This window comes from Vibrio sonorensis (genome assembly GCF_001854765.1).
Lineage (GTDB): Bacteria > Pseudomonadota > Gammaproteobacteria > Enterobacterales > Vibrionaceae > Vibrio > Vibrio sonorensis.
The window spans coordinates 1-189,594 of record NZ_LJJE01000022.1; the positions used below are offsets into that span (position 1 = coordinate 1).

Genomic DNA, 189,594 nt, shown 5'->3' on the forward strand with positions numbered 1-189,594 from the left:
AATCCCACATCATAATTTAGCCCTTCAGAAGTAAAGGTAGCAGTTGTCGGGTTGCCACCTGAATTGAGCGTCATTCCTGTCGAGTTGTAAAAGATACCAGAGGTTTCAATAGTGTTGTTTCCAACGGTAATAGTTTTAGCTCGAAAGACAGAACTAGAATTGTTGTCCAATACGATCAAACCACTTGTGGATATTTCGGTGTCTACTAACGCAACAACAAAGTCTGCTTCGTTGATGTAGATACCATCTTTTGGGCTGTTCGTTGTTGCTTGACTTTGAGGGGAAGAGTTCTGACCCGACTCCTCTTCACCTCCTCCACCACCACATCCACTAAGTAATAAAGTTAAAAATACTGGGCCCAATAAAAAAACACGATACATAAAAACTCCTTTTGTAGTTGCAGCATGCTATGAGAGAATTTTTTATTTTTGTAAATCTTATATAAAGGGCATAAAAAAATAGTCTTTAGGAACAATGCTACAAATGGAAATTGAATATCCAAAATTTTAAATTAAATCTAATAATAAAAATAAACATTATTAGAAATAGTATCTTAGAGAAGAGTAATAAAGGCTGATTAATTGATAGTTTCGACATTGATGGGAGGTCGGATTTATTATTAAAAATAACGAGAGGTAAAATTTCTTACACCAATTGATATTCGTTTGATTTTACAGATTAATTACTTTATAAAATGGTTTTAAATTTTTTCCAAATATAATATTATTACTCGTTTTTTGGTTTGTAGTTTGTTAAGTGGATTTGTATGAAAATAAAGTATGGCGTGTTTTATTTGTCTTGTTTTTTGATATTAATGGTGACGCGTCCTGTTAATGCCGCCATCTATCAGATAGAGGTAATGAGTGAGCGTGACAATGAGAACTACGCTAGTGCAGTGGCAGAGTTAACCACCGTTACGGATTGTTTTAAGGAGGACTGTTCCGCAATAGAACCAATTTTTGCTTCTTATGGGCGAATTGGGGAGGGAGCAAGTTGGCTATCAAACGAATTCCCATTTTTAGATGACAGTCGATTTAAGTTATATGGCCATACAACAAATAGCGAACAATATTTATCTTACTGTCAATTGAATTTGAAATATTCCAACTGTCAAGAGTGGGCAGACAATCGTTATCTAGGGACTCAAGGTTCTGGTGGCGCGAATAGGTTTGTTAATTCTTACACTTGGCATTCAAATTTTAATGTTAGTACTAATAACAATAAGGCTTCCGCGACTAATGGAGTATCTATTATAAGTGAAGTCTCAGGCAATATTTCTGGGACTAATGAAGTGTTAATTAATAAAGTAAAAAACGAATTAATTGGTAGTTCTAGTAGCGGTTACATGCATACGGGAATGAATAATTACGCTAGACAGTACATGAGTCGAGGTTTCTATGGGACCTATGCACTAGAGCCAATTGTTACTGCTCAACCGCTAGATACTATGGGCGTTACACGAGCATATGATGCATTTGAATATAACGGGAAGACATATGTAGTTGGCTCATCGGCATTTTCGATTTACGGCAACAAATATGATTGCGACACTGTTTCCGACCCTCATACCAAGCCACAGTGTCAGAACTTAACGTTTAATAATCAAGCTGTAGTCTGGGACGTAACAAATATTGGGGCAGTTACTGTATCAAAAGTAACCAATGCTACAACAGGGCACAGTCGAGCCAAGCAAGTGTTAGGGCGGCGACGTTGGATTCATCCAATATGGATAGCCCAGTGTTAGCTGGTTATTACAGTCGCGTTGATTCAACCAACTTACATCAAGAAGCTGCGGTATTTATGCCCACGTTTGATCTTGGGGGAGAAATAAATGGTTGGTCCGTTCAAGCGATTGAAGGCACTCAGCTTAATACAAACGGATACTTATACACTCACTCAATTGCAACGGATATTAATCGCCATCTTATTGTCGTCGGAAGCAGCAAACGAGGAAATTACGATGGACAGTTGGCCGATGCTGATGTGACTTCACAAAGTGGTTCACTAAACAATCGACTGTGGGTGGCGAATGCGTCACAACTTCCGATTACCGCGTCGTATTTATCCGAGGGGATTTTCTTCGATGGAGCTGGTGGGAAAATACACGCCATAAACGATTTCAACGAGATTGTCGGTAATATTGACTTTAATGATAAACCGGAAATAAATGGAACAGAACGTTTAAAAAGAGGGTTCATTTACCCACATGACGCTACGGGAATTATTGGTGCCCGAAGTGATATTTTTAAAAATCAAGCATGGTGGTTAGATGATCTGACTAACGACGGAACACTTGCTGGACATCATAATAAGTTTCGTATCATCGACGCCAACGATATAAACAATGCGGGAATTATTGCGGCGACGGCCTGATGTGTCCGGATGGATACAAAAGTATTGAGCACAACGCAACGTGTGAAAGCGAAACTAAAATCGTGTCCGTAAAACTGATACCTATTAATGGAGCGTCTTCAGATGATATTCGCCTTAGAACCAAGAAAGTAGAGCCAGAAGCACCAGAAGTAAAACCTATTGAGGAAAATACCCCTCAACCCAATCCAGCACCAAGCGATAGTATAATCAAAAATACGTCGTCGGGAAGTTTTGGTTATTTGGGCTTGATCCTATGCGTATTTATTGGTGTGTGGCGACGTGCTGTAAGGCATTGAGTTTTAAAAGTAGAACCAAAAACCGCTCGGAATAAGCGAGCGGTTTTTGTGTTGGTTAAAAATTTATTTTTTAATGACGGTCCAGCCACTCAAAGTCGCATTGTAGGCAACAGCAAAAATATAGTCTGCAGATTGGTGTTTGACAGTGAACAATTTTAACGTGAAATTGTTACCATTATCAGATGTGATAGGACAACCCGTTCCAGTAACTGAAGTAGCGGAATAGTAATAGTCTTTCGTTCTGCTAATTACTGCATTGTCAAAGGTGCAACCGTTGCTCAGGGTTAATGTGATATTACCTGCACTGTCGATCTGGATTTGATCACCTCCGCTGGTGCCACCTGTAAATGTTCCTACAAGCTCATTCATAGCAATACTCGCCCCCGCTTTTTTAAGGCCTGTATATGAGCTTGCATCAAAAGAGGCTAACGAGCCAACATCATATTCAAGGCCTTGTGCCGTGAAAGTTGCTTTTGTTGGATTGCCACCAGACCTTATAGTTAGGCGGCCAGCGTTGAAGTATATGCCTGAGGTTTCAATAGTATTACTTCCAACAGTAATTGTTTTACCGTGAAACAGAGACTCTTTGGGGTAGTCTATGACGAAAAGACCATTGTTAGCTGCGTCTTTATCCACTAAAGCTACCGCAAATCTGTCAGAGTTATAGTAGATGCCGTTTTGAGGGGATGTCGGCTCGGTATTACTTTGCGTTTGTACGTTTTGATTAGAGGTTGTGTTATCACCGCCTCCACTTCCGCCTCCACATGCACTTAGTGCAACCGCTAAAACTACTGCACCAACAAAACGTGAGTGGTTCATAAATACTCCTTGGGTAATTGATTATCATCCTAATTAAAAATATATTTTAAGATAACGACTTTAGTAGTCCTTATCTAATTTTTGGTCTTGAATTTATGACTGATTCTTTATAAGAATTTGGATTTTAATTATTGTTTATTTAACGTGTTTGAAACATTGCTTATTAACAATTTTAATTTTTATATAATTGAAAAATCTGAATGAAAATGTTTGATTTTTTATGTTGTCCAGTATCTTTTTGAATATTATTCCATTCGTATCAATAATGATATTTATTTTCATGTGTTGATGTAACACTTTTTGACCGTAATATTGACTCAACAGTGATTAGCGGGTTAATTGATAATATTGCATAATAATTGTTTAACTATTAGGGATTAAAGTCTCACGTCGTGTTCTGTTTCAATTAAAACTAGTACCACTTAAAGGCTCTGGGGGAATATCTTCCGTATTTTGAGACTGTTAATAGGCATAGGATAATGAAGGTAGGCAGTGTCTTTCTCGACTTTAAAGAATCACCCTTTATCAATCTTGACCTAAAGTCGACTTTAAGTTGTAGCATCCCAATTATTCAGATTTTGTTTTACTTGATAGGAATAAAGTATGTGGGATGAAGTGTACCGCTCGACTGACTATGTTTATGGCGTGGAGCCCAATGACTTTCTTAGAAAACACGCCAATCATCTTCCCAAAGGGAAAATCTTAAGTTTGGCAGAGGGGGAAGGGCGCAACGCTGTTTATCTTGCCAAACTCGGTTACGAGGTTACCGCGGTCGATTGCTCTATGGTCGGTCTAGAAAAAGCTCGGTTGCTTGCCAAACACAACGGCGTAGACATCAATTTTATTCATTCAGATTTGGTCGATTTTGACATTGGCTGGAACCAATGGGATGGCATTGTCTCTATCTTTTGTCCTTTGAGTTCAGAGCAGCGCGCGTCGGTGTTGAGAAGAGTAGAGTTAGGTTTAAAGGTTGGTGGCGTTTTTCTCACAGAGTCCTATACGCCCGAACAAATTAAGTATGGTACGGGAGGAGGGAATAATCCCGATACTATGCAAACGAGAGAAACATTGACAGAAGAGTTGAAAATGCTGAGTTTTATTCTCTTAACAGAGTGTGAGAGAGAAGTGATAGAGGGCACTTACCACACTGGATTGGCATCAGTGGTTCAGGGGATAGGTAGAAAGCAATTTTGCCCGCTTTAGCATAACTGTAACAACGATTCGTAAATGAAACCGGTAAGCAAAACCGCTCTAATGAGCGGTTTTTGAGACTTTAATAGGCTTAAGTGGCCAAATGCTGATTCACAAGAGGTCGTATGTCTTAGACTGCTTCACTCAAGATTTTAGTACGTAGTCGCGTATCTTTGATTACGCTTTTCCAGCCATCCGCTAATTCTGGTTAAGAGTAGTGCGAATAAGACGACAAATGCGCCGACCCATGGGGTCTGCATCAATCCAGAGTGTTCAACGATCAAACCGCCAGTCCAAGAGCCAAATGCAATACCCACATTAAAGGCGGCTATGTTAAGGCCCGATGCCACATCAACCGCGTTAGGGGTATATTTTTCGGCTAGCTTGACCACATAAACCTGTAGCGCCGGGACATTGCCGAAGGCAAAGGCTCCCCATATGAGGACGGTCGCAATAGTAGCAACTGGGTTAAATGCAGTAACAGTAAACATCAATAAAACTGCAATCAGGCCAGTAAATATTAGGGTCAAAGATTTAATCGGTCCCATAGAATCGGCCATCTTACCGCCCCATAAGTTGCCAAATGCAACAGATACGCCATAAACCAACATAATCAAGCTTATGGCATTGGCACCAAACCCAGAGACCGATTCCAATATAGGTGCTAAAAATGTAAAAGCAGTAAATGTTCCCCCGTACCCCAAGGCGGTAATTGCGTACACCAAGAGTAAGCGTGGGTGTGTGAGCACCTTGAGTTGTGATGACAGTTTACTTGCTGGTGGTTGCTTTAAATTACTAGGAACAAGAAAGGCGCTTCCTATCAAAGCGAGTATGCCCAATACGGAAACCACTAAAAAGGTGGTTTGCCAGCCAAATGTTTGTCCTATCCATGTGCCGAGAGGTACACCCGTAACGAGGGCAACCGTTAGGCCAGTAAACATGATAGCAATGGCGCTGGCAGACTTTTCTTTGCTAACTAAACTGGTCGCAATGGTTGAGCCTATAGAGAAAAATACACCGTGAGCTAAGCCAGTTAGCACTCGTGCAATAATGAGAGTGTTGTAGTTTGGTGCCTGCCATGCCAGAAGATTTCCCAGCACAAACAAGATCATAACCGAGAGTAAAACGTGTTTTCGTTTCCACTTGCTTGTTACTGCTGTTAAAACGGGAGCGCCAACGGCGACCCCCAAAGCGTATAGACTCACTAATAGTCCAGCAGAGGGTAGGGAAACGTTTAAGTCGCTGGCCATGGTGGGAATTAATCCAACAATGACAAACTCGGTGGTTCCAATCGCAAAGGCGCTTAGAGTTAGCGCGAATAGGGCTATAGGCATAGCAATTTCTCTTTTAATTAATCCATATTTTCAGCAAGCCGCATAAGGGTATAGGCTTGCGTTGCGAATATTATTGGTGAGCTGTTTGTTGTGATAAATAGTGTTTATTACAAATTACTTTTGTTATAAATGTGGGTAATCGGATGGGGTTGGGGGAGAGAATAAATGCTAACGCGTTCGGATGAACTCGAAATCCTACTAGCGGTGGTTGACAGTGGCGGGTTCTCTGCTGCGGCTGAGAGCATGGGTATTCAAGTTGCCAGAGTGTCACGAGCAGTAAATAAAGTTGAATCGCAATTAGGAGCAACACTGCTAAATCGAACGACCAGACGAGTCGAAGTTACCGAAGAAGGTCGCCAATTTGTTGAGGCAGTAAGGATGGGTTTGAGTCAGCTTCAAAAAGCGGAAGAGGATATTATTACTAAAGATCAATTACCTAAAGGTCGCCTTCGAGTAGACGCGGCTAGCCCATTTGTTTTGCATCAGTTGGTGAAACTCGTTCAGCCTTTTAAAAAAGCCTATCCCGATATTCAACTGGATATAACGTCTAACGAAGGCTTTGTAGATCTATTGGAAAAACGAACGGATATTGCAATTAGAATTGGTCAATCTCCAGACTCCACATTGCACGCAAGGCCTCTAGGAAGTAGCCCATTGCATATTGTTGCGTCGCCGAGTTACATCAGTAAAAGAGGCGTACCCAAGGTGGTTTCAGATTTAAAAAGTCACAGTTTGATTGGTTTTTCTGGAGCGAAGGCACTTAACCAATGGCCATTAAAAGGGTTCGAAATGGGCGAACCTGAGATTATTTCAAGCAGTGGCGAAACCGTGCGTCAGCTTGTTTTGGCTGGAAATGGAATTGCGTGCCTATCGGGATTTATGGTGAAAAATGATTTAAAAAACGGACAATTAGTAAGTCTACTTGAGAAAGATAAAGTGACCAATACAAGTCGAGAGCAGGTGAGCGCGGTGTATTATAAATCTTCTTCTGTTTCTAAGAGAATTTCGGCTTTTATTGACTTTATTCAACCGAGATTAATATTGAAATAAAGAGAGAATTTAGGGCTTGCGAGACGAACATATTGGGTATAAAAAGCCCCTTTGTTTACTGCATCTGGGCAAATCAAAAAAAAGTTATGCCGTTCTTTTAAAGAGCGCTGGTCGTTATTGTTTATTTGCTCCGAAGCACTTCGCAACAGATAACGGATTGTCGCTTTCTTAGGTTGAATAACCAGCTCGGTGTTCGGAGCACCTATCATACTCCTTAATTGCCTAAATATTGGTTGAGCTTTACCGCACTCTTAGAGTGCGGTTTTTTTTGAAATAGCATATTTTTTAGTAGGTTATACTTATTGCTCTTAATTTTTGATGGCTGGGTGAGTTAGTCTAAATAGGTCGTAAGTTTGCTTTGAAGTGCAATGACGATGGTTGCTTTATCGCAGCTGACGACCATTAATTTTCTCTAACTAATAAATGCTTTTGCGCTCCATAAGGGGCGCTTTTTTTGTGTAGTTAGTCACTGAATTAGCAAGGTTTCGCTGCTTTTGGCGAGGCCACTAGGATAAGCATAAAATCAAAATATTAGCTTTAGTTGCCCTTACCTAAAACTATAGAGACAAGTAGTTTATTAATTGTTCCAAGCGGGTGAGTGATTTTATTCGACGTGTTATCCACTCACTTGCTTGGAACCATCGTATTTTAATTGACTTAATACCTTTGCGCTCTTTACGAGCGCTTTTTTAAATCAAAAAAGGGTAAGTAGGCGTAAAAATTATATTTATAATTCAGCAATTTACTTCTATTTTACAATCTCTTTTATTGGTATGATTGCATATGTTTTTATGTTGGTTAAAACACTGTATTTATCATGATTCGTCGAGTTGTTTTTGGATTAGTGCTCTGCAGTTTTTCAACAAAGAATTACGCTGTTGAATTATTGGTAGGCCCTGCCTTTGGGCATCGTACCCTTACTATCACGGAAGATAGTTCATCTATTGATGTTGCTGAGTTTCAATCAGGTGGCATCAGTATATCCCCATATGTTTCTTTGCGGACGGATCCGTTTTATTTAGGTCATGATTCCAATTGGGGGATTACTTTTTCGGCCGACTTTTTTGTATCAAGCTAGATAAGCAATCGAGTGATCACTCATTCGGTAATGGCTATCAGGTTGATGGTATGAACACTTCAATCCGAGGAAGATCATTTTATTTAACACCAATTCTTTATTACCAATTTGGTAAAGGCCACTCGCAAAGTTGGCAATATCGATTGGGAGCGGGATTAGGGTTGGGATATCAGAGCCACGAAGGTGAGTTTGTGATTACGAACACAGAACATTCCAGAGTGGGAGAAAGAGATAGGATCGATCACTCGGGATATGCGATTACTGGTGGCGTATACTTTGAAGCAAGTTATGGCAATCACATTATTAGCTTAAACGGGGATCTAATTTCTGCGGATAAATCTGGCTCAAAATATCATTACTTAGAAAACAACGTGTCTTTGAAATATCAATACAGAATACGACTCTTTTAATGGGTCGCTGCCGATTGTAACAAGTGATAACCATAAGCGCCGCGAATGCGGCGCTTTTGACTTAGGTCTCTTACCGCAGTGTTGGTTTCTTAAATAGCGCTAACACAAATCCGATCACGGCGAGAACTAATACCGCAAGTAGAGGGAACAGAGGTGGATTAGCCATCGTATTGACACTGACGTCATAAGTCCGAGTCGCAATAATCCCCACTTGTGTAAGAACAAGCGCGAAAATAGCAAATACAGACCAAGTTTCTCCTTTTCTAAAAGGCACGGCTAATAGAATGAGTACAGCAAGCCCTGAAGAGAGGAATCCAGCCGATACCGACTTCATAAAGTTAACCGACATGTTTTGCATCCCTTGAGACAAACCTTGCCAAGTGGTTTCCATCGCCGCGAGGTGATAAGGCATGATGGTTGGCGCGGTGAGATAGGTTGCTCCTGTCGCTATCATCAACAAGGCGATGATAGAGAATAAAACAAACGAAGTTTTGTGAAACGTATTCATTAGATTTCCTTAGTACTCGTTACGATTAGACGATGCCTTGTTCTAAAACACTTTCAGCGGTAGCAAGTATTGCTTCTTCGCTACTTCTAGGTTGCCAACCTAATGTACTTCTCGCTTTGTGATTGCTTACTCTACGTTCGTTATCTAAGTCTTTTACAACGGTTTTTATTGCAGGGTCAAAACGGCTTACTAGCTTCACTAGCCAGCTTGGCAAGTTGCGTTTAGGAATGGCTTTGTCGTACTCGGGATAGCCTTTGCGAAGTGTTTCTGCGACTTCGCTAAACCATTTAAAATCAGCGGCTGCAATAAATCGTTCACCTGCGGCTTTGGGGTGAAACAGTGCGCGAATATGAAGTTCCGCAACGTCTCTAACATCCACCATAGCGAACCCGATATTTGGAAGGCCAATAAACTCGCCTTTTAGCAACTTAACGACGATCTCTGCAGAGGTGCCATAGTCTTTCTCTAAAACAGGACCAAGGATCGCGCCGGGGTTGATCACTGAAAGTTCGAGATTGTTTTCTTTTGCAAAGTTCCATGCGAACTGCTCGGCCAAAGTTTTGGACTTGTAATAGGGTGTGACTTTTTTAGGGTCGTTTCCAGTCCAATGCGATTCATTATATGGGCTTTGTCCATCACCGTAGATCACTGCTGCAATTGAAGAAGTCAACACCACACGTTTTACGCCAGCTTTGACGGCAGCCTGCAAAACGCGTTTGGTTCCTTCAACTGCTGGCTTGATCACTTCGTCTTCGCTTTTTGGTACATAAGTAAGAAATGGTGAAGCGGCATGAATAACGTAGTCAGCGCCTTTGACGGCGTTCTCCCAGCCTCGGTCGTTGAGTAAGTCAGCTTCATGGAAGGATAGGCGATTTTTATCTTGTATCCCATTTTGGATGATAAGTGCTTGTATATCTGCGGCTCGCTTCATCGAACGCAGCGTCCCGCGTACTTGGTAGCCCATAGCGAGCAGTTGTTTCGCGATGTGACTGCCTAAAAACCCACTGATCCCAGTGACCACAATTACGGTGTTTTCAGGGTCTTTAAGATTGGAATGTAACGAGTGACTTGCCTCAAAGTTATTCATGCTTGATTCCTTAGTTACGTTCTGACATTTTGTGTATATATTGTCAGGGTGACGTTTTTTGTAAAATATGTCAAGATGTATTGAAAGCAATAAATGGAGCGATGAATGCAAGCTCAAGAAACTCAACTACGGATAATGTCGGCAGCGGTGGCGGTGTTTGGTCAATATGGCTACAAGAAAACCACTATGCAGGACATCGCTGATGAGGCGGGTTTATCTCGTCCTGCGGTATATCAGTACTACAAAAACAAAGCAGCGGTTTTTCACGGTCTTTTGGTCGATGTGTTTTCAAAGGCAAAATCTTCGGCGATGGCGCAGTTTGAGAGTACGCAAAGCCTTTTACTCGTTTAACAGAGGGGCTGATCGCTTTTGAAAAAGTGGTGCTAACACCAACGTTAACTACGCCCAAAGGGCACGAACTGATCCCACTCGCGGAGTCCTTGGCACCAGAAGAAATGGACGAGATACGCAGGTGGCTGTTTGAGCATCTGGTGGCACTATTAGAACAAGGCAAAGCTTGCAACGAGTTGAACCTATCGGCGCTAAACGTGAATCAAGAGCAGCTAGCGCAATTAATCCTATCTGGGATCACCGGCGTAAAGCACTCAGTCAAAACGATGGAAGAGTTGGAAAGTCAAAGCCGCCTGTTTTTTGATGTGCTTTTTAATGGATTGAAACATGAATAGTACCTACCAGCAGGCGCTACACTTGTTAAATCAGGTAGGTGACGATACTTGCTTATCTTTTTTTAACAGTTTTCCAAGTGTAGAAAAGCTGAGTATTCAACCTTTGTCACCAAGTTGGCTCGATATCTGTGATTGTCTATCCCACGTAGGAAGCGCATCTAGCCATACACAAGCTTTGGTAGAGACGATTGTCAGTAACGCTCCTCGGCAGCAGTGGCGACAGCCATACAAAATCGAAGACTTTGGTGAAGATTTTTATAACAAAGTGGCATGGTTTCCGATTGCTGACGCCAACGGTCCCTTAATATTTGAACAAGGATTGATGGAAGTAATGTTACTGGATGCCAACACTGAGTATCCAGCGCATAAGCATCAACCGGAAGAACTCTATTTTGTTCTAGCGGGAAAAGTTTGGTGGAAAGCCGATGGAGCCAAAGGCTCTTGGAAACACGCAGGGGAGTATATCCACCATTTACCCAATGTTGTTCATTCAATTAAAGCCTCTGACCAACCAGTACTGATTTTAAGTTGTTGGCGTGGAGGCGGTTTCGAGATGCCGGATATCGTATAAGGGTGGAGTTCAGTTTGCTAGTATGCAATTAGGTTTTTATTGTCCTAAACTTTTTGGATGAGTTTCTCCTTGGGTATAGAGCATGGAACTACTAATTGTTGATGATTCAAAATCGGTGCTGGCTTTTGCACAACAACTTGTCTCTCAGCAGTTTGCTGACAGAGTTAATGTACACCTATGCGAATCGGGTCGCGAGGCAGAGAGTGTTCTTGATAGCCAGCCCATCGATCTTGTTATGACGGATGTATTCATGCCAGAGATGGACGGGTATGAACTTACCAAGCGTATCAGAAAAAAATACAAAGATATGATGGTGGTCGTTATGTCGGGTGGATATCGGCAAGCAAGCTCTGATACAACGTTAAAAACCGCTTCAATTTTGGGCGCTGATTTTGTTATCGATAAAAGCGACTTAGAAGTGGAACTGACAAAAACTCTTCAACTGTTTTTAGGTGTTTCCGACTAAGCGAAAAATATAGCAAAGCGCTATAAAATTAACCTAATTCATTTCATTAAATACCTTTCTCGTTATTTTAGGCAGAGATGCTGTAGCACGAGCCTCTCGCCTCGCTTTGTGTCGAAGTAATCAAGTTCTAATAAACCCCTTTAACTTTATGGTTGAATTGCAAATGATAATGAATATCATTCCTTTGTGAATTTCAATTATGAGGGTCGTTTATGAGCGATCAAGCGTTAGGTTCCACAGAAATATCGGTACACGATATGGAGTGGAAAGGAGTCAAGTTAACTGAAGCGGCAGCCGCCAGAATCAATCAACTTACAAAAGGGTCACAGCACTTTTTAATTGATGTTAAGCCATCTGGTTGCACGGGCTTTGCCTATGACGTGAAGTTGGTTGAAACACCTGATGCAGATGCCCTCTCATATCAGTCTTTTGATACCACGTTTTATGTCGCTTTAAAGGCTATGCCCATGGTGGATGGCACGGAAGTGGACTTTGTGCGTGAAGGACTGAATCAATCTTTTGTTTACCACAACCCAAACGTAAAAAATTTATGCGGTTGCGGTGAAAGCTTTGGAGTGTAACTAAATGTGTGCGGTTGAAGTGCAAGCGGAAGTAGAAGAGGTTCTGCAAAGAGGCAGTTACAAAGAAGGTTTCTACACCGAGGTTTCTAGTGACACACTATCCGTGGGGATCACTGAAGAGGTAGTGAGAGCGATTTCTGCCAAGAGAAATGAACCAGAGTGGATGTTAGAGTTCCGACTTGATGCCTTTAGAAAATGGCAGCAGATGGAAGAGCCACACTGGTTAAAAGCGGATTACCCGAGCTTGGACTATCAGAGCTATAGCTATTATTCCGCTCCGAGCTGTGAAAAATGTGAAGGTGAGGAGTCCAATGACGGCTCCAACGAGTACCTCACTTCAGAAGTAGAAAAAGCCTTTGAGCAACTGGGGGTTCCGGTTCGCGAAGGCGCAAACATTGCTGTTGACGCTATCTTCGATTCAGTTTCTGTCACCACAACATATCGAGAAGAACTGGCGGAACAAGGCATCATTTTCTGCTCATTTAGCGAAGCGATTCAAGAACATCCAGAGCTAGTTCAGAAATATCTAGGCACAGTGGTTCCGGCAGACGACAACTTTTTCGCGGCCCTTAATGCGGCAGTGGCTTCCGACGGTACCTTCGTATACGTGCCACCGGGCGTGCGTTGTCCGCGAGAACTCTCTACTTATTTCCGTATTAACCAAGCCAAAACTGGCCAGTTTGAACGCACTATTTTAGTGGCGGATGAAGGCGCATACGTCAGCTATATCGAAGGGTGTTCAGCGCCAGTGCGAGACAGCTATCAATTGCACGCTGCAGTGGTTGAGGTGATTGTTCATAAGCATGCAGAAGTTAAGTACTCGACGGTTCAAAACTGGTTCTCCGGTGAAGCGGGAACGGAAGGCGGAATACTTAACTTCGTCACGAAACGAGCCGTCTGCGAAGGGGACTTTAGCAAAATGTCTTGGACGCAGTCAGAAACGGGTTCTGCTATTACTTGGAAGTACCCAAGTGTGATCCTTAAAGGCAATCATTCGGTTGGGGAATTTTTCTCAGTTGCACTTACCAGTGGAAGCCAGCAGGCAGATACGGGCACTAAGATGATCCACATCGGAAAGAACACTCGTTCTACCATCATCTCAAAGGGGATCTCTGCTGGTGAAAGCCAAAACAGTTATCGCGGCTTGGTTAAGGTGCTACCGGGAGCGGAAGGGGCTCGAAACTTTACCCAATGCGACTCGATGTTGATCGGTGCAGACTGTGGTGCACACACTTTCCCTTACGTTGAAGTGAAGAACCCGACGGCTCAAATTGAGCACGAAGCGACGACGTCGAGAATTGGCGAAGACCAACTCTTTTACTGCGTTCAGCGCGGCATCAGTGAAGATGATGCAATCTCAATGATTGTTAACGGATTTTGTAAAGATGTGTTCTCGGAACTACCGTTGGAATTTGCGGTGGAAGCTCAAAAACTATTGTCAATCAGCCTAGAACACAGTGTGGGATAAAACATGTTAGAAATTAAAGACCTACACGTAAGTGTAGAAGATACTCCAATTTTACGCGGAATTAACCTTTCGATTAAACCGGGTGAAGTTCATGCGATTATGGGGCCAAATGGCTCAGGAAAAAGTACATTGTCGGCAACGCTTGCAGGCAAAGAAGACTATGAAGTCAAACAGGGAGAGATCACCTTTAAAGGTTCAGATCTAATCGAGTTGGATGCCGACGAACGAGCAGGTGAGGGCGTATTTCTCGCGTTTCAATACCCAGTTGAGATCCCTGGCGTGAGTAACAAGCTCTTTTTGAAAACGGCGTTGAACGGTATTCGTGAGTATCGCGGTGAAAAAGAAATCGACCGCTTCGATTTTGAAGACTTATTGGAAGAAAAAGCAAACTTGCTAAAGATGCCAGTAGACCTATTGGAACGTTCGGTAAATGAAGGTTTCTCCGGTGGCGAAAAGAAACGTAATGACATTCTGCAAATGGCGGTGCTTTCACCAGATCTATGCATTTTGGACGAGACAGATTCAGGGCTAGATATCGACGCTCTTAAAGCGGTTTCTGAAGGTGTTAATGCCCTGAGAGATGATAAGCGTGCCTTTATCATGGTCACGCACTATCAAAGAATTCTGGACTACATCAAGCCGGATTACGTTCACGTTTTATACAAGGGTAAGATAGTGAAATCTGGCGACCATACCTTGGCTAAAACTCTTGAGGAGAAAGGCTATGGCTGGATCACTGGTGAATAACGTACCAAAGCCAATGGATTTATTGCAGCCGTTGGTACAGCAGCAACCATGGCAGCTTAGACAGTGGCAACAGGCTGTTAAGCTTGGTTTCCCTCATAAAAAACACGAAGACTGGAAATACACGTCACTGGATAAGTTTGTTGAGCTTCCGTTTTGCTCGGCCTCTAATCAGTGTTTTGAAAACCTCTCTTATGAGGGGTTGAGCCTTGGGCTTGACTGCTATCGTTTAGTGTTCTTCGATGGCCACTTTTTGTTGCGCGCTTCAGATTGGATCCCGAAAGTAAAAGTAACTCCTCTGAATGCGATTACGGATGTAGAGAGTTTTGAGCTTGCGACCTCGGTCAACGCCGAAGCGATATCTTTACTGGCTGATGCCACGGCAACGGCAGGTGTATTTATTGAAGTCGAACAGGGCTATACGGTCGATAAGCCGATATATCTATTCCATATCAACTCAGGTGGCCACGGCGAAGTGTGCAGCTATCGACACCATTTGAGTATTGGCAGGTTGTCAGAGTGTGAAGTCATTGAGCACCATGTTTCGCTAAGCCAAGGCGGAGGCACGAGTTTTTCTCGCTTTACCATGCAAGTGGAACACTGTGCAAGGCTAGAGCACACCAAGTTGATCGAAGAAGGTGAGCTTCAACACCACTTTGGCCACAATGATATCGCGGTAGAAAGAGATGGTTATGCTAACTCAACCGTAATGATGTTTGATGGCGGAATTATTCGCCATAAAACCAGCAGCCTGTTTAAAGACGAAAATGGTCGAGTTGAAATGAACAGTCTTGCTTTACCCCAAGGGGAGCAAGTGTTCGATTCTAGAACTTATCTGAGGCACCAGTTCCCGCATTGTACCAGCGAACAGCTTCACAAAGTCATTGCTAGAGACAGCAGTAACGGAGTGTTTGACGGCATGATTTACGTTGATGAAGGTGCGATTAAAACCGATGGTCAAATGGATAGCCACAATCTGATATTGGGCCGCAAAGCGCAGGTTAACTCAAAGCCCCAACTTGAAATCTATGCCGATGACGTCAAATGTAGCCACGGTGCAACCACTGGGCAATTAGACAAAGATCAAATTGGCTATATGCAGGCGCGTGGTATTAAGCGCAGTAAGGCTGAAAAAATGCTGACGTTTGCATTTGCAGGGCAAGTGGCAGAGAAGATCAGTAACGATTATGTACGCAATTATGTGGAAAATCGCATTGGACAACTTGTTCATCCGGAGCCAAAGCTATGAGTGTTATCGATATCGCTGATAACCCTTGGCGTTCGGATTTTCCAGCGTTACAAACGCAAGTTTATGGCCGCGACTTAGTGTACTTAGATTCAGCAGCAACGGCTCAAACTCCTCAGTGTGTGATAGATAGAATGACGCGCTTCTATACGGAGGAGTACGCAACGGTTCATCGAGGCGCACATTTCATGAGCATGAAAGCGACTGATGATCTAGAAACGGCGAGAGCCAGTGTGGCGAACTTTCTCGGCGCGAAAAACTCAGAATCGATTCTGTTTACCAAGGGGACAACAGAGTCGATTAACTTGGTTGCCAACAGCTTTTTGCGTTCAAAAGTGACTAAGGGTGACGAGATTATCGTTACCGAAATGGAGCATCACGCCAATTTGGTTCCTTGGCAAATGTTGGCGGAATCGCGCAATTTAACCATTCGCGTTTGGCCAATCAACGACAAAGGTGAGCTCGAACTTCAAGAGTTGGAAAAACTGATCAATCCGCGAACTAAGCTCCTTGCTGTTACGCAGGTTTCCAATGTGCTCGGCACGGTAAACCCGGTCAAGCAATACATCGAGCTAGCTCATAAGCTTGGGGTTCCTGTTCTGGTGGATGGCGCTCAGTCGGTCGTCCATCAACCAATCGATGTTGAAGAGCTCGGATGTGATTTTTTCGTTTTTTCAGCTCATAAACTCTACGGTCCGACCGGCGTTGGTGTTCTATACAGCAAGTCGCAACACTTAGCTGAAATGCTCCCTTGGGAAGGGGGCGGTGCGATGATCGATCAGGTCAAGTTACCCACGGGGACTTCCTATGGGGATGCACCGTGGCGCTTTGAAGCTGGCACGCCCAATGTGGCAGGTATTCTAGGTCTTGGAGAGGCGATCGCTTATATCAACAATATTGGCGTAGCAGCGATTGCCGACTACGAAGACCGTTTGATGGAGTACATGGTACATCAGCTTAGTGAAGTAAAAGATCTGACGCTGTACGGGGAGCCAGAAAAACGCGCGGGTGTCGCTTCGTTCAACTTAAGTCAGCACCACGCTTTTGATGTGGGAGCTTTCTTAGATCGCTACGGTATCGCCATTCGAACTGGACATCACTGCGCCATGCCACTGCTGAACAAACTTAACGTGTCTGCGGTCTGCCGACCGTCTATTGCCATGTATAACAATAGCCAAGATATTGATGCACTGGTGTTTGGGTTAAATCGCATCAGTCAACTATTGAGGTAGAGTATGACACCTGAAAAACTAACCAAAAATTTTCAACGTTGTAAGGATTGGGAAGAGAGGTACCTCTACCTGATAGAGCTAGGTGAAAGGCTAGAAAGCTACCCAGAAGAACAGTTGACGGACGAGCACAAAGTGCGCGGCTGTCAAAGTCAAGTATGGCTCAATCTCAGTGAGAACACCGGAGACAGAGTCGTTAGGTTTTACGCGTTTAGTGATGCGGCTATTGTTAGTGGGTTACTGGCTTTACTCGCAATTGCTTATAACGAAAAAACCGCCGAACAGATTTTAGCATTTGATATAGAGGAATGGTTTACGTCGCTAGACTTAAAATCTCACCTCACTCCAAGTCGTACACAAGGGTTAGATGCCATTGTTGCGCGGATAAAATATCAAGCTAACCAGCTTATGACTGCTTAAAGAAACGTCATTTGGATTCACTCAAGCCATCATCGCTATCTATCTGTCATTGAGTTAGATATATTCACACCATTAGCAAACTGATGGTGTGAAACAATGGAAGTTAAGGTTTATCGAGTTCTCTCATTTGTAGATAACGAATCCGGAGGTAACGGGGCTGGCGTGGTCTTAAATGCTGACAGGTTAACCGATCAGCAAAAGCAGGTGATCGCAGCGAAAGTTGGATATTCCGAAACCGCGTTTGTGAGTGCTGATCCTAAAGTAGACTTCCATGTCACCTTCTTTACACCAACAGAAGAAGTGGACTTTTGCGGTCACGCGACACTCGCTGTTTTTTCCGTTTTGTCTCAGCAACAGGTCATCAATGACGGGTTATACGTTCAGCGCACTAAAGCTGGAGAGTTGGGTGTGTCCGTAAAGGATGCTACGTCGTTATGGATCAGACTACGCCAGAGTTTTTTGGAAGTATCCCTTCTAGTGAAGTCGCCGATGCCTTGGGAATAGAGACGGCTCTGATTGATCAGACCGATTTACCAGTAGAAAAGATCAGCACGGGCCTTGCAGATATTATTGTACCTGTTCCCAAGGGGGTGCTTGATAGGCTAACGCCTAATATGGATAAGGTCGCGGTGGTCAGTAAACGGTATAACGCGATTGGTTTTCACGTATTTGAACTCAATAACGAAGAAAACACAGCGACAGCCAGTTGCCGCAACTTTGCGCCAGCGTTTGGAATTGATGAAGAGTGTGCCACGGGCAGTGCAAGCGGTGCGTTGGCTTGTTACCTATGGCGCTTTATACCAGAAATTGGCAACCAGTTTACTTTTGAACAGGGTAGAGCAATGGGGGAGACCTCTGCAATATTTGTCAACCTTGAGTCAGACGGCAAAGCTATTCAAAGCGTAAAAGTTGGCGGCGTCGCTAAGATTATCGATTCTGCTAGCTACATTAACTAAACATCTCTTATTGACGCTTTCTCAAAGTGTACGTTTATTTTTTTCGGATTGGTTAGCTGCTTTCGCTCGCCGCTAATCTAAAAGAGAAGATGCGGCAGAACGGTCGGTAATTAGGCAGTTGTTTACGATGGGAAATGAGTGAATAGCGCAATGATTTTTGTGACAGGTATTTAATTGATTAATACCTAATCAGATCAAAAAGTGCGTTAGCAAAAGTAGGTATACTAACCCGTAAATCATACTTTACAAACTTTGAGACAGTGCTGGGTTGTTAACCAAACCGCTACATCACTCATGTTAAATCTAACTGATAGTTCTAATACTCTTGTATATATGATGTGGTGATGACGTTCACAATTTTCTACGGTTTAGCAGAACAAAGTGGTTAAACGTTAGCTAGTCGGCATAACAGATGTTAATTTTTTCGCACAATACTCAGCATAAGATGCTACGAAAAAGTGTCTTATTAGAGGATTTGGGACTTCGGCCTATCGGCCAGAGTTATCTTAATTGAATGAACTAGAAGTTTATCAAACATTAGATAATTATACCAGATCGATATGGATTCCCTAGTGGAATCCTATTTTTTGGTACATTTTTATGGCAAATTAATTCGATGATTGCTAATGTGTGCCGCAATCTTTGTGAGGATTTAGACTTTTGTGCTTAGTTTTTGCACGAGTTCGCTTTAATTAGCACATGATCGCACTTTCCGTTCTAGTGCCTCACAAGGAAGTCATGGATGCAAAATAAAAACTTGGAGTTTTACGCATGTACAAAAACAAGATTACACGCGCTCTTCTTATGGGTGCGGGCCTGTCACTTGCTTTAGCCGGATGTGGTGACAAACCGGCAGAAAAACAAGCAACTCAACCAGCACCTCAACCTGAAGCTAAAAAAGAAGAATCTTCAAACAAGCTAGCAGAAGTTCAAGAGCTAGTGCGCGGTAATGGTGCCGAAGTTGCAACTATCGACCCACACAAGTCACAGGGTGTATCTGAATCTCACGTTATTCGTGACCTTTTGGAAGGTCTAGTTAACCAAGATGCTGATGGTAATACTATTCCAGGTGTTGCTACGCATTGGGAAACAACAGACAACACAAGCTTTACATTCCACCTTCGCAAAGACGCTATCTGGTCAAACGGCGACCCAGTAACAGCGCACGACTTTGTTTTCAGCTTTAAGCGTGCTGTTGATCCTGCTACTGCTTCTCCATACTCGTGGTACCTAGAGTACTCGAAGATGAAGAATGCTAAAGCGATCATCGCGGGTGAAGCTGATAAAGAAACATTAGGTGTGAAAGCGATTGACGATCACACTCTACAGATCGACCTAGAATCAGCGGTTCCTTACTTCGTAATGATGATGGGCCACACTACGGTTAAACCTGTACACCAAGCAACAGTTGAGAAGCATGGCGATCAGTGGACTAAGCCAGGTAACTTTGTTGGTAACGGTGCTTACGTTGTTGACAACTGGGTAGTGAACGAGCGTCTAGTACTTAAGCGTAACGAAAAGTACTGGGACAACGAAAACACTACGTTGAACAAGGTAACTTTCCTACCTATCGAAAACCAAGTCGCTGAAATGAACCGCTTCCTAGCTGGTGAAATTGACTTTACTTACGAGCTGCCAAACGAGCACTACAAGCGTCTTAAGAGTGAACACCCAGAGTCGCTATCTATCGTTGGTAACCTATGTACTTACTACTACATCTTCAACACTAAGAAAAAGCCGTTTGACGATGTACGAGTTCGTAAAGCTATCTCTTACGCGATTGACCGTAACATCGTATCTGATGCGATCCTAGGTCAAGGCCAGAAACCTGCTTACTTCCTAACTCCTGAAATTACCGCGGGCTTCAACCCAGAAACGCCAGAATACGGTAAACTTTCTCAGGCTGAGCGTGATGCGCAGGCAGCTAAGCTTCTTGAAGAAGCGGGCTTCGGTAAAGATAACCCACTGAAGTTCACTCTGCTTTACAACACGTCTGAAAACCACAAGAAAATTGCTGTAGCACTAGGTTCAATGTGGAAGAAGACACTAGGTCTTGACGTTACTCTAGAAAACCAAGAGTGGAAGACTTACCTATCAACGAAAGACTCAGGTAACTTCGAAGTTGCTCGTGCTGGTTGGTGTGGTGACTACAACGAAGCTTCTTCGTTCCTAACTCTTATGAAGAGTAACAACACCACTGGCGGTATCCACTATGATAGCGCTGAATACGACGCGATCATGGCGAAAGCACTGACATCTACTTCTGAAGAAGAGCGTACTAAGCTTTACCTAGAAGCAGAACAGTTGCTAGCGAAAGATATGCCACTAGCGCCTATCTACCAGTACGTTAAAGCACGTCTACTATCTCCTAAAGTGGGTGGCTTCCCAGCGAACAACCCAGAAGAAAAGATCTTCTCTAAAGATCTTTATATGAAAGCTGAGTAATCAACTAAGCTGATAAAACAATAAATAATACAGACACTGCACGCAATTTTGCGTGCAGCGTCTGCCTGTATTTTTAAATGTCACAGACTGAAAGAGTGAGTTTATGCTTAAATTCATCGCTAAACGGATATTAGAAGCAATTCCAACCATGTTGGTATTGATCACGGTATCTTTCTTTCTCATGCGCTTTGCACCGGGTAACCCGTTTTCGACAGAGCGTCCATTACCGCCAGAAGTTATGGCGAACATCGAAGCTAAATACGGTTTGGATAAACCAGTATCTGAACAGTACTTCACCTACTTACTTAACGTAATGAAAGGTGACTTCGGTCCTTCGTTCAAGTACCTCGACTACAGTGTTAACGAGCTTATCGCCGTTGCTTTACCTGTATCGGCTAAGGTTGCTTTATCGCCTTTATCTTTACGGTACTGATGGGGGTCACGGTCGGAACCATAGCGGCCTTGAAGCAGAACACATGGATAGACTACACCATAATGTCTACCGCCATGTTGGGGGTTGTTCTGCCGTCTTTTGTGCTTGCCCCAACACTGATCTACATATTCTCGATATCCTTGGGTTGGTTCCCCGCCGGTGGCTGGCTCGACGGTTCGTTTAAATACTTGTTCTTACCTGTTATTGGTATGTCGCTGCTTTATGTCGCAACCTTTGCGCGTATCACTCGTGGTTCGATGATTGAAACGTTAAACAGTAACTTTATCCGCACGGCCAGAGCAAAAGGTTTGAGCTACCGTTACATCGTAATTAAGCACGCGCTTAAGCCAGCTCTGCTACCTGTGGTTTCCTATATGGGGCCAGCATTCGTGGGTATCATTACTGGTTCGGTTGTTATCGAGACCATCTTTGGCCTGCCGGGCATCGGTAAGCTGTTTGTAAATGCAGCCTTTAACCGAGACTATTCACTGGTAATGGGTGTCACCATACTGATTGGTTTCCTATTTATCCTTTTCAACGCGATCGTCGATATCTTGCTTGCGATGATTGATCCTAAGATTCGCTACTAACAAGGAAGTGTGGTTATGTTAACGAAAAAAGAGAATCTGGAAGCGGTTGAGAAGTTTTCCCAGAACCTAGAAATCGAAGGTCGTAGCCTTTGGCAAGATGCGCGTATTCGATTTATGCGCAACAAAGCAGCGATGGTAAGTTTGTGCATCCTGTTTGTGATGACCCTTGCGGTAATTCTTTTACCAATGCTTGCACAATACACCTACGACGAAACTGACTGGTATGCTATGCATGCCGCGCCTAGTGCTTCACACTGGTTTGGTACGGACAGCTTAGGTCGCGACCTTTATGTACGTACATTAATTGGTGGCCGTATCTCCCTAATGGTGGGTGTAATGGGTGCCTTTGTCGCGGTGATCATCGGTACGCTTTACGGTGCAGCCTCTGGCTTTATCGGTGGTCGTACTGACCGCATTATGATGCGTATCCTCGAAATTCTTTACGCTGTACCATTTATGTTCCTAGTGATCGTACTAGTAACCTTCTTTGGTCGAAACATCGTCCTTATCTTCGTTGCTATCGGTGCGATAGCGTGGCTTGATATGGCGCGTATTGTTCGAGGGCAGACCTTAAGTCTGCGCAGTAAAGAATTTATCGAAGCGGCACACGTTTGTGGTGTAAGTAAATGGAATATCATTACTCGCCATATCGTGCCAAACGTTTTGGGTATTGTTGCGGTTTACTCAACCCTACTAATCCCGAGTATGATTCTGATTGAATCCTTCCTATCTTTCCTCGGTCTTGGTGTTCAAGAGCCAATGACAAGTTGGGGCGCGCTTCTTCAAGAAGGTGCTCAGACCATGGAAGTTGCCATTTGGCAGCTGGCATTCCCAGCTATATTTATGGTAGTTACCCTGTTCTGCTTCAACTATGTCGGCGATGGTATGCGCGATGCGCTTGACCCTAAAGACAGATAATAAAAAGAATATAAAAAATTAAATCTTTAAAAAGATTAAGGAAGCAATGATGAGCTTATTAGATGTCAAAGATCTGAGGGTCGAATTTACCACGCAAGATGGTATCGTCACCGCAGTAAACGATTTAAACTTCTCACTTAATCAAGGTGAGACATTAGGTATTGTGGGTGAATCTGGTTCGGGTAAATCCCAAACCGTATTCGCACTAATGGGTCTTCTCGCCAAAAACGGTAAGATCTCAGGTAGCGCTAAATTTGAAGGTAAAGAGATCCTTAACCTCAAAGAAAAAGAGCTAAACCGAGTTCGCGCCGAACAAATTGCGATGATTTTCCAAGACCCAATGACTTCGCTTAACCCTTATATGAAGGTAAGCGATCAGCTAATGGAAGTGTTAATGCTGCACAAAGGCTTGGGCAAAGCGGAAGCTTTTGAAGAGTCCGTGCGCATGCTTGAAGCGGTAAAAATTCCAGAAGCCCGCAAGCGTATCACTATGTATCCGCACGAGTTTTCAGGCGGTATGCGTCAGCGCGTTATGATTGCAATGGCGCTGCTATGCCGTCCTAAACTCCTTATCGCTGATGAACCGACTACTGCGCTGGACGTAACCGTTCAAGCTCAGATCATGGATTTGTTGAACGAGCTAAAAGACGAATTCAATACGGCAATCATTATGATTACCCATGATCTAGGGGTGGTCGCTGGTTCATGTGACAAAGTGTTGGTTATGTACGCGGGTCGCACAATGGAATACGGCACCGTAGATGAAATTTTCTACAATCCTAGCCATCCATATGCAGAAGGTCTGCTAAAAGCAATCCCGCGTTTGGATACGGAAGGGGAAATCCTTCCAACTATCCCAGGCAACCCACCAAACCTATTGCGTTTGCCACCGGGCTGTCCTTATCAGGAGCGCTGTCACCGTGTGACGGATCGCTGTAAGAGTGAAGCACCGATCCTTACTCCGTTTGGAGAAGGTCGTCAACGTGCTTGTTTTTCTGATTGGGAGGCTTGGACCAAATGAGTACCGATAAAAAAGTAATCTTGGATGTTAAAGATCTCAAAGTACACTTTAGCATTGCGGCAAAATCGGCTTGGCCTTGGACTAAGCCATCCAACCTAAAAGCGGTAGACGGCGTTAACATCCGTCTATACGAAGGTGAAACTTTGGGCGTTGTAGGTGAGTCGGGTTGCGGTAAATCAACGTTTGCTCGCGCTATCATCGGCCTTGTTGAAGCGACTGATGGTGAAGTTGTATGGCTAGGCCAAGACGTCACTAAGATGGAAGAGGTTCAACGTCGCGAAACTCGCAAAGATATGCAGATGATTTTCCAAGATCCTCTTGCATCGCTTAACCCGCGTATGACAGTGGGCGATATCATTGCTGAGCCGCTGAAAACCTTCTATCCAGAACTGAGCAAAGACGAAGTGCGCTCGAGAGTTAAAGAGATGATGGCTAAAGTTGGTCTGCTTCCAAACGTCATCAACCGTTATCCTCATGAGTTCTCTGGTGGTCAGTGCCAGCGTATTGGTATTGCTCGTGCTTTGATTCTTCGTCCTAAAATGATCATCTGTGACGAGCCAGTATCGGCGCTAGACGTATCGATTCAGGCTCAGGTGGTAAACCTACTGAAAGAGATTCAAAAAGAACTGGGTCTGTCGCTAGTCTTTATTGCCCATGACCTTTCAGTGGTAAAACATATCTCTGATCGCGTATTGGTAATGTACTTAGGTAACGCGGTAGAAATGGGTGAAGCTGAAGCCTTGTTTGCCGAACCTAAGCACCCATACACACGCGCCTTGATGTCCGCTGTGCCTATTCCTGATCCGAATATCGAGCGCAAAAAGACCATTGAGATGTTAGAAGGCGATTTACCATCACCAATTAACCCACCGTCGGGCTGTGTATTCCGTACGCGTTGCCCTATGGCAACCGAATCGTGTGCTCAAGAGAAGCCGCGAATTCAGGGTGATGACGTTCACGCCGTATCTTGTCTACATGTGAATGTTTAAGTCATTCAGCCTGTGACGGGCTTAAGCGCGGCTTCTGAAAAGGGTCGCGCTTTTTTTATTTATGTATTGTTCCACGTAATCAGGTTTAGTCGTTCAAATAATTTGAATAAGACTAGCAAAACTCCCTACTTATCTGATTATTGCCAATCGATATACTTTGGTTATCAAAGCTCGAAAGCGAGTAACAAATAGAGTAATACGCGAGAGGGGATCATCATGGGTAAATTAGTAGAAGGTGTATGGCACGACGTCTGGTACGACACTAAGTCTAGTGGTGGCAAATTTGTTCGCGAAGACGCTGGCTTTCGCAACTGGATTCGAAACCTGCCTGACGCGCAATTTCAACCTGAATCAGGGCGTTACCACCTTTACGTTTCTCTTGCCTGTCCATGGGCACACCGCACGCTCATATTCCGTCATTTAAAAGGTTTGGAAAAGCATATTGACGTAACAGTAGTTTGCCCCGATATGCTTGGCGAAGGTTGGGAGCTAGGCTTACCAGAGCCGCTGTTTGGTCATACGCGTATGCATCAAATCTATACTCAGGCTAAACCTGATTATACTGGTCGCGTGACGGTTCCTGTCCTGTGGGACAAAAAAACCAACACGATTGTTAGCAATGAGTCTTCAGAAATCATTCGCATGTTTAACTCAGAGTTTAATGATTTGACAGGTAATCGCGACGACTACTACCCCCATGCTCTGCAATCTCGCGTCGATGAGTGGAATGAATTTATCTATCCTAACATCAACAATGGCGTGTATCGCTGCGGGTTTGCCACTACGCAAGAAGCGTATGAGCAAGCGTATGAATCTCTGTTTTCCGCGCTGGATAAGATTGATGCTCACTTGGCTACTAGTCGCTACTTAGCGGGTAATCAGATCACCGAAGCGGATTGGCGCTTGTTTACCACTCTAATCCGTTTTGATGCCGTTTATGTTGGTCACTTTAAGTGCAATAAAAAGCGCATTACTGACTACGCCAATATCCAAGGCTACCTAAAAGAGTTGTATCAGGTGGACGGTATTGCCGAAACGACAGACTTTTACCACATTAAACGCCACTACTACTTTAGCCACACGGGTATTAATCCCACTCAGGTAGTTCCGGTTGGACCCGAGCTCGACTTGACTTCAGACCACGGCCGCGACGCCATTACACAATAAGTATTCGATTCCTACCCTCGTCTTTTGCTTGGTACAGGGCAGTATCTGTTTGGCTGAGGGTAGGATCTATTTGGCTGTTGAGCACATTCTGAGCCAATCGGTGCAAGCCGCCACTCATGGTCACTTTAATCGTGTCATCGGCAACGTCTATCTGATTGTCTGCAATGGTTTTTCGGATCTCTTCGGCGACGTGATAGGCCTCAGTAACCGTGTAGGCAGAATAGACTAAGCAAAACTCCTCTCCACCGATCCTGTAGACCTGTTGGTTGCCGACCACTTGCTGCATCAAACTGACCACTTCACGCAGAACTTTGTCCCCGATGGCATGGCCGTAGGTATCATTGATGGCTTTGAAGTGGTCTAGGTCAATATGGAGCAAATAGTGCGGTTGCCCTAAGTAACGACCAGAGTTGAAATCACTTTCCAACGCCAATCGATTTTTTGCTCCGGTTAGAGAGTCGCTCAGAGCCGCCTGACGGAACTTTTTAAGAATTGTGGTTCGTATGTCTTCATAAACAAAAGAAATCGCCCATATCACGGTGTAGGGCAGGATATAGTTGAAGACAGAGTGTTGCATTCCGCGTATCGGATTCTGATAGTCAACGATAAGCAAAATACTAATGATCAGATAGATCGCTGAAAACAGAGCGCCTAGATAGCGATTAAAAAGTATGTGATAGATTGGAGGGAAGCAAAACGACCAAAAGATAATAACCGTAAAGGTTTGGGCCACTGCTAAACTAAACAGAATAATAAAGCTCAAACCAAAAATGAGCAATGAGGCATACCACTTCTTGTAGTCATTCTCTTGAATTTTGCTATAGATGTAGATGCAAACCAGACAGTAAGCTAAGTCGATAAATCCAAATAATAGCTCGTCCCACACGAAAAAGTTGACCAAGGTAAATCCGCCAGCAACGAGTGCCAATAAAAGACTGGTTGCCTTGACCACATGCATTTGAAGATGGGTATGACCATCATCTAGATAAAACGACATCAGGAAGCCTACGATGATAAGTTTATCTATAAGTCTAGCAGCATAAAAAAACCGCAGCCTAATGACTGCGGTTTACTTTTCATTTTAAAGGCTTATTGCTGCTCTTGGCCTGCTTGAATAGCCGTTAAAGCGATAGTGTAAACAATGTCGTCTACCAGCGCGCCACGAGACAAGTCGTTTACTGGCTTGCGCATACCTTGAAGCATTGGACCGATAGAAACTAGGTCAGCACTACGTTGAACCGCTTTGTATGTCGTGTTACCCGTGTTTAGATCTGGGAATACGAATACTGTTGCTTTACCCGCCACCGGAGAGTTAGGTGCTTTAGAAGCGGCCACGTTTTCCATGATCGCTGCATCGTATTGAAGAGGACCGTCGATAACAAGATCAGGTCGTTTCTCTTTAGCGATACGCGTTGCTTCACGCACTTTATCTACATCTGCACCTTGACCGGATTCACCGGTAGAGTAAGAGATCATAGCAACACGCGGGTCGATACCAAATGCAGTTGCAGAATCTGCTGATTGAATTGCGATTTCAGCTAACTGCTCTGCGTTAGGATCTGGGTTGATTGCACAGTCACCGTAAACCAGTACTTGGTCAGGTAGCAACATAAAGAAGATCGAAGAGACAAGTGATGCACTTGGCGCTGTCTTGATGATCTGTAGCGGTGGGCGAATGGTGTTCGCAGTGGTGTGTACTGCACCAGACACTAGACCGTCAACTTCTTCACGTTCAAGCATCATAGTACCCAGTACCACAGTGTCCTCTAGCTGTTCACGAGCGACAACTTCCGTCATACCTTTGTTCTTGCGAAGTTCAACTAGGCGCGCAACGTATTTTTCACGTACGGCGATTGGATCGATAATTTCGATACCAGTACCTAGAGTGACACCTTGTTGCTCTGCAATGCGGCGGATTTCGTCTGGGTTACCCAAAAGAACACATTCCGCAATACCGCGTTCTGCACAGATTGCAGCCGCTTTTACCGTGCGTGGTTCATCGCCTTCAGGAAGAACGATACGCTTGCCAGCGCGACGAGCGAATTCTGTTAGCTGGTAACGGAATGCTGGTGGGCTCAGACGACGGTTAACGTTCGCACCTTGAGTAAGAGAGTCGATCCAGTTACCGTCGATGTGGCTTGCTACGTGTTCGTTGACAAACTCGATACGATGTTTGTCGTCAGCTGGAACTTCTAGGCTGAAGCTTTGAAGGTTCAGAGAAGTTTGCCAAGTGTTACCTTGAGCTTTGAAAATTGGTAGACCAGTATCAAAGGCTGGTTTACACAAGTTTTCAATTTCTGCTGGCATATCGTAGCCACCAGTAAGTAAGATTGCACCGATTTCAACACCGTTCATCGCAGCTAGAGAAGCGGCAACAATAACATCAGGGCGGTCAGCCGAAGTTACAAGCAGTGAACCTGGGCGGAAGTGCTCAATCATGTGAGGGAGTGAACGCGCACAGAAAGTGATGCTCTTAATACGACGGGTATTGATATCACCTTCGTTGATAACTTCAGCATTGAGGTGCTTAGCCATATCGATAGCACGAGTTGCAATCAGATCAATACTCCAAGGCACACAACCCAAAACGCGGATTGGACTAGAGTTGAAAATCTGCATTACTTCTAGTGTGTTCTGCGTGGCTGTATCAGCATCGTCGAAGATTTCTGATAGATCAGGGCGAGTGCGACCCGCTTCATCAACAGGCGCATTGAGCTTGTTAATGATAACACCAGAAATGTTCTTGTTTTTGGTGCCACCAAAGTTTGAGCACGCGACCTCAATACGCTCTTTAAGCTGAGCTGGGTTGTCAGTGCCCGGAGTGGCAACAAGTACGATTTCTGCACCTAGTGTCGCAGCGATTTCAGCGTTGACTTGGTTGGCAAATGGGTGCTTGCGAGTAGGAACTAGACCTTCGATAAGCGTGACTTCAGAACCTTTATTGATCTGGTTGTAACGTTCAACGATGGTTTCTAGTAACTCGTCCATGTTGTCAGCGCCGATCAGGTTCTCGGCAACAGACATAGAAACAGGTTCTCCGATCTTCATATCGCTGTTGACAGAAACGATAGTTGAAGTCAGATCGGGTTGTTCTTCACCGCTGCGAGGTTGCGCAATAGGTTTGTAGAAAGAAACCTTAACACCTTGACGCTCCATCGCGCTAGAACACCCATGCTCACACTGGTCAAACCGACGCCAGCGCTCGCAGGGATAAGCATAATTGTACGAGACATAGGTAAAATACCTTCAGCTATTGGAACAAAACTCAACTTCCGAAGCGAACCTCTCGCTCAGTAGTTGAGTCCTTTCATAAAAATTAGGCTGGCAATCTAGCCAGCCTAAAGCAAATTAAAGACCAGCTAGGCGTGCTGTATCTTCTGCAATCACAAGCTCTTCGTTAGTCGAGATGACTAGAGCTGGGAAGCGGCTGTCTGCTGTAGTGATAGTGCCTTCACCGCCAAAACGCGCTTTAAGGTTCGCTTCGCCATCGACTTCAATACCGAATACGCCAAGACGGTTAAGAACCATCTCGCGGATAGGGCCAGAGTTTTCACCGATACCACCAGTGAACACGATAGCGTCTAGGCGACCTTCAAGAGTAGCAGTGTAGCCAGCTACGTACTTAGCTAGACGATGGCAGAAAACGTCCATCGCGCGAGTCGCTTCTTCTTTTTCACCGTAGTTGTCTTCAACGAAACGACAGTCAGAAGTAACTTCAGTTAGACCAGCTAGACCAGACTCTTTAGTCAACATAGTGTTGATCTCTTCTACAGAGTAGCCAAGAGCATCGTGCAGGTGGAAGATGATTGCTGGATCAATGTCACCACAACGAGTACCCATTACTAGGCCTTCTAGTGGAGTTAGACCCATTGAAGTGTCTACAGACTTACCGTTTTTAATTGCACATACAGATGCACCGTTTCCTAGGTGGCAGTTGATGATGTTAACTTCATCCGCTGGCTTGCCTAGACGCTCTGCAGCTTCGCGAGCGATAAACAGGTGAGAAGTACCGTGCATGCCGTAGCGACGGATACCGTTTTCTTTGTACAGCTTGTAAGGAAGCGCATATAGGTATGCTTCTTCAGGCATAGACTGGTGGAATGCCGTGTCAAATACTGCAGACATTGGTAGGCCCGGGAACGCTTTTTGCGCTGCTTTAATACCGATGATTGCTGCTGGGTTGTGAAGAGGCGCTAGTGTCGCGCAATCTTCGATACCTTTAAGAACAGCGTCGTCGATCAGTACAGATTGAGTGAATTTCTCGCCGCCGTGAACAACGCGGTGACCGATAGCACTTAGTTGTTCAGCTAGTTCTGGTTTAGATGCAAGGATAGTTTCTACGATAAAAGAAAGAGCTTCATCGTGAGCGGCACCGTTACCTAGTTGCGCTTCGTGTTTGCCATCAAGTTTCCACTTGATGCGCGCTTCTGGAAGGTGAAGACATTCCGCAAGACCTGTTAGATGCTCATCGCCGTTTTCTGCATCAACAATAGCGAACTTTAGTGAAGAACTACCGCAGTTTAAAACTAAAACTAGCTTAGACATGTGTGACTACCTGTTAATTGTCTGATAAAAAAATCAGTAAGTATGAAAATTAATCACAAGGATAGTCGAACTCACTAGGGGTGCGTACTAACCTTGGTCAAAAAAACTGTAAATTCCGTATAGAGAGACGCCACTTTACCTGAAGGGCGACTTATGCAATCCTTGCTAAAGCCGTCTCAAAGTTGCCTAAATTGTAAATAACAGCAACAATGAGATTGAGGGTTCGCAAAGGATAGCGATAATAGACAAATATAACAAAAAAAATTTGAAAGAATATTAACTTTCGTCAATTTTTTACTCGAATAGTTGAATTGTTCAACTAAATTTGAGTTTTCTCGAGCCCCCAAAAGTGAAGTGAGAGAGAAGTATGAGTAATAACGCTGGAATCGTCCATAGCTTAAAGGATGGTCAGAAGTACATGAACGTCTGGCCTATGCGTAAAGAACTTAACCCACTTTTTCCAGAACAGCGCATTATTAAAGCGACTCGTTTTGGCATAAAAGTGATGCCTGCTATCGCTGCGATTAGCGTACTGACCCAAATGGCGTTTGATAATTACGACGCTATGCCTCAAGCGGCCATTATGGCTCTGTTTGCCTTGAGTCTTCCTGTTCAGGGAATGTGGTGGCTTGGCAACCGCGCGAATACGCAACTTCCGCCCGCATTAGCAGGTTGGTATCGAGAGTTACATCAGAAAATTGTTGAAAGCGGGTTTGCTCTTGAGCCAGTAAAAGCGCAACCTCGTTACAAGGAATTAGCACAAATTCTCAATCGAGCATTTCGTCAATTAGACAAAACCGCATTGGAACGCTGGTTCTGATCAAGTGTTAAAGAATAGAGAGGAAGCGCCCAAACTAGGGCGCTTTTTTATGCGGCTTTGCCAGAGGATTTTGAAGGTGAATGCGATAGATAAGTGGTTAAGAGAGGTTCGATCTGATAATACGCTGAAAGCTGAACATACATATCATCGCTTTTTGGGTTTGTCGTAATACCCCTTTGATGTGCTCTCACCATTATATTTTTCTCGGTCGCGTGGCTAGATGTAAATTCGATGATATCCACTTTGAATCCGCGCTGCTCCAATATAAGAGCGCGCAGCGAGTCGCCTATCATGTGTACCATTCGATCTTTAAACACTCGGTGCTTTGTGATCGCTGAATTTGCTTTTGCCGAGCCCATCGTTTTGCGAATACTATGCTGACAGCAAGAGACAGACAAAATGTGTTTTGCTCCAGACTCAATACCTATGGCTAACGTTTGATCCGTTGCAGTATCACAGGCGTGCAGAGAACATACTAATGTCGGCTGGAAATCGACACTGGCGTCAATAATGTCACAGGTTTGAAAAGTCATGGTGTCAAAACCAAGCGTTGCGGCGCGCTGAGCGTTCTTATCCATTAGCGCTTTATTGCGGTCAATACATAGGATACTAAAGGGACGCGGTTCAATTTCTGTATAAAAATGGGCAATGGTGAAACTCAGTAGGCAGTTACCCGCACCACATTCCACGATTTGCACTGGTCGCTTTTTCGAATACTTGCGCAGTTGGCTATGGATCACTTCTATATAGCCCAATAACTGATCTCTTTTCTTCTGTTTATCGCGATTTGTATGAATACTTTCGGTTAGGCCTAGCTGGGTAAGAAAACTGGCCAGTGCCTTTTTCTGTTGTGCAGAAATAAGCATAAATCCTCCAATAGAGAAATGGAGTGATATGAACGAGATGGCGGAACAGGCGAGGTATACTTGGGGAAGGGTAGAATGCCTAACTGAACCACCATACACAATCCACACGCAACCCCACTTCAAAAAGTGTTGTTGTTAAAAGTTCGACTACAAGGTCGAATGAGTTTCGTTGGTTTGTGTTGTGTTTTCGTTCAGTCCCAGTGCCGAAACGTGTCAGCGCCGGAGGGGCATTACTCCATTGAGATTTATCGAAACGGATTGTAGGTGGGAATAAGTGCCTAGGCAATAGGTAACACAAGGGCAAAGCGTTTAAATCAACTTGATTTGATTTGCGTCATGTCCTTACTGTCATAACAAAATGAGAAGGTGTAAACAGGGTGTTGGCGGGGAACAAAAAAGGCTCACTTAAGTGAGCCTTAAAAACGAGAGGTTTAACTCATTTAGTTAAACATGTTAATCGCGCTTTTTGGATCGACATATTCTAAATCAAAAGACTCGGCAACTTCTTTACAGGTTACTTTACCGTGAATAACGTTTAGGCCGTCTAGGAAGCCTCATCAGCAAGTAGCGCTTCGCGGTAACCTTGGTTAGCAAGTTTGATGATGTATGGCAGCGTTGCATTGTTTAATGCAAACGTGGAAGTGCGAGCCACAGCACCTGGCATGTTCGCTACGCAGTAGTGAACTACATCATCAACGATGTAGGTTGGTTCTGCGTGAGTTGTCGCTTTAGATGTTTCGAAGCAGCCGCCTTGGTCGATCGCTACGTCCACAACTGCCGCGCCGGCTTTCATCTTCGCTAGGTGTTGTTTTGTAACAAGCTTAGGAGCAGCAGCACCCGGAATAAGAACGGCACCGATAACCAAATCGGCTTCAGTGACGTGCTTTTCGATGGCGTCTTCTGTTGAGTAAACCACTTTAGCACGACCTTGGAACTCTTCATCTAAACGGCGAAGAGTGTCAACGTTGCGGTCTAGGATGGTAACGTCTGCACGAAGGCCAACAGCCATGCGAGCTGCATTTGCGCCGACAACACCGCCGCCGATAACAACAACTTTTGCTGGCTCAACGCCCGGTACACCGCCAAGAAGTAGGCCACGGCCACCTTTAGATTTCTCTAGAGTTTGTGCGCCTGCTTGGATAGACATTCTGCCCGCAACCTCAGACATTGGAGCTAATAGTGGCAAGCGACCCATATTATCTGTTACAGTCTCATATGCTATGCAGACAGCTTTGCTCTTGATAAGCTCTTCAGTTTGTGGAAAATCTGGTGCTAGGTGCAAATACGTAAATAATATTTGTCCCTCACGGAGCATTGCTCGTTCGACAGCTTGAGGTTCTTTGACCTTTACAATCATATCTGCTTTCGTAAATACGTCAGCAGCAGTAGGAAGAATGGATGCGCCTACAGCGATGTAATCATCGTCTGAAAAGCCAATGCCGGAACCCGCTTGGGTTTCGACAAATACTTCGTGGCCTTGTGATACTAGTTCGCGAACGCTTGCTGGGATCATGCCAACGCGGTACTCATGGTTTTTAATTTCCTTAGGTACGCCAATGATCATCCTGACTCCTCGTTATTTTTTGGTTGTATTGACTATAGTAGGGTAGTTAAGTCGAATTAATATCTAGTATAGAAGTAATGTTATAAAATTTGATGCTAAATATTAAAAAGTTGTAGTATATTTATTTGCAAGGAAGTAAAAAGGTGGAATAAAAAATGGCAGACAACAATAAGAAGCCGTCCAAGGATCTTGACCGTATTGACCGCAATATTCTTAACGAATTGCAGAAAGATGGTCGTATTTCAAACGTTGAACTCTCTAAGCGCGTAGGCCTTTCGCCGACACCGTGTCTTGAGCGTGTGCGTCGATTAGAGCGCCAAGGATACATAACGGGCTACACAGCGTTGCTCAATCCTCAGTACCTTGATGCTTCACTATTGGTTTTTGTGGAAATTACCCTAAACCGCGGTGCACCAGACGTATTTGAACAGTTTAACGCAGCAGTGCAAAAGTTGGACGATATACAAGAATGTCACCTAGTTTCAGGTGATTTCGACTACTTGTTAAAAACTCGTGTATCCGATATGAGCGCATATCGTAAGTTACTGGGTGATACGCTGCTTCGTCTTCCGGGTGTTAACGACACTCGTACTTACGTAGTAATGGAAGAAGTGAAGCAAACAAACCAGTTAGTGATCAAACTCGTTAATATTTCGTCAAGTATTGAATCCTTTTCGATATTCTGACGTTCAGTAATTGGGTTTTGTGACCTGTTATGGTTAAATCGATAGTCCGTACGGCATAGTCGTCCGGGCTATTTTTTTCTTTTCAGATAGTAAGTTGGTTATGTTCAAAGAGAACCGGGACAAAATAGAAACCGTCATTAAAACAGGAGCGACTAACGATAGCTCCCGTTTAAACGGTCCCCAGCGTCTTAAAGAGTGCACCTTGATTCTTATCGTGTGTAGCTCGGTATTCCTGTCTATCGCGTTGTTCAGCTTTAATCCGGCTGACCCTTCGTGGTCGCAGACCGCTTGGGGAGCGCAAATTGAAAACAGCGCAGGCTGGGCAGGTGCTTGGATGGCGGACACGCTGTTTTTTGTGTTTGGTTCACTGGCTTACATCATACCAGCAGTGTTAACGGTTACCGCGTGGGTAATGTTAAGAAAGCGCAATCATGATGAACCGATAGATTTTATGCTTTGGGGTACACGTCTTCTCGGTTTAACAATTTTAATCCTGACAAGCTGTGGCTTGGCGGATATCAACTTTGACGATATATGGTACTTCTCTTCTGGCGGGGTGATTGGTGATGTGTTGACCAGTCTCGCACTGCCAACCTTAAACGTCTTGGGTACGACACTGGTTTTACTCTTTTTGTGGGGAGCTGGCTTTACTTTGCTCACTGGTATTTCATGGCTTTCTATTGTCGAGTGGATAGGCAGTGGTGTGATAGCGGCGTTGGTCTGGCTATTTAATGCCGTTCGCGGAGAAAAAGCGCAAACCCTTAAGCCAGAATTAATGGAACCGTTAGCGGAACAGGAGCAACCGACGCTTTCCGATGATGCGGCCTCGCAGGAAAAGCAAAAACACTATCAAATACACGTACCTCAGTCTCAAGCCGCTGAGGATGAAGACGTTGTCGACCCACTAATGGCCAGCCGTGAAGTGGAACAAGAGCCGATTGAAAGTTTGGTGGAACCCGTTGAAGAGCGCACGCGCCAGTTAACTTCAACGATTGCAGAACTAGAAGAAGAGGCTAAAGAGCACGATGATTTTGCAAGAGAAGAAGCACCAACAAGAGAGTTTGCAGAGCAAGACGTTCTAGAGCCTGAAGCTAACGATACCCCCGCGCAAATAGAACAAGATTTACCTTGGCAGGTGGAAACCGACGAAGTGCCAGCGACACCTGCAATTGATATGGCAGAGTTAGAGAGTATTTCTCAAGACTTGGAAGACAAAGACCAAGTGACTCCAACTTTAGAGTCGACGGATGAGATAGAGCCTGTCGACGACCAAAAACAGGATCAAGACGTTGAAGCCTTCCAAGAGCTTGTTGCACAAGCACAAGCCACTGAGGCTGCCAAGCAGAACCCGTTTTTGGTTCAGAAAGAAGCAGACCTACCAGTACCAACCGATCCAATGCCAACCCTTGAGCTTCTTTACCACCCAGAGAAACGTGACAACTTTATAGATAGGGATGCTTTGGAAGAGATTGCCCGTCTGGTGGAATCTAAACTGGCTGATTACAAGATCACTGCGTCAGTGGTCGGGATTTTCCCGGGGCCAGTTATTACACGCTTTGAGCTTGACTTGGCACCTGGGGTAAAAGTAAGCCGTATCTCCGGGCTTTCTATGGACCTAGCACGTTCGCTTTCTGCCATGGCAGTACGAGTGGTAGAAGTCATTCCGGGCAAGCCTTATGTTGGGCTAGAACTACCCAATATGAGTAGGCAAACCGTTTATCTGTCAGATGTAATTAACAGTCCTCAGTTTATCGACGCTAAATCGCCAACTACCGTTGTGCTAGGGCAAGACATCGCGGGTGAAGCGGTCGTGGCAGATCTGTCAAAAATGCCCCATGTGCTGGTGGCTGGTACCACGGGCTCAGGTAAGTCGGTTGGTGTGAACGTAATGATTCTAAGTATGCTGTACAAAGCGACGCCAGAAGAAGTTCGCTTCATTATGATCGACCCCAAAATGCTTGAGCTTTCCGTCTATGAGGGTATACCTCATTTGCTATCGGAAGTGGTGACCGATATGAAAGATGCTTCCAACGCCCTTCGATGGTGTGTAGGTGAGATGGAGCGCCGATACAAACTGATGTCAGTACTTGGCGTCCGAAACATCAAAGGGTATAACGACAAGCTGAAAATGGCTGCTGAGGCGGGACACCCTATCCACGATCCTCTATGGCAACCGGGCGACAGTATGGATGAAGAAGCACCTCTGCTGGAGACGTTGCATATATTGTGGTGGTGGTTGATGAGTTTGCTGATCTTATGATGGTGGTCGGCAAAAAAGTAGAAGAGCTAATCGCGCGCTTAGCGCAAAAGGCACGAGCCGCGGGGATTCACTTGATCCTGGCAACGCAGCGACCGTCTGTGGATGTTATAACTGGTTTGATTAAAGCGAATATCCCAACTCGCGTCGCCTTTACCGTTTCGACTAAAACTGATTCTCGTACCATCCTAGATCAAGGTGGGGCCGAATCCCTATTGGGGATGGGTGATATGTTGTATTTGCCGCCTGGCTCTAGTCACACGGTTCGCGTTCACGGTGCGTTTGCATCGGATGACGATGTGCACGCCGTAGTGAACAACTGGAAGGCAAGAGGTAAACCGAACTACATTACTGAAATCACCAGTGGCGACCAAGGTCCAGAAACCCTGTTACCAGGTGAAAAGGCCGAAACTGATGAAGAGATGGACCCACTGTTCGATCAAGTGGTAGAACACGTTGTAGAGAGCCGTAGAGGTTCAGTCTCTGGTGTTCAGCGTCGATTTAAGATTGGTTACAACCGAGCTGCTAGGATTGTCGAGCAGCTTGAAGCACAGGGCATTGTAAGTGCGCCGGGGCACAACGGTAATCGAGAAGTACTCGCTCCGGCCCCTAACAGAGATATGAACTGATCAAAAGCGTTTGAAAAGGGAACAAAAAACCGGCTTGTGTGTGAACAGCCGGTTTTTTCATTTTTGTAAAGGGATTTAAGCTTTTGGCTTAAACAACTGAGCGATCATAATGACTGCTAAGGCAACGAGGTTGCCAGCAAAAATTACCACTAACCACTGAGGCATGGAGAGGGTTAAAAACTGCCAAACAATTTTGCTGCAATCGCCATAGGCTTCAAATAGCCAAGGTGCCCATTCATTCAGCGGCGCCCACTCAGGGAAGTTGACAAATAGGTCGCAAGTATAAAATGGAGAAGGGTTAAACTGGTACTCAACGTGTTCAAGAGACAGCATCAGTCCTTTGTATGAGGCTAGCCCCCAAACTAATAGGCCTGCCCAGCGAACAACAGTGTTGTCAGGGGCGATAACACCAATCAGAGCGGCTGCACCCACACCAAACATGGCGATGCGTTCATAGATACACATCACGCAAGGTGCGAGCATCATTACGTGCTGAAAGTAAAGCGCAGCGATTTCAAAAAACACGACAAAACCCAGCAGTAACCACCAAGATAAGCGGCGCTGCGAAAAGGCGTTAAGAGCAGATAAAAAAGTCACTTCAAAATCCTTAAAAGAAAAAAGCTCTGAATACTCAGAGCTTTTTACTGGTTATAAGTTTCACAGGCAACCGTTTTTTTTAATGACCGCTAGAAACCGCGTGTCCGGCCGCATCTGCGACATGATGAGAAATCCATCCCGCTTCGTAGAAAAACGCTGTCATTGGCTCGACTAAGAAGACGATGCCAAACATACCGACCGTGGCTAACACAATGGTGTAAGGCAGCGCCATTATCACCATGCGACCGTATGAAAGTCGAATCAGTGGCGCTAGGGCAGACGTCAACAAGAATAGGAATGCAGCCTGACCATTAGGGGTAGCAACAGAAGGCAAGTTAGTACCGGTATTGATAGCGACAGCGAGAAGGTCAAATTGATCGCGAGTAATCAGCCCATTGACCAGGGCCGTTTTTACTTCATTGATATACACCGTTCCGACAAACACGTTGTCAGATACCATGGAAAGTAATCCGTTGGCGATGTAGAACAAGGCGAGCTGGGTACCTTTATCTTCTACATGCAGAACCGCATCAATGACGGGCTTAAACAGATCTTGGTCGATGATTACCGCTACGATTGAGAAGAAAACAGCCAGTAGTGCAGTAAAAGGCAGCGCTTCTTCAAATGCTTTTCCTAGTGAATGCTCCTCAATAACGCCGGTAAACGATGTCGCTAATACGATGACGGAAAGGCCGATTAAACCGACAGCCGCCAAGTGAAGTGCCAAACCAACAATCAACCAAACAGCGATAAGGCCTTGTACCCATAGTTTCGCTACGTCTTGGTTGGTGCGGTTTTGACGTTCTTCGTTATCGAAATCGACTAGGATCTTACGAACGTTGTCAGGCAACTGAGCACCGTAACCAAACACCTTGAATTTCTCTACTAAGGCACAAGTAATTAGGCCACAGATGAATACAGGTAAGGTTACCGGCGCCATGCGAACAATAAACTCGCCAAACAGCCAGCCCGCTTGATCGGCAATGATTAAGTTTTGAGGCTCACCCACCATAGTGGTTACTCCGCCAAGCGCAGTACCTACACCAGCGTGCATCAATAGAGAACGAAGGAAAGCTCGGTAGTTTTCCAAGTCATCACGGGTGAGTTCTGATAGGTGTTCGTCTTGGGTATGGTCGTGAGAGGCATTGGAAACTTTGCCCGAAGCCACCTTGTGATAGATAGCGTAGAAGCCGACCGCTACGCTAATAACAACCGCGATTACCGTTAAAGCATCGAGGAAAGCAGATAGAAATGCGGCGGCGAAGCAGAAAGCAACAGATAACGCAGCTTTAGAGCGAATTCCAAGTAGAATTTTGGTGAAAATGAACAGCAGAAGCTGTTTCATGAAGTAAATGCCCGCTACCATAAATATCAGCAGAAGCAGAACCTCAATGTTCGCCACAAGCTCATGTTTTACCTTGTCTGCGCTCGTCATCCCAATCGCTACTGCCTGAATGGCAAGTAAGCCACCTGGTTGAAGTGGGTAGCACTTTAGTGCCATAGCAAGAGTGAAGATAAACTCAGCTACTAACAGCCATCCTGCCGCGAAGGGACTGACAAAAAAGAAGACGAAGGGGTTTATGGCTAAAAAGGCAATTATGGCAACTTTGTACCAATCTGGGGCTTTACCTAAAAAATTCTTGATAAATGCATTTCCGAGTGACATCGGCATGGAACTTTACTCTTGTGTTGTTTTGTTAAGACACAGCATGTGCTTGATGCAGAAAAAGGCGGAAATCCGCACAGATTAAGCGACAACAGTGACTTAGAAAAACAACATAGACGAGATGCAGTCTTGCCAAGTCACTCCCTGAAATCGACAAGCACTCCTTTACTTGGCTCGCCACTCTACTCTTCGAATATTATTAGTCAATAACAAAGTCGGTAATGATAAAATGCTCAGTGGGATTTTGGTCAAAAACGCGATCAAAGTTACGTTAGTGCTAATTAATAGTTGTGAAAACAAGAATTCAGTGGCAGCGGGGAGGGATATCGATTTCAGGCAGTGGTTTTGTAGTGATAATTTTATGAAATAAGTAATCTAATTTTGCATTTTTGATATTAACAATTAGGTCTATAATCCTTTAGTCGTAAGGGTGCTTTGGTGTTTACAAAATGTAAAAAGATGGATTTCTTACACTAGGCCGATCTACCCATCTTCTTTTCATTTGAAAATAAATTAGAGTAGTTGCTCTATCATGAAATTGTCACAAGTTTCCTTTAGGTAAGTTTCCGATAGTTGCAAACTAGTGGTATGATGAGTTCATCCGACCCTAAAAAGTAACAACTGGACAAATAATTAATGGTCATCAAGGCAAAGAGCCCGGCAGGTTTTGCAGAAAAATACATTATTGAGAGTATTTGGAAAGGGCGCTTCCCTCCCGGTTCTATTTTACCCGCAGAACGCGAGCTCTCTGAATTAATTGGTGTTACCCGCACAACCCTACGCGAAGTTTTACAACGCTTGGCTCGTGACGGTTGGTTGACGATTCAACACGGCAAACCGACGAAAGTGAATCAGTTTATGGAAACTTCGGGTCTTCATATCCTCGATACCTTAATGACTCTGGATGCTGGTAACGCAACTTCTATCGTAGAAGATTTGCTGGCGGCTCGTACTAACATCAGCCCTATCTTTATGCGTTACGCATTTAAGGCCAATAAGGAAAATGCAGAAAGAACAATCACCAACGTGATTGAATCTTGCGAGGCGCTAATTGCTGCCGACTCATGGGATGACTTTATGCAGACATCGCCGTATGCGGAAAAAATTCAGCAGCACGTGAAAGACGATGGTGAAAAGGACGAGGCGAAACGTCAGTCAGCGCTTATCGCTAAAACGTTTAACTATTACGACTATATGTTGTTTCAACGGTTAGCTTTCCATTCGGGTAACCAGATTTATGGTCTTATCTTTAATGGTCTGAAAAAGCTGTATGATCGAGTGGGTAGCTACTACTTCTCGAATCCTGAAGCGCGCGATCTGGCGTTAAATTTTTATCGTCAGCTATTGGAAGTGTGTCAAGAAGGCAATCGAGAACAGATCCTGATCGTCGTTAGACACTACGGTATGGAAAGTGCGCACATTTGGAATCAAATGAAGACGACGCTTCCAACTAGCTTTACTGAAGACGACAGTTAAGTCACTATTCTAGATGAACGAAAAAGCCAGCTAAGTGCTGGCTTTGTTTTTTTGCGTTTTAGAGAGCTTGCAGTTCTTCTCGGCCGCCGGCCTCTTTGTACCATTTGGTCAAGTGAGCTTTTAAGTCTTTCAGCTCATCTGGGCCAATTAGGGCCAAACCTAAATCTTCTGCACGGGTGATATCGTTATATCTTAGCGGACGAAAGCTCACTAACATTGCACGAGCCTGTAAGCCCCCTAGTAGGTCTCTAAGCGATTCTAGCTTGTATAGGGTATCATCCCCATCGTCTCTCATTCCCTTGGTCTTACATTCAATGATATGAAGCTTGTTGTTGGCGACGCTGGCGACATCGAGTTCGTTGCGCACCTCTCTGTCTCCAAGTTGACGATACACCTGAACATTTAACGAGTGGTCTTGGATGGTCGGAAGCTCTTTTTGGATCTGTCGTACTGTGCTGTGCACTAACGTTTCTAGCCATTCGCCGTTGGAGAATCGCCTCGCATCTTCGTTGGCAAAGGTTAGTACACCGTCTTCGTATGTTGCGATTTCCGCCTCTACAAGGTCGGTCAATAGCATATTGAGTTCGCGGTATCCTTGCTGCTTGTCTGATAGTCTTACATCCAAACACTGTTCTTTGCGACACGTGGTCGCCAAGTAGTTGAGCGTGGCCAATCCCGGGCCCAGCTCTAAGGCGTTGCCTGCCCATCTTTCACCTAGCTCATAAAGCTTTTGGTCTAACTGAGGTGGCAGTTCATTTTCATTAAACTCTCCGCGAGCTCCAAATACGGTGAGGTAATCGGCTACCGTGATATGGTCTTGTACCTGAGTGTCTTCTCTTCCATCTGGATAAAGCCAACACAAGCGATCACTGTTTGGTTCGACAACGAAGATAGGCCAGTGAAAAGTACGGAAAACTTCATAAACCGACAACAAGCGATGTCGCAATCCACAACTGGCGTTGAGTTTTACGTGATGTCCGCGGGCCTTCAAATCTTCGGCCAGTACTTGAATGGCTTTTTTGATTTCGGAGGTATTCGCGACATTTGGTATTTTGAAATACTCAGAAGTGATCCCGCGCTGAGCCAAAACTGAGTGAAGTCGCAGGTACATCTCTTCCTGTTCGTCGACACCAATAAACACGATGTGGTTACTGATGGTTCGATTGTCTAACAAAGGAGTTACCAATCGAATGGGATCTTGGTCGATAATGCCAACATGAACTGCCATAAATTATCCTCATGTTTGGCTTGCGGATAATGGGAATTAAAAGGGGAGCAAGCCATGCACCTAGGCATACAAAAATGCCTTAGGTATTCATCTATATGAAGATATTGAAGGAAAAAAACAAGGGCGACTTGTAAAAAGTCGCCCCTTAACATGATTTAACTCAATTTTATAGCTTGAATCGATGTACAAGTTCACCTTGTTGGCTGGCGAGAGCGGTTAAATTACTACTGGTGTTAGCTATCGCTTCCATCGCCTTATAACTCGTGTCGGCGATTAGGTTTATCTCTTCAATGTTTTGCGCAATTGAGGTGCTGGTTTCACTTTGCTCAGCCGCCGCTTGAGAAATGTGACCACTCATATGACTGATCTCCATTATCAAGGCTTGGATCTCCTCCATAGCACTGTTGGCATTGGACGCTTGTTCAACCGACATGGTCATCTCTGCCATACAGCTCTCAATCATATTGTTTGCACTGCTAGAGCTAGATTGCAGGTTGCTGATCATATTTTCGATTTCGGATGTCGAATCCGTGGTTCGCTGCGCGAGGACGCGAACTTCATCAGCTACTACAGCAAAACCTCGGCCCTGTTCTCCTGCACGAGCCGCTTCGATGGCGGCATTAAGTGCGAGCAAGTTGGTTTGCTCTGCGATGTTTCGAATCACGTCCAAAATTGAACCTATGTGACCACTCATCTTTTGCAGCTCTTTTACCGCGTCTACCGATTCGTTTAAACGGCTTTCAAGCTGGTTGATAGTCGTGATGTTGCTGTTCATCACTTTTCGGCCTTCTTGGGAAGCGGTTTCAACCTGTTCCACCATACGCTGAGAGCTTTGTGCACTTTGCGCGACTTCCTGCACGGAGTGTGACATCTCTGTCATTGCTGTAGCCACGTTGGCTGTCTGTGTGCGCTGCTGACTGAGTTGCTTGCGCGCGTCACCTGAAGTGGACTCATTGGAGTTTGCTGTAGCGGTCAGTTCATCTGATGCTTCATTTAACTCTAGGAGTATATTGTGCAGGCTGTCGGCCAACGTATTGATGTGACGACTCAGTTGGCTGAACTCGTTGTTGTAACGAATTTCGATACGTTCAGTCATGTCACCTTTAGTGAGACTTTCTAAGGTGGCCAGAATGCGTGTTAGAGGGTCGCGTACACTCTTGGCAATGTGGTATCCGATGCCTCCCGCTAACAGCACGACAACAAAACCGATTACTACAGCGCGGACTACGCCTTGATCATACACTTCACCCGCTTCTTCAAGTGAAACGAGTAGGCCGTCTTTTGCTACCTGACTAAAGCCAAATAGCATGGTCATTGCGGTATCAACTTCCTGAGTTAAGTTGCTGATGTTTTCGTACAATGCGGCTCGCGCTTGTAAATATCGTTGTGCTGATCGAGCACGCCGCCATTTTTACCAATATCGATAGTGAACTGATTCACTGCTTTGTCAAAGGACTCTTTTAGCTCTGGCATTTGAGCCGTTAGCCCGCGGTATGCGTAGGTTAAATGTGTGACAGCCTTTTTGTTTTTCATTACCGCTTTAGATACAAACTCAGAGTCGCTGCTAGCAAGGGCATCTGAGGTGATCACTTCTGCGTCTTTAAGCTTGACGAAGTAGCTTTCGGCCATGACTTTAACTGCAATGTTGTCAGAGCCGTCGACGACTTCTTTCATACCAACACTGAGTTCTTGGTGTGTGCGCTGGAAACTACGTGTAGAGGCTGCGACTTTCTCCTGAGCAGAAAACATAGCCTGATAGTTGTCCATCGCCTGTTCTGCTTCAGAAAAGTAGCGTGCTTCCATCTCTTTTAGCTGGGCAAATTGCTCCACCAACTCTGGATGTTGTTGCGATGCGACTTCTAGAGCAGTCAGTGCCTCGATAAACTCTTTGTGCGCTTCTGCAAATTCTGCGCGCCTTACTTTCATTCTATCTTGGCTTTGTGTGGTCAAAAAATCTTTAAAATATTTGTCCGCCGTAAGCAGCTTTACGCTGGTTTGGTTGGACAATGACACTAGCGGGAGTGAAGTGTTCGATACAGTTTCAAAATTGTTGTGTATCTGCTCCATTCCTCGCATCATCATAAAAGTTGTAATTGCAAACGTTATGATGATCAGTGCAAATCCGGCGTACATGCGCCTTATCACTGAACCTTTCATAAACCTCTCCCTAAAAAATATAACGACCCTCATGTCTAAAAGTACCAAAAACGAGACTAATGTATTGAGGAAGAGACACACGTTTTATGACGGACAATACAAAAATTCCCGTCCGTTACCATACTCTTGACGATATTGTTAAGTGAACACTGTTTTTTATTGAGGTTTTGTGCTTCATGACGCATACTCGAACGCAACATCATTCAATTGCGCAAAAAGGGAGTGTTTCATGGCTGAAGAAACCATTTTCAGTAAAATTATTCGCAAAGAAATTGACGCCGACGTGGTTTATCAGGATGACTTGGTAACCGCGTTTCGCGATATCAATCCAAGAGCTCCAGTCCATCTGCTCATTATCCCTAATGTACTTATCCCTACGGTTAACGATGTAGAGGCGGAACACGAGCTGGCATTGGGCCGAATGATTACGGTCGCAAAGAAACTGGCAAAAGAAGAAGGGGTCGCAGAAGATGGCTACCGCTTGATTATAAATTGCAACTCTCACGGTGGACAAGAAGTGTACCATATCCACCTTCACCTTCTTGGGGGTAAGCCTTTAGGTCCAATTCATATCGGCTAAGTTGTTTGAACCCTCTAACGGTTTTCTTGTCCCAAGAGTATAAGGAATACCAACCAATTTAAGGTGCTTAACTAAACGGATAAGCACCTTATTTAGCAATAAAGATAATAACTAGAATGGAGTTTGGAGTGCACTTAGCATTTAGGGTCGTTTTAGTGGCGTTTAGCTCGGTTGTTTTTGCAGGGTGTGCGAATTTGTCTGCTGGCAATCTTTTCAGCCATTATTCTGCACAAAATGCCAAGGTCTATCAGGAATTACAAGCAGGTGAGTACCAGCGAGCTCAAGACGCGTTAAATGACTCCGTGGGGGGAGAAATACTCGATAATTTTGAAAAGGGCAGAGTGAGCTTCCTCAACAAGGATTATCAAGGAAGCTTTGATTACCTTTCTCAAAGTGATCAAGCAGTGAGACAGCAGCAAGATCTCGCGGTCATTTCAGTTTCTGAAAGCTTGACCAGTGTTGGGGCTTTAGCGATTAACGACAACTTAAGTACCTATTATCCAGCGGATTATGAACTAGGTTTTTTGCATCTCTACCTAGGATTGAACTACCTCAAAAACAATGATTTGCAAGGTGCGCTTATTGAAATGAGACGTGCAAATCAAGTCCAAGAAAAGGCGAAAAAAGAGCGAGAGGAATCACTGGCAGCGGCAGAAGAAGAGTTAAAAATTAGCGGCATAGCTCCTAATATGGGAAGTGTGTTATCCAACTATCCAGATGCAGGTAAAACGCTTCAAGCCGTTCAAAATGGTTATCTACTTTATTTATCAGCCCTATTGTACGAGACCGATGGTGATTTAAATGCCGCGTATGTTGACTATCGCCGTGCGTTAGCCGTATCACCGAACAATGCTGAAGTCATCGATGGCACTATGCGTGTGGCACGGCGTCTGGGTATGCAAGAAGACTTGGCTAAACTACAAAGCCGTTACGGCGAGTCAAAAGCCATCTCAGGCGGTGATGCGAAAGTTATTGTTCTTGAAGAACAAGGGGTAGTAGAAGCCTTACAAGGGTGGAAGGTTTCTTTACCTGTTTATGACAGTCAAGGTAACAGCGCCTTGTATTCTCTTGCGTTGCCCTATTATCGAAACACGACCCACGTGCCGTATTCGTCGCTGTTTCTCAACGGTGAGGCTTTAGTTAGCGATAAACTGGTCGATGTAGATCTAATGGCTCAGCAAGGGTTAAGTGAAAGAATGCCTAGTATGGTCGTTCGACAAGTTCTACGAGTAGTGGCGAAAGATCGCATTCGCAAAGAAACGGCCAATAAAGAAGAAAACGTTGGCAATCTCTTGTTTAACGTTTGGAACACTTTAACCGAACAGCCGGACACGAGAAGTTGGCAAACTTTGCCGAGAGTGGCGTTAAGTGCAAGTAGTATTGTAAATAGCGGCGTGCAAACGCTAATAGTAGACGGTCAAGAGTATCAGTTTAACGTGACTGAAGGTCGCACCGCTCTAGTATGGATATCCCGTCAGGGTGGAAATGCCACGATTTGGCATAAACAGTTGGGAAGATTGTAATGAAAAAATGGTTAATAGCGCTTGTGGCAGTATTGGCTGTTGTTGGGTGCTCTAAAAACACGGCAGGGCTTCGAGTTGACGGAGCTTCTCAGACGGTTCACTTTGGTGACAACGTTCTTGGTAGTCGTTTAAATATTGACGATATCGCGACGGTCGATGTTGATGGGCACGCTCGTGGTGTCGTTCGTTTGACAAGTCTCTACAAAAGCGACCAACACATTCAGTATCGATTCTACTGGTATGACGAACAAGGTTTAGAAGTCAATACAAAGTTGGCACCGTGGAAACAAGCGATCATTCGTGGCGAGGAAAGTGTTGCTCTGTCTGAGGTCTCTTTAAACCCTAACGGTAAACAGTTTCGCATTCAAATTCGCGAAAACGATCAATAACAACATAATGCCCGGTTCGGGTTAGAAATCTTGAACTGGTATATTTTGGCGTGTTGGCTTTGAAACGGCATTGTTTATGCAAAGTCAATTACGCGGAGAAAAGCTGGTAATTGAGGAACCAATAATGATGAAAAAAAGTGCGATTGCATTAATAGGCTTAGCGGTTGTCTTGGGCGGTTGTTCAAACAAAGTGAGTTATGGTGATGCGCAGGCGGTTGAAACCACAACTATCGACTTTGGTTCAACGGATTTACAGAAAATTGCACACGAGATGGTTGATAGCATGCTTGTTTCCGGTTCGGTTGCGGCTATTACTCGCGATTCTCGTCCAATCGTATTTGTTGACCGCATCAAAAATAAAACCAGCGAACATATTGATACTGAGTCCGTGACTGACAGTATCAGCACTAAAATGCTGAACTCGGGTAAGTTTCGCTTTGTTGATATGAGTAAAGTAGAGTCAGTTCGCGACCAACTTAAGTTCCAAAACAACGACGAGCTTGTCGACCAAAGCACCGCCATTCAGTTTGGCAAAATGGTTGGCGCTCAGTACATGCTGTATGGAAACCTAGCAAGTATTGCCAAAAATGCGGGTAGTGACAAAGACGTTTACTACAAAATGACCATGCGTTTGATGGATCTAGAAACTGGCCTCATTGAGTGGGCTGATGAAACAGAGATCCGCAAACAAGAGTCGAAAAGCCTTCTCGGTTTTTAGGTTGAAAGAGGTGTTCTATGGCGAGATTAAGCTGGCAAGAAGCGAAGCTACTCGATGACTCCTTAACGTCATTAGAACCTTTTTTCTCAGTGCCCCCAGAATATGCACAAACTTTAACTGGGGGGTTGACCAACCGTTGTTGGAAAATCATGCTGCGGATAACCAATCTTATGTTTGGCGCCCCGCAACCTCAATTACTAAGTCATTCTCTATCTCGCGCTTTCAAGAGTACCAAATACTCAAAGCGATTGAGTCGACCACTATCGGCCCCAAAGCCTTGCATATCAATGATCGCGGCCTACTAGTAGAGTGGATTGAAGGGGAGTCGTTAACCGATAACCTCGCCTTTGACTCCCTGCTCAAAGTCATGACGCGTATTCATAACATCGATACCCAAAAAGTGCCTGTGGCCGCTTTTAATTACACCGCGAGAGTGGATCACTATTGGATGTTGATAGAAAACCACCTCAAGCTTGATCCTTATGTAGAGATATACCAAAAATGGCGTCACGCCCCTAATTTGGCCGATGTTGGGCACTGTTTGTGCCATTTTGATTTGGCGGGATACAACATGGTTGATACCGAGATGGGGAAACGCGTAATCGACTGGGAATACTCTGCGATTGCTGATCCGCGACTGGACTTGACGTTAAGTATCGACATCTATGAAGAAAACCCTTTGGAGTCTGTCTATCGGTATTGCCAGTTGAGAGAAGTTGAAGGGGTCGACGACTGGGTTGAAGGTGTGCTCGCGTGGAAACCCAGAGCAACTATGATGGCGATGCTTTGGTATTTGCTGGCGTACCAGCTTTGGGGAGAGGAAGATTTTTTACGCCAAGCAGAGAAATTGGCGTCTTCATTTTGCAGCTAAGATCACTGTTTTTAAGCGTTTCAGAGATAATTTTTTATCACCCCTTTAAAACCTTAGCCTTCGTGGTAGATTAAAACAAAAGCCCAAAGAAAGTAATGTTTGTTATCGCTTTGGGCACTCAAGGATGGGGAGACTCTATGATTATCTACTTACACGGCTTTGACAGCACAAGCCCGGGTAACCACGAAAAAGTACTGCAGTTGCAGTTTATAGATGATGACGTGCGATTTATTAACTACAGTACTCTTCACCCTAAACACGACATGCAACACCTACTCAAAGAAGTCCACAAAGTTATTGAGCAATCCGACGATGAAAACCCAATTATTTGTGGTGTTGGATTAGGCGGGTACTGGTCAGAAAGGATAGGTTTCTTGTGCGGTATTAAACAGGTGATTTTTAACCCCAATTTGCATCCTGAACTGAATATGCAAGGGCGTATTGATCGACCCGAAGAGTACGAAGATATCGCCACTAAATGCGTTGAAGAGTTTAGGGTAAAAAACAAGGATCGTTGCCTTGTGGTGTTATCTCGCAGTGATGAAGTTCACGACAACAGTAAAACGGCGTCTGCGTTGGAACCATACTACGAAGTGGTTTGGGATGAAGTGCAGACACACAAGTTTAAAAAGATCTCCCAGCACTTGCAGAAGATGAAGCACTTTAAAGAGAGTTAAAATACATCAGTCACAAGTGATAAGCGGCACCATATGGGTGCCGTTTTTTATGACAAAATGTTTATAAAGCGCAAACGTTACCCAAATAGTGTGATCTAGACATTATTTTGTTGCACCTGAAAATTTGCTCTATATAATGAAAGACCTATAAATTATTTGATAAATATCAAAAAAAATTGAGAGCAAGAGCAGAACTTGCCCATATTTTCCGGATAAACACCGGCATTACACTGAATCTAGCATCCAATCGTGGATAACAGGCGCACTACCTCTATAGCTCGCCAAAAATGGCAAAAAAGAATTTAGTCGGTTTGATTGTGGATCGGGCCGACGTCCAGTTTAGTTAAATTTAGAGGAAAGCTGTTGTGACACGTATTATCGTAGTAGGCGGCGGTGCAGGCGGACTAGAGCTTGTCACCAAACTAGGCCGAACATTAGGCCGAAAAGGACGTGCAAAAGTAACTTTGGTCGATCGCAAGTCCAGCCATTTGTGGAAACCATTGCTTCACGAAGTGGCGACAGGTTCTTTGGACGAGGGGGTCGATGCACTGAGTTACCGCGCCCATGCCAAGAATCATTACTTTGATTTCCAACTCGGTGGATTAGAAACCATTGATCGCGAACGCAAAGTGATTACATTGCACGAGCTTCGCGATGATAACGGTGAGTTGTTGATGCCAACCCGTGAGTTGGAATACGATGTTTTAGTAATGGCTATTGGCTCAACGTCGAACGATTTCAATACGCCGGGTGTCAAAGAAAACTGTATTTTCCTAGACAGCCCAGAGCAAGCGCACCGTTTCCGCACCAATATGAACAATGAGTTCCTCAAACTTCATGCGAAAAACGGCCAAGGTAGCGTAGATATCGCTATTGTCGGGGCTGGTGCAACTGGGGTAGAGCTTTCTGCTGAGCTACACAATGCCGTAAAAGAGCTACGCACTTATGGTTTTGGCGATCTTGATTCAAGCAAACTTAACGTAAACCTTGTTGAAGCGGGTGAGCGTATTCTTCCGGCACTTCCTCCACGTATTTCCAGTGCGGCGCATAGCGAACTTACCAAGCTTGGTGTAAACGTTCGCACCGCTACTATGGTTACTCAAGCGGATGAAGATGGCTTGATGACAAAAGACGGTGACAAGATCCCTGCGCAAATCATGGTTTGGGCGGCAGGCATTAAAGCACCAGATTTTATTAAGGACATTGCCGGTTTGGAAACGAACCGTATCAATCAGCTAGTGGTAAACGATACGCTGCAAACCACCCGTGATGAAAACATTTTTGTAATTGGCGATCTAGCACAATGTACTCAAGCAGACGGTACTTTTGTGCCACCACGAGCTCAAGCAGCACACCAAATGGCGAGCTGTGCTTACAGTAATATTGTTGCTAAGTTGAATGGCCGCGAGCTAAAGCCTTACGTTTACAAAGACAAAGGTTCACTGGTTTCTCTGAGTCGTTTCTCGACAGTGGGAAGCTTAATGGGCAACTTGACCAAAGGGTCTATGATGGTTGAAGGTCGTATCGCACGAGTGGTGTATATCTCACTCTACCGCTTGCACCAGATGGCTCTTCACGGCATGTTCAAAACAGGACTTATCATCCTAATGGGACGAATTAACCGAGTATTAAGACCTAATCTTAAACTCCACTAATCGCCCAAGCGTCCTTTCAAATGCGACTAAGCCCACTCAATAGTGGGCTTTTTTATGTCAGTAGATTCTAGATGGTTTCGCCGCGGGCAGTGAGTTATTTAAAGCGACCTGCGCGCTGTATAAATTCGATTTTGTAACCGTCTGGATCGGTAATAAAAAAGAAGGTCGCTAAGGGCACATCTTGGTGATGAAAAGTTTTAATTTCAGTCCCTTGGATACCTAGGCTTATAAGTCTTGCGCGAGCATTTTCAATATCTTCAACACTAACAGCAAGGTGACCGTAAGCATTTCCGTGGTCGTACGCTTCGGTCTGACCGTGGTTGTGGGTTAACTCTAGTTCAAAACCTGTTTTCTCATTAGCGAGATAAGTCAGACTAAACCCTTCAAAAACATACTGATTAGCGACCTCTACTTCCAGTGCTTTGCGATAAAAATCAATTGAAGTTTCTAAATCTAGCACTCTGATCATGCTGTGAATCATTTTGGTCATACGTACTCCTGTGTTTAGCTTGATAAACTAACTCTTCCAATAGCAAAATTGGTAGTACGTGAGTACGACAGCGGTCATTGTTTGGTTAGAAGTTTCCCTGTTTGGCTGCATTGAGGGTCTGTGTCGGTTGCTTGGCATAGAGCAGACATGCGCAGCGTAACAACGAGGCGAAATTGTTGACTTCACCGTTGTGTTCAAGGGCTTCTTTATATACTGAAGAAATAAAACGAGGAACACTCATATCTTGGCTCTGGGCAATTTCTTCTAGTATCTGCCAGAAGCTTGCTTCAAGTTTTACACTGGTGACGTGTCCATCAATTCGAATAGAGCGAGTTGAAAACTGGTAGTTCTCTTTAGGTTGATGAGCAAATATTTCACACATATCTATTGGTCATTATTTCGATTGATGTGACATTTTGATTGGTATGAAGCTTGATATCAAGCCCTTTATCTTACGCATTCTTTATTGGGTTAGTTCTTTAAAAAAGTAATGTGAATTTGATGTTTATATCTATCCTTATTAAGTTGTTTTATTAACTTGATGAAATAACAAGTCGTATTATTAGTAATTGGTTTCAGTATATGTTCTAGGTTTCTAATTACTTACAATAGTTATTAGAAGTAAGCCGTAAATTTAGTAAAAAATTCTATGTAAATCTGAGTTTTATATGTTTTTGTATTTTCTTTCTTGAAGGGTTGAAAATGTCTTTGTATGTATAAGATTATGATTAATATTCAAAATTAGCCCAGCTTAATGACTGAATATACCGATCGATAAACTGTATATGGAGGTGTTTTTAGCTTGCACTATTTCATACTGTATATTTTATTCGTTTAAGCTTGATAAATTTGTTTGTTTTATATAATACTTTTTTGCTATAAATTAATTCCTTTGCTTGATTTAAATAACCTAATACTAACAAAAGTCCAGTGAAGATATCCGATTAGGATTGCAGTATTGTGAATAAGTTGTTTCAAACGTTCTAATAATGTGGAGATTTTGGCTATGGGTAAATTGTCTATTCGGGCAAATTTAAATGCGCTTATAATAATTTCATCGTTGCTGATTATTATGATCAGCATGATCAATCTATATATACAAAAAGAAGAGCGCATAGAAGAAAGAAAACTGAAGCTACAGCACCAAGTAGAAACCGCTATTTCGGCAGTGAGCCACTTTAAAAAGAACGATTCGTTATCCTTAGACAAAGCAAGACGCGACGCATTATCACTGTTGCAGGATATTCGTTACGAAGGTGATAACTATTTTTGGGTGACAGACTCTAGTGACCGATTAGTGATGCACCCGTTAAGGCCGGACAGAGTTGGCGCCTATATGAGTAAGGTCCGAGATGGGCATGGCAAACTCCACTGGAAACAGATGTCGGAGATAGCGCTTGGCCCTGGCTCGGGTTTTCTCGATTACTCTTGGCTGTCACCAGAAGACGAGTTGTTAGACAAGATATCTTATGTCACTTACGTAAAAGAGTGGGACTGGATTATTGGATCTGGCATGTTGGTATCTGATATCCAAGATGAGTTTTACGAAAGTATTATTCGTCAGGTTATCATTTCTTTATTTGCTGTCGGTGCACTAATGGCGGTGAGCTGGGCAGTACGAAAAAGTATTACCACGCCCTTAGAGGCTTTGTTGGAAAACGTGAAATCTATTGGTGGCGGTGATTTTACCAACAACTTTGTTCAAAGTCGTAGCGATGAGATCGGGCAGTTGTACAGTGAACTTGATGCGATGCAAAGTAAGATCCGTGAAACCCTTCTGTCAGCAAAGTCAACCGCTGAAGAAGCTACCATGTTGTCAAGCAACATAGCGGCAGTAACGGTTCAGACCGCCGACCGTATTTCACTGCAAAACTCCCACTTAGAACAGCTATCGACTGCTATGAATGAAATGTCGGCGACGATCAGTGACGTGGCGACCAATGCGGAACAGAGCGCGACAAAAACAAATGGCACATCATCAGAGGCATACCGCAGTAGTAAGTCGATGAATGAAAACCTAGATGATGTTACTGCTATTTCTGTCTCTATAGGTCAAACCAGCGATTTGATGGCTGAGTTGAAGAAAGGCGTCGACAAAATTAGCGCGGTAGTAGGGGTTATTAACGACGTTTCGGAGCAGACAAATTTACTAGCGCTCAATGCTGCGATTGAGGCAGCGCGAGCAGGTGAACAAGGAAGGGGCTTCGCGGTCGTTGCAGACGAAGTGAGAAGCTTGGCTAACCGAACAAAAGAGTCGACCAATCAGGTTCAGATAACCATTGATGAGTTGCTCAAAATGTCTGAAGACGTCCTTCAGATAATGGATAAAAACAACGATAACGTCACTCACTGTGTGGAAAGCACAACTGCGACCAAACAGACTTTAGACTCAATGGTTTCAGAGCTTAATGATGCCAGTGATATGGTGTCACAGATTGCTGCGGCGTCTGAACAGCAAAGTACGGTTGCCCATGATATGAGCGATAATGTTAGCTCGATACACATGGCGGTACATGAAATCAATGACGCGGGCAAAACACTCGCTTCAGAGGCGAGTGATATGACGGCATCGGTTGAACACCTAAAAGACAAGCTTTCTTATTTTAAACTCGCTTAGAAGTTAAAACGACTCAATCGCCCCATACGTGCCATTTGCCGTGTGGGGCTTTTCTATGATTACAGTAAATTCGTCAACTTATAAAAGCTATTAAGCAATTGGGGTGTGGCTGGTCACTGCGAGATGATATAAAAACTTGATTTAATTCTAAAAAGCCACTTAAACCTTATGTAACAATATGTGTATTCAAGTCTTGGTCTGCTAATAAATAAACCAAAATGGATAAGGAACCAAAGTGAGTAGTTTTATTAAATGGATTTTCAACATTTCTAGCGGTAGAAACGTTTTCTTGATGTTTGTCATCACCAATCTGGTTTACGGCGCCATCTTATCTTACAGCCTTCCTCACGTGCTTACCTATACCACCGAGAGCGTGCTTTTTGATATGTCACCTACCGGATACGACTATCAACATGCCGTCACTTTGATTGGTTCATTGGGAGAAGCGGGTAGGCAAGCTTACCTATGGGTACATATGCCACTAGATTTTGCATATCCGGGGCTTTTTGCGATTGGTTACGCGATGCTATTTGCATGGGTTATCCAAAAGTTTGCTAGCGAACAATCGCAGTGGCGTTGGGTCGTCTTACTACCGCTGTTTGCTGGTATTTTTGACTATCTAGAGAACTTGAGTGTCATCGCTATGATAAACACTTTTCCTGACATAGCGAGCTCCGTTGCGGCTTTTGCCAGTATGAGTACGGTAGTCAAAAGTTCACTTACCTCGGCTTATTTTTGCTTGTTGCTAATAGCGCTAGGTACTTGGTTAAAGCATGCAATAGCGAGCCGCCGTTCAAAGTAACGACTCGATGTATTTGCGCTAAGAAGCAGACACTTTTCTTACTATTCCCTAAAAAGATGCCACTAGTTGCTCGCTTGTAGTTTACTCACCGTGAATGAAATTGGTTGTAAATGATAATTGTTATCAATAAAATTATAAGCGAGTGGAATAGGGAAGAGAAACTATGGGTTGCGACACCGACTCTCAGTGGAAAATTGATCACAAGCTTTTAGAGTGCTCCGAAGAAGAGAAGGGCAAGTGGTGCGTGCGCACTCTACCGACTTTGGAGCAACAATCTGAGTTTCTTTCCGCCCATATTGGCAAGGACATAAGTTGTACGGTCAGTCACTGTCTGTTTGAACAAGACTATGAATCCAAAATCACCTATCGTCACCCAACCACGCTTCTTGTTTTCGGTGTTGAAGGGGTCAGTGAGTTTACATTTGTCACTGCGGGCATTAACTGCATCGTTCGTCCGGGCGATGTATGGATTTTCAACACTTGTAACGATGAGCTGATACGCAAAACGACCGCTGGCAAAGTTTCGAAAATGACGGTGGTAAAATACGCAACAGCGCGTATTGAACAAGCTTTTCACTCGATAGAGTCCCCATATCAATACGGTAATTCTAGCGAGATGACAAGGTTGGGATTTCAGCAAGAACCCGATCGCTGGATCTCAGAACTCGTTCGCAATCCTATGCTTTCGGCGAGCGACCGTTTAATGGCTGAAGCAAGAGCGCTAGAGCTCATCGCAAACTGGTTGGCCCCAAATCATTTGCCAACTTGCAAAAGTGCGAGCAGTGATTTGGATAAAGTGATAGAGATCTTATCCAAAAATCTGGCACATCCACCATCCTTAGAGGCGTTAGCGAAAGAGGTCGGCATGAGCCATACGCGACTCAACCGTGTATTTAAAGCTGAGTTCGGAATGACAGTGTTTGAATGGCTTCGACGTCAACGGTTGGAGAGAGCAAAACACTATTTAAGTAATCAGGCTCAGTCTGTCACCGATATCGCGTTAAACTGCGGTTTCAGCAGTACAAGTCACTTTACTCAGTCCTTTAAAACTCATTTTGGGCAAACACCGTCAGAATTTCGAAGTAAGGGTTAGTAAGACTGCTCGATTGTTCGCGCACTTTTGTGTCCGTGGAAAGCAAGCAGTGCAAACAGTGTGGCAAACAGAAAATAGGGCAGTGGATACCACATCTGATAAAGGAAGTTGCCTACCACAGGTCCTATGGCCAATCCTATCCCCTGACACATTCCGTTTAATCCGCCCAGTCTTCCTTGCTGATGGTGATCTGTTGTTAGGCTGAGCAGGGCGAGATTGGCGGGTAAAAACAGCCCTAATCCCATGCCGAGTACTGTCATTGAGGCAATCAAGTGCCACAGTGAATCGCAACTCGCGCTTACTAATAGAGCCGTCGTTGTCACTAGGGCTCCCATTGTTTTAATAGCGTAAAAATTGAATCTCACTTTTAACAGCACAAGTTGGCAAGCTACCATAGCGAACATACTGGACATCATGATCACGCCTGTAAAACGAATCGCTTGATGAGGTGGCAGTAATAGTAAGTCTTGCAGCACCCAACTGGTGATTGGTTGTAAGGCGCCATACATAGTTAAAGCGCTAATGGTGGCAAAAAGATAGGGCAGCGCAGGGAAGAGTTTGGTAAAAGCAACGCTTTTCTCTTCGCTGTCTCGGGACTCTGGCACCGACACGACGACCCAAACAGCAGAACCGAACATCAATAGTGCAAGGCCGATGTAACTCTCACTTAAAAATGTACTACCGGATAAGATGGCAATTAAACCACCTATAATGGTTCCAGCACCGAAACTTGCTCCCATTAACCCCATGCCCTGAAGGCGTTGACGTACTGGTGTTGTGTCGGCAACTATGGCTTGTGTCGCTGGTTTTAGGCCTCCACTCAGGCGCCGTGAATTAGCCGAAGACAAAGTAGTAAACTCGCCAACAAGGCTGGTGTTAAAACAGAAGTAAGGTTGACGAGCAGCCCGATCACTAGAGAAGTGAGGGCCGAAAAAAACAGTCCAATATTGAGGGCGTGTTTTCTTCCCACGCGATCGCAAACCAACCCCATACTGGAGCAGAAAGAATCATTGCAATAGCAGGTAAACTTAGGATCACGGCAATTTGACTGTCGCTAATGGCAGACGAGCGGCCGATAGCGGGCAAACTGATGGCAAAAAAAGCGTGTCCAGCACCATTGATAATTAGTGCACTTAATAGCGGTAACGGCAAATTCATATGGTGCCCTTCTTACTTGTAAGCGATATCTAGTTCCATTGACCCAAAGGGGGTGTCGATACTTCGGCTTTTTACTCGTCGAAAGCCAGCCTCTAACATAGCATTGGCAATGTTACCCTGATCAAACGACACATCGTTGCCATTTAAGCTGGGCAGCAGGCGTCCAATCACGTGATGCCTAGGCTGGGTTCTTTGCTCCTGAAGCCCTTCATGTAAGCTAACAAATATGCCACCGTCTACCAGAGATTGATTAATTTGCCTTATTAATGTGTTGAGATCATTAGCGTAATAGAGCGACATTGAGGAAAAGATAAGATCAAACCCCTTGGGTAAATTGGCAATGTTGTAGTCTCCTTGGTGAAGTACGACCCGTGAGTTATCAGCAGTTCGAGGGGCGATTTGGGCAATAACAGGTGGTAAATCAAAGATATGGGCAGTGAGTCCAGAGTGAATGTTAGTGAGGTGATTTGCTAAGGTTTCTGAACCCGCTCCAATCTCTAGTGCGTTTTTTACTCGTCCCCATTCTGGAAGATGAGACAAGATCTCTGCCATAAACTCGGTGCCGCAACTGCGATGAAATGAACGTAAGTTACGGACGGATTCTTGCCAGAACTCCGCTTTATCAAAACGCGTCTCAGGTACGCTTGTTGGTTTTCTGCTCAACACTTGCTCTAACTGGCTACTGGTAATGGTTTTAACTCGAGTTAGATGAAGAAGAGTTGGCACCATTGATGTGGCAGATGAGGAGAGTAAGAAGGCTTGGTAGCCTTCTTTTAGCTGGTACTTTTCGTCGGCTTTTTCTATCAGGTTCAAACTGCAAAGCCCGTTTAAAAACAATGCAGTTTTTTGTGGATCCCACTCCAATTGCTGAGCGATATAGTTGGCGTTTTCAGGCTCTGATAACAAGTCAAAAACGCCTCTTTTCATCGCAAGCTCGACTAAGGGCCACTCAAGGGAACGATGCAAGGTATCAAGTAAGGTTTTCTGTTCGCAGAAATTCATATTATTACCAATTCATGGTTAATGAGGCGCCAATGAAACGCTCGTGACTGTCTTCGACGACCGCACCTGAAGGTGTGCGGACTGCGCGACTGTATCGCTCTTCATCAAACAAATTCTCTAAATGCACTGCTAACGTAACGTTTTGGGTTTTGTAACCAGTAGAGGCGTCGAACGTTAGGTACTTAGGGTGTTCCAGCGTGTTTGCCACATCGAAATAGTACTTGCTGCTACCTGAGGCGTTTAATGATGCAAACCATCCCGACTTGGGTTGATAATCGATACCAAGTGAATAGGTGTACTTAGGCGCTAGCGGTAGACGGTTTCCAGACAAGTTATTGACAACAAAGCGAGAGCCATTAAAGACGTTCTGTTGATAGTCATCCGCTTTCGCTTCCATCGTGCCGATAGAGATATAGGTGTTTAAGTTGGAGTGCCACTGATAATCCGCCGTGAGCTCTACTCCATAGGATGTTGTTTGAGCGGCGTTACTAATGGTCTGCTCAAATCCCGGCAAGATATCGGTAATCTGCTTATCTTTAGTGCGAATGTGGAAAAGGGCGCTTGTTAAGTTGAGTTTGTTATTGACCAGTTGTGTTTTGTATCCGATCTCTAGGTTAGTACTTCTTTCTTCATTGTAGGTAAAGGATGATAAGCTGCGCGCCGACGCGTAGTTAAATCCGCCGGGCAAGTATCCTTTTGCAATTGTGGCGTACGCTGTGTGGCTTTCCCCTTGATAGCTCAGACTGAGCTTGGGAAGCCAGATACTTTGGTCTAAATCAGAACTGTAACGGTGGTTCATTTGCCTCATAAGTGCTTGTTCACCCGTTTTATTGATGCGCTCGTAGCGCAAGCCTGAAGTGAAAAACCAATTATTGACAAACTGCCACTCAAGTTGGCCAAATCCAGCTCCGCCGCGTTGATCAATTCCGGTCACCCGTTGAGTTCTTGGCATCATTGGTGTACCGCCTAGGGTGAAATCAACATCGGTGTCTTGTTGATAGAAATAGACGCCCGCTAGCCAACGCCCGCTTTGATCAACTGAAAGATGGTTACTCAGTCGCAGTTCTTGGGACCACATTCTGTCTTTCATATCCATCAGGGTCGCAGGCACTGGGGCAGGTGTTAAATCGAGATCAGTGGTGAACCCTCGATCAAACCTCGTTGTTCCAGTAATTGATGTCAACTCTATATCGCCGATCTCATGGTCGATTCTGAGGGAGTGTATATCTGAATCTCTATTTTCAACACTCTTTGTATTGTGGTTTGTTACTTGCCGGTCGGTTGCCGCAGGTCCGGTTAGATAGCGCAAACGTGCCTTACCCAGCTCTTGGTCACTTGTGTAGCTGCGAAGCAGAATATCCGTCGTGTCATTGGCAGCAAGCTCGAAAGCGATGTTACCAGACACATTGTTGTGCCTTCCTCCATCTTTGGCATCGTTAGCTAAGTTGTGATTGGGCCCATCTCCTCTGTCTATCTTAAGTGCTAGTGAAGCGGCTAAAACGTCTTCGACAAGAGTATTTTCAGCAGCGACTATAACGCTGTTTGCCATCTGTCTTCCGTTCGCACCTTGGGTATACCCCATCATTAGCCCGACTTCTAAACTGGGTTGCCAATTGAGAGATTGCTGGCGAACTTTTACCACTCCGGCTTCGGAATGTCGCCCGTAGAGATCGCCTTGGGGGCCCTTAATCACTTCGATGGGCTCTACATTAACCATCACTGGTAACTGAGTCGCTCCCAGAGGTAAGGCGACGTCGTTGAGGTAATAGCCCACCGGTTGCTGCAGGCTTGTGTCGTAACCTGAACTTCCCCTTATGGCGATTCTGGTTTGAACGGAAGAGTGTTCTACGCGAACATTGCTAACTCGCTTCTCAATTTTAGTGATGTCGTCTTTTCTCGCGTCTAGCTCAATCTGCGAAATGCTAGCGGGAACCTTGGAACTCGGTTCTTCCCAGTGTCGCGCTGTAACGACTTGGGTTTCGAGAGTCGGAACTTCGGCACTTACTTGTCCAGAAAAAAGAATGGCAAGAGTGATAGGGGAAAGAGAAAAAGCTGTTGCGGGTTTCGCCATTTTGCTACTCCATGTCTTTTTGACCACAAACCGAACTGGATCATAAAGCGAATGGATAACTACCAATATCAAATGCGGAAACGTCGAGTATCAAATGGCGAACGGAGATACGTAAAACTTTACAGGTGTGGTGTGAGATCAGACAAAAGAGTCAATGCGTTGTCGAGGGTGCACTTAAATAAGCACTGGCCAGTTACTGTTCTGGAACGATGGAGTAAACCATTCCCAGTTTAGGGATGCCATGGTGTAAATATCGGTTTTTTGCCATCGTTTCAAACTGTGCCCCACAAGCGATTGCTAACTTCTGGCTTGGAAGGTTGTCGGGGTCACAAACGATTTCTAGTCTGGTCAGTTTCAACATGCTGAAGCAAAACTCGATAAGGGCGTCTAACGCTTCTTTGGCATAGCCTTGGTTTTGGTGCTCATCACCCAACCAATAGCCTAAACTGGCCATGTTGAAGGTGTGGTAGAGCTCATTAATCGCCACCATACCGATTAATTTATTGCCGTGCTTTCGGTCGAAAATACCAAAGCCGTAAGCCTGAGCTTTTACCCAATTGAGTCTGGTGGCGAGAATGAATCGCTCTGCTTCTTTGAGGGTAAAGTCTTCGCGGCACCAGTCAACCCAGTCGTGCAGTGACGGGCTTTGAGTGATTAGGTCTTGCAAGTTTGCTGTATCACTTTCTTCAATCAGTCCGAGAGTGAGTCGTTGGGTAATAATTTGATAGTCAGGCTCATATTCGCCTTACTAGGGAATCAAAAGTAGGTAGTCTTTATGATAATCGACAAATGGGGTTTATCTAGTAATTGGAAATATAAGGCTGCCGATGGCAGCCTTTGAAACGAGTTTTAGTTATTGACACGTCGTACTTGAATAATCATTCCGAGTAGAGGGTGATCTAGGAAATGAGTTTCTGAGCTGCGCATTCGACGCTTTTGGTCCATGCGATAATGCTTGAGAAAAGACTCGACTGTCACCTCTGGAGTCACATCTTCCATCATGCCTACTTGGATGTTTTGGCTGTTGTCGTCACTGCCCAAATCAGTTCGAGTCTCAAACTCTAATGGCTTGTCTTCTAGTGTGATTTTTCGAACGCTTGGTGCTTTGAGATCCAACACGACGTCGGCGTAAAGGTAGTGCTCAACGTAGATCTGGAGTTTTCCATCCAACTCGTAGATTGGGCTAGGTACGTTTTGCTCTGTTAGTTGTCCATCAAGCGGGACAACGGTGTCACCACTTATTTGTGTGCCGTCTGGGTGAAATTGTTTAGAGAAATCTCGTCCAGCGCGAATACGAAAAGATGGTGCGGAGAAACGGCCTTGGTCTCCCTGTCGCCAAGCCGTATGCATTAATACTTCAAAACCAGCGTGACGGCGTAACTTTTCCGCTTCTTCTTTTAACTCATAACTTGATGCTGAAAGCAGGCTTACCCCTTTTTTCTTACGGTAGTTAGAGTCGGACATATATCCTGTTTTATCAAGATTGATCGCTTCCACTGAGTTTGGCCATGATTCAGAGGTTTGCTCAGCGTCGACTGCTCTTTTGAAAATGATCACTTCAACATCAAACTGTCGCTGTGCCCATGTTGGCCATGCAATTACTAACAGCAGCAGTGGGATCAGTTTTTTCATTAAAACTCCATTTTGGTGTTATTCACCGTTTTACTATGGTTAAGAAGCGGGTAACAGGTTGTTTTTAAACTCGCCTAGCATATCAGATACAAATTGAATGCGCTTTCTTCTATCGACCAATGGTACCGCAAACTTAAACTTAGTTGGCCCTTCTAGGGAAAATTTTTGTGGCTGTGATTGCAACAGTTTAACGAGAAAAGCCGGATTTATGTCAGCGTTTGGATAGAACTCGATAAAGCCACCTTTGTCATGGGCTTCAATCTTGCGAACTTTTATCTGTCCAGCGTCGAGTTTTAGCTCGGACACTGATAATAGATTTTTGGTCGCATCGGGCAATAGTCCAAAGCGGTCAATGAGCTCTACTTTTAGCTCATTGAGTTCACCGCTATCACGAACACTAGCGATTTGCTTGTACATAGACAAACGGGTGTTGATGTCTGGTATATAGTCATCTGGCAGTAGTGCTGGCAATCGCATTTCTACTTCCGTTTGCTCTCGTAGTAGTTCGTCCAAGGATGGTTCTTTTCCTTCTTTGAGGGCTTCAACCGCTTGCTCAAGCATTTCCATATAGAGAGTGAAACCCACCGATTGAATTTGACCACTTTGCTCATCGCCCAAAAGTTCTCCAGCGCCGCGTATCTCTAAGTCATGTGTGGCGAGAGTAAATCCTGCACCAAGGTCTTCCAGAGAGGCAATAGCATCTAATCTTTTAACAGCGTCTTTTGTGATGGCTTTGGGATGCGGAGTGAGCAAATAAGCATAGGCTTGGTGATGGGAACGACCAACGCGACCGCGCAGTTGGTGTAACTGGGCAAGGCCTAAGTTATCTGCTCTGTCCATAATTATGGTATTTGCCGTCGGTACATCAATACCCGTTTCTATGATCGTAGTACACACCAAGAGGTTAAATCTCTGGTGGTAGAAATCGTTCATGATACGCTCTAGCTCTCTTTCGCGCATTTGACCATGAGCAACGGTCACTCGCGCTTCTGGTATCAGCTTTTCCAGATCCGCAGCAACTTTTTCTATGGTCTCCACCTGATTGTGGAGGAAGTAAACTTGGCCACCACGCATGATTTCGCGCAAGACGGCCTCTTTTATTACGCTGTCTTCCCGTTGTCTGACGAAAGTTTTTATCGATAGTCTTCGCGCTGGTGGCGTGGCAATTATGGAAAGATCGCGCATCCCGCTCATTGCCATGTTGAGGGTTCGCGGTATCGGCGTTGCCGTGAGAGTCAGTATATCTACGTCGGCGCGTAGCGCTTTGATCTTCTCTTTTTGTCGAACCCCAAATCTATGCTCTTCATCGACAACCAACAGGCCTAGATCTTTGAACTTTATGTCGTTGGAAAGTAGCTTGTGGGTTCCGACGAGAATATCGACTTTGCCATCTTCAATGTCTTGAATGACTTGTTTTTGCTCTTTAGCCGTTTTAAAGCGGGAGAGTACTTCAACGCGGATCGGCAGGTTTGCAAATCGATCTCGGAAGTTCTCAAAATGTTGCTGGGCCAGTAGGGTGGTCGGCACCAAAACCGCGACCTGTTTTCCGTTGTCTGTCGATAGGAAAGCTGCTCGCATTGCCACTTCGGTTTTACCAAAGCCGACGTCGCCACACACTAGGCGATCCATGGCTTTTGCCTGACACATATCAGATAGCACCGCGTTTATGGCATTGGATTGGTCGTCGGTTTCTTCAAATGGGAAGCCAGATTTAAATGTCGCGTACTGGCCGCGGTCGAGTTCGAATTTATGGCCGGGCTTAAGCTCTCGCTTGGCATAGACATCTAGCAGCTCTGCTGCGACATCGCGAACCTTCTCCGCTGCTCTTTTACGAGCTTTTGCCCAAGCTTCACCACCTAGCTTATGCAGAGGGGCGCTCTCTTCTGCACCACCTGAATATCGGCTGATAAGGTTTAATGAGGCGACAGGTACATAAAGCTTGGCGTCATTTTGATATTCAAGGGTGACATACTCTGTGGTCATTCCCCCTGCTTCTAATGTTTGCAGCCCGATGTATCGACCAATGCCATGATCAATGTGTACAACAGGTTGTCCCGGCTTTAACTCAGCGAGGTTGCGGATTACCGCATCGCTGTTGGTTGTTTTTCGATCTTTGCGTCTGCGTTGGATAACTCTATCGCCGAGCAAGTCGCTTTCGCATATCAGGGCGTAGCTATCGCCTCTACCGACAAACCCGTGTTCACTAGCTCCTAGGATTAAGCTGAAGCGTTCATCACTCTCCAGCGCGGTCGCCAAGTTGTCTGCTTCTACAGGACGCAGTTTGACTGGCTGAAGCAGTTCCAATAGTGCTTCTCGTCGGCCTTCGGATTCTACAGAGAATACCACTTTACCTGTAAAGCCCTCACAAAATTGACGCAGAGCGGCCATCGGTTCTTTGTTTTGATGGGCGACGGCAATGTTGGGCAGCGGACTCACGTCAACATTGAGGCGACCTGCTTTTTTCGCAACGGCTTCTGCGCTCAATACCACTTGTGGCATATTTTTAAACTGGCTAAAGAGTTGATCTTTCTTTAACCATAAGGTTTCTGGTGTGAGAAGAGGTCGCAATGGGTCAACTTTGCGCTGCTCATAACGGTGTTCAACGTCAGTTAAAAACTGGTCCACCGCAGGCTCGATTTCCCCTACAACGAGTAACTGAGTGTTTTCGGGAATGTAGTCAAACAGCGTTTCTGTTTGCTCGAAAAACAGCGGTTGCCAATATTCGATACCCGCTGGCCAAGTGCCTTTAGACACTTGCATATAGACGGATTCTGGTTCTCTTCTTGCTTCAAACTGCTGACGCCAGCGAATACGAAAATCTTCTATCGCACTTTCACTGGTGGGAAATTCGTGTGCGGGTAGCAATCGAATTTCAGCTACATCGTCGATAGAGCGCTGGTTTTCGGGGTCAAAGGTGCGAATGGTATCAATTTCGTCATCGAAAAAGTCGATGCGAAATGGGTCAGATGACCCCATAGGGAACAGGTCAATGATAGAGCCACGACTGGCGTATTCACCTGGACCAAACACTTGGTCAACATGACGATAGCCCGATTTCTCTAACTGTAAACGCAGCTTTTCTAATGAGTAAAGATCACCTGCTTTTACCATTAAGGTATGTTGCAGTAAAAAGTCGCGTGGCGATTGGCGTTGTAGCAGGGTACTAACGGGGACGATAGTGATACCGTCGGTGAGCGTCGGCAACTGATACAGACGGGCAATGCGATCCGAAATGATCTCTTGGTGCGGCGAAAAGCTGTCGTATGGCAAGGTTTCCCAATCTGGAAACAGGCAGACTTCTTCACTGGAAAACTGTTCGATTTCTTGCTGTAACTTGAGTGCCGTCTGGGGATCGGCGACGGCTAGTAAGGTGTGCCCTTTATAAGCCGCTGATAGCTCAGCGATTGCCAAAGGTAACGTCGCCCCACTTAGGTTTCCGACGAATTTTTTATCTCCAGCTTCACTTGGAGAAACCAGATTAAGAATTGCTGTATTAGACATGGTATTGCTTATTGTTTGTCTCGATTCAATGAGCGCTGACGCAACAGTTTCTGCTGTTGATACAAAGCGGCCTTGATCAATAGGTCCTGATCTTCATCGCGAAGTAAATCGTATTTGAACGTTACCAAAAAGCCTTGCTCACTCTCTTCACATTCGGTGACATGAGCATAGCAATAAATTGCAGCGGCAGGGTGCTCAAGGAAGAGCTTAACTCTAACCTTTGACATAATCTGGCAGGAGACTGGCATAGTGCAGTTGAACTGACTTGCTCCAAATGAGGTGGTTTGATAACGATTTTCGGCAATGTCTTGCTGCGACAGCATATAAGTCAACAGTAGATTCAATTTGGCGTTCTGGTTGTCTAGCAGTGTGACAACACTTTTTAAATCGTGAGTTTTAAGTTCCGCGTGTGCCAGTTCGTTTAGGTGATCCAGTTGAGTAAATTCGCTTGCGACGATAAATGAAGTTGGGATCTCTCCCGTAAAGAGTTCGAAAGAAGGAAAGACGAAATCTGAATCAAGTAGTTCAACGTTGACATTCATCTGATGGTTAACACTAAAAAATTCTTGTTCAGTCATAGCTATAATTCCCTCTTATTTTCTTTCGATTATACTCAAGTCCTTGTCAGATACCAGAATCTGACTCGGGCTAAGCCTCTTTCTGAGGGTATTGTGGAGCTTGAACGCTTGTTTGCCGCACAAATACAGGAGTTTGACCTTGAATTGGCAATTTAGGCTACAACCCAACCGCATTAATGGGTAGAGTAGTTGCCATAGTAATTTATTGGTTTTCTTTATGTTCCATCCTGTCTCTACATTTATCGGTCTTCGATATTTGCGCGGACGCTCTGGCGATAAATTTAGTCGATTTGTCTCTTATATGTCGACCGCAGGCATTACCATCGGGGTGATGTCTCTTGTGACTGTTTTGTCGGTGATGAATGGGTTTGAGTCCCAACTTAAGAATCGTATCCTCGGCGTTATGCCCCAAGCTATTGTGTCCCAGCAAGGTGGAAAAACGGATATGAATGCGGACAAAGCGTTTATTGCAGAGCTGCCTCTGGTTACACAAGTCCAACCCGTTGTTCAAACCGAAGCAGTGATTCAAAGTAGTAGTCAGTTGTCTGCTGGCTTGCTGATCGGTTTAGACCCCAACAGTGATGATCCCATTAAACAGCAAGTTATTGCGGGTAGAATCAGTCATCTTGAGGCAGGAAAATATCAAGTTTTTATCGGCCACCAGTTGGCGCGAGATATGGATATCACGATTGGTGATACCGTTCGAATCATGGTGACGGGTGCAAGCCAATACACGCCGTTAGGTCGTATTCCCAGTCAACGTCTTTTTACTGTTGCCGGCATCTACAATACCGGTTCCGATGTTGATGGACAGTTACTCTACACCCATATTCAAGATGCAGGACGTCTATTAAAGATGCGTTCGGGACAAGCAACAGGGTGGCGACTCTACTTTGACGACCCATTCTCCGTAGCAGACGTTTCCCAATCGGTTTTACCAGAAGGTTGGCAGTGGCAAGACTGGCGAGTCCAGCGAGGTGAGTTGTTTCAAGCCGTTCGCATGGAGAAGAATATGATGGGCTTGATGTTGGGACTGATTGTCGGCGTGGCCGCTTTTAACATTATTTCCGCTCTGATAATGGTGGTGATGGAGAAGCAGTCTGAAGTGGCGATCCTCAAAACACAGGGCATGACAGATCAACAAATTCTATCCATTTTTATGGTCCAAGGGGCTAGTAGTGGAGTGATTGGTGCCTTGGTGGGGGGCGGCTTAGGTATAGTGTTATCTTCTAATATCAACAGCTTACTTTCCTCTTTGGGGATCCGACTTTTTGCCGTGGGGGGGAACTCCCGGTAGTTATCAATCCTATGCAAATTTTTGTTGTTGTCATACTGGCTATTCTGCTAAGCCTATTAGCGACACTGTTTCCATCCTACCGAGCATCCTCGGTTCAACCTGCTGAGGCGTTAAGATATGAATAAGCTTTTACAGTGCCAGAATGTTGCTAAGACCTATTGCGAAGGAAGTCTTGAAACTCAGGTTCTCAAAGGCGTGAGTTTTGACTTAGAGAAGGGAGAGCTGGCTTCGATTATTGGTTCTTCTGGTTCGGGGAAAAGTACTTTGCTCCATATTTTGGGAGCGTTAGATCGAGCCACTAGCGGTCAAGTCGTGTTTCAAGGCCATGATTTAGCTACGCTAAAAGCGAACAAACAAGCCAAATTGAGAAATCAACATTTAGGTTTTGTCTATCAATTTCATCACTTGCTTTCGGACTTTTCAGCGTTGGAAAATGTCGCTATGCCGTTGCTGATTGGCGGAAGTAAAGTTGCAGATGCTAAAAAACAAGCGAGTGAGTTGCTGGCAAAAGTGGGTCTGGAGCACCGAGTTCAACACCGACCCGCTGAGTTGTCTGGTGGCGAAAGACAGAGGGTTGCTATCGCACGTGCCTTAGTCAACAAGCCTTCTTTAGTTTTAGCGGATGAGCCTACTGGTAATTTAGACCACAAAACCGCTCTGTCGATTTATCAACTAATGCGAGAACTCAACGCGGAGTCAAATACGGCCTTTTTAGTGGTCACTCATGACAAAGAGCTTGCGGGTAAAATGGACAGACAGCTTCATATGCAAGACGGTTTATTGCTTAATGTCGAGGAGGCATAACGTGTTTTCCTCGTTGTCCCTGTTTATTGGCGGTCGCTTTAGTCGTGCGAAACAGCGCAATAAAATGGTCTCATTTATCTCTCTCTCTTCAACTATCGGTATTGCAGTAGGTGTCGCGGTTATCATTATAGGTTTGTCAGCGATGAACGGGTTTGAACGCGAACTTAACAATCGCGTTTTATCCGTGATTTCACACGGCGAGTTCGAAGGCTACCGAGGCCCATTGCAAAGCTGGCAACAAGTGGCTGAAAAAGCTGAATCTCATGCTAACATTCTTGCTGCCGCACCTTATATCAAGCTGACCGCATTGGCTGAAAAGGGACGAGAACTGAAAGCGATTGAAGTACGTGGTATTGATATTGAGCAAGAGCGAAAGGTCTCTAGCTTAACTGATTTTGTTGATTCTGACGCTTGGCACGCTTTTGTTCCGGGCGAGGGAAGTGTTGTCTTAGGTTCTGGTGTCGCCAAGCTGCTCAATGTCGCGCAAGGTGACTTTCTTACCTTGATGATCCCGCAGACCAGCTCAACCACAAAAGTACAAGCCCCGAAAAGAGTAAGAGTTAAGGTCATCGGTCTGCTTACCCTAAATGGACAAATTGACCACAACTTAGCGATTATTCCACTGCAAGATGCACAGACCTACGCCAAGCTTGGTGATGGTGTGACTGGTGTTTCCCTTAAAGTTGATAACGTTCTCAACGCTATGTCTATCATTAGAGACGCCGGCAACCAGCAATCGGTGGCCTTGTACGTTAGAAGCTGGGAGCAGAAGTACGGTTTTCTCTATCGAGATATCCAGTTAGTTCGCACCATTATGTACTTAGTGATGGTGCTGGTCATCGGTGTCGCCTGCTTTAACATCGTCTCTACTCTAATGATGGCGGTGAAGGACAGAGCGTCTGAAATAGCTATCTTGCGAACCATGGGCGCGAGCGACGGTTTAGTCAAACGGATTTTTGTTTGGCAGGGTGTATTTTCTGGTGTCTTTGGCGGGTTAGTGGGAAGTGCTTTTGGCGTACTAATCGCTTTGAACTTGACCTCTTTGATCAAAAGTCTTGAATCAGCAATAGGCCATCAGTTTTTGTCCGGAGACATCTACTTTGTGGATTTTTTGCCGTCACAGGTTGAGTTAAGTGATGTATTGATGGTGTCGCTAACCGCGATAATATTGAGCCTTATTGCGACTTGGTATCCCGCATCGCGAGCAAGCAAGCTCAACCCAGCAGAAGTACTAAGTGCGAAATAGTCGCTTTACTTAGTTTGTTGACGCTACAAAAAGAAAAAAGGATCGCAGGATCCTTTTTTCAATTCTAAGCTTTCCTAATTTTCATCCATTTGCTTGTTGTTATGGCAAGCTTTCTTTCAATTCTGCTTGAAGCCTATTGAAGAACTTTTACTTTGTGGTTCTTTGCTGCCAACTTCGAACAACGGAATAACGCCACAATCCTTTTATACCGAAGTACCCAACCATTGCTGATGCGATTCCGCAAATCAGGCAACCGAGTAGGAATGGAGGACCTATGGTGTTCATTTGGTGGAGTATAAACTCCCATGAGAGCTCAAAGTGGAAATCCTGTGGCGGAACGTTCATCGTCCACGCGCCGACTTTATAAGCGAAATAGAATAGGACAGGCATTGTGATTGGGTTACTTATCCACACTAATGCAACCGATAGAGGGAGGTTAACGCCACATGCAATGGCCAGTCCAGCTGACATTATCATCTGACTGGGAAGGGGCACAAATGCCATAAAAAGGCCAACGGCAAAAGCACCAGCAGCAGAACGTCGGTTTAAACACCACAAGTTAGGGTTATAAAGCACATTGCCAAAGACTTTTAACGCTTTTTGGCGTTTGATCAACTCGTGGTCAGGCATAAATCGTTTTATAAACTTTCTTGGCATCGAATTATGACTCTCTGTTTCAACTACTGGACGCTAACTTCGTTTTGCGTCGTTATCCTTTCCGCCATGAAATGGCCCACACTGCCTTCATTGAATTGGGTGTTGCTCTTTCTACTTATCATTATGACCACGATACGTGTACCTCCAGTTAAGTGGGGTGCAGGTATCATCTTAGGACTAATGGTGATCATAATCCAAGGCAACTTATTTCGAGTAAAATCACACTCTGTTTTTAAGGCCGGACAGGATATTACCATAAATGCCGAGGTTAACAGCTTTTTTAAGCAAATAAGTCATGGGTTTGAAGGGGTTGTTTTAATTAGATCAATCAATGGTCACAAATTGCCATGGTATCAACAAAGCAAAGTCAAATTGATCGCGCCTCACCGTCTATATGCCGGTGATAAAGTAAGGGCAAAAGTGCGATTAGCCCGCCTTATAGGCCGGTTTAATGGCGTTGGTTTTGACAAAGAAGCCTATTGGTTTTCGCAGGGCGTTGTCGGTGAAGCGAAAATTAGTGACAAAACCTCTTACATAATTTTTGAATCTTTGGGCTTTCGTAGCAAATTGTATCAAACCATGTCTAGGGTGGTTGAAGATAACAAACTGACCCCTTTGCTTATCAGCTTAGTGTTTGGCGACCGTAACGTTATTAACAATGAACTTGAGGAAGGACTCAGAAAAGTAGGCCTAAGCCATCTTTTCGTGATTTCAGGACTGCATATTGGAATGGCGTTTTTCATTGGCTGTTCTTTGGGGATCTGGCTAATGGGAATCACCGGACGGTTCCTATATCTTCCTCTTTTGTTGGGACTGTTTTTCGCTTTGAGCTATGCCTTTTTAGCTGGCTTTACGGTGTCAACACTTAGAGCGCTTCTCATGTGTGGCCTTATGGCCTGCTTTATCTTGTTAGAGGCCAAAGTGAGTTTGCTATTCAAATGGCTTTTGACGCTCAGTTTGGTTTTGCTATTGGACCCGTTTAGTCCTTTGTCGGCGGGGTTTTGGCTCTCTTTCGCTGCGGTGGCACTGATTTTTTACTTGGTTGAACTGCTGTTTTCACACCCTGCCCCTTTTAGAAAACTTATTCCGCTTGCCATGGTGCCCGTACTTATTATGCCTTTTTCCTTGGTGTGGTTTGGCGGTATCAGTGTCACTGGCATTGCTTACAATCTAGTTTGGATACCCTGGTTCAGTATCTTAGTTGTTCCTGTTCTTTTACTCAGTGTAGGGGTGTGGACAGTCTTTCCAAATCTTAGTGAGTTAATGTGGCAATGGCTAGATATGGCGCTTAAACCCGTTGTTTATTCGCTTGAGGTGGTCGAATTTGGATGGCTTGCTATCTCTCATTCATGGGTTGCGTTTTTCTTATCTGGTTTAATGGTGTTTGTCCTGTGGCCTTACCTCAACTTTACATCGAGAGCGGCTGCTTTGCTGCTCAGTCTACTCACCTTAAGCAGTATCCGAGCCCCAAACTGGCAAGTGGAGGTTTTAGATGTCGGTCATGGTCTGGCGGTCATTATACGAAAGGATGGTCATGCAGTGCTTTACGATACGGCCGCAGCATGGACTGATGGAAGTGTAGCCAAATCGATTATTACACCTTATCTCAAGCAAGTAGGGGTGCACACACTAGACGGTGTGATCATTAGCCATTTCGACTCTGACCACGCGGGAGGTCTATCTACAATAACTAACCAATGGAATCCCAACTGGCTGCGCACTAGTCAGTTAGGGGTAGGGCTCCCCTGCGTTAAAGGGCAAGAGTGGCGCTGGCAAGAAGTGTCATTTGATGTATTGTGGCCGCCTAAACGCGTAGCTAGAGCATACAACCCACATTCGTGTGTTATACGGGTGCGTTTTGGAACGCCGTCACCTACTTTGTTACTTTCCGGTGATATAACGACCTTAGTGGAATATCTTCTTTTGCGAGAAGGCGTTGTTAGGTCAGACATTGTGGTGATCCCTCATCACGGTAGTAAAACTTCGTCGTCTATCGCGTTTGTAGAGGGGGTTCAGGCGAAGTTTGCCCTCTCTTCTAACCGTTTTAGAGGCCGTTGGAATTTGCCTGCACAAGAAGTGGTTGAGCGATACAAAAACAGTGGCGCTCTATGGCTGGATACTGGGAAAAATGGTTTGATTAGGGTGGATATCTTCGCCAACGATTACACCTTTATGGGCTTAGAAATCTCGAAGGTGATACTTGGTATAGGCAGATGCTAAGGAAGGGAGTAGAATAGGTAGCTTATTCAAATAATTTAAAGCTTCTCTATGTCTGAAAATCACGACGAAACCACTTGGCAGACGTTTAAAAGGCTGTGGACCTATATTCGCCTTTATAAAGCGGGACTTGCCGTTGCAGTGGTAGCCTTGATTGTTAACGCCGTTGCCGACACGTATATGGTTTCCCTTTTGAAACCTCTGTTAGATGAAGGCTTTGGCAATGCTGAATCCAACTTTCTACGTGTTCTTCCATTGATTATTTTTGCCATGATGGTCATCCGAGGCTTGAGTGGTTTCATTTCTACATATTGTTTAAGCTGGGTTTCGGGAAATGTCGTGATGCAAATCCGACGCAAGATATTTAACCAGTTTATGCATATGCCTGTGTCTTACTTTGATAAAGAGTCGACAGGTGGTTTATTGTCGAGAATCACGTATGACTCAGAGCAAGTTGCTGGAGCCACTAGCCGTGCTTTGGTTAGTATTGTCCGTGAAGGCGCGAGTATCCTCGGCTTGTTAGTATTGATGTTTTACAACAGTTGGCAGCTATCCCTTGTACTGTTTGTGGTCGCGCCTTTGGTGGCTTGGGGCATAGGTGTGGTTTCCAAGCGCTTTAGAAAAATCTCTAAAAATATGCAAGAAGCGATGGGGCATGTCACTTCCTCGGCCGAGCAAATGCTCAAAGGGCACAAAGTTGTGCTCAGTTACGGCGGTCAAGATGTTGAAAGGGAACGCTTTGACTCAGTGAGTAACCAAATGCGCCAGCAAACTATGAAGCTGGTCGCTGCTCAAGCTATTGCGAACCCAGTTATCCAACTTATTGCATCTATTGCACTGGTCACGGTGTTGTTCCTTGCCAGCGTTGACTCCATTCGAAGCGATCTAACGCCGGGTACATTCACCGTTGTTTTCTCGGCGATGTTTGGTTTGATGCGCCCGTTAAAAGCGCTGACAAATGTGACTTCTGACTTCCAACGGGGTATGGCTGCCAGCCAAACTCTGTTTGCCTTAATGGATTTGGAAACCGAGCAAGATAAAGGCACGCACAAGCCAAGCAAAGTCAATGGCGATATTGATGTTGAAAATGTGACCTTTACTTATGAAGGCAAAGAGAAACCGGCGTTATCAAACGTTAGCTTTTCAATTCCTAGAGGAAAAACTGTAGCGCTTGTTGGCCGATCGGGCTCCGGTAAGAGTACGATCGCCAACTTGTTCACTCGTTTTTACGACGTCGACTCTGGCTCTATAAAGCTAGATGGCCATGACGTTCGCGATTATGGGTTAGAAAACTTGCGTATGCACTTTGCTTTGGTGTCTCAAAATGTTCACTTGTTTAACGATACGATCGCTAACAATATCGCTTACGCGGCGAAAGAAGAATACAGTCGAGAGCAGATAGAACACGCGGCTCGGCTAGCTTATGCCATGGATTTTATCGACAATATGGATGAAGGCCTAGATACGGTTATTGGCGAAAATGGTACCAGTTTATCTGGTGGGCAACGCCAGCGCATTGCTATTGCTCGTGCGCTGCTAAGAGATGCCCCTGTTCTTATACTCGATGAAGCAACGTCCGCTCTGGATACCGAATCTGAAAAAGCGATTCAGGCAGCGTTAGATGAATTACAAAAAGATAAAACGGTATTGGTAATCGCGCATCGTTTATCCACCATCGAAGAAGCTGACGAAATTTTGGTTGTCGACGAAGGCGAAGTCATCGAACGCGGGCCTCACAAAACTCTGATAGAGAAAGATGGGGCTTATGCTCAGTTGCATCGCATTCAATTCGGAGACCAATCTTGATAGAAAAGATTTGGTATCAAAACCATCCTATGCTTTGGATATTGTGGCCACTTTTGTGGCCGCTTAGTTTATTGTTTGGGTACTTGTCCAAGCGGCGACGTCTACAGTATCAAAGTGGAGAAAAGTCCAGTTATAAGGCGGAAGTGCCTATCGTGGTCGTTGGTAACATCACTGCTGGAGGTAACGGTAAAACGCCGGTTGTCGTCTGGCTTGTGGAAGAGCTCAAATCTCTAGGTTTTAAACCGGGTGTGGTTTCTCGCGGATATGGTGGCAAAGCCGAAGCTTACCCTTTGCTGGTTGATAAAGAGACACCAGCGCAGCAATGTGGAGATGAACCTAGTTTAATTGCTCGTAGAACGGGTGTGCCAGTTGCCGTGGATCCGGTTCGAGCCAATGCGGTTAAAGCGCTTTCGGATTTTAATCTCGATGTCATTATTACGGATGATGGCCTACAGCATTACGCGCTTCAACGAGATATTGAGATTGCCGTGGTTGATGGAAAGCGTCGATACGGCAATCAAAAACTGCTTCCATTGGGGCCTCTTCGGGAAGGGATGGAACGTTTACGACAAGTAGATTTCATCATAGCCAATGGCGGTGACCAAATCACTGGTGAAGCGTGATGACTTTACAGCCATCTCAAGCGATCAATTTAAATTCCGGAGAACGTCGAGACGTGAGCGAGTTAACGGGGTTAGTTGCGATGGCGGGCATAGGACACCCACCTAGGTTCTTTGCGACTCTCAGGAAGTTGGGAGCAAATGTAAAGGTAGAACAAGGGTTTGCTGATCACAAAGAGTTTAAATCGTCAGATCTGATGGGGCTTGCTGGGCAAGGTGAACATCTGATTATGACAGAAAAAGATGCGGTTAAATGCGCTGAGTTTAGCCAAAGTAATTGGTGGTACTTGCCAGTATCAGCACGCTTTGCACCGCAAGATAGCCAGCGCATTATAGGAAGAATAAAAGAGGTAATAGCTAACAATGGACCATCGTCTGCTTGAGATCGTGGCTTGTCCTGTATGTAAGGGCAAGTTGACTTATGACAAAGAGAATCAAGAGTTAATTTGCAAACTCGATAGACTGGCTTATCCGATCAAAGATGGGATACCGGTTTTGCTGGAGCCTGAAGCCAGAACCATGAGTATGGATGAAGGGCGCTAGGTCACTAAGTTAAAGAAAGGGAGCATGAGCTCCCTTTTCGCTTTTTAAATCACAGAGTTTTAGCGTCTGTGAGTTTAGGCTAAACCCTTTGAAAATGGCTGTTTGCCGTAGTGATATGTACGCCCTTTAAGGCCACGGATTGGGTGGTAATGAGGGAGCTTTCCGCATTGCCTAATTCTGACAATATACGCCCTGATAAAGCGGGTGTGATTGGGGAGTAGAGAAAAGCGATCTCTCTTAGCAAGTTACTTATTAGATAGCAGGTGTTTTTGACATGTTGTTGATCTTTCCCCTTGTTGATGAGCCATGGGGCTCTGGAGTGAAAAAAGCTGTTTAGTGTGGTGAGTACCTGTTGCAACGCAATCGTAACTTGGTACAAATCATGGGAGCGATAGCTATGCACTACGGATTTGAGCTGAGATTCACTCTGTTTTAGTAAGTCCCAACACTCCGTGTCAAAACTTGTCTCCGGGTCGACATCGAGCTGACCAGAAAAGTGCTTGAGCAGCAAGGTGTGATTTCTTTTTACTAAGTTGGCGAGGTTATTGGCTAAATCCGCGTTAATTACTTCACTGAGTTCAGTCACTGCGAGGTTCCCATCGCGGTGTAAAGGCTTTTGTCTGACCAAGGCATAACGCAGACCATCATTGGTTAGCCTGTCACTAAAGTGACTGGGATGAACGGTTGTCTCTGGAATCGATTTAGAGATCTTATGTCCTTCAATTGTCCACCACCCGTGTACGATCAGTTGCTCTGGCAAAGGGAGGTCGAGGGCTAGCAGAAACGCAGGCCAGTAGATGGCGTGGAATTGCAGAATGTCTTTACCGATAACGTGCTTGGTATGGCTTAACGCAGCGGCTTTATAGCCTGCTTGGTCCATTGCAGTCAGGTAACTAAACAGGGCGTCAATCCAGACGTAGACAGTGTGTTGACTGTCATTGGGAACCTGGATCCCCCATTTGTTGTTTATTCTGGATACAGAGAGATCCTCAAGCGGGCCTTCTTGTAACTGAGCGATAACGCTTTGATGGAAGTGAGAGGGAGTAATCGCTTCTGGGTTTGACTGGTAGTAGTCTAGTAACTTAAGCCGATACTTTTCTAATCGGAATAGATAGGTCTCTTCTTCAACGGTTTGAACGGCTTGTTTATGGATTGGGCAGTGAGTCTCGTCAATGAGGTCCCGCTTGGCATAAAATTGTTCACAACCCACGCAGTACTCGCCGCTGTAGCTACCGAGATAGATATCATCGCTATTAAACAAGGTTTTCCATACATGGCTGACGTGGTGCTTATGGCGCTCTTCCGTGGTGCGAATAAACACACTTGGTGTATATCTAAAATAGGCCATAGCTCTGAGAAGGTGCGCGATTTACTGTCGACAAAACCATGAATATCGGACTGATTTTTTTCCGCCGCTTGCGCTATTTTTTGACCGTGCTCATCGGTACCAGTAATTAGTAGACTTTGCTGGTTGTACAGATTGGCAAATCGATGAAGTATGTCACCGATAATTCCGCTATAGGCATGACCGAGGTGTGGTTCACCATTGGCATAAAAAATAGGGGTAGTAATAATTGACGTCATAAATGTCTCCAGTTAATAGTGCTGGAACGGCATTTGTGACTCGTTGGGTGTTTTAACCATTCCAGTTTGGGATTTTTGGAATGGTGATGCGTAGAAAATTTACAATAAGCAGCCCATCCCCTCTAGCATTCGCATAGAAGGCATGTTCATCATTGAAGTGTGCATTGAATAAGTTCTGCTCATAATTACTAAACTACCAGATGCATAGCCATCTGACAAGTAAGGAAATTAATCATTTGGTTGACTCATGGTTGACGTCGAATAAAAACGAGCGATGATGGTCGCTCGTTTTTATCGATGTGATTGTGTTTTGGTGAGATTGCAGTTAAATGCTGCTGTCGTAGTCGCCGCGTTTAGGGCAGGTGGCAAGTATCTCTCTTCGTCCAGTCTCTTTAACTTCTTCTAATATCACGTCAAAACCCCATAGGCGATAAAGGTGTTTGAGTACTTCGTCGTAACCTTCGTCGAGAGGGATTCGATCTTGAGGAATATACTGCAAAGTAAGAGAACGGTCGCCGCGCACGTCGACGTTAAACACTTGTATATTTGGCTCAAGGTTGCTCAAGTTGTATTGGGCGGCCAGTTTTTCTCGAATGCTTCTATAGCCCGTATCATCGTGGATAGCGGTGACTTCGATGAAATTTTTTCTGTCATCATCGACAATAGAAAACAGCTTAAAATCACGCATGAGTTTCGGTGAGAGATACTGGCTGATAAAGCTTTCGTCCTTAAAGTTTCGCATTGCAAAGTGCAAAGTGTCCAACCAATCTGCCCCTGCGATATCAGGGAACCACTCTTTGTCTTCATCCGTTGGCTCTTCACAAATGCGCTTTATGTCCCTAAACATGGCAAAACCCAGTGCATAAGGGTTGATACCGCTGAAATAGGGGCTGTTATAAGCGGGCTGTGCGACCACGCCAGTATGGCTGTGCAAAAACTCAAGTATAAATCTTTCCGATACTATGCCTTCGTCGTACAGGTGGTTAAGGATTGTGTAGTGCCAGAACGTCGCCCACCCTTCATTCATTACTTGGGTTTGCTTTTGCGGATAAAAATATTGGCTAATCTTACGTACGATACGAACAATTTCTCGTTGCCACGGCTCCAACAATGGGGCGTGTTTCTCGATAAAGTAAAGGATGTTCTCTTGTGGCTCTTCAGGGAATCGCTGCTTGGCTTCTTCATCCACTACCTTGCTTTGTGGAACGGTTCGCCATAGTTCGTTAACTTGCGATTGCAGGTAGGCTTCTCTCTCCTCTTGGCGCGCCTTTTCTTCTGCAATCGAGATCTTTTCTGGTCGTTTGTATCTGTCGACTCCGTAGTTCATTAGTGCGTGGCAGGAGTCGATTAACTCTTCGACCTCGGTAACCCCGTACTTTTGCTCGCAGTCGTTGATGTACTTCTTAGCAAATAGTAAGTAATCGATAATCGAACTAGCATCGGTCCATGTTTGGAACAGGTAGTTTCCCTTAAAGAATGAATTGTGACCGTAACAGGCATGAGCCATTACCAGTGCTTGCATGGTGACCGTATTCTCTTCCATCAAATAGGCGATACACGGGTTTGAGTTGATTACAATCTCATAGGCCAAACCCATTTGACCATGCTTGTATCCCTGTTCTGTTTGGATAAATTTTTTACCAAAAGACCAATGGTTGTAATTGATTGGCATCCCTATACTCGAATAGGCATCCATCATCTGCTCGGAAGTAATCACCTCGATTTGGTTGGGATATGTGTCTAATCGATAGTGTTCTGCGACCCGTTTAATCTCGGTGTGATACTTTTCTAGCAGATCAAAGGTCCAATCAGGGCCGTCTGGCAACAACTTGCTCTTTTTCTTGCTGGTGGTTTTGCTTTTTGTCGTCATAACGGTCTCCCTATGCAGTTTCTTTTTTGAACAGCTCCCTAAATACAGGGAAGATGTCCTCGACGCTGCGAATGTTCTTCATAGCAAAATTACTGTAGTCGGATTCGAGTTTTTCGTATTCGTGCCATAGGGTTTGGTGCGAGCGTCGGGTTATCTCGATATAGGAATAGTACTGACAGTTTGGCAGTAGTTGTTTGGTCAATAGTTCTCGGCAACGTGGTGAGTCGTCTGCCCAGTTATCGCCATCGGAGGCTTGAGCGGCATAGATGTTCCACTCTCCAACGGGATAGCGATCGGCAACGATTTCGTGCATCAGTTTCAGAGCACTCGACACAATGGTTCCGCCTGTCTCTTGAGAGTAGAAGAACTCGTGCTCGTCAACTTCTTTAGCTTGGGTGTGGTGGCGAATAAACACCACTTCGACATTTTCATAAGTGCGAGTTAGGAACAGATACAGCAAGACGTAAAAGCGTTTTGCTATGTCTTTGGTTGCCTGATCCATTGAACCAGAGACATCCATAAGGCAGAACATAACCGCTTGACTCGAAGGAATAGGGCGACGCTCGTAGTTTTTAAACCTGAGGTCGAACGTATCGATAAAGGGGACGCTGCTGATTTTCTTTCTCAGCGCTTCAATTTCTTCTTTGAGGCGTTTCTCTTCCAGTGCCTGAGCGGGTTCCATATTGCGGATGCGTTCTAACTCCTCCTCTAGTTCGTTTAACATCCTTTTTTTGCCTGCCGTCATTGCTGTTCGTCTGGCAAGAGACTGTTGCAACGATTTTACGATGGCGATATTGGCGGGTACACCTGCGGTTTGATAACCAGCGCGATGGGTTTTCCACTCTGTAATTTTGTTGATTTGATTTTTTTCTAGGTTGGGTAACTCTAAGTCCTCAAATAGAATGTCCAGATACTCGTCTTTGGATATTTGAAAAACAAACTCATCTTGTCCTTCACCATCAGGGCTCGCTTCCCCTTCACCGGAGCCGCTGCCTTGGCCACCCTTTGGACGTTCAATTTTGTCGCCTTTAGTAAATTGGTCATTGCCGGGATGAACGCGCTCTTTTACTCCCCCTTTACCTTGGTGGAACAAAGGCTCTTTGATGTCTTTGTGGGGGATAGAGACATCTTCTCCAGATTCTGTGTTGGTAATGGAGCGTCGATTTACAGCATCCGCCACAGACTCTTTGATCTGCTCTTTATGGCGGCGTAAAAAACGCTGGCGATTGACCGCGCTTTTGTTTTTGCCGTTCAGTCGTCTGTCGATAAATTGCGCCATAAGTCACCTCTGTTAAACCGTCACGTTCCCTTTGCATCGACCAGATAACTGGCCGATGCGATTGGTGGCTGATGTATTCACCCAGCTGTTAAGAAGATTTACGAACTCGTAAATACCACTCAGACAGCAATCTTACTTGTTTCTCGGTGTAACCTTTCTCCATCATACGCGCGACAAAGTCGTCGTGTTTCTTTTGGTCTTCCGAAGAGGTTTTGGCATTGAATGAAATGACAGGCAGTAGCTCTTCAGTGTTGGAGAACATTTTCTTCTCGATAACTGTACGAAGCTTCTCATAGCTTGTCCAAACTGGGTTTTTGCCGTTATTGGTGGCTTTTGCTCTAAGCACGAAGTTAACGATCTCGTTCCTAAAGTCTTTTGGATTGCTAATACCCGCAGTTTTTTCGATTTTCTCCAGTTCGTTGTTGAGCGCTGCGCGGTCGAACAATTGGCCTGTTTCTGGATCGCGGTACTCTTGGTCTTGTATCCAAAAATCAGCATAGGTGACGTAGCGGTCAAAGATGTTTTGTCCATACTCTGAGTAGGACTCTAGATAAGCGGTTTGAATCTCTTTGCCGATAAACTCAACGTATCTCGGTACTAAGTATCCTTTAACAAACTCTAGATAGCGCTCTGCCATCTCTTGTGGGAACTGCTCTCGTTCAATTTGCTGTTCGATAACATAGAACAGGTGTACAGGGTTGGCAGCGACTTCAGTTTGGTCGAAGTTAAACACGCGAGACAGGATCTTAAATGCGAAACGCGTTGATAGACCAGACATGCCTTCTTCCACTCCGGCGTAATCGCGATACTCTTGGTAACTTTTCGCTTTAGGGTCGGTGTCTTTGAGCGTTTCACCATCGTAGACCCGCATTTTAGAGAAGATGGAGGAGTTCTCGGGATCTTTGAGTCGAGACAAAATACTAAATTGTGCCAATAGATCCAGTGTACTAGGTGAGCAAGGCGCTTTTGAAAGTTCTGAGTGGTCAAGAAGCTTTTGGTAAATCTTCACTTCCTCTGACACGCGTAAGCAGTAAGGTACCTTCACAATGTAAACGCGATCTAAGAAAGCTTCGTTGTTTTTATTGTTTCTAAACGCCTGCCACTCTGACTCGTTTGAGTGGGCGAGGATCATACCGTCGAAGGGAAGGGCTGATAGACCTTCTGTACCGTTAAAGTTGCCTTCTTGGGTAGCGGTTAGTAAAGGGTGAAGCACTTTGATCGGTGCTTTGAACATCTCTACAAACTCCATTAAGCCTTGGTTAGCTTTACAGAGTGCTCCCGAATAGCTGTAGGCATCTGGATCGTCTTGTGAGAAGTGCTCTAACATTCTGATATCGACTTTGCCCACTAGAGACGAAATATCCTGATTGTTTTCATCGCCGGGTTCTGTCTTCGCAACGGCGAGTTGGTCGAGTATAGAAGGACGCACTTTTACGACCTTAAACTTAGAAATATCGCCGCCGAACTCGTGCAGACGTTTTGCAGCCCATGGTGACATAATAGATCTTAGGTAGCGCTTTTCAATACCGTACTCATTCTTGAGTAAATCACCGTCTTCGTTGACGTCAAAAAGACAGAATGGGTGGTCATTGACCGGGCTTCTCTGTCCGTCTGCGGAAAGTACGTAAATTGGTACTTGCTGCATTAGCGCTTTCAGTTTTTCTGCGAGAGACGACTTACCACCACCTACAGGGCCGAGTAAGTAAAGGATTTGCTTGCGCTCTTCTAATCCTTGAGCGGCGTGTTTAAGGTAGGAGACAATCTGCTCGATTGAGTCTTCCATCCCGTAGAAATCTTTAAACGTCTCGTAGCGTGAAATGACGCGATTAGAGAAAATACGACTAAGCCTTGGATCTTGAGCAGTATCGATAACTTCTGGCTCGCCTATCGCCATTAAAAGGCGCTCGGCAGCGTTCGCATAGGCACTCTTGTCGTCTTTACATAGTGCCAAAAACTCTTGTAATGAGAGCTCTTCATCCTTTGCCGCTTCGTAGCGCGCTTGGAAATGGTCGAAAATACTCATAATGAATTCCCCTCTGAACCTGTCAAAAAGACAAACAACCCGCAATGAATTCCAAATTCCTTCTCAATCTAAGCCTAGATGCATTTTTAGAATTTTGCTTAAAAAATATGTGTTTATTTACGTTATGTGATGGGAATCTAACGTGATATTTCCAATATGTTAGCAAGCTGAAAAAAGAGGTAAGCCATTACATATCTAGCGCGAATTTAGAAAACACTAGTGATAAATTCTGGTGAAGTGCGATGAAGCAGTGCGGTTTGAAGCAGTAGCAAATTGGAACTCAATGGAGGGAAAGCAAAGGTCTGTTTTACGGTTTAAAAGCTTAAGTCAAAAATTAGGTAGAAGAGATAGAAAAGGGAGCGTCTGCTCCCTTTATAGAAACCTTAACAGTTTTTAGGCGTTAAATATCTGACTTAACTCAGTGGCACACAGGTGGTATTGGCGCGGGCAATTTTTCCATGCTGTAAGCATTCGACGGTATTTGTCTAACATTGGCATTTGACTGTTGAAGTGGTGTTCGCCTTTGTCAAACTGCGGGTATAGACCTTCGGATTCAATTAGGAAACGCACATAGTTCACTTGCTGCGCTTCACTTGCAATATCGAAGCCTAGGAAAGTTAGGCGACGCTGGTCGACCTCTTTTCTCTCACTTTCACTTAACATGCGATTCGATTCTTGCATTGCGTGGTACATTTCCATGAACTCAATGATTTCACGGCACTCAGCATCGGTGATGCAGCCAAAATCTTTGTTTAATTCTATCATTTGCAGTTCATAACCACGCTCTACTATGGTTTGCAAACGCTGGTATTTTTTTGCATTGTCCGGATCCATTTGGGACATCAGGTAGTATTGATTTGATAGGATCAAACGTTGAGCGTTTGTCATTTCCATTCTAGGCCTCACTTAAAGCAACTCTTTATCTGTTAAAGCTAGGTTAGCCTTTTCAACAAGGGTGAAACATGATCTCAACACATGTTTATTACGAAAAATTAAAAATACTGCGAGATTTTCGTGCTACTTTTTGCGGTAGTGGTTGTAGATGTAGTCGCGGTCGGAAAAATACCGAATCCATTCCGGTTTAAACACCGCAAACATGGCCATAGACATACCGTTCAAGAGCCCTTCAGGAAACGCCAAAAGCGGAACAAAGATAAGGTAGTTGTCGTAAATGGTTTGCCAGTCATGTACATCTTGAAACGCTAGATAACTTCCACTGATTAGCAAGTGAAGGCTACCGGTAATTCCACCGTTGAAAAAACCGGCCACAAAGATAAAGACAAAGATGTTTCTTGGAAGGTGTCGATAGCTGAGTAAGAAAACTCCGTAGCTTATCAATATGGGCAGTAAACAGGAGATCAGTATGTACTCGGGTAACAGTTGCCAATCAAGCTTACCCGCGGCGCAGAGTAACAAAGACACTAACATAGATAAAAGGTAAGCCACTCGCCAGCCATACATTAAAGTGAGGGTGGTCAGTGCTAGAAAGTGTATGTTTAATCCTTCTTTAACCCCAGCTTGTGCACTCCAGAGGAAAAATAAGCTCAACAGAACGGCAAAAGTAAGATGTTGAAAATAGCGTTCCTGTTTGAGTTTTGGCAAAAATACTTGGCAGATATCACGGTGAATGAACCCGTAAGAAATTAAGATCAAAGCCAGTGCAAAAAGTGGTTGAAGGGACAATCTAACTCCAAAAAATACCAATCGGTAAGGATTGGTATTTTTTACGAAATAGTAAGGATTTGGTATCAGTATTTTACGTTTGAGTGATACTGCTCAAGGATTGAGACTATCTTATCCATGGTTTCTTTGCTGGGTGGTTCAGTGCCTTCTAACGGATACTCCAAGTCCATAGCTTCCCATTTGTGAGCTCCGAGCTTGTGATAGGGCAGTAATTCGAGTTTTTCTACATTGTCCATATCTTTAATAAACTCACCCAACATATGAGCGGCTTCTTCATCGTCGGTATAGCCAGGGACGACGACATAACGAATCCATGTTTTTTGGCCAAGTTTGTGCAAGTAACGAGCAAAATCTAGTGTGCGTCGATTTGAAACACCGATGAAGTCCTGATGTATCTCATCTTTCATATGTTTGAGATCGAGCATAACGAGGTCAGTGGCTTCCAGTACTTCATCGACGACGTCGGTGTGCTTGCGAATGTAACCGTTGGTGTCAAGGCAAGTGTGAATGCCTTCTGCTTGCGCTGCGCGGAAAAAGTCGCGAATAAACTCCGGTTGCAGCATGGCTTCACCACCAGAACAGGTAACACCACCTCCGGACGCCTTCATAAAATGGCGATAGGATTTGGCTTCGTTAATAATTTCTTCGACTGAATATTCTTTACCACCGTGAGTGTCCCATGTATCGCGGTTATGGCAATACATACACCTCATGAGACATCCTTGCAAAAAGACTATAAAGCGGATACCAGGTCCATCTACCGTACCGCAGGATTCATAGGAATGAATACGACCCTTTGTTGACATGCGACCATCTCTTCTTGTTAGTGTGCCTGTTATTTTATTACAAAATTCAGGGTTAAAGTAGAAATAACGTGCAAAAAATGTAGGAAAAACGACAAAATTCTAAACCTCCCAACATTGGTGATTTATTTGTAAAGTAGATGTTATTAACGATAAAAATATTGATAGTGATATCGGCTCTATTTTAGCCGTTTGTTGATGTTCACTATCTCATGGTTAAGAAATGTTTAAACAAATTGACTTAGTAACCGTTTAAGGTTTTGAGAGAGGATGGTCAGTGAGGTTTCCCAATGGAGAGCGAGTGCGTTTTTATTGAAAAGTGATCTAGGATTATTAATTCAGCGGGGGAGGCGTGGCCATAGTTCCACCACGCATAAACACGTTAGAAAAATGCGTAAAGAGCGAGACCACCTGTACCGTATATGTCAGTAGGAGACTCTTTGTAATCTGGGGTTTTAACGGTAGCGCTGAGTGTTGCGCCTACCACTTCGTTATACCAAGCGAAGCCTGCGACGGCAGTGGCCTGAGTATTGTCGAGAGTCACCTCATAAGCTTGAGGGTTGACCAGCGCGGGGCGGTCTCCTTCCAAAGTGACATCGTTAAATCGGTAGCGGGCTTCAATGCCCCCATAGACAAACCAGCCTGTAGAGGAACTGCCGATCATTCCCGCTCTGAACGGGTTTTCTGTATCGATGTTTGCGGCGCCAAAGTTCCCGCCTAAATCCACACCCCAACGAAGCATAATTCCCGTGGAAATATCACTGCGGAAATTGCCAAAGTTCACTTCACTTACGTTTGATAGCTCAAGTTCAGTTCCCGCTATTCTGTTGATTCGGCCAATATTAAAATGAGACAAATAGCCCACACTTCCCACTACTCCTTCGTCAACTTGATAACGCCAGCCGTTTGGTGTTGTTGACCCCGTTATTCCGTGGACGATGTTTTGAGCTTGATCCGCATACGAGTTTTCGCCAGTCATACCTATAGTGAGGTTAAAACGTTGTGCTTGCTCTGGATGTAAGCTGATGTAATTGAGTTCGCCGTGGAAAAAACCAGCGTAGGGGCGGTCGTTAGCTACCGGCAACTTCGAATCGATATCGGAAGGCGTCCACATTTTATGGCCTAATGTAAACTCAACCTTATCTAAAGAAGCGGCCCCCCAAAAGGATAAACTCAATGGTTTAAACATCGGCCAAGGCGCAATACCACCAGAGGTGTAACTAATGAAAAGACCGTTGGTATAGTCTTGGTCGACACCAAAAATACCATCGTTGTCTATGCTAAATGCAACCGTTGATTTATCAGAGGCGCAAGCCGAAGCGGAGATCAGCAGTAAAGGTATAATTCGATACAAATCCATAAGCCACTTTTGCAAACAATATTAATTAAATACTACTAGCAAATATCTTGCCTAGTTAGTGGTTAGTTATTGAAAGATGAGAATTGTGCGCTTCGTCGTGGCAAGGTTTGATGTGCCTTATTAAAGCCGGGTTTGCAATTACCAAGGCCTATGATTGAGAAATAAAAAAAGCCCTGCCAATTGGCAGGGCTCTGGATTCTACTGAGTTCTAGATTATAGAGATTCAGTGAAAGTACGTGCGATAACGTCTTGTTGCTGTTCAGCAGTTAGAGAGTTAAAACGTACAGCGTAACCAGAAACACGGATAGTTAGCTGAGGGTAGTTCTCTGGGTGCTTAACTGCGTCTTCTAGAGTTTCGCGGTTAAGAACGTTCACGTTTAGGTGTTGACCACCTTCGATGCCAGTTTCATGGTGGAAGTAACCATCCATTAGACCTGCAAGGTTTGAACGTTGTGAATCTTCTTCTTTACCTAGTGCGTTTGGAACGATAGAGAAGGTGTATGAAATACCATCTTTAGCGTCAGCAAACGGTAGTTTACCTACTGAAGTTAGAGAAGCTACAGCACCTTTTTCGTCACGACCGTGCATTGGGTTTGCACCTGGAGCGAATGGAGCACCTGCTTTACGACCATCAGGCGTTGTACCAGTCTTCTTACCGTAAACCACGTTTGAAGTGATTGTAAGGATAGACTGTGTAGGTACTGCATCACGGTAAGTCTTAAGCTTACGGATTTTACCCATGAAGATAGAAACAAGTTCACAAGCCATGTCATCAACACGTGCGTCGTTGTTACCAAATTTAGGGTAGTCGCCAGAGATGTCGAAGTCGATAGCGATACCATCTTCGTCACGGATTGGCTTAACTGTACCGTATTTGATTGCAGATAGAGAGTCAGCTGCAACAGATAGACCAGCGATACCACATGCCATTGTACGACGTACATCGCGATCGTGAAGAGCCATCAGAGCTGCTTCGTAGCTGTATTTGTCGTGCGAGTAGTGGATTGCGTTTAGCGCAGTAACGTACTGCTTAGCTAGCCAGTCCATGAAGCTGTCTAGACCTGCCCAAACTTTGTCGAAGTCTAGTACTTCGTCTAGCATTGGTTCAGTCTTAGGACCAACTTGCATCTTAAGCTTCTCATCTACACCACCGTTGATAACGTAAAGTAGAGTCTTAGCTAGGTTTGCACGAGCGCCGAAGAACTGCATGTGTTTACCAATAACCATTGGAGATACACAACAAGCGATAGCGTAGTCATCGTTGTTGAAGTCTGGACGCATTAGGTCATCGTTCTCGTACTGGATAGAAGAAGTATCGATAGATACTTTTGCACAGAACTTCTTGAAGCCTTCAGGTAGCTGCTCAGACCAAAGTACAGTGATGTTTGGCTCTGGAGAAGGACCCATAGTGTATAGCGTGTTTAGGAAACGGAAGTTTGTACGAGTAACAAGTGTACGACCGTCAACACCCATACCACCCATAGATTCTGTTGCCCAGATTGGGTCGCCAGAGAATAGCTCATCGTACTCAGGAGTACGAAGGAAACGAACCATACGCAGTTTCATTACGAAGTGGTCGATCATTTCCTGAGCTTGTTCTTCAGTAATTAGACCAGCAGCGATATCACGCTCAACGTAAATATCTAGGAAAGTTGAAGTACGACCTAGAGACATTGCCGCGCCGTTTTGAGATTTAACAGCAGCTAGGTAACCGAAGTAAGTCCACTGGATTGCTTCTTGTGCAGTTGTCGCAGGAGCAGAAATATCGAAGCCGTAAGAAGCGGCCATTTCTTTTAATTGACCAAGTGCGCGGTGTTGCTCTTGAAGCTCTTCACGCAATTGCATAGTCAGTTGTAGATCGTCGCCAGATTCTAGTTTCTCTTGAGTAGAGTGGAACTGAGCTACTTTATCCTTCATTAGGAAGTCTACACCGTATAGCGCTACGCGACGGTAGTCACCGATGATACGGCCACGACCGTACGCGTCTGGAAGACCAGTTAGAACACCAGACTTACGACATTTTAGAATGTCTGGAGAGTAAACATCGAAAACACCTTGGTTGTGTGTTTTACGGTACTCAGAGTAGATTTTAGAAACTTGTGGATCAAGTGTGCGACCGTAAGCTTTACAAGAGCCTTCGATCATTCGTACACCGCCGTTAGGCATGATTGCACGCTTAAGCGGAGCTTCAGTTTGAAGACCAACGATAGTTTCTAGATCTTTGTTGATGTAGCCAGCATCGTGAGATGTGATGGTAGAAATAACAGAAGTGTCAAAATCAACAGGTGCGTGAGTTGCGTTTTCCTGTTTGATACCTTCCATTACTTTAGCCCAAAGCGTTTTAGTTGCTTCGGTGCCCTCAGAAACTAGGAAAGACTCGTCGCCTTCATACGGTGCGTAGTTCTTCTGAATGAAGTCGCGAACGTTTACTTCGTTTTGCCAGTTACCTTCAGCAAAACCTTCCCAAGCTTTAGCAAATTGCTCTGCCATGACATACCTACCTTTTTAGTAGAAAAAACACGTACTGCGTTAGCCGTTGAGCCAGTTAACATCGCCAGTAGTGGCGAAACAGTACACTCTATTTATGAATAACAATATCTATAGTTTAAGCCTTGAATAACTATAGATATTGGCACTCTGTTTATCGACCTAACCTGACGACTTGCAATCAGGGTAATATAAAATTTTTTTGCAAACCTTAAACTAAATCAATAAATCCTAAAAAAATTCGATAAATTTGAGGGTAGCGATCACGCTACCCTCAACATTTTTTAGTTTTTAACGCTTACAACCAAGCTTTAATACCATAGTTGCTCTCAAGCATACCAACTGCAAGCATAGCAACTAGACACACTAGTAAAACACCGCCTGGGATCACAATCTTATCGATAAATGAGAGTTTGGAAGCGCGTTCCTTATCGCCAATTAGACCGTTGTTGTCCAACAGCATAGTCAATGCCCAAGCAAGTACTGGGTTGACGACGGCACTGCCGAAGATACAGATACCAGCTGCTTGTGAATCTTTAGTATCTTTAACCATCTGCATACCTGCCTCTAGTAGAGGAAGGAATACACCTACAAGTAGAGCGACGCGCATTACTGGTGGCCAAACCGCAACATCCATTGGGAAACCAAGGATAGCTACAATAATACATAGAGAGCCTAGTAAAATTGCACCAGCCGGAATAGGGCGCTTAGCGATGGCCGCTGGGATCATATACGTGCCCCAAGATGAAGTGATGTTACCACCACCAACCGCGGTACCTACCATTTGGCGGATTGAACACATTGTCATGGTGTCGTCCACATCCATGAGTACTTTCTCGGTTCTACGCGGATAGTTCAGCTCTTGGAAAATACGGTGCCCAAGGAAATCTGGTGACCACATTGCAACAGCTAGGATTGCGAAAGGCAATGAAGCGATAAAGTGCTGTAGTGTAGGGAGACCTAATTGCCAGCCTGTCTCAGTGCTACCCCACCAGTAAACTGGGTTGAGGTTAGGAAGCCCCATTTCAGTTTCAAACTTAAGGTCGAAACCCGCGCCGAGTGCAAGTGCGATAAGTAGACCAGTAAATGCACATACTGGAATTGCCAACCAACGTTTGTTTAGTTTAGCGAGAATCGCGTAGATAGCGATATTGATACCCAGTACGATCAGGCCAACATAACCCATGCTTCCTGCTTCAACCGTCGAGGACGAGATACCAGTTGCCCAATCTTGGATAGAACCAATCTGACTCATGGTTCCGGTAAAGCCGAGGAATATGAGCAATCCGCCGGCGGTACCTTCGGAAGTAAGGTTAACCAGCTTAGAGCCGCCTTTAAAATAACTGAGCAATAAACCAAACACGCCTAAAAGGATCGCAAGAGCTAAAGGGTGAGCACCTGCCAGAGCAATCGCACCGATCAATGGAATCATTGGACCGTGGTTACCGGCAAGGTTAGCGCGTGGGTTTATAAAGCCAGAAGCCAGTACACAGAAGAGTAATGCTGGTATCAACATCTCTACACGTGCTACTTCGATAGCAAATTCTTTACCTAGGTTTACATGATCCCAAGCTGCTGTCAGGCCATCGGCCCAAGACATCATTACAGCAGAGTACATGGCGATGATACCGATAGTACCTGCTAGAGCTGGGACTAAATCTTCCAACTCAAAGCGAAAATCACGACCAGGCAGGTTTAAACCAAAACGACGTGGTTTCATGATTTGCAGTTCGTGATCCAGATACTCTGAACGTGTCGCAAATTCAGATGCGGGTCTATGAAGCTCTTGATAGCTTTTAGACTCGATATCTGAAGCAGAATGCGGTTTCTTCACTGCGTCTGACATAGATTCCTCATATTCATAAGTTAAATGTTCTTTGTGAAAGTAGCTTTAAAACAAGGCACTACCTTCTAAATTCCAAGACCGATTCCCATGGTTTAACAGATTGAATGAGCCACGTAAACTTCGTGCCTTATAAAACCTTAATTTCCGCTGAGAGCATCGGATTATTGAGATTTTTATTGTTGCTGCGAGTTTATCGTGCTCCTAATTGGGGTTGATTGATTTAGATCACTTTATGAAAGATTGTGAAAGAAAACTACACCCCTATCAGCAGGGCTTAGGTGTATAACTCAAAAGGGCTGAAAAATTATTTCAAATTGTAATTTTTGTTAGACAGAGAAGAGATATGCACTGGGTGGATTAAGCCAAATTGTGATTAGTTGAACCAGATCTTGTTTTTATAAAAATGTTAACGGGTAGGTGTGGTTACGACTTGGTCTTTCTTGGTTCATTATGCGTGCAATGAAGATTAATTAGCTATATAATGAATTATTAGTCACATAATATAACTAGTTATCCTTATTTGGCAGGTTAATGATTTGTTGCATGTTGTTCGTGGTAGTGCTAGTTTGTACTCAACTGCGGGATGGGATCCCGAATAGGTACTGATAAAAGTACCAGGGAATTGGAGTGTTTAAAGCCGTTTAAATCACTTCAATTCAACAACGTCGGACACTGATAACTAAAACAAAAGCCAAGACGACATTACAGGGAGTAATAAGCGCATGAAAGATGTACCAGCGCTGGATATTAAGGATTTACACAAAACTTTCGGTCAAAACGAAGTACTGAAAGGCATTTCATTAGAAGCTCATAGAGGTGATGTTATCTCTATTATTGGATCTTCGGGATCCGGTAAGAGCACCTTCCTTAGATGCATTAATTTGCTTGAAACTCCTACTGAAGGGGAGATTTGGGTAAATGGTGAACTGATCGATATGAAAAAGAACCGTCAAGGTGAGTCAGTGCCCGCCAATGAAAAGCAGGTTCAACGTATTCGTTCTCGTTTGGCGATGGTTTTCCAAGGTTTTAATCTCTGGTCACACATGACGGTTTTGGAAAATGTTATCGAAGCCCCTGTTCATGTTCTTGGCGTCCCTAAAGCACAGGCAATTGAAAATGCGGAGTTACTTCTTAAAAAAGTAGGTCTGTATGAGAGACGAGATTATTACCCAGGTCACTTGTCTGGTGGTCAACAACAACGCGCTGCGATAGCGAGAGCGTTAGCTGTCGACCCAGAAGTTATGCTGTTTGATGAACCCACATCTGCCCTTGACCCCGAACTTGTGGGCGAAGTACTAGGTGTAATGCGCGATCTTGCTGAAGAGGGACGTACCATGTTGGTCGTTACCCATGAGATGGCTTTCGCCCGAGATGTATCAAATCACGTTATGTTCTTGCATCAAGGGTTGGTTGAAGAGCAGGGTGATCCAGCAAAACTGTTCAGCAATCCAGAATCGGAACGCTTACAACAGTTTATTTCATCGATTTACTAATCCAAGACCCAAGTTTTGGAACTACTATAAAGTCACTAAGAAAAACACAATCACAGGAGTATGGAAATGAAAAAGTGGTTAGTTGCTGCAGCAATTGCTGCTACTGCAGTTACAGGCGTAGCTCAAGCGAAAGAATGGAAAGAAGTTCGCTTTGGTATTGAGGGCGCTTACCCTCCATTTAGCTGGACTGAAGCTGATGGTTCTCTTAAAGGTTTTGACGTTGATATGGCCAACGCGCTTTGTGCGGAAATGGAAGTAAAATGTAAGATTGTCCCTCAAGACTGGGACGGCATCATTCCTTCTCTTCTCGCTCGTAAATACGACGCAATTATCGCCGCGATGTCTATTACCGAAGAGCGCAAAAAGAAAGTTGATTTTACGGGTAAGTACGCGCTTATCCCTAACAAATTTATTGCTAAGAAAGACGCGGGTCTTAATTTTGACAACCTAGATGGTGTGAAGATCGGTGTTCAACGCGCTACAACTCACGACAAGTACCTAACGGATAACTACGACAACGTTGAAATTGTTCGCTACGGCTCTTTCGACGAAGCTTACCTAGATCTGGCTAACGGCCGAATTGCTGCAGTGTTGGGTGATGCATCTGCACTTGAAGAAGGCGTGCTAAACAAAGCGGGTGGTGAAGCTTATGAATTTACTGGCCCTTCTCTAACTGATCCAAAGTGGTTTGGTGATGGTATGGGCATTGCCGTGCGTAAGCAAGACAAGGATCTAACTAAGAAACTGGATGCCGCAATCCTTTCTCTACGTGAAAAAGGCATCTATCAGGAAATTGCAGCGAAATACTTCAAGTACGACGTTTACGGTAACTAATCGTAATACCGGAAGCGGGACGCTTCGGTATACACCTGATGTAATCGGCGGTCGGTTCCGTTCCTAGAAGTCACCACCGCCGAACTGCAAAGCGTTTAGGGAACAGGAACTCACCTATGCTGGATTTACAAGGATATGAAGCCTCTATTTTAAAAGGGGCCGTGCTAACGATAGAAGTTGCAGTGCTTTCTCTGCTTCTCGCTATGGTTTTGGGTATGTTAGGCGCGTTGGCAAAACTTGCCCCTTATCGCTGGGCTCGCGCTATTGCGACGCTCTACACTACCATTATTCGTGGTATCCCCGATCTCGTCCTTATGATGTTGATTTTCTTTGGTGGGCAAATTTTGCTCAACAACAGCTTGTACTCGATAAACGAATGGTTGAACGAGTGGTTTACCCAGCAGAATCCCAGCCATGAATGGACTTCTTATCTACCGGATTATATTGATGTAAGCCCTTACGTTGCGGGCATACTGACGATTGGCTTTATTTTTGGTGCCTACATGGCGGAAACATTTCGCGGCGCGATCATGGCTGTAGATAAAGGGGAGCTTGAGGCCGCTAAGGCATATGGTATGAGCTCTTCTCTCGCTTTTCGTCGCATTCTATTACCTCAGATGATCCGTCACGCACTGCCCGGATTTGGCAACAACTGGTTAGTACTGTTAAAAACGACGGCTTTGGTTTCTATAATCGGCCTTGAAGATATGGTGCGCGTAAGTTCATTAGCCGCTGGTTCAACAAAGATGCCATTTACGTTTTATATGACAGTAGCGGTTATTTTCTTGTTTTTTACCAGCGTTTCTACAGGGCTACTAAAACTAGTAGAACGCAAGTTTAGTATTCATACGAGGTAGAAAATGGATTTTAGCTTAATTGTTGACAGTTTACCGACCTACCTCGAAGGGCTATGGACCACTTTTTGGCTGGTAGGGTTGGCTTTAATTATCGGCCTAATGGTTGCTATTCCTTTAGGTATAGCGCGCAATAGTAATAACTTGCTGCTGAGTGCACCTAGTTGGTCTTTTATCTATTTCTTCCGCGGTACGCCGCTACTTGTACAACTCTATCTCATTTATTATGGGATGGATCAGTTTTTTCCTGTTAAAGATACCTTATGGGAACACGCTTGGTTTTGTGCTCTGGTGGCATTTGTATTGAATACGTCCGCCTATACTGCAGAGATTATTCGAGGCGCGATTAACGGTTTGCCAAAAGGTGAAGTTGAAGCTGCAAAAGCCTATGGAATGAGTACGTTCAAAACTTACCAACGAATAATATTGCCAAGTGCTTTGCGCAGAGCGCTACCAGCGTACAGCAATGAAGTTATCTTTATGCTTCACGGAAGTGCTGTTGCGGGTATTGTCACCATTATTGATTTAACTGGTGCGGCTCGATTAGTGAATTCTCGCTATTACGCGCCTTTCGAGTCTTTCTTAACGGCAGGTCTCTTCTATATGGCTTTAACTTTTGTCATCTTGTGGTGCTTTAAAACCGCAGAGAAAAAGTTCCTCGCTATCTAAGACCGCTAAGTTAAACGAAAAAAGCTTCCATTGTGGAAGCTTTTTTACGCACTAAGGTAGGTTATGAAAAGGTTGACCAAATAGGTGCGTGATCGGATGGCTTTTCAATACCGCGCAGTTCGTAATCTATTCCTGCTTCGGTGCAACGCTTAGCAAGAGATGGGGTGGCGAGCACAACATCGATTCGCAGACCGCGGTTGTCGTCAAATCCTCTAGAGCGATAATCGAACCACGAGAACTGGTCATTGACTTCTGGGTGCAGTTGCCTAAATGTATCGACAAATCCCCAATCTAGTAGGGTTGCTAGCCACTCTCTCTCTTCTGGCTGAAATGAACATTTACCGGTCTTTAGCCAACGTTTGCGGTTGGGCTCTCCAATACCGATATCAGCATCGATTGGGCTAATGTTGATATCTCCCATCACAATCAGCTCTTCGTCAGATGTGTGGTGGTCGTTTAGATAGGTCATTAAGTCTTTGTAGAACTGACGTTTGTATGGATACTTGGTTTCATGGGCAATGTTGTCACCCTGAGGGAAATAACCATTCAACACGGTGACTTTACCACCATCGTCTTTTTCAAACGTAGCCATAATCATACGTTTTTGGTGTTCTTCGTTATCGGTAGGAAAACCTTTTTGTACCGATATAGGCTCTTTTTTACAAAGCATAGCGACGCCGTAATGGGCCTTTTGGCCATGGAAGTAAACCTTGTATCCCATTTTTTCTACGTCTTCGATAGGGAAGGCTTCGTCATGCACTTTGATTTCTTGCAAGCCAATAACATCGGGCTGGTGCTTGTCGATAACGGCTTGTAGTTGATGAAGTCTCGCTCTTAAACCATTGATATTGAAGCTTATAACTTTCATTAGGCTCTCGTTCTCCTCGCAGGCCTTTAAGTGAATAAAAGATAGTAACACTATTTTTATCGAAATAGGCGCTTGCGATGAGGTTTAGTTGTTTGCAATAAAATCAAGCCGGGCTCTCCCCCCGAAAGCCCGGCTTATCCAAACGCAAGCAAAGGCGATGGATTGGTTTATCTCTTTTATACAAGAGCTGATTTAATACTACGGTAAAGCTGGCAAACTAACACAATGTAATAAGATTCATTTACAAAGCTGCGGATCTCGTGTCTTTCCCATGTAAAAACGTTGTTAGTCAATACAAGTTATGAAACTAGGTGTTTATTTTGGTTGGTGGTTATTTTAGTAGAACGGTATGTTTAGCAAACCGAGCTGCATTAATTGGAGCTAATAGCTGACTAGTATTGAGGGAAACACTTGCCAGTGTTTCCCAGTCTTATGGAGGGAATACTTAGGTTAATCGTGATCTAGCTTGTGGGAGTATACGTAAGTTTGGGTACAGACAGCGACCAGGGCTAAAAGAAGTACCAAAGCAGCAAGAGGACTCCATTTCAGTAGGGGAGCGGCAACTTCCTGCCAAAGTTGCATGGGTAAAGTGACACCGTAAAATGAGAGCCATATGAGCACACCAGTCACCGCTAGCACTAAAACAATGATGGACAGCACCATGTGTCCCGCTTCACGCCAAGCTATTTGATTTCGAATTCGGTGGTGAAGTTCTTCAACTTTATCTATGTCCGACATAAGAGTATCCCCCATTTTTTCTCTTATACCGAACAGTGCAAAAAACGATCACAAAAACCAGTAACCCTTAGTGACAAGCTGTAATAGAAGCTCCCAGTCCCCAGTTAGGTGAAGATCTTTTACGGTAACTTCGCGTTGGTTGTCAACGCCGTGACGAAGTGAACAGATACACCACGGATAGCAAACTTTTCTCCGTCTACATAGAGATAATCGGTTTGGTTTTCAATGGTTAATACTTTTAGCCCAAGTACCTTATTAGCGGTTAAGCCCTGCTGCAAATCACTGCGTAACTGAGACAAATCTATAGGGGAGTCCGGCGGAACAATGTCTAGGTGGTGGCGACTTTGGCTTAGATACTGTCCTAAAAAATGATTGAGATTGTTTTTATCTTCAAACTGAGCTAGAAGCATCGCTGTCAATTTGTCGACAGCGCTTTCGCTTATGTGATGATGGGAAACCTGTGGCTGCATGCTTGGGTCGTGTAGATGCGTCAGGCCTTGAGAACTTTCAATCACATAGTCGGCAAAATGGCTCAACAGCTCTTGTTGTTTAGGTGAGCGATATCCGATGGAATAACTTAAACTAGCGCTTAGTGTATCGCCACAATGTGGAAAGCCAGGGGGGATGTAAAGCAGATCACCGCATGTGACCTCTTCATCTATAATGGGTTCGAATCCAGATATTTGTCGCAGTGCGCCATCTTGTATGACTTCATCGTATTGACCAACATCTTTAGCGCCCACTTTCCAGCGTCTTTTTCCCTCTCCTTGAAGTATAAAAACATCATACTGATCGATATGAGGCCCAACCCCTCCACCCATAGCGGAGTAACAAACCATGAGGTCGTCAAACAGCCAGTTAGGCAGCGATGAAAAATGGCTAAGTAAAGGTGCAAATGCATCGTGCCAATGATTTACAGCTTGAACGACAAGTTGCCAATGGCTTTCTGGCAGACTCGTTAGTTGTTTTTCTTCAAAAGGGCCATGAGAGACTTTCCAATTTGATTCATCGTTAAAAATCAATCTTGAGTCGACTTCGGGCTCCATACTGAATCCCGCTAACTCGTCTGCGCTTAGCGGGTCTACAAACCCTTTGAAAGCTTGTTTGATGATGACTGGCTCTTTATGCCAGTAGGTAGAGAAAAACTCTTGCCAGCTAAAAGTTTGCTTAATCATTGCTTTGTTCTTTTAATTTACGAGTGAGGTCCGATTCAACGATTTTTAGTGCTTTTAGGGCAATTTCAGTGTCGACCTTATTGGTCTCAAGGAGGTAAATGAGATCGACAGCGAGTTTTACCTCATCAGGTGCGTTTTCTAATGGGTTATCAGACATGATTATTGGTTCTTCTCTCTAAAGGTGATCTTTTTTTCAATGTTAAGCTTGGCTTGCTGACAACGTTTCAAGCGCTGTTCGGTTGCAATGAGTGCTTTTTGAGCGTTGGCTTGTTGAAAAGGCGGGGCCGATGAGAGGGCAAACTCTTTCTCTTTCACCATATCTTTCAAGCGACGTTCCCACTCTTGATGCTGCGCCAGTTCTTGATATAACTCGTTGATTGGTTTCCTGAAATGTGTGTAGTGCTTAGGCTCTTTTTTACGTATCGTGACAGTGGCAAGTTCCCGTTGAATTGCCGTTAGCTGAGCGAGTAACCGTTCGGTGAGAAACTCGGCTCGAAGAGAAGTGAGTTTACCTGACTCTTTTTCACGAACGATGGAGTGATAGGTGGAACGCAACTCACTGACACAGGGAACGATCAACTTCGCTTTACAGTGAAAAAGTTGCTGATCAAATAAGGGCTGGTGATGCTCACCCCTTTGACGATCTAGATGGGCAGCGTCTTCACTCAGTTTGTCGATAGTTTGCGATAGCGCTTCTAAGTTCATAGGCCAACAAACCAAGCGTCATAGGCCAGTTTGACGGCAAGTGCGCTGACCATAAAAACAAACACTGGGCGAATAAACTTGGCGCCAAACTTAATGGCTGAATGCGCCCCAACAAATGCGCCGGCCATAAGGCATGTGCCCATAGTTAAACCCAACACCCAGTCTATGTGACCGAGAATCGCAAAAGTGACCAATGAGGTAAAATTACTGGTAAAGTTCATCGCTTTCGCCACACCAGAGGCGAGCAAGATATTGAGACGATAGAGAGCCATCGAGCTCACTGTCCAAAATGCGCCAGTCCCGGGGCCGGCCATTCCGTCATAAAATCCTATTGATAGCCCTTGTAGATACTGTTTGCGATGAAATTTTGGGCAGTTTTCGGGCATGACAGTAGTATTGGATTGAGGCGTTTTGTGCCAAATAGTATAAATGGCGGCCGCCAAAATAATTAGTGGTAGGATCTTTTCGAGCCATTGAGTACTAATTGCGTCGACAAACAGCGTTCCCAACATCGCACCTATCAAAGTTGAAACAAAGGCTCTACCCCAGCATCTCGCTTAAATAGCCTCTTTCGGTAATAGGTAAAGGCTGCCGTCGAAGAGGCAAATGTTGCGGCAAGCTTATTTGTTCCTAAAGCAATATGTGGCGGCAGTCCTAACGAAAGTAAAGTGGGTACTGTTAACATGCCTCCACCACCTGCGACTGCGTCAATAAATCCTGCGACAAAAGCTACCAGAGCCAACACCAACAAAAGAGTTGGTTCGAGAAATTCCATAAAGTCTGTTCTTCTTACTTATTTTAATGACTATTCAACAGTGCGGCTAAAAGGTGGCAGTGAATCGAGTAGGGCTTTTCCGTACGCTTGCTCACGATGCGCCGATCGAGGATTACGACTCTACCAGAATCTTGCTCTTTACGCAGCAAACGTCCGACGGATTGAATTAACTTTTTGCTCGCTTCGGGAACTGAAATTTGCATAAATGGGTTTCCGCCTCTCATTTCGACATATTCGGCATGTGCTTGTTCTACAGGAGAAGTGGGTACCGCGAATGGTATTTTCGTGATCACTAAGTTTTCAAGCAAATCACCCGGCAGGTCGAGCCCTTCTGAGAAGCTTCCAGTGCCAAATAAAATACTGGTTTTGCCTTTCTTAACTAAGGTTTGATGTTTTTTTAGTATGGCTCCACGAGAAGACTTACCTTGTATTTGCAGTGCCCAGCCATTTTTCAAGAACGTTTTGTGTAAACTTTCAGAGACTTTATTCATCTGCCAATAAGATGAGAAGAGCACTAAGTTAGCTTTCCCTTCGATAATGTATTGCGGCAAAATCTCGGCGAGGTAATCGGTAAATTCCGTTGCTTGTGGCTCCCATTTCATTTTCGGTATCAGTAGCTCACCATTTTTTTGATATTCGAACGGTGAAGAAAGGGCAAGAAAACGAACACCGTCTTCTGTTCTTTCACTGATACCACTTTGGCGACAGAAGAACTGGAATGAGTTGAGTGCGCGCATGGTAGCGGAAACTAGAATTGCTCCTATACATCGACTCCAAATTTGTTGGTCCAACTGCCAACCTACTTCCAGTGGAGAAACATTAACGATAAAGTCGCCTTCGCGGTCGGGGTTGATTTCCAACCAGCGGGCAAGCGGGGCGCCTTTTTCCCTTTGTGGCTCTGCCATCAAGTTCCAGACCTGAGCAAGATTGTCTAGTCTTTGGGTGTAGAAGCCAATTTCGCTCAGAGCAGGCTCCGCAAGACGGCGGCTGATTTCCCCATCTTTTAAACGTTCAGTGATTAAGTCTGCAATCTTAGCGACACATTGGGCAGCCTTTTGGGACGCCTTTTTTAACTCTTTTGACTCTTCTTCTAGCCAAGAAGGCAGTTCCCCCATTTCAAAACGACAGATGCCTTCAGAAAATTGGGCAGGGTCAAAACGCTTGCTCAGCGCCGTTAACTGGGGAATTAACACTTGAATTGACTCTTGCAGATCGTTTCGAAACCGTCCAACTCGTTTTTCATCTGCGAGAGAACTGAACTTTGCCGTCAATTGGTTGAGTTTCTCTAACCAGCTAGCCGCGCCACGCAAGCTGGCAGCTGCTGAGGCATGATCTCTAGCTACTAGAGGCAAATGATGAGCTTCATCAAAAACGTAAATGCTGTTTTCCGGCTCTGGAAGAATGATACCGCCACCGAGATCGGCGTCTGCCATTACCAAATGATGATTGGCGATGATGACATCGGCAGTATCTAGGTTAGTTCGCGCTTTTTGAAAAGGGCAATCTCGGTGAGCTGGCAAAGCTGGATTGCAAGTGTGCTTGTCACTGACAATAAGGTTCCACAAGTTATCTGGGATGGGGTCAGGCCAAGAATCTCGGTCCCCATCCCACTTGTTGGTGGCTAATGCGGTATACAGCTCTTGTAATAACGATATTTCCTCTTCTTCAGGCTTGGATTCAAACATCGCCATCTGGCCGCCATCGGTGCCACTAGCTGCGGCTAATTTTTCGCTGCAGCAGTAGCGCTGTCTGCCTTTTGCCAGAGTAAAGCTAAACTCAACGTCGCTGATCCTTCGATAAAGTGGTAAATCTTTATTAATAAGCTGCTCTTGTAGAGCAACTGTTGCTGTAGATATCACGACCTTGCGATTGTTGAGCACTGCTACTGGGATCACTGCCATTAGATAGGCGAGGGACTTACCTATGCCTGTCCCAGCTTCTGCGACCAAAATGCGGTTGCTCTTGTGGTATTCGCCACAAAGGGTTTTAGTGATTTCTGCTACAAGAAAGTTCTGAGCACGACGAGGAACAAAGTTTTCTAACTGATATTGCAGGTTTTGATAGCTCTTACGCACTGCATTTTGAATTTTGCTGGTTGACATTTAACACCCCAAAAAAGCGAGTCGGGATGGTAGCACAGATTTAAAAACCGTTCTTAAGTTCACAAATAAGAATTGTTTTGAACTAAAACTAGACCTTGTTCACAAAAAAAAACTGAACCTTCATAAACTTATAATTATTTCTAAAGGCAAAAAATATAACTCTCTAACGGGCTTGATTGTCTAGTTTATAATTCTGTTTGTGCCGCAAAAATCCATATTTATCAGATTTAAAGTCTATTGCATCGCAATTTTGCGATTCATGACAAATTTATCAAATTGATTAGAACTCGCTCGAAAAATGACATGAAAATCATGTAAGTCATTGTTATATATGTATTTTTTGTTTTTTTAGAACTATTTTTTAGAACATTTGACAGTCAGAGGATTCTTTTGCAAGCTAGTCGACGAAATTTAGAGACGGTGACATCGTACCAAAGAGTGCGAGGCATCTATCAAAAAACAGAAAGGGAACCGGATAAGGATTTCCCGAATTAAGAAAAGGCAGTGGATTATTATGAAAAAGACTCTAGTAGCACTAGCAGTTATGGTTGCAGCAGGTTCTGCTCAAGCAATCGAACTTTACAACCAAGACGGCGTATCTGTAGATCTTTCTGGTGACGTAGAAGTACGTTACATCAAGAAGACTGACGAAAATGCAAACACTACGCAGCAAATCGATGATGCAGACTTCGGTTTTGACACGCGTTACCAGATCAACGACGAGTACCAAATCGGTGCTTTCTTCGAGTTCTCTGGCGACAACAACGACCGTGCAACAGGTAACTCTTCTGTAGGCAACGTTTACGTAGCTCTTTACACTCAGACTTACGGTGACCTAAAAGTTGGTAAACTAGACACTATCATCGACGACGCTGGCGTTGGTTCTGATTTCGCATTTGGTGTTAAGTCTTTCTTTGACGACGCTCCTACTGGTGGCGAAGAAGCAGTACGTTATGACTACGATAACGGTGCTTTCTACCTAGGCCTAGGTCTTATCCAAGACAAGTACAACACTGATGACAAGCGCATCGGTAAAGACGGCAACTACCTAGATGCTAAAGTTGGTTACCGTATCAACGATCTAGACCTAACAGCTTACTACGCAACTGCTGACCTACGTGGTAAGAAGAAAAATGATGCTGGCACTCAGGATGTTCTAAACACTGACGCTACTATCTTTGCTTTCGAAGCTGTTTACGCAGGTATCGAAAACCTAAACCTAGAACTAGGTTACTACTCAACTGATGAAGAGCACCTAGGTACAGTAGTTACTCGTGAAGAAACTGACACTGTTGCTCTAGCAGCTGATTACACTTGGAACGAAATCACATTCGCTGCTGGTTACAGCACAACTGATTTCGAAGCTAGCGATGCTAAAGATGCAAACCACTGGTTCGGTAACGTAGCATACAGCGTTGCACCAAACACTAAGCTATACGCTGAAGTTGGTGGCAACAATGCAGACAAGAGCGAAACTGGTTACGCTGTAGGTATCCAAGCTAAATTCTAATTAGCTAATATCTGCTAAAAAAGCCACCTTAGGGTGGCTTTTTTGTATAAAAAGCTTGTAAAATCAAATGGTTTTTAGCTTAGTAAAATTTTAATAAGGAGATTAAGTGTGAAATTTGCTTTGATTCCACTTACGCTGTTAGCAGCAGGTATTTCATTGTCAGTACAGGCAGCTACGTTGGTTCCCGAACAAGGAATCTCCTTGTTGTTTGTCAATGGTCAAGAAACCGAGAGCAAAATCGAACCAATTGAACTCAAAGAAGGTGAAACTCAGCTAGTTTTGAGAATGGATAAGACGGTTGGTAAAGGTAACTCTAAAGAAGTCTTTACGTCAAAACCCTACGTCCTTACGTTCAATGCGAGTGGCGATACTATTAAACTCAAGCACCCAAAGGCTAGAAGTATCCAAGAAGTTACGCGAAACTTTAAAAATAGTCAGCCGGAATGGAAATTGATTCAAGATGGTAAGGAAATCTCTTACCAACAAGAGTATATCAAAGGTGGGAATGGCCTATTTCCATACATGAATATGGATGAGCTGTTAAAAGAGCACAACCAGCAGCGTGGTATCTTCTTTAAAGGTGATGAACTACAAAAAGTTGAAGTGGTAGCGCCTGTTGTTGCATCTACCTCAGCAGTAACGCAAGTTTCATCACAACAAGTAAAAGCACAGCCAGTGATTGCTTCAGACAATCTGGAACAACTAAAAGCTTGGTATATGAAAGCATCGAAAGAAGAGCGAAAAGCCTTCCGACGTTGGATGATAGACGCAGAATAATCGAAGAAACCGGAGCTAGAACTGAACTGACTCCGGTTTTTTCATTCTTGGGGTGTTAAATCACGACTGAAAACAGTCAGACCTATCTAGAGTCAATCGAATAGCTTCAATCAACTTATCTAGAGAGTGAGTATCAATAATATACGGTGGCATTATGTAGATGAGTTTGCCAAACGGTCGTATCCAAACTCCAGCGTCGACAAACGCCTTCTGAATGGTTTCCATATTGACCGGAGTCCTTGCTTCAACTACTCCAATCGCGCCAAGCCATCGAACCTCTTTTACTCTTTCATACTTAGTGAGTGAAGGCAGTGTCTTTGCAAAGTAACTTTCGATATTACGCACTTGCTGAATCCACTCTCCGGTTGCAAGTAGATCTAAGCTGGCATTAGCGATAGAGCAAGCCAACGGGTTTCCCATAAATGTGGGACCATGCATAAAGCAGCCTGCTTCACCTTCGCATACGGTGTTGGCTACGTGACTGGTCGTTAGAGTTGCCGCCAAGGTGACATAACCGCCAGTGATCGCTTTGCCAATGCACAAGATATCGGGCTCGATTTCTGCGTGCTCACAGGCGAACATCTTCCCCGTACGACCCAAGCCAGTCGCTATTTCATCGGCGATAAGTAATAGCCCGTACTGATCACAGAGCGCTCTTACCCCTTTAAGGTAGTTGGGGTGGTAAATACGCATACCACCAGCGCCTTGGACTATCGGTTCGAGGATAATTGCAGCAATATCAGTGTGGTGAGAAGCAACTTGGTGTTTGATATCATCTAGACAGCTTTCATCCCACTGTTGGTAAAACCCGATGCTTGGCGCTTGGCTAAAGACGTGTTGAGGTAAAAAACCTTTATATAGGCTGTGCATGGAGTTGTCGGGGTCTGTTACAGACATGGCTGCGAATGTATCGCCATGGTAGCCATTTCGCAATGCTAGAAATTTAGAGCGTTTCTCACCTTTGCTATGCCAGTACTGCAAAGCCATCTTAAGTGACACTTCGACTGCTACAGACCCAGAATCAGATAAGAAGACGTGATTGAGGCTAGATGGGGCGATGGACAATAACTTTTGACAAAGATCGACGGCTGGCTTGTGTGTGATGCCCCCAAACATAACGTGTGACATCTTATCGATCTGATTTTTAGCCGCTTGGTTAAGTGCAGGGTGATTGTAACCATGTATTGTTGACCACCAAGACGACATACCGTCCACCAGTTTGCGACCATCTTCCAAAACGATCTCGACACCTTGTGCACTCTCAACTGGATAACAGGTTAAGGGTGATACAGTCGAGGTGTATGGGTGCCAGATATGTTTGCGATCAAAGTCGAGATCAACGTTGGTATTATTACTTATTGCGCAATTATTGCTCATATGTAAACCTTGGTATTTTATTTTTGTTGACAGCATAACCTAAGCCTATAGACTAGCCAAGCTATTAAAATAAGTTAGAAATAAAGGAATGCATGTGGAAATCCGTCACGACTGGACCATCGCTGAAGTACGAGCGCTAATGGCAAAACCATTTATGGATCTTTTGTTTGAAGCCCAGCAGGTTCACCGCAAATTTCAACAGCACAATCACGTGCAGGTAAGTACTCTGTTATCAATAAAAACAGGTGCTTGCCCAGAGGATTGTAAGTACTGCCCACAAAGTGCTCGCTATACTACAGATATTGAAAAAGAACGCTTGATGGAAGTCGAACGCGTGCTCGATGCTGCACAAAAAGCCAAAAATGCGGGTTCGACGCGTTTCTGTATGGGAGCAGCATGGAAGAACCCTAAAGAGCGCGATATGCCTCACCTGACGCAAATGATTAAGGGCGTTAAGGAAATGGGCTTAGAGACCTGTATGACTTTGGGTATGTTGACGCCGGATCAAGCGCAAGAATTATCGAATGCTGGTTTAGATTATTACAATCACAACTTGGATACTTCGCCAGAATTCTACGGTAGCATCATCACTACACGTACCTATCAAGATCGCTTAGATACCTTGTCCCACGTACGTGATGCCGGCATGAAAATTTGCTCTGGCGGTATTATCGGTATGGGCGAAAGTGCCAATGACCGAGCGGGACTGCTAACCGAGCTAGCCAACTTGCCAACGCACCCAGAGAGTGTGCCGATCAATATGTTGGTTAAGGTCAAAGGCACGCCACTTGAAGAAGTTGACGACGTTGAGCCATTTGATTTTATTCGCCTTATTGCGATTGCGCGGATCATGATGCCAGCTTCAGCTGTACGACTTTCGGCTGGGCGAGAGAATATGAACGAGCAGATGCAAACGCTTTGTTTTATGGCAGGAGCAAATTCCGTCTTTTATGGTTGTAAGCTTCTGACCACTCCAAACCCTTCAGAAGATAAAGACATGCAGCTCTTCAACAAGTTGGGCATCAACAGCCAAGAAGTGTCCCAAAAGCCAGATGAAATTGAAGAGAACGAACTTCTAGATAGAGTGGTAGAACGCGTTGCTGCTCGTCCAAGTAAAGATGACCTCTTCTACGATGCAAGCCTTTAATAAGAGAATCGCTGAGCGATTAGCGGAAAGAGAGAACTCTTCGCTGTCTCGTACTATCAAAACGATAGAGCAGGGTAATAGTGTCAATTTAATCCACAATGGTAAAAAGTATATAAATTTTGCCAACAATGATTATCTTGGCCTAGCTGGCGATGACGAGTTAAAAAAGGCTTGGCAGCAGGGTATAGAGTTATATGGATGTGGTAGTGGGGCCTCACCTCTTGTTACTGGTTTTAGCAAAGCGCACCGAAATTTAGAACAAGCGCTTTGCAATTGGCTGGACTATCCGCGAGCGATCTTGTTTGGATCTGGTTTTTCAGCCAACCAGGCTCTGCTGGCGTGTTTGCTGGAAAAAGGAGACTTGCTACTTCAGGACAGGTTAAACCATGCATCACTCATGGAGGCTGGTATGCTATCTCCAGCTGATATGAGGCGATTCCGCCACAATGACGTTTCGCATTTAAGCCAACTGATAGACGCCAACCGCGATACGCTCGTGGTTACTGAAGGGGTGTTTAGCATGGATGGTGACCTCTCACCGCTGAAATCCATTTGCAATGAAATTTCTGATAAAGCTCTGCTTTGCGTTGACGATGCCCATGGTATCGGTGTCTTAGGGCGTGAAGGTAAAGGCAGTTGCCACTTTCACAACGTTAAACCACAGGTACAGATTATCACCTTTGGCAAGGCATTTGGCTTGTCGGGCGCAGCTATTCTATGTGATGAAATGCTCGGAGACTATTTAACACAGTTTGCCCGTCATCACGTCTATTCCACTGCGATTCCTCCGTCTCAGGCTTATGCGCTTACTCACGCGGTCAACATGGTTCGCAGTCAAGACTGGCGCCGAGATGTTTTATCCGAGCTTCAAGAGCATTTTGATAAGTGCTTCGGGGACTTAGAAGGCTATGTTCAGACCCAAACGCCGATTAAACCATTTATTTTAGGTGAAAGTGACAGAGCTTTAGCCCTTTCCGAACGATTGCAAGAAGAAAAGATGTGGGTGACCGCCATTCGGCCACCAACGGTTCCCAATCAATCAGCAAGACTTAGGATCACTTTGACCGCTAATCACTCAAAAACGCACATTGACCGCCTAGCGAGTAGTGTGAAAAAAGCGTTGGGAGCATAAGCAATGGAACATGCAGTATACGATTCCATTAAAATTTGCGACAAGCAAAAAATAGCCGATTCATTTTCAAAAGCGGCGATGACCTACGACCAGCACGCAGCATTTCAAAGAGATGTTGGAACACGACTGCTTAACTTACTACCTGCAAACCTAAAGGGTAAACAGGTATTAGATCTCGGTTGTGGAACGGGTTATTTCTCTCAACTTCTGCGAGAGCGCGGAGCCATAGTGACTTGTTTAGACCTTTCCCCCATCATGTTAGAAGTGGCAAAATCTCGTTGTGGAGAAGTGGGGGTGAGTTACCAAGTCGGAGACGCAGAACAACTTCCTTTCGACAGCGATTCTTTTGATATGGTTTTTAGTAGCCTCGCTCTGCAATGGTGTGACGATTTGTCGGTGCCATTGAAGGAGATAAAGCGCGTTGTCAAACCTCAAGGCCGAGCAGGCTTTGCCACTTTGCTAGATGGTTCTCTTGCAGAATTGAAGCAGGCATGGGGCAAAATTGACACATATCAACACGTGAATGAGTTTGTCTCGTTCAATCAAGTAAAAGTTGCGTTAGCGCAATCCGGTTGCCATTCCCATCATCTAGACTTGCCCACCATGGTTGTTTGGTACCCCACGGCCATATCTTTAATGCGAGACTTAAAAGGTATTGGTGCAAATCACGTCAGTGAACGTTCGCCTAAACCTCTGTGTCGCAATAGTCTGAAAAAGATCGAACAAGAGTACCTGGGGTATGCAAATCAACAAGGTCTTTTACCTGCTACGTATCAGGTTTGTATGGGGGTTATTAATCTATGATTAACGCATTTTTTATTGCAGGTACGGATACCGATGTTGGTAAAACAGTCGCTTCAAAGGCAATTTTACACGCCTTAGCGAAAAAGGACTTAAAAACAGTCGGCTATAAGCCAGTCGCTGCGGGTTGTGAAAAAACAGAACAAGGATGGCGAAATTCAGATGCACTGCATTTGATAAAAGCTGCAACGGTAGAGCGAGCTTACGAGCAAGTAAATCCGTATGCTCTGGAGCTACCAGCTTCTCCACATATCGCCGCTGAATATCAGAATCAGACCATTGATTATGGCGTTCTGTCTAAAGAGCTGGAAAGTCATAAATCAGCTTGTGATATGGTGCTGGTTGAAGGTGCTGGTGGATGGAGAGTGCCAGTTTCTCACGAAGACTGTTTGTCGACTTGGGTAAAGCAAGAAAAGTTGCCCGTTGTTTTGGTCGTGGGAATCAAACTGGGTTGTCTGAGCCACGCTATGTTGACGATGGAAACCATTTTGGCTGATGGGATTGAAATTGTCGGCTGGATTGCCAATAGAATCAATCCAGGTACAGAGCACTACGCCGAAATTATTGAAATGTTGGAGAATAAGATCCCAGCGCCAAAGCTAGGTGAGATTCCATACGTTCCGAGTGTGAAGCGACAAGATCTGGCGAAATACATTAACGTAGAACCGCTGTTAAAGTAATTTAAAGCAAAAAAAAGGGCTGTGAAAACAGCCCTTTTTCGTTTTAGATGCTATTACACGTCGCTAGAAAAGCCCATTAACGCCTGTTGAGTATCGACAACTTGTTTTTGAAGTTGCTGCTCAGACGCAATGCCGAGTTGCTGTTTTGCTTCTTCCTCGGTAATGCCTAGGTGACAACATAGTAAATCAATAGCCATTTGATAGTTGTTAGCTTCAGCCATGGATCGTGTCCTTATGTCTCATGGTTTTAATAATCTGATAGTGAGCCTAGCATTTTGATGAATAGCTGCAATTCGACTAAAGTCTAATCCAAAGTCAGTTAATCTTATACTTCTCTCGAATTGCTGGCGCTTCTGCTTCTAACTCACTCAATTTAATATAGAAGCTAACTGCGACTTTTGTGGAATTTTAAATCGGGAAAACACCAATATTTTCCGTGCCTTTATCACAAATCTATCCGTTTGTTGAATGATAGATTTCTCAGTAGATATCAAAGTAAATAGATGGCGAACAACAGAAAACAAATGTTTCAATTTACTGCTTAACCTTGTAATCAAAACACTTAGACTATATGTGTATATTGATGGCGTACTATAAGAAGTACGCTATACATTAAAATCTAACTATAAAAGAGTTTTGCTTGCACTATCGGAGAATCTAAATGAAGCGCGTAATGTTGTTTCTTGCTACAAACTTAGCCGTTGTACTGGTTTTAAGTGTTGTTCTTAACATCGTGTATGCCGTGACAGGTATGCAACCAGGAAGCCTGTCTGGCTTACTAGTGATGGCCGCCGTATTTGGATTTGGTGGCGCCTTTATCTCACTGTTGATGTCAAAGAAAATGGCACTGCGTTCTGTGGGGGGCATGGTCATTGAAAGCCCGCGTAACGAAACGGAGCACTGGTTGTTAGAAACGGTTCGTCAGCAATCTCAGAAAGCAGGTATAGGTATGCCTACCGTTGCGATATACGACTCTGCAGATATCAATGCTTTCGCAACTGGCGCAAAACGCGATGACTCTTTGGTTGCCGTTTCCAGCGGATTGCTGCACAGCATGACCCGCGACGAAGCTGAGGCCGTACTTGCTCACGAAGTAAGTCACATAGCGAATGGTGATATGGTTACCATGACTCTTATGCAAGGTGTGGTAAACACCTTTGTGATCTTCCTGTCTCGCTTTATTGCCAATATAGTCTCTTCGAGCAATAACAGTGATGAAGGTGAAGGGAACAACATGTTTGTTTATTTTGCCGTATCGATTGCGTTAGAGCTTGTGTTTGGGTTCCTGGCGAGCTTTATTACAATGTGGTACAGCCGTCGTCGAGAGTTTTACGCAGACGCTGGTGCCGCTCAACTGGTTGGTAAACACAAAATGATTGCGGCGTTGGAAAGACTAAAAATGAGCCACGAATCTCAATTAGAAGGCTCAATGATGGCATTTGGTATCAATGGCAAACGTTCAATCACTGAGCTGCTAATGAGCCATCCACCGTTAGACAAACGCATTGCAGCACTTCGAAACTCTTAAAAAACGTCATTAATTCTCTGAAAAGGCTTGGTTTTTACCAAGCCTTTTTTGATCCATTCCCGTAGTAAACCCGTATCTATAATCGTGAACTGAGAGTTTGGATAGTATGCAATTCGATTCTATCCTTATTGTAGTTGTACAAAAACCTATGTTGTACAAGTGATTATAGAGGGCAGAGTATGGATGTCGCGCAGGTAGGGGAAGTCTATCAAAAGCTAGACAAGAACAACTTACATCGGTTGGACGCTGTCTATCACGACAAAGTTGTGTTTGAAGATGCCGCTCATCGTTTGGAAGGCTGGTCAGCTCTTCAGGAGTATTTTTCAGCGCTGTATGAAAATGTACACAAATGTCAGTTTGTTATTCAAGAGCGTCAACAAGTGGGCGACTCTGGTTTTCTAACATGGACGATGGAGTTGGAACACCCGCGTTTACAAAAAGGGTCAACCATCTTCGTCAACGGAGTTTCGCACCTCAAGTTTAAAGATGGAAAAGTAATCTATCATCGAGACTATTTTGATCTCGGAGAAATGCTGTACGAAAACCTTCCCGTGCTCGGAAAATTGATAAAAAGCATCAAACGGAGGTTAGGTCAATGAAGTCCGTTTTCATCACCGGTGCCACTTCTGGGATAGGGCGTGCCCTTTGTGTGGATTATGCTGCCAATGGGAAGACGGTTTATGCGTGTGGGCGCAATCAGCAGGTGCTCAATGAACTCAAAGCAGAGTTCGACAACATTGTACCAGTGCGTTTTGATGTGACTGACAAAACGTCTGCAACATCGGCGTTAAGTTCTTTTGACCTTGTTCCCGACGTGTGGATTCTCAACGCCGGAGATTGTGAATACATCGAACAGGGCGTTGTTGACTCGCAGCTGGTTTCACGCGTATTCAACACCAATGTGATGGGAGTGGTAAACACGATAGAAGCATTTCAACATCACCTGCAAAACGGTCAGCGAATCGTTATTGTCGGCTCTATAGCGAGTGAGCTTGCTCTACCTAGAGCAGAAGCTTACGGCGCTTCCAAAGCCGCAGTGAGTTACTTTGCTCGCGCTCTCAAACAAGATTTAGCTCCAAAGGGAGTAGAGGTTTCTGTTGTTTATCCCGGCTTTGTTAAAACCCCTCTCACAGATAAAAACACTTTTGACATGCCTATGATGGTGTCGGTCGAACAAGCGTCTAACGCGATTAGAAAAGGCATTGAACAAGGGAAAAGCTCAATATATTTCCCGAAAAGATTTACATCGATTTTGAGATTTATTGGGGCATTGCCATACAGCTGGCAATACGCGTTGACAAAAAAACTTTTAAAAAATTAGCGGAGAAAAGAAGTGAAAATAGCCATCATAGGAACTGGAATATCAGGGCTCACTTGTGCTTACAAACTTCACCGTTCGCACGACATAACCGTATATGAAGCCAACGACTATATCGGAGGTCATACTGCGACAATTGATGTTGAGGTTCAGGGTCAGCCTTTTGCAGTAGATACCGGTTTTATTGTCTACAACGATAGAACTTACCCCAACTTTATCGCCTTGATGAATGAGATCGGTGTTAAAGGAACGCCGACCGAAATGAGCTTTAGCGTGCGCAATGATGAAAATGGCTTGGAGTACAACGGTCATACGTTGACGACGCTCTTTGCTCAAAAGCGCAACTGGCTAAACCCCAAGTTCTACCACTTTATTTGGGAAATTCTCCGATTCAATAAAATGGCTAAGGTTGCGACAAAAGGGGAAAGAGAACAGCAGACCTTGGGTGAGTTCCTGGATGTAAATCGTTTTTCTGATTATTTCTCAACCAACTACATCTTGCCCATGGGCGCGGCTATCTGGTCTTCTACACTGGCAGATATGCGAGCGTTTCCGCTGCAATTTTTCTGCCGATTTTTCTTGAATCACGGTCTTTTAGATGTGGTTAATCGCCCACAGTGGTACGTGGTCAATGGCGGTTCTCGTTCGTACATAAAGCCGCTAACTAAAGCCTTTGCAGATAATATCCGACTCTCTAGTCCAGTGCAGAAAGTCGCAAAGAGTGAAGACGGCGTTTGGGTCGAAGCGCAAGGAAAAAGAGAGTACTTCGATCAGGTTATCTTCGCTTGCCACAGTGATCAGGCATTGGCGATGATTGAAGCACCGAGCGAAGCCCAAACTGATGTACTTACTAACTTGGCATATCAGGCAAACGAAGTGGTCTTACACACCGATACGTCTTTGTTACCGAAGCGAAAAGCGGCTTGGGCCTCTTGGAACTATTGGCTCACAGGCGATAGTGCAGAAGAGCAGGCGGCCCCAAAGTTAACCTACAATATGAATATTCTCCAACACATCGACGCGCCAGTGACCTTTTGTGTCTCGTTAAACAGTGGGGAGACGATTGACCCAGCCAAAATCTTGCGCCGCTTTGAATACCATCATCCCGTATTCAATAAGCCAGCCATGGAAGCACAACGTAAACGCAGTCAGATAAATGGTTTGGACGGTCTCTGGTTCTGTGGCGCGTACTGGTACAACGGATTCCACGAAGATGGTGTACGCAGTGCTTTGGATGTGGTGGAGGGTATCGGCAAGTTACCACAAAAGCGAGAAACGCGAGGTGCGGCATAATGACTGGGCGAGATCTCAACAGCGCGATCTTATCTGGGAATGTAAGGCATCGACGTTTTGCCCCAACTACACATAGTTTGAACTATCATTTGTTTATGCCAAGTATCGATCTAGACGAATTGGAAACACTAGAAAAACAAGTGGTGGGTTTCGGTCAAAAATGGTGGAACTGGGCTCGATTTCGTCGACAAGACTACCTTGGTGAAGGTTGCCTAAAACAAGCGATTCAAGACAAGGTTTTTGAACTTACAGGAAAGCGTTTTGATGGGCGCGTAGAAGCAGTCGTTCACTTACGATACTTAGGGTTCTATTTTAGTCCGGTCAACTTTTACTACCTGTTCGACCAAGAAGGCGAATGGCAGTACTTATTGGCTGAGGTGAGCAACACCCCGTGGAATCAAAGACATTATTATGCCATACCCAAAACTAGAGATGGCAAGTGGCAGCATGAAAAAGCCTTCCACGTGTCGCCTTTTAATCCCATTGAGCAGAATTACCATTGGCGTTTAAAGCGACATCAGTCGAGTGTGCTAATCCACTTAGAGTGTCACCGTTCGGAAAAAGAGTTCGACGCCACTATGACAATGAAGAAAGAACCGTTAAGCAGCAAAAATCTTATTGGTCATTTGATCAAAACACCGGTAATGGCAGTAAAAGTGATTATAGGAATCTATTGGCATGCGCTTAAGTTGTGGTTAAAGAAGACCCCTTTCTATGCTCATCCAGACTCAGACAACAATAACGAACACAGGGAGCAAAATACGCCATGAACTCGCAAATAGTGACTAACGCGCGAGGCTTAAACGTCTTAGAGCGATCTTCTCGTTCCCTAGTGATGAAAGCCGTTTCAATGCTCCAGTTTGGTAGCCTAACCGTAGAGGAAGAGTACGAAGATCAATCGGCTTCGAGAAGAGAAGTGTTTGGTAAAAGAGACGAAAACGGAATAAATGCGATTGTTAAAGTAAAACATCCGGGTTTTTATTCGCGTGTACTTAAAGGAGGAAGTATCGCGGCGGCAGAAGCGTATATGGATGGCTGGTGGGAGAGTCCAGATCTAACAGCAGTGACGGAGCTGATGGCGCTAAACATGGACGCGTTAGACAAACTGGAATCCCATACATCGCCTCTCACTCGATTAATGATGAAATTGATGCACTGGTCGAATCGAAACACCATCAGTAACTCAGAAAAAAACATCCACGCGCATTACGACTTGGGCAACCCATTGTACGAGTTGTTTTTAGACAAAAACATGCTGTACTCATCCGGCATTTACAAATCTTCTAAAGACTCATTAGAAAAGGCACAGATAAACAAGATGGATCGCCTGTGCCGCCAGTTAAATCTCACCGAGAAAGATCATGTGATAGAGATTGGTACGGGTTGGGGTGGTATGGCAATTCATATGGCGAGTCACTATGGATGTAAGGTAACAACGACAACTATTTCTGAAGAGCAATATCAGTACGCAAAGGAACGCATTCACACTCTTGGGTTAGACGATCAAATTACTTTGCTAAAACAAGATTATCGCAAGCTTGAGGGGCAATATGACAAGCTTGTCTCCATAGAAATGATAGAAGCTGTGGGCAAAGCTTATTTAGAGTCATATATGAAAAAGTGTCAGTCCTTATTAAAACCGGGCGGTTTAATGGCGATTCAGGCAATTACTATTGCTGATCAGCGCTATGATTACTACAGCAACAATGTAGATTTTATTCAGAAATATATTTTCCCAGGTGGTTTTTTACCCTCTATTACTGCACTGACCCAAACTGCGACTAAATACAGCGATTTAGTGATTCAAGATCTGTTTGATATTGGTATCGACTATGCAAAGACCCTTAACGATTGGCTGGTTCGTTTTGACCACAATATAGAAAGCGTGAAACAACTTGGATATGACGAGCGCTTTATCCGTATGTGGCGCTACTACTTTTGCTACTGCGAAGGTGGGTTTAAAGCAAGGAGTATAAGTACAGTTCACGTAACGTTTAGACGCCCACCGGTGAAGTAGCGCTATGGCAAAACTCCTATACCCTTCGATCTGGTTTCAACTGCTTTGGTTTCTGGCAGTATTAGGACAAACACAAATGCAGTGGCTAACCGTAGCGTTAGCCACTTGTACCTATGCAGTGTGTCTTATCCGATGGCCGTTTCCCATTGAAAAAGCGATTACTCTTGCCCTGTTTGGCATGTTGATGGATTACGGCAACATGCAACTTGGCGTTCTCTCTTTCGAGCAGAGCTTTTTTCCAATTTGGTTGCTTGCTCTGTGGTTTAGCTTCACTTGGTATGCTTATATTTTGAAAACTTTATTGAGCCGATACCCACTTACCTTCGTATCAGTGTTAGGTGGAGTAGCCGGAGCATTAAGCTACGTAGCTGGTCATAAGTTTGGCGCGGTTTCCTTTGACTACTCCTTACCAATAACACTCAGTGTACTGTTCGTTGAATGGTCCCTGATTATGGCTCTTATTGCGAAGGTGTACGGTTATGGCAAAGGAAATAGTAAAAACGTGCTGTCTTAGCGCGCTGTTAATGGTGAGTAGTGCTGTCACTGCAAAAGAAGCTTTAGAAAAGCAATGGGAAAATTGGGATGAAGTGGGGGAAGCGCAATTAACGGTGTTTATCTTTGATGTATACCAGTCGAGATTATTAACCCCATCTGGGGAGTACATAAGTCAGCAAGACATCACGCCTCATCCGCTGGCTCTTAATATCCAATACCAACGCGATATTTCTAGCCAGCAACTCCTAGAAGCAACGGAAGGTGAATGGGAAAAGCTTGGGTTTAACCGCGGTGATATTCAGCGTTGGAGCCGAAATCTGGCGAAGATTTTCCCAGACATCAAAGATGGACAAGAACTCACCTACGTGACAGACGGAAATAGTGGTCGCTTCTATTACAACCCAGCACAAAACCAAGACATTACCATGATAGGCGAGATAGCAAACGAATCCCTCAATGATGCATTTTTATCAATTTGGCTTTCTCCCGACACGTCATATCCAGAATTAAGAAAACAACTGATAGGAAAAGCTCGATGAGAAAAAGCGTCGTTTTATTTTTAAGTCTATTTTTGGTTGCATGTACGGCCGATTTAAATCAGTACCAAAATAGTTCTCCGCGTTTTGATTTGTTTAATTATTTTCAAGGTAAAACCTTGGCGTGGGGAATGGTTCAAGACTACACGGGTAAGCAAACACGACGTTTTGAAGTGATGATAATTGGCGAAGTGAAAGACGATAAATTGGTACTCACTGAAGATTTTGTATTTGATGATGGGGAAGAAACGCGTCGAATCTGGACTATTGTAGAAACTCGCCCCGGGTATTACCAAGGCCAAGCAGATGATATTCAAGGAGTCGCGATAGGGCAGGAAGTGGGCAACGCACTGCGCTGGAAATACGATTTTGAGTTGGCTTTAGATGATTCAACAATAGTGGTTGAGTTTGATGATTGGCTTTATCGACAGGACGATAAGCACGCCTTCAACCTTACTAAAATTAAAAAGTTTGGAATTGAAGTGGGCCAGTTGACCCTATTTTTTCAAAAACAAGGGGAATAAAACAAAAAAGGCTTCCGTTTGGAAGCCTTTTAATTCATTAAGCCGATTAAAGCTTGTCTGTTAACTCAATCGCTTGACCGATGTAGTTCGCAGGTGTCATCTCTTTCAAGCGAGCTTTTTCACTTTCTGGCAACTCAAGACCGTCAATAAAGTTGCGCATTGCCTCGCCATCAACACGTTTACCACGGGTTAGCTCTTTCAGTTTTTCGTATGGCTTCTCAATACCATAGCGACGCATAACTGTTTGAACAGGTTCCGCTAGAACTTCCCAGTTTTGGTCAAGTTCCGCAAGTAGTGCATCGCGGTTCACTTCTAGCTTACTGATGCCTTTTAGGGTAGACGTGTAAGCAATAACCGCGTAACCAACGCCGACACCAAGGTTACGTAGAACCGTTGAATCGGTTAGGTCACGTTGCCAGCGAGAAATTGGAAGCTTTTGCGCTAGGTGTGAGAACACTGCGTTCGCTAGGCCAAGGTTGCCTTCAGAGTTTTCAAAGTCGATTGGGTTAACTTTGTGCGGCATAGTAGAAGAGCCGATTTCACCAGCAATCGTTTTTTGCTTGAAGTGGCCCAGAGCAATATAGCCCCAAACATCGCGATCAAAGTCGATCAAAATAGTGTTGAAACGCGCAACGGCGTCGAATAGCTCAGCGATGTAGTCGTGAGGTTCGATTTGAGTGGTGTAAGGGTTCCAAGTAACGCCTAGTGACTCAGTGATGAACTCTTCGCTGAACTTGTGCCAGTCTAGATCTGGGTATGCAGATAGGTGTGCGTTGTAGTTACCTACAGCACCGTTGATCTTACCAAGAATTTCAACGTTTTCGATTTGCTTGTACTGACGTTCCATGCGGTAAGCAACGTTCGCCATCTCTTTACCCATGGTGGTCGGAGAAGCAGGTTGACCGTGAGTACGAGAAAGAAGAGGAATGTCGCGGTACTCTTCGGCAAGCTTAGTAATAGCATCAATTAGGTTGCGGATTTCAGGAAGAATCACGGTTTCACGCGCTTCTTTAAGCATTAGAGCGTGAGATGTGTTGTTGATATCTTCTGAAGTACATGCAAAGTGGATAAACTCAGTGACCGCGTGAAGCTCTGCAACTGGCGCTACCTTTTCTTTCAGGAAGTATTCTACCGCTTTAACATCGTGGTTTGTCGTACGCTCAATCTCTTTGATACGGTTAGCGTCTTCTTCTGAGAAGTTTGCTGCCAGTTCGTCTAGATAAGCATTAGCTTCGGCACTGAAAGCCGGCACTTCAGCGATTTCCGCTGTTGCTGCAAGTTTTTGAAGCCAACGAATTTCAACGATAGTACGGTACTTCAACAGACCGTATTCGCTAAAAATTTCACGTAAAGCAATCGTCTTGCTACCGTAACGGCCGTCTACTGGTGAAACAGCAGTCAATGCTGACAGTTCCATGATGTTCTCCTGAATTGGGTTTCTAAATTTCGTGAGCTTTATACCAATAACTGTGGCAATTGTCACGAATAATGCGCAAACGTTTGCGCGAGATTGATGAAGTCAAAAAAACAAGCTCGCGGAAAACGCGAGCTGATTGTTACATTCGGGCCAAAAGTATCTGAGCTTGTTCGACCATCTTCTTGCGTCCAAAAATAAGGTGACGGCGTTTGCCCCCCACCTGGCGCCAAAGTACTGCGCTGCGGATACCAGACAGTAAAAGCGCACGGACTTTGTGTTGCGTACTGGTCTGCTGGAGGACAGATGGTGTGCCCGATACTTGAATGCGCGGGCCAATAGGGCTGATAACGTCCAAATACACGCTCGCCATGTTACTCACCATTTGCTCGTCTAAAAGCTCAAAGTGGTCCTGTTGGCGAGAGAGCATCTGAATTCTATCGCCTAATTGAGACATAGCGTCATTACGGCCATTTAGCTTGCGTTCTAAAGCCATCAAACTGATGATATAACGCGTCACTTCACTGCCAGATGGCGTGCTATCAATACCGTTAACTAAACATTCCAAACCTACTCGAAGATCGGACTCTCGGCCAAAGACATCGATTGTACTGTTTGGACTTAAGTTGAGTACCGCATTTAAAGAGGTAATTAACGCTTGTTCGTCACAATGACCTTGTTTAGCAACTTGTTGAACCAGTGCCACTGCTTGGCAAATCCCGGCAAAAGCAATCGTACGGTCATAAAGAGTGTTGGCCACGTCTACTTACTCCTGAAACTTGTAGTTAAAAGCGCTCTTCGATAATGCCACCACCTAGGCAGACATCATTGAGGTAAAATACAGCCGACTGTCCCGGAGTGACAGCGACTTGTGGCTCATCAAAGACCACTTTAATATTTTCGTCGTCAATTGGAATAATGGTACAAGGAATATCGGTTTGACGATAGCGAGTTTTCACTGAGCATTGAAGTGGCGCAGTAATTGGCTGGCGATCCACCCAGTGTAATTGTGAAGCTAGTAATCCATTAGATTTTAGCAGTGGGTGATCGGCCCCTTGTACCGCGATAAGAACGTTTCTTTTTAGATCTTTCTCGGCCACATACCAAGGTGATTCGTTGCCACCGCCGCCTTTTTGACCGCCAATGTGCAATCCCTTTCGCTGACCAAGGGTGTGATACATTAAGCCTTGGTGCTCGCCAATTACTTTGCCTTCCGGTGTTTCAATTTTGCCCGGTTGAGCGGGTAGATATTTGGATAAGAAATCAGTGAACTTTCTTTCCCCAATAAAGCAGATACCGGTTGAATCTTTCTTTTTTGCAGTGATTAGTCTTGCTCTTCAGCAATGCGGCGAACTTCGGGCTTTTCTAATTCACCAACAGGGAATAGGCTGCGACTGATTTGCTCATGGCTTAGTGTATATAAGAAATAGCTTTGATCTTTGTTGCCATCTATACCGCGTAACATTTGCGCCTTTTCGCCGTTTTCTGGGAAGCTTCGGCGTACGTAATGACCCATGGCGATATAGTCGGCGTCTAATACTTCGTCGGCAAATTCCAAAAAGGCTTTAAACTTGATCTCTTTGTTACAAAGAATATCAGGGTTCGGAGTACGTCCTGCTTTGTATTCAGCAAGGAAGTACTCAAAAACGTTATCCCAGTATTCGGCTGCAAAGTTAATGGTGTGCAGGTGAATCCCCAGTTTGTCACATACAGCTTGAGCATCGGCAAGATCTTCAGCGGCAGTGCAGTATTCTTCGTTGTCGTCTTCTTCCCAGTTTTTCATAAACAGGCCTTCCACTTGATAGCCCTGTTGCTTTAGGAGGTAGGCTGATACTGAAGAATCTACCCCTCCGGACATACCGACAATTACTTTTTTACAACTGTTTTCTGAATGGTTACCAGACATTACTTACTACCATATGTGTTAACTGGACGCAGATTCTATCAGAAAGCATAGCGCTGTGACAGTTTATAGCACGCGTCCCAAAAGAGAGTTATCAAGGTTTTGTTATTCGTATTTGGGGGCGGAAATAGCCGACTTCAAGTTACTGCGAACATAAATCAATCGAGCAAACGTTTGCTATAGTTATCCATATTGCCGACAAATTGTACTCAAGTTAGAATCCGCCATCTTTCCGTTCCATAGCTAGAAAACAGAGATATGAAATTTCCCGGTCAACGCAAGTCAAAACACTATTTCCCTGTCCATGCTCGTGATCCTCTAGTGAGTCCATCTCAAGAGAGTAAAAAGATGTCGAGTACTCATATCATTGGTATTGATCAAACGTTGGTGGATATCGAGGCAAAGGTATCTACCGATCTTATCGATAAGTATAGATTGAGCAAGGGACACTCACTGGTTATTGACGACGATACGGCCGAGGCGTTGTACAACGAACTAAAAGAGCACAATCTCATTTCTAATGAGTATGCGGGTGGAACCATAGGCAATACGCTTCACAATTATTCCGTATTAGCCGATGACCGCTCAACACTGTTGGGTGTCATGAGTCAGGATATAAAAATTGGTAGCTATGGTTACCGTTATATCTGTAATACCTCTAGTAGAATGGACCTCAACTATTTACAAGGTGTTGAGGGAGCGATTGGTCGGTGCTTTGCCCTTATTACCGAAGACGGTGAAAGAACGTTTGCGATTAGTGAAGGGCAAATGAATCAGTTAAAACCGAGCAGTATTCCGGAGAGTATTTTTGAGTCGGCTTCTGCTTTGGTACTGACCGCCTATTTAGTGCGCTGTAAACCAGGAGACCCGATGCCTGAGGCGACAATGCAAGCGATAGAGTACGCCAAAAAGTACGATGTACCCGTCGTGCTGACACTGGGTACTAAGTATGTAATCCAAGATGATCCAGAATTTTGGCAAGCATTTTTGCAAGATCACGTTACCGTGGTTGCTATGAACGAGGATGAAGCGGCGGCATTGACAGGAGAATCCGACCCATTGGCAGCATCTGATAAAACATTGGATTGGGTCGATCTAGTATTGTGCACTGCGGGCCCAGTGGGACTGTTTATGGCTGGTTATACCGAGGAAGCGGCGAAACGTGAAACTTCCCTACCTTTATTACCAGGTGTGATTGCCGAGTTTAATCGTTACGAATTTAGCCGACCAGCAAAGCGCTCTCAATGTGAAAACCCATATAAAGTTTATTCGCATATTTCACCGTATATGGGCGGGCCGGAAAAAATAAAGAATACTAATGGCGCAGGCGATGCAGCCTTATCCGCTTTGTTGCATGATATGGCGGCCAATAAATACCATAAAGAAAATGTGCCTAATTCAAGTAAGCATGCTCATTCGTACATTACATACTCCTCTTTTTCTCAAGTGTGTAAGTATTCAAACAGGGCGAGCTACGAAGTTTTGGTGCAACATTCACCAAGGCTTTCTAGAGGATTACCCGAGCGCGAAGATAGTTTAGAAGAAGCGTATTGGGAAAGATAAAAAAAGCTCCCAGTTGGGAGCTTTTTTATTTGAGATAGATGGTGAAATTAGATTAAGAAGTCATCTAATGACTTTCCAGCATCCAGTTGAGCTTGAATTGCAGAAGGTGTTCTACCTTGACCAGTCCAAGTTTTTTCATCACCTGAGTTATCAACATATTTATATTTCGCTGGGCGAGGAGCGCGTTTTGCTTTGCCTTTCGCTTTGCCTTCACCAGCCAATGCAGTAATCAATGCATCAACATCGATACCGTCTTTAGAAATCTGTTCCGCGATCGCCGCTAATTTAGCTTCTTGTTCCGCTGCCGCTGCCAGTTCAGCTTCCTCAGCTTCTTTACGCTCTTGGACTACAGTAGTAAGTTTATCTAATGCTTCTTCTAGTTGCTCTGTCGACAAATCACGTGCGAGAACACGTAGACTGCGAATATTTAATAGTACTTTAGTTAGTTCCGACATACTCATCCTTACTTGAATAAAATAGAGTCGATTGAGAAATACTAAACCCGCATGGTGCGGAATACAATAATAATCTTAAGAATAGATGGGAATAATATCAAATATACTTATAAAAAAAAATTGAAAAAAATATATTTCCTTAGCTAAACAAATATTGCGACTTTCACTCTAGTACTAAACGGTTATTGAAATGGGTATATAACAGTACCGTTTCATATTTAAATTCAAGGTTAATCAAGTGGTTTATGTATTCAATATCTGCTTTAGTTATGTACAAACCGTATGGTTTTAGAATGAATTTTGTAAAATTATTCCTAAAAAGTAGATAAACAGAATAAGGTAAGATTACGAAAGCTCGAGCATAATTCATCAGATCTATTAGTATCCGTTGAGTTTCATTTCCATTGATAACCGCATAAAGTACTTTTTCTGCCAGCTTAATGAAGCTTTCCTTATATTACCATTGAAAGGGGAACTCATAGCACGTGTTCATATTGTTAGGCAAAAACGAGAGAGCGATAGATACGACGAATAAAAACTAACACTGGATAAAGTATCATCTTGTCAGAATTTGTAGAGGCTTCATGACGTTATCATTATAGGTATTAATAAGATTGTCGATCGTATTGCAAATGTAGGTGATTTAAGTACAATGCACGTTACCTAATGCGATTGCAGAGCTAAAATCTTGTCAAGTGCCATTTGATTTGGTTAATAATTCTGCATCGCGGTAGAGGCGCAATATGAATAAGTAACATTTTCTGGGGTGATACCAATGAGAGAATGTAAAAGGTCATATTGCCGAAGTAGATCTGTTCATCAAAGCAGTCTGCTGGGGTTGTGCTCGAATAGGGACAACACTGCCATAGTCTATAATTTTTTAATACTATGGAGCGCTACTGTAGGGTTGGGTGAAGTGTTCGCTTCCCTGTCGCTAAGTTCAACATGTAATAAGCAATCGCTTATTCATCTGCAGTAGATCTCTAACCAAATTAACTGGTTTTTGAAGATCATGAATTTAATTGATTTTGCATCATCTCCTATCTCGTTGATGCCGCCAATTGTGGCGTTAAGTCTTGCGATTATTACACGTCGCGTTTTAGTTTCCTTAGGTGTCGGTATCCTACTAGGTGCTGTCCTACTCAATGATTACTCACTTTCTAATGCTGCAGGCTATATTGGCTCAACAGTTTCAAGCGTGTTTGTAGAAGACGGCGGCTTGAACATGTGGAACATGAGTATTGTTGGCTTTTTGCTACTACTCGGCATGATGACCGCGTTACTGACCCTTTCAGGTGGTACGCGAGCGTTTGCCGAATGGGCTCAGTCTCGTGTAAAAAGTAAACGCGGCTCTAAACTTCTTGCAGCCTTTTTAGGCGTATTCATTTTTGTCGACGATTACTTTAACAGCTTGGCGGTAGGTGCTATCTCACGTCCAGTGACGGATCGCTTTTACGTTTCTCGCGCCAAACTTGCTTATATTCTAGATTCAACCGCTGCTCCTATGTGTGTGATCATGCCAGCATCAAGTTGGGGTGCTTACATCATCACCATTATTGGCGGTATCCTAGTAGCACACGGCATGACTGAATATTCAGCGCTTGGCGCATACCTGCGTTTAGTGCCAATGAACTTCTATGCTTTGTTCGCCATTCTTATGGTGTTTGCTGTTGCTTGGTTCGGACTTGATGTTGGTAAAATGCGCGATCACGAAGTGGCGGCATCACAAGGTCACGGCTTTGAAAAAGATAGCGAAAACGACGCTCAAGAAGCACACGAACTCAATGAAGAGCTCGATATTGAGCAAAGCGAAAAAGGCAAAGTGCGCGATCTAGTACTACCTATCTTGGTACTGATTGTTGCAACGGTAGCGTCAATGCTTTACACAGGAGCACAAGCGCTAGAAGCCGATGGTAAAGCTTTTAACTTGCTGGGTGCTTTTGAAAACACCGATGTAGGTATGTCACTGATATACGGTGGTGTGTCGGGCTTGATTGCCGCCTTCTTGACTGTTGTTGCACAAGGTCTTGCCATGATCGAAATAGTGAGAACGCTATGGATCGGTGCAAAGTCTATGTTTGGTGCAATTCTCATTCTGATTTTCGCTTGGAGTATTGGTTCGGTTATCGGTGATATGAACACGGGTAGCTACCTTTCATCACTCGCGCAAGGAAACATAGGATTACACTGGTTACCAGTTATCTTATTCTTATTGTCTGGTTTGATGGCATTTTCTACCGGTACTTCTTGGGGTACATTTGGCATCATGTTACCGATTGCAGGCGATATGGCCGGTGCAACGGACTTGGCGTTGATGCTTCCTATGTTGAGCGCAGTACTTGCAGGTTCAGTGTTCGGTGACCACTGTTCACCAATTTCAGATACGACCATTCTTTCCTCAACCGGTGCTCGCTGTAATCACATCGACCACGTGGCAACGCAATTGCCTTATGCACTTTCCGTTGCATTGGTATCGTGTGTAGGATTTATCGTATTGGGTATGACCTCATCAGTGCTCTTCTCACTGGCCGCTTCTTTTGCCGTTTTTGTTGCGGTATGTGTGGCATTTTCCATCATCTCCAAATCGAAAATGGAAAATTGTCAAAACGTCTAATTCAGTTGTTTTAGAGTGAAAGAGGAGCATTTGCTCCTCTTTTTTATTTGTATTATACAAAAGTTATTATTTTTAAAATTAAGGGTTGAAAATTTAGCTCAGCTTGTTATTGTGAATATCAAGTAAATCGGAGAAGCCATTCATAAGTATGCGCAATTTTGTCATGAACATTCATCACCATCATCACCCAATATAGTCTTTCGGGAGATGTGCGCGTACCCGGGAGGCAGGAAGCTCCCGGAGGTGAAAAACGATTACTACGGATTTCAAACCCTCGGGAGACCAACAATCTCTCGAGGGTTTTCTAGTTTTAGTCGAGTTGAAAAATATAAATATTAACGAGTTATACAGGGATTTTAGTAATGCAAACACAACGCCTAAGAATCGCTATCCAGAAAAAAGGCCGCTTGAGCAAAGAGTGTCAAGAACTGCTTAAAAAATGCGGTGTAAAGTTCAACATTATGGGTGAGCGTTTAGTCGTTCACTCACTAAATATGCCAATTGATTTACTGCTTGTGCGCGATGATGATATTCCGGGTTTGATCATGGATGGTGTCGTTGACCTTGGTTTTATCGGCGAGAACGAACTTGAAGAAGTACGTTTAGACCGCAAAGCACTCGGTGAGCCCAATGAGTTTGTAACACTTCGTCGTCTAGACTTTGGTGGCTGTCGCCTCTCTATTGCCATTGACAAAGATGAAGTTTACAACGGCCCGCAAGATTTAGCAGGAAAACGTATCGCTACTACTTACCCTCAATTGCTTAAAGCGTATATGGACGAGCAAGGGGTGCCTTTTTCAACGTGTATGTTAACGGGTTCAGTAGAAGTAGCGCCTCGCGCTGGTCTAGCCGATGCCATCGCTGATTTAGTTTCTACGGGAGCAACACTGGAAGCGAACGGTCTTAAAGAAGCCGAAATTATCTTCAAATCAAAAGCAACGCTTATCCAACGTTCTGGCGAGTTTGATGACGAGAAAAGAGCGCTTATCGATAAACTGCTGACGCGTATGCAAGGTGTTCAGCAAGCGAAAGAGTCTAAGTACATTATGCTTCACGCTCCCCTAGCGAAGTTGGAGCAAATTAAAGCGCTTCTACCAGGAGCGGAAGACCCAACTGTATTACCATTGGCCGAAGACAAGAGCCGAATTGCCGTTCACTTGGTCAGTACTGAAAACTTGTTCTGGGAAACCATGGAACAGCTTAAAGAGCTTGGTGCAAGTTCCATTCTCGTTCTGCCAATCGAAAAAATGATGGAGTAAGGCGATGAGAACTGTAGTTTGGCAATCACTAAGCGAGTCGCAGCAAGACTCTATCTTAACTAGACCGGCAATCACCGAAGGGGCAAATATAACTTCGGCTGTCGAAGAGGTAATTAAGCAAGTTAGAACAGATGGTGATAAAGCACTGTTAAATCTGACGGAAAAATTTGACCGCGTTCGCCCAGAATCTATTCGCGTAAGCGAAGCTGAAATTGACGCAGCTTGCGACCGCCTTACGGATAAAATGAAACAGGCGCTGGAGCAGGCATATGCGAATATCTCGAAGTTTCACAAGGCGCAAAAGCCTGAACCGATCAAAGTTGAAACGCAACCAGGTGTTCTTTGTGAGCAAGTTACGCGTCCAATCCAAAAAGTTGGATTGTACATCCCCGGAGGCAGCGCGCCATTACCATCAACCGTTTTGATGTTGGGTGTACCAGCAAAAATCGCGGGTTGTCGAAAAGTCGTTTTGTGTTCACCGCCGCCTATTGCTGACGAAATCTTGTATGTGGCCAAGTTGTGTAACATCGACGAGGTTTACAATGTTGGTGGTGGTCAAGCGGTAGCTGCCATGGCTTATGGAACTGAAACCGTATCGAAAGTAGATAAGATTTTTGGTCCGGGTAACGCGTACGTAACCGAAGCAAAACGCCAAGTCAGTAACGATTTCCGTGGTGCAGCGATAGATATGCCCGCAGGTCCTTCTGAAGTATTAGTGATAGCCGATGAGACAGCCGACCCTGATTTTATCGCCTCAGATCTACTGAGCCAAGCAGAACACGGGCCTGATTCACAAGTGGTACTGGTAACGCCATCACCCGTTATTGCGGATCAAGTTACCGATGCGGTTCGTCGTCAGTTGGAAGAGCTTTCACGCGCTGACATCGCAAGAGAAGCGCTGTCTTCAAGCTTGATTGTTTTATCTGAATCTTTGACTCAAGCGGTGTCTATTTCAAATTACTATGGGCCAGAGCACCTAATTGTTCAGACCAAACAGCCTAGAGAGCTTTTGCCTTTGTTAGACAATGCAGGTTCTATTTTCTTAGGTGATTGGTCACCAGAGTCGGCAGGGGATTACGCATCAGGTACCAATCACGTGTTACCGACTTATGGGTACACCAGAACCTATTCAAGTCTAGGTCTTGCCGATTTTAGTAAGCGTATGACAGTGCAAGAGCTTTCGGCGGATGGACTGAAAGAACTCGCGCCTACAGTGGTGACTATGGCAGAAGCAGAAGGCCTTGATGCTCACAAGCGCGCTGTCACTATTCGTATCGACAAGTTAAACAAGGTTAAGTGATATGGAAAAGTTAGCGAGAAAAAAGGTTCAAGAACTGACGCCGTATCTTTCCGCACGCCGAATTGGTGGTACAGGAGACGTATGGCTCAACGCCAACGAATCGCCTTTTAACAACGAGTACAAGACCGATTTCGCTCGTCTGAATCGATATAGCGAGTGTCAGCCAAAAGAGCTGATCCAAGCTTATGCAAATTATGCGGGCGTCAAGCAGAGCAGACCCTGACATCGAGAGGGGCAGATGAGGGTATCGAGCTCTTAATCAGAGCCTTTTGTGAACCAGGAGAAGACTCAATTTTATACTGCCCGCCGACTTACGGTATGTACTCAATCAGTGCAGAGACTATTGGAGTCGAGCAAAAGACTGTCCCGCTAACATCGGATTGGCAGCTAGATATGGAAGGAATTAAAGCCAACCTCGATTCGGTGAAGCTAGTCTTTGTTTGCAGCCCGAACAATCCGACCGGTAATCTAGTCAACCGTCAAGATATCGTTCAACTGCTTGAAATGACTAAAGCAAAGCCATTGTTGTTATGGATGAAGCCTATATCGATTTCTGTCCAGAAGCTTCGACGGTTGATCTACTGGCAGAGTATGAGAACTTAGCCATATTGAGAACCATGTCTAAAGCTTTTGCCCTTGCAGGGCTAAGATGCGGTTTCACCTTGGCAAACGAAGCGCTTATCAATGTACTCTTAAAAGTTATCGCCCCTTATCCAGTTCCAGTTCCAGTTGCTGAAATTGCTGTTCAGGCTCTGTCAGAAGCGGGACTGGCGCGAATGAAGTATCAGACTCTAGACCTAAATGCCAATCGCGCTTACCTACAAGTAGGCCTAAGCATGCTGGAAGGTGTGCAAGTGTTTGAGGGGTGGGGTAACTACTTATTGGTGAAGTTTGCAGATGGTGACGCTGTGTTTAAAGCCGCGTGGGATCAGGGCATTATTTTGCGCAATTCGCCAATAGAAAATTGCGTACGAATTAGTGTAGGCAACCGTGAAGAGTGCGAGAAAGTGGTCGCATTTATCCGCAACCAGTTGTCGAAAGATGTCGCTTAAGAAAAGGAAGTCGTAGTGAGCAAGCAACAAAAAATTCTTTTTATTGATCGTGATGGCACTCTTATAGTTGAGCCGCCAGTTGATTTTCAAGTTGATCGTTTGGACAAGCTCAAGTTTGAGCCCTACGTGATACCGAGTCTATTAGCCCTTCAAGACGCAGGCTATAAATTGGTGATGGTGACCAACCAAGACGGTTTGGGGACAGACAGTTACCCGCAAGCGGAGTTCGATGCACCGCACAATATGATGATGGAGATCTTCGAATCTCAAGGTGTGAAGTTTGATGATGTACTTATTTGTCCGCATTTTGACGAAGACAATTGCACATGCCGCAAACCCAAGTTGGGTATGGTGAAAGATTATCTACAGCAAGGCAAAGTAGATTTTCAACACTCAGTGGTGATCGGCGACCGTGAAACGGATTTACAGCTTGCCGAAAACATGGCGATCAGAGGCATTCAATACAACCCAGAAACTATGGGTTGGCCAGCGATTGTTAAGGATCTGACTATCAAAGCTCGTGTGTCAGAAGTTATCCGCACAACCAAAGAAACCGATATTAAAGTAAAGGTGAACCTCGACGAGTCGGGTGGCAACAAAATTACTACAGGGCTGGGCTTTTTTGACCACATGCTCGACCAAATCGCGACTCACGGCGGTTTCCAAATGGTGTGTGAAGTAGAAGGTGATTTGCACATTGATGACCATCACACAATCGAAGATACCGCCCTTGCACTTGGTCAGGCACTAAAAGAAGCGCTAGGCGACAAACGTGGCATTGGACGTTTTGGGTTCAGCTTGCCTATGGATGAATGCCTTGCGCAATGCGCACTGGATCTTTCTGGCCGTCCTTACCTTAAGTTTGATGCAGAATTTAGCCGAGAGCAGGTAGGAGATCTTTCTACAGAAATGGTGGTGCATTTCTTCCGGTCACTCACAGATACCTTGGCATGTACACTTCACCTTTCGTCCGCTGGTGACAACGATCACCACATCATAGAAAGCCTGTTTAAATCGTTTGGTCGTACGCTTCGACAAGCAATAGAAGTGAAGGGTAACGAACTGCCAAGTAGTAAAGGGGTACTTTAATGTCGGATCAAAATATCGTCATTATTGATACAGGTTGTGCCAATATTTCATCGGTGAAGTTTGCCATTGAAAGGCTGGGATACAAGGTCTCTCTGTCCAAAGATCCCAAAGTCGTTTTGGCGGCTGACAAGCTGTTTTTACCGGGTGTCGGTACTGCTAGTGAAGCGATGAAAAATCTCGAAGAGAGAGGTCTGATAGACTTGGTGAAACAGGTAGAAAAACCGCTGCTAGGCATCTGTCTTGGCATGCAGCTACTGGGAAAACTGTCTGAGGAAAAAGGCCAAAAAGCCGACCAAGAAGTTGACTGCTTGGGAGTGTGTGAAGGCGAAGTTCGTCTTATGGAGACTGGAGACTTACCTCTGCCACACATGGGCTGGAATACTGTATCCGCACAACCGGGTAACCCCTTGTTCAAAGATATAGAAGAAGGTGAATACTTCTACTTTGTACACAGTTTTGCGATGAGTGTTGGCGAGCAGACGATTGCCTCTTGTGACTACGGTAAACCGTTTACTGCCGCCGTTCAAAATGGCAACTACTACGGTGTTCAGTTCCACCCAGAACGCTCCTCTAAAGCGGGTGCAAAACTCATTAAAAACTTCTTGGAATTGTAAAAGGAATTAGACGTGATTATTCCAGCATTAGATTTAATTGAAGGTCAGGTCGTACGCCTATTTCAAGGTGATTACGGCCAAGTGACCGAATACAAAGTCGATCCGGCCGAGCAATTTAACCTTTATCATCAAGCGGGAGCCGATTGGCTTCACTTAGTTGATTTGACGGGAGCGAAAGATACGACCGCGCGACAGCTCGATCTGATTGCTAAGTTGCTTGACAGTACGCCAGCTAAGATTCAAATCGGTGGCGGCGTGCGCAGCGAACAAGATGTTGTCGATCTACTAGAAGCTGGTGCGCAAAGGGTTGTGGTCGGTTCTACCGCGGTGAAGCAACCAGAGCTAGTCAAAGGTTGGATGAGCAAATACGGCGCAGAAAAAATCGTCCTCGCTTTAGATGTCAACATTGATGAAAACGGAAAGCGGGTGGTTGCTATCTCGGGTTGGCAAGAAGATTCAGGTGTAACAATTGAAGCGCTGATTGATGATTACCTAACCGTAGGCCTTAAGCACGTTCTCTGTACCGATATATCCCGAGACGGCACCTTAGCAGGCTCAAATGTAGACTTGTATGTTGATCTTTGTAAACAGTATCCGCAGGTCGCTTTTCAAAGCTCTGGCGGAATTGGCTCACTAAAAGATATTGAAGCGTTGAAAGAGACCGGTGTCGCAGGTGTGATCGTCGGTCGCGCGTTACTGGATGGCAAGTTTACCGCAGAGGAGGCATTTGCATGTTGGCAAAGCGAATAATTCCTTGTCTCGACGTTCGAGGTGGGCAAGTAGTTAAAGGCGTACAGTTTCGCAACCACGAGATCATTGGCGACATAGTGCCCCTAGCTCAGCGTTATGCTGAAGAGGGAGCTGATGAGCTTGTATTTTACGATATTACTGCATCTAGTGACGGGCGCGTCGTTGATAAAAGTTGGGTATCTCGTGTCGCCGAGGTAATAGATATACCATTCTGTGTAGCTGGAGGGATCAAATCCGCCGAAGATGCAGCGCGCATATTAGAGTTTGGAGCAGACAAGGTTTCTATTAACTCCCCAGCGTTGGCAAACCCCTCTTTGATCACTGATTTAGCGGATAAGTTTGGGGTTCAGTGCATTGTTGTCGGAATCGATTCCTACTTCGACAAGGATACGGGAAAATATCAGGTTTATCAGTTTACCGGTGATGAAGAGCGTACTCGCGCCACAAAGTGGGAAACTCGAGATTGGGTTCAAGAGGTTCAAAAACGCGGTGCAGGCGAAATCGTTTTAAACATGATGAACCAAGATGGTGTGAGAAACGGTTACGATATCGAACAGCTCAATATGGTTAGAGAGGTGTGTAAGGTTCCGCTGATTGCATCCGGTGGTGCAGGAGCGATGGAGCACTTTGCCCAAGCATATCAAAAAGCCAATGTCGATGGCGCTCTAGCGGCATCCGTGTTTCACAAACAAGTGATCAATATTGGCGAACTTAAGCAGTATTTAAAACAAGAAGGCATAGAGGTGCGTGTATGAGTGTTAACCGCGAAGAAGTCAGCGCACTGTCGCAGAGAATTAATTGGGAAAAAGTCGATGGGCTTGTTCCTGCTATTGTACAGGACTTCGAATCGAGCCAAGTACTGATGATGGGATACATGAATCAAGATGCGCTAGAAAAAACAGCGCAGACGGGGAATGTGACGTTTTTCTCTCGTACCAAATCCCGTCTTTGGACCAAGGGTGAAACATCGGGCAACGTGCTACAACTTAAAAACGTGGCGTTAGATTGTGACAACGATACCTTGCTGTTTAAAGTCAACCCAATTGGTCCCACTTGCCACTTGGGTAATACGACTTGCTTCGATGTTGATGCGCAGGAAGAAACCCAGATGGTTTGGCTTCACCAACTTGAGCAATTGTTGGCGTCCAGAAAAGATGCGGATCCAGATTCTTCCTACACGGCCAGCTTGTACGCCCGTGGCACCAAACGTATTTCGCAGAAAGTTGGCGAAGAAGGGGTTGAAGTTGCGCTTGCAGCGACGTCGGGAGATAAGGCGGAGTTAGTATGTGAGTCTGCAGATCTGATCTATCACCTACTGGTGTTGTTACAAGATCAAGGTTTATCGCTCAATGACGTGATTAACAAATTGAAGGAGCGTCATAAATAGGCGTTCAGGAATGTGTTAACATACTGAAAAATTAAAAAGCTGCTTAGGGAAACCTTCGCAGCTTTTTCGTTAACAGGTATCAGGAGAGGTTTATGGCGGGTCATAGTAAATGGGCAAATATCCGACATCGCAAAGCAGCACAAGATGCGAAGCGAGGAAAGATCTTCACTAAGTTGATTCGAGAAATCGTTGTTGCCGCGAAAGAAGGCGGTGCAGAGATCGACAACAATCCGCGCCTTCGAGCAGCAATTGATAAAGCGCTATCGAACAACATGACCCGAGACACCATTAACCGAGCAGTGTCACGAGGTGCGGGTGGTGAAGGTGATGACGGAATGGAAACGGTCATTTACGAAGGATACGGTCCCGGAGGTACTGCGGTGATGGTTGAGTGCCTAACTGACAACCGAAATAGAACCGTTTCAGGCGTCCGACACGCATTTAGTAAATCCGGTGGAAACTTAGGGACGGATGGCAGCGTAAGTTATCTGTTTGAGAAAAAAGGTGTTGTCTCGTACGCTGCGGGCTTGGATGAAGATGTCGTGATGGAAGTAGCGCTGGAATCTGGCGCCGATGATATCGAGACTTCTGAGCTAGGCGCTATTGATGTCTTTACAACACCAGAAGAGTTCGGAGCAGTGAAAGATGCGCTTGATGCCGCCGGTTTTATTGCCGCCCATGCGGAAGTCTCTTTAATACCGTCTACTAAGTCAGAGCTGGATTTAGAAACGGCGCCCAAACTTTTGCGGTTAATCGACGCGTTGGAAGATTTGGATGATGTTCAGGAAGTCTATCACAACGGTGATATATCCGATGAGGTTGCAGAACAGCTATAAAAACAGCCCCTATCAAGGGGCTGTAAATTTATCTGTTGGTCGATAAGTTAGGGGTTACTAGATTTCAAACAGGAAATGGTAACCGTAACCGACGATAAAAGCGGGTACCGCGGAGTATAGGGTGGCCACCAGTGCTGCTTTAGGGGCGAGCGCAATAGCTGGAAATAGGGCATCTCCATCGTTTGAAATGGAGTTCGCTAATTGTGCTGACAGTGGAGCAGCGCCGCTAATATACAGGCTGGTGACCAATATTTGCGGGCCACAGCCGGGAATTAAACCAATAAGTAAACCTATTAGTGGCATCCAAATGCCAAAGCCTTGAAGCGCGACATTTAAGTCAATATCGGCAAAGAAAGTTGCTAGTTCAAAGGCCATAAAGGCCATGACTACCCATGCAGTGATAAAGTTGGTATCTTGTGCAGCCTTTTGAATGGGGTGAGAAGTGACGCTTTTATCATCTTCAGAAACCGTAGATTGATAGTCCTTGATCTCTTTTGTCAGCGACCACAAAAGCAAGCAGGAGATGATTAATATCGCTCCGAGCCACTCTATTGCCATATCAGGAAGCCCTAGCAGCAGGTTTATATCTATTTGGAAAGAGCCCAAAAGCGCGATCGCTGCGGCAGGGAAAAGCATCCATTTCCAGAGAGTACCTTGGATATTGATTGCTCTCTGCTCTCCTTTGCTTGGACCGCTCTCTTGTTGGCAAGAGGGTAATACTTTAGCAAGAGTAGGGCGTAAAAAGTCATCTTTGTGGATTTTGTTTACCGCCCAACCGGATAGAGCACCAGCGACAACACCAATAGCGATAACGCCTAAACCGACGTCGGGTTGACTGGCCAATAGCAAGAAAGCAGCATCACCCATGGTCGAAGTCAGAACGGCAACAATTGCACCAAAGCCGACACGGCCACTGACGTATTGAGTAGTGACAATAATTGCACCACCACAACCGGGGAGTGCTCCAAGCAGTGCAGCAAAGAAAACTTGATAATTTCTTGAGTGATTGTACAGCGAAACCACTTTACTGTTTTTATCCATAAAAATGGATACGTAGTGATAGATAGCCAAAGTGAAGGCTACATAAGCTGACACCGCCCAAAAGGCATCGGATAGAGTATTAACCGTTAACTCTCTTACCCCCTCAGTCGCTAACAAGGCGATGAGTGCGATGGGCAAAAGAAGACGTTTGTAAGTCGGTTTAAATTGAGAAACGACCGGAGAAAACAACCCAGTTTGCCTTAACGATGTATCACTCATACTAAACTTACCCAAACACAAATGAGAACTGTTATCAAATATATTCTAATTGAGAATGGTTCGCAACTAAAAAGTGACAAGTTTAATAAAAAAACCATTTTATGAGGCGATAAGCACGAGGTGACCATAAGACTTGGGCAAAAGAGAGCTTTTCGAATGAACTAGAGCTAAAAATCAGGTAAAGTATTCGCCTTTGTGAGCGTAGTCCGAAAGCGGACTCGATAGATAGATAAGTAGGAATAAAGATGATTCTAGTTGTTGGTCACAAGAATCCAGACAGTGACAGTATTTGTGGTGCTTTGGTTGCAACCGAGCTTCTAAAAGCAAGAGGCCTAGAAGCGAAAGCCGTTCGTCAAGGCGAAATCAATCGTGAAACTCAGCATATTCTGGAAACCGCAGGTGTTGATCAACCAGAATTTCGCGACAGCGTTGCGGGTGAAAAAGTTTGGCTGGTGGATTACACCGATTTGGCTCAAGCACCAGATGATATCAACGAAGCAGAAATTCTAGGTATTGTCGATCACCACCGCTTAGGCGATGTGATGACGGTAAACCCGCTAGAAGCATGGATCTGGCCGGTAGGGTGTACTTGTACCATCCTGTTTAATCTATTCAAGATGGAAGAAGCGGAGATCACTCGTGAACTTGCTATCCTAATGATGTCTGCAATTCTTTCAGACACGGTAGGTTTCGCGTCTCCAACTTGTACACCAAAAGATAAAGATGCGGTAATGGCACTTGCAGAAATTGCTGGTGTAGAAGACTTAGATGTATTTATTAAAGATCTACTGATTGCAAAAACGAATATCGAAGGTCTTTCTGCAGCCGAGTTGGTTGAGAAAGATCTTAAAGCTTATCCGTTTAACAACCGCGATGTGGTTGTTGGTCAGGTTGAGCTAGCAACGCTAGAGCAAGTTGATGGAATGATTGATGCGCTAGAAGCCGACTTAGAACGCCGTTGTAGTGAAGAAGGTCTTGCATTTGCTGCGGTAATGCTAACAGATATCACCACAGCTCAAACTCGTTTGATTTACAAAGGTGAGTGGGCAGAAAAACTAGTGAAGCACGAAAGCGAAGGTGTATTGATGATGGAAAATACACTAAGCCGTAAAAAGCAAGGTTGGCCTTGGCTACAAGCTGAGCTTGTATAAGCTTCTTAAAGTTATGATTAAAACCCGGACTTGTCCGGGTTTTTTAATATCCAGCTAATTGATATAAAGGCGCTTGTTTGGAAAGTTGAACGGCCTGTTGCAAGGTACCGTCAGACTCAAATTTATCGATTAGCCTTTTTAGAACGGGGCTAACCTCACCTTTATACATTCCAGATTTTAGTTCAGGGTGATAGAGCAGTTTAAGCAGCACAATATCGAGTGGAGACAACAAATCTTCTGGAGTCTCGTCATTGAAAATGGAGGGGTAGGCCTTTAGGGAGTCATTGGGAAGGCCGAGAATTTGGGTGATTTCTTCTACAATACAAGCCAGTAATTTACCGTGTTCACGAGCCTGATCAACAGGGATAACAATCGCAGCGTAGTGAATTTCGCCACTTGGCATTTTGTTTCGATAGCCGGCTTTGCATATAGCACCATGCAGATTTTTGGTCGCGGCTTTGCTGATTAAACTACCGACATCATCGCGCCACATTGATTCTCTGGTATAAACCCATATTACGTTCGCTTGTTCTCTGTTTTGCACCCGATAAATGGGATGGCCAGTCACTTGACTTAGGTGGCTGATATGGGCGTCGGTGAGGTCATCGTGCAGCGCTATATCAGGTACTTTGTGTTCAACCCAAATGCGTACAGGGCTTTTCCATTTTATCAGAGGTTTGTCGCCAGCGGAGTATTCATTTTTTAGCGCGACTTCCATAAAGGCGTCGTGAACAAACTCTTTGTTCAACCAAGTGTTTTCTGCTGACCAAGAGGAGTTAATCGACAGCATCAGAAGAGAAAGTAGTAAAAAGGTTTTCATCATTGATGCCTGCTCTACTTGAAACACGGTGCCTTGTTAAAATGACTCTCAATCATACGTTGTGTAATGGGGTGGTCTGGACAAGTTAATATTTGCTGCGTATCACCAGATTCAACAACTTCACCTTCGTGCATCACCATCACCTTGTCAGTAATGTGTTTAACAATACCAATATGTTGAGACACGTAAATAAAAGAGACGCCCATCTCTTCTTGCAGTTCCAAAAAGAGGTTAATGATCTGCGAACGCATGGCCATATCTAGGCCGTTTAATGCTTCGTCAGCAACAATGATAGAAGGTTGTAGAATTAACGCCCTTGCTAGGCACACACGCTGTTTTTGACCAGTTGCAAGCATTTGCGGGTAGAAATAGGCGTGTTCGGGTAGCAGGCCCACCCTGAGAAGTGTGTCTTTTACGCGCTTCATGCGGGCTTCAGGGGACATATTGGTGTTTCGTTTGAGCGGCCCTTCCAAAATGCGACCGATCTGTATCCTAGGATTCAAAGAGGTATTTGGATCTTGGAAAATCATGCGGATAAGCTTACACCGAGTCGCGTAGTCTCGGTGGATAAGAAGCTCACCATTGACGCGAATTTCGCCAGACGTCGGTTCGATCATCCCGGAGAGCATGCGCGCTAAGGTGGACTTTCCCGAGCCATTTTGCCCAATGAAACCTATGGTTTGCCCAGCCTCTAAAGAGAAGGACACAGGTTTTACTGCTTGATTGACTTTCTTTCGAAAGAAGCCAGATCGAGTGATAAACTCTTTAGACAAATCACGAACTTCTAACAACGCACTCATGATTTTACCTCAGTGTTAAGCGGAAAGTGGCAAGCATACTTGTGATTTTTAACTCGTTTCGTTTTAGGTATGGCTACGCACTGTCTCTGGGCATATGGGCATCGCGGCCCCAACCGACATCCAATTGGCAAATGCTGCAGTGGAGGGATAGAACCAGGTAATGATTGGAGTTTCTCTTTGTGAGGGATCCAGTCATCAAAATCCGGCATGGCTTTGAGTAGCGCAACGGTATAAGGGTGCTTAGGGTGGTTTAATATTTTCTGCGTGTTAGCCGATTCCACCGACTGTCCGCAGTACATCACCGTAATTCGGTTGGCCCATTGAGTGATGGTGTTAAGATCATGACCGATGAGCAGAATACTGGTGTTGTGTAACTGGTTCATTCGACTCAGCAGTCGTAAAATTTGCGACTGAGTAATAGGGTCGAGGTCATTGGTTGGCTCATCGGCGATAAGCAGCTTAGGCTTGGCGGCGATGGCCATGGCAATCATCACTTTCTGACACTCGCCATCCGTTAGCTCATAAGGGTAGCTCGACATTAGCTGTTGGTGATCTTTTATGCCCACTTTGTGCAGTAAACCAATAGCCTGTTTTTTACGCCATTTAAAACGCTCCCACCACTTGCCTTCAAAGGCGTATGCCGGAATAGACTCAATGAGCTGTTTGCCTACTTCTTCTGAAGGGTCCAAGCAGGTAGAAGGCTCTTGGAAGATCATAGCAACGTCACGAGCAATCACGCGTCTGCGCTCTTTAGGTGTCAATTGTAGAAGGTCGACGTTACCAAGCCGCATTCTGTCAGCGGTAACTTTCCAGTTGTCTTTGCAAACACCGACTAAAGCTTTCGCCACTAAGCTTTTTCCAGAACCAGATTCACCCACCAAACCGCGAATCTCACCTTCCGACATGGTTAGGCTCATGCGGTCAACGGCCTTCATTAACCCTTGAGGCGTTTCAATTTCAATTGTCAGATGTCGAATGTCTAACAGTGGCATTACTCAGTCCCCGCATTAATGGCTCTTCTTACCCCTTCGCCGACAAGGTTGATCACTATGACCACAAACATAATCGCTAGCCCAGGAAGTGTTACTGTCCAAGGCGCCAAGTAGATTAACTCTACCGAATCACCTAAGATGGCGCCCCACTCAGTGCTAGGCGCTTGAGCACCTAAACCAAGAAAACCCAGAGCGGTAATATCTAAGATCGCGATTGACAGCGCTAGCGTAAACTCTGAAGCGATGACGACTAATATGTTGGGTAATATAGAGTTCCACAGCAAGTAAAAGTCGTTCGCTCCATCGAGTCGAGCAGCCATGATGTAATCTTTCTCTACTTCGCCGTGCACGGCGATGTATACAGAGCGAACAAAGCGTGGTATGAGCGCAAGGCAGATGGCCAACAAAATATTAAACTCGCCAAAACCGAGAAAGGCAACAAAGATAATGGCCAGTAGAAGCGATGGAATGGACATGACAGTATCGAGCAAGTGGTTAAGCGTACTGGACAATAGCCCGCGAGTCATACCAGCGAAGATGCCCAATAGACAGCCAACAACGGCGGCGATAATCGTAACTACTAACGATGCGCCAAAGGTCAGTTGAGAACCAGTAATTAAGCGAGAGAGTATATCTCGACCCAAGTCATCAGTGCCGAAGAAGTATTCAACCGTTCCCGCTGGATTCCAAGATGGCGGCAACAGAAGTTCTCCAGTTTGCGCCTGGGGGTCATGGGGCGCAATCCAAGGGGCCAGTACAGTGACCAATGCGATAAACACAAGACACCAAAGTCCAAACATGGCGAGGTTATTCGCTCTGAAGCTTCGCCAAAAGCGTTCAAACTGAGTAGGGATGCGTTCTTCTTGGTAAACGTTATCCGTTAGCATACCACTCTTTCCTAACTAGAGGGTTAACCATCGCACCGATCAAGTCTGAAAGGATATTAGCGGTTAACACCAGTGTGGCAACGACAATTACGCCAGCTTGAATAGCGACGTAATCTTGATTTGACAAAGCATCGAGAAGCCATCGACCAATACCGGGCCAATTGAAAATGGATTCAGTTATGATAGCCAAGGTCAGCATACTAGAGAGCTGAACTCCAACTTTCGGGATGATTGGCGGTATGGCATTTCTCAATACGTGCTGAGTAACGATTTCACGAGTGGAAAGACCTTTGATTCTGGCCGCGCGAATGTAGTTTTGACTCATTACCTCAGCAACTGAAGTTCTCATCAAACCGATAACTTGTGTCGTTGGGGCCAGAGCTAAAACTAAGCAGGGCAAGATCAAATGTTCTATCACGCTCTGTAGGGCGTGTGCTCGGTATGGCCCTTGAGTTAGAAAGGCATCAATAATCGCAAATCCGGTAACGTGCTCAATTTCATACAGCAGGTCATAACGACCAGCGACGGGAAACACTTGGTAGTGAAGGGAAAACACCATGATCATTAATAGTGCGACCCAGAATAGCGGAGCAGAGTAACCAGACATAGAAGTAAAGGAGATAATGGTATCTACCCATTTACCCTGTTTCATTCCCGCTATAGTGCCAAGCGGGATGCCGATAAGTAGAGAAAGCGCGAAGGCGATTAAGCAAAGTTCTAACGTTGCTGGAAAGACCACGACGAGTTCATCGATGATTGGCACTCCAGCTTTGTTAACGCCAAAGTTAAACTGCAACAACTCAAGTAAATAGTATGACCACCCATGCCAAAAGTTGATACCTTGCCACGGCGAGCTTGGGTCGAGCCTTAGCAAGCTAAAGCCAACCATGGTCAAAATAAGCAGGGTAATAATAAAAAGATTTAATCTTCGAACGGCGTAAAACAGCATTATCGAATCCTCTCTACCCGATCAAACGGCTGTACATTGAAAGGACTGACTTTAAATCCAGTAAGCGTTTTGTCATGAGCTTGAAATTGCATGCCGTGACTCAGTGGAATAACGGGGAACTCTTCGTTGAGAATATTCTGCGCTTGCTTGTAAAGGTTTTGGCGATAGCGGGGTTTATCGACTTCTAACGCTAGGTCTAGTAAGAAATCAAAATCCGGATTACACCATTGAGATACATTAAGTCCCGCTCGTTGAGAATCGCAGGTCAATAAAGGTCGCAAAAAGTTGTCTGGGTCGCCAGTATCAGCAATCCAACCTGTTAAAATCAAATCGAAATCGCTCTGATTCACCGAGTCAACACGACTATACCTGTCGTCAGTAATGAGGTTGAGATTGACGCCAATATCCGCAAAATTGGCTTGGATAAGCTCAGCAGTCTTTCTCGGGCTGGGGTTAAAGGCTCGCGTTTCTAGAGGAACCAGCATGTTGAGTTCCAAACCTTGGTCGTACCCCGCTTCTCGTAACAAGGCGCGCGCGTAGTTTCTATCGTAGCGAATTTGCACACTGTCCCTTTGGTAAGCCCAAGAACTTGGAGGCAGTACAGAGTATGCCTGCGTACCAGTGCCGTAATAGACAGAGTCTAGGATGTTTTGACGATTGATGGCGTAATTTAGTGCTTTTCGCACTCTAGCGTCATCTAGAGCAATATTTTCCGTATTGACGGCAATAAATGAAATATTCATCGCAGGCCGCGCCGACAAGGTAATACTGTCGTGAGTTTCGATTGTTGGTATCTGGCTCGACAGTGGTGAGCTTAAAACATCACACTCACTTCTTAGCAATTTGGCGAGTGTTCCCGTCCCTCGATGAGAGACATCAAACACAACTTGCTTCATGATTGCTGGTGTTTTCCAGTACTGATCGTGACGTTTAAGGCGAACCAAATCGTTAACTTGAAACTCGTCTAGATAGAAGGGTCCAGTGCCAATCGGGTGTGAATCAATCATTCCTTTTTCATCGGAAAGCTCTAGATAGGTGGCATATTCCAAAGAGTGGATAACAGCGTGGCTGGTAGCAATATTGGACAGGAATGTATTGTCGGGGCGACTGAGAGTAAACTTAACTTTGGTCGGTGACAAAGCCTGAACATCGATCAGTAAGTTGTGAAAATCGATACCACTAAACCAAGGGTAGACACCGCCACTCACGTAAAAGTAGGAGTGGGTTGGGTCAATTAGCCGCCGAAAGCTAAACACAACATCTTCTGAACTCAGTTTACTTTTTGGTGTGAACCACGCGGTGCGGTGGAACGAAACATTATCGTGCAATTCGAAAACATACTCAGTGCCACTGGCATTGACTGACCAACTCTTGGCAAGGTTTGGTTGTGGCTGAAAAGTCGAAGAGTTAAGAGTGAGAAGTGTATCGAACAACTGAGGGCTCAATGCTTCTGATGTAATACCACTATCCACCAACTGAGGATTAAAAGTCGTAGGGCCACCTTGGCCACAGAATACAAAGCCGTCCTGCCTGATTTGAGTATGGTCGATTTCTTCGCCACACCCAGGCAACAGGGCAAGAGTTAGTAGTCCGAATGTCAGTTTTGCAAGTGCTTTCATAGCCAGATACAACTGAGTAATAAGCTCATAATGAAACTCCCCATTATGCCTCAATATCTCAGTAATTTACTAACAAAAATCGCTGGTTAGGTAAAATCTGGACAATTTTTGTGGTTATGAGAGATTGGATAAATCATATTTTCGTACCATTCCTCTTAATTGGTGGTAACTTAGCCCCAATAGCTCCGCCGCTTTGCGTTGGTTAAACTTACCTTTGGTTAGCGCGGCGGTTAACAGCGCTTTATCTTGTTCTTCTTGCCAATTTTTATAGTCCATTGGGAAGTCAAAACTTACATTAGAAGTATGGTCGCTCGGTTCGCTATTGTCATCGGTATCTTGATGCCAACTGGCAGAAAAAGGGTCAAAGACCAGATGTTCAATTGGGGCGTCGGCCATGCCATTTTGATATACGGCGCGCTCGATAACATTTTTGAGCTCGCGAACGTTACCCGGCCAGTGGTAGTCTAGCATTTCTTGCGATGCTTGATTGGAAAAGCCAACAAAGTAGTCAAAACCCAGCTCGCGACACATCTTGATGGCGTAGTGCTCAGCCAGTAGCGTGATGTCTTCTTTTCTTTCTCGCAGTGGTGGTAAGTTGATAACATCAAATGCCAAGCGGTCCAGTAAATCTGCGCGAAAGTCACCCTCTTTTGCCATTTGAGGAAGGTCGGCATTAGTCGCACATACTAAACGTACGTTTGCGTTTAAGAGTTGATGGCCACCAACCCTTTCGTATTGACCATATTCAATAACGCGTAACAGCTTTTCTTGGACGAGAAGGGGGGCGGTAGCGAGTTCGTCGAGAAACAGCGTGCCGTTTTCCGCTCTTTCAAATCGGCCTTTATGACGTCCTTTTGAGCCAGTAAAGGCGCCGGATTCATGTCCGAAGAGTTCAGAATCGATCAATCCTTCACTAAGGGTTGAACAGTTTAATGAGATCAGTGGTTGCTCCCAACGTTTGGATAAATAGTGCAGTCGCTGAGCAATGAGCTCTTTACCGGTACCGCGTTCACCAATGATCAAGACGGGTCTATCGATGGCTGCCAGTTTAGACACCTTGTCTAAAACGGCGAGAAACGAAGGGGATTCCCCAATTAAATTCTGTTGCATGATTAAGTAAGCCCTTAGTGGTGAAATTTACCAAACCTTGGTTAATTTCATCATATATTATCCCGTGCCAATATGGAAACTATTCTAAGTTGTTGTATTTATTGTCTAATAAAGTTGGCATGCTTCTTGGAGTACCTATAGGCAGATACGCTATTAAGCTAGTAAATCAAACAAACAATCAACCAACGGTAGTCAAGCCGCTGAAGGACTAACAGGAGTATACTTATGGGTATCTTTTCTCGCTTTGCAGACATCGTCAATTCAAACATTAGTGCTTTATTAGATAAAGCTGAAGATCCAGAAAAAATGATCCGTCTTATCATTCAAGAAATGGAAGACACCCTTGTTGAGGTTCGCACCAATTCTGCTAAGGCAATTGCTGACAAAAAAGAGTTGGCACGCAAAGTCGAAGCGATTGACAACCAAATCAACGATTGGCAAGAAAAGGCAACATTAGCGTTGACCAAGCAACGCGAAGACTTAGCTCGCTCTGCGTTGATTGAAAAGCAAAAGCTTCAAGACGTGTTAAAAGGCCTTCACACCGAGCAAACTCTGGTTGAAGAAACCATTGAGAAACTCACTGGTGAAATCAGCAAATTAGAAAGCAAAATAACGGAAACTCGTGCCAAGCAACAAGCGCTAGCAATCCGCAGTCAAACTGCGAGCAATCGCCGAGATGTTCAACGCCATTTGCACACGGCAAGAACGAATGAAGCTATGGCTAAATTTGATCAATACTCGCGAAAAATTGATGAACTTGAGGCCGAAGCGGATCTTTATGCTAAAACAGGTCAAGGTAAGTCGCTAGACCAAGAGTTTGCAGAACTTCAAGCTCAAGATGAAATTGAACAAGAGCTAGAAAAACTCAAAGCACAAATGGAAGAAAAAAAGCAGTAATAACCGTCAGTTCTTAAACTATCGCCCACTATCCCTTTCGGCACGAGCGTGCCCGAAAATATAATAACTAGGAGTTGTCTATGTCATCATTTTGGCTAACCGGACCTTTGGTCGTCTTCTTGATTGTTGTCGCACCACTGTGGCTGGTACTTCACTACCGAAGTAAGCGCAAAACGGAAGGTGGCCTATCCGATGAAGACTTTCAGAGATTGCAGTCACTGTCAGAAAAAGCAGAATCCATGCAGCAGCGAGTAGATACACTTGAACGCATTCTCGATTCGGAAACCCCGAACTGGAGGCAGAGATATGAGTAAAAAAGAGCTATACCGCGATACGGCAAATGGCAAAATATCGGGTGTCTGTGCTGGTTTAGCAAATTACTTAGGCATTGAAGTGTGGTTGGTGAGAATACTGGTAATTTCAGCGGCTCTGCTTGGCGGTAGCTTTATGATTTTACTGGCCTATGTTGCTATGACGTTTATGGTAGAAAAACAACCAGCCGCCTATGTTGAAGACCTAAAAGCTAAGCAAGAGCATCAACTAAAGAGCAAACCTTGGCAACAGGGAAAAACGCCGCAAGATTTGATCAGTACCTTAGAGCGCGATTTTGACAAAATAGAAGACAAAATTCGCCATATGGAAGCGTATGTCACTTCCGGCTCATACAAGGTGGATCGCGAGTTTAAAAACTTATAAGTCGATAAGAGAGGGTTCTCCCTCTCTTTTTTGTTGATGCGCAGATTTTATTTATACAGCCCAACGAACAGTAAGATATATAAAGTCCCAATCAATTTAGGCTTGTTGATCATAAAATTCATACGTTTATCGTATAAGACACTGGAATAGAAAACGCCATTCATCTATCTTTTGGTTTAAACAAATAATTAAGGATAGTGAATGATGCGCCGAAGCTTTCTGTTTCTGGCTATAACTGCCACCCTATTTGGTTGTGGTAAGGAGCTTCCACCTGTTCCTGAGCCCGAATCTCGTCCTGCAAAACTTTTCACCGTTTCCGTTGGCAACTCTCAGTTTGAACGAACCTTTCCTGCGACGTCTGAAGCGGGTGACAAAGCGGTGTTGACCTTCCGAGTCCCAGGTCAACTTCAATCGATAGACGTTAATGCTGGTAGCCAAGTAGAAAAAGGTCAGATTTTAGCGACGCTTAACCCAGATGAATATTCCCTTTTAGAAAGACAAGCCCGAGCCCAGTTTAGATTGGCTGAAGTCCAGTACGAGCGCTTTAAGAAGTTGCGTGAAGACAAAGTGGTTTCCGAACAAGATTACGACCAAGCGAAAGCTAACTTTAACTCAGCAAAAGCGACTCTCAATCAGGCGCAGGCCAATCTAAGGTATACTAAGCTGGTGGCGCCATACGATGGCACAATCTCAATCATCCCCGCTGAAAACTATGAGTTTACCAATGCCAACCAAGGCGTTATGAACATCCAAACGAATCAGTTGCTGAAAGTGATTTTTCAACTTCCCGATCACTTGCTGGGGCGCTTTTCGGTTGGTGTAGAACCTACGGCAACCATGACCTTCGATGCGTTTCCTGACAATCAATACCTACTGACCTTTCAAGAAATCGACACGGAAGCCGACCCTAAAACCGGCTCCTATAAGGTTACTATGGTAATGGAGAGACCAGCAGACGTAGGCATACTCCCAGGTATGGCTGGAACGGTGAACGTAGTCGCTGCCGCTTCTGGAGCAACCAGAATTCCAAACACCGCGTTGTTCAACGAGAGTGACCGAGATTGCGTTTGGAAAGTAAATGACCAACAGATAGTCGAAAAAGCGTGTGTCGAACTCAATGACAAAGGTCAGGTGCTAAATGGATTGGAAGATGGCGACCAAATCATTATGTCTGGGGTTTCCGGCATTGAAGCTGGGATTAAGGTTCGCGAGTGGGTGAAGGAGCGAGGGTTATAAAATGAAAAGATTATCTGTTCTAGCCCTAGTCCCCGCAATTATGCTTGCCGGATGTGGCGGCGAGCAAAAGTATGCTGACTTTGGGCTTCCAAAGGTCAAAGTGGCCTCATTGAGTGAAGAGCACAATGGGAACTCACTCTATTTTCCCGCTGTTGCCAATGCGGCTGAACGTTCGCATCTTAGCTTTAGAGTTTCTGGCGAGATTAGCAAACTCTATGTAAAAGAAGCGGATCGCGTTAAAAAGGGTGACATCTTAGCAGAACTCGATCCTACTGATTACCAACTTGATGTAGACAACGCCAGCGCGCGTTACTCTGTTGTGGATAGTCAGTATCGCCGTTCGGAGCCATTAGTTAAAAAGGGACTATTGGCTAAGTCCCAGTTTGATGAGATTGCGGCGCAAAGACAAATAGCGTATGCGGAACTTGAATTGGCTAAACTACGTTTGTCGTTTACTAAGTTAAAAGCCCCAGTGGATGGCATTATCTCAAGAGTTAATGTCGACCAGTTCGAGAACATTCAAGTGGGTCAGCAGGTGGTTAACATCCACAGTGTTGACGATGTAGAAGTCCTTATTCAGCTTCCCGATCAGCTTTATGCCAATCAACCTAATGATGCAGTGATGAGTTCGATTCAGGCTGTTGTACGTGTGCCAAGTGGCAATGAATACGACGCTCGTATTAAAGAGTTCACCACTGAACCTGATCCAGCGACCCGAACTTTTACTGTTACTCTAACTATGCCAATGCCGGAAAACGAAATTGTCCTCGATGGTATGGCAGTAGAGGTTACGACTCGGGGACAAAGTGTTGGTCTAGAGTTGAAACGAGGTGTCCTAGTGCCAATTGAAGCACTGTTTAATGCAGATGGTGACGATATTGATAAAGACAACAAATTTGTCTGGGTTGTGAATCAAGACAACCGCGTAGAAAAGAAGCAGGTTGTTATAGGCAAAGCCATACAAGATGCCGTTCAAGTCTTATCAGGAATAGAAAGCTCAGATACCGTAGTGATCGCTGGTATCTCTCGGTTACGTGAAGGAATGGAAGTGGAAGTAATCAAACAGGAGGCGGGTCGATGAGCGAAAAGTCAATTACTCAGCCTCAAAAAGATGAAGATATAACAGGCATTGCTGCCTACTTTATTCGAAATCGCGTCATCAGTTGGATGATTTCCCTTATTTTCCTTATTGGTGGTGCCGCAGCATTCTTTGGATTGGGCCGCTTAGAAGATCCGGCATTCACCATCAAAGATGCGATGGTAGTTACTTCTTATCCCGGCGCAACGCCTCAACAAGTGGAAGAAGAGGTAACCTATCCGTTAGAAAAAGCGATACAGCAACTGCCTTATGTCGATGAAATCAATTCGATTTCGGGCCGTGGTCTTTCTCAGATTTCCGTATCGATGAAAAACAATTACGGGCCAGATGACCTTCCGCAAATTTGGGATGAACTGCGCCGCAAAGTCAACGACCTGAAAGGTCAGTTGCCTCCGGGAGTTAACGACCCACAAGTGATTGACGACTTCGGCGACGTTTACGGTATTTTGCTGGCAATCACCGGTGAGGGCTACAACTACAAAGAGTTGCTCGATTATGTGGATTATCTGCGCCGAGAACTTGAGTTAATTGATGGCGTAAGCAAAGTTTCGGTATCGGGGCAGCAACAAGAACAAGTGTTTATCGAAATATCGATGAAGCGTCTGAGTTCTTTGGGTATTTCCCCAAATACCGTGTTTAACCTTCTATCTACTCAGAATGTGGTTTCTGACGCCGGTGCGATTCGCATTGGCAACGAGTACGTTCGAATTCAACCGACCGGCGAGTTCCAAAATGTTGACCAGCTTGGCGACTTGATTATTACGGAGAGTGGGGCGCAAGGGCTAATATACTTGCGTGACGTTGCTGAGATTCAACGCGGCTATGTCGAAGTGCCAAGCAATATCATCTCCTTTAATGGGAAATTGGCGCTAAATGTCGGTGTTTCGTTTGCCCAAGGGGTTAACGTAGTCGAAGTTGGTGGACGATTTGATCGCAGATTAGCAGAGCTGAAATATCAGCAACCGGTTGGAATAGATATTTCGGAAGTCTACAGTCAGCCTAAAGAAGTGGATAAATCGGTCAGCGGTTTTGTGGTCAGCTTAGGTCAAGCAGTGGCAATTGTTATTATTGTCCTACTGTTCTTTATGGGCTTGAGGTCTGGTTTGCTGATCGGCCTAATTCTTTTGTTGACGGTATTGGGTACCTTCATTTTTATGAGCTACTTTGCCATCGACCTACAGAGGATTTCTTTGGGTGCGTTGGTGATCGCATTAGGTATGTTGGTAGACAACGCGATAGTGGTGGTTGAAGGCATACTCATAGGGACACAAAAAGGGCGGACCCGTTTACAAGCAGCCACGGATATCGTGACTCAAACTAAATGGCCATTGCTAGGTGCTACCGTTATTGCGGTAACGGCCTTTGCCCCCATCGGTTTATCAGAAGACGCGACGGGTGAATATTGTGGAACACTGTTCTCGGTGCTTCTAATTTCTCTTATGCTGAGTTGGTTTACAGCGATCTCCCTTACTCCATTCTTTGCTGACCTTTTCTTCAAAGGGCAAAAAGTGAAGCAAGATGACGCCGATAGTGACCCTTATAACGGGTTTATCTTTGTCGCATACAAGGGTTTTTTAGAGTTTTGTATGAAACGCGCTTGGCTTACCGTCATTGTGCTGATCCTAGGATTAGTGGCTGCGTTAGCTGGTTTTACCCAAGTGAAACAGGCGTTCTTCCCGTCGTCGACTACACCGATATTCCAAGCGGATATTTGGTTACCTGAAGGGACGGATATACGAGCGACCAACACCAAACTTAAAGCATTGGAAACTTGGTTGTCTGATCAGGACAATGTAGAACATATCACCACAACGGCCGGTAAGGGCTTGCAACGATTTATGTTGACCTATGCACCGGAGAAGAGTTACGCCGCTTATGGTGAAATCACGGTTAGGGTTAATGATTACCAAGTTCTATCGGGTTTGATGTCCGACTTTAGGGCGCATCTAGAAGATCAGTTCCCAGAAATAAACTACAAGTTGAAACAGATAGAGTTGGGTCCCGGTGGCGGGGCGAAAATCGAAGCTCGACTGGTGGGTTCTGATCCAACGATCTTAAGGGGGTTAGCGGCTCAGGTAGAAGACATTATGCATGCGGATCCGGGGGCGACGAACGTTCGTCACGATTGGCGTGAACGAACCAAGGTGCTTCAACCCAAGTTTAACGAAAGTCAGGCTCGTCGATACGGTATTACAAAATCGGATGTTGATGAGTTCCTCGCTATGTCATTCTCTGGCAAAGCTATTGGTGTTTACCGCGACGGAACAACCTTGATGCCTATTGTCGCTCGCCTACCAGAAGACGAGCGGGTTGATATTCGCAATATAGAAGGGATGAAGATCTGGAGTCCTGCTCTTGCTGAGTTTATTCCATTGCAACAAGTTACCCAGGGCTATGAAGTACTTTGGGAAGACCCGATTATTGTTCGCAAAAACCGCAAGCGCATACTCACCGTGATGGCTGATCCTGATATTTTGGGTGAAGAAACTGCGGCGACATTGCAAAAACGCCTTCAACCTCAGATCGAGGCGATAGCATTCCCACCGGGTTACGCGCTTGAGTGGGGCGGAGAGTATGAGTCCTCTCGTGATGCTCAGGCCTCTTTGTTCACTACTATGCCGTTGGGTTATCTATTTATGTTCTTGATTACCGTGTTCTTGTTTAACTCGGTGAAAGAGCCACTTATCGTTTGGTTAACGGTTCCGCTTGCCGTGATTGGTGTTACCACCGGTTTATTAGCTCTCAATACGCCATTTGGCTTTATGGCGCTACTTGGCTTCTTGAGTCTGTCGGGCATGTTGCTGAAAAACGGTATTGTGCTTTTGGATCAAATAGAAATAGAGATGAAGACGGGCAAAGACCCATACATAGCAGTGGTCGACGCGGCTTTGAGCCGTGTTAGACCCGTTTGTATGGCTGCAATTACCACCATACTAGGTATGATTCCATTGCTACCGGATATCTTCTTTAAACCGATGGCAGTGACCATTATGTTTGGTCTAGGTTTTGCCACGGTACTGACTCTGATCGTTGTCCCAGTACTTTACGGGTTGTTTCATCGATTGAAAGTCCCGAACTAGCGAACTACAAAGCCCCATGCAAATGGGGCTTTTTTGTCTCTTTTTGACAGATAGCCAAACTATTTTGATAAAGCATCTACTATTAGAAGTAAGTTGACTCATCGGAATAGGCCATGACACTGACCCTGAGACAAAAAACACTAGTGAAAGAAAGCTTTGCGAAAGTAGCGCCTCAGGCAGACCTTGCTGCAGAGCTGTTCTACTCGCGTCTGTTTTATTACGACCCCGAGTTACAACGGCTGTTTAAAGCGGATCTAAAGCAGCAAGGTCGAAAGCTGATGAAAACCCTGCAAGTCGCGGTAAGCAGCTTGGACAATCTTGATAAACTCGTTCCCGTGCTTCAAGAGTTGGCCATTCGACACGTACACTATGGTGTTACCGTAGACGACTATACGCCAGTGGGAAACGCTTTGCTGTATGCGCTTAAACAGGGGCTAGGCAGAGAGTTTGATAGAGAGACGCGCAATGCATGGGTAGCCGTTTATCGGCTGGTGGCAACGGTAATGAGAGAAGCGGCCTACGCGAACTACAATCCAAACACCTACAAAAATAGAAAAACCTATCGTCATTAAAAGAAAAATCCCCGCTAGATGCGGGGATTCAATTTTCAAAATACGCGTCTATGATTGGACTGCTTTTTCAAGGATGAGCGCGTTGTAGCGTTCAAAGCCTGCTTCCAAATCTGCAATTAGATCTTCAACGTCTTCCAGTCCAATGTGTACGCGGACTAGTGTCCCCTCAAAGTTTGGATTGGCGACGGTTCTCAAGCTGTTAAAACTCTTAGGTTCGTTGGCGAGGATTAGGCTCTCGAAACCGCCCCATGAGTAGCCCATACTAAAGTGTTTCATACCGTCCAGCAGTGCGGTTGTTGCTCGCGGATAGCTGGTTTTAAGCACAAACGAAAACAGGCCATTGCCGCCGTTGAAATCTCTATTAAAGAATTCGTGTCCTGGGCAAGAAGGCAAGCCGGGATGACGAACATGGTCAACTTCAGGGCGAGACTCCAACCACTTGGCGACCGTCAGACTGTTTTGCTCGTGCTGACGCAGGCGGACATCTAAGGTTCTCAAACCACGTAGTCCTAAGTAAGCATCATCGGGGGAAACACACTGACCCATTAGGTAGCTTTGCTCTCGTAGTTGATCCCAATATTGCTCACTCGCAACAGCAGTACCCAGCATGACATCTGAATGACCGACAATGTATTTGGTCGCGGCTTGGATAGAGATATCGACACCGTGTTCGAAAGGATTAAACTGCACTCCAGCCGCCCATGTGTTGTCTAGCATGACGATCACTTCTTTTTGATGAGCGATTTCTGCCATGGTCGGGATATCCATCACTTCCATAGTGATGGAGCCGGGAGATTCACAAAACAGTATCTTGGTATTGTCTTGGATAAGGTCTGCAATACCAGCTCCGATCATGGGGTCAAAATAAGTGGTTTCAACACCCAGCTTTTTGAGGATTTTGTCGCAAAAGTCGCGAGTTGGCTCGTAGCATGTATCGACCATCAAGATGTGATCACCTTGCTCGACAAATGAAATAATCGCATTAGATATAGCTGCGGTTCCACAAGGGTACAGAGCGCATCCCGCGCCGCCTTCCACATCTACCATGGCTTGTTGAAATGCAAAGTGAGTTTCCGTGCCTCGGCGACCGTAGAAGAGGGTTTGATTTGCTCTATTAACCGTGGCGTGGTGCTTTTCGGCGACAGTGTTAAAGACAACGGTTGAAGCACGCTGAACTGGAGGGTTGACGACACCGTGAGTCCATTTTTTATCACGGCCAGCTGTGACCAGTTTAGTTTTTTTACCTTCCGACATAAGAAATCCTTGTCTAATAACTGTTTGCTATATTAAAACTCTATCGAGTTAGGTTGGCAAGCGCAGAAAAATTAAAGTAGTGGGTTAAATAGGTAGAACACACGTTCTAGAAAGCGCGAGCGCATTGGGCGTTCTTTCCATATATCACGATCAACAGGGATGGCCTTTTGGATGTATTCTTCCTGTAACCAATACATCTCTTTGGTGAACGCAATGTCGTCGACTGCTAGCGTGACTTCGAAGTTTAGCCACAAGCTACGCATGTCCATATTGACGGTTCCAACCAAACAGAACTCTTCGTCTATGACAACAGATTTGGTATGTAATAGGCCGCCATCAAATTCATAGATGCTGACTCCCGCTTCTAGGAGGTCGCTATAGAAAGAACGCGAGGCCCATTGAACCATCAGGGAATCGTTTTTGTACGGAATGATTAGCTCGACATTAATGCCTCTCTGAGCCGTCATTTTTAATGTTTCTAACAGGTCTGAGCTAGGAACAAAATACGGAGTGGTTATCCGCACCGACTTGTTTGCTTGGTTAATGGCTAAAGTTAATACTTGAGAAATCAAATATTCAGGCATTCCCGGGCCTGATGGCACAACTTGAATGGGGTGTTGAGGCGAGTTTTTATCAATCGAGCACTGAGGAACGGGAGGCATTTCTCGATAACCCGTTTCTACTTCCCAGTCCCATCCGTGGATGGCAGATAGTACATTTACCGTAGGGCCAGTTACTCGCACCATAATATCAATCCACTGGCCGACACCAGAGTCTTGTTTAAAGTGGGCAGGGTCAACCATGTTCATCGAACCGGTATAGGCCACTTCATTGTCGACGACAATAATTTTTCGGTGTTGTCGTAAGTCTAAGCGCCTTAAGAAAATACGCCATGGGCTGACTTCCAATGCTTGCACAACTTCGATTCCAGCATTTTCCATCATTTGTAACCACGGACTTTTGAAAAAGCGAGGGCTTCCCGCAGAGTCTAGTAACAGTTTTACATCAACCCCTCGTTTGGCGGCTTTTACCAGAGCAGCAGCCACCGAGTCAGCGAGTCCACCGGGATGCCAGATGTAAAAAACCATGCGAATGCTCGATTGGGCTTGTTCTATGTCTTTAATAATTGAGCGCAGAATACTTTCCGGATCGCTTTGCAGCGACAAGGTGTTACCACTTAAAGCGGGCAACCCTAAACGGTTGTTGCACAGCTCGTCGATTCTAGAAATATGGCGTCCAAAGGTTTCTGGGGAGTGAGCTATGCAGGAGTTAAGGCTAGTAAACCATTGGGCGAAGGGCGCGAACATCTCTTTGGCGCGTTCGGCTCTTTTTCTACCTAGATTGAGTTCGCCAAATAAGAAGTAACAGCCAACGCCAAGAATAGGGATGATATAGATGACCATTAGCCAAGCGAGTGAGACGCTGACTGCTCTCCGTTTAAGTACAACACGGAGCGTCACACCGGCAACTAAAATCCAGTAGAGAATAAGACTGGCTAACGTTAAAAAGTGATAGAACTTTTCCATGTTGATTGTGGTTTTTCCCAATGTATGCGGTAAAAGTACCCGCTGAGACAAGTACTTAATGATCAGTTCATCTCTGATAATAAAACGATTTGAGCAAGAGTAAAACAGATTCGTTATGCGCCAAGTAAAATAGCGAACGTATGCAGTTCTAATTGTTATTTGTTTGTAAATATACGTTACTATTGGAGGGTTTTGCTCAAAAAAGCAGCGCTTAATAGTGGCAGGTTGATAGATCTATGGATAAATATACTTTTGGGGGTTCCAATTTTAATCGCAAACTGTTTTACTTGCTACCAAGTTGGCATCGCTAATTCCCTTTAAAGGTGTAAATAATAATTTACACGTACAAATTTAGATGCCCTAATGCAAACACAACAATTGGTAGTTCATCATGGCAAGTAATTCAAGAGGCCATTTCTCCTCGAAATTGGGCTTTATAATGGCAGCAGCGGGATCCGCTGTTGGTTTAGGAAACGTGTGGGGGTTCCCAACCAAAGCGGCGAGCAATGGCGGTGCAGCATTTTTGGTTATCTATCTTGCGATGGTGTTCTTGCTGGCGTTTCCAATGTTGGTCGCAGAGCTGACCATCGGACGTCACGGACAAGCAAACCCTATCGCTTCATTAAAAAGTGTCTGGAATCGAAATCGATTCGCGGCTGGTTTGTTTGGCGTGATCGCTATGGTAGCGGCTTCGATGATCTTGAGCTTCTACTCGATCCTAGCAGGTTGGTTAATGGGCTTTGCCGCGGCACCGTCGCTAGAAGTGATTGGCATGCAAGGTGCTGCCGACTGGTTGGTTAACTTTAGCGGTGAACGCAATGTTATTCTTGCCCTGCTGTTCTCACTACTTACTATTTATGTAGTTCAAAACGGTGTGGCCGACGGTATTGAAAAGTGGTCTAGTCGTTTAATGCCAATGTTGTTCGTACTCTTTGGTGTAATGATTCTCTATATCTTCACCCAAGACGGTGCGATGGAAGGCCTTAAAATGTACCTAGTGCCGGATTTCTCTCAGTTATCACCTGCTTTGATGGTTGATGCGATGGGACAAGCCTTCTTCTCCTTGTCGTTGGGTGTTGGCTCAATGATGGTTTACGGCTCGTACCTTAAAAAAGACGTCAACATTCCGCGCACTGCTGGTCAGGTGGCGGCGATAGATACAGGTGTTGCATTTAGTGCTGGTCTGCTAATTCTTCCGGCGATGTACGTGGCAAAGCACAACGGTGTTGAAATCTTTAATGAAGCAGGTCAACTGATGAGTTCAGGCGATCTAGTGTTCGCAGTGTTGCCTTCAATGTTCGACACCATGGGGCAAATCGGTGTGCTAATTGGTACAGGTTTCTTTGTACTTATGGTTATCGCTGCGCTAACGTCTTCTATTTCTCTTCTCGAAGTACCAGTATCTTGTGCTCAAGATGAGTTGAAGATGGGAAGAGCGAAAGCAACTTGGTTGATTGGTGGCATCATTTTGGTCGCTAGTACTATCATCTCACTTAACTTCGGTGCTCTGTTTGGTTTGATTGCCGATATCTCTACGGTTTACATGCAGCCACTTCTCGGCGTTGTTTGGGCAATCGTTGTAGGTTGGATTTGGAACCGAAACAACCTGCTCAATGAGCTAAAAGAAGGCAACCCAGAGATTGCACAAGGTCTGTTCTGGAAGATTTGGCCATGGTACGTAAAAATAGTATGTCCAGTGGCAATATTGGCAGTGTTTATGTTCTCTATAATGTAGCCTGTTAGCGCGATTGACTAAAAAACCTCCCTAGTGGAGGTTTTTTGTATGTGGCTGAAATATTAACTAAATATTTGTCCGCTAAGGCCGATATTTCATAGGAATAAGTTTTATAGCAATAATAATAATGGGAAGGTCGTAGTGAAATTATCAGTGAGAAAGAAACTCTATCTTGGGTTTGGAAGTATTCTTTTGATCCTGGCCATCATGGGGGGCACTATCTGGGTTGAGGTTACTCAATCTCATGAAGTGGCAGATGAAATCCGGTTAGATGATGTTCCGGAAGTGGTGAACTATCTCATGTTGGTCGATGAAGCGGGTGATGTATATCGAGATGCAACGGGGGTGCTTCTTGGTGTTGATGGTGCTTTTGAAGACTATCAAAGTAATAAACTAGAATTTGCCGAAGCGATTAAAAGGCTTTTGATCTTAGAAAGCAAAGGCTCGGAAGACCATCAGCGAGTTTTGGAAATTGAATCCTTGATGAAGCAGTTTACCGACGGCTTTGAAAAAAATGTTTCGGGGAATCGAACCAGTTTGGCGGACGAAGAGCAGTTTGAACTGCTGCGCTCTCTTTATGAGTCCTATCTCATTCCAATAGAAAATCACTTAGACACCGCCTCTACAAGTGAGCGAGTTGAAGCGGACAGATCTCTTGCCGAATTAAGTGATGCTTTTGTCGTGATAGAAAACACCACGATGGCGATGTCCTTGGTGGGTGCATTGTTAACCGCCGTCGTTGCTTATCTGCTTTCAAATTCCTTAGTGGATCGCATTTCTAAACTGGATGAGGTTGCACAACGAGTTGCCAGCGGAGACCTAACCGCAGCGGAAATACAAGATAAGTCCGGCGATGAACTTGCCAACTTAGCGCTATCGGTTAACGCAATGCAAAATTCCTTGGTTACTTTAATTGGTTCCATTTCTTCTGTAACAAAAGAAGTGAAGCTTGTCAGTGGTGAACTGAGTACGATCAGTGGCGATATCGTGGGTGGTGCGACAGAACAGGCTGAAAAAGCGAACTTGATAGCTACCGCAGCAGAAGAGCTGACTTTAACCGTGTCAGAAGTCGCTCAACAGGGCGCCGCTACTTCAGAGCAGGCAAGACAGTCTGAACTTTCCGCCGAACAAGGCAGGGGCGTTATTTCTGAAATGGTGAGCAGCATTACCCAAGTCGCGACACAGATGAACGAAATGTCTGGTCAAATGAACGAACTCGGTACTCATGGAGAGCAGATTGGCAATGTGATTAAAGTGATTGAAGGCATTGCAGAGCAAACCAACTTACTCGCTCTTAACGCGGCGATTGAAGCGGCGCGAGCGGGGGAAGCGGGCAGAGGGTTTGCCGTGGTTGCGGACGAAGTGAGAGCATTGGCTGAGCGCACCACGAACGCAACACAAGAAGTGGCAGAAATTATTCAATCTATTCAAGTGGGAACACAAGAAGCGGTGACTTATACGCAAGACAACTGTCAGCTCGTCGACTTAGGTGTTGAGCAAAGTCGAGGAGCGGTGTCCGCTTTGGACGAGATTGTTTCAGGAGCGGCGAACGTGCAAGCAATGATCAACTCAATTGCGACGGCTGCCGAAGAGCAAACCGCTGTAACCAGAGAAATTGCCGCAGATATTACTTTGATTTCCGATATATCCGGCCGCTCATTAGAACTTGCCAACAATAGTTCACAGCGTGTTAGTGGGCTGAACGTGCGCGTCTCTGAACTTGAAGGGTTAATTAGCAAGTTTAAGATTGCGTCATAATTGACAAGGGTGCTTTGTTGTCTTGCAGGGACAAAGTGAACCTAGGTATACTTCTGGCTCCTAATTGGAGCCAGTTTCATGTTTGACCTTCTATACTCTCACCCCGATTTTCACGTCATTAGTAAGCATCCGAATGTTTCGGTTCACAAAGATGATGGCGACACCATGCTGCTCGAAGAAGTGAAGCAGCGCACTGGAGATAAACAGCTTTATCTTATCCATCGCTTAGACAAAATGACCTCTGGAATATTGCTACTGGGACGCAATGGCAGCGCAGCTTCGGCGTTATCCGGACAGTTTGCAAATCGCACTGTTGAAAAGTTCTACCTAGCGATTAGCAACAAGAAGCCAAAGAAAAAACAGGGCTTGATCAAGGGCGATATGGAGAGGTCGAGGAGAGCAAGTTGGAAGTTGATAAACAGCAACAGTAATCCTGCAATCACTCAGTTTTTTTCTCTGGCTGGTGACCAAGGTGAGCGTCTGTTCTTGTGCAAGCCGCTGACTGGAAAAACGCATCAGATCCGAGTCGCTTTAAAGTCGATAGGTTCAGCGATTACTGGCGATCCTATTTACAATGCTTCGAACCAGTCAGACAGGGGGTACCTACATGCTTTTGCAATACGATTTGAATACCAGTCTGAAAAATATGAGTTCTTATGTGACCCGCGCCAGAGTGCAAGCTTAGGAAAAAAATGGCATTCGCCGGCAGTAGCCCAAGCACTAGACATGTGGTTGGCACCATGGGCGTTAAATTGGCCAGTTATTAAAAAGTAGTACCAAGTCATCGGCTATCAGTGGAAACATTCTTGTGCCACAATGCCTTGGTAATACAACAAAAATTCGGTGAGTTGCAATGAACTACCAAGATCCTCTTAGCCAATTTATAGAAAGCTTAGCGCCGCGATGTGAAGTGTTTGCTCAAGTAGAGTTATTTGCACCATGGGGCATCAAAGAGCAATGTTTTGAAGGTGGTTCAGCGTTTACGTTTTTGCGCAAAGGGCGTTGTGTTGTAGAGGTTGAAGGGCATGACCCTATTCACCTAAAGTGCGGACAGCTTATTATTCTCCCTCATGGCTCTTGCCACGAAAAAAAGAGTGATGAAGACGCAGTATGTCTAGATTCCGACTTCTTATTCAACGGCAAGACGCACAGTGAAATCAGTCAAATGAGGATAGGTGGTTGTGGTGAAGAGAGCCAACTGATGTGTGGATACATCGATTTCTCTCTCGCACAACATTGGGGCAGAGATGCGCAAATGGGAATTGCTCCAGATATCATGCTGATTGATGTGCAAAAGCACAGCCGTTTAGAACAACTCATTGTATGGTTAGAAGAAGAGGTAGGTTCAGAATTAGCTGGTCACACGCTGGCATCCCAGAGAGTATTAGAGCTGATTTTAATAGAAATTATGCGTCAAACTTTGGCTTCTGATCATCCTCCTAGTTGGTTAAGCGGCCTCAGTGATAGGCATATATCTCCGGCAGTATTGTTTGTCCAGCGTCACTTTGCAGAGGAGATTACAGTGCCGCAACTGGCAGAAGTGGCAGCCCTTTCGAAGAGCGCTTTTTCAGATAGATTTAAAGAGATGACTGGTGTTGCTCCGCTTCAATTCGTTCGGCAGTGGCGATGTTTTATAGGCGCAAAACTCTTAGCTGGTAGTCATATGAAGATTGAGGAGATCGCCACTCAAATCGGCTTTCAATCTTCAGATGTGTTTATACGAAACTTCAAGCAGTTCCACGACATCACTCCAAAACAGTACAGACAACAGACTCGGCCTCAGAGCAAGAAAATCGACGATTTAACCGCTATCGCCGACGTATAATCTTGTTGTTCTTGCCAAGTCTATAGATTTATTAATAAGTCAGTTAGCTTATCTCCAAAAGGAGAAAGCGATGAAAGAAATAAATGTATTTGTCACTGGTGGCACTGGAAATGTAGGAAGTGCCATCGTCGAAGAACTGATTGGAGAAGGTTATCGAGTTCTTGTCCTTTGCAGAAGTAGTGGTGCGGTTTGCAGGGCAGAAGAGATGGGTGCAATTGCAGTGAAAGGTGATTTAGACCACTCTGCTCTTTGGTTGAATCAGCTCGATGACGTTGAAGCTCTTATTCACACCGGCTGTAGTTTTGAAGCCGATATGGCCAAGACGGACTATAACTTTGTTACTCAGTTGATTGGATACAACGAGAATAGAGCTCGTCCCCTTACTCTTCTTTACACCTCTGGTTGCTGGAACTATGGAAGTCATCAGAATCAGATTACCGAAACGACGCCAAAAGAATCAATCCCCGATTTCCAATGGATGCTCGACCATATTCAGATGATAAAACGATCGAGCACTTTGGATGTTCGCGTTGTTAGCCCAGCGAACGTCGTGCGTGAAGAAGAGTATTATGTGCCGCCAATACTGCTTTGGGAACTCGAAAGGGCAGGGCAACCTACAGTGCTAGGTCACTTGAGCATACGTGGTCACTGGTTGAACGTCGAAATCTAGCTAAACTGTATCGACTGGTTTTGGAAAAAGGTCAGTACGGGGAAGAGTACATAGCAGTCGATCAACCTGCGGCAACCTTGCAACTCATGACTCAGGCAATTAGTCCCAAAAAAGCAAAACTTAATCAAGCAGCAAAATGGCGTGAAACATATGGAAGTTGGACTCAAGGTTATGAATTAGAACAAGTGTTTAGCGCGCAGAAGGCAATAAAAGAGCTCGGCTGGATTCCTCGTAGTATCTTTCAAAACGAACAGGAGTTTACGCAATGAACAAAGAAGAAATCGCCAATCGCTACTCAATACTGCGCCTAGCTCAGGAGGAAGAAATTCACACGAATTGTGGCTTTGCTAAAGCGACAAAAATGGAGCAACAGCGAGTAGAGCGCATAAAAACAGGAGTGGTAACACAAGAGGATATGGAGGTTTTGTCACATCTATTTCGCTGGGAGGAAATAGACTTAACTCTGTATCTGAAGGTTGAAAAACCTTCGCTTTGGCAGCGTTTTAAACAGTTGCTTTAAGCCTGTAGGGGCAAGCTTTATGATCACACCGTTTATTGTTATCAGTTTACTTTTACTGCCATCCTTGATGGTGATGTTTATTTTTAAACTTAAGCAGCAAAGTTATCAAATCTCTCAGCACGCGTATTTAGGACTCGCTTTGACGTTTCTCTTCTTTGCATCGGGACGTTTATTTGTACCAATGCAACTTGTTGAAATGTTGCCGCCATGGGTACCACTGCGTTTAGAACTCGTATACGCGTCAGGCCTGATGGAGTTGGCAATTGCTGTCGCATTGCTATTGAAGCCTTATCGAATCTACGCCGCGTTATTGGCCTTTGTGGTACTGGTTGGCTTTTTCCCAATTAATATTTATTCGGCGTTTCACTATACAGGGACAGCAGGGCAGCAGATGGGACCGATCTACCTTTTGATTCGAGCACCGCTTCAATTGATACTGATAAGTTGGGCCTATTTTATGGTGATTAAGCCGATACAAGGTGGAAACAAACGCCTTGGCTAAGGAAATGACAAGGCCAAAATAGCAAAGTCATGCAATCAGAGGTTGAGATGGCTTTGCAATGCGTGCCAAAATACGCGCCGCAAAAGGTAAAAGGCCAATCGCTTACTTAGCGTTTGCACTGCCTATTTTGGAACACCACAGAGAAGTCACCATGCAAGCATCAGCGCTACCTACATTTTTCCAGCATATCGAACAGCAACTCGCTCAAGCTCCAGATGAAATAAGGCGTTTATTCCACGGCCGAGGACGACGTTGGGAAGGTTTGGAGCAACTGACTTGTGACTGGATGCAAGGGCAGTTGGTGGTCTCGATATTTAAGTCGGTAGACGACGCGTTCCTGAGCGAGTTAAAGAGTGGCCTTAAGACGCTTAGCGAAAGCCAAACATGGCAGCAGCGTCAGGGAGAAGCGATTCATATCCAATATCGATATAGTGATGGAGCCCGGAGCGAAGTTTTTTTGGGGCAGGGGAACCTGTCACCTGTGGTAGTGGAAAATGGTTTGAAGTTTCAGCTCACGCTGGGCAAAAACCAAAATTCAGGTTTGTTCCTCGACATGCGATATGGGCGAGAGTGGGTTCGCCAACATGCGAAAGAGCAAAATGTACTTAACCTTTTTGCCTACACCTGTGGATTTTCTGTCGCCGCGATAGAAGGCGGTGCTGACAAGGTGGTGAATTTGGATATGGCTAAGTCTTCTCTGGCAAGAGGTCGAGACAATCACAGGCTCAACGAACACAACTTAAATAAAGTGTCTTTTTTTGCTCATGATATTTTTAAGTCTTGGGGAAAAATTAAAAAAGCGGGCCCTTACGGTGTAATTGTGATAGATCCGCCTTCATTTCAAAAAGGTAGCTTTGCGTTGACGAAAGACTATCAAAAGATCCTGAGACGACTGCCTGATTTGTTAACGGATGGCGGCAAAGTACTCGCGTGTGTTAACTCACCTTCCGTGACCTGTGATTTTTTAATCGAAGAAATGCGCCGCGAAGCGCCGGAGCTAAAATTTTCTTATCGTTTAGATAATCCGTCAGAATTTGCTGACATCGACGAACAAGCCTCGCTTAAAGCATTGGTGTTTGAAGTTAAGTAGTTGGCAGCCGACCTTGTGTCGGCTGCGAGCGATGTTTTACTTTAAAGTGTAGAAGCCGGAGTAAATGCGCGTTGCCGTAGTAAACCAACAGGCAGCACCAAAGATAAAAGCGAAAATTGCAAAGTAACTGGGGAATAAGCAGCACAGTACGAAAAAGCCGATGGTCTCCGTTCCCTCTGTTAACCCGCTCATGTAATAAAGGGATTTGTGTTTATAGACTGGGTTTTCAATGCCCCGTTTTCCCGCCATTACCGCAAATGCCAAAAAGCTACACCCTGTACCGATAAAAGAAAAAATCAGAAAGGCACCCGCAACGGCATTGCTTTGCGGCGCTGCTACGACAAAGCCAAAGGGTATAAGGGAATAGAACAGAAAATCTAGACTTATATCGAGAAATCCCCCCGCATCCGTGATGCCTTGAATCCTAGCGAGCGCTCCGTCGAGTCCATCACAAATACGATTGAGCAGAATAAAGAGCAAAGCCCAGTCATACTGCTCAAAAGCCAAAGCAGGGAAAGCAATGCAACCCAATAAAAACCCAAAAATGGTGGTTTGATTTGCGGTAACGCCCAGCTTATTGAGTCCTTTGGCCGCCAAGCTGAGTGGTGAGCGAATCAGCTTTATACTGTAACGATCAAGCATTGCTGTGCTCCCATGGCCACGAAAGAACTCTTCCATTATTGGGCGCGTCATCAATATCGTGGGTGACGAGCAAAGCGGGTATGTTGGCATGGTGTAGCTGGCCAATCACCCAATCGCGAAATTGAATCCTGAGTTCTTTGTCCAGTTTACTAAACGGTTCATCCAACAACGCAAGCTTAGGTTTGGCAAGCAACATTCTAATCAGGCTTATACGCGCTCTTTGTCCACCGGAGATCTGGTCTGGATAAGATTCTGACAGATAGCTCAACTGGATAGATTCCAATGCTCGTGTGGCCTGCTGACGACGTTGTTCGCCTTTTACCTCATTGGGAAGGGCAAACGCGAGATTTTGCCAAACATTGAGGTGGGGAAAAAGCAAATCGTCTTGAAACAGTATGCCAACTTGGCGCTGGTGAGCTTCAAGCTCTGTGATTGACGTTCCCCCTAATTTTATAGATCCGCGATAGCTGAACTCTGGACTTAGGTGGCCAGCAATAAGGTCGAGCAGTGTAGACTTGCCACATCCACTCGGTCCCATTAGACAAACGACTTCACCGGGCTCTATTGTTAGGGATAGATTCGAAAACAGAGGTTCGCCACTTGTCTTAGAGATGGCGAGGTTTTCGAGACAAAGTGTCATGAGTTTTAGTTTCCTTTTTGCGAGATCGATGAAACGGGTGATACATCCGGCTGATAACCATAGCAGCCGAGAAAAAGATAAATGGTAATACGGCTTGCCATAATCCGTATATTGCCGTCACTCTTCGGTCAGAACCACTGGCAAGTGCGACGGCTTCGGTGGTGATGGTGCTAATGCGTCCTGCTCCTAACATCAATGTTGGCAGATACTGAGCTAAGCTGACACTCGCACCAATCGCCCAGGCGTACATAACCGCTGGTAGTAGCAGTCGCAGCTTCACCGTTACAAAAGTATTAAACGGAGTTTTACCTAAGCTTAATGCTGCACGGGTATAGTTGATGTTGTAGCTTCGCCAAGGTCCATCTAACGCTAAGTAAACAAATGGAAACGCAAAGAACACGTGTGACCAGATCACCCAAGTAGTGAAAAAGTCACCTTGGATATAGAGCGTTGATATTTGCATGCCAAATAGTAAAGAGAGCTGCGGGACAAGCATTGGCAAGGCAATTACATAGTCTGGGATGGAAAGTCTGTGTTTAACGCGATACTCATGTGCTAAGAGCGCCAGTAGAAGGCTGATAACCGCGACTGTCACTGCAATAAACAGGGTTTGATTGACCACGGGTAGAATATTCTGCCACTCGTAATGCCAGAATCGCAAGCTAAGCCGAGATGGAAAGAGATCGGGGAAACGCCAACGATGGGCAAAACTCCAAATCACCATTAATGGAAAAATGAAAATGGCAAGGAGAGCTGAGACGGTAAAGAGGCTCTTACCCGGTAGTGCAGTTCCACACCGTCCAGAGATGAGCCAATGGCGTCTTGGATTAGTCAGTGTTTTTTCTATCCAAACAACACAAGCCATCAGCAGGCTAGTGATAACGAGTAAAACGATCCCTCCGGCTGCCGCTCTAGGGATCTGATTGAGTTCTGGGTCATTAAACCATTGCCAAACCAGCACTGAAAAAGTGGGTGGGTTAGTGGGGCCGAGAATTAAGCTCAAGTCTACAACTGCTGCGCCATAAGCAATGACGGCAAACAAGGCGAATCGCATTCGCTTAAACCACTGAGGGAAAATGGCTTTCCACCAAGTTTGAGCAGGCGAATATCCCAAGGAACTACTGATTTTTTGTCGCTTTTCTACTTGGATCTGATGAAGAACAGGAATGCTCATTAGCAGCAAAAACGGCACTTCTTTTAGTGCTAATGCCAAAGTCAGACCGATGCCGTACGGATCGTTTACCAACCAAGGCAGAGAATCACCACTTACGGAAAACCCAAACACCTGATCTGCCCATCGCGCGACGAGTCCTGTCGGGGCGAAAAGAAAGGCAAATCCAATAGCGAATGCCACGTGGGGCATTGCTAGCAGGGGCGATAGGGAGCTTTCAATTTTCCGCCAGTGTTTGTTCAACCATAGCTGCTGTAAGATCGCAAAGCAGATAATACACGCTAGATAGGTACTAATAAGAGCGCTGGAAATCGTTAATAGCAAAGAACGTTCAACGCCTGCCCAATCAAAGATAGCAATGTAGGCGTGCAATGTGATTTCGTTTAGGCCAATTGGGGGAATATAGCCAAATGAGGATGATACCACTCCAATGAGCCCCGGTAGGATCGGGGCTATACAGATGAGAAGTACAAATAAGTAGAGAGCTCGGAACATCTGGCTATTTCTCTTTCTATTTGCTTAGTTGCCGTAGCGCTTTTGCCACTCTGCTTCTAGAGACGTTTGCCAACTAGGATGTGGTTCAGCGATAGAAGAGAACAGTTTGGTTTTTTTCGCAGTGCCGACTAAATGCTGGTTTTGCAATACAGACGGGTCACCCCAAATCTCTAAATCGCCTTTGCGCGATTGAGCTTCAGCGCCGAGTAGGAAGTTGATAGCAACCAGAGCGCCTTCTTTGCCAGACGCATTCCAAGGAATGGCTAAGAAGTGAATGTTGCTCAGCGCTCCAGCTTCCATCGCGTAGGCTTTAGTGCTCTCTGCCAAGTTGCCATTTGCTTGATCGGAGAATACTGAGTTTGGGTTAAAGGTGATAGCGAGATCCAGTTGACCATCGTCTAGTAGCTGAGTCATTTCAGAACTATCAGCAGGGAATTGTTTACCTTGTCTCCAAGCCACTTTATGTAAAGAGTCTAAGTACTGCCAAAGCGGTTGAGTCAGCTCGTCGAAATTCACTTCCTCACTGGGCTTTTGCAACGCTGGGTCGTTATCGGTAAGTTCAATTAGCAAGGCTTTTAAAAAACTGGTGCCGTGGAACTGGGGTGGTTTTGGATAGCTGATCCTATTTGGATAAGCTTGTGCGTAGCTTAACAGCTCGGCAAACGAGGCTGGTGGATTGTTTAGCGTGCTCTCATCGTGGATAAATACCAGTTGTCCCACACCCCAAGGAGCTTCCAAACCTTCCGTTGGAACTGAAAAGTCGCTGTCTACAGGCAAGCTTTTATCTACGAGTTGCCAACTGGGCAGTTGATTAACAAAAGGCCCATGTAGCAATTGGTTGGACTTCATTGACTTAAAGTTTTCGCCATTGATCCAAACCATATCAACGCTACCACCGCTATTTTTACCGGCCGCTTTTTCTGCGATAAGACGAGTAGTAGTTTCCGCAATATCAGTCACTTTGACATGCTTAAGCGTCACGCCATACTCTTTGGACAACTCATTGCCTGCCCAGCGAAGATACTCATTGATGGTTTGGCTACCTCCCCACGCGTGGAAATAGACAGTTTGCCCTTGAGCTTTTTCAACAACGGATTGCCAATCGTCTTGTGCTGAGGCTTGGAAAGAGACTGCTATGGATATGAGTAAACCGAGAAGTCGTTTCATAATATTCCTTTATTGTTAGATTACTTGATTGTGGAGACCGGAGAACTTTACTTTTTATTCCATTATGAACGAAAAAATTGATTTTTTTTAAGTATTTGCACAAATGATGGATTGGGTCTCGTTTGAATACGGGAGATAAAATGATAGTTATCGGTAAGCGCCAGTTGGGTTAAATTAGGCAAACAAAAAGAGCAGCTTTAAAAGCTGCTCTTAGTAAACAAAGGGGAAATGAGGTTATTTCCATTCTGCGAGTTCAAAGGTAAGAGTGTGCGTTTTACCTTTTAAGGTCAGAGTTTGGTCCGTGAGCATTACTTGGCTCCAGTCCATTAGTGTTGCGCTGAATGCTTGCTCAGTTTCCATTCGGTCTCCCATGCACATCTTCATGGTCATGCCCATTTTATCTACACGCAGTTGATTGTCTTTGAGTTCGGCTTGACCGAAAAAGTTATTACATCCCGCATTGCCGTTGGCAGTGAGGTTCTCACCAATTTCTAGACGAGGACTTTTACCTCCTTCCTTTGTGACAATGTCACGTCCATCAATCTGAACTAGGTTCCAGTTGTGGTGTTGTAGGTCGCTTGCCGTGATAGTCGCAGCACGGTCAGAGCTGCTGGCACATGCAGCAAGTGTTAATGGCAGTGAGATTGCAGCGAGCAACATTTTTGAACTAAGCTTCATAACAAATAACTCCGGTAAGTGATTACCAAAACGGTGAACCAATTGAGAGTTGAAGTATAAGCAATAAAACACTGTTTTTGTCAGAAGAGAGTCATAGTTTGGTCGGTATCACATAAATGCCAAGGTGTAATTTAATGAATACTAAAATGGATGTTTATTGGTATTACTATTTGATTTTAAGGGCTTTTGGTTGTTAGAGATCTGAGCAAGAGTTCATTGGCACAATTAGCAATAGGAGCCGGTATGGAGCAGCTTGAATTTTTTACTGTACCCAACCCATGTGTTGGCGTTTGTGACGTCGATGACAAGGGCTATTGTAAGGGGTGCATGCGCAAACGGGAAGAGAGATTCAACTGGCTCTCTTTTACCCCCGCCCAGCAGCTACACGTGATAAAGCTCTGTCGCCAGAGATATCGCCGTAAGATGTTAGCAAAAGGGGCGGCGGCGAAAGATAATGAAGAGGGTAACAACCCTCAGCAAGATCTGTTCTAGATTATTTGAGTTGCCATTTGTCACTCACCCAACCCCCAGCGTGATCATCAAAGTGACTCCCACTGAACCTGTGGTTGTTTTCAACGTGATTATCATCTTCTGTTTGAGAGTCTAATAGCCGTTGGATATAAGAGGCCATCGGGTCGCCGCTACTCACTCGCTCATGCCGGGTCGCTACTTCCTTGATTAGTTGAAGACGATATGAATTGCTGGCTCTTTTCATGATGGCTCCCTCCTGTCGGTGACTTCTAAATAAAAAAACTAGGAGTGAGGATCTGTTACGTCAACCCGTTTTACGAAAAAAAATGAGCAAAAAATAACCCGTGGAAAAAGAGGAATATTTAGTTAATGATATTAAGGAAGATAACACCCTACTTATCAAGAAATTAGAAAAATGCTTATCTCTTAGGGTAGTAATAAAAAATTAACGAAAGACTCATTACCTTGTCAAAAAGAAGCGGCTTAACATTTCCTGAGCCGATAGGATTCGTAGAGTAAAAATGCTAAACCTAGCCAGATCAGGCCAAAACTTGTCGCTTTTACATGATTAAACGGCTCAGCAAAGACAAATATTGCCAACAGAAACTGGATACTGGGTTCGATGTATTGCATTAGGCCAACATTAGACATAGGCGTTACTCTGATCGCGACTGAGTAGAAAACCAATGGTAAGAGGGTAGCCAACGCGCTGCCGATGAATAAAGCTTGTGTGGCATAATCGGAATCGCTAAATTGACTAGAGTGGTCGATACTCTTGACAAGCATGTAAATGAGAGCGATGGGAGCAAGCAAGAGATTTTCCATGATCAAGCCTTGGCTCCACTCATATCTTATCTCTCGTTTTGCCCAGCCATAAAGGGTGAAAAATAGAGCCATTGAAATGGCAATAATTGGCAGTTCACCGAAGTGAAAAATCGAGTAAGCCAATCCGAGAACTGCAAATATTAGCGCGATCTTTTGGCCCTGAGATAGGCGCTCCTTGAGTATCAAAACTCCCAGCGCAATCATAGTTAAAGGGCTTATAAAAAATCCCAGACTGGCGTCCATCACTCTCTCATTGGTCAATGCCCAAACGAAGGCACACCACGATACACTCATTAGCAAGCCTGCAATCAAAGACAATAGTGCATTGCGCTTTTGCTGTATCAACCATCGAAAATCAGGCCATCGTCCGGTGATAATACGAGAAATGACGATCGCTAGAGGTACCGACGAGAGTATGCGCACCGCTAAAAGCTCATCGGTAGCGGCGTTGGGCAGAAAGTGATAATAGAGTGGGAGTAGCCCCCATAGGGTGAAAGAGATGGCCGCCATTGTGTTGCCATTTTGGATTGCTTTCATCAAGTGTTCTCGCTTCGCATCGCCTGAAGTCAGCTCCACTCAGTTTTTGTTTTGTGGCACACTGACTTTACTTATACCGCTTTTATCTGCAAATAGTAATGTTTTCATCTTGTTAAACTGGAGTTTTGGGCAAATGAGCGATCGAATTACCATACGTTCCTATACCAAAAACATTCGAGGTCATCAGCATGAATACCATCAAATGGTATTACCGCTAAATGGCTCGATAGAAATCCAAATAAACCAAACTGCCTATCTAGTGAGTGTGGGTGAAGCGATTGTCATACTTTCTGGTCAATGGCATGACTTTAAAGCCGATGAAAAGGCGAAGTTTATCGTCGTCGACATTAATCAATTGCCGCAAAATATGCACGCTTTTGACAAGCAGTGGTTCCAAATCAACGACGCTCTGCAATCTTACCTCCACTTTATCGAGCAGACCATTTCAAGCGCCTTAATCGCTGAGCATGAAGAAGCCATGTTCAAAATGTTTATCTCCTTGGTGGAAGGTTTGCCTCTGGTAGCTAAGTATGATTTTCGCGTCGCTAAAGTGATTGCTAGAGTTCAATCCTACCCAGAAATTGAGCATAGAGTGAAGGATCTCGCTGATCACGCTTGTCTTAGCGCGACTCAGCTCAAGAAGCTTTTTACGCGATCGGTGGGAATGAGTGTTATGCAGTATGTAACCAAAGTGAGGATGGAAAAAGCGAAGTCATTACTCATTTATACAGATACACCGATAGCGATTGTTGCGCAGCAAGTCGGGTATCTCGACCCTTCCGCTTTTAGCCGACGTTTTCACCAGTTTTATGGCCAAACACCAAGAGAGTTAAAAAGGAGCTAATCAGTCTGAAATAGCGTCTCATCTGCACATTTTCTTTGTTAATTATTGATATTGTCAACGCATCAGTTTTTATCTAAAAGGGAATGTTTATGGCTAACGCTGTCGGTTTTATTGCTATTGTTTTGTGGGGCTCATTAGCCTTATTAAGTGTTCTTACTAGTAGTGTTCCACCGTTTTTATTGTTGGGCTATTGCTTTTTTATCTCCGCTTTTTTAGTGACAATCAAACGCGCAATTGATCGAAAACCTCCTTTTTTTACTCCCAGCATGAACGGCCAGCAATGGCTATTTGGCATTATTGGCCTGTTTGGCTTTCACTTTTGCTATTTTGCAGCGATACGCTTTTCTTCTCCTATTGAAGTCAGTTTGATCGTCTATTCTTGGCCCCTTTTACTGGCGCTGTTTATCAGTAATAGAGAGAACCGAAAGCAAGTGCTCTTTGGTGGCGGGTTGGGCTTTTTCGGTGTCGCTCTTTTGATTACTTCTGGGTCAGAGAATCAAACCTCGGCATCATATGAGCAAGATATATGGGGGTATTTGTTAGCGATCGTCTGCGCATTTATCTGGTCTTCATACTCGGCCTTTTTGTCTGGTACGAAAAGCGAGACACAAGATATTGCTTGGTTGTCCATTGTGGTGAGTGGCTTGTCTTTTGCATCTCATTTTTTGTTGGAATCCAATTACGAAGTGAGTGGATTATCAGAATACTTGGGGATTTTATTACTGGGTATTGGTCCGGTAGGTGGCGCGTTTTACCTATGGGATTATGGACTCAAGCGAGGGAACAAAGTTCTGTTGGCATGTTTGAGTTTTTCGGCACCCGTTATTTCATCCGTTTTACTTATATCTACCGGATATGCCGACTGGAGTTTAGAACTGTTTATTGCGTTAGCATGTGTAGTCAGTGCAGTGGTTATTGCGCAAGTTCATCCAGATACCATGGTGAAGCTTAAGCGAATCAAGCGTTAACGGGACGACATATTTTTGCATTGTCGACTTGGATCATACTAAAGTACTAAAGATAAGTAGATTTAGGTCGATAAATATTTGTGTCTTATAGAGAATTCACTAAAATATAGGTATTGAAAGGAGACTTTGCAAAGCAGTTATGCAAGGTTAGGAGTATGGAATGAGTGATACCAATTACGCACAGAAGCGGAAGTATTATCGCCTGAGATACCCAAGGCGCGCTAGGCCTTCGGTAAAATTTCACGACGAGCTGTTTCACGTGAGTGAGGTGTCAGAGCAAGGCATCCGCGTTGTGATGAACGACAAATCGAGCTTGTATCGCGGCCTGATTCTGCAAGGCACTCTTAATCTTCACAACGAAGAATACGTTAAAATCCAAGGTGCAATTCTAAGGTTTGATGCTGGAGAGGTCGTCTTTCGTTTGGATAAGGGCCCTAGTTTTAAAAATATGGTGGCGGAACAGAGACATATACGCCAGAAATATCCTGCCTACTTTAAAAAACTGCGCGAAGAAGAAGTCGTTTAACAAACTAGAACACACTGAGTACGAGCACTTAATCAAGTGCTCGTTTTTTATTGTACCAACCGCAAACAGGAAGTTTATATGACGGAATTTAAGGTTGACGTGGTTTGGAAAAAGCAGGATGAGGACAGGTTTGTCGATAGCCAGTTCTACCGCGGTCATCAATGGAAGTTTGATGGTGGAATCACTGTTGATGCGTCTCCTTCGCCGCACGTTGTTCCACTTCCACTATCGTGCGAAGAGGCCGTTGATCCTGAAGAGGCTTTTGTTGCCGCTATTTCGAGTTGTCATATGCTTACCTTTTTGGCGATTGCTGCGAAAAGGCGTTATGTGGTGCTCACTTATTAAGACAAAGCCACTGGGTGGCTGGAGTATACCTCTTCTGGTGTTGGTAAAGTGGCTAAGGTCAGCCTAAGGCCTGATGTCGTTTTTGAAGGAGCTAAGCAGCCTTCGACTGATCAGTTGGATAAACTGCATCAACTCGCCCATCAACACTGTTTTATTGCTAATTCTGTGACCACAGAGATTGTTATCGAAAGTTTGATAAGGGATAACAACGACTAGTATGTCCATCGAGTTTTTTATACCTTAGTGGTCAACACATTTTGCAATCAAAAAGGACAATTAGATGATTAAAACAACGACTTCTACCGTGGACGGCAAACCCATTGACACTTATCTAGATATTGTTGTTGGTGAAGCCATCTTGGGTGCCAATATCTTTAAAGATCTCTTTGGCGCAATTCGCGATGTCGTAGGTGGCCGAGCAGGTGCTTATGAACAAGAGATGGGCCGTGCGCGCGAAACGGCATTTCGCGAGATGGAAGAGAAGGCGAGAGCGCTCGGTGCAGACGGAATTGTCGGTATTGATATTGACTACGAAGTGGTTGGCCAAGGTGGCAGTATGATGATGGTCAGTGTGAGCGGAACCGCCGTTAAATTTAAATAACGACTTGCTTGGCTTCTAGAAAGGTGAAACCCCAGAGTTGGTAAGGCTCTGGGGTTTCTAATTTTTTAGATGTCTCGGATGGTAAGGCCGATAATCTTAGTATGCAAAAGGTTGGATTTAATCCGATTAATTCAAAGAGAACTAGATACGGATGAAGTCCATGTGCTCAACTTTTGGCTTGTAAGCGTGACGCTGAACGTCTTGAGGCTTAACCTTCACTTCTTCACCGTTGATTACTAGAACGATACCTTCGTAGAACTCAGGCTTGTCCATTTGGTTCACAACGTTGTCGTGGTTTAGAGCGATAGAAACTGGTGCTGCTTCACCACCGTAAACGATAGCAGGGAATTGACCAGCGTGACGTAGGCGGCGGCTCGCACCTTTACCTAGTTCAGTACGTACTACTGCTTCAAATTTCATAGTATTTACTCTCAAATTAGAAAATTAAATTCGCGTATAGACAATGCGACCTTGTCTATATAGTTCAGCTTTCAAACCAATAATGGTGAAAGCGAGCGCGGATACTATCATTGTCTATGGTTTTGAGCAAGAAAAATGGCGGATAAAAGCCTGCGCGCTTTCAATTGCTTAAGCTATGTACAGCAAGTCTTAGACAAAAGATTCCACTCGGCTTGTAAGGGGGAAATTTTGCTAGCCAAGTTATCGGTTAGTTTGATTGGCCCGCTAAAAGCCGCAGATTAGCCTTTAACCCGCCACTAGCGCTTGTTTCAAGTGTTAAAGCTCCTCGGTAGCTATGGGCCATTTCGCTCACTATGTTCAACCCAAGACCAGTTCCTGAAACGGTTTCGTCTAAGCGAATACCACGTTCTAGAACTCTTTCGAGTTGGGAGTCAGGTATACCTTCTCCGTCGTCTTCTATAACCAAAGTAACACTGTCTTTTGTGATTACGGCGTAGACGCGAATCAGAGAGTGTCCCCACTTGTAAGCATTTTCTAGTAAGTTGCCTAACATCTCATCGAGGTCGGCAGATTCGACAGCTACTTCTAGATCGCTGTCCAATTCATTGACTAAGGTGATGTTCCTATGGGCATAGACTTTATCGAATGCCTGCGAAATGGCATCCACGCGAAGTGCAGGCGTGCTTTTTACTGATAGTATGTTCATCGCCCCAGCCATTCTCGCACGCCCTAAATGGTAGTCGATGTGCTGCTGCAACTGCTCTAGAGATGGGGTAATTTTGCTTTGAGTATCGCTATCTAACATTGCCGCTTCATTTTTCAACACTGAGAGCGGGGTTTTAAGTGCGTGGGAGAGATTTCCGGCATGCTGTCTCGCTCTAGACAGCAGCTCTTGATAGTGGAAGAGCAGGGCATTAAGGTTGCGAACTACGGGAGCGATTTCTTTTGGATAGTGCTGATCTAACCGAGATTGGGTGCCATCTCGAAGGGCGTTGAGCTCCTTTTGCATTGTATTAAGGGGCTTGAGTGACCAACGGATCTGTAACTCTACAAAAATCAGTACGCCAGCAAACAGCATGACGAGAATTATCCAAAGTTGTCCCACCACGTCGGATAGTGTTTTGGTAAGAGGCGCTTTATCAATACCAACAAATATCTCAACCGCCTGCTTTTTGTTCGGCAAATATACTGAACGCTCGATATAGATTAATGGCTCGTTTTTGGCGCCTAACGCCACGGGCTTTTTCTCTTTTTCTTTAAAACGTATGTTTCTGTCCCAGAGTGAGCGTGAGCGAATGTACTCGTCTCCACTTTGCACGCGCCAATATAGGCCGCTATAGGGTTGGTTAAACCTGGGGTCTGACAGCGAAGACGTCACGACCAGTTGACCAGTATCAGTCAGCTCAAGGTGGGCTGTGATCTCATCCATAGAAAGCGCGAGGCGGCTTTCCATGTCGTCGGCTAGATACTCGTGGATGAGCTTAGGTATGATAATCCCTGCAGCAAGGATCATGGCGGTTAACCAAAACAACGCCGCCATGATCAGGCGACGCTTTAAACTGAGTCGATAAAGAGTCTTAGCTCGCATCGAGCTGGTATCCCAAACCGCGAACCGTTTTAATCACTTTTGGGGCGATCTTTTTGCGAATTCGACCTATGAATACTTCAATGGTGTTCGAGTCGCGGTCAAAATCTTGTTTGTAGATGTGTTCGACCAGTTCGGTGCGAGAGATAACTTTGCTAGGGTTGTGCATAAAGTAAGCGACAACTTTGTACTCAAGCGCGGTTAGACTGATAACTTGTCCTTGCCATAGCACTTTCGATGTTCTGGTATCTAAGCTCAAGTCTCCGACCTGCATAACTGGTGAAGCGTTACCAGAAGCGCGTCTTAACTGGGCGCGGATTCGAGCGATAAGCTCTACCATTTCAAAAGGCTTGGTCAGATAGTCATCTGCACCGGCATTTAAACCATCAACTCTTTGGGTAAGGCTGTCTCTTGCACTGAGAATAACGACAGGGGTGTTGATGTTTTCGTCTCTGATACTTTTGAGAACGGTTAATCCGTCTAATTTGGGCAATCCTAAGTCAAGGACAATCGCGTCCCACTCTTCAGAAGTGGCGCGATAGAGGCGTCAATGCCATCGTTGGAAAGTTCTGGAACCCAACCTGCTTGTTCCAAGGTATCGATGATCTGTTCGCCTAAGCGCAGATCATCTTCGACAACCAGTATTTTCATATTATTGGCTTCCCAGTTGTAACACTTTTTGGAGATTTCGACCTTCGATCTCAACCATTTCTAGGGTAGTTGCGTCGTAGCGAACTCGAATGATGTTGTTGTCATGGACCAGTTTTAGCTTGTACATCCACTCGTCATCATCTTCTTCCAGCTCTACTTTGATAACACGCCCATTAAGATGGGTGTCCACGGTGGCATAGAGTTCCGAAAATGGCTTAATCAGACCTTGTTTAACGGCTTCGTATACCTCGTCTTGGTCCTCATCGATATCGATTTCAGCACCAGCGCGATGAATATCTTGCACTAGGGCGTGACCGTCTTCTTCGTGGCTATGAGCCCAAATGGGGGTGCTACACACAACGAGCAAGGCTAAGATTAATATTCTAGATTTCAACATTTTGCTGTCCGGTATCATCAAGCTCTTAAAGAGTATACGCATTCGTCTATGAATCGAAAGTGAATATGGGTAAGACGTGAATTCTCTACGATTTTGCCCAATTCGAGAGCGGGTTAGTTAAACTCGTCATCGAATACTTTGTCTCTCATCTTCCAAAAACGACCCGATTTGCGCGCTATCACAAACTGAGGAGGTCTAAATCGGTGTTGGTTGTTAACCACTTTGGTTGGTGATACTGCGTCAAATGGACGGTGCTTATCCGCTAAATGCGGCCTAACAAATAGGTCGAGAAACCGCTTTTTTTGCCCCTTGGTGGTGAGAGACCAAAACTCGTGAACCTGTGCGCCTTCTTCCCCGCAGTAAGAGACTTTGAGTGAAGTTTTCCCTTTTTCATCGCGGTGTACGGCAAGGGACATTTCAACACATTCAAACACCAAGGCATCTTTGAGGTTGAGGGCTTCTTTGAGTTTTTTATCTGGGTCGACTAATGTGGCATCGCATTCGTGACAGATCCGCGCTGCGATATCATTGTCGGCACCGCACTGATTGCAATATTTGGCTCGAAAACGATAGCCGCAATGCTCTCTTTCCCCTGTCTCTTCATCGGTGAAGTAGCCTTGACATCGGCGGCCAAAGTGTTCGAGCAAGTAACCATTACTATCCAACTTTCCCCAAAAGTTATTGTTGAATCCACAAGCGGGGCAGGGGATCGTGATGATTTCACTGTCAGAATCGGGTTTTGGGTCGCCCACTTCTGGCTGGTGCAGATCGTAGCTATTACCCGCATAGTCCAGCACAAGACATTCTGTTTTTCCATCCGATAACCTTAGTCCTCTACCGACGATCTGCTGGTAGAGGCTAACGGACTCAGTTGGGCGCAAAATGGCGATCAAATCGACATGTGGGGCGTCAAAACCCGTAGTAAGGACGGATACATTGACTAAAAATTTGATTTTGCGTTGCTTAAAATCGCGGATGATTTGGTCGCGTTCAGGTAATGGGGTATCGCCGATTACGATTGCCGTCTCTTCACTGGGTAGCAACGAATATATCTCTTGTGCGTGTCTCACCGTGGCGGCAAAGATCATAACCCCGCAGCGGTTTAGTGCTTGATCTATGATCTGCTGGACTATCTGAGGTGTGGCTCGTTTCGCTTGATCAATGACCATATCGAGCTCAGATTCTTTGTAACGCCCTGCTAAAGTGGGTTTGAGCTGGGAAAAGTCATAACTCAGTATTGGCGCGTCTTTGAGTGTTGCTGGTGTTAAGAATCCTTCGTCTAACAGATAGCGAATAGGGAGTTCAAAAATACAGTCTTTGAAAAAACGAGGGTCTTGGCTACGCACTAAACCCCTTGTATGGTACTGGTAGATCCAACCGATACCGAGTCGATAAGGTGTCGCGGTCAACCCTAGCACCTTCATGCCGGGATTAAGCGCGAGTAGATGGCTAATTACCTTTTGATAGCTGCTGTTTTTGTCTTCTGGTACGCGGTGACATTCGTCAATAACCAGTAGAGAAAACTGATTTTTAAATGCCTCTAGATTTCTAACCACGGATTGTACCGAGGCGAAAACCACTTGTTGGTCGGTCTCCTTTCTGCCTAATCCAGCTGAAAAAATGGCGCCAGTCAAACCGTAACCTTCATACTTAGCGTGATTTTGCTCCACCAGTTCTTTAACGTGTGCCAAAACCAAAACGCGGCCTTTTGCCAAACGGGCGAGTTCTGCGATAACTAAGCTTTTTCCCGCTCCGGTTGGTAAGACAAGTACGGCGGGATGACTGTTTTTTCGAAAGTAATGAATGACGGCTTTAACCGCATCACTTTGATAGGGGCGAAGAGTGTACATCAAACAGTTTGGCTATTATTACTATTGCGTAAAGTCTACCAGTTTACTTTACTGCAACACAACGTAACTAAGTTCGATGAGGCGTCGTTAGAGCTGCAAATAAAATGCCCATGCGAGTGGGGCTAGCTATCTGGAATATAAGTAAGAGTTAGGTATAATGCGCGTCCATTTCCCAATGAGCAAACAGGCGATTCATCATGCGTTTAGACAAGTATTTATGTGATGCCCTAGGTGCGACGCGCAAAGAAGCCACTAAGATCATCAAATCAGGCGACGTTGAAATAGACGGTGTGGTAGTGAAGAGCGGTGCCACCAAAGTAAAAGACGATGCTTTGGTCGAGTGGCAGGGTCGAGAGATCGGCAAACCCGGTCCGAGATACATCATGTTGTTTAAACCCGATGGTTATGTGTGCTCGCACGAAGATGGTTTCAACCATACCGCGTTTGTGCTCCTCGATGAGGTGAAAATGGAAAACTTGCACTTTGCGGGTCGACTGGATGTCGATACCACAGGTTTGGTTCTCATTACCGATGATGGTCAGTGGAGCCACCGCATCACCTCTCCTCGACATAAATGTGAGAAGACGTATCGAGTCTGGCTTAGCGATCCCATTGGCGAAGACTACGCTGAAAAGCTTGCCCAAGGTATTGAACTGCGCAATGAAAAAGAGCCGACATTACCCGCTTTGATGGAAGTGGTCGATAAAGATGAAAACGAGCTACTACTGACCATAGTGGAAGGCAAATATCATCAGGTGAAACGCATGTTTGCCGCACTTGGCAATAAGGTTGAGCATCTTCATCGAGAGCGAATTGGAGACATTGAACTCGACGAAACGTTAGAACCCGGTGAGTATCGTTATCTGACTCAGGAAGAAATTGACTCGATTTGGAACTAATACCAGTGCAACTTGCTCACGGTGAGCAGTAGGGCGTTTTAGGAAATAATCTATTTCCAATAAGTTGCTCGTCACAGTGGGGTAAATATTAGAAAATTTACCCAGTTTTACGTCTGTCTGGCAGCGGCAAGGATGTTGCGTCAACTAAGGAAATTTATGTCTGATTCAACCTTGTCTCGCTCAAATCCGCAAACCTTAAACTTTGTTTTGTTTATGGTGTTGGGAGCAATCGGTACTTTGACCCCGCTTGCTATCGACATGTATTTACCCGCTATGCCCGCGATTGCTAAAGAGTTGGGGGTAGAAGCGGGGCAAGTGCAGATTACGCTGACGACTTATACCGCTGGTTTTGCCATTGGTCAGCTTATTCATGGCCCCTTGGCAGACAGTTATGGCCGGCGTCCCGTCTTATTAAGTGGAGTGTTATTTTTTGGTATCGCTGCTGCTTTTAGCGCGTCGGTGAATGATATTGATACTCTTACTTGGGTAAGAGCGGCACAAGGCTTTGCCGGAGCCGCTGCTGCGGTGATTATTCAAGCTGTTGTTCGAGATATGTTTGATCGTGAAGACTTCGCTAGAGCGATGTCGTTTGTCACTCTTGTGATTACGTTAGCGCCACTCATTGCCCCAATGATCGGCGGCTATTTAGCAGTATGGTTTGGCTGGCGATCAATATTTTGGGTACTCGCCCTGTTTGCCTTGGTCGTTATAGCACTGGTCCTTTGGAAGATCCCCGAAACCTTGTCTTGTGATAAACGCCAACCACTGCGATTGGGAGCGACAGTGCGTAACTACATCAACTTATGTCGCAACCCGGTTGCGTTAGGGTTGATGTTATCCGGCGCATTTTCATTCTCAGGTATGTTCGCCTTCTTAACTGCTGGATCCTTTGTCTATATTGATATCTACGGTGTAAAGCCAGAGCATTTTGGTTATTTATTCGGCTTGAACATTATTGCCATGATTATCATGACCACCCTTAACGGCAAGCTAGTTAAAAAGCTGGGTTCACATACTATGTTAAGAATCGGTTTAACCGTCCAGCTCGTTGCGGGTGTAGGCCTTTTTTCCGGTTGGGTTGCAAACCTTGGTCTGTGGGGCACGGTGCCTTTTGTCGTTATGTTTATCGGTACACTCTCGACAATTGGCAGTAATGCGATGGGGCTACTACTTAGCGGATATCCGCATATCGCGGGTACGGCATCATCGATGGCAGGGACACTTAGGTTTGGTATCGGTTCTCTGATCGGTGCTTGCGTCGCCATACTTCCCAATGGGGAAGTATGGCCTATGATTCTTGTTATGACGGCATGCTCGATTTTGTCGGCAGCCTTTTATTGGATATTTGGAAGAAAAGCGTAATGACAGATTACACAACAGAAATTCAGAAACTCGTAAACAGTGCTTTAGACGAGTTAGCCACAGAGCACGCAAAGGGCAAGCTCATTGATGCACCAGTGGCGAACAATCACTTTCTGGTTCGTTGGGTAACAAAAGCGTTAAAAACACAATCATTTGATCGTTGTGTCGGAGATGACCTTATTCGCTGGCAAAAGATGGGGCGTTCCAAGGGAAATCAAGCCGGATTAGAGCCTATTTTTAAACGAATTTCTGGTTATTATGCGCATCATCTAACTCAAGCATCTGAAATAACAGATAAGCAAATTGAACGGTTCTTAGACAAAATGGAAAGCGAAGGCTGGGAAGTCTCGACGTCGGAGCCATTAGTTGGTGAAGGTAAAATTCAAATTTATACTGAAGGTCAACACTCCTTAGCTTTGTGTTCTGAGCAATGTGATTCGTGTTTCGACGGTGAAAAACTCGTTAAAACTATGAGTTGGTTTGTTCGCGGCAATCACGCTCAATTTGTAGAAATGGCATCAGAAGCGGGCTTTATGGTGCACAAAGTGACCGACTATAAGTCGAATGTAAAGTATCACGGTGAATACCTTGTTTTCCCAAACAACCGCGGAGACCAAGTAGCGGAAATTCCACTGAGTTTTGTCGTTAAATAACTGAACAAATGGCGTGATTAACTAGATCGTTGAGTTTCTTTAACCAGTGCTCTCGCCATACCTTTAAAAATAAAAAGGTGGGCGGGCATCATCGCAAACCAATAGAGAAGACCTCGAAATCCTTTTGGATGCCACCACGCCGTGATGTGAAGTGATCGATGTGTTTGGTGGTCTTCGATATTGAATTCTAGTCTCCCTAGCCCAGGTCCTTTCATACCAAAAAGCAACGAGAGCGCTTTGGGCTTTTCACATCGAATCACTTTCCAAGAGTCAATATAGTCACCAAGTTGAAGCTGCTCCCCTTGGGGAGAGCGCCTTACAGGAACGCCACCACCAAAAAACAGATCTAACCACTCTCGAATTCGCCACAAAATATTGGCAAAAAAATAGCCGTGCTCTCTACTGCCGATTTTGGTTACCGTGTTCCAAAGTTCTTCGCAAGAACAACTCGTATCAATAGACGCTCCGGTGTGTTTAGCATAATAACCAAAACCCGGTTGCCAGCGCTTGAGTGCGGCAGGCTCAAAGCCCCAGACTTTGCTTTTAACAAACTCGCCTTCTTGGTCCAGTGTTTCCTGCACCATCTGTTGGAAAGGGATCAATGATTGTGGGTATTGGTGTTCGATTTCTTCTGTATTGGCAACATAATCGTGCTTTAAGCCAGCGAGCAGAGCACTTCCGATAGAGGAAGGGACGGAAGTAACAAGACTGAGCCAATAGGAGGCCATTTCCGGTGTTAAAAGTCTGGTTGAGATCAGTTTGATCGGTTTGTTACTGCAGTCCGCAATAATTTGAAATTGCTCAGCATAACTGATGGTATCAGGCCCACCGACTTCGAATAGTCGATGTGTCGTGGGGGATTCGCCACTGATGGCTAGTAAGTAGTGGTTGAGGTTTTTCAGCGCGATTGGATTGGCTTTTGACTTGACCCATTTTGGCGTGATTAACAGTGGGAGATTGTTAACGAAGTCACGCATGATCTCAAATGCTGCAGAGCCGGGACCTATAATCACGCCTGCTCTAAGCTCAGTAATAGGAACACCCGCTTGGCGAATAATATCTCCGGTCATTCTTCGCGCTTTCAAATGTTCCGAATGTCCGGTTTGAGGCTGTATAGCACTGAGATAAATCACGTGTTTAACAGCGCTTTGCTTAAGAGCTTGTTTGAAATTGTTGGCTAGAGAAATTTCGTAATCAAGAAAATCGTGCCCATGTGCCATGCCATGAACAAGAAAAAAAACTAGGTCGAAGTCTTGTATCAACGCCTTCGTCGCCCTAGCATCTGCAAGATCTAAATAGACCAAGTCTAAGTTGGGGTGCGATTTTACGCGAGCAGTGAGATAGTCGATTTGTCTAGCAGCAGCGGTAACTTGCCACTCTTTTTCTAACAACCAAGGCAATAGTTGAGAGCCCACGTAGCCCGATGCGCCCAGTACCAGTACTTTTTTCATCTCCGTCTCCAACTTACCTTGTTTGTTTTACTAAGATACTGGTTTATTTTTGTTTTTCCTAGTTGTCAGTGAGATGAAGTCCTGAAGGAGTGGCTTGAAGCAAACTAGGAAGTAAATACTTGGAAACTAGCCTAATATTTCTATTGGTTGATTATGTAACCATGCGTATAATTTGCCTATTAAAATCCCTCGCAATGTCAATGTCTTACTCCTAGGTGGTCCCAGATGTCAGCCGCACAAGTTTTAACCCATACCAGTGGTGACTTTTTTAAAAAGCTCGTTGCTATCGCCCTGCCAATCACTTTGCAAAGTATCATGTTCTCAAGCCGAGGGTTGGTTGATGTTTTGATGTTGGGGCAGCTAGGTGAAGCGGAAATTGCTGCCGTTGGCGTCGCAGCACGAGCGACTTTTGTTACTACCATCATGTTAGTCGGGGTCACTACTGGGGGAGCCATACTCACCGCTCAATACTGGGGAGCGGGGGAGACTAAAGGCGTAAGGGAAAGTACCGCATTAACTTGGGTGATCTCGATGTTTTTTGCCTGCTTTACCGCCGCTCTTTTTATCTTCTTCCCATCGCAAGTTATGGCATTGACGACAGACTCTGCCCAAGTCAATCAATTGGGTAGTAACTATCTTGTCATCACCTCTGTCTCTATGTTTGCCGTGGCTTGTGTGGCGAGTATGGCTGTCGGGTTACGGGCGATGCATAAGCCGGGTATCAGTACTTTTTTTAGCGGTATTGGTATCGCCTCGAACATCATCCTCAATTACGTGTTTATTTTTGGCAAGCTTGGCCTTCCACCAATGGGCATTGTAGGTGCTGCTTGGGCAACCGTGATCAGCGGAGCCATTGAGGTTGGATGCTTATATGGCTACTTGTACTTGAAAAAGCACTTACTCGCGTTTGGTCGCGCGGATATTGCCGCCGTTTGTGATTGGCAGAAAATTGTTCGTTTTTTGAAGTTATCTATGCCGACCACTTTTAACTTTCTCGCATGGGCTGGTGGCCTGTTTGCTTATCATGCAATTATGGGGCAATCAGGGGTGCAGGGATTGGCTGCTCTGTCAGTGATGACACCTGTTGAATCTATTGCATTGGCAATGATGATAGGGTTGTCCAATGCGGCTGCCGTGTTAGTAGGTAATCAAATCGGTGCTAAAAAGTACGATGAGGTGTATTACCAAGCTTGGGGAGTCAGCTATTTAAACTTATTTGTCGGTGTAATAGTCGCAGTGGTTTTGTATTTTTCCCAGAACTTGGTTTTGGATGCCTTTAGTGCACTGAGCCCTGAGACCAGACTGCTTTCTGAGAAGTTTATGGCTATTCTTTGCGTCGGTGTGATTCTGCGCTCTATTCCTATGATGACCATAGTCGGTGTGTTAAGAGCTGGGGGGGATGTTAAGTTCTGCCTCTATCAAGACCTAGTCGCACAGTGGATGATAGGGATACCATTAGCCGCATTTGCGACCTTAGTTCTGGGTTGGCCACCAGAAGCGGTCTACGCGCTATTTCTCACCGAGGAAGTGATCAAATGGATGGGTTCTCTGTATAGGATGAAAGGCAAAAAATGGATTCGCAATTTGATTGAAAATTAGAAGTTACGCGTCAAAAAGAAGCAAATAGATGCATATCCTGTGATCCAGTATCCAAAATGCTTCCTACCGAGAGCGAATTAGTGTAGATTCTCACCCCACGTTTTAATCGATTGCGAGATGTTTAATGTTACAACTTACAGACCTTTGCAAAGGCTATGTAGATGGTGGTGAGTTTCACCCAGTCTTACAAGGGGCTGAGTTGACGTTAACGCAAGGTGAGCAAGTTGCCCTTATGGGTGAAAGTGGTTCGGGTAAAAGTACTCTGCTCAATCTGATCGCTGGTCTCGATACGGTGGACTCTGGTGAGGTTGTTTTTCCTAACTTTGTTATGCACGAAGCGGCAGAGACTCACCGAACTTCGTACCGCCGCAACAATATTGGACTCATCTTTCAGCAGTTTAACCTTCTTCCAACATTGAACATCGCTGATAACATTCGCTTTTGTCGACAACTGAAAGGCCTTCCTGAAGATCAAGGTTTATGGCGTCAGATCCTTGCGGCGTTAGACTTAATGCCACTACTTGGCCGCTACCCAGAAGAAGTTTCGGGAGGACAACAACAGCGTGCTGCAATTGCTCGCGCTCTCTATATGGAGCCTAAGCTGCTTCTTGCCGATGAACCAACGGGTAGTTTAGACGAGCGCAATGCAGAGGCGGTTATGCGACTGTTGACCACTTTGACTCGACAGTTAGAGTGCACGCTTTTACTCGTCACACACAGTGAGAAAGTCGCAGAACATATGGATGGTCGCATTCGTCTGCAAGGAGGACAACTCCATGTTATGGCCCATAGTTAAAGCACTATTAGGCCATTACAGACGTTACCCCTTTCAAATCCTGCTTGTTTGGTTAGGTTTAACTCTTGGTGTCTCTCTTTTAGTGGGGGTCACTGCTATTAACCACCACGCCAAACAGAGTTATGAACACGGAGAAAAGCTTTTCTCCAACCCTCTTCCATATCGAATTCGAACCAAACACGTCGCACAGAAAATTCCACAAGGATTTTACATTCAGTTGCGCCGTGAAGGCTTTAACCAGTGTGCGCCTTTTGAGTCTATGCGCGTTCATACCGCCTCTGGAACCGATCTGACCTTAGTGGGTATCGATCCTGTGGCTATGCTCCGCTTAGAGCCGGGAACGGAACTCAAAGATCTAGACACTCTGCACTTGATGCGACCGCCATATCCCATACTTGTAAGCTTAGAGTTAGCTGAACATATGGGTTGGCAGAACAACGACTCAATTTTGTTAGAAGATGGTAGCCGTTTAGGACCGATTCTCGTCGATAGACGAGAGCTGCTAAATGGCACGCGAATTATTGCTGATATCTCTTTGTTGAGAATGCTCAAGCGAAGCTCAGGGATATCGGTTATCGCTTGTGGTGAAATGCCTTCTGACAAACTGAACAAGCTGAAAGACAGTTTGCCAAATGGCATGGTTATGAGCAGAAGTTCGCGTGCTGAGCTGGAATCTCTGACGCAAGCTTTCCACCTAAACTTGAGCGCAATGGGAATGTTAGCCTTTTTGGTTGGGCTCTTTATCTTTTACCAAGCTATGTCATTGTCTTTAACTCAGCGTCAGCCATTGGTAGGGATGTTGAGACAGACAGGGGTTTCGGGTTGGCAGCTTACTCAGGCGCTAACTTTAGAGCTAATTGTTTTGATTATGGTCAGCTGGTTGTGCGGTAACGTGTTTGGTATGTTGTTGGCAAATCAATTGATTCCAGCCGTTTCTGCAAGTCTTGCCGATCTATATGACGCCAATGTCAGCGTACAGGTCAACTGGAGTTGGGCAGCCAGTAAATACAGTCTCTTGATGACGATCTGTGGAGCACTGCTCTCTTGTGCTTGGCCGCTCGTTCGCTTACTGCGTTCTCAACCTAATCGATTAGCAGCGCGACTGTCGTTAGTACGTTTTGCTGGGCGAGAATTTACGATACAAGCGCTAATCGCATGCGCCTTGTGTGTAGCTGCGATTGCAATTTACCAAGCCCCTAAAACGCAAGAGACAGGTTTTGCGATTATCGGTTTGATGTTACTGAGTGTTGCACTTATCACGCCGTTTATCGTTTGGCGCGTGTTTACCAGTTTCTCTTATACTCTGCGCTGGGTGAAAGTGCGCTGGTTCTTTGCTGATGCTGCGGCAAGTATGAGCTATCGCGGTGTTGCGACTATGGCGTTTATGTTGGCCATGGCGGCGAACATTGGCGTAGAGACTATGATCGGCAGCTTTAGAGATACAACCGATAAGTGGCTGACGCAGCGCTTAGCCGCCGATCTCTACATCTACCCTAACAACAGTGCTGCGCCTCGAATCAATAACTGGTTGATAAAGCAGCCGGAAGTGACCAATGTCTGGTGGCGTTGGGAGCGAGAAGTTAATACCAATCGAGGTGCTGTCCAAGTAGTGAGCACCGGGCCTTCGGAAGGTGAACTGGAGGCGATGACGGTCAAGCTGGGTATCCCGAACTATTGGTATCAATTGCACCACTCCAGAGGGGTGATGATAAGTGAGTCGATGGCGTTAAAGCTCGACATACGTCCGGGTGACTATCTGCACCTATCAGAATCTCTCGGCGGTGGATGGCAGGTGGTCGGCGTATACTACGACTACGGTAACCCATACCACCAAGTGATGCTGTCACATCGAAACTGGTTGTATGGCTTCGCGGGAACGGGAACTGTCGGACTGGGTGTTGTACTTGATGAAGGGGTCAACTCTCAAGGTCTGAAGCGAAGGTTGGAATCAATTTTCAGGCTAAATTCAGAGCGAATATTTGATAACAGCCATATCCACCAGCAAGCCATGCACGTGTTTGATAGAACCTTTGCGATTGCTGATACTCTGGGCAACATTACTCTGATCATAGCGGTATTTGGTATTTTCTTCGCCACCCTAGCGGGAGAGGTATCTAGGCAACGGCACATTTCCCTTCTGCGTTGCTTGGGTATGTCGGGTAAAGAATTGATTCTAATGGGTAGTATGCAGCTGTTTGTGTTTGGTGCCATTTCGATACTTATCGCTATGCCACTTGGGCTAAGCTTGGCCCAATTGGTGGTAGATATTGTGATCAAACAGTCTTTTGGTTGGACCTTGGAGCTCCAGTTTATTCCTCATGAGTATATACAGGTCATCGCGTTGGCAATGGGATCATTAATGGTGGCAGGTGCAATACCTGTACTTCGCTTAGTGCGCAATACGCCGATGAAGCAGTTAAGGGAATCACTGTAGATGAAAAAGTATTCTGGCCGAAGAAAGTACACGCTGTTTGCCGTTTTGTCGTTAATTGCAACCTCCTTAGTGGTTGGTGTACTTGCGCTGAAAGATGTCATGGATGAGCCTGAACAAGGCAGTGATATCGCTTCTCTTTTTTTACCGCCTGAGAAAGAAGTTTTTGAACCAGTACTCCCCAACAAAAGTGTCATTCTTCCCCAAGACTTTCGTTTTCACAACGAGTTTCAGCACGAATGGTGGCACTTCTTTGCCAACGTTGAAGACAATGATGGTAAGCAATATGGGGTGCAATGGAGTTTCTTTCGCATTGCCAATGATGATAGAGAGCGCACAGGCTGGTTGAGTTCTCAGCTCTATATGTCTCACGTGGTGATATCTGATCACAACACGTCGTGGAAAGAGCAGCGTTTATCTCGCGGTGGAATAGGGCAAGCGGGAATGACCAATCAGCCTTTCCGCGTATGGATTGATAATTGGCATTGGCGCTCTTTGGGAACGACACCTTTTCCCGGACAACTACTGGCAAAAACAGATGAGTTCGCACTTGATTTACGCGTTGTTGCCAATGGTCCTTTTGTACTCCCTGGGGAACGCGGGTACGTAAACAAACACGACTTATTGCCGGTTGCTTCGTACAACCTCACGGCCCCTTTTCTTAGGGTAAATGGCCTTCTTAACTTGGGACCAGACAAGAGAGTTGAAGTCAAAGGCAACGCATGGATGAGCAAGGAGTGGGGGACTGGTCTCTTAGCTCAAGGCCAGCAAGGCTGGGACTGGTTTGTCTTGCACTTAGACGATGAAACCACGCTGTCAGTGAGTCAGTATCGCCATCGCTCTCAACTACCTCACCTGTTTGGGACGCTGTCGACCAATCACGGTAAAGTGACTCATCTGGGGCCTGAACAGTTAAAGATATCGCCAGTTAATTTATCTCAGCTTGCGATTAATAAAAATATTCCGACCAGTTGGCGGATAGAGGTCCCTGATCACGGAGTGGATGTTGTTGTCGATGCACATAATCCAAGTTTGTGGCTCCCGTTCGTAACCCCCTATTGGGAAGGCCCAGTCAAAGTGTCTGGCTCGCATAATGCAAGAGGCTTTATGCAGCTCACAGGCTATTGATATTTCAGACAGTATTATTTGTATTAAAGTTGGTCGAATTGTTAATAAATGCAATTCGGCCATTTTTTTATCCTATAAATTGCCTATACTGATCGAAGGAAATGCCGTGTTGTTTGGCAGTAATCTTCGGAAATATCGAAGTTAAACCTCTAAAGAAGCGATTTTTCCTTAACTATGGTTGTATATACACTCAAGCATATTCTTTGTTAATCGTTTATTAACATAATAAATATAAGATAAATCTAAGGGCGATATCATGAGTGATATTATTCGCGACTTCTTTAAGATGGAGTCCGCAGGGGGCATTATTTTGGTGATTGCTGCGGCAATCGCAATGACTATTGCAAACACACCTTTAAATGAAATGTATCAGGGTGTTTTGCATTCTTACGTTTTGGGCATGTCAGTATCTCACTGGATTAACGATGGCTTAATGGCTGTGTTTTTCCTTTTGATTGGTCTTGAGGTTAAACGTGAGCTTCTAGAAGGCGCGCTTAAATCGAGAGAGACAGCAATCTTCCCTGCTATCGCAGCGGTCGGAGGTATGCTAGCACCAGCACTGATATACGTGGCGTTTAACGCACAAGATCCAGAAGCAATTAAAGGTTGGGCAATCCCAGCAGCGACAGACATCGCTTTTGCGTTGGGGATCATGGCGCTGTTAGGTAAACGTGTGCCAGTAAGCTTAAAAGTATTCCTTCTCGCTTTGGCCATCATTGATGACCTAGGTGTGGTTGTAATTATTGCACTATTCTACACTGGCGACCTGTCGACGTTGGCGCTAGCGTAGGCTTTGCAATGACAGGTGCACTGTTCTGGTTGAATGCCAAAAAAGTAACCAAACTACTTCCGTATATTATCGTCGGTGCAATATTGTGGTTTGCTGTTCTCAAATCAGGCGTCCATGCCACCCTTGCCGGCGTAGTGATTGGTTTCGCGATTCCACTTAAAGGTAAACCGGGTGAGCACTCTCCGCTTAAACACATGGAACACGCTCTGCACCCATACGTAGCGTTCGCAATTCTGCCAATCTTTGCATTTGCTAACGCAGGTATTTCATTAGAAGGCGTTTCTCTAGATGGTCTAACTTCAATGTTGCCTCTTGGTATTGCACTGGGTCTATTGGTTGGTAAACCTCTGGGAATCTATACGTTTAGCTGGGCTGCTGTTAAGTTTGGCGTGGCTAAGTTGCCAGAAGGGGTGACATTTAGCCAAATCTTCGCCGTGTCTATCTTGTGTGGTATCGGATTTACTATGTCGATATTCATTTCTTCACTGGCATTTGGCCCAGGGAACCCGGACTTCGACACGTATGCCAGACTGGGTATCTTAATGGGTTCAACCACAGCGGCGATACTCGGTTATGCACTGCTTAGTATGTCACTGCCGAAAAAGGCGAAAGCATAATTAAAAACGCCCCGATTATCGGGGCGTTTTACTTTCTATTAGCTTGCTATTTTTCTTTGACAGTAAAAATGGTCCAAGCTTCGACTACTTCTTCTTTAAGACCCACTACTGTGGCTGTCACCTTTCTATTCACCGCATGTGATGCAGGATCATCCCCATCGGCTTCTAAGCGTGTTTCACCATAGCCGACGACTCTCACTCGATCCTCACTAATGTCGTAAGAAAGAAGTTTGTCTTCGACGGCATAAGCTCGGCGCTTGGACAATTCGAGGTTGTACTCTGGAGAACCGACGGAACTAGCGTAACCTTGAATTTCTATGGAAGCGGTTTGATAGGTTTTAAGAAAATCCGCCATGGTTTGAATCTGGTTGGAAAAGATAGGATTGATTTCCGAAGAATCATGGGAAAAGAGAATGCGAAGTTGACGCTCGTCTTCCTCACGTACCGTTTCACCGCATCCGTCGTTGTCTACATCGGCTGCCAATGGGGTTCCTGGACATAAGTCTCTCTCGTTGATAACGCCATCTCGGTCATCGTCGAGCAAGTCAGCCATTTGCACGGCCACTGGGGTATCCTTGTAAGGGTAGTTATCTTCCGCTGATGCTGGAAAGATCACGGTGACTGCAAGGATACTAAAAGCAATTGCTGTCAGTTTTTGCATAACTAGTACTCCACTGCTTGGTTCCATTCATCTGGAACATCGACTCTTAACGCATCGAGAAGAACACCAGTGGCATTCATCACGCGATACTTTGCGTACTGCTCTGAATAGTGAGCATCCAGATAATCTTTACGCGCTTCGAAAAGCTCGTTTTCGGTGTTTAATAAATCAAGAAGGGTTCGCTGACCGATTCGATATTGCTTTTCGTACGCAATAACCGTTTCAGATGCAGAATCTACGTGGTCGGCTAGAAAGTTTTTTTGTTGGAGCGTGAGATCTAGAGCGCTCCATGACAATCTTAAGCTCTCTTCAACTTGGCGATAGGCGTCATCTCGTAAGTCTTTGGCTCGGTTTAACTGGTAAGCTGCACGTTCAGACAGCGCACTATCAGTACCACCGTTGAACAAGTTATAGCGCATTCTGAGCATGGCGAGGGTTTCGTCACTGCTGCCCCGATCACCACCTGCATCATCTCTCCATGTTTGGCTAGCCTCAATGGAGAACGTGGGGTAGTAGTTGCCTTTGGATTGCTTGTATTGGTATCGAGCAGAATCGACATCCGTAGCAGCAATGCGAATTACTGGGTGGCTATCGAACGCTTGATCTAAAGCATCGGCAAGCGATAGTGGTAACATCTCTTCGTCTGCTCTTGGGTAAATCAACCCAAGAGGAGATTGTCCTACCAAGCGTCTAAACTGGGTATGGGTATCAACCAAATTGTTTTGTGCCGCGAGCAAATTACCATGGGCTTTTGCTATACGCGCTTCAACTTGTGAAAGGTCAGCGGTTGATCCAATACCAGATTCAGCTCTTTTCTTTATATCTCGATAAATTTCTTTGTGCACGGCGAGGTTACTTTCCGATAACGCAAGTATCTCAGTGGCTTTCACTGCTTCTAAATAGACGTCAGTGACACGCAACGCCATGTCGGAAGCATCAGCGAGTATTTGATAACGGATCGACTCGGCGTCCGCCGCTGTTCTGTCCATATCATTTAGTGTTGCTGATCCATCCCAGATTAACTGCGTAAGAGTTAATGTGGCTTCTTTACGAGTTAAATCGGTATCTGGTCTTCCGGTTGAGTCTGCTGGGTTTATTCCCTCGTATCCAATACCAGCGTCAAGATCTAGGCTGGGAAGGTAAGCACCGCCAGAGGCATCGTGTTGCTTGAGTGCACTAGCGTACTCGTTGAATATACTTTTCATTTCTGGGTTGTTTGCCAGAGTTGTGGCGACGGCTTGCTCCAATGTTTGACCGGAACTACCAAAGCTTGCCGCAATGGCACAACTGAGCACAATAGGTTTTTTCCAGTTCACGTGACTCTCCTTAGTGAGTTACGAGCCACGCAATGAATCACACCCTACTTTTCACGCACTGCTGTAGCTCTTTTTCTTGTTATTGGAAGCTTAGTAGACCCCTTAAGAAAATGAGAACTGATTGTGGACAAACCTTTGATGTATTCAGTATGACTGTTTTGCCTATGAATAGGACTTTGTTGTTATTGATTGGAATGTTATTAAAAATCGAGCTATTTTGAATGTAGATCAAAAAGTGTGCGTTCCGGTTTCTGAGTTTGGCAGAAACTGGTTTCTGTCGTATGCGGTGGGGGAAACGGTCTATGAATATGGCAACCTTGGCGCCATTCTTATTGGCGAACACGACCATAGTAATTGATACTAACGGTCAGATTCGGGCGCTTCTTCCTGGAGAAATTCCAGGGCCGGGAGAAGTGATAGTAACCATAGGACAAGGAGCCACTGCGGCTACCGATGTCGATGTTCAAGCAGAGCTGGTAACGCCTGACGGACAAACACCTCTCGACTTAGACAATGAAATTGCAGCCATTATTGGTGCGATTGAAGGCGGCGTCGATCCTACCCAGAATGAAGATTTTGCCACTGCCGCAGGGGGACAGCAGGGGTCAAGTCCAACGGGCTCGGGTGATATTGAGAGAACGGGTAACGAAACGATTGCAGAAACTAGCTTCGATACTAGCGGGCTTGAGTCTCAGGGGTTATCCGAAACTCAAAGCCTAACCTTACTTGATATTGTCGAAGACACTATTACGACGCAGGCGATTGTTATCGGTGATGATAATGTTGCCGTTGATGAGACCGATGTTCCCGTTGTAGTCAACGGAACGGTAGAGGCAACTGATACTGACGATCCCACCTTTATTCCTCAAACTGATGTCGCTGGTGACAACGGTAGTTTCTCTATCGATGAAGACGGCAACTGGACATATACCGCAAATAGCGCGTTTAACGAGCTCAACATCGGGGATTCTTTAGTTGATACTTTTGAGATTACCGCAGCGGATGGCACAGTCTCCAGCGTGACCGTGACGATTAACGGCACTAATGACCTTCCTCAGTTTGAGTTAGACGACGAAGCTAGTGATTACTCGTTTAGTTATTCTGAAGGAGTTGCTGCTGGAGAAACCGTTGGTCAAGTATCTGCAACCGATCCGGATAACCAAGTATTAGCTTTTAGTATCAGTACTAATTTACAAGACGGTGACAACAACGATCTATACCAAATAGACCCGATTACCGGAGAGATAAGTCTCACCGCGGAAGGCGCGGCGGCTTTTACCAATGATTTTGAAACCTTAGAGAATGCACACTCGATTGTAGTGACGGTGACAGAAGTGGATGGAGCGGGTACGCCGCAATCAGTTGATGTTACGGTTAATCTTAACGAGTTGGATGTC

161 protein-coding genes, 18 pseudogenes, 1 riboswitch and 1 other annotated feature are annotated in these 189,594 nt (G+C 44.9%); of the genes and pseudogenes, 106 read left to right on the forward strand and 73 right to left on the reverse strand.

What is annotated here, in order from left to right:
• Window positions 1-380 (reverse strand): annotated as a pseudogene (locus BLO31_RS03720) (hypothetical protein); the annotation flags it as partial.
• 386 nt (window positions 381-766) lie between these two features.
• Here BLO31_RS03720 and BLO31_RS24805 point away from each other — a divergent pair.
• The 3 genes from BLO31_RS24805 to BLO31_RS03735 are packed head-to-tail and all read left to right on the forward strand — an operon-like array spanning window position 767 to window position 2,669.
• The gene (locus BLO31_RS24805; RefSeq protein ID WP_070962947.1) at window positions 767-1,744 is read left to right on the forward strand and encodes a DUF3466 family protein; all 978 of its coding nucleotides are present in this window, start codon (window positions 767-769) and stop codon (window positions 1,742-1,744) included.
• Entirely contained in the window at window positions 1,711-2,373 is a 663-nt protein-coding gene (locus tag BLO31_RS24810) for a DUF3466 family protein (RefSeq protein WP_139158930.1), read from the forward strand. Before BLO31_RS24805 ends, BLO31_RS24810 begins: the two co-directional genes overlap by 34 nt.
• Complete coding sequence (locus BLO31_RS03735) at window positions 2,373-2,669, forward strand: hypothetical protein (RefSeq protein ID WP_070962949.1); 297 nt, start codon at window positions 2,373-2,375, stop codon at window positions 2,667-2,669. The genes BLO31_RS24810 and BLO31_RS03735 overlap by 1 nt, the downstream gene beginning before the upstream one ends.
• Before the next feature lie 63 nt (window positions 2,670-2,732).
• On the opposite strand, the gene BLO31_RS03740 is transcribed toward BLO31_RS03735, so the two are convergent.
• Complete coding sequence (locus BLO31_RS03740) at window positions 2,733-3,488, reverse strand: hypothetical protein (RefSeq protein WP_070962950.1); 756 nt, start codon at window positions 3,486-3,488, stop codon at window positions 2,733-2,735.
• Between the two features lie 603 nt (window positions 3,489-4,091).
• Here BLO31_RS03740 and BLO31_RS03745 point away from each other — a divergent pair.
• Window positions 4,092-4,691: a class I SAM-dependent methyltransferase gene (locus BLO31_RS03745; RefSeq protein WP_070962951.1), complete on the forward strand. Its 600-nt coding sequence runs from the start codon at window positions 4,092-4,094 to the stop codon at window positions 4,689-4,691.
• Window positions 4,692-4,831: 140 nt separating this feature from the next.
• Here BLO31_RS03745 and BLO31_RS03750 read toward each other — a convergent pair whose 3' ends face one another.
• A complete protein-coding gene (locus BLO31_RS03750; RefSeq protein WP_070962952.1) occupies window positions 4,832-6,013 on the reverse strand; it encodes an MFS transporter in 1,182 nt (393 codons plus the stop codon).
• A gap of 165 nt (window positions 6,014-6,178) precedes the next feature.
• Here BLO31_RS03750 and BLO31_RS03755 point away from each other — a divergent pair, with 165 nt between their 5' ends.
• Window positions 6,179-7,063 (forward strand): LysR family transcriptional regulator, encoded by an 885-nt coding sequence (locus BLO31_RS03755; RefSeq protein WP_070962953.1) that lies wholly within the window; start codon window positions 6,179-6,181, stop codon window positions 7,061-7,063.
• 1,128 nt (window positions 7,064-8,191) lie between these two features.
• A complete protein-coding gene (locus tag BLO31_RS03765; RefSeq protein ID WP_139158931.1) occupies window positions 8,192-8,551 on the forward strand; it encodes a hypothetical protein in 360 nt (119 codons plus the stop codon).
• A gap of 70 nt (window positions 8,552-8,621) precedes the next feature.
• On the opposite strand, the gene BLO31_RS03770 is transcribed toward BLO31_RS03765, so the two are convergent.
• Window positions 8,622-9,059, reverse strand: a complete 438-nt coding sequence (locus BLO31_RS03770; protein WP_070962956.1) for a hypothetical protein — start codon at window positions 9,057-9,059, stop codon at window positions 8,622-8,624.
• A gap of 25 nt (window positions 9,060-9,084) precedes the next feature.
• Window positions 9,085-10,146 carry an SDR family oxidoreductase gene (locus BLO31_RS03775; protein ID WP_084659591.1) on the reverse strand — a complete coding sequence of 354 codons (1,062 nt, stop codon included), beginning with the start codon at window positions 10,144-10,146 and terminating at the stop codon, window positions 9,085-9,087.
• A 105-nt stretch (window positions 10,147-10,251) separates the two neighbouring features.
• Here BLO31_RS03775 and BLO31_RS03780 point away from each other — a divergent pair, with 105 nt between their 5' ends.
• The 17 genes and pseudogenes from BLO31_RS03780 to BLO31_RS03860 all read left to right on the forward strand — a co-directional run bounded on the left by BLO31_RS03780 (window position 10,252) and on the right by BLO31_RS03860 (window position 26,076).
• A complete protein-coding gene (locus tag BLO31_RS03780; RefSeq protein ID WP_070962957.1) occupies window positions 10,252-10,497 on the forward strand; it encodes a TetR/AcrR family transcriptional regulator in 246 nt (81 codons plus the stop codon).
• A gap of 29 nt (window positions 10,498-10,526) precedes the next feature.
• Window positions 10,527-10,832, forward strand: a complete 306-nt coding sequence (locus BLO31_RS03785; protein ID WP_070962958.1) for a hypothetical protein — start codon at window positions 10,527-10,529, stop codon at window positions 10,830-10,832.
• Window positions 10,825-11,403: a dimethylsulfonioproprionate lyase family protein gene (locus BLO31_RS03790; RefSeq protein ID WP_070962959.1), complete on the forward strand. Its 579-nt coding sequence runs from the start codon at window positions 10,825-10,827 to the stop codon at window positions 11,401-11,403. The genes BLO31_RS03785 and BLO31_RS03790 overlap by 8 nt, the downstream gene beginning before the upstream one ends.
• An 82-nt stretch (window positions 11,404-11,485) precedes the next feature.
• Window positions 11,486-11,869 (forward strand): response regulator transcription factor, encoded by a 384-nt coding sequence (locus BLO31_RS03795; protein ID WP_070962960.1) that lies wholly within the window; start codon window positions 11,486-11,488, stop codon window positions 11,867-11,869.
• A 212-nt stretch (window positions 11,870-12,081) separates the two neighbouring features.
• The gene (locus BLO31_RS03800; protein ID WP_070962961.1) at window positions 12,082-12,450 is read left to right on the forward strand and encodes an iron-sulfur cluster assembly accessory protein; all 369 of its coding nucleotides are present in this window, start codon (window positions 12,082-12,084) and stop codon (window positions 12,448-12,450) included.
• Between the two features lie 4 nt (window positions 12,451-12,454).
• Window positions 12,455-13,918, forward strand: a complete 1,464-nt coding sequence (sufB, locus tag BLO31_RS03805; RefSeq protein ID WP_070962962.1) for a Fe-S cluster assembly protein SufB — start codon at window positions 12,455-12,457, stop codon at window positions 13,916-13,918.
• 3 nt (window positions 13,919-13,921) lie between these two features.
• Window positions 13,922-14,665 (forward strand): Fe-S cluster assembly ATPase SufC, encoded by a 744-nt coding sequence (gene sufC, locus BLO31_RS03810; RefSeq protein ID WP_070962963.1) that lies wholly within the window; start codon window positions 13,922-13,924, stop codon window positions 14,663-14,665.
• Complete coding sequence (gene sufD / locus BLO31_RS03815; RefSeq protein WP_070962964.1) at window positions 14,643-15,911, forward strand: Fe-S cluster assembly protein SufD; 1,269 nt, start codon at window positions 14,643-14,645, stop codon at window positions 15,909-15,911. Before sufC ends, sufD begins: the two co-directional genes overlap by 23 nt.
• Window positions 15,908-17,140 (forward strand): SufS family cysteine desulfurase, encoded by a 1,233-nt coding sequence (locus BLO31_RS03820; RefSeq protein ID WP_070962965.1) that lies wholly within the window; start codon window positions 15,908-15,910, stop codon window positions 17,138-17,140. The genes sufD and BLO31_RS03820 overlap by 4 nt, the downstream gene beginning before the upstream one ends.
• A 3-nt stretch (window positions 17,141-17,143) precedes the next feature.
• The gene (gene sufE / locus BLO31_RS03825) at window positions 17,144-17,557 is read left to right on the forward strand and encodes a cysteine desulfuration protein SufE (protein ID WP_070962966.1); all 414 of its coding nucleotides are present in this window, start codon (window positions 17,144-17,146) and stop codon (window positions 17,555-17,557) included.
• Between the two features lie 96 nt (window positions 17,558-17,653).
• Window positions 17,654-18,513, forward strand: a pseudogene (locus BLO31_RS03830) (PhzF family phenazine biosynthesis protein).
• 771 nt (window positions 18,514-19,284) lie between these two features.
• Window positions 19,285-20,958, forward strand: a complete 1,674-nt coding sequence (locus BLO31_RS03835) for an ABC transporter substrate-binding protein (protein ID WP_070962967.1) — start codon at window positions 19,285-19,287, stop codon at window positions 20,956-20,958.
• Between the two features lie 103 nt (window positions 20,959-21,061).
• Window positions 21,062-21,981 (forward strand): annotated as a pseudogene (oppB, locus tag BLO31_RS03840) (oligopeptide ABC transporter permease OppB).
• A 15-nt stretch (window positions 21,982-21,996) separates the two neighbouring features.
• Window positions 21,997-22,899, forward strand: coding sequence for an oligopeptide ABC transporter permease OppC (gene oppC / locus BLO31_RS03845; RefSeq protein WP_070962968.1), 903 nt, complete (start codon window positions 21,997-21,999; stop codon window positions 22,897-22,899).
• A gap of 49 nt (window positions 22,900-22,948) precedes the next feature.
• The gene (oppD, locus tag BLO31_RS03850; RefSeq protein ID WP_070962969.1) at window positions 22,949-23,920 is read left to right on the forward strand and encodes an ABC transporter ATP-binding protein; all 972 of its coding nucleotides are present in this window, start codon (window positions 22,949-22,951) and stop codon (window positions 23,918-23,920) included.
• Complete coding sequence (gene oppF, locus BLO31_RS03855) at window positions 23,917-24,909, forward strand: murein tripeptide/oligopeptide ABC transporter ATP binding protein OppF (protein WP_070962970.1); 993 nt, start codon at window positions 23,917-23,919, stop codon at window positions 24,907-24,909. Before oppD ends, oppF begins: the two co-directional genes overlap by 4 nt.
• A 216-nt stretch (window positions 24,910-25,125) precedes the next feature.
• A complete protein-coding gene (locus BLO31_RS03860; protein ID WP_070962971.1) occupies window positions 25,126-26,076 on the forward strand; it encodes a glutathione S-transferase family protein in 951 nt (316 codons plus the stop codon).
• Here the strand turns inward: BLO31_RS03860 and BLO31_RS03865 are convergent.
• The 3 genes and pseudogenes from BLO31_RS03865 to BLO31_RS03875 form a co-directional block, all read right to left on the reverse strand.
• Window positions 26,066-27,073: a GGDEF domain-containing protein gene (locus BLO31_RS03865; protein ID WP_070962972.1), complete on the reverse strand. Its 1,008-nt coding sequence runs from the start codon at window positions 27,071-27,073 to the stop codon at window positions 26,066-26,068. The genes BLO31_RS03860 and BLO31_RS03865 overlap by 11 nt on opposite strands.
• 92 nt (window positions 27,074-27,165) lie before the next feature.
• A pseudogene (gene pta, locus BLO31_RS03870) lies at window positions 27,166-29,309 on the reverse strand (phosphate acetyltransferase).
• Window positions 29,310-29,424: 115 nt separating this feature from the next.
• Window positions 29,425-30,621, reverse strand: a complete 1,197-nt coding sequence (locus BLO31_RS03875; protein WP_070962974.1) for an acetate kinase — start codon at window positions 30,619-30,621, stop codon at window positions 29,425-29,427.
• 367 nt (window positions 30,622-30,988) lie between these two features.
• Here BLO31_RS03875 and yfbV point away from each other — a divergent pair, with 367 nt between their 5' ends.
• Window positions 30,989-31,441, forward strand: coding sequence for a terminus macrodomain insulation protein YfbV (gene yfbV / locus BLO31_RS03880; protein ID WP_070962975.1), 453 nt, complete (start codon window positions 30,989-30,991; stop codon window positions 31,439-31,441).
• Window positions 31,442-31,488: 47 nt separating this feature from the next.
• Here the strand turns inward: yfbV and BLO31_RS03885 are convergent, their stop codons facing one another.
• Both BLO31_RS03885 and ald read right to left on the reverse strand, forming a co-directional pair.
• On the reverse strand, window positions 31,489-32,307 hold the full coding sequence (locus BLO31_RS03885) for a methyltransferase (RefSeq protein WP_070962976.1): 819 nt from the start codon (window positions 32,305-32,307) through the stop codon (window positions 31,489-31,491).
• A gap of 440 nt (window positions 32,308-32,747) precedes the next feature.
• Window positions 32,748-33,871, reverse strand: a pseudogene (gene ald / locus BLO31_RS03890) (alanine dehydrogenase).
• Between the two features lie 155 nt (window positions 33,872-34,026).
• Between ald and lrp the strand changes: the two are divergent.
• Both lrp and BLO31_RS03900 read left to right on the forward strand, forming a co-directional pair.
• The gene (lrp, locus tag BLO31_RS03895; protein ID WP_070962977.1) at window positions 34,027-34,557 is read left to right on the forward strand and encodes a leucine-responsive transcriptional regulator Lrp; all 531 of its coding nucleotides are present in this window, start codon (window positions 34,027-34,029) and stop codon (window positions 34,555-34,557) included.
• Window positions 34,558-34,657: 100 nt separating this feature from the next.
• A pseudogene (locus BLO31_RS03900) lies at window positions 34,658-37,443 on the forward strand (DNA translocase FtsK).
• A 75-nt stretch (window positions 37,444-37,518) separates the two neighbouring features.
• Here BLO31_RS03900 and dsbB read toward each other — a convergent pair.
• Entirely contained in the window at window positions 37,519-38,040 is a 522-nt protein-coding gene (gene dsbB, locus BLO31_RS03905) for a disulfide bond formation protein DsbB (RefSeq protein ID WP_070962978.1), read from the reverse strand.
• Between the two features lie 79 nt (window positions 38,041-38,119).
• Window positions 38,120-39,712, reverse strand: coding sequence for a Na(+)/H(+) antiporter NhaB (nhaB, locus tag BLO31_RS03910; RefSeq protein WP_070962979.1), 1,593 nt, complete (start codon window positions 39,710-39,712; stop codon window positions 38,120-38,122).
• 630 nt (window positions 39,713-40,342) lie between these two features.
• On the opposite strand from nhaB, the gene fadR reads away from it, so the two are divergent.
• Window positions 40,343-41,182 carry a fatty acid metabolism transcriptional regulator FadR gene (fadR, locus tag BLO31_RS03915; protein ID WP_070962980.1) on the forward strand — a complete coding sequence of 280 codons (840 nt, stop codon included), beginning with the start codon at window positions 40,343-40,345 and terminating at the stop codon, window positions 41,180-41,182.
• 58 nt (window positions 41,183-41,240) lie between these two features.
• Here fadR and BLO31_RS03920 read toward each other — a convergent pair whose 3' ends face one another.
• Together BLO31_RS03920 and BLO31_RS03925 are read right to left on the reverse strand one after the other, a co-directional pair.
• A complete protein-coding gene (locus BLO31_RS03920) occupies window positions 41,241-42,410 on the reverse strand; it encodes a DUF1887 family protein (RefSeq protein WP_070962981.1) in 1,170 nt (389 codons plus the stop codon).
• A gap of 166 nt (window positions 42,411-42,576) precedes the next feature.
• Window positions 42,577-44,567, reverse strand: a pseudogene (locus BLO31_RS03925) (methyl-accepting chemotaxis protein).
• Between the two features lie 229 nt (window positions 44,568-44,796).
• Here BLO31_RS03925 and hinT point away from each other — a divergent pair.
• The 7 genes and pseudogenes from hinT (at window position 44,797) to BLO31_RS03960 (ending at window position 50,980) form a co-directional block, all read left to right on the forward strand.
• Window positions 44,797-45,147, forward strand: coding sequence for a purine nucleoside phosphoramidase (gene hinT, locus BLO31_RS03930; protein ID WP_070962982.1), 351 nt, complete (start codon window positions 44,797-44,799; stop codon window positions 45,145-45,147).
• A gap of 116 nt (window positions 45,148-45,263) precedes the next feature.
• A complete protein-coding gene (locus BLO31_RS03935) occupies window positions 45,264-46,670 on the forward strand; it encodes a COG3014 family protein (RefSeq protein ID WP_070962983.1) in 1,407 nt (468 codons plus the stop codon).
• Window positions 46,670-47,059, forward strand: a complete 390-nt coding sequence (locus BLO31_RS03940) for a YcfL family putative periplasmic lipoprotein (RefSeq protein WP_070962984.1) — start codon at window positions 46,670-46,672, stop codon at window positions 47,057-47,059. The genes BLO31_RS03935 and BLO31_RS03940 overlap by 1 nt, the downstream gene beginning before the upstream one ends.
• Before the next feature lie 127 nt (window positions 47,060-47,186).
• Window positions 47,187-47,777, forward strand: a complete 591-nt coding sequence (lpoB, locus tag BLO31_RS03945; protein ID WP_070963097.1) for a penicillin-binding protein activator LpoB — start codon at window positions 47,187-47,189, stop codon at window positions 47,775-47,777.
• 17 nt (window positions 47,778-47,794) lie between these two features.
• Window positions 47,795-48,648, forward strand: a pseudogene (locus BLO31_RS03950) (phosphotransferase).
• A gap of 137 nt (window positions 48,649-48,785) precedes the next feature.
• Window positions 48,786-49,325, forward strand: coding sequence for an alpha/beta hydrolase YcfP (gene ycfP, locus BLO31_RS03955; RefSeq protein WP_070963098.1), 540 nt, complete (start codon window positions 48,786-48,788; stop codon window positions 49,323-49,325).
• Between the two features lie 365 nt (window positions 49,326-49,690).
• A complete protein-coding gene (locus tag BLO31_RS03960; RefSeq protein ID WP_070962985.1) occupies window positions 49,691-50,980 on the forward strand; it encodes an NAD(P)/FAD-dependent oxidoreductase in 1,290 nt (429 codons plus the stop codon).
• A gap of 94 nt (window positions 50,981-51,074) precedes the next feature.
• Here the strand turns inward: BLO31_RS03960 and BLO31_RS03965 are convergent, their stop codons facing one another.
• Together BLO31_RS03965 and BLO31_RS03970 are read right to left on the reverse strand one after the other, a co-directional pair.
• A complete protein-coding gene (locus BLO31_RS03965) occupies window positions 51,075-51,470 on the reverse strand; it encodes a VOC family protein (protein ID WP_070962986.1) in 396 nt (131 codons plus the stop codon).
• 85 nt (window positions 51,471-51,555) lie between these two features.
• Window positions 51,556-51,852, reverse strand: coding sequence for a ribbon-helix-helix domain-containing protein (locus BLO31_RS03970; RefSeq protein WP_070962987.1), 297 nt, complete (start codon window positions 51,850-51,852; stop codon window positions 51,556-51,558).
• 690 nt (window positions 51,853-52,542) lie between these two features.
• Here BLO31_RS03970 and BLO31_RS03975 point away from each other — a divergent pair.
• From BLO31_RS03975 to BLO31_RS03985, 3 genes are all read left to right on the forward strand, one after another.
• The gene (locus BLO31_RS03975) at window positions 52,543-54,087 is read left to right on the forward strand and encodes a methyl-accepting chemotaxis protein (protein ID WP_245688380.1); all 1,545 of its coding nucleotides are present in this window, start codon (window positions 52,543-52,545) and stop codon (window positions 54,085-54,087) included.
• A gap of 235 nt (window positions 54,088-54,322) precedes the next feature.
• On the forward strand, window positions 54,323-54,889 hold the full coding sequence (locus tag BLO31_RS03980) for a hypothetical protein (RefSeq protein WP_084659593.1): 567 nt from the start codon (window positions 54,323-54,325) through the stop codon (window positions 54,887-54,889).
• Between the two features lie 163 nt (window positions 54,890-55,052).
• Complete coding sequence (locus tag BLO31_RS03985) at window positions 55,053-55,982, forward strand: helix-turn-helix domain-containing protein (protein ID WP_070962989.1); 930 nt, start codon at window positions 55,053-55,055, stop codon at window positions 55,980-55,982.
• Here the strand turns inward: BLO31_RS03985 and BLO31_RS03990 are convergent.
• The 8 genes from BLO31_RS03990 to BLO31_RS04025 form a co-directional block, all read right to left on the reverse strand.
• Window positions 55,979-56,830, reverse strand: coding sequence for an MFS transporter (locus BLO31_RS03990; RefSeq protein ID WP_084659595.1), 852 nt, complete (start codon window positions 56,828-56,830; stop codon window positions 55,979-55,981). The two genes, BLO31_RS03985 and BLO31_RS03990, sit on opposite strands and share 4 nt — an antisense overlap.
• A gap of 64 nt (window positions 56,831-56,894) precedes the next feature.
• Entirely contained in the window at window positions 56,895-57,140 is a 246-nt protein-coding gene (locus tag BLO31_RS03995; RefSeq protein ID WP_070962991.1) for a hypothetical protein, read from the reverse strand.
• 12 nt (window positions 57,141-57,152) lie between these two features.
• Window positions 57,153-58,142, reverse strand: coding sequence for a methyltransferase domain-containing protein (locus BLO31_RS04000; protein WP_070962992.1), 990 nt, complete (start codon window positions 58,140-58,142; stop codon window positions 57,153-57,155).
• A 4-nt stretch (window positions 58,143-58,146) separates the two neighbouring features.
• Complete coding sequence (locus BLO31_RS04005; protein WP_070962993.1) at window positions 58,147-60,213, reverse strand: TonB-dependent receptor; 2,067 nt, start codon at window positions 60,211-60,213, stop codon at window positions 58,147-58,149.
• A gap of 193 nt (window positions 60,214-60,406) precedes the next feature.
• Window positions 60,407-60,934: a GNAT family N-acetyltransferase gene (locus BLO31_RS04010; protein WP_070962994.1), complete on the reverse strand. Its 528-nt coding sequence runs from the start codon at window positions 60,932-60,934 to the stop codon at window positions 60,407-60,409.
• A gap of 128 nt (window positions 60,935-61,062) precedes the next feature.
• Window positions 61,063-61,845 (reverse strand): peptidoglycan binding protein CsiV, encoded by a 783-nt coding sequence (locus BLO31_RS04015; RefSeq protein WP_070962995.1) that lies wholly within the window; start codon window positions 61,843-61,845, stop codon window positions 61,063-61,065.
• Between the two features lie 39 nt (window positions 61,846-61,884).
• On the reverse strand, window positions 61,885-65,346 hold the full coding sequence (gene mfd / locus BLO31_RS04020) for a transcription-repair coupling factor (protein WP_070962996.1): 3,462 nt from the start codon (window positions 65,344-65,346) through the stop codon (window positions 61,885-61,887).
• An 8-nt stretch (window positions 65,347-65,354) separates the two neighbouring features.
• Complete coding sequence (locus BLO31_RS04025; RefSeq protein WP_070962997.1) at window positions 65,355-65,924, reverse strand: PilZ domain-containing protein; 570 nt, start codon at window positions 65,922-65,924, stop codon at window positions 65,355-65,357.
• Between the two features lie 217 nt (window positions 65,925-66,141).
• Between BLO31_RS04025 and lolC the strand changes: the two are divergent.
• The 3 genes and pseudogenes from lolC (at window position 66,142) to lolE (ending at window position 69,271) form a co-directional block, all read left to right on the forward strand.
• Window positions 66,142-67,346 (forward strand): annotated as a pseudogene (gene lolC, locus BLO31_RS04030) (lipoprotein-releasing ABC transporter permease subunit LolC).
• Entirely contained in the window at window positions 67,339-68,025 is a 687-nt protein-coding gene (gene lolD, locus BLO31_RS04035; RefSeq protein WP_070962998.1) for a lipoprotein-releasing ABC transporter ATP-binding protein LolD, read from the forward strand. The pseudogene lolC and the gene lolD overlap by 8 nt, the downstream one beginning before the upstream one ends.
• 1 nt (window position 68,026) lies before the next feature.
• A complete protein-coding gene (gene lolE / locus BLO31_RS04040) occupies window positions 68,027-69,271 on the forward strand; it encodes a lipoprotein-releasing ABC transporter permease subunit LolE (RefSeq protein ID WP_070962999.1) in 1,245 nt (414 codons plus the stop codon).
• A 147-nt stretch (window positions 69,272-69,418) separates the two neighbouring features.
• On the opposite strand, the gene BLO31_RS04045 is transcribed toward lolE, so the two are convergent.
• Window positions 69,419-69,928 carry a DUF2062 domain-containing protein gene (locus tag BLO31_RS04045; protein ID WP_070963000.1) on the reverse strand — a complete coding sequence of 170 codons (510 nt, stop codon included), beginning with the start codon at window positions 69,926-69,928 and terminating at the stop codon, window positions 69,419-69,421.
• A 6-nt stretch (window positions 69,929-69,934) separates the two neighbouring features.
• On the opposite strand from BLO31_RS04045, the gene BLO31_RS04050 reads away from it, so the two are divergent.
• From BLO31_RS04050 to BLO31_RS04065, 4 genes and pseudogenes are all read left to right on the forward strand, one after another.
• Complete coding sequence (locus BLO31_RS04050) at window positions 69,935-72,148, forward strand: DNA internalization-related competence protein ComEC/Rec2 (RefSeq protein ID WP_084659597.1); 2,214 nt, start codon at window positions 69,935-69,937, stop codon at window positions 72,146-72,148.
• Between the two features lie 48 nt (window positions 72,149-72,196).
• A complete protein-coding gene (gene msbA / locus BLO31_RS04055) occupies window positions 72,197-73,951 on the forward strand; it encodes a lipid A ABC transporter ATP-binding protein/permease MsbA (protein WP_070963001.1) in 1,755 nt (584 codons plus the stop codon).
• A pseudogene (gene lpxK, locus BLO31_RS04060) lies at window positions 73,948-74,954 on the forward strand (tetraacyldisaccharide 4'-kinase). The gene msbA and the pseudogene lpxK overlap by 4 nt, the downstream one beginning before the upstream one ends.
• Window positions 74,935-75,114, forward strand: coding sequence for a Trm112 family protein (locus BLO31_RS04065; protein ID WP_070963002.1), 180 nt, complete (start codon window positions 74,935-74,937; stop codon window positions 75,112-75,114). Before lpxK ends, BLO31_RS04065 begins: the two are co-directional and overlap by 20 nt.
• Window positions 75,115-75,193: 79 nt before the next feature.
• Here the strand turns inward: BLO31_RS04065 and metG are convergent.
• The 10 genes and pseudogenes from metG to BLO31_RS04115 all read right to left on the reverse strand — a co-directional run bounded on the left by metG (window position 75,194) and on the right by BLO31_RS04115 (window position 90,049).
• Window positions 75,194-76,698 (reverse strand): annotated as a pseudogene (gene metG, locus BLO31_RS04070) (methionine--tRNA ligase).
• A 325-nt stretch (window positions 76,699-77,023) separates the two neighbouring features.
• The gene (locus BLO31_RS04075; RefSeq protein WP_070963004.1) at window positions 77,024-78,568 is read right to left on the reverse strand and encodes a SpoVR family protein; all 1,545 of its coding nucleotides are present in this window, start codon (window positions 78,566-78,568) and stop codon (window positions 77,024-77,026) included.
• Window positions 78,569-78,578: 10 nt separating this feature from the next.
• A complete protein-coding gene (locus tag BLO31_RS04080; protein WP_070963005.1) occupies window positions 78,579-79,847 on the reverse strand; it encodes a YeaH/YhbH family protein in 1,269 nt (422 codons plus the stop codon).
• Between the two features lie 88 nt (window positions 79,848-79,935).
• On the reverse strand, window positions 79,936-81,870 hold the full coding sequence (locus tag BLO31_RS04085) for a PrkA family serine protein kinase (protein ID WP_070963006.1): 1,935 nt from the start codon (window positions 81,868-81,870) through the stop codon (window positions 79,936-79,938).
• A 393-nt stretch (window positions 81,871-82,263) separates the two neighbouring features.
• Window positions 82,264-82,764, reverse strand: coding sequence for a YfbU family protein (locus tag BLO31_RS04090; RefSeq protein ID WP_070963007.1), 501 nt, complete (start codon window positions 82,762-82,764; stop codon window positions 82,264-82,266).
• 123 nt (window positions 82,765-82,887) lie between these two features.
• Window positions 82,888-83,553, reverse strand: a complete 666-nt coding sequence (locus BLO31_RS04095; protein WP_070963008.1) for an energy-coupling factor ABC transporter permease — start codon at window positions 83,551-83,553, stop codon at window positions 82,888-82,890.
• A gap of 65 nt (window positions 83,554-83,618) precedes the next feature.
• The gene (gene pflA / locus BLO31_RS04100; protein WP_070963009.1) at window positions 83,619-84,359 is read right to left on the reverse strand and encodes a pyruvate formate lyase 1-activating protein; all 741 of its coding nucleotides are present in this window, start codon (window positions 84,357-84,359) and stop codon (window positions 83,619-83,621) included.
• Window positions 84,360-84,738: 379 nt separating this feature from the next.
• Window positions 84,739-85,716 carry a lipid A deacylase LpxR family protein gene (locus BLO31_RS04105; RefSeq protein ID WP_070963010.1) on the reverse strand — a complete coding sequence of 326 codons (978 nt, stop codon included), beginning with the start codon at window positions 85,714-85,716 and terminating at the stop codon, window positions 84,739-84,741.
• 213 nt (window positions 85,717-85,929) lie between these two features.
• Window positions 85,930-88,206, reverse strand: a complete 2,277-nt coding sequence (pflB, locus tag BLO31_RS04110; RefSeq protein ID WP_070963011.1) for a formate C-acetyltransferase — start codon at window positions 88,204-88,206, stop codon at window positions 85,930-85,932.
• 295 nt (window positions 88,207-88,501) lie between these two features.
• On the reverse strand, window positions 88,502-90,049 hold the full coding sequence (locus tag BLO31_RS04115; protein WP_070963012.1) for a DUF3360 family protein: 1,548 nt from the start codon (window positions 90,047-90,049) through the stop codon (window positions 88,502-88,504).
• 722 nt (window positions 90,050-90,771) lie between these two features.
• Here BLO31_RS04115 and BLO31_RS04120 point away from each other — a divergent pair.
• From BLO31_RS04120 to BLO31_RS04135, 4 genes are all read left to right on the forward strand, one after another.
• Entirely contained in the window at window positions 90,772-91,542 is a 771-nt protein-coding gene (locus BLO31_RS04120; protein ID WP_070963013.1) for an ABC transporter ATP-binding protein, read from the forward strand.
• 66 nt (window positions 91,543-91,608) lie between these two features.
• Window positions 91,609-92,376 carry a lysine/arginine/ornithine ABC transporter substrate-binding protein gene (locus BLO31_RS04125; protein ID WP_070963014.1) on the forward strand — a complete coding sequence of 256 codons (768 nt, stop codon included), beginning with the start codon at window positions 91,609-91,611 and terminating at the stop codon, window positions 92,374-92,376.
• Between the two features lie 116 nt (window positions 92,377-92,492).
• Window positions 92,493-93,233 carry an ABC transporter permease gene (locus BLO31_RS04130; protein WP_070963015.1) on the forward strand — a complete coding sequence of 247 codons (741 nt, stop codon included), beginning with the start codon at window positions 92,493-92,495 and terminating at the stop codon, window positions 93,231-93,233.
• A gap of 3 nt (window positions 93,234-93,236) precedes the next feature.
• Window positions 93,237-93,899, forward strand: coding sequence for an ABC transporter permease (locus BLO31_RS04135; protein ID WP_139158934.1), 663 nt, complete (start codon window positions 93,237-93,239; stop codon window positions 93,897-93,899).
• A gap of 61 nt (window positions 93,900-93,960) precedes the next feature.
• On the opposite strand, the gene xthA is transcribed toward BLO31_RS04135, so the two are convergent.
• From xthA to dinG, 7 genes and pseudogenes are all read right to left on the reverse strand, one after another.
• Complete coding sequence (xthA, locus tag BLO31_RS04140) at window positions 93,961-94,767, reverse strand: exodeoxyribonuclease III (protein WP_070963016.1); 807 nt, start codon at window positions 94,765-94,767, stop codon at window positions 93,961-93,963.
• A 450-nt stretch (window positions 94,768-95,217) separates the two neighbouring features.
• Complete coding sequence (locus BLO31_RS04145) at window positions 95,218-95,520, reverse strand: hypothetical protein (RefSeq protein WP_070963017.1); 303 nt, start codon at window positions 95,518-95,520, stop codon at window positions 95,218-95,220.
• A gap of 104 nt (window positions 95,521-95,624) precedes the next feature.
• The gene (locus BLO31_RS04150) at window positions 95,625-96,680 is read right to left on the reverse strand and encodes a cupin domain-containing protein (RefSeq protein ID WP_139158936.1); all 1,056 of its coding nucleotides are present in this window, start codon (window positions 96,678-96,680) and stop codon (window positions 95,625-95,627) included.
• Entirely contained in the window at window positions 96,673-96,837 is a 165-nt protein-coding gene (gene rsmS, locus BLO31_RS04155; protein WP_070963018.1) for a pleiotropic regulatory protein RsmS, read from the reverse strand. The genes BLO31_RS04150 and rsmS overlap by 8 nt, the downstream gene beginning before the upstream one ends.
• A 2-nt stretch (window positions 96,838-96,839) precedes the next feature.
• Window positions 96,840-97,385: a primosomal replication protein PriC gene (gene priC, locus BLO31_RS04160; protein WP_070963019.1), complete on the reverse strand. Its 546-nt coding sequence runs from the start codon at window positions 97,383-97,385 to the stop codon at window positions 96,840-96,842.
• A pseudogene (locus BLO31_RS04165) lies at window positions 97,382-98,160 on the reverse strand (sulfite exporter TauE/SafE family protein). The gene priC and the pseudogene BLO31_RS04165 overlap by 4 nt, the downstream one beginning before the upstream one ends.
• A gap of 30 nt (window positions 98,161-98,190) precedes the next feature.
• Window positions 98,191-100,262: pseudogene (dinG, locus tag BLO31_RS04170) on the reverse strand (ATP-dependent DNA helicase DinG).
• Window positions 100,263-100,776: 514 nt separating this feature from the next.
• Between dinG and BLO31_RS04175 the strand changes: the two are divergent.
• Window positions 100,777-101,772 carry a porin gene (locus BLO31_RS04175; protein WP_070963020.1) on the forward strand — a complete coding sequence of 332 codons (996 nt, stop codon included), beginning with the start codon at window positions 100,777-100,779 and terminating at the stop codon, window positions 101,770-101,772.
• Window positions 101,773-101,880: 108 nt separating this feature from the next.
• A complete protein-coding gene (locus BLO31_RS04180; protein WP_070963021.1) occupies window positions 101,881-102,549 on the forward strand; it encodes a YccT family protein in 669 nt (222 codons plus the stop codon).
• A 60-nt stretch (window positions 102,550-102,609) separates the two neighbouring features.
• On the opposite strand, the gene bioA is transcribed toward BLO31_RS04180, so the two are convergent.
• Window positions 102,610-103,926 (reverse strand): adenosylmethionine--8-amino-7-oxononanoate transaminase, encoded by a 1,317-nt coding sequence (gene bioA, locus BLO31_RS04185; protein WP_070963022.1) that lies wholly within the window; start codon window positions 103,924-103,926, stop codon window positions 102,610-102,612.
• A gap of 94 nt (window positions 103,927-104,020) precedes the next feature.
• Here bioA and bioB point away from each other — a divergent pair, with 94 nt between their 5' ends.
• Genes bioB through bioD form a run of 4 tightly spaced genes read left to right on the forward strand, consistent with a single transcriptional unit; the run spans window position 104,021 to window position 107,686 of the window.
• The gene (gene bioB / locus BLO31_RS04190; RefSeq protein ID WP_070963023.1) at window positions 104,021-105,073 is read left to right on the forward strand and encodes a biotin synthase BioB; all 1,053 of its coding nucleotides are present in this window, start codon (window positions 104,021-104,023) and stop codon (window positions 105,071-105,073) included.
• Window positions 105,060-106,205, forward strand: a complete 1,146-nt coding sequence (locus BLO31_RS04195; protein ID WP_070963100.1) for an 8-amino-7-oxononanoate synthase — start codon at window positions 105,060-105,062, stop codon at window positions 106,203-106,205. The genes bioB and BLO31_RS04195 overlap by 14 nt, the downstream gene beginning before the upstream one ends.
• Before the next feature lie 3 nt (window positions 106,206-106,208).
• Window positions 106,209-107,009, forward strand: a complete 801-nt coding sequence (gene bioC / locus BLO31_RS04200) for a malonyl-ACP O-methyltransferase BioC (RefSeq protein ID WP_070963024.1) — start codon at window positions 106,209-106,211, stop codon at window positions 107,007-107,009.
• Entirely contained in the window at window positions 107,006-107,686 is a 681-nt protein-coding gene (gene bioD / locus BLO31_RS04205) for a dethiobiotin synthase (RefSeq protein WP_070963025.1), read from the forward strand. The genes bioC and bioD overlap by 4 nt, the downstream gene beginning before the upstream one ends.
• Before the next feature lie 53 nt (window positions 107,687-107,739).
• On the opposite strand, the gene BLO31_RS23725 is transcribed toward bioD, so the two are convergent.
• The gene (locus BLO31_RS23725) at window positions 107,740-107,907 is read right to left on the reverse strand and encodes a hypothetical protein (RefSeq protein WP_175443172.1); all 168 of its coding nucleotides are present in this window, start codon (window positions 107,905-107,907) and stop codon (window positions 107,740-107,742) included.
• Window positions 107,908-108,347: 440 nt separating this feature from the next.
• Between BLO31_RS23725 and htpX the strand changes: the two genes are divergently transcribed.
• The 9 genes from htpX (at window position 108,348) to BLO31_RS04250 (ending at window position 115,397) form a co-directional block, all read left to right on the forward strand.
• Entirely contained in the window at window positions 108,348-109,214 is an 867-nt protein-coding gene (gene htpX, locus BLO31_RS04210; protein ID WP_070963026.1) for a protease HtpX, read from the forward strand.
• Between the two features lie 179 nt (window positions 109,215-109,393).
• Window positions 109,394-109,813 carry a nuclear transport factor 2 family protein gene (locus tag BLO31_RS04215; RefSeq protein WP_070963027.1) on the forward strand — a complete coding sequence of 140 codons (420 nt, stop codon included), beginning with the start codon at window positions 109,394-109,396 and terminating at the stop codon, window positions 109,811-109,813.
• Window positions 109,810-110,535 (forward strand): SDR family NAD(P)-dependent oxidoreductase, encoded by a 726-nt coding sequence (locus BLO31_RS04220; RefSeq protein ID WP_070963028.1) that lies wholly within the window; start codon window positions 109,810-109,812, stop codon window positions 110,533-110,535. Before BLO31_RS04215 ends, BLO31_RS04220 begins: the two co-directional genes overlap by 4 nt.
• Before the next feature lie 12 nt (window positions 110,536-110,547).
• Window positions 110,548-111,825, forward strand: a complete 1,278-nt coding sequence (locus BLO31_RS04225; RefSeq protein WP_070963029.1) for an NAD(P)/FAD-dependent oxidoreductase — start codon at window positions 110,548-110,550, stop codon at window positions 111,823-111,825.
• A complete protein-coding gene (locus BLO31_RS04230) occupies window positions 111,825-112,595 on the forward strand; it encodes a DUF1365 domain-containing protein (RefSeq protein ID WP_070963030.1) in 771 nt (256 codons plus the stop codon). Before BLO31_RS04225 ends, BLO31_RS04230 begins: the two co-directional genes overlap by 1 nt.
• Entirely contained in the window at window positions 112,592-113,842 is a 1,251-nt protein-coding gene (locus BLO31_RS04235; RefSeq protein ID WP_070963031.1) for an SAM-dependent methyltransferase, read from the forward strand. Before BLO31_RS04230 ends, BLO31_RS04235 begins: the two co-directional genes overlap by 4 nt.
• Window positions 113,843-113,846: 4 nt before the next feature.
• Complete coding sequence (locus tag BLO31_RS04240; RefSeq protein WP_070963032.1) at window positions 113,847-114,356, forward strand: DUF2878 domain-containing protein; 510 nt, start codon at window positions 113,847-113,849, stop codon at window positions 114,354-114,356.
• The gene (locus tag BLO31_RS04245) at window positions 114,322-114,876 is read left to right on the forward strand and encodes a chalcone isomerase family protein (RefSeq protein WP_070963033.1); all 555 of its coding nucleotides are present in this window, start codon (window positions 114,322-114,324) and stop codon (window positions 114,874-114,876) included. Before BLO31_RS04240 ends, BLO31_RS04245 begins: the two co-directional genes overlap by 35 nt.
• Complete coding sequence (locus BLO31_RS04250; RefSeq protein ID WP_070963034.1) at window positions 114,873-115,397, forward strand: DUF3833 domain-containing protein; 525 nt, start codon at window positions 114,873-114,875, stop codon at window positions 115,395-115,397. Before BLO31_RS04245 ends, BLO31_RS04250 begins: the two co-directional genes overlap by 4 nt.
• A 46-nt stretch (window positions 115,398-115,443) precedes the next feature.
• Here the strand turns inward: BLO31_RS04250 and purB are convergent, their stop codons facing one another.
• The 3 genes and pseudogenes from purB to mnmA form a co-directional block, all read right to left on the reverse strand.
• Entirely contained in the window at window positions 115,444-116,814 is a 1,371-nt protein-coding gene (purB, locus tag BLO31_RS04255; protein WP_070963035.1) for an adenylosuccinate lyase, read from the reverse strand.
• 139 nt (window positions 116,815-116,953) lie between these two features.
• A complete protein-coding gene (gene hflD / locus BLO31_RS04260) occupies window positions 116,954-117,571 on the reverse strand; it encodes a high frequency lysogenization protein HflD (RefSeq protein ID WP_070963036.1) in 618 nt (205 codons plus the stop codon).
• Between the two features lie 25 nt (window positions 117,572-117,596).
• Window positions 117,597-118,717: pseudogene (gene mnmA, locus BLO31_RS04265) on the reverse strand (tRNA 2-thiouridine(34) synthase MnmA).
• Window positions 118,718-118,972: 255 nt separating this feature from the next.
• Here mnmA and BLO31_RS04270 point away from each other — a divergent pair.
• Window positions 118,973-120,277 (forward strand): inosine/guanosine kinase, encoded by a 1,305-nt coding sequence (locus BLO31_RS04270; protein ID WP_070963037.1) that lies wholly within the window; start codon window positions 118,973-118,975, stop codon window positions 120,275-120,277.
• A 47-nt stretch (window positions 120,278-120,324) separates the two neighbouring features.
• Here BLO31_RS04270 and BLO31_RS04275 read toward each other — a convergent pair whose 3' ends face one another.
• On the reverse strand, window positions 120,325-120,732 hold the full coding sequence (locus BLO31_RS04275; protein ID WP_070963038.1) for an H-NS family histone-like protein: 408 nt from the start codon (window positions 120,730-120,732) through the stop codon (window positions 120,325-120,327).
• A 723-nt stretch (window positions 120,733-121,455) separates the two neighbouring features.
• A riboswitch (Lysine riboswitch) is annotated at window positions 121,456-121,639 on the forward strand.
• A gap of 105 nt (window positions 121,640-121,744) precedes the next feature.
• On the opposite strand from BLO31_RS04275, the gene BLO31_RS04280 reads away from it, so the two are divergent.
• The 10 genes and pseudogenes from BLO31_RS04280 to BLO31_RS04325 all read left to right on the forward strand — a co-directional run bounded on the left by BLO31_RS04280 (window position 121,745) and on the right by BLO31_RS04325 (window position 131,633).
• Window positions 121,745-123,346 carry a Na+/H+ antiporter NhaC family protein gene (locus BLO31_RS04280; protein ID WP_070963039.1) on the forward strand — a complete coding sequence of 534 codons (1,602 nt, stop codon included), beginning with the start codon at window positions 121,745-121,747 and terminating at the stop codon, window positions 123,344-123,346.
• A gap of 171 nt (window positions 123,347-123,517) precedes the next feature.
• Window positions 123,518-123,655 (forward strand) — a sequence feature (His leader region).
• Between the two features lie 53 nt (window positions 123,656-123,708).
• On the forward strand, window positions 123,709-124,605 hold the full coding sequence (hisG, locus tag BLO31_RS04285; RefSeq protein WP_070963040.1) for an ATP phosphoribosyltransferase: 897 nt from the start codon (window positions 123,709-123,711) through the stop codon (window positions 124,603-124,605).
• Between the two features lie 4 nt (window positions 124,606-124,609).
• Window positions 124,610-125,905, forward strand: a complete 1,296-nt coding sequence (gene hisD, locus BLO31_RS04290; RefSeq protein ID WP_070963041.1) for a histidinol dehydrogenase — start codon at window positions 124,610-124,612, stop codon at window positions 125,903-125,905.
• A gap of 1 nt (window position 125,906) precedes the next feature.
• Window positions 125,907-126,957, forward strand: a pseudogene (hisC, locus tag BLO31_RS04295) (histidinol-phosphate transaminase).
• 15 nt (window positions 126,958-126,972) lie between these two features.
• On the forward strand, window positions 126,973-128,046 hold the full coding sequence (gene hisB / locus BLO31_RS04300; protein WP_070963042.1) for a bifunctional histidinol-phosphatase/imidazoleglycerol-phosphate dehydratase HisB: 1,074 nt from the start codon (window positions 126,973-126,975) through the stop codon (window positions 128,044-128,046).
• Window positions 128,046-128,660, forward strand: a complete 615-nt coding sequence (gene hisH, locus BLO31_RS04305; RefSeq protein WP_070963043.1) for an imidazole glycerol phosphate synthase subunit HisH — start codon at window positions 128,046-128,048, stop codon at window positions 128,658-128,660. The genes hisB and hisH overlap by 1 nt, the downstream gene beginning before the upstream one ends.
• Window positions 128,661-128,672: 12 nt before the next feature.
• Window positions 128,673-129,410 carry a 1-(5-phosphoribosyl)-5-[(5-phosphoribosylamino)methylideneamino]imidazole-4-carboxamide isomerase gene (gene hisA, locus BLO31_RS04310; protein ID WP_070963044.1) on the forward strand — a complete coding sequence of 246 codons (738 nt, stop codon included), beginning with the start codon at window positions 128,673-128,675 and terminating at the stop codon, window positions 129,408-129,410.
• Window positions 129,392-130,165 (forward strand): imidazole glycerol phosphate synthase subunit HisF, encoded by a 774-nt coding sequence (gene hisF, locus BLO31_RS04315; RefSeq protein ID WP_070963045.1) that lies wholly within the window; start codon window positions 129,392-129,394, stop codon window positions 130,163-130,165. Before hisA ends, hisF begins: the two co-directional genes overlap by 19 nt.
• Window positions 130,162-130,797: a bifunctional phosphoribosyl-AMP cyclohydrolase/phosphoribosyl-ATP diphosphatase HisIE gene (hisIE, locus tag BLO31_RS04320; protein WP_070963046.1), complete on the forward strand. Its 636-nt coding sequence runs from the start codon at window positions 130,162-130,164 to the stop codon at window positions 130,795-130,797. The genes hisF and hisIE overlap by 4 nt, the downstream gene beginning before the upstream one ends.
• 92 nt (window positions 130,798-130,889) lie before the next feature.
• Window positions 130,890-131,633 carry a YebC/PmpR family DNA-binding transcriptional regulator gene (locus BLO31_RS04325; RefSeq protein ID WP_070963047.1) on the forward strand — a complete coding sequence of 248 codons (744 nt, stop codon included), beginning with the start codon at window positions 130,890-130,892 and terminating at the stop codon, window positions 131,631-131,633.
• Between the two features lie 57 nt (window positions 131,634-131,690).
• Here the strand turns inward: BLO31_RS04325 and BLO31_RS04330 are convergent, their stop codons facing one another.
• Complete coding sequence (locus BLO31_RS04330) at window positions 131,691-132,893, reverse strand: putative manganese transporter (RefSeq protein ID WP_070963048.1); 1,203 nt, start codon at window positions 132,891-132,893, stop codon at window positions 131,691-131,693.
• Between the two features lie 245 nt (window positions 132,894-133,138).
• On the opposite strand from BLO31_RS04330, the gene BLO31_RS04335 reads away from it, so the two are divergent.
• Window positions 133,139-134,044, forward strand: a complete 906-nt coding sequence (locus BLO31_RS04335) for a manganese-dependent inorganic pyrophosphatase (protein ID WP_070963049.1) — start codon at window positions 133,139-133,141, stop codon at window positions 134,042-134,044.
• A 43-nt stretch (window positions 134,045-134,087) separates the two neighbouring features.
• On the opposite strand, the gene BLO31_RS04340 is transcribed toward BLO31_RS04335, so the two are convergent.
• The 7 genes from BLO31_RS04340 to pspF form a co-directional block, all read right to left on the reverse strand.
• Window positions 134,088-134,867, reverse strand: coding sequence for a DUF2927 domain-containing protein (locus BLO31_RS04340; protein WP_070963101.1), 780 nt, complete (start codon window positions 134,865-134,867; stop codon window positions 134,088-134,090).
• Window positions 134,868-134,878: 11 nt separating this feature from the next.
• Window positions 134,879-135,664, reverse strand: coding sequence for a peptide ABC transporter ATP-binding protein (locus BLO31_RS04345; RefSeq protein ID WP_070963050.1), 786 nt, complete (start codon window positions 135,662-135,664; stop codon window positions 134,879-134,881).
• Complete coding sequence (locus BLO31_RS04350; RefSeq protein ID WP_070963051.1) at window positions 135,661-136,656, reverse strand: peptide ABC transporter ATP-binding protein; 996 nt, start codon at window positions 136,654-136,656, stop codon at window positions 135,661-135,663. Before BLO31_RS04350 ends, BLO31_RS04345 begins: the two co-directional genes overlap by 4 nt.
• A complete protein-coding gene (gene sapC / locus BLO31_RS04355; protein ID WP_070963052.1) occupies window positions 136,656-137,543 on the reverse strand; it encodes a putrescine export ABC transporter permease SapC in 888 nt (295 codons plus the stop codon). The genes BLO31_RS04350 and sapC overlap by 1 nt, the downstream gene beginning before the upstream one ends.
• Window positions 137,530-138,492 carry an ABC transporter permease gene (locus BLO31_RS04360; RefSeq protein ID WP_070963053.1) on the reverse strand — a complete coding sequence of 321 codons (963 nt, stop codon included), beginning with the start codon at window positions 138,490-138,492 and terminating at the stop codon, window positions 137,530-137,532. The genes sapC and BLO31_RS04360 overlap by 14 nt, the downstream gene beginning before the upstream one ends.
• Window positions 138,492-140,111 carry an ABC transporter substrate-binding protein gene (locus BLO31_RS04365; RefSeq protein ID WP_070963054.1) on the reverse strand — a complete coding sequence of 540 codons (1,620 nt, stop codon included), beginning with the start codon at window positions 140,109-140,111 and terminating at the stop codon, window positions 138,492-138,494. Before BLO31_RS04365 ends, BLO31_RS04360 begins: the two co-directional genes overlap by 1 nt.
• Window positions 140,112-140,225: 114 nt before the next feature.
• Window positions 140,226-141,221: a phage shock protein operon transcriptional activator gene (gene pspF / locus BLO31_RS04370; RefSeq protein WP_070963055.1), complete on the reverse strand. Its 996-nt coding sequence runs from the start codon at window positions 141,219-141,221 to the stop codon at window positions 140,226-140,228.
• 225 nt (window positions 141,222-141,446) lie between these two features.
• Between pspF and pspA the strand changes: the two genes are divergently transcribed.
• The 7 genes from pspA to BLO31_RS04405 all read left to right on the forward strand — a co-directional run bounded on the left by pspA (window position 141,447) and on the right by BLO31_RS04405 (window position 148,801).
• Entirely contained in the window at window positions 141,447-142,118 is a 672-nt protein-coding gene (gene pspA, locus BLO31_RS04375; protein WP_070963056.1) for a phage shock protein PspA, read from the forward strand.
• A gap of 80 nt (window positions 142,119-142,198) precedes the next feature.
• On the forward strand, window positions 142,199-142,432 hold the full coding sequence (gene pspB, locus BLO31_RS04380; RefSeq protein ID WP_070963057.1) for an envelope stress response membrane protein PspB: 234 nt from the start codon (window positions 142,199-142,201) through the stop codon (window positions 142,430-142,432).
• On the forward strand, window positions 142,425-142,814 hold the full coding sequence (gene pspC, locus BLO31_RS04385; protein ID WP_070963058.1) for an envelope stress response membrane protein PspC: 390 nt from the start codon (window positions 142,425-142,427) through the stop codon (window positions 142,812-142,814). Before pspB ends, pspC begins: the two co-directional genes overlap by 8 nt.
• Window positions 142,815-143,018: 204 nt before the next feature.
• Complete coding sequence (locus BLO31_RS04390; RefSeq protein WP_070963102.1) at window positions 143,019-144,050, forward strand: efflux RND transporter periplasmic adaptor subunit; 1,032 nt, start codon at window positions 143,019-143,021, stop codon at window positions 144,048-144,050.
• Between the two features lies 1 nt (window position 144,051).
• Window positions 144,052-145,131, forward strand: coding sequence for an efflux RND transporter periplasmic adaptor subunit (locus BLO31_RS04395; protein WP_070963059.1), 1,080 nt, complete (start codon window positions 144,052-144,054; stop codon window positions 145,129-145,131).
• Complete coding sequence (locus BLO31_RS04400) at window positions 145,128-148,229, forward strand: efflux RND transporter permease subunit (RefSeq protein ID WP_070963060.1); 3,102 nt, start codon at window positions 145,128-145,130, stop codon at window positions 148,227-148,229. The genes BLO31_RS04395 and BLO31_RS04400 overlap by 4 nt, the downstream gene beginning before the upstream one ends.
• Before the next feature lie 113 nt (window positions 148,230-148,342).
• The gene (locus tag BLO31_RS04405; RefSeq protein ID WP_070963061.1) at window positions 148,343-148,801 is read left to right on the forward strand and encodes a globin family protein; all 459 of its coding nucleotides are present in this window, start codon (window positions 148,343-148,345) and stop codon (window positions 148,799-148,801) included.
• 48 nt (window positions 148,802-148,849) lie between these two features.
• Here BLO31_RS04405 and BLO31_RS04410 read toward each other — a convergent pair whose 3' ends face one another.
• Both BLO31_RS04410 and cls read right to left on the reverse strand, forming a co-directional pair.
• Window positions 148,850-150,055 (reverse strand): cystathionine beta-lyase, encoded by a 1,206-nt coding sequence (locus tag BLO31_RS04410; RefSeq protein ID WP_070963062.1) that lies wholly within the window; start codon window positions 150,053-150,055, stop codon window positions 148,850-148,852.
• Between the two features lie 71 nt (window positions 150,056-150,126).
• The gene (cls, locus tag BLO31_RS04415) at window positions 150,127-151,581 is read right to left on the reverse strand and encodes a cardiolipin synthase (RefSeq protein ID WP_070963063.1); all 1,455 of its coding nucleotides are present in this window, start codon (window positions 151,579-151,581) and stop codon (window positions 150,127-150,129) included.
• Window positions 151,582-151,972: 391 nt separating this feature from the next.
• On the opposite strand from cls, the gene BLO31_RS04420 reads away from it, so the two are divergent.
• The 9 genes from BLO31_RS04420 to BLO31_RS04460 all read left to right on the forward strand — a co-directional run bounded on the left by BLO31_RS04420 (window position 151,973) and on the right by BLO31_RS04460 (window position 159,681).
• Complete coding sequence (locus tag BLO31_RS04420) at window positions 151,973-153,316, forward strand: sodium-dependent transporter (protein WP_070963064.1); 1,344 nt, start codon at window positions 151,973-151,975, stop codon at window positions 153,314-153,316.
• Between the two features lie 141 nt (window positions 153,317-153,457).
• Window positions 153,458-155,074 carry a methyl-accepting chemotaxis protein gene (locus BLO31_RS04425; RefSeq protein WP_070963065.1) on the forward strand — a complete coding sequence of 539 codons (1,617 nt, stop codon included), beginning with the start codon at window positions 153,458-153,460 and terminating at the stop codon, window positions 155,072-155,074.
• A 78-nt stretch (window positions 155,075-155,152) separates the two neighbouring features.
• A complete protein-coding gene (locus BLO31_RS04430; protein WP_070963066.1) occupies window positions 155,153-155,848 on the forward strand; it encodes a TIGR01621 family pseudouridine synthase in 696 nt (231 codons plus the stop codon).
• A gap of 79 nt (window positions 155,849-155,927) precedes the next feature.
• Window positions 155,928-156,899, forward strand: a complete 972-nt coding sequence (locus BLO31_RS04435; protein WP_070963067.1) for an AraC family transcriptional regulator — start codon at window positions 155,928-155,930, stop codon at window positions 156,897-156,899.
• A 70-nt stretch (window positions 156,900-156,969) separates the two neighbouring features.
• A complete protein-coding gene (locus tag BLO31_RS04440) occupies window positions 156,970-157,569 on the forward strand; it encodes an NAD-dependent epimerase/dehydratase family protein (protein ID WP_070963068.1) in 600 nt (199 codons plus the stop codon).
• Window positions 157,570-157,589: 20 nt separating this feature from the next.
• A complete protein-coding gene (locus BLO31_RS04445) occupies window positions 157,590-157,838 on the forward strand; it encodes a Rossmann-fold NAD(P)-binding domain-containing protein (protein ID WP_070963069.1) in 249 nt (82 codons plus the stop codon).
• Complete coding sequence (locus BLO31_RS04450; RefSeq protein ID WP_070963070.1) at window positions 157,835-158,089, forward strand: hypothetical protein; 255 nt, start codon at window positions 157,835-157,837, stop codon at window positions 158,087-158,089. Before BLO31_RS04445 ends, BLO31_RS04450 begins: the two co-directional genes overlap by 4 nt.
• Window positions 158,090-158,108: 19 nt before the next feature.
• The gene (locus BLO31_RS04455) at window positions 158,109-158,591 is read left to right on the forward strand and encodes a DoxX family protein (RefSeq protein ID WP_070963071.1); all 483 of its coding nucleotides are present in this window, start codon (window positions 158,109-158,111) and stop codon (window positions 158,589-158,591) included.
• 151 nt (window positions 158,592-158,742) lie between these two features.
• On the forward strand, window positions 158,743-159,681 hold the full coding sequence (locus BLO31_RS04460) for a class I SAM-dependent methyltransferase (protein WP_070963103.1): 939 nt from the start codon (window positions 158,743-158,745) through the stop codon (window positions 159,679-159,681).
• Between the two features lie 36 nt (window positions 159,682-159,717).
• Here the strand turns inward: BLO31_RS04460 and BLO31_RS04465 are convergent, their stop codons facing one another.
• From BLO31_RS04465 to BLO31_RS04485, 5 genes are all read right to left on the reverse strand, one after another.
• Entirely contained in the window at window positions 159,718-160,323 is a 606-nt protein-coding gene (locus BLO31_RS04465) for a CDP-alcohol phosphatidyltransferase family protein (protein WP_070963072.1), read from the reverse strand.
• Window positions 160,316-160,963, reverse strand: a complete 648-nt coding sequence (locus BLO31_RS04470; protein WP_070963073.1) for an ATP-binding cassette domain-containing protein — start codon at window positions 160,961-160,963, stop codon at window positions 160,316-160,318. The genes BLO31_RS04465 and BLO31_RS04470 overlap by 8 nt, the downstream gene beginning before the upstream one ends.
• Complete coding sequence (locus BLO31_RS04475; RefSeq protein WP_070963074.1) at window positions 160,929-162,629, reverse strand: ABC transporter permease; 1,701 nt, start codon at window positions 162,627-162,629, stop codon at window positions 160,929-160,931. The genes BLO31_RS04470 and BLO31_RS04475 overlap by 35 nt, the downstream gene beginning before the upstream one ends.
• Window positions 162,630-162,653: 24 nt before the next feature.
• Window positions 162,654-163,796 (reverse strand): ABC transporter substrate-binding protein, encoded by a 1,143-nt coding sequence (locus BLO31_RS04480; protein WP_070963075.1) that lies wholly within the window; start codon window positions 163,794-163,796, stop codon window positions 162,654-162,656.
• A 234-nt stretch (window positions 163,797-164,030) separates the two neighbouring features.
• Window positions 164,031-164,474, reverse strand: coding sequence for an META domain-containing protein (locus tag BLO31_RS04485; RefSeq protein ID WP_070963076.1), 444 nt, complete (start codon window positions 164,472-164,474; stop codon window positions 164,031-164,033).
• A 243-nt stretch (window positions 164,475-164,717) separates the two neighbouring features.
• Between BLO31_RS04485 and BLO31_RS04490 the strand changes: the two genes are divergently transcribed.
• Window positions 164,718-164,966 carry a DUF1289 domain-containing protein gene (locus tag BLO31_RS04490; RefSeq protein ID WP_070963077.1) on the forward strand — a complete coding sequence of 83 codons (249 nt, stop codon included), beginning with the start codon at window positions 164,718-164,720 and terminating at the stop codon, window positions 164,964-164,966.
• A gap of 1 nt (window position 164,967) precedes the next feature.
• Here the strand turns inward: BLO31_RS04490 and BLO31_RS04495 are convergent, their stop codons facing one another.
• Window positions 164,968-165,189 (reverse strand): hypothetical protein, encoded by a 222-nt coding sequence (locus tag BLO31_RS04495; RefSeq protein WP_070963078.1) that lies wholly within the window; start codon window positions 165,187-165,189, stop codon window positions 164,968-164,970.
• A 239-nt stretch (window positions 165,190-165,428) separates the two neighbouring features.
• Entirely contained in the window at window positions 165,429-166,307 is an 879-nt protein-coding gene (gene rarD, locus BLO31_RS04500) for an EamA family transporter RarD (protein ID WP_070963104.1), read from the reverse strand.
• 133 nt (window positions 166,308-166,440) lie between these two features.
• On the opposite strand from rarD, the gene BLO31_RS04505 reads away from it, so the two are divergent.
• From BLO31_RS04505 to BLO31_RS04525, 5 genes and pseudogenes are all read left to right on the forward strand, one after another.
• Complete coding sequence (locus BLO31_RS04505) at window positions 166,441-167,151, forward strand: helix-turn-helix transcriptional regulator (protein WP_070963079.1); 711 nt, start codon at window positions 166,441-166,443, stop codon at window positions 167,149-167,151.
• Window positions 167,152-167,240: 89 nt separating this feature from the next.
• The gene (locus BLO31_RS04510; RefSeq protein WP_070963080.1) at window positions 167,241-168,119 is read left to right on the forward strand and encodes a DMT family transporter; all 879 of its coding nucleotides are present in this window, start codon (window positions 167,241-167,243) and stop codon (window positions 168,117-168,119) included.
• Window positions 168,120-168,279: 160 nt separating this feature from the next.
• Window positions 168,280-168,645: a PilZ domain-containing protein gene (locus BLO31_RS04515; protein WP_070963081.1), complete on the forward strand. Its 366-nt coding sequence runs from the start codon at window positions 168,280-168,282 to the stop codon at window positions 168,643-168,645.
• Window positions 168,646-168,723: 78 nt separating this feature from the next.
• Window positions 168,724-169,206: pseudogene (locus tag BLO31_RS04520) on the forward strand (OsmC family protein).
• A 64-nt stretch (window positions 169,207-169,270) separates the two neighbouring features.
• A complete protein-coding gene (locus BLO31_RS04525) occupies window positions 169,271-169,591 on the forward strand; it encodes a heavy metal-binding domain-containing protein (RefSeq protein ID WP_070963082.1) in 321 nt (106 codons plus the stop codon).
• Between the two features lie 141 nt (window positions 169,592-169,732).
• On the opposite strand, the gene rplY is transcribed toward BLO31_RS04525, so the two are convergent.
• The 5 genes and pseudogenes from rplY to radD form a co-directional block, all read right to left on the reverse strand.
• Complete coding sequence (rplY, locus tag BLO31_RS04530) at window positions 169,733-170,011, reverse strand: 50S ribosomal protein L25 (RefSeq protein WP_070963083.1); 279 nt, start codon at window positions 170,009-170,011, stop codon at window positions 169,733-169,735.
• 247 nt (window positions 170,012-170,258) lie between these two features.
• Window positions 170,259-171,599 carry an ATP-binding protein gene (locus tag BLO31_RS04535; RefSeq protein WP_070963084.1) on the reverse strand — a complete coding sequence of 447 codons (1,341 nt, stop codon included), beginning with the start codon at window positions 171,597-171,599 and terminating at the stop codon, window positions 170,259-170,261.
• Window positions 171,589-172,247: pseudogene (locus tag BLO31_RS04540) on the reverse strand (response regulator transcription factor). Before BLO31_RS04540 ends, BLO31_RS04535 begins: the two are co-directional and overlap by 11 nt.
• Before the next feature lies 1 nt (window position 172,248).
• Window positions 172,249-172,644 (reverse strand): PepSY domain-containing protein, encoded by a 396-nt coding sequence (locus BLO31_RS04545; protein WP_070963105.1) that lies wholly within the window; start codon window positions 172,642-172,644, stop codon window positions 172,249-172,251.
• A 113-nt stretch (window positions 172,645-172,757) separates the two neighbouring features.
• Window positions 172,758-174,494: a DNA repair helicase RadD gene (gene radD / locus BLO31_RS04550; protein ID WP_070963085.1), complete on the reverse strand. Its 1,737-nt coding sequence runs from the start codon at window positions 174,492-174,494 to the stop codon at window positions 172,758-172,760.
• Window positions 174,495-174,691: 197 nt separating this feature from the next.
• Here radD and rsuA point away from each other — a divergent pair, with 197 nt between their 5' ends.
• The 3 genes from rsuA to BLO31_RS04565 all read left to right on the forward strand — a co-directional run bounded on the left by rsuA (window position 174,692) and on the right by BLO31_RS04565 (window position 177,408).
• The gene (gene rsuA / locus BLO31_RS04555; protein WP_070963086.1) at window positions 174,692-175,393 is read left to right on the forward strand and encodes a 16S rRNA pseudouridine(516) synthase RsuA; all 702 of its coding nucleotides are present in this window, start codon (window positions 174,692-174,694) and stop codon (window positions 175,391-175,393) included.
• A gap of 156 nt (window positions 175,394-175,549) precedes the next feature.
• Entirely contained in the window at window positions 175,550-176,755 is a 1,206-nt protein-coding gene (locus BLO31_RS04560; protein WP_070963087.1) for a Bcr/CflA family multidrug efflux MFS transporter, read from the forward strand.
• Window positions 176,755-177,408: a DUF2913 family protein gene (locus tag BLO31_RS04565; RefSeq protein WP_070963088.1), complete on the forward strand. Its 654-nt coding sequence runs from the start codon at window positions 176,755-176,757 to the stop codon at window positions 177,406-177,408. The genes BLO31_RS04560 and BLO31_RS04565 overlap by 1 nt, the downstream gene beginning before the upstream one ends.
• Window positions 177,409-177,425: 17 nt before the next feature.
• Here the strand turns inward: BLO31_RS04565 and BLO31_RS04570 are convergent, their stop codons facing one another.
• On the reverse strand, window positions 177,426-178,859 hold the full coding sequence (locus tag BLO31_RS04570) for a DUF2867 domain-containing protein (protein ID WP_070963089.1): 1,434 nt from the start codon (window positions 178,857-178,859) through the stop codon (window positions 177,426-177,428).
• Between the two features lie 225 nt (window positions 178,860-179,084).
• Between BLO31_RS04570 and BLO31_RS04575 the strand changes: the two genes are divergently transcribed.
• The 5 genes and pseudogenes from BLO31_RS04575 to nhaA all read left to right on the forward strand — a co-directional run bounded on the left by BLO31_RS04575 (window position 179,085) and on the right by nhaA (window position 186,220).
• Window positions 179,085-180,458: an MATE family efflux transporter gene (locus tag BLO31_RS04575; RefSeq protein WP_070963090.1), complete on the forward strand. Its 1,374-nt coding sequence runs from the start codon at window positions 179,085-179,087 to the stop codon at window positions 180,456-180,458.
• A 124-nt stretch (window positions 180,459-180,582) separates the two neighbouring features.
• A complete protein-coding gene (locus tag BLO31_RS04580; protein WP_070963091.1) occupies window positions 180,583-181,254 on the forward strand; it encodes an ABC transporter ATP-binding protein in 672 nt (223 codons plus the stop codon).
• On the forward strand, window positions 181,235-183,688 hold the full coding sequence (locus BLO31_RS04585) for an ABC transporter permease (protein ID WP_070963092.1): 2,454 nt from the start codon (window positions 181,235-181,237) through the stop codon (window positions 183,686-183,688). Before BLO31_RS04580 ends, BLO31_RS04585 begins: the two co-directional genes overlap by 20 nt.
• On the forward strand, window positions 183,689-184,813 hold the full coding sequence (locus BLO31_RS04590; protein WP_070963093.1) for a lipocalin-like domain-containing protein: 1,125 nt from the start codon (window positions 183,689-183,691) through the stop codon (window positions 184,811-184,813). It begins immediately after the preceding gene.
• 256 nt (window positions 184,814-185,069) lie between these two features.
• Window positions 185,070-186,220 (forward strand): annotated as a pseudogene (gene nhaA, locus BLO31_RS04595) (Na+/H+ antiporter NhaA).
• 46 nt (window positions 186,221-186,266) lie between these two features.
• Here nhaA and BLO31_RS04600 read toward each other — a convergent pair.
• Both BLO31_RS04600 and BLO31_RS04605 read right to left on the reverse strand, forming a co-directional pair.
• Window positions 186,267-186,881: an OmpA family protein gene (locus BLO31_RS04600; RefSeq protein ID WP_070963094.1), complete on the reverse strand. Its 615-nt coding sequence runs from the start codon at window positions 186,879-186,881 to the stop codon at window positions 186,267-186,269.
• Between the two features lie 2 nt (window positions 186,882-186,883).
• The gene (locus BLO31_RS04605; protein ID WP_070963095.1) at window positions 186,884-188,197 is read right to left on the reverse strand and encodes a TolC family outer membrane protein; all 1,314 of its coding nucleotides are present in this window, start codon (window positions 188,195-188,197) and stop codon (window positions 186,884-186,886) included.
• Window positions 188,198-188,499: 302 nt separating this feature from the next.
• Here BLO31_RS04605 and BLO31_RS04610 point away from each other — a divergent pair.
• A partial coding sequence (locus BLO31_RS04610; protein ID WP_217495099.1) for a VCBS domain-containing protein occupies window positions 188,500-189,594 on the forward strand: 1,095 nt, incomplete at its 3' end.

Bases quoted from the DNA above. Each gene is read 5' to 3' on its own strand.
- BLO31_RS24805 (WP_070962947.1), top strand. From the start codon at position 767: ATGAAAATAAAGTATGGCGTGTTTTATTTGTCTTGTTTTTTGATATTA.
- BLO31_RS03735 (WP_070962949.1), top strand. From the start codon at position 2,373: ATGTGTCCGGATGGATACAAAAGTATTGAGCACAACGCAACGTGTGAA.
- BLO31_RS03740 (WP_070962950.1), bottom strand. From the start codon at position 3,488: ATGAACCACTCACGTTTTGTTGGTGCAGTAGTTTTAGCGGTTGCACTA.
- BLO31_RS03745 (WP_070962951.1), top strand. From the start codon at position 4,092: ATGTGGGATGAAGTGTACCGCTCGACTGACTATGTTTATGGCGTGGAG.
- BLO31_RS03750 (WP_070962952.1), bottom strand. From the start codon at position 6,013: ATGCCTATAGCCCTATTCGCGCTAACTCTAAGCGCCTTTGCGATTGGA.
- BLO31_RS03755 (WP_070962953.1), top strand. From the start codon at position 6,179: ATGCTAACGCGTTCGGATGAACTCGAAATCCTACTAGCGGTGGTTGAC.
- BLO31_RS03765 (WP_139158931.1), top strand. From the start codon at position 8,192: ATGAACACTTCAATCCGAGGAAGATCATTTTATTTAACACCAATTCTT.
- BLO31_RS03770 (WP_070962956.1), bottom strand. From the start codon at position 9,059: ATGAATACGTTTCACAAAACTTCGTTTGTTTTATTCTCTATCATCGCC.
- BLO31_RS03775 (WP_084659591.1), bottom strand. From the start codon at position 10,146: ATGAATAACTTTGAGGCAAGTCACTCGTTACATTCCAATCTTAAAGAC.
- BLO31_RS03780 (WP_070962957.1), top strand. From the start codon at position 10,252: ATGCAAGCTCAAGAAACTCAACTACGGATAATGTCGGCAGCGGTGGCG.
- BLO31_RS03790 (WP_070962959.1), top strand. From the start codon at position 10,825: ATGAATAGTACCTACCAGCAGGCGCTACACTTGTTAAATCAGGTAGGT.
- BLO31_RS03795 (WP_070962960.1), top strand. From the start codon at position 11,486: ATGGAACTACTAATTGTTGATGATTCAAAATCGGTGCTGGCTTTTGCA.
- BLO31_RS03800 (WP_070962961.1), top strand. From the start codon at position 12,082: ATGAGCGATCAAGCGTTAGGTTCCACAGAAATATCGGTACACGATATG.
- sufB (WP_070962962.1), top strand. From the start codon at position 12,455: ATGTGTGCGGTTGAAGTGCAAGCGGAAGTAGAAGAGGTTCTGCAAAGA.
- sufC (WP_070962963.1), top strand. From the start codon at position 13,922: ATGTTAGAAATTAAAGACCTACACGTAAGTGTAGAAGATACTCCAATT.
- sufD (WP_070962964.1), top strand. From the start codon at position 14,643: ATGGCTGGATCACTGGTGAATAACGTACCAAAGCCAATGGATTTATTG.
- BLO31_RS03820 (WP_070962965.1), top strand. From the start codon at position 15,908: ATGAGTGTTATCGATATCGCTGATAACCCTTGGCGTTCGGATTTTCCA.
- sufE (WP_070962966.1), top strand. From the start codon at position 17,144: ATGACACCTGAAAAACTAACCAAAAATTTTCAACGTTGTAAGGATTGG.
- BLO31_RS03835 (WP_070962967.1), top strand. From the start codon at position 19,285: ATGTACAAAAACAAGATTACACGCGCTCTTCTTATGGGTGCGGGCCTG.
- oppC (WP_070962968.1), top strand. From the start codon at position 21,997: ATGTTAACGAAAAAAGAGAATCTGGAAGCGGTTGAGAAGTTTTCCCAG.
- oppD (WP_070962969.1), top strand. From the start codon at position 22,949: ATGAGCTTATTAGATGTCAAAGATCTGAGGGTCGAATTTACCACGCAA.
- oppF (WP_070962970.1), top strand. From the start codon at position 23,917: ATGAGTACCGATAAAAAAGTAATCTTGGATGTTAAAGATCTCAAAGTA.
- BLO31_RS03860 (WP_070962971.1), top strand. From the start codon at position 25,126: ATGGGTAAATTAGTAGAAGGTGTATGGCACGACGTCTGGTACGACACT.
- BLO31_RS03865 (WP_070962972.1), bottom strand. From the start codon at position 27,073: ATGTCGTTTTATCTAGATGATGGTCATACCCATCTTCAAATGCATGTG.
- BLO31_RS03875 (WP_070962974.1), bottom strand. From the start codon at position 30,621: ATGTCTAAGCTAGTTTTAGTTTTAAACTGCGGTAGTTCTTCACTAAAG.
- yfbV (WP_070962975.1), top strand. From the start codon at position 30,989: ATGAGTAATAACGCTGGAATCGTCCATAGCTTAAAGGATGGTCAGAAG.
- BLO31_RS03885 (WP_070962976.1), bottom strand. From the start codon at position 32,307: ATGCTTATTTCTGCACAACAGAAAAAGGCACTGGCCAGTTTTCTTACC.
- lrp (WP_070962977.1), top strand. From the start codon at position 34,027: ATGGCAGACAACAATAAGAAGCCGTCCAAGGATCTTGACCGTATTGAC.
- nhaB (WP_070962979.1), bottom strand. From the start codon at position 39,712: ATGCCGATGTCACTCGGAAATGCATTTATCAAGAATTTTTTAGGTAAA.
- fadR (WP_070962980.1), top strand. From the start codon at position 40,343: ATGGTCATCAAGGCAAAGAGCCCGGCAGGTTTTGCAGAAAAATACATT.
- BLO31_RS03920 (WP_070962981.1), bottom strand. From the start codon at position 42,410: ATGGCAGTTCATGTTGGCATTATCGACCAAGATCCCATTCGATTGGTA.
- hinT (WP_070962982.1), top strand. From the start codon at position 44,797: ATGGCTGAAGAAACCATTTTCAGTAAAATTATTCGCAAAGAAATTGAC.
- BLO31_RS03935 (WP_070962983.1), top strand. From the start codon at position 45,264: ATGGAGTTTGGAGTGCACTTAGCATTTAGGGTCGTTTTAGTGGCGTTT.
- BLO31_RS03940 (WP_070962984.1), top strand. From the start codon at position 46,670: ATGAAAAAATGGTTAATAGCGCTTGTGGCAGTATTGGCTGTTGTTGGG.
- lpoB (WP_070963097.1), top strand. From the start codon at position 47,187: ATGAAAAAAAGTGCGATTGCATTAATAGGCTTAGCGGTTGTCTTGGGC.
- ycfP (WP_070963098.1), top strand. From the start codon at position 48,786: ATGATTATCTACTTACACGGCTTTGACAGCACAAGCCCGGGTAACCAC.
- BLO31_RS03965 (WP_070962986.1), bottom strand. From the start codon at position 51,470: ATGACCAAAATGATTCACAGCATGATCAGAGTGCTAGATTTAGAAACT.
- BLO31_RS03970 (WP_070962987.1), bottom strand. From the start codon at position 51,852: ATGTGTGAAATATTTGCTCATCAACCTAAAGAGAACTACCAGTTTTCA.
- BLO31_RS03975 (WP_245688380.1), top strand. From the start codon at position 52,543: ATGATCAGCATGATCAATCTATATATACAAAAAGAAGAGCGCATAGAA.
- BLO31_RS03985 (WP_070962989.1), top strand. From the start codon at position 55,053: ATGGGTTGCGACACCGACTCTCAGTGGAAAATTGATCACAAGCTTTTA.
- BLO31_RS03995 (WP_070962991.1), bottom strand. From the start codon at position 57,140: ATGAATTTGCCGTTACCGCTATTAAGTGCACTAATTATCAATGGTGCT.
- BLO31_RS04000 (WP_070962992.1), bottom strand. From the start codon at position 58,142: ATGAATTTCTGCGAACAGAAAACCTTACTTGATACCTTGCATCGTTCC.
- BLO31_RS04005 (WP_070962993.1), bottom strand. From the start codon at position 60,213: ATGGCGAAACCCGCAACAGCTTTTTCTCTTTCCCCTATCACTCTTGCC.
- BLO31_RS04015 (WP_070962995.1), bottom strand. From the start codon at position 61,845: ATGAAAAAACTGATCCCACTGCTGCTGTTAGTAATTGCATGGCCAACA.
- mfd (WP_070962996.1), bottom strand. From the start codon at position 65,346: ATGTCTAATACAGCAATTCTTAATCTGGTTTCTCCAAGTGAAGCTGGA.
- BLO31_RS04025 (WP_070962997.1), bottom strand. From the start codon at position 65,924: ATGACTGAACAAGAATTTTTTAGTGTTAACCATCAGATGAATGTCAAC.
- lolD (WP_070962998.1), top strand. From the start codon at position 67,339: ATGAATAAGCTTTTACAGTGCCAGAATGTTGCTAAGACCTATTGCGAA.
- BLO31_RS04045 (WP_070963000.1), bottom strand. From the start codon at position 69,928: ATGCCAAGAAAGTTTATAAAACGATTTATGCCTGACCACGAGTTGATC.
- BLO31_RS04050 (WP_084659597.1), top strand. From the start codon at position 69,935: ATGACTCTCTGTTTCAACTACTGGACGCTAACTTCGTTTTGCGTCGTT.
- msbA (WP_070963001.1), top strand. From the start codon at position 72,197: ATGTCTGAAAATCACGACGAAACCACTTGGCAGACGTTTAAAAGGCTG.
- BLO31_RS04065 (WP_070963002.1), top strand. From the start codon at position 74,935: ATGGACCATCGTCTGCTTGAGATCGTGGCTTGTCCTGTATGTAAGGGC.
- BLO31_RS04075 (WP_070963004.1), bottom strand. From the start codon at position 78,568: ATGACGACAAAAAGCAAAACCACCAGCAAGAAAAAGAGCAAGTTGTTG.
- BLO31_RS04080 (WP_070963005.1), bottom strand. From the start codon at position 79,847: ATGGCGCAATTTATCGACAGACGACTGAACGGCAAAAACAAAAGCGCG.
- BLO31_RS04085 (WP_070963006.1), bottom strand. From the start codon at position 81,870: ATGAGTATTTTCGACCATTTCCAAGCGCGCTACGAAGCGGCAAAGGAT.
- BLO31_RS04090 (WP_070963007.1), bottom strand. From the start codon at position 82,764: ATGGAAATGACAAACGCTCAACGTTTGATCCTATCAAATCAATACTAC.
- pflA (WP_070963009.1), bottom strand. From the start codon at position 84,359: ATGTCAACAAAGGGTCGTATTCATTCCTATGAATCCTGCGGTACGGTA.
- BLO31_RS04105 (WP_070963010.1), bottom strand. From the start codon at position 85,716: ATGGATTTGTATCGAATTATACCTTTACTGCTGATCTCCGCTTCGGCT.
- pflB (WP_070963011.1), bottom strand. From the start codon at position 88,206: ATGGCAGAGCAATTTGCTAAAGCTTGGGAAGGTTTTGCTGAAGGTAAC.
- BLO31_RS04115 (WP_070963012.1), bottom strand. From the start codon at position 90,049: ATGTCAGACGCAGTGAAGAAACCGCATTCTGCTTCAGATATCGAGTCT.
- BLO31_RS04120 (WP_070963013.1), top strand. From the start codon at position 90,772: ATGAAAGATGTACCAGCGCTGGATATTAAGGATTTACACAAAACTTTC.
- BLO31_RS04125 (WP_070963014.1), top strand. From the start codon at position 91,609: ATGAAAAAGTGGTTAGTTGCTGCAGCAATTGCTGCTACTGCAGTTACA.
- BLO31_RS04130 (WP_070963015.1), top strand. From the start codon at position 92,493: ATGCTGGATTTACAAGGATATGAAGCCTCTATTTTAAAAGGGGCCGTG.
- BLO31_RS04135 (WP_139158934.1), top strand. From the start codon at position 93,237: ATGGATTTTAGCTTAATTGTTGACAGTTTACCGACCTACCTCGAAGGG.
- xthA (WP_070963016.1), bottom strand. From the start codon at position 94,767: ATGAAAGTTATAAGCTTCAATATCAATGGTTTAAGAGCGAGACTTCAT.
- BLO31_RS04145 (WP_070963017.1), bottom strand. From the start codon at position 95,520: ATGGGGGATACTCTTATGTCGGACATAGATAAAGTTGAAGAACTTCAC.
- BLO31_RS04150 (WP_139158936.1), bottom strand. From the start codon at position 96,680: ATGATTAAGCAAACTTTTAGCTGGCAAGAGTTTTTCTCTACCTACTGG.
- rsmS (WP_070963018.1), bottom strand. From the start codon at position 96,837: ATGTCTGATAACCCATTAGAAAACGCACCTGATGAGGTAAAACTCGCT.
- priC (WP_070963019.1), bottom strand. From the start codon at position 97,385: ATGAACTTAGAAGCGCTATCGCAAACTATCGACAAACTGAGTGAAGAC.
- BLO31_RS04175 (WP_070963020.1), top strand. From the start codon at position 100,777: ATGAAAAAGACTCTAGTAGCACTAGCAGTTATGGTTGCAGCAGGTTCT.
- bioA (WP_070963022.1), bottom strand. From the start codon at position 103,926: ATGAGCAATAATTGCGCAATAAGTAATAATACCAACGTTGATCTCGAC.
- BLO31_RS04195 (WP_070963100.1), top strand. From the start codon at position 105,060: ATGCAAGCCTTTAATAAGAGAATCGCTGAGCGATTAGCGGAAAGAGAG.
- bioC (WP_070963024.1), top strand. From the start codon at position 106,209: ATGGAACATGCAGTATACGATTCCATTAAAATTTGCGACAAGCAAAAA.
- bioD (WP_070963025.1), top strand. From the start codon at position 107,006: ATGATTAACGCATTTTTTATTGCAGGTACGGATACCGATGTTGGTAAA.
- BLO31_RS23725 (WP_175443172.1), bottom strand. From the start codon at position 107,907: ATGGCTGAAGCTAACAACTATCAAATGGCTATTGATTTACTATGTTGT.
- htpX (WP_070963026.1), top strand. From the start codon at position 108,348: ATGAAGCGCGTAATGTTGTTTCTTGCTACAAACTTAGCCGTTGTACTG.
- BLO31_RS04215 (WP_070963027.1), top strand. From the start codon at position 109,394: ATGGATGTCGCGCAGGTAGGGGAAGTCTATCAAAAGCTAGACAAGAAC.
- BLO31_RS04220 (WP_070963028.1), top strand. From the start codon at position 109,810: ATGAAGTCCGTTTTCATCACCGGTGCCACTTCTGGGATAGGGCGTGCC.
- BLO31_RS04230 (WP_070963030.1), top strand. From the start codon at position 111,825: ATGACTGGGCGAGATCTCAACAGCGCGATCTTATCTGGGAATGTAAGG.
- BLO31_RS04235 (WP_070963031.1), top strand. From the start codon at position 112,592: ATGAACTCGCAAATAGTGACTAACGCGCGAGGCTTAAACGTCTTAGAG.
- BLO31_RS04240 (WP_070963032.1), top strand. From the start codon at position 113,847: ATGGCAAAACTCCTATACCCTTCGATCTGGTTTCAACTGCTTTGGTTT.
- BLO31_RS04245 (WP_070963033.1), top strand. From the start codon at position 114,322: ATGGCAAAGGAAATAGTAAAAACGTGCTGTCTTAGCGCGCTGTTAATG.
- BLO31_RS04250 (WP_070963034.1), top strand. From the start codon at position 114,873: ATGAGAAAAAGCGTCGTTTTATTTTTAAGTCTATTTTTGGTTGCATGT.
- purB (WP_070963035.1), bottom strand. From the start codon at position 116,814: ATGGAACTGTCAGCATTGACTGCTGTTTCACCAGTAGACGGCCGTTAC.
- BLO31_RS04270 (WP_070963037.1), top strand. From the start codon at position 118,973: ATGAAATTTCCCGGTCAACGCAAGTCAAAACACTATTTCCCTGTCCAT.
- BLO31_RS04275 (WP_070963038.1), bottom strand. From the start codon at position 120,732: ATGTCGGAACTAACTAAAGTACTATTAAATATTCGCAGTCTACGTGTT.
- BLO31_RS04280 (WP_070963039.1), top strand. From the start codon at position 121,745: ATGAATTTAATTGATTTTGCATCATCTCCTATCTCGTTGATGCCGCCA.
- hisG (WP_070963040.1), top strand. From the start codon at position 123,709: ATGCAAACACAACGCCTAAGAATCGCTATCCAGAAAAAAGGCCGCTTG.
- hisD (WP_070963041.1), top strand. From the start codon at position 124,610: ATGAGAACTGTAGTTTGGCAATCACTAAGCGAGTCGCAGCAAGACTCT.
- hisH (WP_070963043.1), top strand. From the start codon at position 128,046: ATGTCGGATCAAAATATCGTCATTATTGATACAGGTTGTGCCAATATT.
- hisF (WP_070963045.1), top strand. From the start codon at position 129,392: ATGTTGGCAAAGCGAATAATTCCTTGTCTCGACGTTCGAGGTGGGCAA.
- hisIE (WP_070963046.1), top strand. From the start codon at position 130,162: ATGAGTGTTAACCGCGAAGAAGTCAGCGCACTGTCGCAGAGAATTAAT.
- BLO31_RS04325 (WP_070963047.1), top strand. From the start codon at position 130,890: ATGGCGGGTCATAGTAAATGGGCAAATATCCGACATCGCAAAGCAGCA.
- BLO31_RS04330 (WP_070963048.1), bottom strand. From the start codon at position 132,893: ATGAGTGATACATCGTTAAGGCAAACTGGGTTGTTTTCTCCGGTCGTT.
- BLO31_RS04335 (WP_070963049.1), top strand. From the start codon at position 133,139: ATGATTCTAGTTGTTGGTCACAAGAATCCAGACAGTGACAGTATTTGT.
- BLO31_RS04340 (WP_070963101.1), bottom strand. From the start codon at position 134,867: ATGATGAAAACCTTTTTACTACTTTCTCTTCTGATGCTGTCGATTAAC.
- BLO31_RS04345 (WP_070963050.1), bottom strand. From the start codon at position 135,664: ATGAGTGCGTTGTTAGAAGTTCGTGATTTGTCTAAAGAGTTTATCACT.
- BLO31_RS04350 (WP_070963051.1), bottom strand. From the start codon at position 136,656: ATGCCACTGTTAGACATTCGACATCTGACAATTGAAATTGAAACGCCT.
- sapC (WP_070963052.1), bottom strand. From the start codon at position 137,543: ATGCTAACGGATAACGTTTACCAAGAAGAACGCATCCCTACTCAGTTT.
- BLO31_RS04360 (WP_070963053.1), bottom strand. From the start codon at position 138,492: ATGCTGTTTTACGCCGTTCGAAGATTAAATCTTTTTATTATTACCCTG.
- BLO31_RS04365 (WP_070963054.1), bottom strand. From the start codon at position 140,111: ATGAAAGCACTTGCAAAACTGACATTCGGACTACTAACTCTTGCCCTG.
- pspF (WP_070963055.1), bottom strand. From the start codon at position 141,221: ATGCAACAGAATTTAATTGGGGAATCCCCTTCGTTTCTCGCCGTTTTA.
- pspA (WP_070963056.1), top strand. From the start codon at position 141,447: ATGGGTATCTTTTCTCGCTTTGCAGACATCGTCAATTCAAACATTAGT.
- pspB (WP_070963057.1), top strand. From the start codon at position 142,199: ATGTCATCATTTTGGCTAACCGGACCTTTGGTCGTCTTCTTGATTGTT.
- pspC (WP_070963058.1), top strand. From the start codon at position 142,425: ATGAGTAAAAAAGAGCTATACCGCGATACGGCAAATGGCAAAATATCG.
- BLO31_RS04390 (WP_070963102.1), top strand. From the start codon at position 143,019: ATGCGCCGAAGCTTTCTGTTTCTGGCTATAACTGCCACCCTATTTGGT.
- BLO31_RS04395 (WP_070963059.1), top strand. From the start codon at position 144,052: ATGAAAAGATTATCTGTTCTAGCCCTAGTCCCCGCAATTATGCTTGCC.
- BLO31_RS04400 (WP_070963060.1), top strand. From the start codon at position 145,128: ATGAGCGAAAAGTCAATTACTCAGCCTCAAAAAGATGAAGATATAACA.
- BLO31_RS04405 (WP_070963061.1), top strand. From the start codon at position 148,343: ATGACACTGACCCTGAGACAAAAAACACTAGTGAAAGAAAGCTTTGCG.
- BLO31_RS04410 (WP_070963062.1), bottom strand. From the start codon at position 150,055: ATGTCGGAAGGTAAAAAAACTAAACTGGTCACAGCTGGCCGTGATAAA.
- cls (WP_070963063.1), bottom strand. From the start codon at position 151,581: ATGGAAAAGTTCTATCACTTTTTAACGTTAGCCAGTCTTATTCTCTAC.
- BLO31_RS04420 (WP_070963064.1), top strand. From the start codon at position 151,973: ATGGCAAGTAATTCAAGAGGCCATTTCTCCTCGAAATTGGGCTTTATA.
- BLO31_RS04430 (WP_070963066.1), top strand. From the start codon at position 155,153: ATGTTTGACCTTCTATACTCTCACCCCGATTTTCACGTCATTAGTAAG.
- BLO31_RS04435 (WP_070963067.1), top strand. From the start codon at position 155,928: ATGAACTACCAAGATCCTCTTAGCCAATTTATAGAAAGCTTAGCGCCG.
- BLO31_RS04440 (WP_070963068.1), top strand. From the start codon at position 156,970: ATGAAAGAAATAAATGTATTTGTCACTGGTGGCACTGGAAATGTAGGA.
- BLO31_RS04450 (WP_070963070.1), top strand. From the start codon at position 157,835: ATGAACAAAGAAGAAATCGCCAATCGCTACTCAATACTGCGCCTAGCT.
- BLO31_RS04455 (WP_070963071.1), top strand. From the start codon at position 158,109: ATGATCACACCGTTTATTGTTATCAGTTTACTTTTACTGCCATCCTTG.
- BLO31_RS04460 (WP_070963103.1), top strand. From the start codon at position 158,743: ATGCAAGCATCAGCGCTACCTACATTTTTCCAGCATATCGAACAGCAA.
- BLO31_RS04465 (WP_070963072.1), bottom strand. From the start codon at position 160,323: ATGCTTGATCGTTACAGTATAAAGCTGATTCGCTCACCACTCAGCTTG.
- BLO31_RS04470 (WP_070963073.1), bottom strand. From the start codon at position 160,963: ATGACACTTTGTCTCGAAAACCTCGCCATCTCTAAGACAAGTGGCGAA.
- BLO31_RS04475 (WP_070963074.1), bottom strand. From the start codon at position 162,629: ATGTTCCGAGCTCTCTACTTATTTGTACTTCTCATCTGTATAGCCCCG.
- BLO31_RS04480 (WP_070963075.1), bottom strand. From the start codon at position 163,796: ATGAAACGACTTCTCGGTTTACTCATATCCATAGCAGTCTCTTTCCAA.
- BLO31_RS04485 (WP_070963076.1), bottom strand. From the start codon at position 164,474: ATGAAGCTTAGTTCAAAAATGTTGCTCGCTGCAATCTCACTGCCATTA.
- BLO31_RS04490 (WP_070963077.1), top strand. From the start codon at position 164,718: ATGGAGCAGCTTGAATTTTTTACTGTACCCAACCCATGTGTTGGCGTT.
- BLO31_RS04495 (WP_070963078.1), bottom strand. From the start codon at position 165,189: ATGAAAAGAGCCAGCAATTCATATCGTCTTCAACTAATCAAGGAAGTA.
- rarD (WP_070963104.1), bottom strand. From the start codon at position 166,307: ATGAAAGCAATCCAAAATGGCAACACAATGGCGGCCATCTCTTTCACC.
- BLO31_RS04505 (WP_070963079.1), top strand. From the start codon at position 166,441: ATGAGCGATCGAATTACCATACGTTCCTATACCAAAAACATTCGAGGT.
- BLO31_RS04510 (WP_070963080.1), top strand. From the start codon at position 167,241: ATGGCTAACGCTGTCGGTTTTATTGCTATTGTTTTGTGGGGCTCATTA.
- BLO31_RS04515 (WP_070963081.1), top strand. From the start codon at position 168,280: ATGAGTGATACCAATTACGCACAGAAGCGGAAGTATTATCGCCTGAGA.
- BLO31_RS04525 (WP_070963082.1), top strand. From the start codon at position 169,271: ATGATTAAAACAACGACTTCTACCGTGGACGGCAAACCCATTGACACT.
- rplY (WP_070963083.1), bottom strand. From the start codon at position 170,011: ATGAAATTTGAAGCAGTAGTACGTACTGAACTAGGTAAAGGTGCGAGC.
- BLO31_RS04535 (WP_070963084.1), bottom strand. From the start codon at position 171,599: ATGCGAGCTAAGACTCTTTATCGACTCAGTTTAAAGCGTCGCCTGATC.
- BLO31_RS04545 (WP_070963105.1), bottom strand. From the start codon at position 172,644: ATGTTGAAATCTAGAATATTAATCTTAGCCTTGCTCGTTGTGTGTAGC.
- radD (WP_070963085.1), bottom strand. From the start codon at position 174,494: ATGTACACTCTTCGCCCCTATCAAAGTGATGCGGTTAAAGCCGTCATT.
- rsuA (WP_070963086.1), top strand. From the start codon at position 174,692: ATGCGTTTAGACAAGTATTTATGTGATGCCCTAGGTGCGACGCGCAAA.
- BLO31_RS04560 (WP_070963087.1), top strand. From the start codon at position 175,550: ATGTCTGATTCAACCTTGTCTCGCTCAAATCCGCAAACCTTAAACTTT.
- BLO31_RS04565 (WP_070963088.1), top strand. From the start codon at position 176,755: ATGACAGATTACACAACAGAAATTCAGAAACTCGTAAACAGTGCTTTA.
- BLO31_RS04570 (WP_070963089.1), bottom strand. From the start codon at position 178,859: ATGAAAAAAGTACTGGTACTGGGCGCATCGGGCTACGTGGGCTCTCAA.
- BLO31_RS04575 (WP_070963090.1), top strand. From the start codon at position 179,085: ATGTCAGCCGCACAAGTTTTAACCCATACCAGTGGTGACTTTTTTAAA.
- BLO31_RS04580 (WP_070963091.1), top strand. From the start codon at position 180,583: ATGTTACAACTTACAGACCTTTGCAAAGGCTATGTAGATGGTGGTGAG.
- BLO31_RS04585 (WP_070963092.1), top strand. From the start codon at position 181,235: ATGTTATGGCCCATAGTTAAAGCACTATTAGGCCATTACAGACGTTAC.
- BLO31_RS04590 (WP_070963093.1), top strand. From the start codon at position 183,689: ATGAAAAAGTATTCTGGCCGAAGAAAGTACACGCTGTTTGCCGTTTTG.
- BLO31_RS04600 (WP_070963094.1), bottom strand. From the start codon at position 186,881: ATGCAAAAACTGACAGCAATTGCTTTTAGTATCCTTGCAGTCACCGTG.